The following is a 230,686-nucleotide window of genomic DNA, read 5'->3' on the forward strand; positions in this document are numbered from 1 at the left end:
CGCTGTCGCGCACGGCCTCGGGCCGCGCGTATCTGTGGACTGTGCCGGGCGCCGAACGCGAACGGTATCTGCAGGAAACGCTCACGCGCGATCCGGCCAAGGGCGAACTGCTCGCGCAGCGCCTCACGCAGGCGCAGCAGGAATTGCGCGAGCAGGGCTGCACGGTGTCGCACGGCGACATGCAGCGCGAGATTCACTCGGTGGCGATTCCGCTGGCGTCGCCCATCGACGACGAGTACTGGGTTTTCAGCTGTTCCATTGCGGTATTCAACATCAGCGGCAACCAGTTGACCGACGACATCGCCCCGCGGCTGATGTCGCTGGTCAGGCGCGTGGAGGCAGCGCTCGGCAGCATGACTGGCGCCGCGCACGATATGGAGACGAGACCGTGGAGCGTGTCCGCGAACTAGCAGCCGCAGCACCCGGCAAGGAAGCCTTGCGCCTTGCCGGCACCAACGAGGTCCTCACTTACGCCATCCTGAACGAACGCGCAGACCGGGTTGCGCACTGGCTGATCCAGCTAGGCCTGCAACCCGGCGACGGCATCGCGCTACTGTTCGAGAACCACCCTGCTCTGGCCATCGCGGCCGTCGGCGCCGAGCGCGCCGGTCTGTATTTCACCCCCATCAGCATCCAGTTGAAAACACGCGAAGTCGCGCACGTCCTCAAGGACTGCGGCGCGCGCGTGCTGATCGTCTCGCAGGCGATGCGCGAACTCGCGCAGACGCTCGCCGACGAAGGCGCGCTGCACGGCGTCGCCTGCTATATGACGGGCGCGCTTCCCCGCCCGGCTTCGCCTCGCTCGACGCCGCGCTCGACGAGACCGACACGCGCAAGCCGCTGCCCGAGTGCGAACAGGGCCGCGATTTTCTCTATTCGTCGGGCACGACGGGACTGCCCAAAGGCATCCTCAAACCGCTCGTGCCGTGGGATCGCCGCGCAATCGACGACACCGAAACGGCCTCATGGCGCAAGAGTTTCGGATTTAATCAGGACTCCGTGTATTTGAGCACGGCGCCGCTCTATCACGCCGCGCCGCTGCGCTATCTCGTGCGCATGCTGCGCACGGGCGGGCGCACCATCGTCATGCAGAAGTTCGATCCCGAGGCCGCGCTGGCCGCCATCGAACGCTATCGCGTCACGCACAGCCAATGGGTGCCGACGATGTTCGTGCGCCTGCTCGCGCTGCCCGAAACGGTACGCCGCCGCTACGACGTGAGCAGCCTGAAAGTGGCGATTCACGCGGCCGCGCCCTGCCCGCCGCTCGTCAAGCAGCAGATGATCGACTGGTTCGGCCCGGTGATCTACGAGTATTACGCGGGTTCGGAAGGCGCCGGGCTCACGGCGATCGACTCGCACGAATGGCTCGCGCATCGCGGCTCGGTGGGACGCGCGAAATTCGGCACACTGCATATCGTCGACGAAGACGACCGCGAGCTGCCCGTGGGCGAGATCGGCCGCGTGTTCTTCGAGGGCGGTCCGCCGTTCGAGTATCACAACGATCCCGCCAAAACCCGCAGCGTGCGCAACCGGCACGGCTGGGCCACCTATGGCGATATCGGCCACGTGGACGCGCAAGGCTATCTCTACCTGAGCGACCGGCGCACGGATCTCATCATCAGCGGCGGCGTGAACGTCTACCCGCAGGAGATCGAGAATGTGTTGAGCGAGCATCCGGCGGTGGCCGACGCGGCCGTGATCGGCGTGCCGCATGCCGAGTTCGGCGAGAGCGTCAAAGCCATCGTGCAGTTGCGCGAGCGCGACGCCGCCAGCCCGCAGCTCGCCGACGAATTGATGGCGTTCTGCCGCGAGCGTCTCTCGCATATCAAGGTGCCGCGTTCCGTCGATTTCGAGGACGCGCTGCCGCGCCACGACAACGGCAAGTTGCTGCGCCGGCTGCTGAAGGAGCGCTACCGGAGCATCGAGAATCCCGGCGCCACGATTTGATTCGGCATCCGAAATAGACTCAGACAATCAAGGAGACAACCCATGCGTAACGTATTCCGCGACGATCACGAATTGTTCCGCGAGCAGGTTCGCCGTTTCGTCGAGCGCGAGATCGTGCCGTTTCATCAGCAGTGGGAAAAGGACGGCATCGTGCCCAAATCAGTGTGGCGTCGCGCGGGCGAAGAAGGCCTGCTCTGCTGCACGATTCCCGAGGAATACGGCGGCGGAGGCGGCGACTTCGGCCACGCGGCGATCCTGATCGAAGAACTCGCGCGCGTGAACGCGAGCGGCATCGGCTTCCCGCTGCATTCGGACATCGTCGCGCCGTATATCCACGCTTACGGCACCGAGGAGCAGAAGCGCGAGTGGCTGCCGAAGCTCGCGAGCGGCGAGCATATCGGCGCAATCGCCATGACCGAGCCGGGCACCGGCAGCGACCTGAAGTCCGTGCGCACGACCGCGCGCCGCGACGGCAACGACTACGTCATCAACGGCCAGAAGACCTTCATCACGAACGGCCAGAACGCGAGTCTCGTGATCGTGGTCTGCAAGACCGCGCCGGACCTCGGCAGCAAGGGCGTCTCGCTGATCGTGGTCGAGGAAGGCACGCCGGGTTTCGAAAAAGGCCGCAAGCTCGAAAAGATCGGCCTGCGCGCGCAGGACACGTCGGAGCTGTTTTTCGAGGACGTGCGCGTCTCCATCACGCAGCGGCTCGGCGAGGAAAACGCGGGCTTTTCGTATCTGATGCGCGAGCTCGCGCAGGAGCGGCTGGTGATTGCCGTGCGCGCGGTGGCGTCCATCGAGGGCATGCTCGCGCGCACGATCGAGTACACGCGCGGGCGCAAGGTGTTCGGTCAGGCGATCTTCGATTTCCAGAACGCGCGCTTCAAGCTCGCGCACGCGCGCGCGAAAGCGGAAATGGTGCGCATCTACGTGGACGACTGCATCGCGCGGCATCTGCGTCGCGAACTGTCGCCCGTCGATGCGGCCATGGCCAAGCTCAACGCCACCGAATTGCAAAACCAGTTGCTCGACGAATTCCTGCAACTGCACGGCGGCTACGGCTATATGTCGGAGTACGTGATCGGCGGCGCGTGGGTCGATGCGCGCGTGATGCGCATCTACGGCGGCACCGACGAGATCATGAAAGAAATCATCGCGCGTACGCTCTGATGCCCACATTCATTTCACGCGGAGACCGCGCATGATCCAGCCGCTGCAAGGCGTGCATATCGTCGAGTTCGCGGGGCTCGGGCCCGCGCCGTTCTGCGGCATGCTGCTGGCCCAGATGGGCGCACACGTCACGCGCATCGGCCGTGCGGGCGAGGCGCTGCCCGACGGCCCGCTCGCGCGCGGGCGCGAGCACGTCGCGCTCGATCTCAAGTGCGCCGAGGACGTGGCGCATGCGCTCGATCGGATCGCGCAGGCCGACGCGCTGATCGAAGGCTTCCGGCCGGGCGTGATGGAGCGGCTCGGGCTCGGTCCTGATGCGTGCCGGCTGCGCAATCCGTCGCTCGTCTACGGACGCATGACGGGCTGGGGCCAGCGCGGACCGCTCGCGCACACGGCGGGCCACGACATCAACTACATCGCGATTTCGGGTGCGCTGCACGCGGTCGGCGAGGCGGGCGGCGCGCCGGTCGTGCCGCTCAATCTGGTCGGCGACTTCGGCGGCGGCGGCATGGTGCTGGCGTTCGGCGTGGTCGCGGCGATCCTGCGCGCGCGGGCGAGCGGCAAGGGCTGCGTGGTCGATGCGGCGATGACCGACGGCGCGGCCATGCTGATGAGCATGATGTACGGCTTTCACGCGGCGGGGCAGTGGCGCGACGCGCGCGGCGAGAATCTGCTCGACGGCGGCGCGCCGTTCTACCGGACCTATCGCTGCCGCGACGGCGGATGGCTTGCGGTGGGCTGCATCGAGCCGCCGTTTTATGCCGCGTTTCTGAAGGGAATCGGCGCGCAGGATCTGCTCGAACTGCCGCAGCGCGACCGGACGCATTGGCCCGCGATCGCCGCGCGCATCGAGCAGATCATCGCCACGCGCGAGCGCGACGCGTGGGTCGCGCTATTCGAGGGCAGCGATGCGTGCGTGTCGCCGGTGCTGGGCTTGAGCGAGGCGCCGCATCATCCGCATAACGCGGCGCGCGGCGCGTTCACGCAAACCGACGGCGCGTGGATGCCGGCCTGCGCGCCGCGCTTTGCGGCGTTCGATTAACTGCGTTCAGCCCGCCGCCGCATAACGGCTGCGCGGCTGCACCAGCTTGATCTGCCCGCTCTCCACCAGTTGCGCGAGCGGCGCGGGGCGGCCCAGCAGGAAGCCTTGCATCTCGTCGCAGCCCTCGCCCGCCAGCAGATCGAACTGATCCTGCGTTTCGATGCCTTCCGCCAGCACCGGAATGCCGAGGCTCTTGCCGAGCGCGAGCACCGCGCGGATGATCGCCGTCGCCTGACGGCTCGATTCGGCTTCGCTGATAAACGACTGGTCGAGCTTGATCTTGTCGAACGGGAACGTGCGCAGCGTATCGAGCGACGAATAGCCGGTGCCGAAGTCGTCGAGCGCGAGGCTCACGCCGAGCGCCTTGATACGTTGCAACACGTCGAGCGAGCGCTCGCGATCGGCGAAGATCGTCGATTCGGTCAGTTCCAGTTCGAGCCGGTCGGGCGCGAGACCGGTCTCCGCCAGCACTTCGCTGACGAGCGCCGGCAGGTCGGCGTGCGCGAACTGCACGGGCGACAGATTCACGGCCACCTTGTACGGCGGCTGCCACGTGACCGCGCGCGTGCAGGCCTCGCGCAGCACCCAGGCGCCGATGCTCAGGATCAGGCCGTTTTCCTCCGCGAGCGGAATGAACACGCCCGGCGAAATGAAGCCCTGGCGCGGATGCTCCCAGCGCAACAGCGCTTCGTAGCCGCAAATCGCGCCGCTCACCGCCGTCTGCACCTGATAGTGCACGCTCAACTGGCCGCGCGCGATCGCGTCGCGCAGATCGGCGGCGAGCGTGCGGCGCGCGCGCGCCGTTTCGTCCATCTTCGGCTCGTAAAAGCACACCGTGCGCGTGAGCGCCGCCTTCGCGCGGTACATCGCGAGGTCGGCGTTGTTGATCAGCACGGCCTTGCTGCTGGCGTCGTCGGGATAGATCGCCACGCCGAGACTCGCGCCCGACACCACTTCCCAGTCGTCGTAGCGGATTGGGCGGAACAAGGCGTCTTCGAGACGGCCGAGAAAGTCGTCGAGCGCGTCGCGATGGGAGTAACGATGCAGCGCCACGAACTCGTCGCCGCCCACGCGCGCGACGAATTCGCCCTCGCGCACGAGGCTCGTGAAGCGGCGCGCGAGAATGCGCAGCACTTCGTCGCCCGCGTGATGGCCGCGCAGGTCGTTGATCTCCTTGAAGCGATTCAGGTCGATGCCGACCAGCGCGAGCTTGCCGTGCTCGGCGGCGGCGCGCGCGATTTCCACGTCGAGCCGGTCGTTGAAGCTCGCCCGGTTCGGCAGGCCGGTGAGCATGTCGCTCAGCGCCATCGTGCGCAGATGCTCGACCGATTCGGCGCGCACGGTGTCGTCGAGCAGATAGCTCACGAGACCCGCGCCCGCGATGATGAACGCCATGCCCGCCACCGAGAGCGCCAGCGCCTGCAAGGCAGCCGGGTTCGAAAATTCGCCCGCGATCCGCAGCGGCGTGACCGTGAAGGCGCACATGCCCGTGAAATGCAGCGTGGCGATGGCGAGCACGAGCAGCAGCGTGACGCTGGCCACCGAACCCGTGTCTTTCGCGGCGGGTCTCGCGCTCTTGTCCATGCCCTTGTCCGCGCCGATATCCGCCCGCACGTTCACGCCGCGCGCCGCGCGGTCGAGCGCGAGCGCGCCGAACACGACCGACAGCACGATCGACGCGACCAGATAGGTGTGATTCCACGACACGACGCCCTGCACGCGGTACGCCATCATGCCCGTGTAGTGCATCAGCGAAATGGCGAGCCCGACCAGCGCCCCGCCGATGGCCGGCGCCGCGCGCGTGAAGCCGCTGCCCGCCACGGCGAAGGCCGCGAAGCTGCCGCCCAGCGCGATCAGCAGAGAAACGATGGTGAGCACGGGGTCGAAGCTGACGGGCACGCCCGGCTCGAAGCCGAGCATCGCCACGAAATGCGTGCACCAGATGGCGACGGCCGCCGTCACGGACGCAAGAAACTGCCAGCCCGCGCGCTGCAGGCCGCGCGTCGCGAACACGCGCCGCACGAGCCTCGCAGTGACCCACGAGCCACCGCCGCAGATCAGCACCGCCACGATCACGAGCCACAGATTGTGCTTGTAGACGATGCAGCCCAGCACATTCATCACAGGTCGGCCTCCTTTGAGCCTGAATTTTTGCGCGTCATGCGTTTGCATGAAGCGGCAGGACAATAGCATGGCTTCAGGCCATGCGCGGCGGTCTCTCATGGACCGGGCGGACGGCGCCTTCCAGCCTGGGCGCCGGGCCGCCTAGCCGCGCAAACGAACGAGGACTATCGGAGCGGGCGGATCGGACCTTCGAAAAACAGAGGAGCGCGAAACGACGCGCGCGCCCGCGCGCAAGTCTACGGCACAATCGCGTGAAAACTTTATAAAACCCCTTTTCCGACAAGCATTTGCAAACGTTTGCCGAAGTGAAGCCCGAAGCGACGCTGACAAATGACTGACGCGCATCGGCAATGCCTGGGGCGTTCGATGCGTTGCTGAGTTCAGCCCCTCGTTCAGGACGGGGCGACGCCGATGCGAGCCGCCTCGATCCGTGCACGCAAACGCGGCGTTGCGAAGTCGAGAAACGCACGCAGTTTGAGCGGCAGCGGCGTCTGTCCGCCGTGCACGAGGCTCACCGGCCAGGGCGCGGGCTCGTATGCTTCGAGCAGCAAGTCGAGCCGCCCCTCGCGCACCGCCTGCGCCACCTGATAAGACAGCACGCGCGTGACGCCCACGTTCATCAGCGCGGCGTCGATGGCGGCTTCGGCCGTATTCACCGCCAGACGCGAGGCGACCGGCTGCACGAGCGCGGTTTTCGCTGCATCCCTGGACAAATCCTTACCGCTGCGAAAGATCCACGTGCGCCCTTCCACGCCCTCGAAAGTCACGCACTGATGCGCACTCAGATCACGCGGATGCCGCGGCACGCCATGCCGCGCCAGATACGCCGGACTCGCGCACACCACGCGGCGGATCGCGCCCACGCCCACGGCGACGAGCGCGCTGTCGGGCATCGCGCCGATGCGCACGGCCGCGTCCACGCGCTCCTCCATCAGATTGACCACGCGGTCCGCCAGCGCCAGCCGCACGTCGATCTCCGGATACTGCGCCAGGAATTCGCTGACGACCGGCAGCACATGAAGCCGCCCGAACACCACGGGCGCGCTCAGCGCGAGTTCGCCTCTAGGCGACGCGTACTCGCCAGTCGCGGCGCGCTCGGCCTCGCCGACGTCTTCGAGAATGCGCCGGCACGCGGCCACATAGGACGCGCCCGCCTCGGTCAGCGCGAGCTGGCGCGTGGTGCGCGTGAGCAGGCGCGTGCGCAGATGCGCTTCCAGTTCGTTGACCTTGCGGCTGACGGTGGCGAGCGGCATGCCGAGCCGGCGCGCCGCCGCCGAAAGACTGCCCGCCTCGACCACGGCGACGAGCACGGACATGGCGTCGAGTCGATCCATCGACATCTCGCATTTCGGAAGGATGAGCGCCGATGATGCCGGATTCTCCCTCCGCACGGAAGCACGCTACGCGCGCGGCGAAGCTGGAGAAATCACCAATAGTACGGTCGTTCTATTTTAGGTAATCTAGACGCCTTCCCAACCGAGAGCCCGCCCGCCATGTCGCTGATCTTCTCCCGCCGTGACCTGAACTTCCTGCTCTACGAATGGCTCGACGTCGAGCGGCTCACGCGCATCGCGCGCTATGCGGATCACTCGCGCGAGACCTTCGACGCCGCGCTCGACACCTGCGAGAAGATCGCCACCGACCTGTTCGCGCCGCACAACAAGAAGAACGATCAACACGAACCGCATTTCGACGGCGAGACCGTCACCCTCATCCCCGAAGTGAAGACGGCGCTCAAGGCGTTCTGCGACGCGGGCCTGATGGCGGCGGGCCAGGATTACGCGTACGGCGGCATGCAGTTGCCGCTGGTGGTCGAGAAAGCGGGCTTCGCCTGGTTCAAGGCGGCCAACGTCGGTTCGAGCGCGTATCCGTTCCTCACCATCGGCAACGCGAATCTGCTGCTCGCGCACGGCAGCGAGAAGCAGATCGACACTTTCGTGAAGCCCGAACTCGAAGGCCGCTATTTCGGCACGATGTGTCTTTCGGAGCCGCAGGCCGGATCGTCGCTGTCCGACGTGGCCACGCGCGCCGACTTCGAGGGCGACTCGGCGCTCGGCGCGCAGTATCGGCTGCGTGGCAACAAGATGTGGATTTCGGGCGGCGAGCACGAACTCACGGAAAACATCGTCCACCTCGTGCTGGCGAAGATTCCGGGCCCGGACGGCAAGCTGATTCCCGGCGTGAAGGGCATCTCGCTCTTTATCGTGCCGAAATATCTCGTCAACGAAGACGGCTCGCGCGGCGAACACAACGACGTCGTGCTCGCGGGCCTCAATCACAAGATGGGCTATCGCGGCACCACGAACTGCCTGCTCAATTTCGGCGAAGGCACGAAGTACGCGCCGGGCGGCCGCGCGGGTGCGATCGGCTATCTCGTGGGCGAGCCGCACAAAGGCCTCGCCTATATGTTCCATATGATGAACGAGGCGCGCATCGGCGTGGGTCTCGGCGCGACCATGCTCGGCTACACCGGCTATCTGCACGCGCTCGATTACGCGCGCAATCGTCCGCAGGGGCGCGGCATCGCCGCGGCGGGCAAGGACCCGGCGTCGCCGCAGGTGAAGCTCGTCGAGCACGCCGACGTGCGCCGCATGCTGCTCGCGCAAAAGAGCTACGTGGAAGGCGCGCTCGCACTGAATCTGTGGTGCGCGAAGCTCGTCGACGAAGCGGGCGGCGCCGCCGACGACGCCGCCCGCGAGCCGCTCACGCTGCTGCTCGATCTGCTCACGCCGATTGCGAAAAGCTGGCCGTCGCAATGGTGTCTCGCCGCCAACGATCTCGCGATCCAGGTGCACGGCGGCTACGGTTACACGCGCGAGTACAACGTCGAGCAGTTCTATCGCGACAACCGGCTCAATCCGATTCACGAAGGCACGCACGGCATTCAGGGCCTCGATCTGCTGGGCCGCAAGGTGGTGATCAAGGACGGCGCGGCGCTCAGGCTGTTCGCGCAGCGCGTGCAGGCCACGCTCGACCGCGCGCATTCGAGCGGCGACGCGCAGGACGCCACGCATGCGCGTGCGCTCGACGCGGCCATGAAGCGCCTCTTCACGGTGACGCAGCAGTTGTGGGCCGCGGGCGATGCGAATGTGACGCTCGCGAACGCTTCGGTGTATCTCGAAGCGTTCGGGCATTTGGTGGTGGCGTGGGTGTGGCTCGAACAGGCGCTCGCGGCGCGCACGGCGCTTAAACAGGCACAAGGCGATGACGCCGATTTTTATCGCGGCAAGCTCGCAGCGGCGCAGTACTTCTTCGCGTGGGAGTTGCCGAAAACCGGCGCGCAGTTCGATCTGCTTGCTTCGCTTGATCGGACTACTTTGGATATGCAGGACGCGTGGTTTTGAAATGCCGGTTCGATTGACTGACTCGCGGCGCGCGAAGTCGTTCGGATGGTCGTACCGGCCAGGCCGGACGCGCCATTGAGCGGCGCGCTGAAAGAATCGAGCTTGTGGTGATCTGGCTGCAAACAAGGGACTGTCGCGCGGAGGTTTGCGAAACAGGCATCCGGCATTCGCCATGGACGTAACCGACTTAACCCTGCACGCCCGCACAGAGCGGGCTTGCCAGCCTTTTTTGAGCCCACGCAATGCGGTTTTTTGCCCGTGTGGGCGACGCACCACGTTTTGATTTATCGCGCATGAAACCGTTAAGACGTTTCCTAAAAGCGGCATGCGTTAACGATCATTGACACATATTTTCCGGGCATACCCCAAGAATCGAAAGCTGAATTCTTACGGGTTTGCTTCGATGAATCGCTGTTACAGGCTGGTCTATAGCCGCTCGCGCAACATGCTCGTCGCCGTTGAGGAAACTGCGACGGCAGCAGGAAAATCGGGGGAGACCCGCGCAACAAGGCTGTCCGGCGTGGGTCGCTCGCTGCGGCGCCTGCTCCCTGCTGCACTGCTGGCGCTCGCGCCCATGCTGTCGTTCGCGCAGATCGTCGCAGGCGGCGCACACGCGCCTTCGGTCATCCAGACGCCGAACGGTATTGAACAGGTCAATATCAACCGTCCGTCCGGCGCTGGCGTCTCGGTCAACACGTATAACCGGTTCGACGTGCAGCAGCGCGGCGCGATCCTGAACAACTCGCCGACGATGGTGCAGTCGCAACTCGGCGGCATGATTAACGGCAACCCGAACTTCGCGCCGGGACAGGCCGCGAAGGTCATCGTCAATCAGGTCAACAGCGCGAGCGCGTCGCAGTTCAACGGCGCGCTTGAAGTCGCGGGTCAGCGCGCGAATGTGATTCTGGCGAATCCGTCCGGGATTTCGGTGAACGGCGGGACGTTCATCAACACGAGTCGCGCGACGCTGACCACCGGCACGCCGAACTATGCGGCAGACGGTTCCGTGTCGGGCTTCAATGTCACGGGCGGCAACATCACGGTCAGCGGCGCGGGCCTGAACGCGTCGGGCGTGGATCAGGTCGATCTGCTGTCGCGCGCCGTGCAGGCGAATGCGGCGGTCTACGCCAAAAATCTCAACGTCGTGACCGGCGCAAATCACATCGATTACAACACGCTCGACACGGCCGCGATTGCGGGCGACGGCCCAGCGCCAGGCGTCTCGATTGACGTGAGCAATCTCGGCGGCATGTACGCAAACCGCATTGTGCTCGTTGGCACGGAGGCAGGCGTCGGCATTTCGCTCAAGGGCATCACGGCTGCACAATCCGGCGACCTCGTGCTGACCTCGGCGGGCAAGCTCGTGCTCGCTGGACAAACGAATGCAAGCGGCAACGTCGTCGCGAGCGCGCAGGACATCGACAGCAGCGGCACGACCTACGCGCAACAGAACGCCAACCTCTCCGCGTCTGGCGCGCTGACCAACAGCGGCATGATTGCCGCGCAGCAGAACACGAGCGTGAACGCCGGTTCGGTGAATTCGACCGGCACGCTCGCGGCAGGCGTGAACGGCGACGGCTCGCTTGCGCAAACCGGCGACCTGAACGTAAGCGCATCCGGCGCGATCACGGCGACCGGCCGCAATGTCGCGGGCGGCAACGCGAGCGTAAGCGGCTCGGCGGTCGATCTCGCGGGCGCGACGAATTCCGCGAACGGCTCGCTCATACTCGCGGCAAACAGCGGCGACCTGAACCTGTCCGGCGCAAGCACGACCGCGGGCGGCACGCTCGACGCACGCGCCGCAGGCACGCTCACGAACGACAACGGCGCGATGTCGTCGGGCAGCGCGCAAACCCTCACGGCCGGCGCGCTCTCGAACCGCGCCGGCCAGATCGTTTCAGGCAGCACGCTGACCGAAAACGTCGCGGGCGCGACGAACAACCAGGGCGGCACGATGCAGGCCGCGGGCGCGCTTGCCGCGTCGAGCGCATCGCTCGACAACTCGGGCGGCCACGTTGCGTCGCTGAACGCAGACGGCGTTTCCCTTACGACGACCGGCCTGCTGAACAACGGCGCGGGCGGCACAATCGGCGGCAATGGCGCGGTCAACGTGCAGGCCGGACAGATCGCTAACGCCGGGTCTGTCACGGCGGTCCAGAGCCTGATTGCGCGCGCCGTGCAGACCCTGTTCAACAGCGGCACGTTCGCGACCAACGCGGACATGACGCTGTCGGCCGGGTCGACGCTCACGAACGCGGGCCAGTTCGGCGCGGCCCGCTTGCTCACGTTGTCGGCTGCTACGTTCGACAACAGCGGCGGCGCATCGAGCGCCAGCCAGTTCACGCTGCACGCCGCCAACCTCGTGAATCGCGGCGGCACCCTCACGCAGACCGGAACCGGCGCGATGACGCTCGACGTGACCGGCACGCTCGACAATTCGAACGGCACGCTGCAAACCAACAGCACGGACCTGACGATTGCACCGGCTGCGCTCGATAACGACGGCGGCACGATCACGCACGCCGGGACCGGCAAACTGTCGGTCAATGCGGACAACGGCGCGGGCGCAATCTCCAACGTCGGCGGAAAGATCGCCACAAACGGCCAGGGCGTGATCCAGGGCGGCGCGCTGGATAACGCGTCCGGATCGATCATCGGGCAGAACGGCCTGACGGCAACGGTCGGCGGCGCGCTGAACAACACGAACGGCAAACTGCTGTCGAACACGGACACGAGCCTCACGAGCGGCGCGCTCAATAACAACGGCGGCCAGATCGGTGCAGGTACGAGCGCGAGCATCAACACGGGTTCGCTGACCAACAGCGGCGGCTCGATGGTCGCGCCGAATCTCACGCTGACGACCACGGCGACGCTCGACAACAGCAGCGGCGATATCGAAGCGAACCAGCTCGCGCTGAAAGCGGCCGACCTGCTGAATCGCGGCGGCACCATCACGCAATATGGCGCGTCGGCGACAGGCTTCGATGTCAGCGGCACGTTCGACAACTCGAACGGCGGCACGCTGCAAACGAACAGCACGGATTTCACGCTCGCACCCGGCGCATTGAACAACGATGGCGGCTCGATCATCGACGCCGGCACGGGCACGCTGACCATCAAACCCGGCAACGGTTCGGGCAGCTTCTCGAACGTCGGCGGGAAGATCATTTCGGCGGGCCAGATCGACGCCCAGGCTGCGAGCCTGAACAACGCGAACGGCGTGCTCGCTGCGCAAGGCCGGATTGCGGCGAACATCGCGGGCGATCTGAACAACTCGCAGGGCTCGGTTCGCTCGCTCTCGTCGCTGACGCTCGCGAGCGGCGGCACGCTGACGAACACCAACGGACAGATCCAGTCGGGCACAGGCGCGGCTGGCGACACCGGCACGTTCCGCATTCAGGCCGCAGCGCTCGACAACACCAACGGCCTCGTCAGCAATCTCGGCACGGGCGACATGAACGTGCAAGGCGGCAGCCAGACCGTGAACAGCGGCGGCGTGATCACCGGCAACGGTAACGTGGCCGTGAATACGTCGGCGCTCCTCAATACGCAGAACGGTCAGGTCAGCGGCGCGGGCGTCACGGTGCATGGCGATACCGTCGACAACAGCGGCGGCAAGATTGGGAGTTTCGCAGGTTCGAATGGCGATGTCGCGATTACGACGACAGGCGCGGTCACGAACGCAAACGGCCAGATTGGCGCGACGCATGATCTCGCCATCAACGCAGCCGCGCTCACGGGCGGCGGCAGCTACAGCGCGGCCAACGATGTCGCGATTAGCGTTCAGGGCGACTTTGCAACGACGCCGGATGTCCAGTTCAATGCCGGTCACGACCTGACCTTTACCCTGCCGGGCACATTCAGCAACAACGCGCTCGTCGAAGCGGCGAACAACCTGAACGTCAACGCGGTCGACGTGCAGAACCGCGGCGTCATGATGGCGGGCGGCACGCTCGCGACGCATTCAAACACGCTGGAAAACACGGGCACGATGGTCGGCGGCAGCGTTTCGCTCAACGCGACGCAATCGCTGACCAACACGGGGCCGACTGCGCTGATTGGCGCAACCGACAGCGACGGCACGCTCGAACTGCTGTCGAACGACATCGAAAACCGCGACGACACCACTGCGACCGATACGCAGGCGACGACGGCGATTTATGGGCTCGGCAAGGTGGTGCTCGCGGGCGGCAAGGACGCCAACGGCAACTATACGAACGCGGCCCTGATACGCAACCAGTCAGCGCTGATCGAATCGGCCGGCGACATGGAACTGCACGCGGGTCAGGTGACGAACACGCGCACGACGATGACGACCACCGGCCTGAACCAGCCGGTCGACCCGGCGCTGCTCGACAGCCTCGGCATCAGCCTGTCGGGCTGCACGTCTACCGTTGCCGCGGCCTGCTCGGCCGGTCACCCGTTCGTCGGCTGGACGAGCGGCGACGCGAGCCTCATCGGCGGTATGCCGGTCGATCCGCCGCACGGCGGCCAGTGGAACAGTGGCTGGCAGTACACGACGTACACGGGCGTGGCGGTCGCAAACCTGATTGCGGGCATCAGCCCTCAAGGCCAGATCATTGCCGGGGGCAATCTCGATGCCGCGTCGGTTGGCCTCTTCGAGAACCACTGGAGCGCGGTCGCGGCAGTCGGCAACATCGCGGCGCCGCAATCGCTCGACCAGAACAGCTGGCAGGGTCAGACGGCACCGGGCATGCAGGTCACGTACTCGGGCTACTTCCATTACACGAACTATGACCACAGCATCAGCGACTGGACGCTGCCGTTCGGCGATGCGCCGTTCAGCGGCTCGCGTCCGGGCGGCTATACGCAGGCCGCGCCCGCTGATATCCGCAATTACGCGCTGCCGTCGTATGAGTCGAGTTTCGTCGCGGGCGGCACGCTTTCGGGCAACGGCATCAGCATCGACAACACGGCAGGTAATGCGGGCGTGCCTTCGCTGAATCTCGCGCCGGGTCAGATGACTTCGGGCGTCAGCGTCAACGGCATCAGCGGTAACGCGAGCGGCGGAGAGTCTGGCGCGGCATCGGTGAATGGCGGCTCGGGCATGGTCAATCCGGCCATTGCCAGCGCCACCGCGCAGAACGTCCTGCAAAACCTGTCGATTCCCCAGGGCGGACTGTTCAGCCCCGCGAGCGCACCGGGCGCAACGTACCTCATCGAAACCAATCCGGCGTTCACGAACCAGAAGACGTTCATTTCGAGCGACTACTACCTGCAACAGCTTGGCCTGAATCCGCAGACGACGATCAAGCGTCTTGGCGATGGCTTCTACGAACAGCAACTCGTTCGCAACCAGATTACGTCACTGACCGGCAAGGCGGTACTCGGCCCGTACACCGACCTTCAGGGCATGTACGAGTCGCTGCTTGCAGCGGGCGCGTCGCTGTCGAAGCCGCTCGGCATGAGTCTGACGCCTGAACAGGTGGCGGCGCTGACCAGCAACGTCATCATCATGCAGACCGAGACCGTCAACGGTCAGCAGGTTCTGGTGCCCGTCGTCTATCTCGCGAAGGCCAGCCAGCAGAATGTGAACGGACCGCTGATCGCGGCAACCGACATCGACATCCAGAACGCGCAGACCTTCACGAACAGCGGCACCGTGCAGGCTGGAAACACGATGTCGATTCAGGGCGAGCAGATCGACAACGCGTTTGGCACGCTGCAAAGCGGCGGCCTGATGTCGCTGACGACCAAGGGGAATGTCGACCTGACTTCGGCGACCGTGAATGCGGGCAGTCTCGCGCTGAATGCGGGCGGCGACCTGCTGCTGAACACGGCGGTCAAGACGGTCGATCAGGTGAGCGCCACCGGCGCGACGCGCACCACGACGACGCTCGGGCCGATTGCGAACCTGAACGTGGCAGGCAATGCGGTCATCGTCACGGGCGGCAACGTCGAGCAGAACGCGGGCAACCTGAACGTCGGCGGCAACCTCGGCATGGCCGTGGGCGGCAACTACGACATCGGCTCGGTACAGACCGGCGAACACAAGATCGTCGAGCGCGCGAACGGCGTGTCGAATACCGATGTCAACCGGACGACGGGCAGTTCCATCAAGGTCGGCGGCGTTTCGCAGATTGGCGTGGGCGGCGACCTGACGGCGACCGGCGCAGACATCAACCTTGCGGGCGGCGGCGTCGTTGCAGCAAACGGCAACGTAACCTTGCAGGCCGCAAAAGCCACGTCGACCACGGACAGCAACAGTTCGGGCAGCGACAGCCACGGCAGCTATTCGGAATCGCTGCACCGTTTGGACGACGCGCTTGCAGCAACTACGCTCAACGCGGGCAATTCGCTGACCGTGGCATCGGGCAAAGACATCAACGTCACGGGCAGCGCAATCAGTCTCGACAAGGGAACCGCGATGCTTGCCGCAGCAGGCGACGTCAACATCGGCGCGGCGACGGAAACGCACGTCGAGAATTCACAGGAGCAGCACAAACACAGCAACGTCGTCAGCGGCAAGGAAGTCGCGAGTTCGAGCAATACCACGGCCACGCTCTCACAGGGCAGCATGGTTTCGGCCGACGCCGTTTCCATCGCGAGCGGCAACGATATCAACGTAAAAGGCAGCACGATTGTCGGTACGAACGATGTCGCGCTGAGTGCAGCGCACGACGTGAACATCACGACGACGCAGGACAGCACGCAATCGTCCAGCAGCTATCAGGAAAAGCGCACGGGCCTGGGCACAAGCGGCCTGACCGTGACGGTCGGCACCAACAAACTCGCGACCACGAATGAAGCAACCAGCGTCACAAACAACGCAAGCACGGTTGGATCGCTAAACGGCGACCTGTCGATCCAGGCAGGCAACACCCTGCACGTCACTGGCAGCGACCTTGTCGCGGGCGGCAATCTCACAGGCACGGCGACGAACGTCATCATCGACGCGGCAACCGATACGTCGCATCAGGCGCAAACGCAGAAGACGAGCAGCAGCGGCCTCACGATTGGCCTTGCGGGCTCGCTGGGCGATGCGATCAACAACGCGTATTCGGAAAGTCAGGCGGCGAAGCATTCGACCAGCACCGGCAACGACCGTGCGGCAGCGCTGCACAGCATCGCGGCGGCTGGCGATGTCGGTCTCGCGGCGCTCACCCCCGCGGCCATGACCAGGGACGGCAAGCCGGATATCGGCATCAAGGTCAGCGTCGGATCGAGCAAGAGCGAAAGCCAGTCGTCGGAAGACCAGACGATGCAACGTGGTTCGAACGTCGTCGCAGGCGGAACGGCGGCATTCGTCGCGACGGGCGGCGACCTGACCATCGCCGGGTCGAACGTGAGCGCGAACGATGTCGTTCTTGGGGCGAAAAATCAGGTCAATGTCATCAACACGACCGACACCGATTCGACGCGCAGTTCGAACAGTTCGAGCAGTGCAAGTATCGGCGTGCAGTACACCGCAGGCGGCGGTTTCGGTGTCTCGGCGGCGATGTCGAACGCGCACGGCGACGCGAACAGCGACGCGTCAATCCAGAACGCGTCGCATGTGAACGGCGCGAACAGTGTGACGGTCGTTTCAGGCGGCGACACGAACATCATCGGCTCGCAGATCAACGGCAGGCAGATCGCGGCGGACGTGGGCGGCAATCTGAACATCGTCAGCGTGCAGGACGTGACGAACAGCGCGGCGCACCAGAGCAGCACAGGCGGCGGCTTCACCATCAGCCAGGGCGGCGGCAGCGCGAGTTTCAGCGCGCAGAACGGTCACGCGGATGGTAGCTATGCGGGCGTCAATGAACAGGCCGGCATCAATGCGGGCGATGGCGGATTTAACGTCAACGTCAAGGGCAATACGGGCCTGACTGGTGGCGTGATTTCGAGCACGGCGGACGAGTCGAAGAACAGCCTGACGACCGGCACGCTGACATTCTCCGACATCGACAATCACTCGCACTACTCGGCGAACAGCAACGGAATCAGCGCGGGCGTGGGCGTCGGCCCGAACACAGGCAAAGCAGTTGGCCCCGGCTCCGTGGCCGGTTCGGGCGGCGTGACGCCGATGGTCTCGCAGAACGAAAGCGGCAACCAGAGTTCGACCACCCGCAGCGCAATCAGCGCGGGCACGATCAACGTCACCAACGGCGCAGGCCAGACGCAGGACATTGCGAGCCTGTCGCGCGACACGACGAACACGAACGGCACGATTGCCAAAACGCCGGACGTGAACGACATCCTGAACCAGCAGGCCGACACGATGGCGGCGGCACAGGCGGCGGGTCAGGTGGTGGCGCAAGGTGTCGGTACGTACGCGGACCAGAAGCGTGATGATGCGGCGGCGGCGTACAACGACGCATATAAGCGCGGCGACAGCGAAGGCATGGCTGCTGCTGCGGCCGACTACAACAACTGGAAGGAAGGCGGCGATTCGCGCGCTGAACTGCACGCTGCGGGCGGCGCGCTGATTGGCGGACTCGGCGGCGGCGGCGCGTTCAGCACGATTGGCGGCGCAGCGGGCGCGGGCCTGGCGTCGAAGATGGCCGGGACGCTGAACGACATATCGAAGGGTGTAGCGTCCGCGACAGGCTCGGACCTGATCGGCAACCTTGCGGCCAACATTGCCGCGGGCGTGGGCGGCGCTGCGGTCGGCGGTACGGCGGGCGCGGCGATGGGTTCGAATGTCCACCTGTATAACCAGACAGTCGACGATGAACGTGCGTTGACGGGCGAGCCGGGGACGAAGTCGCTAACACTTGCCGACTATTTTTTGGCAGGCGTCAAGACGGCCCTCGATTTGCTCCCCTTCGGATTTGGTGGCGGTCGGCCACCAGCCGCGGGGCCAGGCGCCGTGCTGGTGAATGGCGCTGGCCACGCGCTTGCAGCTGGTATAAGTTCCGGTTCCATTGCTGCGGGGTATGGGCCGGGGAATGCGACGCTCAATAGCGGAGATAACGAGCAGTCGTTCGGCGGAAAGAGTATTAATGAGCTGTCGGACGCAGGGAAAGTCCCGGACCCATCGGATAAATCCGGAGAGTTATCTGGTGCAGGTAGAGCATTGCAGAAGCATGGTGGGCGAGACGGTAGTGCATTCCCTTCTGCCAAGGGAAATCCCACGGCCATCAACGAGCAAGGACAGAAAATTATCGACGATATTCTGAATGATCCAGGCAGTACTGTGATTCATCGAAATACGGGCCGCTTCGGTGATGTGATCGACGTGACCGCACCTGATGGGCGTGGCCTTCGTTATAGTGCAGATGGGAAATTCATCACTTTCTTGGAGCCAAAAGCAAAATGAGAAAACTGGGCGCAATGGTGACAAGTCCACCTGATCGCGAAAATGTGGTCTTCGAAATATTTTACGAGGATCGGCAGGTTGCCGAAATATCGAGGGAGCCGGGTCGAGACTATGAGATCGAGATATATCCAGCGGCTAACAATGGCGCATGGCATTTCGACCTAAACGAATTCAAAGCGATGCTGGAAGACGGAATCAATGAGTTAGCTAGTAATCCGCGGTGACTTAAACAACAAACCCAGTCATTGAGCTGGATTTGTTGTTTGTAGCAGTCGTTCAAGCGGGCGTAATGACGAGCCTGCCATCTTCGACCTGCACGCACACGCGGCTATTGGGCGTGGTATCGGTGAGCGACGACGTGGCGACACGAACATCATCGGCTCGCAGATCAACGGCAAGCAGGCCGACACGATGGCGGCGGCACAGGCTGCGGGTCAGGTGGTGGCGCAAGGTGTCGGTGCGTACGCGGACCAGAAGCGTGATGATGCGGCGGCGGCGTACAACGACGCATATAAGCGCGGCGACAGCGAAGGCATGGCTGCTGCTGCGGCCGACTACAACAACTGGAAGGAAGGCGGCGATTCGCGCGCTGAACTGCACGCTGCGGGCGGCGCGCTGATTGGCGGACTCGGCGGCGGCGGCGCGTTCAGCACGATTGGCGGCGCGGCGGGCGCGGGCCTGGCGTCGAAGATGGCCGGGACGCTGAACGACATATCGAAAGGTATAGCGTCAGCGACGGGCTCGGACCTGATCGGCAACCTTGCGGCCAACATTGCCGCAGGCGTGGGTGGCGCTGCGCTCGGCGGTACGGCGGGCGCGGCGATGGGTTCGAATGTCCACCTGTATAACCAGACAGTCGACGATGAGCGTGCGTTGACGGGCGACCTTGGTAAGAAGTCGCCGACCCTGTTCTCGCTGGCAATGCAAGGGATTGTGAACGGCTTGAAGGCAATCCTTGGTACGGGTGGCGGCGGTCCTCCTGCTGCTAGTCCGGGCGTGGTGCTAGTGAATGGCGCGGGGCAGGCGCTTGCGGGTAGTATAAGTTCCAGTTTGACTGTCGCGGGGTACGTCCCGACTAATGCGACGTTCAGTAGCGGGAGTGGTGATGGCCAGTCCTCAGCGAACAACGGCAACACTAACGACCTTGAAAGCGCAGCAAACCAACCATTCAAGGATGGGCAGGCGATAACCAGCGCTGGTCGCGCCGTGACGAAACATCCCGAATACTTTGGTTTCGACTCTACTCAAGATTTGAGGCAGGTCTATCGAAGCGATGCGCAATTGAACGAAGTGGCGGCGAATGCTGTGCGCGATATTCTGCAAAATGGCACAAAGACCACAGGTGCTGGAGGCAGGTATCCGGATGGTTGGGTTACGTATACGCTTCCTGATGGTCGAGCAGCTTCAGGTGAGTTCATCGGATTTAGAGGGTTGCAGAAATGAGTTACGGTTTAGTCTTCGAGAAGGTCGGTGACATTAACAGTTTGTATCCTTACATCTGCGTCTATATGGATGGTGAAGAAAATCCGTTTATGGAAATAGGTGTTACCGAGAAAAAGCAGCTTGCTTTTACATTTTATGTAAATGGCAAGAGTGTTGCGCTATCCGTTGATCAATGGGATGAGATTGTGAGGCGTGGCCGAGAATTTTTGCCTAAGGCGATAGCTGACGAAGAAGCGTCTATGTAGCCACAAACAACAAACCCGATCGCGGCCGGGCTTGTTGTTTAGGGGCGTTGCTCCGTTTAGGGGCGTTGCTCCGTTGCGTGTGCTGCGTCGGTGCAGCATGGCTTCAGCTTCAGGCTCGGTCATATAGCTGCTGGCGATCCTGAAGTCATAGTCCGTGGTCGTGGTGATGTGGCCGTGCCGGTAGTTGATGCTGAACAGAACTTGGCTGCCCGGCAGAAAGCCCACGTGTTCGAGCATGGCATCGGTGACCCTCATCCAGGGAAAAGCTGTACGTCTGTCGTGTTCGTGCGCCGGGTCAGCTTCAAGCTCGACGGAAATGCATCGGCTCGCAGATCAACGGCAGGCAGATCGCGGCGGACGTGGGCGGCAACCTGAACATCGTCAGTGTGCAGGACGTGACGAACAGCGCCGCGCACCAAAGTAGCGCGGGCGGCGGATTCACCATCAGCCAGGGCGGCGGCAGCGCAAGTTTTAGCGCGCAGAATGGTCACGCGGATTCGAACTATGCGGGCGTGAACGAACAGGCCGGCATCAATGCAGGCGACGGTGGATTTAACGTCAATGTCAAGGGCAATACGGGTTTGACCGGGGGCGTGATATCGAGCACGGCCGACGAGTCGAAGAACAGCCTGACGACCGGTACGCTCACGTTCAGCGATATCCAGAACCAGTCACATTACAGCGCGAACAGCAACGGAATCAGCGCGGGCGTGGGCGTCGGACCGAGCACAGGCAAGGCGGTCGGCCCTGGCTCTGTGCCGGGTTCGGGAAGCGTGTCGCCGATGATCTCGCAGAACGAGAACGGCGATTCGAGCGCGACCACGCGCAGCGCGATCAGCGCGGGCACGATCAACGTGACCACCGGTGCAGGCCAGAAGCAGGACATCGCGAGCCTTTCGCGCGATACGACGAACACCAACGGCACGGTCTCGAAAACGCCGGATGTGAACAACATCCTCAATCAGCAGGCCGATACGATGGCGGCGGCACAGGCTGCGGGTCAAGCTGTGTCGCAGGGCATCGGCGCGTATGCGGACATGAAGCGCGACGACGCGGCGGCAGCCTTCAAGGCCGCTTCTGACCGCGGCGACAGCGCGGGCATGGCTGCGGCTGCTGCGGACTACAACAACTGGAAGGAAGGCGGCGATTCGCGCGCTGAACTGCACGTTGCAGGCGGCGCGCTGATTGGCGGGCTCGGCGGCGGCAGCGCATTTAGCACACTTGGCGGCGCGGCTGGCGCGGGCATGGCGTCGAAGATGGCTGGGACGCTGGACGACATATCAAAGGGTGTAGCGTCAGCGACGGGTTCCGACCTGATCGGAAATCTTGCCGCCAACATTGCCGCGGGTATCGGCGGCGCTGTGGTCGGCGGTACGGCGGGTGCGGCGATGGGCTCGAATGTCCACCTGTACAACCAGTCTGTCGATGACGAACGCGCGCTGACGGGCGACCCTGGGAAAAAGACAACGTCTTTGTTCTCGCTCGCAATGCAAGGCATTGCGAACGGCTTGAATGCAATCGTTGGCATGGGCGGCGGCGGGCCGCCCGCCGCGAGTACCGGCGCGGTACTGGTGAACAGCGCGGGTCAGGCACTGGCCGCCGGCACGGCTTCTAGCGGTAGCACGATTGCTGGCTATGACAATGGCTACGCCACGTTAAGCAAGTCTCCAAATTCAGAAATGCGCGACAAGGCAAACGCGAGCGGAACCTACGTCAATCCGCTTACTGGCGAGGTCACGCCCGCGCAAGGTCAATTGGCAGCAGACCATATCGTTCCGCAGAACTGGATCAAACAGCAACCGGGCTTCGATCAACTTACACCGCAGCAGCAAAGCGCGTTGTTGAACGATCCTGCCAATACACAAGGCTTGCCCGCGACCTACAATTCGTCGAAAGGCGCGAAAATGCCTGGGGATTGGACAACCTATAAGGGTCAACCTCTTGATCCGGGGTATGTTGAGACAAGCGCAGCACAGGCAGCGACGTTACGCGATTACCTCACGGGCCAGATTAAAACGATGCTTGGGAAATAAGATCATGACTGAATTGAAAACGAATTTTCAGGGAAGCTCGGCACACCCCAACATCGTCGTGTCGTTGCCGTCCGGTCTATCGTTCGCGGCGAATCCGATACTTTCCTACTTCGAAGACGAGGTACGTAAAGGCAAGGCTTTTCGCGCTGGCGAAACAGTTCAAATGGGTTGGTTGATGCTCATGCTTAAAGCGAACGATGCAGGCGAACTTGAAGTTTGGGAGCCGCGGTTTGGCGCGATACCGATCGCTTGGGAGCGCGGCGCAAGCAGGACGTATAGGCAATTGATCGTTCAGAAAAGCGTAGCCGAACTGCTGGGCGTTGAACCCTCGTTCCCTTCGCTCGTCCAGTCGGCAGTCGTTTCTCCAAAGTTCAAAACATCGCGGGAATTACTGATGTCGCGAGTGCCGTCAACCGGAACCGACTCGGGTTGGCTAATCGCCGCTGACTCAAACGAGTCAGACGGAGGCCGCTTGGCTTCGTTGTTCGAAATTGCCAGCGAACGCCCCGAAGTGATTCCGTACTTGGCGTTACCGCCATCAGCATCGGTGGTGCTTAAGGACGGTCACATAGCAATCAAGCATGGCAGCGAGCAAGTTAGTTCGGATACAAGTGAACTGCTGAGACGACTGCCGGCAAGCGACCTCATCGCCGCAACCTGAACAACCTAAATCTAGCTCCACGTAACTTCTCGCAACGAAAATCAGAAAGAGCCTGGCGGCGCTGCCGCTAACGGCTTTGGTCGCGCTCGCGCCCAACGTCCAGGGGCAAAGCCTCGGCGGTATTGAAACCGAACAGAACCAGCAGCAGCGCCGCGACGCGCAGCAGCGCCGCGACGCGCAGCAGCGCGAAGCCGCCGTATCGGCGCCCGCCGTGCGCTCGACCGTGACGAAGATCGAAGCCTATCCCGCGCTGCCAGCCGAAACGCCGTGTTTCCGCATCGACCGGTTTGCGCTCGACGTGCCCGACACACTGCCGGCCGCAGCGCACGCAAAAGGCGCATCCGCGCTGCCGCTCGCGTCGTCAGCGGCAAGGAAGTCGCAAGTTCGAGCAACACCACGGCCACGCTCTCACAGGGCAGCATGGTTTCAGCCGACGCCGTGACCATCGCGAGCGGCAACGACATCACCGTGAAAGGCAGCACGATTGTCGGCACGAACGATGTTGCCCTCAATGCCGCGCATGACGTGAACATCACGACGACGCAGGACACCATGCAGTCGTCCAGCAGCTATCAGGAAAAGCGCACGGGCCTTGGCACGAGCGGCCTGACCGTGACTGTCGGCACGAACAAACTCGCGACGACGAATGAAGCGTCAAGCGTCACGAATAATGCAAGCACGGTCGGTTCTATCGACGGCAATCTGTCGATCCAGGCAGGCAATACCCTGCACGTCACTGGCAGCGATCTTGTGGCAGGCGGTAACGTCTCGGGCATGGCGGCAAACGTCGTCATCGATGCGGCAACGGATACCTCTCATCAGGCGCAGACACAGAAGACAAGCAGCAGCGGCCTGACAATTGGCCTGGCAGGCTCCGTTGGCGATGCAATCAACAACGCCTATTCCGAGTCCCAGGCAACCCGGAACTCAAGCAGCAATGGCAATGACCGCGCAGCGGCACTGCATGGCATTGCTGCGGCAAACGACATTTACTCCGTTGCTGGAGCAGCGAATAGCGTTGCCAATGGCGGTAAGCCCGATATCGGCATCAAGGTTAGCATCGGGTCGAGCAAGAGCGAAAGCCAGTCTAAGGAAGACCAGACGACACAGCGGGGTTCGAATGCGCAAGCAGGCGGCACAGCGGCATTCGTTGCTACGAATGGCGACCTGACTATCGCCGGCTCGAACGTGAACGCCAATGACGTTGTTCTTGGGGCAAAAAATCAGGTGAACGTAATCAACACGACGGACACGGATTCGACGCGAAGCTCGAACAGTTCCAGCAGCGCGAGCGTCGGCGTGCAGTACACCCTCGGCGGCGGCTTTGGCGTCTCCGCCGCAATGGCAAACGCGCACGGCGATGCAAACAGCGACGCGTCGATCCAGAACGCTTCGCATGTAAACGGCGCGAACAGCGTCACGGTGATATCGGGCGGCGATACCAACATCATCGGCTCGCAGATCAACGGCAAGCAGATCGCGGCCGATGTGGGCGGCAACCTGAACATCACGAGCGTTCAGGACGTGACGAACAGCGCGGCGCACCAGAGCAGCACAGGCGGCGGCTTCACCATCAGCCAGGGCGGCGGCAGCGCGAGTTTCAGCGCGCAGAACGGTCACGCGGATGGCAGCTATGCGGGCGTCAATGAACAGGCCGGTATCAATGCGGGCGATGGCGGGTTCAACGTCGACGTCAAGGGCAACACGGGCCTGACGGGCGGCGTGATATCGAGCACGGCCGACGAGTCGAAGAACAGCCTGACGACCGGCACGCTTACGTTCAGCGACATCCAGAACCAGTCGCATTACAGCGCCAATAGCAACGGCATTAGCGCGGGCGTGGGTATTGGCGCAACAGGCAAGGCGGTCGGACCTGGCTCGGTAAGCAACGGCGGCGGCGTTTCGCCAATGCTTTCGCAGAACGAGAGCGGCGACGAGAGCGCGACCACGCGCAGCACAATCAGCGCAGGCGCTATCAACGTGACAAACGGCGCGGGCCAGCCGCAGGACATCGCGGGCCTCTCGCGGGATACGGCGGCCACAAACGGCACGGTTGCAAAGACGCCAGACGTGAACAACATACTGAATCAGCAGGCCGACCAGATGCAGGCAGCGCAGGCCGCTGGTCAGGCCGTGGCGCAGCGCATAGGCGACTATGCGAACGCCCAGGAAAAGGCGACCGGCGATCCCGAATGGGCGGAAGGCGGAAGCAAACGCGCGGCGATGCAGGCGGCTGGTGCGGCCGTTGTGGCGGGTCTCGGCGGCGGCGCTATAAGCGCTGTGGAGGGAGCCGCAGGCGCTGCCATTGGTTCCAAGATGGCAGGTTCGCTTAACCAGTTGAGCAATTCGATTGCTGGTTCTAACCCAACAGGCGATGCGAACTTGAATCAGGCGCTCGGGAACATCGTCGCGAACGTCATTGCGACTGGCGCGGGCGCAGTTGCCGGCGGTGCTGGCTCTTTCTCCAGTTCTGACGTCGACCGCTACAACCGCCAACTTCACCCTGACGAGCGGCAATGGGCAAAGGACAGCGCGAGCAAGTTCGCGCAGTTTTACAAAGATCAGACCGGACAGACGATCAGTGCCGATCAGGCACAACAGATGTTGCTCGCAAGCGGCTATCGGATGGTCGATGCAGCAGCGAGCGCGGGTCCGGCGCTGGATGGAGGCAAATACGCGACGGCGTTTATCAGCCAGAATGCCAGTGGCATGTTCCGCGCGACTGCTGCCGAGTACAACAATCCATTCCTGAATGGCAATGCCGATCATTCGCTGTCGCCGGAACAGCAGGCGCTTCCAGGCCACGAAGCGCATCCGCAACTTGGGGTAGCGGCCGGTGGAGCACTAGGTATGATCGCGCTCGGGACGGTTGCTCCTGTCGTTGCGACTGGTTGGGCGATCAACTCGCTATACGACTATGGCGGTGACACACTCGCATACGTGAGCGGACTCAGTAAGGATTCACCGAACACATCGAAGTCGCTGACGGTTGGCTTCGTCGCAGGGCTCGCCGGACCGGCCGCATTGCCTCTGGATACACTTGGCAACGGCGTCGGCACGAAGATAGCCGTCGGCACATACAACGGAATTTTGAACGGGACCGCGGCTTACGGCGGTAATGCAATCGCAAACCCTTCAAGCGATCCATCGGCAAATGCTGCAACCGGTGCAACCGCTTACGGCATTGGTACAGCGGCCCAGACTGTCCTGCCCGGTAGTGTTGGCGATATAGCAAACCATATCATCCAAACATTGTCCGGTCCGACGCAAACGGCAGTGCAGAACGCGGGCAAGAAGTGAATAACCTTGGCGAAATCTGATGAACTTTCCAACTATTCCGTTCGAACTAGCCGGCGTTGACGGAGCAGGCACCGCGCCTAAAGTGATCCTCGTTGCTGGAGCATGTCTTGTAGCGCTAGTAGCTGCATTGCTCATCAGGCGTCTGGTGCTATTTCTCTGGGCCAAAAAGTAATTGCTGTGGGAAATGTCTCTCGGAAATGGGTGATTCCTGAGCATCGGGAATGGCAAGCGAAAGCGTATGTCAAAGTGCCCGCAAAGAACATGATCGAGGTGTGTGTCGAAAATCGTACTCTGGAATTTGCCCCAATCGACTGGAAATATGACCGGGTTAGCGAAGGCGATCAAATCGAAGTTGCGCTTCAACGAGCGCGTCTCGGTGAGGAAATTCGAATTGTTGATATAGGGCCGTTTTGACATGGCGCAATTGGCTAGAAAAGATAAGTGAACGATGAAACAGCTACCTCTCGCCTACCTGATAGTTTTCCTGATTGCGTTTGCTGGTATCGGATTGGTGGTCGCTTTCGCAAAATTCATCGTTTATGTCTTCTACGGCGCTAATTTCACCTGGAGCAATGGCGACTTCTGGACTGTCGCAAAGCAAGGCGCGCTCCTTGGCACCGTGCTTTGCGTCTTTCTGACCGTGGCCCATGTAAGACGGAAAGGATAAGAGTTTCTAACTACCCGCACGCACGTTAATCAGGACGCCGGACTCCTGACGGGTCCGGCACTATCTCGCATCTCCTATGAAAATCAGAAAGAGCCTGGCGGCGCTGCCGCTATCGGCTATGGTCGCGCTCGCGCCCAATGTCCACGGACAAAGCCTCGGCGGTATCGAAACCGAACAGAACCAGCAACAACGCCGCGACGCGCAGCAGCGCGAAGCCGCCGTATCGGCGCCTGCTGTGCGCTCGACTGTGACGAAGATCGAAGCCTATCCCGCGCTGCCGGCCGAAACGCCGTGTTTCCGCATCGACAGGCTCGCGCTCGACGTGCCCGACACGCTGCCGGCCGCCGCGCACGCAAAAGGCGCATCCGCTTTACCGCTCGACCCGTTCGCCTTCGCGCGCGAATGGCTCGACCACTACACAGGGCAATGCGTCTGCAAGCAAGGCATCGACATACTGAGCAAGGCATTGCAACAGACCGTGCTCAATCGCGGCTATGTCACCACGCGCGTACTCGTGCCGCAGCAGGATTTGACGACCGGCACGCTGTCGTTCGCGCTTGTGCCGGGTCTCGTGCGTCAGATTCGTCTGGCCGATCCTTCGACGTGGGGGACGTGGAAGAACGCGTTTCCGGTCAGCGGCGGCGACCTGCTGAACATGCGCGATCTGGAGCAAGGTCTGGAGCAGATGAAACGCGTCGCGAGTCAGGACGTGGACATGAAGATCGAGCCGACCGACATCCCAGGCGAAAGCGATGTCGTTGTGTCGGTCAGACGTGCGAAGCCCTGGACGTTCGTGGCATCGGTCGATAACTCAGGAACTGAATCGACTGGCAAGTGGCAAGGCAACGTCAGCCTCGGCATTGATAATCCGCTTGGTCTGAACGACGTATTCACAGTCAGCGCGAATCAGGACTTATCGTTCGGCAACAAGGCGCTCGGTTCGCACGGGTTCAATGGTTCGTACTCCGTTCCGTTCGGCTACTGGACGGCGACCCTGTCGGGCAACACGAGCACGTACTACCAGAACATCGCGGGCGTGAACGAGACGTTTGTTTCGAGCGGCAATTCACAGACCGCCGCGCTGCGCATTGCGCGCGTGCTCTCGCGCGGCCAGAACGACGTGCTCGGCGGCTACGTGCAGCTATCGAAGCGTTTCGGCGACAGCTTCATCGACGACACGACGATACCGACACAGGCGCGCAACAACACGTTTCTCGAACTCGGCGCGACCGACCGGCATTACTTCGGCGCGGCGCAGTTCGACGGCACGCTCGCCTACCGTCAGGGCATTGGCGGCTTGGGCGCAACGCCGGACCCGTATATCGACGGCCCGACGTACCGCTTCCATATGGCCGTGCTCGATGCGAACCTGTCGGTGCCGTTCGCGATTGCAAACCAGCCATTCCGGTACGTCACGACATTCCACGGCCAGTTCACCAACGACACGCTTTTCTACATCGACGACCTGACCATCGGCAGCCGTTACACCGTGCGCGGCTTCGACGGCGAAACGATGCTCGCGGCCGAACGCGGCTTCTACTGGCGCAACGAGCTGCAATGGCCGATGTTCCAAACGGGACAGACGTTGTACGCGGGCATCGACTACGGGCACGTGTTCGGGCCGAACACGGCAGCACTGGCTGGAACACAACTGGCGGGCGCGGTGATTGGCATTCGCGGCGGCGTGCCGACGAAATATGTTGGCGTCACGTACGACCTGTTTGCAGGGACGCCGATCTACAAGCCCAAAAACTTCCCGACCTCGCGATGGACGGTCGGCTTCCAGATTACTGCTCAGTTCTGACTAGTGTTTCATCGCCTGATGCTTCGCCAGTACTCGTAAACTGCTCGAATTGAAGGCGCAACTGTCGCTTGCTGCATCATGATGCAGGGGCACGATGACAGGGTTGGCTGAGCGGACATTGGAGATCGACGTGTGGAAGCGAAAGCATCAACCGCTTTCGCAGGTGTGACGGCCTTGCTGCTCCCGGCCCATCCCGCGCGCGAAGGCCGCGTTCACCCCACCTTCGCGTATGCAGCACGAACACTCCCTAAACGCTGCTTCAAGCAACCTTGAACACGCCCACCGCGTCGCGCAACGCGTCGGTCTGCTCGGTCAGCGACATGGCCGCGGCCGCCGCTTCCTCGACGAGCGCCGCGTTCTGCTGCGAGACCTGATCCATCTGCGAGACGGCGAGATTCACCTGCTCGATGCCGTCGCGCTGCTCCTCCGAAGCGTTCGCGATCTCGGTCATGATGGTCGTCACGCGGCCAATCGACTCGCCGATCTCGGTCATCGTCGTGCCCGCCGAGCGCACATATTGCGCGCCCGTCGCGACGTGCTCCACCGATTCGCCGATCAGCGTCTTGATGTCCTTCGCCGCCGCCGCCGAACGCTGCGCGAGCGAACGCACCTCGCCCGCGACCACCGCGAAACCGCGTCCTTCCTCGCCCGCGCGCGCGGCTTCCACCGCGGCGTTGAGCGCGAGAATATTAGTCTGGAACGCGATGCCTTCGATGATGCCCGTGATCTCCGCGATCTTCTGCGAGCTGCGGTCGATGCGATCCATCGTCTGCACCGCGTCGCCGACCACCAGCGCGCCGCGTTCCACCACTTCCTGCGCACTGCCCGCGAGCGACTGCGCCGTGCGCGCGTGCTCGCTGTTCTGCTTCACCGTGGCGGTCAGCTGCTCCATGCTGGCCGCCGTCTGCTGGATCGACGCGGCCTGTTCCTCGGTGCGCTGCGAGAGATCGTCGTTGCCCGCCGCGATCTGGCGCGTTGCCGACGCGATCGACTCCGAACTGTGCGAGACCTTGCGCACCGTGCGCGCCAGTTCGTCCTGCATCGTCTGCAGGCCCGCGACGAGGCGGCCCATTTCGTCGTGCGAGCGCGCGTCGAGGCGCACCGTCAGGTCGCCTGCCGCGATGCGCTGCAGCGCGCCCAGCAGGTTCGCAAGCGGCGCGGCAATCGCGCGATGCAGACCGACCGCGCAGATCAGCGCCACGCCCAGACCGAGCGCGATCAGCGCGATGCTGCCCGCGCGCAATGCGGCGTAGAAGTCCTGCGCGCCGTCGAAGGTCTGCTGGCCGTGCGACTTCTGCCATTGCTCGAGCGCCGTCGAGGCCTTGGTGAGCGCCACCGACAAAGGCGGAATGCGCTTCATCGCGATGTCGTCCTGCGCGACGCGGTCGCCCTGCTTGACCGCGGCCATCAGCGGCTGAATGCCTTGTTCGAGCATCGCGCCGAGCGCGGTCTGCACCTGCTCGGCGAGCGCCTGTTCGTCGGCGTCGTGCGGCAGCGCGCGATAGCTCTCCCACGCCTTGTGCGAGGTGTCGAGATAGCCCTGCGCCTTGTCGAGCAGTTGCGGCACGTCGGGCGAGTCGGGATGCAGCAGGATGCGGTCGAGCGTGGTGCGCGCGATGGTCAGATTGAGATTGGACTTGCCGATGTCGATGGCGGCGGCAAGCTGATTGGAATAGGCATAGCCGAGCGCCGCGTTGGAATGCGACATGCCGATCAGGCCGGCGACACCGGCCGCCACGATCAACGCGGCCAGCACGCCGACCGCGATGCGCAGGCGAACCGAAATAGAGAGTCGGGCAAACACGGCGAGAGCTCCAGGCGCCTTTGTGGGGCGACGTTTATCGAATATCAGGAATGGGTGGTCTTGACGCGAGCGCGTGCCAACCGTCACACCGATGGACTCGCCCGCGCTCGCCTGTGTTAACGGCTTGCAAGGGAGGAACTGAAGCGAAGGAGAAAGGGACGGAAAGACCGGGTAAGACGCGAATTAGTCTGATGAAACAAGGGCGTCGCGACAGCCCAAAATGCGCGCGGCGCGCGGGCGTTTCCCCCCGCGCGCCGCGTCGGCGACGAAGCTGTCTGCGTGAACGACAGCCGGCGTTTTACCGCCTCGCTTTACGAGCCGAAGAACGGCACGCAGTAGTCGGGCGGTCCGACGCAATCACCGGGACCGTTCGGCTGCGGATGCAGGCTGGCGCAGCCCGACATGGCGGCGGCGGCGGCGACGCACAGCGCCGCACGCACAACATAAGTGACAATGCGTGATTTCATGGGTTCGAAACTCGAATTAGCGGCCGCGCCTGCGGATTGCCGTCACGACGCGCGGCCTGGTCTGTCGTGACGCTGCATGAAGTACGCCTCAACGTTTCATGTCAGTGATGCGCGTAAATCGTGCTGTTGAGCGTTTTCAGCTCGCCGTCCTGCTGCGCCTGCACGAGTTCGCGACGAACCTGCGCGCGCGTGACAGGCGCCGTGCCACCCGCATTCCACGACGCATTCGCGCTCGCCGACGTTTGCTGCACGGGCGCGTTCGCCGCGGCCGGCGCACTCGCCTGTGCATGCGCGAGCGCCGACATCGACACCATCAGCGCGGCAGCCGCGCCCTTCCAGCTCTTTTTCATCTCGTACTCCTCTGCGGCTTCTCGCCGTCGACATGGATCAGTGCCGTGCGCAACCTGCGCCGGTTCCCTGTGCATTGCGCTGTTGCAACGCAATTCATGGCGCAAGGATAGAGGCGCGAACCCTCGCGAATATCCGCAGGAAAATGAAGAAATGTTTAGACAAGACGATGCATTTCGATAGCGCATTGATGAAACTGCGCTAGCACCGCGCTTGCGTCCGGCTTTCATCGCGAAGCCGGTTATCGACGAATACGAATACGCTCAATACGCACTCGAATAACCTTCGCCGCCACGTCGATACGCGCTGAAATTCGCGCCGATCTGTGCGTATGCACCCATCGGCATGCTGCAAATCAGGCCTGAAAAGCCGCACGAATCTCGCGCGAACACCCCGCGAACAGCCGCAAAAAAACAACACCTACTCGATTTAACGCTTTGCGGCGCCGTCCACACGGCACCTGCACGCAGATGCATTTTCTGAAACTCAGTCTTTCCGTTTTTCAAATTCGCCAAACGGGCACCGTACGCATAATCGCCGCTGAATTCGGCTGGATTGCCTGCCTGGCCGTCTTTCAAATACATGAAGCACACGCTCTCTCACGCAACTTTTTAATGAAGACCAATCAATGAAAAAAACCGCTCTCGCCCTCGCCGCCACGCTGGCTTCGATCGCCGGCGTCGCGCACGCGCAAAGCAGCGTCACGCTCTACGGTGCACTCGACACGTCCGTCGCGTTCTTCGGCAATCAGAAGGGCAGCAACGGTTCGGGCAACACGTTCCAGATGATGTCGGGCAACATGTCGCCGAACCTGTGGGGCTTGAAGGGCACGGAAGACCTGGGCAGCGGCCTCTCCGCGATCTTCAAGATCGAGAGCGGCTTCAATATCGATAACGGCAAGTCGGGCCAGGGCGGCCGTCTGTTCGGCCGTACCGCGATGGTCGGCCTGAATTCGACGCAAGGCGGCACGGTCTCGCTGGGTCGTCAGTACGATCCGCTGATCGACCTGCTGCAGCCGATGACCGACGACGTCACGTTCGGCTCCGCGTTCGCCACGCCGGGCGACATGGACAACTACGACAACAGCTACCGCACCAGCAACTCGATCAAGTACACGAGCCCGAACTACGCCGGCCTGCAGGTCAGCGCGATGTACGCGTTCGGCGGCCAGGCCGGCAGCATGGGCGCGGGTCAGACGTGGGCCGTCGCGGCCGCGTACAACCACGGTCCGTTCGGCTTCGGCGCGGGCTACTTCAAGGCGAACAGCAACAGCGGCACGGCTGCGACCTTCGACGGCCTGAACCCGAACACCGACGTCAACGTCGACTCGTCGGCGATCACGGGCGGCTTCGTCTCGGCGAACTCGCTGCAGATCATCCGCGCGGTGGGCGACTACAGCTACGGCCCGATGACCTTCGGTCTCGCCTACAGCAACGTCGACTACGCGAACTACCAGAGCGCGGCCGGCGCGAACAGCGACACGAAGTTCAACACGGGACAACTGTTCGTGAACTACCAGGTCACGCCCGTCGCCGTGGTCGGCTTCGGCTACAACTACACGAAGGGTAGCGGCAACGGCGTGAACGCGAGCTACAACCAGTTCAGCCTCGGCGGCGACTACTTCCTCTCGAAGCGCACCGACATCTACGCGCTCGCGGGCTATCAGAAGGCGTCGGGCCGCACGATCGACGCGGACACGGGCGCGCTCGTCAACGCGAACGCTTCGTTCGGCGACTTCGGCAACGACGCGACCACCAACAAGCAGGCGATGGCGATGGTCGGTATCCGCCACCACTTCTGATCGCGGCTGACGGGTTTCCGTTGCTGTCCACGCGCCGGGCGTCCCACGACGCCCGGCGCGTTTTTCATTGTTGCGCCGATTTGTCGCCGACTTGCCAGCGACGCTCCACCGACTCGGCAACGCCATCAACCTCGGTTATAATGCGCGGGTCTTAGGGGAGTAGTCTGCTTTGCGCGCGACGCGCGAAGCGCCGCCGTCAACATAATTGGCACCCAATGCCATGGCGCCGGCAGCCGTTCTTCGGCCTGACGAGACCTATGACGTCTTCCTCCGCACCCGGGCTGGGCGGGAGGATTGCGTCATTGGTCCCAAACGTCCGGCCCGTGGAATGTCAAAACAATAATGTCCCCGACTCTCTGCACGGATCCCTGCAAGGATCTCCGCACGACCCGCAGCACGGCCGACCTGGAGCGCACGTCATGATCTGGACGTTCGCCCTGCTCATTGCCGCAGCCGGCATCATCTATCTGTCCTGCGAAACCTTCGTCAACGGCGTCGAATGGCTCGGCCGGAAGCTCAACATCACGCAGACCGCCACCGGCACGATCCTCGCCGCGTTCGGCACCGCGCTGCCCGAGAGCGTGGTCACGCTCGTCGCGGTGGCATTCGGCACCGACGCCGCGCATAAGGAAATCGGCGTGGGCGCGGCCATTGGCGGCCCGCTCGCGCTGAGCACGGTCGCCTACGCGGTGGTCGGCTTCGCGCTGCTCGCGACGGCCAGACGGGTGGGCCGCGCGCGCGCCGCCGCCGTCGACGCCGACACGCGCCGCCTGCGCCGCGACCAGCTCTGGTTCCTCGCGATCTTCGTCGTGAAGATCGGCATCGGTCTCGTGGTGTTCCAGTTCAAGCCGCTGCTCGGCATTGCGTTTCTCGCGGCCTACGCGTTCTATTGCTGGAAGGAACTGAGCGACGACAGCGGCGACGAGGAAGACGGCATCGAACTCGAACCGCTCAAGCTGCGCCCGCGCGACGCCAATCCGTCGATGGGCTGGATCGCGTTGCAGGTGCTCGGCGCGCTCGCCGTGATTTTCTTTGCCTCGCACCTGTTCGTGCAGCAGATCAGCGCGGTCGGTCCGTGGCTGGGTTTGAGCCCGCAACTGACGGCGCTGCTGTTCAGCCCGATCGCGACCGAACTGCCGGAAATCATGAACGCGATTATCTGGGTGCGCCAGGGCAAGGAGCGTCTCGCGCTCGCCAACATCAGCGGCGCGATGATGATTCAGGCGACCATTCCGACGGCGTTCGGCCTGTTCTTCACGCCGTGGCATCTCGGCGCGCCGTCGATTCTCGCCGCCACGATGACGATGCTCGCGATCCTGTTCCTGCAATGGTCGTTTCGCGCGCCGCAGGTCAAGAGCCGCCAGCTCACTTATGTGGGCCCGCTGTACGCGGTGTTCGCGGCGCTGCTGTTCGTGATTCCGCAGTAAGCGTGGCCACGCGCGGCGGCCGCTGCGTTCAGTTCTGCGTTCAGATTGTTTCCTGATCGCGTGAACGCGCCGCCGTCGCGCCGCCCGTCGCCAGCGTGGCGACGCCCGCATACGCCCAGCAATCGAGCGTCACGCGCAGACCCGGCCGCGCGTCCTCCAGTCCGAGGCCGAAGCCGTGCATGCGCATCACGGCCTGCACGAGCGAGAGTCCGAGCCCCGAGCCCGGCGTTTCGCGCGTGCGTTCGCTGCGATAAAAGCGCTGAAAGACGGCGAGGCGTTCGGCGTCGGGAATGCCGGGACCGTTATCGCTCACCTGCACGCTCGGCCCTTGCGCGCCAGTCGCGAGGCGCAATTCCACGCGACCGCCCGGCGGCGTGAACTTGATGGCGTTATCGAGCAGATTGGCGAGCGCCTCGAACATCAGCGCGTAGTCGGCGCGCACCGCGCTCACGCGCGTCAGTTGCAGCGACAGTTCGACGGCCTTGTCGGCGGCAAGCGGCTGATAGAGATCCGCCAGTTCGCGGCACAAGGTTTCGAGCGCGACGTCGCCGAATCCCGCACGCCGCCGCATGGCTTCGATCTCCGAAATACGCAGCATCGCCGAAAAGCGTTTGAGCACGTCGCTCACGCCATGCGAGGCCTTTTCGATCAGCGTGGCGTGCTCGCCGTCGAGCGTGTCGAGCGGCACGCGCGCGAGATGCGTGCGCACGTGCACGAGCGGCGTGCGCAGGTCGTGCGCGATGCCGTCGCACGCGCCCTTCACTTCGTGCATGAGACGCGAGACTTCGTCGAGCATGTGATTGACGATCTGCGAGAGCCAGCTGATTTCGTCGCGCCCGCCCGCGGGCAGACGCGCGTCGAGGTCGCCGTCGGCAATACGCTGGGCGACGCTGCGCACCGCCTTCACGCGCCGCAATTGCGCCGCCGACACCAGCACGCCCACGCCAAGCCCGCCGAGCATGACCATCGCGGCGCTGCCCGCGAGCCCGCCGAGCATGGTCTCGCGCAGCCGCGCCATTTCGCCCACGTCGCGCGACACCACCAGCAGATTGCCGTCGGGTAGACGCGTCGCGCGCGTGCGCAGATATTGCGGACGGCCCGACGTGGGACCGGTCAGCGTGAGCGGACCCCAGACGCCCACGCCGTTCGAGGCGAGCCGCGACGGAAACACGCCGATGTCGCCGGCCAGCCAGCGCCGGTCGGGCGAAAACAGGCCGTAGAAGTTCACGGGGCGCTGCAACTGGCTGCGGATGTGCGCGGCGAGTTGCGCCTCGACCTGTTGCGGCGGCAGCGCCGAGAAGTAGGCGAACTGCCAGTTGATGTTGTAGTCGGCTTCGCGCGCGGTATAGCTGGCCGACTGCCAGTAATTCAGATAGACCAGCGCGGACATCGAAGCCGAGAACACCAGCGCATAGATCATCAGCAGCCGAAATGTCGTACTGCGCCAGAGACTCATTTTCATCGTATTTCCCCGCGTAGCTGCCCAGTATCGCAAACCGGACTCACCCGAACATGAAAAAATATTTAATCTTCGATAATCAACGCAAATTCCCCGATTTGCGCCGAACGACACAATAAATAAAGTTTAATTCGCAGGCAATGAAGCCGTCGTGACCGAGGCGGACAATACCGAATCACGAGCCCCGCAATCGCGGATTTCGATCCGGAATATGACCCGATTTGAACGCCATATCGGCGCGGATTTGATCCGGATTTGATGCGCTTTCGCGCTCGTATTGGTGTCCGGTTTTCCGGGCCGTCCGCTTAATCGATCCACAGGAAATCCGTCATGAAACGCACGCTTATGCTTGGCCTGATCTCGCTCGCCACCGCCCTGCCCGCCGTCACCGCGCTGGCCGCCGCCAACCCCGCCGGGCGCCACGGCGTCGAGCCCATTCAGGTCAAAGCGCAGCTTTATCGCGCATGGCTAAGCGGGACCACCGCCGCCGACGAAAAAAATTCCTATCCGAATGCGCCTTCGGACCGATCCTCAGTATCGGCATCGCGTTGTGGTTATGTGCTTGACCATCCTGGTGCATCGGAATTTCCGGCGATCACACGATCGGTTTGCGCCCAATAACGGTGCGTTATTGAGCGTCTTTGATTATTGGCGTGCTAATTTGTCGCAGGTTTCCTCTGTCGTCATTCGATATATCCGATAAGATATCTCGATTTTCGGCAAGAGAGACTTGTCGATTCAAATAAGCATCATGGCGCTCGCGCGCCATATCGCCCGCCGCAATGCCGATATCGAAGACGCGTCAATTCTTTCAATTCGCTTTAAGCCCGTTTTATCAATCCGCTCGAATTGGCTCGCGCTGTGTTTCTCGCGTGATGAGCGGATTCGCGGCGCGATTCGGTGCGCGTCCCGCATTCGCGTTGAGCGTGGCCGCGCTGTGTGTGCCGCTGGCCGGCTTGATCGGTCTGTGCGCGGGACGCTACCCCCTTGCACCGGAGCAAGTGGCGTTGACGGTGCTCGCCGCGCTGCATCTGCATGCGTGGCCCGCGCACGGCGCGCTGCTGCACGCGGTCGTCATGGAGGCGCGGTTGCCGCGTCTCGTGGCGGCGGCGTTGATCGGCGCCGCGCTGTGCGTCTCGGGCACGACCTGCCAGGCGGTGTTCCGTAATCCGCTCGTCTCGCCCGGCATGCTCGGCGTGCTCAGCGGCGCGGCCTTCGGCGCGGCGCTCGCGATCGTGCTGGGCGGCGCTGTAGTGCATCGTCTCTGGGTCGAAGCGGGGGCGTTCGCGGGCGGCGTGGCGGCGATGGCAGTGGGCGTCTCGGCGGCCGCGATGCTCGGCGGCGAGCCGGAAGAAGGCGCGCTCGCACGTGGCGGCATCCTCGCGCTGCTGCTCGGCGGCCTCGTCAGCAATGCGCTGTTTTCCGCGCTGGTCTCGCTGCTCAAATACGTCGCGGACCCGCTCAACCAGTTGCCCGCCATCGTCTACTGGTTGCTCGGCTCGCTCGCGCAAACCGGCTGGGCCGATCTCGCGTGGGCCACCGCGCCGCTCGCACTCGGCACGCTGCTGTTGTGTCTCGCCGCCCCGCTGATCGACGGCCTCACGCTCAGCGACGACGAAGCCCGCAGCCTCGGCGTGCCCGTGCAGGCGATTCGCTTCGCCGTCATGGCGCTGGCCACCTTGATCGCCGCGCTGACCGTCGCGCTTGCGGGCATGATCGGCTGGATCGGGCTGCTCGTGCCGAATCTCGTGCGGCCGCTCGTCGGCGCTTCGAATCGCGTGGTCCTGCCGATGAGCGCGCTGGTCGGCGCAATCGCGCTGATGCTCGCCGACACCTGCGCGCGCAGCGTCGCGAGCGCCGAAATTCCGCTCGGCGTGATCACCGAAATGGGCGGCGCGCTCGCCTTCGTGTTCGTGCTGCGCGCGTTGCGCCGCCGTGCGCGCTGACGGCGAGGCGCGACGATGAACCTGCGCTCCAACTGGGACACGCTGCCCGCCGCACTCGCCTGCCGCGACGTGACGGTACGGCGCGCGCACGCGACCGTGCTCGACGGCGTGAGCTTCGCGGTGCGCGCGGGCGAACTCGTCTCGCTGCTCGGCGTGAACGGCGCGGGCAAGAGCACGCTGCTGCGCGTGCTGCTCGGACTGATCGCACCCGATGCCGGCGAGGTGCTGCTGCACGGCGAAGCGCTGCATCGCCAGCGGCGTCGCGCAATTGCGCGGCAGGTCGCGTGGGTGCCGCAACATCACGCGCCGCAATTTCCCTACACCGTCGAGCAGATCGTGGCGCTCGGCCGTCTGCCGCATCTCGGCACGGGTTTCGCGTTGTGGCGCGCGCCGCGCCCGCACGATCGCGACGCGGTGCACGCGGCGCTCGACGCCATGCAGATCGGCCATCTCGCGCAGCGCGATTACGGCGCGCTCTCGGGCGGCGAACGCCAGCGCGCCCTGCTCGCCCGCGCGCTCGCGCAAGGCGCGCGCGTCCTGCTGCTCGACGAGCCGTTCAGCGGCCTCGACTACGGCCACCATCTGCGTCTGCTCGATCGGCTCGCGCGGCTCGCGGCCGACGGCTACGCGATCGTCAACACCACGCACCGCCCCGACGACGCCTGCAACGTCTCCACGCGCGTGGCGCTGCTCGACGGCGGCCGCCTCGTTGCCGACGGCGCGCCGCGCGAGGTGCTCGACGCGCGCGCCGTGAGCGCGCTCTATCGCGCACACGTCGAACAGATCGACGTGGACGGCCAGCGTTTCTTTCGCGCGGCGACCAATACGTTCGCTACGGACGATGACGCCGACGCCACCGCCCCACCCGCTTCTTCCCACCCGCCAGCCTCCACCCGATGAATCACCGTCTCCCGTCCCGCTGTGCCGTTTTCGCGTTCGCCGCTACCTGTGCCTTCACTGCCTCACGCAATGCACATGCAGAGGATACCGAAACAACCCCGCCGGCAAAGCGCGTCACCACACCCACGCAGAACCAGGCGACCCAGACCGCCACACTGCCCACCGTCGCCGTGAACGCAAAGGCCAACACTGCCGATACAGCCGACACGCCGCGCAGCACCACCGCGAGCCTCGGCCCGCTCGGCAACGTCAAACGCGTGGACACGCCGTACACAGTCAACGTGGTGACGCAGGAAGTGATCGCCGACCAGCAGCTCAAGAGCATTCCCGACGCGCTGCGCCTGCTGCCTTCGGTGCAAGGCGACGGCGCGCGCCCGCAGAGCCGCGGCATTCAGGGCAGCGTGGTACAGAACAGCCGCATCGACGGCCTCAACGCGGTCTCGACCACCGACTATCCGCTCGAAGAATTCGACCGCATCGAAGTGATGAACGGCCTCGCGGGCGCGCTCTACGGCCCGGCAAATCCGGCGGGCACGTTCAACTTCATCCAGAAGCGTCCGACCGACGACCGCCAGCTTCACTTCATGCTCGGCTACGGTTCGCAGACGCGCTTCCTGCGCGGGCTCGACGTTTCGGATCGCGTGGGGCCGTCGAAGGCCATCGGCTATCGCCTCACGCTGCTCGACGAAACCGGCACGGGCTATACCGACCACAGCTCGCTGCGCCGCCAGCTCGCGAGCGTCGCGTTCGATTTCCATCTGTCGCGCGACACGGTGATCGAGGCCAACTACAGCCACTATCACTACGTGACGAAGGGCTTTCCCGCAACGTTCGCGCTCGCGAGCGGCGTGCATTTCCCGGCCGCGCTCGATCCCACCAACGCGGCCTACGGCTCGTCCAACGGCGGCAACGACGACACGACCGACACCGGCACGCTGCGTCTGCGTCACGACTTTTCGCCGAACTGGCATCTCGAAGCGGCCGTGCTGCGCCAGATCGCCGACCGCGAATCGACCACGCCCACCAACACGCTGATCGACAACGCGGGCGACTACAAGACCACGATCTCCACCGCAACCGCAAGCCGATTCACGATCACGAGCAACCTGCTCTATCTGCGCGGCCACGTGGATACCGGCGCGATCCAGCACGACGTGAGCATCGGCACGAGCGGCTTTCTGTGGGACAACTTCAATCCGGTCGCGGGCGGCACGGCCACGCTCGGCAGCGCGAGTCTCGCGAATCCGCAGTCGTTCGCGGTCACGGGCGCGCCCGATTTCGAGCATCGCTATCAGTCGGCGCAGAGCGCGCAGCAATCGCTGATCGCGAGCGACGACATCACCGTGTCGCCGCACTGGTCGGTGCTGCTCGCGGGCAGCCAAAGCTGGCTCTCGACGCACAACTACAACGTGAAGGGCGCGCAGACGAGCGAGTCGGCGAATCAGGGTCTCTCGGGCGCAGCGAGCCTGATCTTCAAGCCGCGCGCGAACCAGAGCCTCTACGTGACTTACGCGGACAGTCTCCAGCAAGGCGACACCGCGCCCGCCGGTTCGACCAACGCGGGCAACATTCTCGATCCGTATCGCAGCAAGCAGTGGGAAGTGGGCTACAAGCTCGCACTCGCGCGCCTGAACGCGTCGGTGGCGGCGTTCCGCATCACGCGCCCGTATGCGTACACGCTTGCAGACGGCACCTACGGCACGGCGGGCAATCAGGTGAATCGCGGCGTGGAAGTCATGCTCGACGGCAACGCCACGCGCAATCTCACGCTGTTCGGCGGCTTCACGTGGCTCGATCCGCGACTGTTCGATACGGGCAGCGCGAGCACCGAGGGCAAGCGCATCGTCGGCCTGCCCGAATTCGCGCTGAACGTGCTGATGCAATACAAGGTGCCGCAGGTGCCGGGGCTCTTCACGAATCTCAACGTGCACTACGTGGGCGCGCGTCCGACCGATAACGCGAATACGTGGTCGGTCGGTTCGTACACGACGCTCGATCTCGGCGTGGGCTATCTCGCCGACATCCTCGATCGCGCGGTGACGTTCCGCCTCTCCGTCGATAACGTCACGAACCGCCATTACTGGACCAATATCGTGCCGGGCGGCCTGAACGGCTATACGGGTTCGGGCAACGCCACGGCGCAGCTCGGCGCGCCGCGCACGGTGACGGCTTCGGTGGAGTTCGATCTGTGATGACGACCCGCTTTTTGCACCAACTCACGCGCGCCGCCGCCTCACTCGCGCTCTGCGCCGCGACGCTCGCCGGCAGTCTCGCGGCAACACCCGCGTTCGCGCAGCCCAAAACGCGTATCGCCGATCTCTGGTTCGCGCACAACGCGGTGGTGATGATGCTCGGCTCCGCGAACGACGTGGTCGCGACGGTCGCGCGCAAGCAGGCCTTGCCGTGGATGTTCCGCGTCGCGCCCGCGCTCGCGCAGGCGCAATCCGTGAATGGCGCGACCGCGAACGCCGAAGACCTGCTGCGCCTGAACGCCGATGTCGTGTTCGCCAGCACCGGCGACCCGACGATCGCCGCCATGCGTCGCCTCGGTCTGGTCGTCGTGCCCGTCGGTTTCGACGATTACGCGTCGATGCTCCGCTGCGTCGATCTCACCGCGCAAACGCTCGATACCCCGCTCGCACGCGAGCGCGCGCAGGACTATCGCGCGTATCTCCAGAGCACGCTCGACGACACGGCGCATACGCTCGCCACGCTCGCCACGCACGACTCGCACGCACAGCCGCGCGTGCTGCATGTGGCGTCGCTCGCGCCGCTCAAGGTCGACGGCGCGGATACGATCGTCGATCAGTGGATACACGCGGCGGGCGCGCGCAACGCCGCCGACGGCCTCACCGGCAATCTCAAGCCGGTCTCGATCGAGCAGGTGCTCGCGTGGCATCCCGACGTGGTGATCCTCGCGGCCAACGCGGGCTCGATCGCGCAATCGCCGCAACGCGCGCTGTGGGAGACGCTCGACGCCGTGCGCGCGCAGCGTGTCTATCGCAATCCGATGGGCGTGTTTCCGTGGGACCGCTACGGCCCCGAAGCCGCGTTGCAGATTCGCTGGGCCGCGCGCACGCTGCATCCCGAAGCGTTCGCCGATGCAGGCAAAAACGATACGCTCGTCGCGCAGACGCAGCAGTTCTACGCGCGTTTCTATGGCTACGCGCTGTCCGCGCAAGACGCGCAGCGCATGCTTGCGGGCGAACCGCCGCTGCCGGACTGAGGCACGCGCGCACAAACAAAAAGCCCGCGAACGCAGCACGTTCGCGGGCTTTTTCGTTGCGGCAACGAGAGATGAAAACCTCAATGCATCGCGTGCAGATACAGATACAGCGTCGAAGCGGCCACGCCGCCGACGAGCGGCCCGAGGACCGGAATCCACGCATAGCGCCAGTCGCTGTCACGCTTGCCCGGAATCGGCAGCAGCGCGTGCATGATGCGCGGCGAGAGATCGCGCGCGGGGCTCATCGCATAGCCCGTGGGACCGCCCAGCGAGATGCCGATGCCGAGCACCAGCAAACCGACCGGCAGCGCGTCGAGTGCGCCGAGGCCCACTTGCGGCGCGGCCAGATACAGCACGCCGAGAATCAGCACGAAGGTGGCGATGGCTTCGGTGATCACGTTGTGACGCACGCTGCGGATCGCGGGCGCCGTGCAGAACACCGCGAGCTTCAGATCGGCGTCTTCCTCGTTGGCGAAATGCTGGCGATACGCGAGCCAGACGAGGAACGCGCCGGCCATGCCGCCGAGCATCTGCGCGGCCACGTAGCCGCCCACTTTCGACCACGCGAACTTGCCCGCCAGCGCGAGGCTGATGGTCACGATTGGGTTCAGATGCGCGCCGCTGTACGAAGCCGTCACGTAGACGGCCACGAACACGGCCATCGCCCAGCCCATCACGATCACGATCAGGTCCGCGCCGCGGCCCTTGGTTTTCGCCAGCAGCACGTTGGCCACGGCGCCGTTGCCGAGCAGCACGAGAATGGCTGTGCCGATAAATTCTGCAATATAGGGTGACATGTCGTCTCTCTCTTCCGCGGCGGGCGTCTACCGTCTACCCGCTCGCGGATATGATTTTGATTATTTATTTCGGGTTACTGATCAATGGCGCGAATTGCGCCATGCCGGTTTCACTTCCCGTCGTCGGCCCAGGCCTTGGCGGCGCGCACCGCACGCTGCCAGCCCGCGCGGCAGGCGTCCACCTGCGAAGCGGCCATCGCGGGCGAGAAGCGGCGATCCACGTGCCACTGGCTTTGCAGCTCGTCCACGTTCTTCCAGTAGCCGATCGCGAGACCCGCGAGATACGCGGCGCCCAGCGCCGTGGTCTCGGTGATCTGCGGACGCACCGCGTCCACGCCGAGCAGGTCGGCCTGGAACTGCATCAGCAGATTGTTCGCGCTCGCGCCGCCGTCCACGCGCAGCTCGCCCACGCTGATGCCCGAGTCCGCTTCCATCGCGGCCAGCACGTCGAGCGACTGATACGCGATCGAGTCCAGCGCCGCGCGCGCCAGATGCGCCGAGCTCGTGCCGCGCGTCACGCCGAACAGCGAACCGCGTGCGCGGGCGTTCCAGTGCGGCGCGCCCAGACCCGCGAAGGCGGGCACGAGATACACGCCGTCGGTGTGCGGCACGCTCGCGGCCAGCGCTTCGATTTCCGCCGCGCTCTTGATGATGCCGAGGCCGTCGCGCAGCCATTGCACCACCGCGCCCGCGATGAAGATGCTGCCTTCGAGCGCGTAATTCACCTGGTCGCCGATCTGCCAGGCGATGGTCGTGACGAGGTTGTTCTTCGACTCGATGGGCTTGTCGCCCGTGTTCATCATCAGGAAGCAGCCCGTGCCGTAGGTGTTCTTCACCATGCCGGTGTGCGTGCACATCTGGCCGAACAGCGCGGCCTGCTGGTCGCCCGCGATGCCCGCGAGCGGAATCTTCGAGGCGAACACCGTGGTCTTCGTCGGCCCGTAGATTTCCGACGACGAACGCACTTCGGGCAGCATGCTGCGCGGAATGTCGAGCGCGTCGAGCAGTTCGCTGTCCCACTGGCGCGTGTGGATGTTGAAGAGCATCGAGCGCGACGCGTTGGTCACGTCGGTTACATGCAGTTCGTGCTTCGTGAAGTTCCAGACCAGCCAGCTGTCGACCGTGCCGAACGCGAGCTTGCCCTGACGCGCCTTTTCGCGCGCGCCTTCGACGTTGTCGAGAATCCAGCGGATCTTGGTGCCCGAGAAGTACGAGTCGATCGGCAGACCGGTCTTCGCGCGCACTTTCTCTTCGAGGCCTTGCGCCTTGAGCTGATCGCAGAAGTCGGCCGTGCGGCGGTCCTGCCAGACGATGGCGTTGTAGATCGGATGACCCGTTTCGCGGTCCCACACGATGGTGGTTTCGCGCTGGTTCGTGATGCCGATCGCGGCGATGTTGGTGCCGTTCAGGCCCGCGCGCGTGACGGCCTCGGCGGCCACGCCGGCCTGCGACGCCCAGATTTCCTGCGGATCGTGCTCGACCCAGCCCGGTCGCGGATAGATCTGTTCGAATTCCTTCTGGGCGCTCGACACGATGCGGCCCTGGCGGTCGAACAACATGGCGCGGGAACTCGTGGTGCCCTGGTCGAGCGCGAGGATGTACTGTTGATCCTGCATGTCTCTCATCTCCGTCCGTACGTAGTTGTGATTCGCGCCGCTTGAGCGCGGCGCGTTGGGGTTACTGCCATGCGGTACTTACTGCCGATGACTGCCGATGCAACCGCGGCCGCGTCAGTGCGTGACCGACACCGGCGGGAGCGGCGACATCGGCGCGCGGCGCGCGGCAAACCACGCTTCGAGCGCGGCGGCAACCGCGTCGAGCGTGCCGGGCGCCACGTGCAGGCCGAGCTTCGAGCGGCGCCACAGCACGTCCTGCGCACAGGTCGCGAACTCGGTGTCGCGCAGATAACGCAACTCGGCTTCGTAAATGCCGGGAGCGATCTGCGCGCCCAGACCGTCGAGCGACGCCGCGCCGCCAATCAGGCGTTCGGCGCGCGTGCCGTAAGCGCGCGCGTAGCGCTGCGCGAGCGGCGCGGGCAGCCAGGCGAAGCGCTTCGCGAACGCCGCGGCGAACGCGTCGAAACGCGCATTGGCGATATCGCCGCCCGGCAGCGGCTGGCCCGCCGTCCATGCGCCCGCCGTGCTGCCGAGCGCGCGGCACAGCATGTCGCCGGCTTCTTCCGCGAGCTTGCGGAAGGTCGTGATCTTGCCGCCGAACACCGAGAGCAGCGGCGCGCCGTCGGCTTCGTCGAGTTCGAGACGATAGTCGCGCGTGACCGCCGAGGCATCCTTCGCACCTTCTTCCTCGAGCAACGGACGCACGCCCGAGTAAGTCCAGTGCACATCGGAGGGCGAGATCTTACGCTTGAAATAGCGATTGATCGACTCGCAGAGGTAACGCGTTTCATCGCCGTCGATGGCAACCTTGGCCGGATCGTTGCGATATTCCACGTCCGTGGTGCCGATCAGCGTGAAGTCGTGCTCGTACGGAATCGCGAAAATGATGCGCTTGTCCGGGTTCTGGAAAATGTAGGCGTGGTCGTGATCGAACAGACGCTTCGTCACGATATGGCTGCCCTTCACGAGGCGCACGCTGTGTTGCGCGCCTTGTCCGAGCGCGCCGTGCAGCACCTCGCCCACCCACGGACCGGCCGCGTTGGCGATGGCGCGCGCGCGCACGTCGAAGGTGCTGCCGTCGGCGCGGCGCAGCGTGGCGAGCCATTCGCCGCCCTGCGCGTGCTTCACGCGGCGCGCGTCCACGAGCTGCGTGCGCGTGAGAATGCGTGCGCCGCGTTCCTGCGCGTCGAGCGCGTTGAGCACGACGAGACGCGCGTCGTCCACCCAGCCGTCCGAATAGACGAAGCCGCGCTTGATCGAATCGATCAGCGGCGCGCCGGCCGCGTGACGGCGCATGTCGATGCCGCGCGAGCCCGGCAGCAATTCGCGCTTCGCGAGGTGATCGTAGAGAAAGAGACCGAGGCGGATGAGCCATGCGGGGCGCAGATTCGGCATGTGCGGCATGACGAAACGCAGCGGCCACATGATGTGCGGCGCGGCGCGCAGCAACGTTTCACGTTCTTGCAGCGCTTTGCGCACGAGACCGAATTCGCGGTACTCGAGATAGCGCAGACCGCCGTGAATCAGCTTGGTGCTGGCCGACGAGGTATGCGAGGCGAGGTCGTCCTGTTCGCAAAGGAGCACGGACAGGCCGCGCCCGGCTGCGTCGCGCGCGATGCCCGCGCCGTTGATCCCGCCGCCCACGACGAGCAGATCGTACCGATTCTCTTGAGTCACCTGCGTTTCCTGATAGTGGCCGAGGCGGCACCCGGAGCGACGCAGTCGTCGCAACATCGAGTGCCGGATCGCCTTGCGCCCCATGTCGCCATGGGCGAACCCGAAATGTTCGAATCCGAAATCTAACGAACAAAATCGAAAAAGTAAAGTTCGTTTTGGCGAGCACAGGCGAAATGCGGGAAATGCGCCCGAATTGGCGCAGAATCAGCGGAAATTTAGGGGTTTTCCCGGAAGAAACACCGAAAGTGGCGCTACAAAAGACGCGCAAAGCGAACCGGATGGGCGCTGGAAAGGCGACAAAACGAACACATTCAGCTTTCGAATGTGTTCGTCTGATGTTCGTTTTGGGCTGAGGAAGTGCTTCAAGCAGCGTCCGCGCGCTTCGCGAACGCGCGCTTCGACCGCAGAGCGCGGTCGGTCGGGCAATGAATCAGCCTATGGATCGGGCGCTTAGGTCGAGCGCGTAATGAAATGATCGGCGGCGCCTTTGGGCAGTCGAATCGCGTCGACGATACTGCCGAGCGCCACGATGCCGATCAGCACGAACGCCACCCGATATTCGATGCCGCTGCCATGCCAATCGGCGTGAAGCGCAACGAAATGACCGAGCCGCACGCCCAGCGCGCCGAGCGTGATGCCGGCCGCCATGGCGATCTGCGATGCCGTATTGAAGAGACTGTTCGCGTCGGACATGCGTTCTTTCGCGACATCGGCGTAAGCGATCGTGCCGAGCACCGTGAACTGCATCGACCGCGTCATACCGCTGAGGAACAGCAACAGCACGGTGACAACCACGGGCGTGTCTTGCTGAAGCCACGCGCACGCCGCGAGGCACACCGCGCAGAACACGCCGTTCCAGATCATGACCGGGCGATACCCGAAGCGTTGCAGGATCGGCGTGGTAACCGACTTCATCGCGAGATTGCCCGCGAACACGGCGAGCACGAGCAGGCCCGAATGAAAGGCGTCGTAGCCGAAACCGACCTGAAACATCAACGGCAGCAGAAACGGCGCGCTGCCGATCGCCATGCGCGCGAGCGAACCGCCGCGCAGCGCGGCGCGAAAGGTTGGAATCGAACACGCGGACAAATCGACGAGCGGATCGCGCGCACGCATCAAATGGCGAATCGCCACGATCAGCAGCGCGATGCCGACGGCAAGCATGGCGAAGGCCATGGTGTCGAGACGCGCATCGGCGCGTTCGAGGCCCGTGAGCAGCGTGAACGTTCCCGCGCCGCTCAGCAGGAAGCCGGTCCAGTCGAAGCGGCGCTCGCGCGCTTCCCGCGCGTCGGGGATGATGAAACACGCGACGGCCAGCGCGATCAGACCGATCGGCACGTTCAGGTAGAAAATCCAGCGCCAGCCGAAATGCGTCGTGATAAAGCCGCCGACCGGCGGCCCGAGCACCGGCGCGATCAGCGCGGGCCAGATGAGCGACTGCATCGCGGCCATGAGCCGCTCCTTCGGCGTGGAGCGCATGACCACGAGCCGCCCGACCGGCACCATCAACGCGCCCGCAATGCCCTGAATCACGCGCAGGACCACGAAGCTCACGAGGCCGTTGGAGACGCCGCACAGCGCCGATGTCAGCGTGAACAGGGCGATCGCGAAAGCGAACACGCGCCGCGCGCCGAAGCGGTCGACCACCCAGCCGCTCGCCGGCACGAACACGCCGAGCGCGAGCAGATACGCGCTCACGCCGATGTTCAGCGCGACCGCCGTGGTGCCGAATGAACGCGCCATCGCGGGCAGCGCCGTGGCGATCACGGTGCCGTCGAGAATCTCCATGAAAAGCGCGCCGGTCACGAGAATCATGATCGCGCGCACGCGTGCGGCGGGTGGTAAGGGCGTGGCGGGTGACGGACGGGGCATACGGTCAGCGGGTCAGCGAGGCAGTGCGCAGGCGCGTCGATCCCTGAAGGGCCGCAGTCTGCGTATCGACCTGAATTATCGAAAAACATATCGTACGATATTTTTTCGTCTTTTGCTGCCGCGTGCGGGGGGATTCTTGCGACGACGCGCCGTGATCGGGCGATGATCGCGCCCCGATCGCGCCTCGGCTCCGCTGGAATCGATCGCAGTCCAAACCGATGATCCGAAAAATCGTACTCGCGTGCGACGATCGTCGTAGCAACGCTGCGAGCCTTGCATGCAACGAAAGCCTTCGATCAGAAAACGTAAGCCGGGCACGCATGCGCGACGACGAACAAACAGGGCCCGCGCTGAAAGCTAAAACACGGCGCTCGGGGTATATCGCCATTCGCTTGTCACGTCGTTTATGCAAAGATACGACGATATTCACAGCGCTTTTCTCAAGGCGCCAATCGAGAAAGTAGAGAAAGTCGCCCGCGTGCCTTGCCTGAAAGGCGCTGCGTACCGGCGAAGTTCCAAATGCAATGGCGGCCGCGCGTGACTGGCCGTTCAGGAGACAGCATGACCCACGGCGTAATAATCAGTAACGCCCCTCGCCTCCCACCCGACGAGCGCCGCGTCGGCGCGGTTCCCAAAGTCCGGCTCTATGTCGAGCAGCGCAAAGAAGAAAACTGGTTCGTGCACGTCGGTCACGTGACCGAACGCGGGCGCTGGCGCACCGAGCCGCACGCGCATCCGGGCTACGGACAATTGATCTTCGTGCGCAACGGCTGCGGCGTGATGAATCTCGAAGGCCGCAGCGTGGCGTTTGAAGGCCCCTGCGCGCTGATCGTGCCCACCGACTGCATCCACGGACTCGACTACAAGGTCGATGTCGACCGCTGGGTCGTCACGATCGAAGTGTCCTGGCTCACACAGGTCAACGCGAAGCTGCGCGAGTTCATCGCACTCTGGTCCGCGCCGTGCATGATTCCGTTCGTTCATTGCGGCGATGCCGCCAACGAAATCTACGCCATCGTTCAGCGCCTGAAACACGAAATCGAAACGAATGCGGTCGGCCAGATCGCGGGCACCGAAGCCTTGCTCACGATGCTGCTGCTGACGCTGATTCGCACCGCGCGCCTCGAACCGGCCACGCACGACAGCATGCCGCGCCACGACGTGCGCCTCGTCGAGCGTTTTCGCAAACTGATCGACGAGCATTACCGCAGCAATCTGCCGCTTCAGGACTACGCGTCGATGCTCGCGGTTTCGCTGGTGCAATTGCGCGCCGCGTGCGCCTCCGCGAAAGAAAAGAGCCCGACTAAAATGATTCACGCGCGCATTATTACCGAAGCGAAGCGCGAACTCATTTTCGGCGATATGTCGGTCGAGCAGATTGCGTTCTGGCTCGGCTTCGCGGATGCCGCCTATTTCACGCGCTTCTTTCGCCGCGAAGTCGGACAGACGCCCAGTCAGTTTCGAACCGAAGCACGGCGCTGATGTCGAAGCGCGGGTGACGCGCGGCAGGGCCACGTTCATCGCCTCACAGCCGGAACTGCGCGACGCAACCGACCAGATTGTCGGCCTGCTGTTTCAGGCTCTCGGCGGCAGCGGCGCTTTCTTCGACCAGCGCCGCGTTTTGCTGCGTGCTCTGATCCATCTGGCTGACCGCTTCGCCGACCTGTCCGACGCCCGCGCTTTGTTCCCCGCTCGCGTGGCTGATCTCGGCGACCAGCACGCTCAATCGCTGAATCGCCTCGACGACCTGCGTCATCGTCGCGCCCGCTTCGTCGACGAGCGCGCTGCCGCGATCGACGCGATCCACACTCGACACGATCAACGCGCGAATCTCGTGCGCCGCCTGCGCGCTGCGTTTGGCGAGCGAGCGCACCTCGGTCGCCACGACTGCGAACCCGCGCCCCTGCTCGCCGGCGCGCGCCGCTTCCACTGCCGCGTTCAGCGCGAGAATATTGGTTTGCGCCGCGATGTCGTTGACGATGCCGATAATCTCGCCAATCTTGCGCGAGCCCTCGTTGATGCCCTTCATCGTCTCGACGATCGCGCCCACCACGCTGCCGCCCTGCACGGCGATCGACGACGCGCCCGTTGCAAGCTCGCTCGCCTCAAGCGCATTCGCGGCGTTCTGCTTGACCGTCGCGCTCAACTGCTCCATCGAGGCCGCGGTTTCCTGTAGCGCGCTCGCCTGCTCCTCGGTGCGCTGGCTCAGATACGCGTTGCCGGACGCGATTTGCGCCGAACCGGTCGCAATGGCGTCGCTGCTCATCCGCACCTGCTCGACGATGCCCGCGAGCGAACCCGTCATCGCGCGCATCGCGGCCATGAGGCTGTCGTTGTCGCCGGGACGCACATGAAAGTCGACGTCGAGATTGCCCCGCGATATCTGGCGCGCGGCTTCGCACGCGTCGTCGGGTTCGCCGCCGAGCTTGCGCGTGATGGCCTGCGAGAATTTCAGCGCGGCGGCAATGCCCGCGAGCACGATGATCGCCATGACGCTCACGCTTTCGAGCATGGCGCGCGTTTGCTCGGCTTTCGCCCGGCCGATGGCGGCGGCGGTCTGCGCGACGATCGCTTCGCCGGATTCGCGCAAGGTAATGGCGGAATCGCGATCGAGGCCGTCGATCGCCCGGTCGCCCACGGCGATATCGAAGCCCGACGCTTCGAACTTGCCGAGCGCCGCGCGAAACGCCACGCCCATCTGCTTGTGCAACACGTTGAAGCGTTCGATCTTCTCGCGCGCCTCGCCGGGCGGCAATGCCTGCGCGAGCTTTTCCGTGGTGTCCTGCGCCGCCGCTTCGTACTTCTCGAACGCCCCCCAGTACTTCTGGAAGTGCGCCGGGTCCTTGCCGCGCACCAGAATATCCTTGCCGTTTTGCACCTGGTTCTTGAACGCGACCAGCGCCTCGTCGACCGCGCGGGCCTGCGCGTCGTCGACCGAAACGAGCCGCTCATAGGTGTGCGCGGCGCGGTTCATCTGCAACACGCCAAACAGCCCCGCGCCCGCGGCGACCAGCAGCGCGGCGCCCAATGCCAACGGCAGTTGATGGACCAGTTTCATGCTTGCCGTTCGCCGGATCGCGGTGCGCGGCGAGCGAGCCGTCGCGCAGGACGCATGTCGATGTCGTTCATAACGGGCGCGATTACAGGCCGCGGGACTTGAGAAGCGCATCGAGGCGCGGATACACACGGCGCGCGTTGCCTTCGAAAATCGCGTGACGGTCGGCATCGCTCAGCGCGTCGCAGGCGTCGACGTAGCGCTTGGTGTCGTCGAAATACTCGCCGGTATCCGGATCGCGGCCGCGCACGGCGCCGATCATTTCCGAACCGAACAGCACGTTGCTCGTCGGCACGACCTTGGTGAGCAATTCAACGCCCGGATGGTGATACACGCAGGTGTCGAAGAAGATGTTGTTCAGCAGACCTTCGAGCGGGCGATCCATCATTTCCAGCGACATGCCGCGATAACGACCCCAGTGATACGGCACCGCGCCGCCGCCGTGCGGAATCACGAGACGCAGCGTCGGGAAATCCTTGAATACGTTGCCTTGCAGCAGTTGCATGAAGACCGAGGTATCGGCGTTCAGATAATGCGCGCCGGTGCCGTGATGGCAGGCGTTGCACGACGCGGCCACGTGAATCATGGCGGGCACGTCGAGATCGCAGAGCGCTTCGTAAAGCGGATACCATTCGCGGTCCGTCATCGGCTTGCCGGTCCAGTAACCGCCGCTCGGATCCGGATTCAGATTGCAGCCGACAAAACCCATTTCCTCGACGCAGCGGCGCAGTTCGGCGACGGAGTTCTTCGGCGGCGCGAGCGGCGATTGCGGCAGCTGGCAGACCGGCACGAAGTTGTCCGGATAGATATCGCAGACGCGGCGCACGAGGTTGTTCGACACTTCGGCCCATTCGAGGCTGGTGCGCTCGTTGCCGAGGTGATGGCTCATCAGGCCGGCGATCGGCGAGAACAGCGTGAGGTCGCCGCCGCGCTCTTTTTGCAGGCGCAACTGGCCGTTGCCGACGCCTTCGCGGATTTCGTCGTCGCTCACGTGCGCGCCCGAAAGCGGCGGTGCGTTGGCCGGGTCGTTGGCGGCGGCGATCTGCTTCGCGCGCCAGTCGCGGAACGAAGCGGGAACGGTCGTGAAGTGACCGTGGCAATCGATGATCATGTTGGGTTCCATCCGGAAATCAAACGCAGCGTTTCCGAGTATTGAATGAGTTCGAGTGTGAGTCAGCCAGTGGCTAAAGAAACCGCCGGCACCGCGCGCGCGCTCACCGCCCCCGCTTCCAGCTGTTCGGCAATCTCTTCGAGGCACGACAGCATGCGCCGCGCGCCGGGCGTCAAGCCGCGATTGCGATTCCACAGCACGCCGGCGGGCCGCAGCAGCCGCGGCAGCCGCAAGGGCAGCGTGTGAAAAGGCTGGGCCGCGTCGCCGCCGGGCGTGCCCGCCATCACGGCGATGAAGTCGGAAATTTGCAGTTGCACGCGCGCGACATGCATCGAAAGCGTCTCGATGTAGTTGTTCGTCAGCGGCACGTCATGCGCTTCGAGCGCGCGTTCCAGCGGATCGCGCAATATCGAACCGGGCGGCGGCAAGATCCACGGAAAGGGGCGCAGATCCGACCAGTTCAACTGCTTTTTGCGCGCAAGCGGATGGTGGCGGCCGACCATCAGCGTCACGGGTTCCTCGAGCAGCTCCCGCTCTTCGAAACTGCCGAGCGTATCGGGCGGCGGCAAGCGGCCCACCACGAGATCGAGATGGCCTTGCCAGAGTTCGGGCAGCAGCGACGCCGTCGTGCCTTCGGTCACCATCACGTTGGTGCCCGGCGAACGCTGCTTGAGCAGGCTCAGCGCCTGCGGCAGCAACACCGAGGCCGAAGCCGGCAACATGCCGATATGGATCTTGCCTTCAGTGCCGGAACTCAACGCCTTCAGTTCGTCGCGAGTCTGATTCAGATTGGTCAGCAGTTCGCGCGCGTGGCGGATCAGGCAATCGCCGTACTGGGTGGGCACGAGCGCGCGCGCCGTGCGCGTGAACAGCGTGAGGCCGAGCCCGCGTTCGAGTTCGGCAAGGGACTTGGAAATGGCTGGCACCGTCACGTTCGTGACGTCGGCGACCTGAGTCAGATTGCGATAAGTGTCGATCGCCACGAGCAGGCGCAGATGCCGCGCCTTCAGGTTGGTCTGCAGGTACGAGTCGAGAGCGGACACGTCATGGACCTCAGCAATGTCACCGGTGCGTTAAAACGAGGCCCGTGGCCTTCGGCGGCGCGATGCCTGTGAGTCGCTTCTTCATCATTCCCATTCCTCTCTTTATTGTCGATTTTCGTCGGCGCCGGACCGATCGCATTGCCGGCCATCGCCTCCCAGTCCCCTGGGTCGACGATGGCCGCGTTGAATCGCGGACCGATCAGAAGTGGATTTCCGCCACGAACATCGGGACCGAGGTCTGCGTCGTGCCCGGCTGTTCCGAAGAGCGCGTGCCGTACATGTTGTGCCAGTATTCGTAACCGAGACCCATGTAGGCCGTGCGCGGATGACCGACGAAGGAACCGACGTCCGCCAGCAGATAGGCGCGCGTCAGGAATTCCGTCGTGGTCTCCACGCCGAAGCCATCGCGGCCCTTCGGCCCGGTGACGCTGGCGAAACCCTTGAATACCAGCGGCACGGGACCGAGACGGAACGCGTAGAGCCACGAACTTTCGAGGTGAACCGCCGGGTTGAAATGCACCTCGACATTCGTGATGCCGTCGTGATTGCTCTCGGTGCGCACGCCGAGCGTGACGTTCCAGAAGCCATTCGGAATCGCGAAGTCGATGGTCGGCCCGACCACCACCATGCGAGCCCGTTCGGCGTAGGCGTCGTTCTTGGTGCCGAATTCATAGCCCACGGTCAGCCCGAAATCGCGCATGACGCCATACGAAAACGGCCGGCCGAAAATCTTGCTCGCGCTGAACGTGACGCGGCCGACGCTATAGACTTCCTGCGCGCCGCCCGAACCTGCCGTCGCATAACCGTAGGCATTGGTCGGTCCCGCTTCCGGGTTCGCCATGCTGGAGACGAGGTAGTCCACGTTGAACGCGTAGCTGCCGTACTTGAAGCCGCCCGTGGTCGTCAGATAGCCGATGTTCTGCGTGATCTTCGCCGGCGCGCCGGATGCCGTTCGCACGCCGGGATAGTAGAAGTTGGTGCCCACGCGATAGCCGATATACGTGTCGTTCCACGAGGTCGGCGGCGTGTAGAGGCTCGGCGGCGGCGAGAGCGGCGCAGTCACCGTGCTGGCCTGGGAGAGCGTCAGAGGCGCGGCGCTGGAGATCGAACCGCCTGCCTGGGCGACCTGGGTTGCGCTCGATGAATTCGATGAATTCGATATGCTCGATGCAGTCGATGCGCCTGCTGACGGATCTGCTGCATGAGCGGCCCCCGCACCAGCCAGCAAGCCGACGAAAGCCACACCCAACATCGGCATGCGGGTAGCGTTTGATTTTTTCATGTCTCCTTCCATATTTGTCGATATGCAAGACGCGGTCGATTTTCGACTCGATTTTTCGCACCGTCGGCCACGCGTTCCGTGAAGTTTCGTGAATCGCGTTAGTCAAAGCCGGGCTGCGGTGATAGGCAATTTAAGCGATAGCAGCGTGGTTGCCTTTACACAAAAGTGATTTTCGCTGGCACTTTTTAGCGATCTGAAGGGGCATTCGGGTAAGTCTGGATTCGCGAAGGCGCCCATATTTCAGGCTATTTCAAGGCATTTTTTCAATTAATCAGGAATCCGATGCTATGGCGTCGATAAGAACGCGATGAAAACAAAAAGGCACCGTGCCTGAGCACGGTGCCTTTGCGGTTTAAAACTTCAGTGCGTTCTTATTGACGGGGAATATACAGCGGCATCGAGTCTTCCCACAGCGTGTCGGTAATCGCATGACGATCGCTGCCGTCCGCATTCATCACCCAGTTCTGGCCGTCGGGCTGGAACGTGTCGTCGTAGAGCGAGAGCTCGTCGCGGAAGCCATATTCACCCGAGCTGTACGCAATGCGGCCGTCCCACGTCCAGGTCGCGTGCGCCTGATTCGAACCCGGCGTCGTGACGCGCTGCACGTCGGAGCCATCCGGATGAATCGTGTACACGTCGTAATGGAACTTGTTCGGATCGGTCGGATTGACTTCCTTGCGCGTGAACACGATCCGCTGGCCGTCCGGCGACCAGCCGGGCAGATTGTCCGGCTCGGTGGTCAGCACCGTGGTCTTGTGCGTCGCGAGGTCGAGGATCCGCAGGCCCTTGTCCGTCTCGCTCCACACGCGGTAGACGATGCGCGTGCCGTCCGGCGAATAGCTCGGGAAGCCCGCGTTCTCCTTGCCGTCGGTCAGCACTTCCGGCTTGCCGTTCATGCTGCCGTCGGCCTTGATGCGCATGATGCGGCCCGGCATGTGATCGCGCGTGAAGAACCAGCCGCCCACGCCGAACGCCACCCATTGCTTGTCCGGCGACCACGTCGGCTGGAACGCGCCCGCGAGACCCATCTGAATCAACTTCGGATCGAGACCGCTGGTGGCCGGGTCGTAGATATGGCGCGCGTCGCTGAAGTCGGCATTCGACACCACGATCGACGAACCCACCGCCTTCTCCGTGTACACGAGCGACTTGCCGTCACGCGAGAGTTGCGGGAAGACATCGACGAAACGGTAGTTCCATTGCGGATCGAAGCTGTAAAGCGGCGTGCCGTTCGGATGGAACGGTTTTGCATACACCACTTTCTCGTAGACGACCTTCTTGCCGTCGGCCGAGTAATGCGGCGAGCGAATGCCGCTGCCCGCCGTCACGCGCGACTGGCCGCTCGTCGTGTAGAGGCCTTCCTGCGGGCCGTTCTTGATGTGCCACGCGACGTCGTTCGCGCCCACGTACTGCGGGAACACCTTGAAGCCCGGCGAACTCGTCAGCTCCTTGCGCTCGCCCGTCGCCACGTCGACCTGCACGATCTGCGTCTCGACCTTGCCGATGGCTTCGGGACGGTGTGCGCCCCAGGTCGATTCGACCGGCGTTTCGTAGAACACGACGTGCTTGCTGTCCTGCGACCACGACGGCGAACCTTCGGTATAGCCGGCGCGCGCGGAAATCTGCTTGAAGCCCGTACCATCCGGATGGATTTCGTAGATGCTGCCTTCCTGGGTGCGCTCCCACCCGACCGGCAGGTTGTGCCCGCGCCATTCGCTGCCGATATCCGACGACAGCGCAATCCACTTGCCATCCGGCGACCACGAAGGACGGAAGAAGCTGTGCGGCTTGTCCGGATCGAACTTGATGTTGCCGGTCACGTTATGCAGCGCGCCGGTCTTGATGTTGAGCGTCCAGATATTCGTGGTGCCCCACGTATTCTTGCCGCGGCGCGAGGAAACGAACGCGATGACATTCGAATCGGTCGGATTGAAGACCGCGGCGTCGCTGATGCCGGTCCAGTCGGTCAGGCGCTGCAGGCCCGTGCCGTCCACCCGCACGCGGTACAGGCTCGCATGGCCGAGGCCGTCGCGCTCGGACGTAAAGACGACCCACTTGCCGTCCGCCGAGAATGCACCGTGATAGTCGAAACCATCGGACTGAATGAGCCGATGTTCGTCGCTGGCGTCGGCATTGGCGACGTAGAGTTCGGAGGTGGTGGGGCCGATCCGGTAAATCAACAGGTCGCCTTTGGTCGTCGTCGCGGGTTCCGCTGCGTGAGCGAGCGCGACGGCGGTGGCAAGAGAAAGGCAAGTCAGGATTTTCGTTTTCAACTGAAGCGAAGAACGCACAGTACTAGTCTCCATTTTTTATCAGCGTCACAGCAAAGCGCAAACCGCCAGGCTGATAGGAAGATAGGCCCGAGGCGCGGACTTGTCCCTATACAAATTGCAGATTCGCTGGCACTTTTTGGGAACGGGCGTTGCGCGGCGGGGCCTGCCGAATCGGCTGGAAAATCCGCCGGGCGGGCGTTCCGGGGCGTGCAGGCGCATGCCCCGCGACGGTGCGGCGCGCGGGCAAGCCGCCGATGCTGGTACTTTGGTGCGGCCGGTGCGCCGCGCGCGCTTTCAGCAGGGCGAAGGCTGCGCCTGCGGGCTGAGCGCCCGGAGCACGTCGAGAACGATCCGGTCGAGCGGCGTATCCGGCCCGACGATCCGCGCCACGCCCGCCGCGAGCAGGGCCTCGCGATGCGCTTCGGGCACGATGCCGCCGAGCACGAGCGGCGCGTCGCAGCGATGCGCCCGCAACGCGTCGAGGAGTGTCGGCACCAGCGCGCCATGTGCGCCCGCCAGCGTCGATACGCCGACGATGTCGGGATCGCACGCGTGCGCCCACGCGGCCACCTCTTGCGGTGTCGTAAACAGCGGCCCGAGGCGCACATCGAAGCCCGCATCCGCGAGCCCGGCCGCCACCACGCGCACGCCGCGGTCGTGGCCGTCGAGGCCCAGCTTCGCGAGCGCCATGCGCGGCGCGCGCCCTTGCAACGCGGTCCACTGCGCCACGGCGTGGCGCGCCGCGTTCCACGCCGCATCGTCGCCGCGCGCCGCCGCGTAGATCTGCGCCTCGCTCGCGAGCGCCCGGTGCCAGCGCGGCCACACCCGTTCCAGCGCCGCCGTGCATTCGCCCACGCTCGCGCGGGCGCGCATGGCGTCGATCGTCAAGGCCAGCAGATTGCCCTCGCCCGTGCGCGCGCCATGCGTGAGCGCATCGAGCGCAGCGCGCACGCGGGCGGCATCGCGACTCGCACGTAACTGGCGCAGTCGGTCGATCTGCACGGCGCGCACCACGCGTGCGTCGACGTCGAGCCATTCGCTGTCCGTGGGCGGCGCCGCGCGATCGCGGTTCACGCCGACGATCACCTGCTCGCCCGAGTCGATGCGCGCCTGGGTTTGCGTCGCCGCGCGATGAAGTTGCGCCTGCACCCAACCCGACTCGATCGTGCCGATCACGCCGCCCTGCGCGTCGATGTCGGCGAGCCTCGCCTTCACGGCGTCGATCGTGCGCGCGGTCAGCGCTTCGACCATATACGCGCCGCCCAGCGGATCGGCCGTCTCGCACAAGCCCATTTCGTGCTGAAGCATCCGCTGGGTGTCGCGCGCCAGCGTCGCCGCGGCCTCGCCGGGCAGCGAGAGCGCTTCGTCCCAGGCGTTCGTATGCAGCGACTGCGTGCCGCCGAGCACGGCCGCCAGCGCTTCGATCGTCGTGCGCACGATGTTGTTGTGCGCATGCTGGGCGTGCAGGCTGGAGCCCGCCGTCTGGCAATGCATGCGCAACTGCGCCGCGCGTGCCGAACGCGCGCCCAGCGAACGCGCCAGCTCCGCCCACAACACGCGCGCCGCGCGCAGCTTCGCGATCTCGCCGAAGAAGTCCGGGCCCACGGCGAAAAAGAAACTCAATTGCGCGCAGACGCGATCGGCATCCGCGCCTGCATCGACGAGCCGCAGCACATATTCGCGCGCGTTCGCGAGCGTGAGCGCCAGCTCCAGCACGCCGTCCGCGCCCGCTTCCTGCAGGTGATAACCCGACACCGACATCGCGTTGAATTGCGGCAGATGCGCGAGCACGTGCTGCACCACATCCGTCGCGATGCGCATCGACGGTTGCGGCGCGAAGATCCACGTGTTGCGCGCCATGAACTCCTTGAGGATGTCGTTCTGGATCGTCCCGCGCAGGCGCTCAGCGGCGACGCCGGACTCCTCCGCCGCCACGATAAAGGCCGCGAGCACGGGCAACACCGCGCCGCTCATCGTCATCGAAACGGAGACTTCGTCGAGCGCGATGCCCTCGAACAAGCGCTTCATATCCTCGACCGAATCGATCGCGACGCCCGCCATGCCAACATCACCGCCGATTGATTCGTCATCCGAATCATGTCCGCGATGCGTCGGTAAATCGAACGCAACCGACAAGCCGCGCGCGCCGCTTTCTATCGCACGCCGATAGGCGAGATTCGTCGCGCTCGCGTCGGCGTAGCCCGCGTATTGGCGGATGGTCCACGGCCGCTGCGCGTACATCGCCGCGTGGATGCCGCGCACGAACGGGAACTCGCCGGGGCGCGCATCGAGCCACGGCACATCGGGCAGATCGGCGCGCGTGTAGAGCGGCTTGCGCGGCACGGAAAAGGCGTCATTCATGCGGATTTGTCATGCGGAATCATTCGTGCGACCAGCGCTTGTGCGTCACGACGTCGGCGATTCGCATGCCGTCCGCCGCGCGGGAAATGGCGCACCAGTGCGAGAGCCCCGCGTGATCCGCGTGACGCGCGCCGAACGCGAGCACGAGCTTGTCGCCGACATTCGCGTTGCCGTAGAACGCCATCTCGCGCTCGACGAGCGAAGGCGGCGCCGTGTGCTGCGTCGAGCGCCAATGCCACTCGGCGCGGTCGACCATCGACTGGAAACTCGCGAAATACAGCAGATGCGCGCCGTTGAAATCGAGCGTCGGGCACGGCAGATAGTCGACCACGTGCTCGACCGCGTGCGCGTTCCGGTCAAGGCGTCCGTGCTGCGTCCATTCGCCTGCGCGAAGCCGCCTGCTTTGTTCGAGCATGGCTTGCGCGGCGGCGGGCGGCGGCGCGGTCGTGACCGGCAGGCGATCGAACGAAGCCTTGCAGACCGAGCGGTTGTCGCCGCTCGACGCGCGCCGCACGAAGGTCGATAGCATCTCGACCTTCGCAATCGCGCTCTCGGTCGTGAACACGCGAAACTCGCCGAAGTGACGCGCGCCTGCAATGCGGCGCACGTCGGCCTCGATGGCGAAGCGCTGGTTCTCGCTCACGTCTTCCAGCCGCGCCTCGCGCACGCGTATCGCCGTGAACGCGGCGTAGGACTTGCGGCCCGCGTCGTCGTAGAAGTCGGGCGCGGCGAGGCGCACCTGATCCGCGAGACCGTTCCAGTGCAATTGCCCGCAGGTGCGCAACAGCCATTGCTCGGACAGCCCGGAAAAAGCCAGCTCGGGCATGCCCGCGAGATAGTGCGTGCGGCCTGGCGCGGGCGGCTTCGCGGGCGCAACGTCACGCCGCGCGCGCATCGGGCCGCGCCAGCTCGACAATACGATCGGCCAGAAACGCGGCGTCGCGCGCGATGCCGGAGAAGCGGCCCGAACCCCACGTATGCAGCCACGGCAGGCCCAGAAAATAGAGTCCTTCCTGCGCGGTGACGCCGCGCGCGTGGCCTGGATAGCCGCGCCCGTTGAAGATCGGCAGATCGACCCAGCTGAAGTCCGGACGAAAGCCGATGCACCAGACGATGCTGCCGATCCCGCTCGACGCGAGATCGAGCGCGCTGCGCTCCGCCTGCGGTTCCCACACGGCGCGATAGACCTCGCCCGGCGGCGCATCGATGCCCTTCTGCGCGATAAACTTGTCGATCGACGCGTTGATGCGGTTATAGGTTTCGTCGGCGCTATCGAGATTCGCGCGCAGATTCGGCCTGAAACGCAGCGCGCCATCGACGTAATCGTCGAGCGCGCCATAGAGCGCCATGCCCTCGCTCGCGAACTTGCGCAGGTCGATATCGCGGCCGCCGTCGCGGCCCGTCACATAGTGATTGGTGTTGTCGCGCACGCCTTCGCGCAACGGATGCGCTTCCACGGGCATGTCGTAATACTTCATGTCCGCGAGCCAGTCGACCACGTCGCGGCCGCGATAGAAACGCGCGCAACGCGGCGCTTCGCCGACCGCGAGCACGACCTTGCGTCCGGCCAGATGCAGATCCTCCGCGATCTGCGCGCCCGACTGCCCCGAGCCGACCACGAGCACCGCGCCTTCGGGCAGCGCGCCCGCATTGCGATATTCCGACGACTGGATCTGCACGACCGACGACGGCAGACGCTCGGCCATGCGCGGCACGATCGGCGTGTGATAACCGCCCGCGGCCACCACGACCTGATCGGCGCTCAGCGTGCCCGCGCTCGTCTGCACGACGAAGCCGCCCTGCGCGCGCCGCGTCACGCGCGTGACCGCCACGCCTTCGCGCACCGGCGCGTCGACGTGCTGCACGAAACCGTCGAGCCACGCGATGATCTCGTCCTTCTTCATGAAGCCATGCGGATCGTCGCCGCGATACGGATAATCGGGCAGCGCGCATTGCCAGTTCGGCGTGACGAGACAGAACGCGTCCCAGCGCTGTTCGCGCCACGTATGCGTAACCGTGTGTTTTTCGAGCATGACATGATCGATGCCGTACTGCTTGAGGCAATAGCTCATCGACAGACCGGCCTGACCGCCGCCCACCACGACGACGCTCACATGCTCGTCGCAAAGGGGCGTCGACGTCGGGGCGGACGTGGCCGCGTGCGTCTGGGTGGACATGCGTTTCTCCTTATGACGTTTCAATCGATCTGCACGACAGTGACGACCTGGGCGTCCTGTGTGCGAAAGGGTTCGGCGCGGCGTTCGAGCGCCGCCCATTGGTCCATCGCCGACGAGCACGCGTAACCGAACTTCGCGCGCACGCGTTCCGAGGCCGCCGCGAGTCCGTCGCGCGCCTGCGCGAGAAAGACGTCGAGCGGATAGTCGCCGGGGCGCAGATATTCGCGCACGACGGTCGACGGCGAATAGCAGCGCTCCTCTTCGCCGTCGGGCCAGCGCACGACGAAATGCGTAACGGGCATCGCGTTCTCCTGGGGTTCAACTTTCAAACGGTGGATTCAAAACGGTGGATTCAGACTGCCGGCGCGTCCCACGCGCGGGTCGCGCGCCGGTCGGCCGGAACGATGAAGGCGCGCTCGTCGAGACGCCATGCCGTGCGCGTCTCGCCGCGCCATTGCAGGTCGATCGTCGGTTCGGCGTGCACCTCGCCGATGCTCGCGCACGCGATGCCGCGCGCGCCGAAGCACGCGCGCACCGCGTCGACGTGATGCGGCGCGACGCTCAGCAGATAGCCAAAGCTCGGGAACACCTGCATCCAGCGCGACAGTGCGACGCCCGGCGGACGCGGCACGGCGTCGAGATCGATACGCACGCCCACCTGCGAGCACTCCGCGAGCATCATCGCGGTACCCGCGATGCCGGCCATGCTGATGTCCTTGGCTGCTTCGCACAGCCCGTTTTCGGCGAGTTGCGCGAGCACGGCGAGGTCGCCGCGAATGCGTTCGGCGGGCGCTTCCGTGGCCGCATTCCAGTACGGATACGGCTCCACGAACGCGCCGCGCAGATCGACCGCCATCATCAGCCGATCGCCCGCGCGCGCCGCGAAACTGGAGAGCAGCCGCTTCGCTTTGCCCAGAATCGCCACGGCAAGCTGCGTTCGTTCGCTGCGCGCGTTGCTGTGGCCGCCGACGATCGGCACGCCGAGCTGTCGCGCCGCCGCCGCCATGCCTTCGAGCACCGGCGTCGCGTTCGCCAGGCCGTCGCTCCAGATCACGTCGACGACCGCAAGCGGCCGGCCGCCCATCGCGCACACGTCGCTGACGTTGACCAGCACCGAGCAATAGCCCGCGAACCACGGCATCGCGTCGATCAGATCGCTCACCATGCCTTCCGCTGCGAACAGCAGATAGCCGTCGCCATCGGGCAGCGCGGCACAGTCGTCGCCCGCGCCGATGACGGCGGACGCGTCGGCGTCCGCGAACGCCGCGAGCACGGGCGCGATATCGGTCTTGTGCGCTACGCCTCGGCTTGCGCGCACGCTCGCCACGAGGTCGTCGAGCGTCGTTGTATCGACGGTCGTGTCAACGGTTGCGTCATCGGCCATCACGCGGCCCTCCGCTGATCGACCACGAAGCCGAGATAAGGCGTCGCGCACGGGGGTAGTGAGCAAGGTCGGCCTGCATCCGGTGATGCTCGAGTCCGAACAGCATCGCCACGTCGAGCGTGCGCCAATGCAGACGCTGAAACAGCGGCGCATTCTGCGCCTGCACGTGCGCGAGAAAGGTCTCGCAGCCGAGCGCGTGCGCGCTGCTGACCGCGAGCCGGATCAGCGTCGCGCCGATGCGTCCGTGACGGCGGAAGGCTTCGCTCACGGCGAGGCGCGAGCCGAACCATGTCGTGCCGCAATCGGCCGCGTCGCGCCGATGAATGCGCACGGTCCCCACCACGCGCGCGTCGCACACCGCGACGAGCAACTGCGCGTGGGCGTCGACGGCATCGAGATCGTCGTGCTCGAAAAGCCCTTGCTCGCGGCAGAACACCTCGCGCCGCAACGCATACGCGCCGTCGATCTCCCAGCGTTCGCGCGCCCAGCGCACCACGATTTCCGGGCTCGAATCGATTCCACGATAGACGCCGCTCATGCCGCCACCTTTTCGAACGACGACAACGACGAGCACGCGCCGCATTTGCCGCAACCGGCCTTGATCTCGTCGGCGCGCAAACCGGCTTCGCGCACCATCGCGCCGAGCGGCGCGAGAATCGCGCGCATGAAGTCGGGCGTGGGCGGCGCGTGATCTTCGAGCGGCGTGCCGGAAATCGGCACGAACGGCACCACGAACGGATACACGCCGAGCGCGACGAGGCGCTGCGCCGTGTCGAGAATCCGCTCCGGCGAATCGCCCAGACCGGCGAGAATATAGGTGCTCACCTGGCCGCGTCCGAACACCTTTACCGCCGCCTCGAACGCCGTCATATAGCGGCTCACGGGCACGGTCGCCTTGCCCGGCATGATGCGTTCGCGCAGCGCGTCGCCGAGCACTTCGAGATGCATGCCGAGCGTGTCGATACCGGCCTCGCGCATGCGCGCGAACCACGCGTCGTCGTCGGGCGGTTCGCACTGCGCCTGGATCGGCAGATCGACGGCGCGCCGGATCGCGCGCGCGCTGTCGCACAACACGGCCGCGCCCCGATCGGGCGTGGGCGGCGTGCCGGTCGTCAGCACCATGTGCTTGACCTTGTCGAGCAGCACGGCCGCGCGCGCGACTTCGGCCAGTTGCTCGGGCGTCTTGTGCGCGACCGTGCGGCCTGCCGCCAGCGACTGCCCGATCGCGCAGAATTTGCACGCCTTCTTGCGGCTTTCGTAGCGAATGCAGGTTTGCAGCACCGTGGTCGCGAGCACGTCGGTGCCATGCAGCGTGGCGATGTGCGAATACGGCACGCCGTCGAGCGTCTGCAGCTTGTAGAAGCGCGGCGTCTTCGCGAACGCGATCTGCGCGACCGGAATGGTGCCGCGCGCGAGCACGCTGACGCCGTTCGCATCGGGCGCCTCGGCCACGAACGCCGATTGATGCGCGCCGTGCGTATGCACCGGCACCATCAGCGTGACGCCGTCGATCACCACGGCCTTGTGATCGGACGGCCCCGCGCCGCCGCGACGCGAGAGCCCCGCCGCGTCCGGCGCGGCGAGCCGCAGTCCGCTCGACTGCAACTCAGTCAGCAGTTGCAGTTTCGACTCGGGCAGTATCGACTCGGGCCGTGTCGTTTCCGGCAGATTGACGCTGGCATTCATGCTGAGCACTCCAGGAAGGGGCGGCGCCCGCTTCGTCGAAAGAAACCACGGGCGCGGCGGGCCGCTCGTTGATCGCGAGACTGAGGAGTTCGGGGCGCGCGTAGTGGCCCACCGAATCCATCATGCGTTTGCGTTTGGTGATGAGCGCCATGTCGAGATCGGCGATCACCATGCCTTCGCCTTCGCGCAGCGGCGCGGCGAGATGCTGGCCCTCGGGCGAGACGATCGCCGCATTGCAGCCGCCGCGCAGCGCTTTTTGCAGTTTGGGATCGGGCGTGATCGATTCGATCTGCGCGTCGCTGAGCCAACCCGTTGCGTTGACAACGAAGCAGCCCGATTCGAGCGCGTGATGACGGATCGTCACCTCGATCTGTTCGGCGAAGATCGGACCGACCAGCGAGCCCGGAAACTGGCTGCAATGAATCTCTTCGTGCTGCGTCATGAGCGCGTAGCGCGCGAGCGGGTTGTAGTGCTCCCAGCACGCGAGCGCGCCCACGCGGCCGACCGCCGTCTGCGCAACCTTGAGACCGGCGGCGTCGCCCTGCCCCCAGATCATGCGTTCATGAAACGTCGGCGTGAGCTTGCGGCGCTTCACTTTGAGCTGGCCGTCCGCGTCGAAAATCAGTTGCGTGTTGTAGAGGCTGCCGTGATCGCGCTCGTTCACGCCGAGCACGATCACCATGCCGTGCTCGCGCGCGAGCGCGGCCACGGCGTCGGTCACGGGTCCGGGTATCGTCACCGCTTCTTCGTAAAGCCGCAGATGTTCGGCGCCCGATTGCACCGGCGGCAGCACGAACGAGAAGTACGGGTAGTACGGCAGAAAGGTTTCGGGAAACACCGCGAGCTGCACGCCCTGACGCGCGGCCTCGACGATGGCGTCGCACACGCGCGCGAGCGTGCCGGCGCCCGAGGTAAGATCCGGCGCGATCTGCACCGCGGCGGCGCGCACGATGCGCTTCGAAGATGGAGTCGACATGGCGATACCCGTGCGTGCTCAAACAGTCCAGGTATCGATCACGAGCGCGTTCGACTTGCGATGCAGCAGCTTCAGATCGAGCACGTCGAGCGGATTGATCGGGCGCACGCCTTCGATCAGCGCCTTCTCGGTCTGGCCGTAGAGCGCCTGCAAGGCGAAGCGGCAGGCGTAGACCTTGCCGCCTTCGGCCATGAATTTCATCAACTGGTTGTTGAAGTTCAGGTGGCCCGGAAACGCTTCGGCGCCGAGCGTCGGGAAGCCGCGCTGGACGCCGAGCATCACGCCGGGACCATAGAGCAGGATCGAGGTTTCGAAGCCCTTGCGTTGCAGACGCGTGGCTTGCAGCATGTTGACGAAGCCAATCGAGCCTTCGAAAGCAACGGTATGGAACGTGACGAGCGCTTTCTCGCCAGGCTCGGCTTTGACGTCCTCGAACACCTTCTCTTCGTAGTCGACGAGGAAGTCGCCGGTCTTGTGGGCAGGCGTGGTGATGGCGGGCATTGCGTGACTCCGTTCAATGATTGAGGACTGGTCCGACCGGTGGCCGGCGTCTCTCATTTCGCAACGGCTATGCCATCAAACGTCGTGTGCCATGCGATCAATTTCCAATCATTGCCGCCTGTCGCGAATGATCCAGGCGAATTTTTCTGCGCGCGCGGCTCGCGTGCACCGGCACACCGTGGACGCGGCGATGCGCTTGATTTAAAGGCCGCCCGCGCATGGGGCAGAGAATCGTCGAATCGGTGCCTGCATGCATCAATTCGGATCATTCGATGCAATCACGCGCGATCAATTGATTTATTTTCCGGCGACGATCGTCACTAGAATGAAGAGGCTCATTCTTCACGCGATTGCTCGCGCACGTCCATGTCGAACGTTACCGCCCATTGGCTCAAACGGCTCGCCGAAAGCGACAAGCCGGTTTATCAGACGATTCCCGATCTCATCGAGGAAGACGTGGCGAGCGGACGCCTGCGTCCGCGCGATCGGCTGCCGGCGTTGCGCGATCTTTCGGATGCGCTGAAGATCAACTACACCACGCTCGCGCGCGGCTATGCCGAAGCGCGCAAGCGCGGCCTGATCGATTCGCGCGCGGGCAGCGGCTCGTATGTGCGCGGACGGCCGCCCGCCGTGCCGCTGCGCGCGGGCACGGCGCTCGAAATGACGATGAACATGCCGCCCGAGCCGCCGGAGATGACCGCGCTGCTCGCGGAATCGGCGGCGCAGATCATCGGCGCGGCGGACGCCTGGTCGATGCTGCGTTATCAGGATTTCGGCGGCACGCAATTCGAGCGCGGCGTGGCGAGTCAATGGCTGCGCCATACGGTGCCTTCGCATCGCGCCGACGCCGTGCTCGTCTGCCCCGGCATTCATAACGCGCTGGTGGCGTTGCTGTTGCGGCTCGTGAAGCCGGGCGAGACGATCTGCGTCGATTGCGTGGCGTATCCGGGCCTGAAGGTCATCGCCACGCAGCTCGGCATGACGCTCGCGCCGCTGCCGCGCGACGACGAAGGGCTCGACGCCAACGCCTTCGAAACGCTCTGCAAGACGCGCAAGCCCGGTGTGCTCTATTGCAATCCCACGCTGCAGAATCCCACCACGCGCACGCTCTCGCAGAACCGCCGCGAACATATCGCCGATATCGCCCTGCGCTACAACGTGCCGATCATCGAGGACGACGCCTACGGCATGCTCTGCGAAGCGCCGCCCGTCGCGCTCGCGACGCTCGCGCCCGAACTCACCTACTACGTGACCGGCATGTCGAAGTGTTTTGGCGCGGGGCTGCGCGTGGCGTATGTGGTCGCGCCCAGTTCACGCCATGCTGAACGGCTCTCGGGCGCGCTGCGCGCGACCACCGTGATGGCGAGCCCGTATATGTCGCATCTCGCTGCGCGCTGGATCGAAAACGGCATCGCGCAGCAGATGCTCGCGGCGATTCGCGACGAGTGCGCGGTGCGTCAGCATATTGCGGCGCAGGTGTTTGCGTCGCGCGAGATCGAAACCTCGAAGCAGTGTTTTCATCTCTGGCTCACGGTGCCGCGAGAAACGGGCTGGAGCGCCTCGGAACTCGCTTCGCATCTGCGCACCAAACAGATTGGCGTGGTGTCGGGCGCGGCCTTCAGCACCGACGGCAATCCGCCCAATGCCGTGCGGATCTGTCTCGGCGGTCCCGGCGATGCGCTCGCGATGGAAGAGTCGCTGCATCTCGTCGCCGATATGCTCGATCATCCCGATCATCTGCATTCGCCGATGCTGTGAGCGCATGAGCGGCGCGCGCCGCAAAGTCAAACGTCGTGCCGTTCGCGAGCGCCGTCGTGAAACGGCGCACCCGCCGTGACGTCGCCCTGATAGAAGCCGCCGAATCGCATCAACTGCGTGCGCGCTTCCTCGCGCGACACGCCGTCTTGCAGCACCGCGCTCGAAAAGCCCGTGCGCGCGATCTGCAGCACCTGATCCGGCAACACGTCGCCGCATGCACGCAGATCGCCTTTGAATCCGAGGCGACGGCGAATCAGATACGCCTGGCTGAATGCGCGTCCATCGGTGAATTGCGGAAAATGCAATTCGACGCGCTGCGCGGCGAGAATCGCCTCGGCGTGCTCGAAGGGATCGGCGTCGTTCGGCAGCGTCACGACCGCGTCGCGTGCTTGCGCATCATGTTCGGCGCGATGGAGCAGCGTGAGTTCGAGACGCGGCTTCATGCGAGGCTCCGTTGCTGTGCGCGCGCGGCATTGGCCGCCGTCTTGAACGGCTCCAGTCCGACGCGCCGCACGGTATCGACGAACTTCTCCGCGCCTGTGCCGTCTAGCGGCTGGCGCGTTTCGCGATAGACGCGCAGCATCGCCTCGATCGCATCCGGCACTTCGCTCGCGGAGAACGACGGCCCGATCACCTTGCCCGCCTGCGCGACGCCGCTCGCGAGCGTGCCGTCCGAGCCGCCGAGCGTGATCTGATACCACTCCGCGCCGTCCTTATCCACGCCGAGAATGCCGATGTGTCCGCTGTGATGATGGCCGCACGAGTTGATGCAGCCGCTGATATGCAGATCCACTTCGCCGATGTCTTCCAGTTCGTCGAGATCCTGATAGCGCTCCATGATGGCGTCCGCGATGGGCAGCGAGCGCGCATTCGCCAGCGCGCAAAAATCGCCGCCGGGGCACGCGATCATGTTGGTCAGCAGATCGACGTTCGCGCTCGCGAGACCGGCTTGCGACGCCGCTTCCCACAACGCCGCGAGGTCGTCTTCATGGACCCACGGCAGCACGATATTCTGCGCATGCGTCACGCGCGCTTCGCCCGCGGAAAAACGATCGACGAGATCCGCCACGCGTTCGAGCTGCTCGGCCGAGGCGTCGCCGGGCGCCTGATGTAAACGCTTGAACGACAGCGTGACGATGCGCAGCGACGGCGCCTTGTGGGCCGCGACGTTGCGTTCGAGCCAGCGCGCGTAGCGTGGCGTTGTCGCTGTGCTTGCTGTAGCCGTTGCAGTCGCGCGCGAAGGCTCGGCAGCGTCGCGCGATGCCGTGCGCTGCGCGAGCGCCGCAGGCGGCTCGAAGCAGGCGCGCACGCGTTCGAGTTCGCTCAGCGGAATCGTGTGCGGACCGCCGTCGCGCTCGACGATCTGCCGGAACTCTTCCTCGACTTCGTCGATATAGCGCTGCCCTTCGGCCTTCACGAGCATCTTGATACGCGCCTTGTATTTGTTGTCGCGCCGCCCATACTGGTTGTAGACGCGCACGATCGCCTCGATGTAATTCATGATCTGTTGCCACGGCAAAAACGCGCGGATCACGGTGCCGATCATCGGCGTGCGTCCCATGCCGCCGCCCACGCGCACGCGAAAGCCCAGTTCGCCGGCCGCGTCGCGCACCAGTTCGAGGCCCACATCGTGCCAGGCCGTCGCGGCGCGATCGTCGTGCGCGCCGGTGATCGCGATCTTGAACTTGCGCGGCAAAAACGCGAACTCGGGATGCAGCGTCGTCCACTGACGCATGATCTCCGCGAACGGACGCGGGTCCGCGATTTCGTCGGGCGTCACGCCCGCGCGTTCATCGCAGGAAATGTTGCGAATGCAGTTGCCGCTCGTCTGAATGCCGTGCATATCGACGGTCGCGAGCAGATCCATGACGTCCGCCGCCTTCGAGAGCGGAATCCAGTTGAACTGCACGTTGGTGCGCGTCGTGAAATGCGCGCAATGCGTCGGCAGGCGCGTGGTGCCGAGTTGCCCTTGCGCCGCCATGGCGGACGCGTAGACGTCAGCCGGTGGATCGTCGTACTCGCGCGCGATCCGTGCGAGCACACGCAGTTGCGCGCTCGACACTTCGCCATACGGCACCGCCACGCGCAACATCGGCGCATGGCGCTGCACGTACCAGCCGTTCTGCAAACGCAGCGGGCGGAACGCGTCTTCGCCGAGACGGCCGTCACTCCAGCGTTCCAGTTGATCTCTGAACTGCGCAGCCCGTTGCCGGAGAAAGGCACGGTCGAATTCTGTGTAGCGGTACATGTCGCGCGTCGAACCAAAATGAAGCGCAGAAGTTACGCCGATTCGCCGCGCCGCGACAGTAGCAGTTGGCGACGAAATGAGCGCAGCAGATTCGGCTCACGAGCACGCGCACATAACGTAGCGCCCACGAAAAATGCCCTCGGACATCGCTGTCCGAGGGCCGGCGTTCGCCGCGCTACAGGCAATACAGAGCCGCGAACACTGCGGGTTTGGGTGATGAACCGGGCACTCGCGCAGTAATCCCCGCCCCTTGCAGAACAACCTCAGTGCGTCGGGGCGCTGAACGGCATCATGCGCGCATTCGAGATCCACGCACAGAAGCAGTCGGCGATAAAATCGCCGTAGCAGATCGATCTCGCACGCCTTCGCTCACACCGACACCTATGACCCGCTACGAACGCCTCGCGCAAATCATGGCGACCGAAATTCGCTCAGGCGACGTAGCCGCCGGCTCGCGCATGCCGTCGCTGCGGCAGATCATCGCCCAGCACGGCGTGAGTCAATCGACCGCCGCGCGCGCGTATTACCTGCTCGAACAATGGGGACTCGTGCGCGCCGCCGAACGCTCGGGCTACTTTGTCGCGCCGCGCCCCGTGAACGGCAAGGCCACGCAGGCGGTCACGGCCGATGAAGATGAAGCCACCACGGTCGATATCAGCGAACTGGTGTTTTCCGTGCTCGATGCCGCGAAGCAGCCGGGCATCGTGCCGCTCGGTTCCGCGTTTCCCTCGCCGACGTTTTTCCCGCTGTCGCGTCTGGCCAAATCGCTCGGCCACGCGGCGCGCAGCGTGAGCCCGTGGAGCACGGTGGTCGATCTGCCGCCGGGCAACGAGAATCTGCGCCGCCAGATTGCGCTGCGCTACATGCGTATCGGCATTTCGCAGCCCGCCGACGAAATCGTCGTGACCAATGGCGCGCTCGAAGCGCTCAATCTCTGCCTGATGGCGGTGACGCAGCCCGGCGACGTCGTCGCGGTCGAATCGCCCGGTTTTTATGCGGCGCTTCAGGCGGTCGAGCGGCTTGGCTTGCGGGCGGTGGAGATTCCCGTCGATCCGCAAACGGGCCTCGATCTCGACGTGCTGGCGAACACGCTGCGCAAGCATCCGGTGCGCGCCTGCTGGTTCATGACCAACTTCCACAATCCGACCGGCGTCACGCTCAGCGATGCGAAGAAGAAGGCGCTGGTCGACCTGCTCGCGCAACACGACGTGCCGCTCATCGAAGACGACGTGTACGGCGAACTGCATTTTTCGCCGGACTATCCGAAGCCCGCGATGGCCTTCGACCGCCACGGCCTCGTGATGCATTGCAGTTCGTTTTCGAAGACGCTCGCGCCCGGCTATCGCGTCGGCTGGGTCAGCGCGGGCCGTTTCGCGGAACGCGTGCAAAGACTCAAATTGATGACCACGCTGTCCGCGAGCATTCCGGCGCAGGCCGGCATCGCCGACTATCTGGAACACGGCGCGTACGAGCGCCATCTGAAGAAAATGCGGCTCGCGCTGCGCGACCAGCGCGACGCGCTGTGCGCCGCGATCCGCCGCTGGCTGCCCGCGGGCACGCAATGGACGATTCCGGATGGCGGCTACTTTCTGTGGCTGCGATTCGACAAAGCGATCGACGCGATGGAGTTGCATCGGCGCGCGATCGGACGCGGCATCAGCGTGGCGCCCGGCCCGATTTTCTCGGCGACCTGCGCGTTCGAGCATTGCATCCGCCTGAACTACGGGCATCCGTGGTCGCCTCGCATCGACGCGGCGATCCGCACGCTGGGGGAAATACTCTCGGAGACGGTGAAGGGAGCTTGAGCGGTCGTCAGACCTTTGCGCGCGCTTCCGACGCTTCCGACGCGTCGATCGCCTTGCCCAGCGCGATCAGATAGCGCTTCGCCGCAGCGACATCGCCGCGCCAAAGCCATTTCAGGCAAGTGAGCAGTTCCCACGCGAGACCGCGATCGCCATAGCCATACGCCGACGACGCGTCCCCGACGCTCGCTGCCAGGCGGCTCACGCTGCGCGACTCCAGATAGCGATCGCGATTCACGATCTCCACGAACGGCTGTTCCAGTACGAGTTGCGTGGCCGGCGCGATGACGTGAAATTCAATCGACGTCATATCGTCGAAGATGAGCTTCTGGAACGGGCTCTCCGCATCGTGCGCGCCATCGAGCGTGAAAAGCGCCTGCGACGTCGCGACTTGCTGCCGGATCGCCTCGAACAGCACACGACCATCGCCTGGCGCGCAAAAGGCGACGAGGTCGAGGTCCGAGAGCCGGTCAGCGGATTGCTTCGCAAATGAACCGACCAGCACCGCGCCGAGGCATTGCGGCATCTCGCGAAGCGCGGCCGCCATCGGCACGAGCCGCTCGATCTGCGATGACGTCGAGGGATCGTTTTGCCACTTCCGGAGAAACGCTTCGAAGTCCATCGCAGGCTCCCTGGCCGTGACGCGTCACGTCACTGCGCGATATACACGGCCGTGCCCGCCTGCGCGATCGTCTCGCTCATCGCGTCGGGCAGCGGTTTATCGGTGAAGAGCGCGTGAATCTGGCTCAAATGTCCCTGGCGCACGAGCGCGGGGCGGCCGAACTTCGAATGATCGGTCACGAGATAAACGGTGCGCGCATGCTCGATGATCGCTTCGGCCACGCGCACTTCGCGCGTGTCGAAATCGCGCAGCGTGCCGTCGAGTTCGATCGCCGAGGTGCCGATGATCGCGTAATCCACCTTGAACTGGCGGATGAAATCGATCGTCAGTTCGCCCACGATGCCCTTGTCCCACGGCCGCACGATGCCGCCCGTGATGAGCACCTCGCATTCGGGGTAGCCGCTCATCATGCTCGCGACGTTCAGATTGTTCGTGATCACGCGCAGTCCGCGATGGTGATTGAGCGCGCGCGCGACCTCCTCGGTCGTGGTGCCGAGGTTGATGAACAGCGAAGCCTGATCGGGAATGTGCGAAGCCGCGAGCGCCGCGATGCGCCGCTTCTCTTCGTGGAACATGTGCTGGCGCGCGCCGTACGAGACGTTTTCCGAACTCGTGGGCAGACTCGCGCCGCCGTGATAGCGGCGCAGCAGATTCATGTCGGCGAGCCAGTTGACGTCGCGGCGAATGGTCTGCGGCGTGACGTCGAAATGCGCGGCGAGATCGTCGACGGTCACGAAGCCGTCACGCTGCACCCATTCGAGCAGCTCCTGCTGGCGCGCGTTGAGGGTGAGGCGGGGGTCTCGTGTCATGGTCTCGGAACGGGCGGGTGAGCAACGCCCCTATTGTAAGGGGTGACGCGGCCGGCGTTGCGCGGCTTAGCAGTTCTCGCGCGAAGCAACTGACGAATCGGACTTTGGCACGCACACAGCCGCCGATAAGATCGCCGCTCCAACTTACAAAAAGTACTACAACAACGATGAGATACCCGGCCGCCCTTCGCGCATCCGCGCGTGCGTCACGTCGCGCACGCGCCACGCAATCCTCCGATACCGTCACCATTCGATCAGCACACGCAGCGGCAACGAACGCCTCGCTGCGTCTGCGCGTCGCCGCGGCCTCCATCGCGGGCGCGCTCGCGCTCGGCGCATGCGGCGGCTCGGATACGGTCACGACGCAGGCGAGCGCGTCGGCGTCGTCGCACAAACAGCCCAATATTCTCTACATCATGGCCGACGACCTCGGCTACTCGGACATCCACGCGTTCGGCGGCGAAATCAGCACGCCCAACCTCGACGCGCTGGTCGCCTCGGGGCGCATTCTCACGAACCATCACGCGGGCACGGTCTGCGCGATCACGCGTTCGATGCTGATTTCGGGCACCGATCATCACCTCGTCGGCGAAGGCACGATGGGCGTGCCCACCGACGAGCGCAAGGGTCTGCCCGGGTACGAAGGCTATCTGAACGATCGCGCGCTGTCGGTCGCGCAACTGCTCAAGGACGCGGGCTATCACACCTACATGGCGGGCAAGTGGCACCTCGGCTCGGGCATCGTCGGCAGCGCCTCGGGCAGCGGCCAGACGCCCGATCAATGGGGCTTCGAACACAGCTACGCGCTGCTCGGCGGCGCGGCCACGAATCACTTCGCGCACGAACTCGCAGGCTCGCAGAACTACACGGAAGACGGCGTGTACGTGCAGCCGGGGCAACCGGGCCAACCCGGCGGCACGGGCGGCAATCCGGCCGTGTTCTATTCGACCAACTTCTATACGCAGAAGCTGATCTCCTACATCGACTCGCACAAGGGCGACGGCAAGCCCTTCTTTGCCTACGCCGCCTTCACGTCGCCGCACTGGCCGCTGCAGGTGCCGGACCCGTGGCTGCACAAATATGCGGGCGTGTACGACGCGGGCTACGACGCCATCCGCAACGCGCGCATCGCGCGGCAGAAAGCGCTCGGCCTGATTCCCGCCGACTTCCAGCCCAATCCGGGCCTGCCTGAAACGCTCACGCGCTCGGCCGCCACGGCCAACAACGGCACGGCGAGTGCGAAGTACATCAGCGCGGTGCATCCGGCGTCCGCAGGTTACGTCGATTACGGTCAGGGCAACGTCGACAAGGCGTGGTCGAGCCTGTCCGCCGACGAGCGCAAGTCGCAGGCGCGCTACATGGAGATCTACGCAGGCATGGTCGAGAATCTCGACTACAACATCGGACTCCTGATTCAGCATCTGAAGGATATCGGCGAGTACGACAACACCTTCATCATGTTCCAGTCCGATAACGGCGCCGAAGGCTGGCCGATCGACTCGGGCGCGGACCCCACCGCCACCGACACGGCCAACGCGCAGGAGCCCACCTACTCCGCGCTCGGCACCGACAACGGCAAGCAGAGCGCGCAGCGTCTGCAATACGGCCTGCGCTGGGCCGAAGTCAGCGCCGCGCCGTTCCGCTACACCAAGGGCTATTCGGCGGAAGGCGGCGTGTCCGTGCCGACCATCGCGCATCTGCCGGGACAGACCACGCAGGCGGCGACGCTGCGCGTCTTCACGCACGTCACCGACGACACCGCGACCTTCCTCGACGTCGCCGGCGCCACGCCGCCGAGCACGCCCGCGCCCGCACTCGTGAGCGCGCTCACGGGCGTCGACCAGAACAAGGGCAAGGTGGTCTATAACAACCGCTATGTCTATCCGGTCACGGGCAAGTCGCTGCTGCCGCTGCTCGACGGCACGAGCACGGGCGAAGTGCACACGGCCGCATTCGGCGACGAAGCCTATGGCCGCGCCTATCTGCGCAGCGCCGACGGCCGCTGGAAAGCGCTCTGGACCGAGCCGCCGCTCGGCCCCGTGGACGGCCACTGGCAACTCTACGATCTCGCCAGCGACCGCGGCGAAGTCAACGACGTATCCACGCAGAATCCCACCGTCATCCAGCAGTTGATCCAGCAATGGAACGACTACATGACGAACGTGGGCGGCGTCGAACCGCTTCAGCCGCACGGCTATTACTGAGGAAGCGGCAATGCGTTTCTGGCTCACCGGCGCGGCGGGCGGCGCCGCGATCTTCGCGGCGGCGTTCGCCTGGTCGTATGCGTACCAGGCAAGCGCGGGCGCGGGCGGCTTCGACGCGCTCAACACCGGGCGACCGCTCGCGGCGCTCGGCAGCGAACGTCGGTGCGAGCGCTACGGCGGCCTGCCCGCGCGCTGGCGCGACGATCCGAAGGCGGGCATGGTGCATCTGCACGGCGGCGCGTTCGTGTTCGGCAGCACGCGCGGCTATCCCGACGAGCGTCCGGCCGGCGACGGCAACGCGCGCGTGAGCGGCTTCTGGATCGATCAGCACGACGTCACGATCGCGCAGTTCGCGGCCTTCGTCGCGGCCACGGGTTACGTCACGGAAGCCGAAAAACAGGGCGGCGCGGCGGTCTTTCACGTGCCCACGCGCGAGGAGATGAACGCGCGCGATCTGGCGTGGTGGTCGTGGGTGAACGGCGCGACGTGGCGGCATCCGCAAGGGCCGGGCAGCAATGTCGACGGCAAGGGCAACCTGCCCGTCACGCTCGTCACGCTGCACGACGCGCTCGCCTACGCGCACTGGCTCGGCCGCGATCTGCCGACCGAAGCCGAATGGGAATACGCGGGCAAGGCGGGCCATCAGGACGCGAGTCTCGACGCCGCGCCCGCCGACGCAAACGGCAAGCCCGCCGCGAACTACTGGCAGGGCGTGTTCCCGGTGCTGAACACGGCCGAGGACGGCCACGCGGGCCTCGCGCCCGTGGGCTGCTACGCGGCCAACGATTTCCGCCTTTACGACATGATCGGCAACGCGTGGGAGTGGACCCGGGACGCCTACAGCGGCCCGCATCAGTCGCACACCAACGGCGACACCTTCGCGGTCGCGCCCGCCGGCCGCCGCCACGACACGGCGATGGTCATCAAGGGCGGCTCATATCTGTGCTCGCGCGATTACTGCGTGCGCTATCGCGCGTCGTCGCGCGAGCAGCAGGAAGCGGATCTCGCGGCATCGCATATCGGCTTTCGCACCGTGCTGAGGGATCCGGCATGAGGCGCGCGATGGGGGTATCGACGATGATGCCGGCCGTGGCCTTATGCCTGGCAGGCGCGCTCGCGCACGCGGCGGAACCGGCGCAAGCGACGCAACCAACGTCATCGCCCGCGTCCGCCGCAATCCGCGTGGGCGTCACGCCCGGCACGCACGCGCAGATCATGGACGAGGTCAAGCGCGTGGCCGCCGCGCGCGGTCTGCCGCTCGACGTCGTCGTGTTCGACGACCCCGCGCGCATCGACACGGCGCTCGCCGCGCACCGCATCGACGCCGCCAGCTTCGAGGACGCATCTAGCCTCGATGCGACGCGCGCGGCGCACGGTTACGCGCTCGCGAGCGTCGCGCCGACCGTCACCTTGCCGATGGCGCTTTACTCGCGGCGTCTGCGCAATCTGAGCCAGTTGCGGCCCGGTGCGACCGTGGCGATTCCCGCCGACGCGCGCGGCGCCGCGCGCGCGCTCGTGCTGCTGCAGAACGACACGCTCGTGACGTTCCGCGACAGCGCGGGCCTGCACGCGAGCACGCGCGATATCACCGGCAACCGGCTCAAGCTGAAGCTCGTCGCGGTGCCGCGCGCGCAGTTGTACACGGCGCTCGATCACGCCGATCTCGTCGCGATGCCGAACGAGGACGCGGCGCGCGCGGGCCTGCAACCGGCGCGCGACAGCGTGAGCTACGAAGACGCGCGCTCGCCCTACGCCGACGTGCTGACGGTCCGCGAGTCCGACCGCGCGCAACCGTGGGTGCGCACGCTGATCGCCGCGTATCACTCCGACGACATCGCGCATTTCCTGCTCACACGCTACGCGGATTCGGTGCGGCGGCCGTGGTGATCGACACCGGCTCGCTCGCCTGCACCGCCTGCGGCCAATGCTGCAACAGCCCGCCCGCGCTCTCGCTGCGCGAATGGTTCGCGCAGCGCGCGGTGTTCGTCGGCAGCATTGCGATCGAGCGCGTGCCGCGCCGTCGCGCGGGCGAGCGTCTGCACGCTGAAACCGACGCACGACTTCTCGACGATGACGACGTCGCGGACCACAACGCGCTCGCCAACGCGCTGTTTCATCGCGCGCCCGACGGCGGCTGGCTCGCGGTGACGCTGCAAGGCTACGACTATCCGTCGACGGCGCGCTGTCCGGCGCTCGCGGCCGATGGCGGCTGCACGCTGCACGACGCGGGCAAACCCGCTCGCTGCGCCGCCGTGCCGCTCGATCCGCTCGTGCCGGACCGCTGGCAGCCGCTCGTGCTCGCCGCGCGGCGCGCGAGCACGCAGGCGCCGCATTGGCGCGGCGCGGACTGCATCCGCGACGGGCTCGAAGCGGGCGCGACGCCGCTGATCGAAGCGGGCCGCGTGATCGACACACAGGCGCTCGCGCGCGAGCGCGATGCGCTGGTGTTCGAACGCGCGCTCTGGCGCGATGCGGTAGCGACATCGCTCGTCGGGACGGCGTCGGCGCGCGCCTCGCTCAACGCGCTGCGTCCGGGCGCGCGGCTCACGATTGCGCCCGTTCCCGCGCTGCTCGCCGTCGCGCGGATTTCCGCGGCGTGCCGCGCCGCCGCCATCGACGTGATCGACCGCCAGCGCGCGCTGATCGACACCACGGTCGCCGCCGCGCTCGCGCGCCGCCGCCTCGACGAACGCGCCATCACGCAGGAATTGCGCGGCTTCGCGCTGGTTCTCTCGCGCGCACGCGATGAACTCGCGAACGCCTTCGTGCAACCGTCCGCACCCTTCGCGCACGACGCCGAACGCTGGCTCGGTCTGCGCTGATCGCGCCACATCGCGCACACTCGCGCACACTTCCCCCGCCGATCCCACCCCAAATCGCGCCGCCGGGTTGTCCGTCGAGCCGCCCTCCGAGTCACTCGTCGAAAGGGTAAATACCGAGAAAATCCTTCGGCGCCGGAAAGCAATCAGAAGGGCTTGCTTTTTTATACTTGCACCCATTCGATCACAGTACCGCCACGAGGAGACACCCCCGCATGCTTTTCCGCGCCCAGCAACTCGGCCGCGCGCTGATGCTCTGCATCGCGCTGGGCGCCGCCGCGCAAGCGCGCGCGGAGCCGATCCGGCTGATGATGGGCGGCATGTCGAAGATCGTCTATCTGCCGGCCGTGCTGGCCGCGCAGCTCGGTTATTTCCGCGACGCCGGGATCGACGTCCAGGTCGTCTCGCTGCCCGCGGGCATCGACACCTCTACCGAACTGATCGCGGGCGCCATCGAAGGCGCCGTCGGTTTCTACGATCACACCATCGATCTGCAAAGCCGCGGCGAGGATGTGCTCTCGGTCGTGGTGTTCCAGCGCGCGGCGGGCCTCGCGGAACTGGCGTCCACGCGCTCCGCCGCCGGCCGCGCGATGCAGTCGATGGCCGACGCGCGCGGCAAGCGCTTCGGCGTGACCGGCTTCGGTTCGTCCACCTGGGTGATCACGCGCTATCTCGCCACCCGCGCGGGCGTGGCGCCGGGCGACTACACCGTCGTGCCGCTCGCGACCGACACGCGCTTTGCCGACGCCATCGAGCACGGCAGCATCGACGCGGGCATGGTCGAGGAACCCACGGCCACGCGTCTGCTGACGAGCGGCGCGGCGCGCGTGCTGGCCGACATGCGCAGCGTCGAGGGCACGCAGCACTGGCTCGGCGGCCCGTATGCGGGCGCGTGCCTCTATCTGCGCCGCAGCTGGGTGCGCGAGCATCGCCGCGAAACACAACAGATGGTGCAGGCGCTGGTGCGCGCGCTGCGCTACATCGGCTCGCATCCGGCCGCCGACATCGTCGCGCTGCTGCCGCCCGGCGTGACCGGCAGCGACCGCGCGGCCTACACGCGCGCGCTCGCCGACGCGCAGCCCGCGTTCTCGCCCGACGGCACGATGCCGCCCGGCGCGCCGCAAACCGTGCTGAACGTGCTGATGACGGCCGGTTCGCGCGTGAGCGCGAAGCACGTCGACCTGTCGCAGACGTGGACCGACGAATTCGTGACCGGCGTGCAGCCTGGCGTGCAGAGCGCACCGACGCCGACGCCGACGCAGCAAACCACGCAGTAGAGACAGCAAAAGAATCACGCTAAAACGCACATAAAAAAGACCACCCCGGCAGACGGGACCCACCCGCCGCCCCCACCGACCGAACACGGCAGATCAACGCAACCGGCCCGCAAGACGGGCCGACACACCGGGCAACACCGGGATGCATCCCGCACCGGCGAGGCAGCCACGACGCATGCCGCGCCGCCCACGGACGCGTCCTTCAACCAAAGGTATTCGACATGACACCAGCCAGCAGCAGCGCCGCTCCGGCCCGCCCGACCTCCGGCACGGCCGCCCTCGCGCCCGAATCGAAAGCCCGCACCGTGTTCCGCGCGGTCAGCGGCAACTTCCTGGAAATGTACGACTTCATGGTCTACGGCTATTACGCAGCCGCGATCGCGTCGACGTTCTTCCCGGCCGACAGCGAATTCGCCTCGCTGATGCTCGCGCTGTCCGTGTTCGGCGCGGGCTTCCTGATGCGTCCGCTCGGCGCGATCGTGCTCGGCGCGTACATGGACCGTCACGGCCGCCGCAAGGGCCTGATCCTTTCGCTGTCGCTGATGGCCGTCGGCACGCTGTGCGTCGCCGTGGTGCCGGGCTACGCCACCATCGGCATCGCCGCGCCGGCCATCGTGCTGATGGGCCGTCTGCTGCAAGGCTTCTCGGCGGGCGCGGAACTCGGCGGCGTGTCGGTCTATCTCGCCGAAATCGCCACCAAGGGCAACCGCGGCTTCTATTGCTCGTGGCAGTCGGGCAGCCAGCAGGTCGCCGTGGTGTTCGCCGCCGCGCTCGGCGTGGCGCTGCACGCACTCGTGCCCGCGCCGGAAATGCATAGCTGGGGCTGGCGCGTGCCGTTCGTGGTCGGCTGCATGATCGTGCCGTTCCTGTTCTACATCCGCCGCACGCTGCGCGAAACCGAAGAATTCGAAGCGCGCCGCCATCATCCGGGCATCGGCGAGATCGCGCGCGCCATCGCGAGCAACTACGGCATCGTGCTCGCGGGCATGGGCCTCGTCATCATGACGACGACCTCGTTCTACCTGATCACCGCCTACACGCCGACCTTCGGCAAGGTCGAGCTGAATCTCTCGTCGCTCGACGCGCTGCTCGTCACGGTCTGCGTGGGCGTGTCGAACTTCATCTGGCTGCCGATCGCGGGCGCTGTGTCGGACCGCGTCGGCCGCGCGCCGGTGCTGATCGCCTGCACGGCGCTCGCCATCCTCACCTGCTATCCGGCGATGCAGTGGCTCGTTGCCGCGCCCTCGTTCGGCGCGCTGCTCGCGGTCGAACTGTGGCTCTCGACGCTCTACGCGTGGTACAACGGTGCGATGGTCGTCGCGCTGACCGAACTGATGCCCGCGCACGTGCGCACCACGGGCTTCTCGATGGCGTACAGCCTCGCCACGCTCATCGGCGGCTTCACGCCGGCGATCTCCACGTGGCTGATCCACCTCACCGGCGACAAGGCCGCGCCGGGCGCATGGATGAGCGTCGCCGCGGTGTGCGGCCTCGTCGCCACGCTGTTCCTGTATCGTTCGAAGGCCACGCGCGAACAGTACAAGACCGCGTAACCCGCAACGGAAGGACCGAAGGACCGCCTGGGCATGAGACTTTTGCTCGTCGAAGACAACGAACAACTCGCGCATTGGCTCACGCGCACGCTGACCGATGACGGTTTCATGCTCGACCACGTCGGCGACGGCGAGGCGGCCGAGGACGCGCTGCGCGCGTCGTCGTACGACGTGGTGCTGCTCGATCTGAATCTGCCGCGCATGTCGGGCAAGGCGCTGCTGCGCCGCATGCGCTCGCGCGGCGACGCCACGCCCGTGCTGATCCTCACGGCCACGGGCGCCATCGACGAAAAAGTCGTCTGTCTGGGCGCCGGCGCCGACGACTACATCGTCAAACCCTTCGACGCGCGCGAGCTGGTGGCGCGCGTCAAGGTGCTGGCGCGCCGCCAGGCGCCCTCGCGCTCGAACCGCATCCGCTGCGGCGACCTGCTCTACGACATGGACAGCCGCCGCTTCTACGTGGATGAAGACGCGCTCACGCTCACGCCGCGCGAACACGCGGTGCTCGAAACGCTGATCCTGCGCGCGAAGAAAACCGTCTCCAAGGCCACGCTTGCCGAATCGGTCAGCGACGCCGACGCGCCCACCAGCGAGGACGCGATCGAAATCTACGTGTCGCGTCTGCGCAAGAAGCTCGAAAAGAGCAGCGCCACCATCATCACGCTGCGCGGCCTCGGCTATCTGCTCGAAGACGCCGAAGCCGACGAATAACGCGCACGATGCACGCGCACGATGCCCTCCGCGGATGAAACCCACCAATAGCCTGCGCGTTCGCCTGCTGCTCTGGCTCGTGCTGCCGATGACGGTGTTCATCGCGGCGGCGGGCGTGATCACGCACGGCAACGCGTGGCGCACCGCGAATCTCCTGCAGGACGACGCGCTGCTCTCGGCGGCGCGCGTGATGGCGGGCGACATCGGCTGGGAAGGCAACACGCTGTCCGCGCCGATTTCGCCGAGCGCGATCGAAATCCTGCGCACCGCGAGCCGCGATCAGGTGTTCTTCCGCGTGCAGGAAATCGGCGGGCCGATCATCGCGGGCACGTCCGATTTTCCGCAGCGCGTGCCCGATGTCTCGCCGCAGTGGTACGACGCGAAAGTGGACGGCGTGCCGATCCGCGCGGTCTCGCTGATCCGGCCGATGTACGACGCGGGCGTGACGCGCCGCGTGGTGATTTCGGCGGGCCGCACGCTCAACGAACGCGACGCGCTGGCGCTCGCGCTCTGGCGTCCGCAGATGTTCTATTTCGCGGCTATCGTCGCGGCGGCGATCGTGCTCGTGAGCGTCGCACTCACGCTCGAACTGCGTCCGCTCACGCGGCTCGCGCGCGGGCTGCCCGAGCGCGTGCGCACGTCGTCGGTGCGCATCGACACCGAGCCGCTGCGCACCGAACTGCGCCCGATCGTGAGCGCGTTCAACGAATGTCTCGACATCATCGAGCGCAAGACGGCCATGCAGCGACGCTTTATCGCCGATGCCGCGCATCAGTTGCGCACGCCGCTCACGCTGCTCGGCACGCAGTTGCAGTACGCGCGCCGCCAGCAGGACCCCGAGCGCCTGCACGAAACGCTCACGGCGATGCATCAGAGCAATCGCTCGCTGGTCGGTCTGACGAACCAGTTGCTCACGCTCGCGCAGGCCGAAGCCGCCGATTACACCCAGTTCGAGGGCGTGCGCGTGGACATGCGCGCGGTGGCCACGGGCGTGATCGAACAGCTCGCGCTGCTCGCGCAGCGGCGGCGCGTCGAACTCGTCGCCACGCTCGCCGAGCAGGCCGTGGTGATGGGCAACGAGCAGTTGCTCACGGTGCTCGTGTTCAATCTCGTCGATAACGCCATCCGCTATTCGCCCGAAGGCGGCACGGTGGCGGTGACGCTGGTGGGCGCGTCGGCGTCGGTGACGCTGTCGGTCGCCGACGAAGGCGCGGGCATTCCCGACGCGTTGCGCGACAAGGTCTTCGAGCCGTTCTTCCGCGCGTCGACGCAGCCGGGCAGCGGGCTCGGTCTTGCCATCGTGCGTGAAATCGCGCGCGCGCATCGCGCGGAGATCCGGCTGGAGCGCGGCGTGGAAGGACGCGGGACGGCGGCGGTGGTGCAGTTTCCGATGGGGTGAGAGGACGCGCTGCGGCTGGATCAGCCGCAGAAAGCGAGCCCCGACAGCAGGCTCAAAAGCGCCGCAGGCGTCAGATAACCGACGAACGCATACGCCACGAGCACGCTCACGAGCGCAAGCGCGCAGACGCCCGAAACGTGCCGCTTCACACGCCCGCTCGTACGGGCTGCGCCGCCAGCCTCGCCACGCGCCGATCGTCGATCGGCATATGCAGCAAGCCGGATATCACGCCCAGCGCCACCGATCCGTACCAGAGCGGCGCATACGAATGCATCGCGTCAAACACCACGCCGCCCAGCCACACGCCGAAGAAACTGCCGAGCTGGTGGCCGAAGAACACGAAACCGAACAAGGTCGCGATATAGCGCACGCCGAACACCTGCGAGACGATGCCGTTCGTCAGCGGCACGGTGCCGAGCCACGTGAGCCCCATCACCGCCGCGAAGACGTAGAGGCTCGCGGTCGTGAGCGGCAGCGTCGCGAACAGCGCCATCGCCGCCGCGCGCACGAAGTAAATGCCCGAGAGCAGCCATTTGCGCCGCAGCAATCCGCCCGCGTAGCCGCATAAAAACGTGCCCGCCGTGTTCGCCAGCGCGATGATCGCGAGCGCCATGCTCGCCTCGCGCGCGTTCATGCCCTTGTCGAGCAGATACGCGGGCAGATGCGCGCCGATGAACGCGAGCTGGAATCCGCACGCAAAGAAGCCAAGATTGAGTAGCCAGAAGCCGCGATGCGCGAACGCCTCTTTCACGGCGGCGCGGATGCCGGTTTCGGATTCGGTGTCGTCCTGTCCATGCGTTGCGTCGGTGGCGTGGCCCGCCGGCCGGTCTCGCAACCACGCCGCGAGCGGCGCGCTCGCGAGCATCACGGCGGCGAACGCGAGGATCGCCGTGGTCCAGCCCGCCGCGCCGATCAGCGTCTGCGCGAACGGCACCATCACGAACTGCCCGAGCCCGCCGATGGTGCCCGCGACGCCGAGCGCCCAGCCGCGCCGATCGGCGGGAAAAAGCCGCGACAGCGCGCCATAGACCGCGCCGAACGCCGTGCCCGACAAGGCCACGCCGATCAGCACGCCCACGCCGAAGGTGTAGACGCCCGTCGACGCCGCCAGCGCCATCACGACGAGTCCGAGCGCGTAGAGCAGCGCGCCCGCGAAGATCACGCGCGCCGAGCCGTAGCGGTCGGCGATCATGCCGGTGAACGGCTGCGCAACGCCCCAGAGCAGATTCTGCAAGGCCAGCGCGAGGCCGAAGGTTTCGCGCGGCCAGCCGCGCGCGAGCGTGACCGGCAGCAGAAACAGGCCCTGCACGTTGCGCACGCCCAGCGCCGCGCCCATCACGATGCCGCCCGCGCCCACCAGCAGCCAGCGCCGCCGCCATGCTTCGTCTCGATCCCACACCGTCGCTCTCCTCGCGCGTGCTTGATTCACGCAGTAAAGCGCGCGAACGGGGCGGCGTTCAAGCCAGTTTTTAGCGCGATTCGCATGCATGAAACGCATGCGAAAGCCGTTCAGACGACGCCGGGCCGCGCCTCATCGAGTATCCAGTCGATAACGGCGCGCACGTCGTCGCGCGGCGCTGCGTCGGCGCGGCAGAGCCAGTAGGCGTAGCCGGTCGGACGCGTGGGCCACGCCGCGCCGATGGCGACGAGCCGTCCGTCGGCCAGCATCGGCTCGACCAGCGCCTGGCGTCCGAGCGCGATGCCGCGTCCCGCCAGCGCGGCCTGGATCACCTGATCGTATGTGTTGAAGCGCAGCACGCCGCGCGGCTGCGCCGCGTCGAGGCCGAGTTCGCCGAGATGATCGGCCCAGCGCAGCAACGGACGGCGCGGGCCGTCGAATTCGAGCAGCGCATGCTGTGCGAGCGTGGCCGCGTCGAGCGCCGCGACGCCCAGCGACGGATGCGCGACCGGCATCACGTACTCCTCGTAGAGCCGCGTCGCGTCGGGCAAGGCCGCGCTCGCGCCCGCATAGCGCAAGGCAAGGTCGATGCCTTCGGCGCGCAGGTCGAGCACTTTGTCGGAGGCCGCGACGCGCACGTCGATCTGCGGATGCCGTGCCTGCAGACTGCCGAGACGCGGCAGCAGCCACAGCCCCGCCACGCCCAGGCTCGCGGTGATCGTGACCGGCTGGCGCGCGCGCGGCGCCATCAGCGCGCCCATCACGTCCTGCAACTGCGCGACCGCGCTTTCGGCCGTGCGAAACAGGCGCTCGCCCTCGGGCGTGAACGCGATCGAACGATAGCCGCGATGAAAGAGACGCACGCCCAGCAGGTCTTCGAGGGCGTTGATCTGGCGGCTCACCGCCGACTGCGTGAGACACAGATCCTCGGCGGCGAGCGTGATGCTCATGCGCCGGCCGACCGCCACGAAACCGCGGATGAAGTCGAGCGACGGCAGTTTGACGAGCGGCACTGGCATGCGTGTTCCTCATGCGAACGGTGCGAGAAGATTGATTGATGCACGGCGCGGGGTCAAGTGCAATGTCGGTTCCCGAATCGCTCCTGAAACGCCATGGATTTCGACGACTACGACCCGCCGCCCGAGCGCATCGCGCTGATCGCCGCCGACGGCTACCGCCTCGGCGCTTATGTCTGGCGCGGTCGTCCATCGAGTGAGGCGAGCACGCGTCCCGTTGTGGTCGTCAATCCCGCCACGTCGGTGCGCTGCCGCTACTACTTCCGCTTCGCCGCCTGGTTGTGCCGGCACGGCTGCGACGTGCTGCTCTACGACTATCGCGGTATCGGTGAATCGCGTCCGCCCGACCTCGCCGCGCTCGACGCCAGCTGGCTCGACTGGGGCGAACGGGACTGCGAAGCCGCGCTGCGCTACGCGCGCGTGGCGTTTCCGGGCCAGCCGATCGACGTGGTCGCGCACAGCATCGGCGGCTTCGCGCTCGGGCTCGCGCCGTCGAACCGCTACGTGCGCCGCGTCTTCACGATGGGCGCGCAGTACGCCCACTGGCGCGATTACGCGCCGCGCAGCCGCCTCGCGATGCGGCTCAAGTGGCACGTCGCGATGCCCGTGCTCGCGCATCTGTTCGGCTATGTTCCGGCGGCGCGGCTCGGCTGGATGGAAGACACGCCGCGCGGCGTCGCGCTCGCGTGGAGCCGCAGCCGCGCGCGTTTCGAGGATACCTACGCGCGCGCGCCCCTCGCCCGCACGCCGGAGCAACGCGCCGCGCTGGTCGCGCGCTTCGCCGGACTGCGCGCGCCCACGCTCGCACTCAGCGTCACCGACGATCCGTTCGGCACGATTGCCGCCGTCGAACGCCTGCTGCGCTATTTCACGCACAGCCGCGCGACGCATCTGCGGCTCGCGCCTGCGCAGATCGGCGCGGCGCGCATCGGCCATTTCGCGTTTTTCAATGCGTTTTTCAATGCGCGTTTCGACGCGACGCTCTGGCCGATCGCGCGCGACTGGCTGCGCGACGGGCGCCTGAGCGCGGCTACGCCCGGCACGATCGTGTCGGGCGGCTTCGACGGTGAAGCCGAAGCCGAGGCCGAAGCAAACTGCGCAAGCGCCGACGCCCTCGCCGACCCGCGCCCGTGGCGCTGACGTCATCGGCGAAATTCGACCGGTCGTTCTTTTTTTCACCGATTCTGCTATCGTGCACGAACCGTCCCGGTCGCGACGGATTGAATCGCAGCGTCATCAAAACGCCATCGCGCCGTCGCCAGACTGCTTCGGTCGCCCGACGCGCGTGGACCATTCGAGGACCTCATGAGCGCAGACTTCCAGCATCGTTACGCGTACACCAACGGCATCCGCATGCATTACGTCGAGCACGGCGAAGGTCCGCTCGTGCTGCTCTGTCACGGCTGGCCCGAGTCTTGGTACGCGTGGCGGCATCAGATCGAGGCGCTGGCGGCGGCGGGTTATCGCGTCGTCGCCCCCGATCAGCGCGGATACGGCGACACCGAAACACCGCTCGACACCGCCGCCTACGACATCCTCCATCTGACCGGCGATCTCGTCGGGCTCGTCAACGCGCTGGGCGAGCGTCAGGCGACGATCGTCGGCCACGACTGGGGGTCGATCGTCGCGGCCCACGCGGCGCTGCTGCGGCCCGACCTGTTCCGCGCGCTCGCGCTGTGCAGCGTGCCGTATCTGCCGCGCTCGCGCGTGCGCCCGGCCGTGCACTTCGCCAGCAACACGCAGGAGCATCACTTCTACCAGGAGTATTTCCAGACGCCCGGACGCGTCGAGCGCGAACTCGAAGAGGACGTGCGCCGCGCGCTGCTCGGCGTCTACTACACGGCGGGCGGCGAGAGCCGGCGTCATCCGGAGCACGCGCGCATCGGCTTCATGGCGTTCCCGAAAAGCGCGCGTTTCGTCGACAGCCTCGCCTATCCCGACACGCTGCCGCCCTGGCTCAGCGACGCCGATCTCGACGTGTTCGCCGCGCAATTCCGCAAGAGCGGCTTTCGCGGCACCGTCGACTGGTATCGCAATCTCGATCGCAACTGGGCACTCACGCCTTTCCTCGACGGCGCGCGCATCCAGCAGCCGACGCTGTTCGTCGCGGGCGAGCAGGACGGCGTGATCCGCATGACGGCGAAGGCCTACGAAGCGCTCGAAACCAACGTGCCGCGCCTCTCGCGCAAGGTGCTGCTGCCCGAGGCGGGCCACTGGATCCAGCAGGAACGTCCCGCCGACGTCAACGCGCTGCTGGTCGATTTTCTGCGCAGCGAGGCCGTGCAGCGCGAGTTCGGTTAAGGCGCGCGCGGGTCGCGGCCGGGTCGTGCCGGGTCGTGCCGGGTCGTGCATTAGCAGAAAAAATCCGCGGGAAACCCGAAAAAAAACCGCCGTCGCGTGCGCCCCACGCGACGGCGTTTATGCGTTGCGCAAATCCGCCCGTCAGGTTATAAATGAAAATAATTCTTATTCAGTATCATGACTGAGCCGATCCATCGGCTGATGCGCCGGCCTGCCGCGCGGGGTGAAAAGGGGAAGTTCGATGTCCGCCGTCCAACTCGACGTGCAGCGGGAAGTGCATGCGCTCTACCGTGACCATCACGGCTGGCTGCATGGCTGGCTGCGCCGCAAGCTCGGCAACGCCTTCGAAGCGGCGGACCTCGCACAGGACACGTTCTTGCGCATTCTCGGCGCGCACGAGCGGCTTGGCGCGCTCGAACTGCGCGAGCCGCGCGCCTACCTCACCACGGTCGCGCGCCGCGTGCTGCTCAATCACTACCGGCGGCTGTCGCTCGAACAGGCCTTTCTCGACGCCCTCGCCTGCCTGCCGGAGCCGCAGGCGCCCTCGCCCGAAGACCGCTATCTGATCCTCGAAACGCTGCACGAAGTCGATGCGATGCTCGACGGCCTCGCGCCGCGCGCGCGCACGGCGTTTCTGCTCGCGCAGCTCGAAGGGCTGACCTACGCGGAAATCGCCGAGAAGCTCGACGTCAACGTGCGCACGGTGAAGCGCTATATGGCGAGCGCGTTCGAAGCCTGCTTGCTGATGACGCTGTGAAGCCGCCGTACGTCACGCATGCCGACGCGGGCGGCAACAGCGCCGCGCACGCCCAGCCCGAGTCCCTCAACGCGTTCGATTCACTCGACGACGACGCGCGTCCGCTCGAACGCGCCGTCGCGCGCGCGGCCGCGCAATGGCTCGTGCGGCTCGCCGACAACCCGACGCCCGAGGACATCGCCGCCTGCTCGCGCTGGCGCGCCGCCGATCCCGAACACGCGCGCGCCTGGCGCCGCGCCGAACGCCTGAACGCGAAATTCCGCGCCGTGCCCGCGAATCTCGGCATGCCCGCGCTCGCGCGCGCCGAGCGCCGCGAAGATGGCGAGCGCGTCGCGAACGGCGCGCGCCGCTCGGCGCTCAAGGCGCTGACCGTGCTGCTGGCCGCCGGTCCGAGCGCGTATCTCGCGTGGCGCGCGACGCCGTGGCGCGTCTGGACCGCCGACGCGCGCACGGCCACCGGCGAGCGCCGCACTCTCGTGCTCGACGACGGTTCGCGCGTCGACATGAACACGGCCACCGCGCTCGACGTGGCCTTCGACGCGCACGAACGCCGCGTGCGGCTCGACGCGGGCGAAATCTTCGTCGAGACCGCGCCCGACGGTGCGACCAACCATGCCGCCGATCGCACAGGCACGACGCCCGCGCAAGGCCGGCCGTTCATCGTGCAGACGGACGACGGCCGCATCCGCGCGCTCGGCACGCGCTTCGTCGTGCGCCAGCTCGGCGATGCGGCCACCGCAGGCGACGGCGACGGCACGCACGTCGCCGTGCTGCACGGCGCGGTCGAGATCACGCCCGCCGACGCGCCGCATCTCGTGCGCGTGGTCAAGGCGGGCGAGCAGACGCGCTTCACGTCGCGCACCATCGACGCCCTCACGCCCGCCGATCCGCACGCCGCCGACTGGACCCACGGTGTGCTGTTCGCCGACCACGTGCGGCTCGCCGACTTCCTCGCCGAAATCGGCCGCTATCGCAGCGGCCTGCTGCGCTGCGACCCGGCGGTGGCGGACCTGCGGATCTCGGGCGCCTTCCAGCTCGCCGACACCGACAGCCTGCTCACGGCGCTGCCCTCGACGCTGCCCGTGCAGGTGGTCTGGCGCACGCGCTACTGGGTGACGGTGGCCGCCGCGCCTGCTGCTGCCTCCATGCCCGCCGCGGGCGACAGCGCCGCGCGTCGCGAAACGACCTGACTCTCCGCGCCTGACCTGCCGACGCGCATTGACGGCGCGTCGTTCTTTCGCCGTCTTCGCACCGCTTCTTTTGCCTCCTGGCTCGCGCGCCTCACGCCATCGAAAAAAAATCGTCGCGCGCATGTTCCGCGTGTCCCCTTTCCGGCGTTCGCGTGTCAAGCACGTATCGACTCACCCAATTCAATTCGAACGATCAGGAGTTTTCATGTCCGAACGCCGGCCCCGCCGCGCCGCCCAAGCCGTTGCGCGCCACGCCGCCCGCTGCCGTCTTCACACGCTCGCCTTGCGCGCGATTCCGCTCGGCCTCGTGCTGGGCGGCCTCGCTACCGCGCCCGCCGCGTTTGCTGCAACCCCTGCCGCCGATCCTGGCGCTGCCGCCGCCAGCACGACGGCCGACGCCGCGAAGGCCTACGACATTCCCGCCGGACCGCTCGGCACCGCGCTCTCCAATTTCGCCGTGCAGGCGGGCGTGAGCGTGCAGCTCGATCCGCATCTCGTCGACGGACTCAACACGCGCGGCCTGCGCGGCAACTACACGGTGCACGGCGGCTTTAGCGCGCTGCTCGCCGGCTCGAATCTGGAAATCGCGCAGAGCACGCCGGGCGTCTGGTTCGTGCGCCCGCGCAGCGCCCAGTCCGCCGCCGCCGACGACGCCAGCACGCTGCCCGCCGTGACGGTCGCGGGCCAGACCGACAACGCCTACGGCCCGACCGACGGCCTCGTCGCGAAGTGGAGTTCGACGGCCACCAAGACCGGCACGCCGATCGTCGAGACGCCGCAATCGATCTCGGTCGTCACGCGCGACCAGATGAATCAGCAGAACGCGCAGACGCTCAACGCGGCGGTGCGTTACGAAGCGGGCGTCACGCCCGAAACGCGCGGCAGCGTGGCCACGCGCTACGACATGCTCAACGTGCGCGGCTTCAGCGCCGACACGTACTGGAACGGCCTCAAGCAGATCGGCAACGGCATGTACTCGACGCCGCAGGTCGATCCGTATCTGATGGACCGCATCGAAGTGCTGCGCGGACCGACCTCGGTGCTCTACGGCCAGGCGCAGGCGGGCGGTCTGCTGAATCAGGAAAGCAAGCTGCCGACCGTCACGTCGACGCACGAGCTGGGCGTGGAGTTCGGCAACTATCGCCATCAGCAATTGCAGGCCGACTTCTCCGGGCCGATCGCCGGCGACCAGCATTACCTCTATCGCTTCACGGCCATCGCGCGCCAGGAAGACGGTCAGGTGGAAAGCACGCGCAACGAGCGCATCGCCGTCGCGCCGTCGTTTACGTGGCGTCCGGACGATAAAACGTCGCTGACCGTCTACGCGCTCTATCAACGCGATCCGGCCAGCACGTCGTATGGCAGCGTGCCTTCGGTGGGTACGGCGCTCTACGATCCGCTCGGCACCATCGCACGCAACTTCTACGACGGCGAGGAATCGTTCGAACGCTTCAGCCGCACCCAGGAAGCGCTCGGCCTGAAATTCGAGCATCGCCTGAACGACACCTGGCAGGTGCGCTCGAACGCGCGCTACTACCACATCAGCCAGGACTACCGCAGCGTCTACGGCAGCGGCCTCGAAGCCGACGGCTACACGCTCGACCGCGCGTCGATCGCCTCGTATGAACAGCTCAACTCGTTCGCGATCGACAACCAGGTGGAAGGCAACTTCTCGACCGGCCCCGTCGATCACACCGTGCTCGCGGGCTTCGACTATCAGCACTTCGGCACCAACTACGCGACCGGCTACGGCAGCGCGCCGTCGATCAACGTGTTCGATCCGGTCTACGGCGCGGACATCGACATGCCCGCGCTCACGAAGACGCACGCCACGAGCAATCAGTACGGCATCTACGCGCAAGACCAGTTGCGCTACAAGAAAGTGCTGATGACGCTCGGCGTGCGCCAGGACTGGGCCAACACCACGACGCGCGACGTCACCGACAACGGCACGCCGCAATGGCAGAACAATCACGCGTTCACGTGGCGCGGCGGCCTCACGTATCTGTTCGACAACGGCGTCGCGCCGTACTTCAGCTATTCGGAGTCGTTCGCGCCGCAGTCGGGCACCGACATCAACGGCAAGGCCTTCGATCCCGAGCGCGGCCACCAGTACGAACTGGGCATCAAGTTCCAGCCGAAGCGCTACAACGCGCTGTTCACGGCGGCGATCTTCGATCTCACGCGCAAGAACCTGCTGACCACCGACCTCGCCAATCCGAACTATCAAACGGAAGCGGGCGAGGCGCGCTCGCGCGGTCTGGAACTCGAGGCGAAGCTGAGCCTGACGAAGTCGCTCGACGTGTCGGCGAGCTATACGTATCTGAACACGGTCTACACGAAGGACAACAGCGGGCTGCAAGGCAAGCATCTGGCCGCGATTCCGTCGAACCAGGCGTCGCTGTGGGCGTACTACACGATCCACGGCGGCCCGCTCGCGGGTCTGTCGCTCGGCGGCGGCGGACGCTACACGGGCGCGACGTATAGCACCGATAACAGCTTCGAAGTCCGAAGCTTTTTCCTCGTCGATGCCTCGCTGCGTTACGACCTCGGCTACGCGATCCCGCGCATGAAGGGCGCGGAGCTGTACGTCAACGCGCAAAACCTGTTGAACAAGACCTACGTGGCCTCGTGCTACTACGGCAACTGGTGCGCGTATGGCTACGGCCGCCAGGTGTTCGCGGGAATGAACTACCGCTGGTAAGCGGTGGATGCGATTGATGCGATTGATGCGGTCGATGCGCGAGCGCACCAACCGCGCGAGCGCTCAGCCGGCCTGCGCAAGCAGGCTGGCCGCGCCCGCGTGACGATGCAGCCAGCGGATCATGTCCGAGTGCCTGACGACGCCGACGAGCCGCCGCGCGTCGTCGAGCACGGGGACTTCGTAGTACGCGTGATCCGCGAAAATCGGCACGAGGCTCGCGAGCGGCGCGCCGCGATGCACGGCGTGCACGCCCGCCGCCATGACGGCCTCGACCGTCTCTTCCATCTCGAGCGTGCGGCGGCGCAGGACGCGCCATAACGCTTGTCCCAGACCCAGCCCCAACGCCAGCCCAACCCCTCCCTCAGGCCGCCGCGCCGCCAGTTCCCGATGCGTCACCACACCGACCACGCGACGCGCCTCGTCGACCACGGGCAACGCATGCGCGCCATGCCGATGGAGACGCTCCCACGCGGCGTGGCGCGCCATCGTCAAGGGCACGGCGTGATCGGCGGCTGTCATCACGTCTTCGCAGGTTAGCGCGTCGAAGGTTTTGGCTTGTTGTGCCGCTTGTTGTGCTGCGTGTTGCGCCACCTGCCGCGCCGACGCCAGCGCAGCCACCACGTCGCGCGGATAGCGGTGGCCCGTGAGCGCATGAAAGCACAGCGCGGCGCCGAGCAAGGCCATCGACTGAAACGCGATCGGCGTGGCCACGAAGCCGAAGCCCAGCGCATGCACCGACGGGCCGCCGAGCACGGCGGTCAACGCGACCGCGCCCGAAGGCGGATGCACGCAACGGCACACGAACATCGCGCAGATCGCGAGCGCCACCGCGACCGCCGCCGCCGCGACCGGCACGCCAATCCAGCGCGCGCACGCCACGCCCACGAGCGCCGAGACGAAGTTGCCGCCGAGTATCGACCACGGCTGCGCGAGCGGACTTTCCGAGGCGCCGAACAGCAGGACCGCCGACGCGCCCATCGGCGCGACGAGCATCGGAATGTCACGCGTGCCGCCGAACACCAGATGCGTGGCGACGCCCGTAACCGCGATGCCCACCAGCGCGCCCGCCGCGCGCCGCACGCCTTCGCGCCACGACGGTGCGGCAGGGTGCGGCCTGAAACGCCTGAGCCAGGCGAGGAGCGCGGTGCGCGACATGCGGGTATCCGGTAAAGATGACGTGGACTCAGCCTACCCGTTCGCCCGGCCTGCCAACAATTGAACTTTCTGAGCGGATATATAATTCATTGTTAATGCATGTTTAAATGCGCGCGATGAATCCCGAGCTTTCATTTACGTTTCGACACGCGGAAATTAATTCGGATTCCAGATTATTAAGCCACGAGCGAGGCTAGGCATTGTACCTGCCCGCGGCGCGCCCGCTACGCGCTACGACGCGCCACACTTACTAACGTTAGGAAACGTCACACATCAAACTAAAAATACCGACAAAGAATGTTAGCCTTGGTGTGCAATGTCTGGTCAGCATGTGCAGCGTTCGGATCATCGAATACAGGGAAAACAACAGGAGCTAGACGGTGACGATCAGGAGGCAACCTACTCGGAATACGCAGCGGAATACGCAGCGCCGTGCCACGCAAACATTCCAGCGCACCTTCAGGCGCACCGCCTGTCAGGCCGCCGTCGTCGCACTCGGGCTGGCCGGAGCCACCACCGGGCACGCCACGGAAAGCGCGCTCGGACGGCCGGTGGCCGGCACCAGCGTGCTCACGGGCGTGGGCGAGGTGCCGCCGGCCGGCATCTATGTCGTCAATATCGAGGACATTTATCTCGACGGCTCGATCTCCGGTTCGCGCACGGTGCCGCTCAACGGCAAGGCCTCGCTCGGCATCGACGCCAAGATCAACTTCACGCTCGCCTCGATCCTGCGCGGCTGGGGCAGCCTGGGCGGCTGGAGTTTCGCCTCGGGCATCACCGTGCCCTATATGTGGACCGAAGTGACCGGAACGGCGAGCGTCGGCCGGTTCGGGAATTCAACCAAGCAAACCGCGTCGAACTTCTACGACCTCTACTTCACGCCCATCGAAGCCGGTTACAGCTTCTCGGCAAACTCGCATATCGCGCTGAGTTTCAACTTCTGGGCGCCCACGGGTTCGTACAATTCCAGCGCACTCGCCAACACGAGCCTGAACAACTGGACCTTCGTGCCGCAGGTCGCATGGACGCAACTCGTGCCCGAATACGGTCTGGAATTCGACGTGGTCGCCGGGCTGCAGTTCTATACGCGCAATCACGCGACCGATTATCAGAACGGCACGCTCTTCACGCTCGACGCGCTCGCGCTCAAGCGCTTCGCGAACGGCGTGGGCGTGGGTGTCGTGATGGGCACGGTCCAGCAGCTCGCCGACGACACCGGTCCGCTCGCCGACCGTCTGAATGGCTTTCGCGGCCACGACTTCTCGCTCGGCCCGATCATCACGTACGACACCAAGCTCGGCGGCAAAGCGCCGTTTTCGGCGAGCCTGCGCTGGGTGCCGAGCATCGCGAGCACCAATCGTCTGAAGAGTACGTCCACCGTCATGGCCACGGCCACGCTCGCATTCTGAAGGCTTCATCGAACGGACGAAAACCGTCCGTCTCGCGCACGCGCGTCCATCCGCCGCATGAGTCGTGCTTGACCCGGTAAGTTAAATGACACGGCTGTCATGCAACGCCGCGTGCGCCTGCGATTTTCACGTCGCGCGCCCTCCCGTCGTCACGTTCAAGCCACTCGCGGAGTCCGCGCAACTTAACGCTTTCTAAATTAGTTTTCATGTTTGGTGCGCGGCAACTTAAAACACCGCAACCGTACCGGAACCGATAATCCTCTACAGATTCAGGACTGAGAGGAATGCACCATGCAAAAGCCGATGTCGGTCGAACTCGTAAATGAATATGGCGAGCAGGCGCTCTGCGTGAAAGTCGACGGCAACACCGCGCTGCTCGACGCCGCCGAAGTCGATGGCTTCATCGAGGAACTCAGCAAGCTGCGCGCGTCGATGCGCCCCGCCGTGCCCGATCAGCCTTTGCGCTCGCATCAATATGTGATCGAAATCGATCCGTGCTGGTACACGGAGCGCAATCCGCTGTTCGACGGCGCGGTGCTGTTCCTGCGTCACACCGGCCTCGGCTGGGCGGGTTTTGCGATTCCCACCGAAAGCATGCATCGACTCAAGGACGCACTGAGCGCGCACGAAGCCGCCGCGCAGCGCGAGTCGCACCTGCCCATGCACGCGCTGCCCAACTGAGTGCGTGCACGGCGCGCCGCCGGGCGTGCACCGTCCCGGTTCGACGCAGTCCGCCGCAGTCACTGTACTCCGCCACATCCCGTGAATCCTGGCCGCGCGTCGCGGACCGGGCAAGCGCGTTCGCCTGCTCGTCCCTGCATTTCAGGGCATGTTTTACGGACCCATTCGCGCAGCCTCGTTTTGAGCCTTTACCGGCACGGACTCGTCACATGAACCAGCTACAAGCCATGCGCGTGTTCACGCGCGTCGTCGATCTGAGCAGCTTCAGCCTCGCGGGCAAGCAGCTCGGCATGTCCGCCGCGGCCGTCACGCGCAGCGTCGGCATGCTCGAAGCGCATCTGAACATGCGCCTGTTGAACCGCTCCACGCGCAGTCTCTCGCTGACCGAAGCGGGCCGTCTCTATCTGGACGGCTGCCGCGCGGTGATCGACAAACTCGACGAAGTCGAGTCGGAACTCGTGCGCGCCACGCGCGATCCGAGCGGCGTGCTGCGCATCGCCGCGCCTTCGGTGTTCGCCAGCGGCGCGCTGACCACGCTGCTGAGCGCGTATCGCGACGTGAACCCGCGCGTCGATTTCGACGTGACCGCTTACGACACGCATATCGACATGATCGAAGGCGGTTTCGACGTCTGCTTCGCGACCGACCGCCAGCAGGTGAACGCGTCGCTCGTGAGCCGCAAGATCACGTCCGTGAAAGAAATCGTGGTCGCCACGCCCGCTTATCTGTCGCGCCGCGGCGTGCCGCGCACGCCCACCGATCTCGCGCAGCACGATCTGCTCGCGGTCTCCGATGCGCCGCGCTCCTGGGAGTTCGCCGACACCGACGGCGTGCAGCGCGTCAGCACGAACGGTCCGCTCACGGCGAGCGGCTATGCGACCGTGCGCGCGGCCGTGCTCGCCGATATGGGCGTGGCGCTGCTGCCGCTGCCGCTCGTCGCCGACGACATCGCGCGCGGCGTGCTTCTGCCGGTGCTCAACGCCTTCGACGTGAACGGCGGCATGCAGCACGTCTCGATCGTCTATTCGGGCCGCAATTATCTGACGATGAAGGTGCGCAGCTTCATCGACTTCGCGGTCGAGCAGTTCCGCTCCCAGCACGGTCACGCCGCCGGTAACCTGCACGCCCCGCCGCTCGCACTGCGCGCCGTAGCCTGACGCGCGGCGCGCGGCAACGCGGCTTGCTGTTGCATCTGTATTTGCGAACGGCCCGCGTGCGGCTGCGTTTTCGCCTGCGTTTTCGTCTGCGTTTGCACCCACGTTTGCGCCCACGTTTGCCCTCGCATTCGTGCCGCTTTCGCGCGTCCGCCCCGTGCGTTCCGATTGCGCGCGCGGCCCGGCCCGCGCGACTCCCCGACTCCGTTTCCCCTGCCACGACGCCTGGAAAGCCATGCCCAGAATCCTCACCATCGAAGACGACGCCGCCACCGAGGCGAGCGTCGTCCCCACGCTCGCCTCCACCGGCTTCACCGTCGATGTCGCCCGCTCCGGGCGCGAGGGCATCGCGATGGTGATGGCCGGCGACTACGACGTGGTCGCGCTCGAACGGCGCCTGCCCGATCTCGACGGCCTCACCATCGTCACCACCATGCGCGGCGTGGGCATCGAAACGCCCGTGCTCGTCATGAGCTCCACGACCAGCGTGGAAGAACGCATCCAGGGCCTGCGCGCCGGCTGCGACGACTACCTCACGCGGCCCTTCTCGATCGATGAAATGTCGGCGCGCGTCGAAGCGCTCGTGCGCCGCCGCACGCGTCCCGCGACCACCGAAACCGTGCTGCGCGTCGGTCCGCTCGAACTCGATCTCGTCAAGCGCAAGCTCACCTGTCGCGACAAGGTCCTGCGTCTGCGTCCGACCGAACTGCGCGTGCTCGAATTCATGATGCGTCACGCGGGCCAGGTGCTCACGCGCACGATGATCTTCGAAGGCGTGTGGGGCGGCCGCTTCGATCCGGGCACCAATCTCGTCGACGTGCACGTGGGCCGCCTGCGCAATCGCGTCGATACGCCCGGCGAGCCCTCGCTCATCCGCACGATCCGCGGCTCGGGTTATCTGCTCGGTTGACGTTTTCGATCGCATGGCATACGGCTATTTTCCTTTTAGCGTTTCGTAGTCCTTTTTTTTAAAAAAACTGGCCGATAACTAAAACTTGTTTCATTTGTCTGGTTGCCGGACGTTACAACCCGCCCGCCACAATACCGGCGTCGGACTCCCCCGAGGAGGGCAAGCCTTGCCCGCTTTCGCCACGAGGGATCCGACGCCGATGTTCTGAACGGAGCCCCTTCTGATGCTGAAAATCGTCCGGCTGGCCTTGAACCGACCGTACACGTTCATCGTGCTGGCCCTGCTGATCCTGATCGCTGGCCCGCTCGCTGCGTTACGCACGCCAACCGATATCTTTCCGGATATCCGCATTCCCGTGATCAGCGTGGTGTGGAACTACGCCGGTCTGCAACCCGACGACATGTCGGGCCGTATCGTCACTTACTACGAGCGCACGCTCGGCACGACCGTCAACGACGTCGCGCACATCGAATCGCAGTCGTTCCGCGGCTACGGCATCGTGAAGATCTTCTTCCAGCCGACCGTGGACGTGCGCACGGCCACCGCGCAGGTGACCTCGGTGTCGCAGACCGTGTTGAAGCAGATGCCGCCTGGCACCACGCCGCCGCAGATCCTGAACTACAACGCGTCCACCGTGCCGGTGCTGCAACTCGCGCTCACGAGCAACACGCTCAACGAGCAGCAGCTCGGCGACTACGCGACCAACTTCATCCGGCCGCAACTGCTTTCCGTGCCTGGCGTGGCGATTCCCACGCCGTACGGCGGCAAGACGCGCGAAGTGCAGATCGACCTGAATCCGCAGGCGCTGCAGGCGCGCAAGCTCTCCGCGCAGGACGTGGCGAACGCGCTCGCGCAGCAGAACCAGATCATTCCGGCGGGTACGCAGAAGATCGGTCAGTTCGAGTACAACGTGCGCCTGAACAACAGTCCGCTCACGATCGACGCGATCAATAATCTGCCGATCAAGACCGTGGACGGCGCCGTGATCTACATGCGCGACGTGGCGCACGTGCGCGACGGCTATCCGCCGCAAGGCAACATCGTGCGCGTGGACGGCCACCGCGCGGTGCTGATGTCGATCCTCAAGAACGGCTCGGCATCCACGCTCGACATCATCGCGGGCGTGAAGGCGAAGCTGCCGCTGATCGAACAGTCGCTGCCGCCGAGCCTCAAGCTCGTGCCGCTCTCGGATCAATCAGTGTTCGTGAAGGGCGCCGTGAGCGGCGTGGCGCGCGAAGGCATCATCGCCGCCGCGCTCACCTCGGCCATGATCCTGCTGTTCCTCGGCAGCTGGCGCTCGACGCTGATCATCGCGGCCTCGATTCCGCTCGCCGTGCTCGCGGCCATCGCGGGTCTCGCGGCCTGCGGCGAAACGCTCAACGTGATGACGCTCGGCGGCCTCGCGCTCGCGGTGGGTATTCTCGTCGACGATGCGACCGTGACGATCGAGAACATCAACTGGCACCTGGAACAAGGCAAGGACGTGCGCAGCGCGATTCTCGACGGCGCGGCGCAGATCGTCATGCCCGCGCTGGTTTCGCTGCTGTGTATCTGTATCGTGTTCGTGCCGATGCTGCTGCTCGACGGCATCGCGCGCTACCTGTTCGTGCCGATGGCCGAATCGGTGATCTTCGCGATGATCGCCTCGTTCGTGCTCTCGCGCACCTTCGTGCCGATGATGGCGCGCTATCTGCTCAAGCCGCATGCGTCGCAAGGCCATGCGTCGGGCGAACTCGCCGCCGTGATGGCGCCGCATGGCGCGCACGATCACGTCGCGCCGTCGCGCAATCCGCTCGTGCGTTTCCAGCGCGGTTTCGAGCGCCGCTTCGAACGCGTGCGCGCCGGCTATCGCGGCGTGCTCGGTCTCGCGCTCACGCATCGCAAGCCGTTTATCGTCGGCTTTCTCGCGATCGTGATGCTGTCGTTCGCGCTGGTGCCCTTCCTCGGCCGCAACTTCTTCCCGAACATCGATTCGGGTGAAATCGAAATTCACGTGCGCGCGCCGATCGGCACGCGCGTGGAAGAAACCGCCGACCTGTTCGATCACATCGAAGACACCGTGCGCGAGGCGATTCCCGCCGACCAGCTCACGAGCATCATCGACAACATCGGCCTGCCGAACAGCGGTATCAACCTCACGTATAACAACAGCGGCACGATCGGGCCGCAGGACGGCGACATCATGATCTCGCTGTCGAAGGACCACGCGCCCACCGCGCAATACGTGAAGGCGCTGCGCACGCAGTTGCCGCGTCTGTTCCCGGGCACGTCGTTCTCGTTCCTGCCCGCCGACATCGTGAGCCAGATCCTGAACTTCGGTGCGCCCGCGCCGATCGACGTGCAGGTCAGCGGCCCGAACATGACGGCGAACCGGCACTACGCGAACGAACTGCTGCGCCGCGTGAGCAAGATTCCGGGCATCGCCGATCCGCGCATCCAGCAGGCGTCGACCTATCCGCAGCTCACCGTGGCCGTCGACCGTTCGCGCGCCGACGAACTCGGCATCACCGAACAGGACGTGACGAACTCGGTGGTCGCGAGCCTCTCGGGCACGAGCCAGGTGTCGCCGACCTACTGGCTCAATCCGAAGAACGGCGTGTCGTATCCGATCGTCGCGCAGACGCCGCAGTACCGCATGACCACGCTTTCGGATCTGCAGAATCTGCCGGTCACGAGCAAGGGCGGCGGTTCGCAGATTCTCGGCGGCATCGCCACGATCACGCGCGGCACCGCCGACGCCGTGGTCTCGCACTACAACATCGAGCCGCTGTTCGACATCTACGCGACCACGCAGGGCGCCGATCTGGGCGCGGTGTCCGCGCAGATCCAGAAGGAGATCAAGGCCACCGTGAAGGACGTGCCCAAGGGCTCGACCGTGACGATGCGCGGCCAGGTTCAGACCATGAACAGCGCGTTCGCGGGCCTGCTGCTCGGTCTCGCGGGCGCGGTGCTGCTGATCTATCTGCTGATCGTCGTGAACTTCCATTCGTGGGCCGACGCGTTCGTGATCGTCTGTGCGCTGCCCGCCGCGCTCGCGGGCATCGTCTGGATGCTGTTCACCACGCACACGCCGCTGTCCGTGCCGGCGCTCACAGGCGCGATTCTCTGCATGGGCGTGGCGACCGCGAACGCGATTCTGGTGGTGTCGTTCGCCCGCGAACGCCTCGCCGTCACGGGCGACGCCATGCGCGCCGCGCTCGAAGCGGGCTTCACGCGCTTTCGCCCCGTGCTGATGACCGCGCTCGCGATGATCATCGGCATGGCGCCGATGGCGCTCGGTCTCGGCGACGGCGGCGAACAGAACGCCCCGCTCGGCCGCGCCGTGATCGGCGGCCTGATCTGCGCGACCTGCGCGACGCTGCTCTTCGTGCCCGTGGTGTTCAGCCTCGTGCACCGCAACGACAAGCGCGATGACGACAACGACATCGCCGACGCATCCCACCATTCGGAACACCTTGCCCTCGAGGGAGAATCCCATGTCCACTGAAGTCGACATCGCCTCGCCGCAACCGCTGCGCCATCTGAAAACCGTCGCCGCCGTGGCGCTGCTGGTCGCCGCCGGGATCGTCTCCGGCGGTCTGTTCAGCCGCGTGCACGCGCATCAGGAACTCACCTCCTGGACCGACGCGCAGGCCGTGCCCACGGTCGCCACCGTGCTGCCGGAACCGAGCCCCGCTTCGCAGATGCTGGTGCTGCCCGGCCATCTGGCGGCCTACATCAACGCGCCGATCTACGCGCGCGTCTCGGGTTATCTGCACGCCTGGTACGCCGATATCGGCACGCACGTGAAGGCCGGGCAACTGCTCGGCGTGATCGACACGCCCGATCTCGACCAGCAATTGCAGCAGGCGCGCGCCGATCTGCAGAACTCGATCGCGAACGAAAAGCTCGCGGCCACCACGGCGAAGCGCTGGACCGAAATGCTCAAGCAGGATTCGGTCTCGCAGCAGGAAGCCGATGAAAAGACCTCGGACCTGATCGCCAAGCAGGCGACCGTGGAAGCGAATCAGGCGAACGTGCGCCGCCTCGAAGCGCTCGAATCGTTCAAGCGTTTGACGGCGCCGTTCGACGGCGTGGTCACCGCGCGCAAGACCGACGTGGGCGCGCTGATCGACGCGGGCAGCGGCAGCGGTCCCGAACTCTTCACGGTCTCGGACGCGAGCACGCTGCGCGTCTACGTGAGCGTGCCGCAGAGCGACGCGGCGTCGATCCAGCCCGGCATGCACGCGACGCTCACGGTGCCCGAGCGCCCCGGCATGAAGTTCGACGCCAAGCTCGTGGACACCGACCAGTCGATCTCGCCCGCCTCGGGCACGATGCTCGTGCAGCTCGCCGTCGACAACAAGCAGGGGCTGCTGTTCCCCGGCGAGTACACCGAGGTCCATCTCGCGATGCACGGCGACGCGAACGCGCTGTTCGTGCCCGCGAGCGCGCTGATCTTCCGCGCGCAGGGCATGCAGGTCGCGGTGGCCGGCGCCGATCACAAGGTGCAGCTGCGCGACGTGACCATCGGCACCGATCTCGGCACGCGCGTGCAGATCATCGCCGGTTTGAAGGCGGGCGAGCGCGTGATCGACAATCCGCCCGATTCGCTCGCGAACGGCGACGTCGTGCGCCTCGCGGCCACGGCGGCCACGAACGCGCCGGGCGCGGCGAATGCAGCGAATGCGTCCGCGAAAACCCCCGCGACCCAGGCCACGCAGACCGCGCAGGCGGCGGAGCCGGCGCATGGTTAAGGCGTCCGGTTTGCACACCAAGGTGAGGCTCGTCGCGCTTGCGGGCGCAATGCTGCTGAGTGCGTGCTCGTTCGCGCCCGCGTATCACGCGCCCGCCGCCGCGATTCCCACGCACTTCAAGGAAGCCGGCGACTGGCAGACGGCGCAGCCCGCCGACCAGATGCCGCGCGACGGCTGGTGGAAGGCGTTCAACGATCCGATCCTCGATCAGTTGGAACCGCAGGTCCAGAAGGCCAATCCGAACATCGCCGCCGCGCTCGCGCGTCACGACGAGGCCGATGCGCTCACGTCCGAGGCCCGCTCGGCGCTGATGCCGACCGTCGGGCTCGGCGCGCAGGTGCAGCGCGACCGGCAGTCGGCGCTGCGTCCGCTGCGCGGCTCCGACCAGCCGAACGTGTACGAAACCAACACGCTCGGCGTGAGCATCGGCTACGACCTCGACTTGTGGGGCAAGGTGCGCAACGAGGTGAAGGCGGGTCAGGCGAACAGCGAGGCGAGCGAAGCCGATCTTGCGTCGCTGCAACTGAGCCTGCAGGCGAAGCTCGCGACGACGTGGTTCGACCTGCTCGGACTCGATCAGCAGTCGCGGCTGCTCGACGACACGATCGCCGCCTACCAGCGCGCGTTGAAGCTGACCGAGAGCCGTCATCGCGGCGGCATCGCCTCGGACCTCGATGTGTCGCGCGCGCAGAACCAGCTCGCCGCCGCGCAGGCTTCGTCCGACGACGTGAGCGCGCGCCGCGCGCTTTACGAGCACGCGATCGCCACGCTCGTGGGCGTGCCGGCTTCGGAGTTCAACGTCGCGCCCGACACGCTGCGTCCGCGCCTGCCGAACCTGCCCGTCGGGCTGCCTTCGGCGCTGCTGCAACGGCGTCCGGACATCGCCGCCGCGGAGCGTCGCGTGGCCGCGGCGAATGCGGAGATCGGCGTGGCCAAGGCCGCGTTCTTCCCCGACATCTCGCTCGATCTGCTCGGCGGCTATCAGAGCGACACGTTCAATCCGTGGCTGTCGGCGCCCAACGAGATGTGGGCGATCGGCCCGTCGCTGATGGAAACAATCTTCGACGGCGGCCGCCGCGAAGCGCTCGTGCGCGGCGCGCGCGCGAAGCTCGCGGAGAGCGGCGCGGACTACAAGTCGGTCGTGCTCAACGCGTTCCAGCAAGTGGAGGACAACCTCGCCCTGCTCCATCACCTCGGCGACGAGGCGCAGCGCGAGAACGAGGCGCTCGACGCGGCGCAGCGCACGCTCACGCTGTCGATGTCGCGCTATCGTGACGGCGTAGTGAGCTATCTCGACGTGGTGACGGCGCAGACCACCGCGCTCTCGACGCAGATTTCGTCGCTCGAACTCGACACGCGGCGGCTCGACGCCACGGTCGGTTTGATCCAGGCGATCGGCGGCGGCTGGAGCACGAAGCAGCTCGATGGCGATACGGCGGCGGCGGCTTCTGCGCCTACGAAGGCCGCTACCGCGATAGCACCCGCAGCGACGAAAACCGAAGCGAGCGCCGCCGCGCCCGCGAAGGCGTCGTAACGCGCCTTCATCGGTTCATCGACGCAGCGCCCCAAGCGGCGCACGCGGCACGCCACACAGAGTGGGCGCGCCGCGTGCGCCGCTTTTTCGTGGGCGGCCGCGCGGCCGTCGGTCGGCGATGTCATCGCACGGTCATGTAAGGCAGCCATCGTTTCGCCGACACTCCACGAAGCTTGCGACGAAGCGTGCACGATCCGCCGCGCATTTTTCGCACGGCAGCGCTCGCTTCGACGCTCCATTCACGAGGCGATGGCAGATGACCCAGAAAAACAGTCCCGACACCGAGAACACCGGCAGTAACAGCAGCAGCACCACCGGCAGCTACCTCAACGCGGAAAACGCCGCGAACGTCTCGCGGCGCGGCTTCCTCAAGCTCGCGGGCGCGTCCGGTTTCGCGAGCGCGGCAGGCGCGGCCGCGGCGCTCGCGGGCGTCGCGCGCGCCGACACGACCACGCCCGACGGCACGCCCGAGCAGATCCACCTCACGTGGGGCGCGGACCCGACGAGCGAAGTCGTGATCTCGTGGGCCTCGCTCGCGGCCGCCACGCATCCGCGCGTGAGCTACGGCGCGGACCGCGGTCGCCGCGAAAACGTCGACGCGCTCCAGCGCACCTACACGGACGGCCTCACCGGCGTGGTCGTGTTCACGTATCACGCGCGCCTGCGCGGCCTGCACGCCGACACGACCTATCGCTACGAAGTCACCGCCGACAACGACAGCCGCGCGGGCAGCCCCTTCAACGCGACCTTCACGACCGCGCCGCGCGGCCGCAAGCCGTTCCGCTTCACGAGCTACGGCGACCTCGCCACGCCCAATACGGGCTGGGTGCTCTCGTCGCCGCAAAGCCGCTTCGCCGTCGAAGCCGTCGAGCGCTTCCAGCCGCTCTTTCACCTGCTCAACGGCGACCTCTGCTACGCGAACCTGAACCCCGCGCATCAGACCGAAGTGTGGCGCGACTTCGGCAACAACGCGCAGACGTCGGCTTCGAACCGCCCGTGGATGCCCTGCCCCGGCAACCACGAAATCGAGTTCTACAACGGCGCGCAGGGGCTCGACTCGTACCTCGCGCGCTACACGCTGCCCGACAACGGCTCGCGCTTCGCGGGCCGCTGGTATCGCTTTCGCGTGAGCAACGTGCTGTTCATTTCGCTCGACGCCGACGACGTCGTCTATCAGGACGCCGCCGCCTTCGTCGCCGGCCCCGCGCCGCTCGTGCCCGCCGCGAGCACGGGCAACGCGCCCGTCGCGCCCGGCACGTCGTTCTACGTGCGCGGCTACAGCGACGGCGAGCAGACGCGCTGGCTCGAGCGCACGCTGAGCGAAGCCGCGCACGACGAGGACATCGACTGGATCGTGGTGCAGATGCATCAGGACGCGCTCAGTTCGTCGAAGACGGGCAACGGTTCGGACAAGGGCATCCGCGAGGTCTGGCTGCCGCTGTTCGACCGTTACGGCGTCGATCTCGTGGTGTGCGGCCACGATCACGACTACGAGCGCAGCTATCCCGTGCGCGGCTGCAATCATCATGCGGGCACCGATGCCAAGACGGGCGCACCCGTCGACACGCTGCAGCCGAAGCCGGTCACGCACGCGCAATCGGCGGCCAACACCTTCGACACGCGTCACGGCACGATCCACCTGATTCTCGGCGGCGGCGGCACCAGCGCGCCGCTCGACGTCTACGGCGTGGATGCGGGCAATGGTCTGCCGCAGGCGCAGATCTTCACGAAGCCCAATCGGCCGGTGGCGGGCGCGACGGCGGGCACCTTCGTGCGCCCCGCCGCCGACGCGGTCGAGGACGCCATCTGGTCCGCGCAGCGCGATACGGGTACCGGTTATGGGATCGCGGTGTTCGACGTCGATCCGGGCGCGCATGGCGGCAAGACCACCATCACGATGAACTACTATCACGCGCCGGGCGCCGACCAGACGCCCACGCCGAACTACGAACTGTTCGAGACGATCACGCTCGAGAAGTCGCGCGGGTAGTCGTACGGGTCGCTGTACTTCCGCGTCAAAGAAAAAGCGCCGCGATGTGCGGCGCTTTTTCTCTTCAGCGCACGGCAAGCGGCGCGCGTCGTCACGCCACGCCGGGCGCCGCCGCTTCGTACACGTCGATGCGCCTGGGCACGAGGCCGAGTTCGAGAAAGGTATCGGCGATCTTCTGCTGCTCGCCGAGTATCGCCTTCGTGATCGGCACCGTGCCGAACTGCGTGCGCGCCACGGCCTGCTCGACGATCGGCGCGGGCAGGCCCCAGAGCTTCGCCAGTTCCCCCGCGTACTCGCTGCGATGCTGCTTGCCCCAGTCGTCGGCCTTGGCGATTTCGTCGATCAGCGTGCGAATCACGTCGGGATTGCGCTTCGCATAATCGAGCGACGAAAAATAGTAGCCGCGATTGCCGACCACGCCGCTCGCGTCGGCGAGCACGCGGGCGCCGAGCTTCGCCTGCGCCGCCGCATAGAACGGGTCCCAGATCACCCAGGCGTCGATCGAGCCGTTCTCGAAGGCCGCGCGCGCGTCGGCGGGCGCGAGAAACACCGGGCGCACGTCGCGGTAATCGAGGCCGTGGTGGCGCAGCAACTGCACGAGAAAATAGTGCACGTTGCTGCCCTTGTTGAACGCCACGCGCTTGCCCTTGAGATCGGCGACCGTGCGCAGCGTCGAATCGTGCGGCACCAGCACGGCTTCCGATTGCGAGCGTGGCAGCGTCGCGGCCACGTAGGCGAGCGGCGCGCCGGCGGCCTGCGCGAAGATCGGCGGCGCGTCGCCGACGTCGCCGAAATCGATCGAGCCGACGTTGAGCGCTTCGAGCTGCACCGGTCCCGCGTTGAACTCGGTCCACGTGACCGATACGCCGAGCGGCGCGAGCCGCGTTTCGAGCGTGCCGCGGCCTTTCAGGATGCTCAGCGCGCCCTTCTGGTTACCAATGCGCAAGGTGCGCGCGCCGCTCGCCGCGAACGCGCGCGAAGGAGCGAGGGTGCCCAGCAGCGGCAGCGCCGTCGCGGCGGCGCCGAGCGAAAGTTTGAGGAAATCGCGGCGTGTGCTCATGGGATCGGGCTCGCTTTTCGTATTGGCTGTTATCAACAACGGCATCGGATTGAAAGGTCCGATCGATTCTACGAAGCCGCGCGCCGATTCAGAACGATTGAGTTTTGCGATTCAAATCAGCCACAGGACTTAAGCATCGCGCTTTCTCAACGATTCCTCGCTCCCCGATGAACGTTTCTTCATATTGCTGCATCGGGTTCGATAGGCTGACCTAACTATTCTCTCTCTACCGGGATGCGATTTATCGCATTCGCTTACCGGCCAATCGAATATGTTCTCTGGAGGATAGTCCCATGAAATCGCTCATGATCGTTGCTGCGCTCGCCGGTGCCTTCGTCACCACGTCCGCCTTCGCGCAAACCACCAATCCCGCCGCGTCGCAAACGCAGACGCAAACGGCGGCCGCCACGCAAGTCGCCGCGACGAGCACCGCGCCCGTCGCGCAAGCCGGCGGCTGGGTAGCGCCGTATGGTGAACCGGTGCATCAAAAGACCCGCGCCGAGGTGTATCACGAACTCGTGCAAGCCGAGCAGGACGGTCAGCTCGCGTACCTCAATTCGACGCTCTACGCGCATTGAGCCCTTGCTGCGCGGTGTTTTCGCGCACATCGGCACGCAGACAAACGGCACGCGAGGTTCGCGTGCCGTTTCTTTTTCGGGTGCACAGGTGCACGGTGCATCGCGCGCACGTGACCTCAGTTCCCACAGATGGTTACCTTGCGCTTTCGCGGAGCGAAGGCGGATGGACGATCAGGCGCGCGCGCCGTTCGCGCCCGGCAGCGTGAGTTGATAGCCGTAACGGCTGATGGTTTCGATGCGCATTTCGATCGCTTCGCGTTCGAGCTTGCGGCGCAAGCGCGAGACGACGAGATTCACGGTCGACGGATCGATATCGTCTTTCTCGGGCCACGCATAGCGGATCATCTGATCGCGCGGCACCGGCATGTTGGCCTGGCGCAGCAGGCATTCGATCAGCAGATATTCGCGCCGCGTGAGTTCGGCGCGGCGCGCGCCTTCGACGATCTCGCGCGTGCTCGCGTCGAGCAGCGGCGTGGCCGCCGCGTTGTCGGCCGCCGGCGAAACCGCAAGCGCGGGCCCGATGCGCAGCAGCGCGAGCATGCGCTCGTGCATTTCGATGAACGAGAACGGATAGCGGAAGCACGCATCGGCGCCCGCGCGCAGCAGTTGCGAGCGATCGTGCGCGCTCGCCTCGATGCCGAGCACGGCGATGATCGTCGCGCCGTTGGTGACCTTCGCGAGCGAGGGCAGGAGCGCGTGCAATTCGGGCAGCAGCGCGCGTTCGAGCGCGACGGCGATCACCACGTCGAACGGTTCTTCGCCCGCGACGTAGAGACCGTCGCGCAGTTCTTCGGCGCGTTGCAGACTGTGCGCGCTTTCCTGCAGGGCCTTTTGCAGCCACGCGGCTTCGGCGTGGCTCGGCGAAATGAGGAGAATGCGCATGGGTTCTTCTTGAGGGTGACGACGGTCAGGTGAGCGCGCGCGGCCAGCATTCGACGCTCATGCGCACGCCGTGACCGCCGGGGCGGCGAGGTGCGCTTTGCGGGGCGTTGGCCTGGGTGCCTTCCGGTGCGCCTTCAGCTGCGCCTTCGTGCGCCTGCGCGCCGGCATCGGACGCATCAGCTGCATCGATTGCATCGTGGGACCTGGCGAACTCGGGCGCGTCGTCGATGCGCAGCGTGAAATCGTGCACGCGCATCACGGCGGCCACCACGCTCAGGCCGAGGCCGGAGCCTGCGATGTGACGCACGGCGTCGCCGCGATAGAAACGTTGCAGCACGGCCGCGCGTTCGGCGGGTGCGATGCCGGGGCCGTTGTCGGCGACTTCGAGCTGCGGACCGAGCGCCGTCGCGCGCAGCGTCACGCTGACGACGCCGCCTTCCGGCGCGAACTTGATCGCGTTGTCGATCAGATTGCTGAACGCCTCGAACAGCAGTGCGCGGTCGCCGTGAATCTCGCTCACCGTTTCCGCGCTCACGCGCCATTCGATCTCGCGGCTTTCCGCGAGCGGTTCGTAAAGCTCGGCCAGTTCCTGCACGAGCGACTGCAGATCGACGGTCGCGAAACCGCCGCGACGATGCAGCGTGCCGATCTCGGAGATGCGCAGCATCGCGCGAAAACGTTCGAGCAGCTGGCCGGTTTCGGTGCGCGCGCGCTCGAGCATGTCGGCGCCTTCTTCATCGGCACGCAGGCTCTCGCGTTCGGCGATGCGCGCGAGCAGCGTGTGCAGATGCACGAGCGGCGTGCGCAGATCGTGCGCGATGCCGTCGCACGCGCCTTTCACTTCGCTCATCAGCCGCTCGATTTCATCGAGCATGTGATTGACGAGATGCGCGAGCATGTCGAGTTCGTCGTCGCCGCCCACGGGCAGACGCTGGTCGAGATCGCCGCGCGCGATGCATTGCGTGACGCGGCGGATTTCGCGCACGCGCCGGATCTGGCGCATGCCGAGCACGAGACCGCCCGCGGCCGCGCCGAGCAGCGCGAGCACCGCGCCCACGGCGAGCGTGCGCACCACGAATTCGCGGATCTCCAGCACGTTGGTCATGTCGCGCGCCACCACGAGGCGCATGCCGTTCGGGCGGATCTCACCCATCGCGCGCACGATCGGCGACTGCTTGCGATCGCGCAGCTTGAGCGTGTGCCTGAGCGTGCAGCCCACGCGATCGTAGGTGATGTTGGGCGGCACTTCGAGCAGGTCGCCGGCCACATAGCGGCCGTCGGCGGTGAACAGGCCGTAGTAGTTCACGTGCATGCGCTCGTGCTCGAGGCGCTGATAGATCGCGTCGGGCAGTTGCGCGTCGGGAATGGAATCGAAGTAGATGAGCTGCCAGCTCATGATCGAATCGGTATCGCGTTCGATCGAACTGGTCGCGCTCCACGCGATGAAGCCGACGAGCAGCGTGAGAAACACGCCGAACATCGCGGTGTAGGCGCACAGCCAGCGAAACGTCGTGGTGTGCCAGCGCCGGCGCGGCAAGGCGGGCGCGGCGGCGGGGGAGGGACGGCTGGACACGCGGGATTATCCGAGAATGTAGCCGGAGCCGCGCACGGTCTGGATGAGCGGCGGCACGCCCGGCGGATCGATTTTCTTGCGCAGACGGCCCATGTGGACGTCGATCAGGTTGGTGCCCGGATCGAAGTGATAGCCCCACACGGCCTCGAACAGCATGGTGCGCGTGATGGTCTTGCCCGCGTGGCGCATCATGAATTCGAGCACGCGGTATTCGGTGGGCAGCAGCGCGACTTCCTCGCCGTCGCGGCGCACCTTGCGCGAGATGAGGTCGAGTTCGAGCGGCCCGACGTGCAGCGCGGTTTCGCGCGCGACCGTCGCGGCCTGGCGGCGGCGCAGCAGCACTTCGAGCCGCGCCGTCAGTTCCTCGGGATCGAAGGGCTTGGTCAGATAGTCGTCGCCGCCCGCACGCAGGCCGCGCACGCGTTCGTCCACGTCGCCGAGCGCGCTGAGCATCAGCACCGGCGTCTGGATGCCGACCGTGCGCATCGCCGTGAGAATCGACAGGCCGTCGACGCCCGGCAGCATCCGGTCGAGCGTGATGGCGTCGTATTCGTCGCTCATCGCGCGCGCCATGCCGTCGCGGCCGTTGTCGACCCAATCGACGGCAAAACCGCGCTGTGTCAGTTCACTGACGATTTCGTTGGCTGTGACGGCATCGTCTTCCACCGTCAATACACGCACCTGGCTCATGTCCTCGCACTCCGCCGCGCGCCCTCGCGCAGCCTCTCTCGAAATGCAAGTTTACCGTCGTGAGGCCGCCGTGCCGCGTTGGCTTTCATTAAATTAAATTTAAGTTTGCAAACAGCGAAACAGTGGCGGCGGCGGGCGGGCCCGCCGACATCGGCTTGCAACGGGCTTACGGACCGACCTCCCTACGTCGGCGCGGGCGTGCCGCGCAGATCGAGCTGATAGCCGAAGCGGTTGATCGTCTCGATCTGCGTGCGCGCGCCGTGCGTGATGAGCTTGCGGCGCAGCCGCGAGACCACCAGATTGACGCTCGACGGCTCGACGTCGCCCTTTTCCGGCCACGCGTAGCGGATCAGCTGCTCGCGCGCGACCGGCGCGTTGGCGTGCCGCAGCAGGCATTCCACGAGCAGATATTCGCGCGTGGTCAGCGAGATGCGGCGCTCGTCCTCGACCAGATCGCGCGTGAGCGGATCGAGGCGCGCCGCGCACGGACCGGACTGCGCGAGCGCGGTGCGGCGCAGCGCGAGCATGCGCTCCTGGATTTCGAGGATCGACCAGGGCTGCACGAAACAGGCGTCGGCGCCCGCGCGCAGCAGACGCGCGCAATCGGCGGGCGTGCCGCGCGTGAGCGCGATGACCACGGCGGGCGCGTCGGGCAGACGCGTGAACGAGGCGAGCGCGTCGTGCAGGCCCTCGGGCGCGTTGACGCTGGCCGCGCACAGGATCACCGTGTCGAACGGCTCGTGCGAGGCGAGATAGACGGCGTAGTAGAGGTTGTCGGCAACCTCGACGCTATTGAGGCTTTCGCTCAGCGCCTTGTATAGATAGCCCCGCTCCGCGTCGGAGGAGGAGCACAGCAGAACTCTCATTGATAACGCGTCTTGGGCCAGGAGTGGAAGGGCCAGCAGTCGATGGCGACCGTGGTGCCCGTGGAGATGGCTGCTGTCGTGGGCGCGTCGGCGAGCGTGGCTGCGCCGGCCGGCGACGCGGTGTTCGTCGCGTTCATCGTGCTCGTTGCGTTCATCGTGCTTACGGCGAGCGTCTGCGGGTCGGCATCGCCGATCGACAGGCGAAAGTCGTGCAGACGCAGCACGGCGGCCACGATGCCGAGCCCGAGTCCGGTGCCAGGCACGTGGCGCGCGGCTTCGCTGCGGTAGTAGCGGCCGAGCACGGCGTCGCGTTCTTCGGGGGCGATGCCGGGGCCGTTGTCGGTGACGCTGAAGCGCGGGCCGGCGTCGCTCGCGCGCAGCGTCACGCTGACGAAGCCGCCGCGCGGCGCGAACTTGATCGCGTTGTCGAGCAGATTGCTGAACGCTTCGAAAAGCAGCGCGCGGTCGGCGTGGATCGGCGCGACCTCGGCCACGGCGATGCGCAGCTCGACGTCTTTCTCCTCGGCGAGCGGCGCGTAGAGATCGCAGAGTTCGTCGACGAGCGCGGGCAGCGCCACCTGCGCGAAGCCGCTGCGCCGCTTGATCGCGCCGATCTCCGAAATGCGCAGCAGCGCCGCGAAGCGCTCGAGCACCGTGTCGGCCTCGTTACGCGCGTCGACGAGCACGTTCGCGACGGCCGGTTCGCCGCGCCGCTGCATCGAGTCGGCCGCGTGCGACAGGCGCAGCCGCAACCGCGTGAGCGGCGTGCGCAGATCGTGCGCGATGCCGTCGCAGGCGCTCTTCACTTCGGCCATCAGGCGTTCGACTTCGTCGAGCATGCGGTTGACGAGGTCGGCCAGCATGTCGAGTTCGTCGCGGCCCGCGACGGGCAGACGCTCGCCCAGCTCGCCGCCCGCGATGCGTCCGGTCGCGCGACGGATCTCGGCGACGCGCCGGATCTGCCGCATGCTCAGCAGCAGGCCCGCGCAGAGGCTGCCGCACAGGCACAGCAGGCCGCCGCCGAACAGCGCCTTGAGCAGTTCGTCGTGGACGTGGTGGACATCGGTCAGCGAACGCGCCACGACGATGCGTGCGCCGTCCGCCCGCACTTCGCCCATCGCGCGCAGGGCGGGGACGGGCGTGCCGGTATCGAGGCGCACGGTCTGGCCGCTCGCGTGTTCGTGCGAACGGCCCCAGGGATCGAGCGTCAGTCCGGCGGGCAGGCTGTGGATGTCGCCCGCGAGCCAGCGGCCGTCGGGCGCGAACAGACCATAGAAGTTCTCGCGACGGTTTTCGCGATGCAGGCGCGTGTCGATGGCGGCGGCGAGCGCATCGTCGCTGCGCGAATCGAAATAGCGCAGTTGCCAGCGCAGGCCGCTGTCGGTCTCGCGGATCATCGCGCGCGTGACCGAGAACTCGATGAAACCGAGCAGCACCATGAACGACACCGAGAAGATCGCGGCGTACGCGGCGAACCAGCGGAACGTGGTGGTCTGCCAGCGATCGTGGCCGATGGCCGCCGGGGCGGCGCCCGAGCGCGGCGCTTCCGGTACGAACGCGCCCGCGCGGCCGGCGACCCAGCCGGGGAGATTCATCGCGTGCCTCGCGCCGGCGCGTGCAACGCCGTGCCGCGTGCGAAGCATGCGGCGCGTTCTGCGCTTGCTGTGCGCCCGGCGTATCCGGCCCGCGATCGCGGCGTGAATGCGCTGACTGACATGATGACCTCCCCGATGGCTTGCTCCGCCGACGACAATCGATCGTCGCGCGACGGTCCGATCAGGACGGTTGCGCGCGTGCCCGGTCATGATAGTGGGGACTTCACCGCGCAACGGCATCAAGACCATGAAGAGCGAGTCATGTTCTTACCGGCGGTTGACGCGTAGCTGTCAGTTTGTCAATGCGGGGGAACGCGAGGAGGACTTGGGTGCGGGGGCATCGATCGGCGTGCGAGGCTGCGCCGGTGCTTTTCGCCGATGTTCGGCTCGCGCTCATCCATGAACGTTGTTTCATCCTGCTGAGCGGATTGCGAAGTGAGCGGCTGCTTATTCTGGATTTCGCATGGGTGTCTGTACGGATGGGGATCGGGCGTAGCGGTGCTGTGCATCCTGCTCGGCCTTGCCATCGCCATCGTCATCGAACCGGATACCGATGTGTTCGTCCAGTCCGCTCACATTCAAAGGAGACAGCCGTGAAACCTCTGCTCAAGTTCGCGTTACTTCCACTCATCGGCGCGGCGAGTGCGAGCGCCTTCGCCGCCCCGCATCTCACGCCCAGGGAATGTCATGGCTATCCGTTCGTGCGGCCCGCGCACGAGGTCACGCATCAACAGTTGATGCAGGAGCTTCACGACCTGTCGCTGGTCGGTTACGACGAGCACGCCGTGGACAACGATTACCCATCCGATCTGCAAGCGGCCGAGCAACGGCTGGCCGAGCTTTATCGGCAGGATTGCGGCGCGCGCCATACCGCGTCGACCGCGCAACCGACTCGCTCTGCTCAAGCCGATTGATTGATTGATCGGCGACGGTGCGGTCGCCGTCAGGTCACCGCGCCGGATTTTGCAGTGCACCTTCAAGGTGACCACCGGTCCGCAATGAGGTCGCGCTGCGCTTTTCTTCTCCTCCGATCGCTATTCATCACTCTCGATCCCATATTCGGGTACCTGGCCCGGGTAACCGGATATGGGATCCGGCTACCTTTGCTTGAACTCCGCAGCCGCAAAGGTCAGTGTGATCGGCAAAGCCGCAGCTCAAACGCTCCCATAGGCGGTGACCTCATCTGCAGGTTTTCTCCCATAACTTGCAACCACACAAATTTTCCTCCTTAATAATCAATGTATTAGTACGTATACTGAAAGTGGTTAACGAGGTAAACACGCCAAGGTAGCGCAATGTGGGAGCCTTCCAGCGGTTCACGCTCACAAGGTTACCGGCTATGGGGCCACGGAAGTTGGTGATCACTTACATTTGCAAAGGGTACCGGTTTTGGGAGATGTCTCTCTTATCGGACGCGGGTTTTAGTGTTTACCAAATACGCTTTAGAACCTTTAGTAAACCTTTAGGCGGCTGGAATCCTTGCCTGGCGTGGGTTTGCGGCCGAAAAGGTGTCGCACTATGGGGACTGCGGTACCGGCTATGGGGGCTCGGGGTTGTGGATATGGGATTTCGGTGCCCGCGGATGGGGATTTGAGGGTGTGGATATGGGAGCAAGGTCGCCCGGTATGGGAAAAATGCCCGGAAAGTCCTCAAGTCCACGTTTATGGGAAGCCTCGAAGGTCGCGTTTTATGGGACTTCTTGACTGCGTCGAGCCTGATTTCAGTCGCTGAATGGCCCGATTGGGTCACGTGTTATGGGAGATTCGAAAGGTAACCCCTTATGGTGGGCGTCGATTGACGCTCACACAGGTAGCCGAGATCGCATTTCCCGTGAACTCCAGCTGACGTGACCTGGAGAACAGGGCCTTTTCAAGGGTATCCAGTTATGGGATCGATTGAAGGTAGCCAGTTATGGTGGATCGAACGGCATCGACGTGCTGGAAACGGGCCGGTGCGGGCTGTTTCAGGTCGCCATTTATGGGGACAAGCAAAGGTTACCGCCAGTGGGACGATTCTCCAGTGCGAGGCACGGCAGACGTCGACCGCGCCTGAATGGCCAAAATCCCATATCCGTGCACCTGTGGGTAACTTTGTTTCGAGAGTGAGTACTCACATCTTTTCTAAAGGTTGCCGAATATGGGACGAGAGACGAGCGTTTCAGTCCAAAAGGTCACTGGATTTGGGATCGTTTCGTTGCAAGCTGGTCCGGGAGGAACTCGGCCCGGCGGCCTTCCCCACCGGGTTGAGTACTGCATCTGTCAACTTTTCCGACACACGATGTCGTGCTCTCGCACAGACGCGACGGCGGCCTTGAGTCACCTGGTCGCTTGGTATACAGTTACCAACCGACCAGGTTCCCTTTTTACGTGGGTCATATGGCAAGAAAAAAGGCCGACGCCGGCGATGCCGACAAGCAAGGCGCACTCGTATTTCAAGGCCAGCCGCCTGATCTCTTCCGCAAAGCGGTCCCCGCGATTCACATCGCCCCGAAGTCCGGATCGATCAGTCTCCAGCAGCGCAAGATGTTCAGCTCGCTGATCAAGAACGCGATCCGTCAGGACTCACTCGAGCCCGGCCGCTCCTCGTTCGAGATCACGATTTCCGCCCTGTCGCAGGACGTCGATCTGAACAGCAACAACACCGAATACGTCAAGGAAACGATCAACTCGTTGATCAGCACTGTCGTCAACTGGGACTACCTCACGCAGGATAAACGCAGCATCTGGAAGGCATCCGGTCTGCTCGCGGGCGCCGAACTCGAGCGTTCGGTGCTGCGCTATACGTTCTCGGAACAGATTCGCGGCGAACTGCTGAATCCCGAAATCTACGCGATGATCGACATGCGGATCACGCGTCAATTCAGGAAAGCGCATTCGCTGGCGCTCTGGGAAAACGTCGTGCGATACGAAGCGGTCGGCGTGACTGCGCGCTTTCCGCTCGCGACCTTGCGCGATCTGATTCTCGGCCAGGATACGTCGGCGCAATCGTACAAGCTCTACAAGCAATTCAAGAGCCGCGTGCTGGTGCCGTGCATCAAGGAAGTCAACGAGATTTCGGATCACAACTTCGAGCTGATCGAGCACAAGGTGGGGCGCTCCGTCGTCGCGTTGCAGTTTCGCGTGACGCGCAAGCCGGAGACCGATCCGTCGCAAGAACTGCGCGCCAATGAGACGCTGCTGATCGGCGAGATGTCGAAGTTCAGTATTCCGGTCTCGGAAGCGCGTCGTCTGTTCAAGCAGTACGGCGAGGAAAAGATCCGCACCGCGGTGGCCTACACGGCGGCGCGCGTGGCGCAGAAGAATGCCGCGCCGCTCGCGAATGTCGCGGCCTACTTCCGCAAGGCGTTGATGCAGGGCTACGAGTTGCCGGGCGCGAATGCCGCGGCCGGCGCCGCTCCCGATGCAGGCAAGGCGCGCGAAAGCCAGGATCAGGTGAAGGACCGCTACATCGCCGCGAAGATCAACGAGGCGCGTTCGTACTTCAACGAGCTCGAATACGACGATCAGACGGCGCTGATCAAGCGCTACAACGAGACGGTCGGGATGGACAAGCTCAAGGTCTCGACGTCGAAAGTGCCGAGCAAGATGGCATCGACGAACTTCTTCCGTTGGGTTGTCCTGGACACCTGGGGCCAACCGACGGCGACCGATCTGCTCGAATTCCTGCTTAGTGGACAGCAAGGCTCGGGTGCCGGCGATACGCAAGCGATGGGCGATATCGAACTCGCGTTGAAGACGCGCGAAGAGTGATTGGCGAATCGGGGTAGTGGTTTTGCCTCGGCGCATATGGGCACCATCGAGATGCTCAGTCTCGCAAGAAAATCTGGCGAAATTTACCCAATAAAAATACATAGGTAAATTTCACCTTCTCTATTTTCCCTGATCTTCTGATAGTTGGATGTTGCGTTGGCGGCAAGTTCGGATCGAGCACAGGCGTTAGTGCTCGCTTTGGCGTGGCTGTAGATTCCTGACGAGTGGCGCCTTTTAATCTCCACGTGGAGATTGAGTTGAGTATGTGGCGCTGACGATAGTACGGCGGCATAGGCCTACGCAGCGTGTCTTTGAGTAAGCGCGTCTGGTTAAGTCGCGAAATCGTGGATGGCTGTTGTATTGTCGTGGGACGTGATTCTCCACGTGGCGAATCACGTCCCACGTTCGAGGGCATCAAACCACACAGGTGATCTCTTTGATTTGATCCGCGCGATGATGGTCTGGCGGCGGCGATTTCCGGGATATTAGGCTGATGTGATCCCTTGATTGGCGCAAGCAGTTACTAGGCAGGAAAGCGCTGTTCTCCACGTGGAGAAAATCGTCTGAATACAATTGCATTAGGCAATCGATACTACTTGAGGCTAACCACCAAGCACATGTCCTGAGCGCCGCAACACAACTTAGGAATTCTGCGCCCCTGTTCCTTCAATCTCAAATCTATTTCAAACGAAGCGCGCTCTCCACGTGGAGATTGCCGTCCGTTTCACGCGTAAGCCGCGTTGACACTGAGACTCCCCAGTACGCACGCAATCTAGTCTGTTTCTCAATTCCTCATAGAACACGCAGGTCTGTGCAGATGGCGGCGCTAACATAGCCGACCCCGAGCCCTTCGTCGCCAAAGCATGAGCCATACACCTGATCTCCACGTGGAGATCAGACCTACGCCCTTAGCCTTCGCCAATCCGTTCCCAACCGCCTCGGCGCCTACAAAAAATAGCAAAACCCATTCACTCTCTTATCCCAATGGCCATTTTGGTGGTGAACAGGCAACGATTTGAGCCTGGAAGCTAGAATTTACTTTAACTTGCCGTTAGACTCCCAAAAGACTTGCTGGAGAGTCTCCACGTGGAGATTGAGCGTGGTGCACTTCTCCGTTGAACTTTGCATGGAGAACCGAATGGGTCTGGTCATCGCCGTAGCGAACCAAAAGGGTGGGGTCGGCAAAACCACCACCAGCATGAATTTGGCTGGTGCATTTCAAGCCGAAGGCTACAAAGTCTATGTCGCCGACGCCGACGGCCAGCAATCCTGCATGAGCTGGTGCGCGGCTGCGGGTCCGGAAACACCGCTTCCATTCCGCGTCGGTAGCATCAACAAGCTCGAAAAGATGATCGGGCCTGAAATTGCCGCATTGGCGAACGACTACGACGTCGTCATCGTCGACTGTCCGCCGAACATCAACGATCTCACCACCGCGCGCGTCCTTGCTGTCGCTGATGCAACCGTCATTCCGACTGACGCTTCTCCGATCGACATCTGGAGTAGCGAAGGGATGATGGAGTTGGTGGAGCGCACGCGCGTCGCGAATCCGGCCGGGAAATTCGCAATTTTGCTGAATAAATCGAATTCGAAAACGCTCCTGCATACGCAGATGAGCGCAATCCTGGCTGAGAGCAACGTTCGCGTGCTCGCTGCCACGGTCAAGCAACGCGAACTGTATCGTCAGGCCGCTGCACTCGGGCGCACCGTCTTCGACGTGCGGGGCGTTCGCGGGACGAAGATCGCCAAGGACGAGATCACGGCCGTCTACAACGAAATCATCGCGCTCGTTCAGGAAGAGGAGGTGGTCGATGGCAACTAAGCTCAATTTCACGAGCAAGGTTCGCGCGGGCATGGCGGTCGAGCGCGCTTCGGCTGGCGAGCGTCTGGCCGATGGCGACGTCGTCGGCATCGCGCAGCGCGACGCGGGCGCGGCCCCCGCCCCCGCCGAACAGGCTACAGCCCCGACCGCGCCACAAGTCGCACCGCAACCGGAGATCGCCGCAGTCATCGAGACGGTGGCAACCCATGCCGTGACGCGGATCTCCGTCGATGACGTCGTGTCGAATCCGTACAATCCGCGCGCGTTCTATAGCGCCGAGACGATCGATGAACTCGCGGAGAGCTTCGCGAGCCAAGGTCAGATTACGCCGATTCTGGTCACGCGCCTGCCGCAGTTCCCCGGTAAATACGTGATCGTCGACGGTGAGCGCCGGATTCGCGCGGCCCGTTCGCGCGGCGACAAGCTCATCGATGCCGATGTGCGTGACGGCCTCGACAACCAGAATCTCTATCTGCGCGCGTATCACGCGAACAAGGAGCGCGAAGAGCAGACCGTTTTCGACGACGCGCTTGCATGGAAAAAGCTCCTCGACGACGGCGTCTATGTCGATCAAACCGAACTGGGCGTCGCTGTGGGCGAGGACCCGAAGCACATCAGCAAGGTCATTTCGCTGACGTCGCTGCCGCCGTATCTGCTTCAGCGCATGGCGCAGAATCGTCAGGACATTGGCCTCGGGCATGCCTACAACATCAAGCTGATTTTCGATCGCGCGGGTGCGAGCGTTGCCGAGCATTGGCTCGAACAGGTAATCGAAGGGAAGGCGAGCGTGCGCAAGCTCGAAGCCGCTGCGTCGGCCGAGGCGGGTGCTCGGCGCGTGGGTCCGCGTCGCACGCATTATCAATCGCGCGTGCAATTCAGCCGTCCGGACGGTGTGGCGCTCGGCGAACTGAAACTGTTCGGCGACGGTCGCGCGGAGTTGAACCTCAAGGGCATCGCTGCAGCGGATCAGCAGCGCCTGGCCGAACGGATGAAGGCGGTCATCGACGAATGGGCGTCGGAAATGGAGCCCGTCGCCGTCGGTTGAGCGGGCGTCTGGCAATAATTTCGCACTAGACGCACGAGGAAGAGGGCAGGGCCGTCAGGTGCCTGCCCTCTTGCGTTTCCAGGGAGGTTTGCGTGCTTTCGCATCGATTTTCCGCGTCTTGTGACGGCGAGGGTCGAATCCGTGGAACACCGACCGATCATTTTGAAATCGCCGAAAACCCCGTCAAATCAAGGGGATATGAGACAATTCCTAGAATGTTTCACGCTCAGACGCGTTTCGCTGAGGGTCAAAGTGGGTTTATCCGCACCAAGCGACGCTTCCCGGCGCTCAAGGCATTGAAGTGTAATGATGTGAATGTATTTTGTAGTTATCTGAACATTTATGCGCGAATTACCCGTGGATTGACAATTCTCGCTGCCTACGCCATGCTTGTAGGAATGAACCGTCGCCAATGCCCGATTTCGCTGATTATTCGCACCATTCCTCGAATGGTGGGTTAGCGTACGACTGGCAAAAACGACAACGACCCGCCCCACGAGGCGGGTTTTTTATTTCCGCCTCCTGGCTAAACAAGTATCACAAGAGACAGCACAGGAGCCGTCATGCAGGCCAATTCGCGCCAAACCGCAGTCCAAGCCGACGCACACCACCCGCAGCAGACCGATTACCTCCGTTTGATCCTCACCGCGCGCGTCTATGACGCGGCCCGCGAAACCGAGCTCGAACCCGCGCCGAACCTCTCCGCGCGCATCGGCAACACGGTGCTGCTCAAGCGCGAGGACAACCAGCCGGTCTTCTCGTTCAAGCTGCGCGGCGCGTACAACAAGATGGCGCATCTTTCGCCCGAGCAGCGCGAACGCGGTGTGATTACCGCGTCGGCGGGCAATCACGCGCAGGGCGTCGCGCTGTCGGCGGCGCGGCTCGGCGTGAAGGCGGTGATCTGCGTGCCGGAAACCACGCCGCAGGTGAAAGTCGACGCCGTGCGCGCGCACGGCGGCCAGACCGTCGAAGTCGTGCAGGCGGGCGAGTCCTACAGCGATGCCTACGCCCACGCCGTGCGTCTGCAGGAAGAACGCGGCCTGACCTTCGTGCATCCGTTCGACGATCCGCACGTGATCGCCGGCCAGGGCACCGTCGCGATGGAAGTGCTCAGCAAGCATCAGGCCCCGATTCACGCGATCTTCGTGCCGATCGGCGGCGGCGGTCTGGCGGCGGGCGTGGCCGCGTACGTGAAGGCCGTGCGCCCGGAGATCCGCGTGATCGGCGTGCAGACCGACGACTCGTGCGCGATGGCGCAGTCGCTGAAGGCAGGCAAACGCGTCGAGTTGAGCGAAGTCGGCCTGTTCGCGGACGGCACGGCCGTGAAACTCGTCGGCGAGGAAACCTTCCGGCTGTGCCAGCAGTATCTCGATGAAGTCGTGACCGTCGATACGGACGCGCTCTGCGCCGCGATCAAGGACGTGTTCCAGGACACGCGCAGCGTGCTCGAACCGGCGGGCGCGCTGGCCGTGGCGGGCGCGAAGAAGTACGCCGAGCGCGAAGGCATCGCGGGCCAGACGCTGATCGCGATCACGTCGGGCGCGAACATCAACTTCGACCGCATGCGTTTCGTGGCCGAGCGCGCCGAAGTGGGCGAGGCGCGCGAAGCCGTGTTTGCCGTGACGATCCCCGAAGAACGCGGCAGTTTCAAGCGTTTTTGCGAACTCGTCGGCACGCGCAGCGTGACCGAATTCAACTACCGTATCGACGACGCCGAGCGCGCGCATATCTTCGTCGGCGTGCAGATCCGCAATCGCGGCGAATCGCGGCAGATCGCGCAGACCTTCGTCGAGCACGGTTTTCCGTGCGTCGATCTCACCGGCGACGAACTCTCGAAGCAGCACATCCGCTACATGGTCGGCGGACGTTCGCCGCTCGCGCACGACGAGCGGCTGTTCCGCTTCGAGTTTCCGGAGCGTCCGGGCGCGCTGATGCGCTTCCTCTCGTCGATGGCGCCGAACTGGAACATCAGCCTGTTCCACTACCGCAATCAGGGCGCGGATTACAGCTCGATTCTGGTCGGGATTCAGGTGCCGGCGGCGGAAGACGCGGAGTTCCGCCGCTTCCTCGCCACGCTCGGCTATCCGCATTACGAAGAGACGCAGAATCCGGCGTATCGGTTGTTTCTCAAGTAATTCGACATCCTGAGTACTTGATGAGTGTTCCCGAGCCTCTTGCTCGACGCGCTGCGAGGCCGGGAACACGACGCCGCAATTCGCGGCAAAATATCGATTCGATCTTCCGCTGGATTCCCGCACTCCCGTTCTTCAGGCGCCTCACCATGAATCGAATCGATCCCACTGAAATCACCGGCTGGCACGCTCACATTTATTTCGATGCCGATACGCGCGACGCCGCGTGGGCCTTGCGCGAAATCATCGACGCGCGTTGGGGCAATACCGTGCAAATCGGTCGTTTCCACGAGCGTCCGGTTGGGCCGCATCCGATGTGGTCGTATCAGCTCGCGATCGCCAACGCGGACTTCGCCGACGTCTTTGCATGGCTTACGCTTAATCACGGTCGTTTCGACGTATTCGTGCATCCGAATACCTCCGATTCTCTGCGCGATCATCGCGATTCCGCGGTGTGGATCGGCCGTTCGCACACGCTCAATCTCGGCGCATTCGGCGTGTGAGATTTCTTCGCGCACGTCGCGACAGCAACACATTGCGCTGATCCGTTGGTTCGGATGCCAAATAAAACGCGCTAATCGTGTGAATAATAAGTCTTTAAAGCGGCCGTAAAGAGCCGCACAAATTCCGCCAATGGGCACGCTGTGCACCACAATAAATCGCGCCAAACGACTCAATAACGACGTAATTTTTACCGCTAAACCACAGTTAAAGCGACGCTAATTCGTCAGTCGAAACCGGTGCGTCAATTCGCTGTTCCAGCCCTCTTTGCATTCCTGCATAATCGCGCGTTTTGCCGGAAAAGCCCGGCAGAAACGCGTTCCGACGCTCTCCCGCAGCAATGCTCAAGTTCATTCGTGTTCTGCCGTTAGTCAGGACGCGCAATCAATTTTCTGCAATCGAATGGCGTTGCCGGATTGAAAGCTGCCGAACGATGTTCGCATCGTGACGCAGAGGGAGTAAGGGCATGAATGGACGCGCCAGCAATAACCGGCATTACACCGGCCGGGGCGACTTCTCGAATAAACAACAAAAGGCTTGTCATGCGGTTTTCCACACTCAAACTCGAAGCGGCTGCCGTGCTGGCCGCTGCGCTTCTCGCTGCTTGCGGCGGCGGCGGTGGCGGTGATTCGTCCGCCTCGTCCGGCTCGTCGTCCACCAACTCGTCCGGCAGCAGTTCGTCGCGCTCCTCCGCGACCAGCGTGCCGACCACGTCCAGCTCGGGCTCGAGCGATGTTGTGCTGCTCGCGCCTGCCGCCACCGCCACGACGTTGCCTTCGGCCAGCGGCAATGCGACCACCGACGGCATCGCCTGGCTGAACGCCGTGCGCCAGAACGTCGGCCTCGCCACGCTGCCGACCGACGCCGGGCTCGCCACGGCGTCGCTCGACCACGCAACCTATCTGGTCGACAACCAGACCTACGGCCATACCGAAGTCTCCGGCAACACCGGTTACACGGGCGCATCGCCGTTCGACCGTATCCAGGCCGAAGGCTCGTACTCGATGATGGGCGAAGTGGTGGTGGCCGGTCAGCCCGCCGCGTTCAACGACAGCCTGTCGCCGGTCGAAACGCTGTTCGACGCGCCGTTCCATCGCATCGTCATGCTCGCCGACTTCACGCTGATGGGCGTCGGCTCCATGCAGAACGCGAGCTGGGAAGCATTCAACATCGACTTCGGCAGCAAGGGCGCCGACACGATGTCTGTCACCACGCTCGTCGCGTATCCGTACTCCGGCCAGCAGGGCGTGCCGACGAGCTGGTTCTCGAACGAAGATCCGAACCCGTTCGCGAGCCAGCCGACTTACGAAAATGCGACGGTCGGCTATCCGGTGACGATCCAGAGCGCCTTCGGCACCACGCTCAGCTCGTTGAACTTCACGATTACGTCGGCGAGCGGCGCGAGCGTTTCCTGCCTGCCGCAGACGCCGCAAACCACGCCGTCCGAACTCAGCAACGCGGCGATGTGCGTGCCGTACACGGCGCTCGCGAGCGGCACGACCTACACGGTGCAGGTGACCGGCGTGCTGACCGATTCGTCGAGCAAGACGTACTCGATCAACGTGGCGTGGACGTTCACGACGGCGGCGTCGGGCATCGCGCATTCGGCGGTGCAAAGCACGCAAAGCCGTCCGCTGCCGAAGTTCTGATCGCCGCGAACGCAGCGCGCAGCACGTAACACGTAGCACGCAGCAAAACAAAGGGGCCGCATCGAGCGACCCCTTTTGTTCATGTGCGCGCGTCGAGCGCGCGCGATCTTGCCGTGCAGATTGCGCGACTCAATGCCCGAACGATTCGGTTTTCGCCGCGCGCGTCGCTTCGATCGCCTGCGGCCGGGCCGCCGGTTTCACCAGCAGCGCCGCGCACGCGACCAGACCTGCCACGGCGATCGTCGCGAAGATGCCGGCGAACGAGAAATGACGGCGCGCGAGTTCGGCCACGAGGAACGAGCCCGCGATGCCGCCGAAGCGTCCGATGCCGAGCATCCACGCGACGCCGGTGCCGCGGCCTTGGGTCGGATAGAAGGCGGCGGCGAGCGCGGGCATCGACGACTGCGCGGTGTTCATCAGCACGCCGGCCACGAACACGATCAGCACGAGCGCGCCGACGTTGCCCACCGCCTGGCCGATCAGCCAGACCGACAGCGCGGTGAGCGCGTAGCAGGCCGCGATGATGCGATTGGCGTTGAAGCGATCCATCAGCACGCCGCACAGCACCGCGCCGATGCCGCCGAGCGGGAACAGCGCGGCGATCAGCGTCGCGTGCGCGGGCGGCAGGCCGGCGTCCTTGAGCAGCAGCGGCATCCAGTTGATCGACGCGTAGAAGATCACGAGGCCCATGAAATAGGCGATCCACAGCATTACCGAGCCGATCAGATAGCGGGCCGAGAGCACCACGCCGAGGCCCCTGCCTTCTGCGTGCGGCGCGGTTTCGGTCATCGTGAACGACTGGGCCGCGAGCGCATCGGCGGAAATGCGCGCCAGCGCGGTGCGGATGCGTTCGGCCGGTTTCGCGTTCGCCACCATGTAGCGCACCGACTCGGGCATGCGCAGCGCAAGCGGCACGGCCAGCACGAGCGGCGTGACGCCGCCTAGCACGAGCACGCTGCGCCAGCCGAAGTGCGGGATCATCCACGCGGCGAGAAAACCGCCGAACGCCGCGCCGAGCGGGAAGCCGCAAAACATCAGATTGATGATGGTCGCGCGGCGATTGTCGGGGCAGTACTCGCCCATCATCGTGACCGCGTTGGGCATCGCCGCGCCGAGCCCCACGCCCGTGACGAAGCGCAGCCAGGTCAGATGGTCGATGCTGGTGGCGAATGCCGAGCCGAGGCACGCGATGCCGAACACCAGCACCGAGCCGAGCAGCATCGCGCGGCGGCCGAGCCGGTCGGAGAGCGGGCCCGAGGCGAGCGCGCCGAACGCGAGGCCGAACAGCGCGGCGCTGAGTACCGGCGCGAGCGCGGGTTTGGCGATGCCCCATTCGCCGAGCAGCGACGGCGCGATGAAACCGATCGCCGCCGTGTCGAAGCCGTCGAGCAGGACGATCGCGAAACACATCGCGAAGATGAACCACTGGAACGGAGAAAACGGATGCTCGTTGAGAAACGTCTGAACGTTGACGGCGGGACTGCGACTCATGAATGTCTCCTCGTTGCGTGAGCGCGCGCGTGGGTTCGCGCGGAGCACGCTTCTTATGCTTGAAATGCCGAGCACGAATAGTACGCTCGTGCGTGCGCGGCCGATATCGGGGACATTATCGAGTGAGGGCGGCGGGCTGGCGCGCGAGACGCATCCGCGAGACGGTGCGCTTCGTATCTTTGCAGACGGCCGGTGCGCGCAGGACGGGCGCGCCAACCCGAACGTGCGCGAGCGTGTCGAACACACCATTTGTTGGCGTGTCGAATCAGCATCGAGCCTGGCGTAGTCTGGAGTAGCGATCTGGCCTGGATGGCCAAAGGAGTCCGACGTGAAGATCCCGGCGTTTTTCCCCAAGGCGCGCACCGGCGCGCTCGTTCTCGTTGCCGCCACCGTTGCGGTGGCCGCCGCGCTGCCCGCGCGTAGCGCCTTCGCGCAGATGTCCGCCGCGGACGATCTGCGTTCGCCGCAAAACGGCCTTCAGCTGATGCCGGACGCCCCGCGCGGCAGCGAATATCCCACGCACGGCAATCGTCAGGCGGGCGAGTTGCCGGTCGGGCCCACCGATCCGCGCGGCCAGTTGGCCAACGGTCTGCCGAACAATGCGCAGGCGGGCGGTTACGGTGCGCCGCAAGCGGGCGTGCGCACGTCGTCCGGTATGTAAGGTGGCGCGATGCTCGGGTCAATGCCTCCGCGCTAGATCCGTCCGGGCAGCCAGGCGAGGTGCGCTTCAACGCTCTCGCCGGGCGCGAGCACGGTGCCGCCCACGTCGAGCCGGCCCGCGAGTCCGTCGAGTTGCAGATTCAGCCAGTCCGTCGTGTTGCTGACGGGCTCCGCACAGAACCACGGCAATCCCGCCGCGCTATAGAGCACGAAGTAGTCGAGCGGCGCACTCGCGCGCAGCGTGAGGCGCCGCCCTTCGGCCGGCCACTCGATCAGCGCCTCGCGACGCCAGCCGGAAAAATTGTTGTCGAGATCGAATTCATCGACGACGAGACCGTCTTCGAGCGCCTCCACGGCCGGATGCGCGCTGAGCGTGACCGGCAGCACCTCGGCGTCGATCTCCCACATCGCACGCACGCGCGCGGCGATGCGCGTGCCGGGCGGGCGCGGATAGTACGGGTGATGGCCGAAGCCGAACGGCATGGCGCGCGTGCAGAGATTGCGCGCCCACAGCCGCACGGCGAGCCCGCTTTCGTCGAGCGTGATGTGCTGGCGCGCCTCATAGCTGAACGGCCAGCCCTCGCCGCCGCGCGCGGGCGCGTCGTGCACGAAATGCAGCGTGACCGAACCGGCGTCGCACGATTCGACGTTCCACGGCCGCCGCCACGCATGGCCATGCAGCGCGTGACGCAGCGCGCCCGTGCCGCTCGGCAGATCGATCATCTCGCCTTCGAAGCGAAAGCGTCCGTCGCGGATGCGGTTGCAGTACGGCATCAGCGGAAAACTCGCCATGCCGAGCGGATCGCATGCGTCGAGCGCCTCCGCTGTCGCGGGGCGCAGCCAGTGTTGCGCGCCGTGGATCGGATCGTCGTCATAAAAGGCGGCAATCGAGCCGCCGACGTGCGGGGCGATCAGCGCGCGCGAGGCGCCATGCGCGAGCGCGATGAGCTGGTTGTCGTCGAGCGCGGCGGCGTCGAACGGCGTTGGCGAGGCGGCGCGGGCGATCGAGGCCCGGCGTGGCGAGGAGGCGGTCAAAGGCGCGGTCTCCGGAAGCGGGAAAAGCGGGGAAGAAGCGAGTCGGAATAGTCGTGTACTTATTACTAATAAAAAATAATATAGTCGCGATCGATGAGAGATGGAGAGGATGTCGTATGGCGACTTACGCTAATTGTTTGACCTAAATATTAGTGCTACGCTTCGGCCCAACAGCGCGGGCCCGGCCCGCGCCGCCTTCCGGCCGCCATGCGGCGAAGCGTGACGCCGTTCGGCAACGCGCTTCGCGGCACGCCTGGCGGCTCGATTTGCGGACAATCCGCACGATCCGCGGCTCACCTCGCATCCGATGAAAAAATCGACCCAGCGCCGTCCGACCATGACCGATATCGCGAAGACCGCGGGCGTGTCGCAATCGACGGTCTCTCTCGTTCTCAATGGCGCGGTCGGCGCCAAGCTCTCCGAGGCCACCCGCAACAAGGTCCACGAAGTCGCGCAGCAACTCGGCTATCAGTTGCCCGTGCGCGCCGCGCAGCCGCCCGCGCGCGCGGGCGATCGCAACCTGATCGTCTATGTTGCCGACGAGGTGTCGACCAGTCCGCATCCGGTCGTGAGCATCGACGGTGCGCGCGACGCCGCCTGGAACGCGGGCTGCGTGCTCGCCGTGTTCTCCACGCACGGCAACGCGCAGATGGAGCAGCAGGTGTTGCAGACGCTCGCGATGCCCAACGTGCTCGGCGTGATCTACGCCACGGTCTACACGCGCAAGGTCGCGGTGCCGCCCGCGCTGCTCAAGGTGCCGGCGGTGCTGCTGAACTGCTACGCGTCGGACCACGCGCTCTCCTCGGTCGTGCCGGCCGAAGTCGCGGGCGGTCACACGGCCACCGACTATCTGATCGCGGCGGGTCACCGGCGCATCGGCTTCATCAACGGCGAGACCTGGCAGGACGCTGCGAAGGATCGCCTCAAGGGCTATCGGCAGGCGCTTGCGACCGCCGATCTGCTATTCGACGAGCGCCTCGTGCGCGACGGCGACTGGAGCCCGGATCAGGGTTTCGAGCTCACGCTCTCGCTGATGCGCGAGCCGCAGCCGCCCACGGCCATTTTCTGCGCCAACGACCTGATGGCGATCGGCGCGATCGAGGCGCTCAAGCAACTCGGTCTGCGCGTGCCCGAGGACGTCTCCGTGATGGGTTACGACGACCAGGAAATCGCGCGTCACACGCACCCGGCACTCACCACGGTCGTGCTGCCGAACTACGAGCTCGGCCGCTGGGCCGTCGACACGCTGCTCCAGGAGGAGCAGAACCGCAGCGCCGGCGCGCCCGTGCGCCATCGCACCGTCAAGCTCGACGGGCCGCTCATCGAGCGCGCCTCGGTCTGTGCGCCCAGCACCGCCGCGGCACCCGTGAATACCCTCATTAATATCTCCTGATTCCGACTGGTAATATTAGTTGAAGCAGTGGCCGTAATATCCGTCGCACGCACCATGCAGATGCGTGTGGCGGAGATCAGGAAGACAGAAAGACAACAAGGCAGCGGGAGGGCGCGCAGCCCGTACCGTCCACGTCATTTCACCGCTTTGCATGGGACCGCCCCAAGAGCCTCAGTGCCCCCGCGGTCAACAGGAGACAGCCATGCGTCATCAACGAATCCAGTCCGCCCTCTTTGCCGCCGGTCTGTGCGCGGCGCTTGCCGCGTTCGCTTCGAGCAGCGCCTATGCGCAGTCCGACGCCGGCGCGCAGAAGGTCCAGGCCAATTCCAGCGAGACCTGCACGAATCCCAAGCCGTCCAACCTGAAACTGAGCGGCATGGTGGTCGGGTTCTCGCAATCGGAGAACGAACAGAATCCGTTCCGCGCGACGGAAACGGCTTCGGTGCGCGCGGCCGCGAAAGCGGCGGGCGTGAAGCTGCTGTATACGAATGCCAACGCGAACCAGGCCAAGCAGGTCGCCGACATCGAAAGCATGATCAATCAGGGCGCGCAGGCGCTGATCGTCGCGCCGAACGACTCGACCGGCCTGCAACCCGCCTTCGCGCAGGCGCGCGCCAAGGGCATTCCGGTCGTGACGATCGACCGTCAGACGGCGGGCACGGTCTGCGAGGATTTCATCACCTTCCTCGGCTCGGACTTCTACAAGCAGGGCGAGCGCGCGGCCAAGGCGCTCGCGGACGCGACCGGCGGCAAGGCCGTGATCGCCGAAATCCAGGGCGGCTACGGCAACACGGTCGAAAGCCAGCGCACCGACGGTTTCGCGGCGGGGCTCAAGGCCTATCCGAACATGAAGATCGCCGCCGCGCAGACGGCCAACTGGTCCACGACCGAAGCGCAGAAAGTGATGGAGCAGATCCTGCTCGCGCATCCGGACGTCGACGCCGTCTACACGCACGCCGACACCATGACGGTCGGCGCGATCACCGCGCTGCGCCAGGCGGGCAAGCTCAAGGGCGTGAAGATCGTGTCGATCGACGGCACCAAGGAAATCGTCACCGATATCGATCAAGGCAGGGTGGCGGCGGACGTCGAAACCAATCCGCGCTTCGGGCCGCTCGCGTTCAAGTCGCTCGAGGACTGGCTCGCGGGCAAGCCGGTCGCGCAAAAGCAGATCATGGACGACGCGCTGTTCGACAAGACCAACGCGAAGCAGTCGCTCGCGGCGGGCAAGGTCTACTGAGCGGCGGCCCGGCGATGACGACGGACGCAGCTCCCGCTCACCCGGTCGCCGACGCGACGCCGCGCGCCGTGCTCGACACGCGCGGCGTCTCGAAGACCTTCGGCGTCGTGCGCGCGCTGCGCGACGTCTCGCTCACCTTGCGCGCGGGCGAAGTGCACGGCCTGGTCGGCGAGAACGGCGCGGGCAAGTCCACGCTCATCAAGGTGCTCACGGGTTTTCATCAGCCCGACGCAGGCACGCTCGCGCTCGACGGCGCGAGCGTCGCTTTCGACAGTCCGCGCGCCGCGCAGCGCGCGGGCGTGTGCGCCGTGTATCAGGAAATCAACCTGATTCCGGAGCGCAGCGTCGCCGACAATATCTTTCTGTGTCACGAGCCAAAACGTTTCGGCATCCTGACCGATAGAAAGCAGATGCTCGAACGCACCGCGCAGATCGTGCAGCGTTACCGGCTCGCGGTCGATCCGGCGGCGAAGCTCGGCACGCTCGGGCTCGGCGCGCAGCAGATGGTGGCGATCGCGCGCGGCGTCTCGCTCGGCGCGCGTGTGCTGATTCTCGACGAACCGACTTCGGCGCTTAGTGGCGCGGAAGTGGACGTGCTGTTCGATGTGGTCGACGCGTTGCGCGCGGAAGGCATTGCGCTGCTGTTCGTGAGCCATCGGCTTTCCGAGTGCTATCGCCTGTGTGACCGTTTCACCGTGATGCGCGACGGCGCGGTGGTGCGCACCGGCACGCCGCAGGAGTTGCCGCGGGCCGCGCTGATCGCCGCGATGCTTGGCCGTGAAAGCGCGGGCGAGCACGCGTGGACCGACCGCTCGGGCAAGGCCGACGCCGGCGCGAGCACGACGCCCGCGCTCGAAGTCGACGGCCTGCAATGGGGCAACCGCGTGCGCGACGTGACGATGCGCGTGGCGCCGCGCGAGATCGTCGGGCTGGCCGGCTTGCTCGGCTCGGGCCGCACGGAAACCTTCAAAACGATCTTCGGCGCGCAAAAGCCCGATGCGGGCGACGTGCGTCTCGCGGGCCGCGCTCTCACGCACGCCACGCCCGCGCGCTCGATCGGACGCGGTCTGGCGTTTCTCTCCGAGGACCGGCGCGCCGAAGGGATCTTTCCGCGGCTGTCGGTGCGCGAGAACATCGTCGCGAGCCTGCTGCCGCGGATTTCGCGCTTCGGTTTCATCTCGCGCGCGAAGGAAGCACAGGTAGTGCGCGAGGCGATTGCGCGGCTCGGCATCAAGACGGCGGGGCCGGGCGCGCTGATCACCACGCTCTCGGGCGGCAATCAGCAGAAGGCGCTGATCGCGCGCTGTCTGTCGACGCAACCCGACGTGCTGCTGCTCGACGATCCGACGCGCGGCATCGACGTCGGCGCGAAGGAGGAAGTGCATCGCGTCGTGCAGCAGCTTGCGCAGGAAGGGCTCGCGGTGGTGGTCACGTCCTCGGAGATGGAAGAACTGCTCGCGCTGACGGACCGACTCGTGATGCTCAACGAAGGCGCGACGCACGGCGGCATGCCGACCGCGGGCGCGCATCCGGACGACGTGCTGGCCGTACTGGCGGGCCAGGCTGCGGACGCTGGCCCGGACAGCGGCGGCGCGTGAGCGCGTCTGACCGTCTCGCTTACCGCTGAACCTCCACGCGCTCGCATCCCCAGGAAGCGCCTAAACGACGCACAATCGACGAATCCCGCACCGATGGCGACCAACATTGAATCGAACGAGGAACGCTTGAGCCCCTCGAACTTCCCCGCGCCGCGCGCCGATCAGCCCGAAGCCGCGTCGCGCGGCCCCGCCGCCTGGCGCGTGGTGCTGCGCGAGCACAGCGTGTATTTCGCACTGGCGGCGCTCGTCGTGTTCAATCTGATCGTGACGCCCGGCTTCAAGAATCCGTTCGCCGCGCGCAGCCTGCTGTTCGAGGCGGCGCCGATCGTGTTGATCGCGCTCGGCCAGAACCTCGCCATTGCGACGCGCGGCATCGACCTCTCGGTCGGCTCGGTGATGGCGCTTGCGAGTGCTTCGATCGCCGTGTTCCTGCCTTATGGCGTGGGCACGGCGCTCGTCGGCGCGATTGCGGTGGGCGCTGTGGCGGGCTTGTGCAACGGCGCGCTGGTGGCGCTGCTGGCGATCGATCCGCTGATTTCCGGGCTTGCGCTGCTGGTCGCGGCGCGCGGGCTCGCGCAGGCGCTGCTCGGCGGCTCGCGCGTGAATTTGCCCGATGCGCCCGCCTTCGATCTGCTCGGCGCGGGCGCTCTCGGACCGGTGCCCATCGTCATGCTGATCGCGATTGCGCTGGCCGTGGTGGTGGCGTTCGTGGTGCGCCGCACGACCTTCGGGCGCTACACGATTCTCGTCGGCGCGAGTCGCAGCGCGGCGTTTCTCGCGGGCATTCCGGTGCGCCGCACGCTGTTTCTGGTCTACGCCGTGAGCGGCACGCTCGCGGGACTGGCGGGGCTGTTCGCGTCCTCGCGGCTCGGCGCGGCCGATCCGAATTACGTGGGCGTGAACTTCGAACTCGATGCGATCGCGGCTTCGGTGATCGGCGGCACGCCGCTGTCGGGCGGACGCATCTCGATCGTCGGCGCGGTGTTCGGCGTGTTGCTGCTTCAGGTGCTCGATGCGAGCTTCATCATGAACAACATCAGCTTTACGTATGCGCAGATCCTGAAGGCGGTGTTCATCGTCGTCGCGCTGTATCTGCAGCGCTCGGGAGCGTGAAGCGATGGCACACGAAACGACATCGACTCCCGCTAACGCCACAAACGCCGCGAATGGCGGCCGGCGCGCGCGGATCATCGCGCTCGTGCAGTCGCGCGGCGCAATCGGCATGCTGGTGGTCGTCGCGCTGATCGCGGGCCTTGTGTTCCCCGACTTCCTGCACTTCTCCAATCTCGCCGATATCGTCTCGAACAGCGCGTTCCTCGGACTCGTCGCGGTCGGGCAGAGTCTTGTGATCATTCTGGGCGGCTTCGATCTGTCGGTCGGCTCGATGGTCGGGCTCGGCACCGTGCTGTCGGCGTATGCCGCGCCCTACGGATGGGGCGCCGCGCTGCTCGCGCCGGTCGCGGCGGGCTTCGTCATCGGACTGGTCAACGGTCTGCTGATCGCGCGCGCGAAGATGGCGCCGTTCATCGTCACGCTCGCCGCGTTGCTCGGTTTGAAGGGCTTCGCGCTCGTGCTGGCGAGTCAGGATCTGCTGATCGCGAATCCGGGTTTCTTCGCGCATATCGCGAACGGCGCGATTTTCGGCATCAGCAATCTGATCTGGGTGCTCGCGGTGGTCTACGGGCTCGGCGCGGTGCTGCTCAATCACACGCGTTTCGGCGCGGCGATCTTCGCAATCGGCGGCAACGAGGAGGCGGCGCGCATGCTCGGCGTGCGCGTGGAGCGCGTGAAGGTGCTCGCTTATGGGTTGTCGGGTGCGCTGGCCGGATTGTCGGGCGCGCTGCTGGCCTCGCATCTGGATTCGGGGCTGGCGGCGGCGGGCACCGGTTACGAGTTGCAGTCGATCGCGGCGGCCGTGATCGGCGGCGTGCTGTTGACGGGCGGCGTCGGGACGATGGCGGGGCCGCTCGCGGGCGTGCTGTTGCTCGGCGTGATCGATAACGTGATCAATCAGGTCGGCACGCTCAGTCCTTACTATCAGAATCTCGCGAGCGGCGCGTTCCTGCTTGCGGCGGTGATCGTCCAGACCGTGCTGACGGGGCGTCGACACGGCGTCGCGCGTGCGACGCCGGGATCGGGCAAACCGCGCGGCGGTGCAAGCAAGGGCAAGGCAAAAGGCGCGGCGGGCTGAGGCCGGCTGCGGCTAACTCTCACTTATTGATGAGAGACGGTCAGCTTCACGCGTGCGCCGCCGTCGGTCTGGGCGGTGATTTCGGTGCGGCTGCCGCGGGCGCCCAGATAGAAGTGCTGGCGGTTGGGCGAGTTGACGTCGTGTGTGGCGTCGGGCAGACACGAGGCGATGTCGGCCCCGACGCCTTCCAGCGCGTTGGTGCCGGAGCCGGCGTCACGCCCGCTCCACATGCACTGATAGGTGCCGCGGCTGGCGGCGCATTGGGCGTCGTCGCCATAGGGTTGCGCGACGGCGCGGCCATCGTCGGCGCGCAAACCGGCGAAGTGTTGCGGCGCGGCGGCGACGATGCGTTTGAGCGCGGCGCAAGGGCTGGCGCTGTCGTCGGCGTGGACGGTGAGCGGCGCGGCCAGGGCAAGCGCAAGGGCGGCGCCGGTCGCGAGACGTTCAATCGCGGTCTTCATGGTGGCTACGCTGCGGGGCAGCGCCTCGTCGTGAGATCTTGCCGGGCACGCAAACGGCGTGCCGGGAACGCGCTTTGCAATCCGTCGCTGACTACGCTCAACGAGGACAGCGATATGACAAAGCACACTCCCACCCTGCGAGCGGCCGCCTGGATGCTCGGATTCGCGTTGATCGGCGTGGCGGGCGCGAGCCACGCGGCGTCGCAAGACGAACAGGAACACGCGTGCCGTGGTGACGCGTTCCACTTCTGTGCGAGCGACATTCCTAATAAAGAGAAGATCACCGTGTGCATGAAGCAGCACTACGACGAGCTGTCGCCGCCGTGCAAGGCGATGTTCAAGAAGCCGCCGAAGGGCAGCAAGTCTTAGAGAACGGAGAGGCCAGGTGCTGGCGGTGTAATTGGCTGAAGCTGGCCGAAGGCGAGAGGCGCGGAGCGCCTCTATTTTTTTGCGGATTATTTTCGCGATGGGGCTTGCGTGAATGGTATCGCCTCGCTAAGATTCGCCCCCTTCGCTGCACGCAACAAGCAATACGCCGCAGCGAAGCCCGCGACGAAACGAGCGGGTTCGCAGGATCAACAAGCTTTTTAAGCGGCGACGTAAAAAAGAAGTTGACGAAACGAAAAAGAGACTTCATAATCTCGTTTCTCTGCTGCTGACGCAGCAACGCAGCAAACGCCGGGTAGTAACAGTGCACTACGGTGCGGCAGTCGAACCGGGCAGTTTGCGCGACGCGATCTTTAAAAATTTACAGCCGATAAGTGTGGGCGCTTGATAGGTGATGCGACCTGACGGGTTCTTCGGAGCCGGTCAGGAGAAGCAAAAGTATCAAGAGTCTCACACTAAAGTAAGTCAGGTTTTTGAAGTAATTCAGATACCTGTCAGCTTTGAGTGAGCGACCGGTTCGAGAGAACCGAAAACAGTAACAGGTTTAAACTGAAGAGTTTGATCCTGGCTCAGATTGAACGCTGGCGGCATGCCTTACACATGCAAGTCGAACGGCAGCACGGGTGCTTGCACCTGGTGGCGAGTGGCGAACGGGTGAGTAATACATCGGAACGTGTCCTGTAGTGGGGGATAGCCCGGCGAAAGCCGGATTAATACCGCATACGATCTACGGATGAAAGCGGGGGATCTTCGGACCTCGCGCTATAGGGGCGGCCGATGGCGGATTAGCTGGTTGGTGAGGTAAAGGCTCACCAAGGCGACGATCCGTAGCTGGTCTGAGAGGACGACCAGCCACACTGGGACTGAGACACGGCCCAGACTCCTACGGGAGGCAGCAGTGGGGAATTTTGGACAATGGGCGAAAGCCTGATCCAGCAATGCCGCGTGTGTGAAGAAGGCCTTCGGGTTGTAAAGCACTTTTGTCCGGAAAGAAATCCCTGGTCCTAATATGGCCGGGGGATGACGGTACCGGAAGAATAAGCACCGGCTAACTACGTGCCAGCAGCCGCGGTAATACGTAGGGTGCAAGCGTTAATCGGAATTACTGGGCGTAAAGCGTGCGCAGGCGGTGATGTAAGACCGATGTGAAATCCCCGGGCTCAACCTGGGAACTGCATTGGTGACTGCATCGCTTGAGTATGGCAGAGGGGGGTAGAATTCCACGTGTAGCAGTGAAATGCGTAGAGATGTGGAGGAATACCGATGGCGAAGGCAGCCCCCTGGGTCAATACTGACGCTCATGCACGAAAGCGTGGGGAGCAAACAGGATTAGATACCCTGGTAGTCCACGCCCTAAACGATGTCAACTGGTTGTCGGGTCTTCATTGACTTGGTAACGTAGCTAACGCGTGAAGTTGACCGCCTGGGGAGTACGGTCGCAAGATTAAAACTCAAAGGAATTGACGGGGACCCGCACAAGCGGTGGATGATGTGGATTAATTCGATGCAACGCGAAAAACCTTACCTACCCTTGACATGTACGGAATTCCGCTGAGAGGTGGAAGTGCCCGAAAGGGAGCCGTAACACAGGTGCTGCATGGCTGTCGTCAGCTCGTGTCGTGAGATGTTGGGTTAAGTCCCGCAACGAGCGCAACCCTTGTCCCTAGTTGCTACGCAAGAGCACTCCAGGGAGACTGCCGGTGACAAACCGGAGGAAGGTGGGGATGACGTCAAGTCCTCATGGCCCTTATGGGTAGGGCTTCACACGTCATACAATGGTCGGAACAGAGGGTTGCCAAGCCGCGAGGTGGAGCCAATCCCAGAAAACCGATCGTAGTCCGGATCGCAGTCTGCAACTCGACTGCGTGAAGCTGGAATCGCTAGTAATCGCGGATCAGCATGCCGCGGTGAATACGTTCCCGGGTCTTGTACACACCGCCCGTCACACCATGGGAGTGGGTTTTGCCAGAAGTGGCTAGTCTAACCGCAAGGAGGACGGTCACCACGGCAGGATTCATGACTGGGGTGAAGTCGTAACAAGGTAGCCGTATCGGAAGGTGCGGCTGGATCACCTCCTTTCCAGAGCTCACGCACTCGCGTATCAAAGCGCTCACACTTGTCGGCTGTAATAAAGACAGACTCAGGGGTCTGTAGCTCAGTCGGTTAGAGCACCGTCTTGATAAGGCGGGGGTCGATGGTTCGAATCCATCCAGACCCACCACTTTGTCTGCAAAGGCGAGACAGATCCCTTGAGTTGTTTTGACTGGGGGATTAGCTCAGCTGGGAGAGCACCTGCTTTGCAAGCAGGGGGTCGTCGGTTCGATCCCGTCATCCTCCACCAATCCTCAATGCCTAGTGTCCGGTGAAACACAAGCCGGGTATTACGCATTGGCGATTGAGCCAGTCAGAGCGATGTGAGTAAAACCATGTCGGCTGTCGTTCTTTAACAATCAGGAAGAAGTAGTAAAGAGATTCATCTGAAAGCACTTAGAGATGGGTGCGAGTAGGTGAATCAGGGTTGTGATTGTATCAATGTATTTTTAAGTGATCGAAAGATTGCCTTGAAATACGGCGCAACACGAATACTCAACCTGTAGCGAGTGGATTGAGTGGTTCCTCCGGGGATCATGAGACACACCCGTTATAGGGTCAAGCGAACAAGTGCATGTGGTGGATGCCTTGGCGATCACAGGCGATGAAGGACGCGGTAGCCTGCGAAAAGCGGTGGGGAGCTGGCAAACAAGCTTTGATCCACCGATATCCGAATGGGGAAACCCACTCCGTATGGAGTATCCATGACTGAATACATAGGTCATGCGAAGCGAACGCGGCGAACTGAAACATCTAAGTAGCCGCAGGAAAAGAAATCAACCGAGATTCCCAAAGTAGTGGCGAGCGAAATGGGATCAGCCTGTACTCTTTATCTTTGTTGTTAGCCAAACGCTCTGGAAAGTGCGGCCATAGTGGGTGATAGCCCCGTAGGCGAAAACAGCGAGGAAGAACTAGGTGTACGACAAGTAGGGCGGGACACGTGAAATCCTGTCTGAAGATGGGGGGACCATCCTCCAAGGCTAAATACTCGTGATCGACCGATAGTGAACCAGTACCGTGAGGGAAAGGCGAAAAGAACCCCGGGAGGGGAGTGAAATAGATCCTGAAACCGCATGCATACAAACAGTCGGAGCCTCGCAAGGGGTGACGGCGTACCTTTTGTATAATGGGTCAGCGACTTACATTCAGTGGCAAGCTTAACCGAATAGGGCAGGCGTAGCGAAAGCGAGTCCGAACAGGGCGTTCAGTCGCTGGGTGTAGACCCGAAACCAGGTGATCTATCCATGGCCAGGTTGAAGGCACGGTAACACGTGCTGGAGGACCGAACCCACTAACGTTGAAAAGTTAGGGGATGAGCTGTGGATAGGGGTGAAAGGCTAAACAAACCTGGAAATAGCTGGTTCTCTCCGAAAACTATTTAGGTAGTGCCTCGTGTATCACCTTCGGGGTAGAGCACTGTCATGGTTGATGGGTCCATTGCGGATTACGTCGCCATAGCAAACTCCGAATACCGAAGAGTGCAATCACGGGAGACAGACATCGGGTGCTAACGTCCGGTGTCAAGAGGGAAACAACCCAGACCGCCAGCTAAGGTCCCCAAATATGGCTAAGTGGGAAACGAAGTGGGAAGGCTAAAACAGTCAGGAGGTTGGCTTAGAAGCAGCCACCCTTTAAAGAAAGCGTAATAGCTCACTGATCGAGTCGTCCTGCGCGGAAGATGTAACGGGGCTAAGCCATATACCGAAGCTGCGGATGCACATTTATGTGCATGGTAGGAGAGCGTTCTGTAAGCCTGCGAAGGTGCGTTGAAAAGCGTGCTGGAGGTATCAGAAGTGCGAATGCTGACATGAGTAGCGATAAAGGGGGTGAAAGGCCCCCTCGCCGTAAGCCCAAGGTTTCCTACGCAACGTTCATCGGCGTAGGGTGAGTCGGCCCCTAAGGCGAGGCAGAAATGCGTAGCTGATGGGAAGCAGGTCAATATTCCTGCACCATTGTTGAATGCGATGGGGGGACGGATCGCGGAAGGTTGTCCGGGTGTTGGAAGTCCCGGTCCTTGCATTGGAGAAGGCGCTTTGGCAAATCCGGGCGCGGAATTCAAGGGTGCGAGGCCATGCTCTTCGGAGCAGAAGCAACTGGAAGTGGTTCCAAGAAAAGCCTCTAAGCTTCAGTTCAACAGTGACCGTACCGCAAACCGACACAGGTGGGCGAGATGAGTATTCTAAGGCGCTTGAGAGAACTCGGGAGAAGGAACTCGGCAAATTGGTACCGTAACTTCGGGATAAGGTACGCCCTTGTAGCTTGACTGGCCTGCGCCAGGAGGGTGAAGGGGTTGCAATAAACTGGTGGCTGCGACTGTTTAATAAAAACACAGCACTCTGCAAACACGAAAGTGGACGTATAGGGTGTGACGCCTGCCCGGTGCCGGAAGATTAAATGATGGGGTGCAAGCTCTTGATTGAAGTCCCGGTAAACGGCGGCCGTAACTATAACGGTCCTAAGGTAGCGAAATTCCTTGTCGGGTAAGTTCCGACCTGCACGAATGGCGTAACGATGGCCACACTGTCTCCTCCCGAGACTCAGCGAAGTTGAAGTGTTTGTGATGATGCAATCTCCCCGCGGCTAGACGGAAAGACCCCATGAACCTTTACTGTAGCTTTGCATTGGACTTTGAACCGGTTTGTGTAGGATAGGTGGGAGGCTGTGAAGCGGGAACGCTAGTTTCCGTGGAGCCGTCCTTGAAATACCACCCTGATCTGTTTGAGGTTCTAACCTTGGTCCGTAATCCGGATCGGGGACAGTGCATGGTAGGCAGTTTGACTGGGGCGGTCTCCTCCCAAAGGGTAACGGAGGAGTACGAAGGTACGCTAGGTACGGTCGGAAATCGTGCTGATAGTGCAATGGCATAAGCGTGCTTGACTGCGAGACTGACAAGTCGAGCAGGTGCGAAAGCAGGTCATAGTGATCCGGTGGTTCTGTATGGAAGGGCCATCGCTCAACGGATAAAAGGTACTCTGGGGATAACAGGCTGATACCGCCCAAGAGTTCATATCGACGGCGGTGTTTGGCACCTCGATGTCGGCTCATCTCATCCTGGGGCTGTAGCCGGTCCCAAGGGTATGGCTGTTCGCCATTTAAAGAGGTACGTGAGCTGGGTTTAAAACGTCGTGAGACAGTTTGGTCCCTATCTGCCGTGGGCGCTGGATATTTGAAGGGACCTGCTCCTAGTACGAGAGGACCGGAGTGGACGAACCTCTGGTGTACCGGTTGTCACGCCAGTGGCATCGCCGGGTAGCTATGTTCGGAAGAGATAACCGCTGAAAGCATCTAAGCGGGAAACTCGCCTTGAGATGAGATATCCCCGGGGCTTCGAGCCCCTTGAAGGGTCGTTCAAGACCAGGACGTTGATAGGTCAGGTGTGGAAGCGCAGTAATGCGTTAAGCTAACTGATACTAATTGCCCGTAAGGCTTGATCCTATAACAGGTGTGTCTTTGCGAGACGCACGGTTGAGAGATCAGTGTTGTGCCGATATAAACAACACAACCCGAATTCAGTAAAACTCTTTACGCTTCTTCCAGATTGGCTGTGGCGCCCCGAAAGGCGACGCAGCAACCCGTCATGCCTGATGACCATAGCGAGTCGGTCCCACCCCTTCCCATCCCGAACAGGACCGTGAAACGACTCTACGCCGATGATAGTGCGGATTGCCCGTGTGAAAGTAGGTAATCGTCAGGCTTCTTATGCAGTACGTCCAGAACCCCGGCTTCTCCAGAAAGAGAGCCGGGGTTCTGGCGTTTGGGCGTGGGAAATACGCGTCGCCAGAACGCTCAGGCAGGAACAAAAAAACGGCCGTCCCTTGGGACGGCCGTTTTGCCTTCGACATCTGCATTCTTAGCCCTCCCTGTGCGCAATTGCGCTATCTTCTAAAGCCAATTTCAAGACGACATTAAATCGCTTTAAGAATCAGTGAATTAAAATATTTAAATAGCATCAAATTGCTTATTTGTTGAAGTTTCGCAAAATTCCGTCGATATATACTCGTGGGTAGCTTTTTGCTACGAACTTAAAATAACACGTTATACCGACAAGAATCCGGGGAGCTTCCGCGCACGCGTTCGCGTGCAGGAAGCGCGAAACATGCAACGCCGATGGAATGACCACGCGCGCAGCACTGTACTGCGCCATTCATTTTCGCCGCGAAACGACACACGGCGCGTTCACACGCGCCGTAGTCGCACAGCATCTCATCCAGCGCCGCATCTCGCAGCCGCACTCCAATCTCCTGTCGCTTTATTCGCGCGTGCCGTCCTGTGCACGCGCGTCGTCGTTTCAGTTCCTTCTATTACCCAAGGAGTCTCCATGAAGTTGTCCCTGACCTGCGGCGCGGTGCTCGCCGCTGCTGCGATCGCGGCGCTGAGCGGCTGCGCGACGGAGTCGTCGCGTACCTTGCCGGTTCCTCCCGTTGCGAGCGCGCAGCGTCCGCCCGTCGGCCAGCCGGTGAAGATTGCTGTCGGCAAATTCGATAACCGCTCGGCCTATATGCGCGGCATCTTCTCCGATGGCATCGACCGTCTCGGCGGCCAGGCGAAGACCATTCTGATCACGTCGCTGCAGCAAAGCGGCCGTTTCAACGTGCTCGATCGCGACAATCTCGACGAGATTCGTCAGGAAGCCGGCTTCGCGAAGCAAGTCCAGACGATCAAGGGCGCCAACTACGTCATCACGGGCGACGTCACCGAATTCGGCCGCAAGGAAGTCGGCGACCACCAGCTGTTCGGCATTCTCGGCAGCGGCAAGAACCAGATCGCCTACGCGAAGGTGAGCATCAACGTCGTTGATACCACGACGTCGGAAGTGGTCGCCTCGTCGCAAGGCGCGGGTGAATACAGCCTGTCGAATCGCGAAATCATCGGCTTCGGCGGCACCGCGAGCTACGACTCGACGCTCAACGGCAAGGTGCTCGAGCTGGCGATCCAGGAAGCGGTCAATCACCTGGCCGATCAGGTCGACGCGGGCGCGCTGCGCACCGCGCACTGAGCATCCGCATCCACCGATCAAAACAACTACGCATACGGGGTTTAACCATGAAATACATCGGCACGCTTCGGGGATTGTGTCTGCCTGTCACAGCAGCGACGCTGCTGCTCGCGGGCTGCGCGCCCGCCACGCCGCCGCTCTATCAGTGGACCGGCTATCAGCCGGGCGTCTACGACTACCTGAAAGGTCAGAAGTCGCCGCAGGAACAGATCGACGCGCTCGAGAAGTCGCTGCAGGAAATCCGCGCGAAGGGCAACAAGACGCCGCCGGGCTTCCACGCCCAACTGGGCTTGCTGTACGCGAACGTCGGCAACGACACCCAGGCTATGCAGGAATTCGACGCCGAGAAAAATCTCTTTCCCGAGTCGACGACCTACATGGACTTCCTGATGAAGAAACCGAAGCAACAATAAGCGAGCGCACCGACATGTCCCGAATCCTTTCCCTCAAGCTCTGGCTCGCGGTCTCCGTGCTCGCCCTGCTGTCCGCCTGCGCGCAGCCCGTCAAACACGTGGATTACACGGCGTTCAAGAACGCGCGTCCGCGCACGATTCTCGTGCTGCCGCCCGATAACTCGACGACTGACGTGACCGCGTCGGACAGCATGCTCTCGCAGATGACGTTTCCGCTCGCCGAAGCCGGTTACTACGTGATCCCGGTCGCGGTCATGGAGGAGACGTTCAAGCAGAACGGGCTCACGACGCCGGCCGACATCCAGAAGACCTCGCCCGAGAAGTTGCGCGAGATTTTCGGCGCGGACGCGGCCGTGTACGCGACGATCACGCAATACGGCACGAAGTATCGCGTGCTCGACAGCGCGACGGTCGTCACGGCATCGGCGAAACTCGTCGATCTGAAGAGCGGCGACGTGCTCTGGCAAGGCAGCGCGAGCGCGAACAGCAACGAAGGCAACAACAACAGCGGCGGCGGTCTGATCGGCATGCTGGTGATGGCGGCGATCAAGCAGGTCGCGAATTCGCTGACCGACAAGAGCCACGATATCGCGGGCGTGACGAGCTATCGTCTGCTGCACGCGGGTCCGCCGACGGGCCTGCTGTACGGTCCGCATTCGCCGAAGTTTGGCACGGACTGAAGCCGTACGCCGCAATCACGCGGCTATAAAGCGGCAATAACGCAGCCGCAAATAAAAAGGCCCGTCACCGAAGTGACGGGCCTTTTTCATTCCGGCGCGCTCAACTGCCGCGCGGCGGAAAAGCGCTTAGCGCTCCAGGAACGGACGCAGCTTGTCGGCGCGGCTCGGGTGCATCAGCTTGCGCATTGCCTTGCTTTCGATCTGGCGGATACGCTCGCGCGTGACGTCGAACTGCTTGCCCACTTCCTCGAGCGTGTGGTCCGAGGTCGTGTCGATGCCGTAGCGCATGCGCAGCACCTTTGCTTCGCGCGGCGAGAGCGCCTTGAGCGCCTCGTCGATCGCAGCGCGCATGTTCGCATGGATCGCGGCGTCGGCCGGCGATGCCGAACCTGCGTCCTCGATCATGTCGCCGAGCGTGGCGTCGCCATCGTCGCCCACCGGGCTTTCGAGCGAAACCGGCTGCTTGGCGATCTTGAGGATGCCGCGCACCTTCTCTTCGGTCATGCCCATGCGTGCGGCGAGGTCGGCCGGATGCGCTTCCATGCCGGTCTGCTGCAGGATCTCGCGCGAGATGCGGTTCAGCTTGTTGATCGTTTCGATCATGTGCACCGGCACGCGGATCGTACGCGCCTGGTCGGCGAGCGCACGCGTCACGGCCTGGCGCACCCACCACGTGGCGTACGTCGAGAACTTCCAGCCGCGGCGATATTCGAACTTGTCCACCGCCTTCATCAGGCCGATGTTGCCTTCCTGGATCAGGTCGAGGAACTGCATGCCACGGTTCACGTACTTCTTCGCGATCGAGATCACGAGACGCAGGTTGGCCTTGACCATCTCGCCCTTCGCCTGGCGCATCTTCGCTTCGGCGGCCGTCATGCGACGGTTGATCGCCTTGATCTGCTGCAGCGACAGCGAGGCTGCGGCTTCGATTTCGGCGAGCTTGCGCTGTTCGGCCTGAACGGCCGGCAGGCTGCGCTCGAGCGCGGGACCGTACTTCGTCGAGGCGGCGGCTGCGCGCACGCCCCATTCGAGGTCGGTTTCCTTGCCCGGGAACTGTTCGATGAACGTCTCACGCGGCATGCCGCAGCGGTCGACGACGATCGCCAGCACGTTGCGCTCGATTGCGCGGATCGCCGCGACCTGCTCGTGCAGCAGCGTGCACAGGCGGTCGATCGTGCGGGCCGTGAAGCGGATCGGTGCGAGTTCGCTCTGGATGTCGGCGCAGATCTGCATTTCGGCGGCCGTCGCGCGTGCATTGGCGTCGCCGGTGCAGGTCATGGCGTCGAACAGCGTGCGCACGCGCGCGAAGATCGCCAGGCTGTCCGCCTTGAGCTGCGCGAGCAGGGCTTCGTTCGCCTTGGCGTTGTCGGCTTCCGCGTCTTCTTCGCTGTCCGAGTCGTCCGAGTCGTCGTCGTCGCCGGCCTGGGCTTCGACGTCGTCGCTCGAGTCGGCTTCGGCGGCGGGCGCCGGTTCCGCAGCGGCTTCGTCGCTGCCGATGCCGTCGACGAGCTCGTCGATGCGCATTTCGTCGGCCGCGACGCGATCGGCGTCCGCCAGAATGGTCGCGACGATCGACGGGCAAGCCGCGATCGCCTGGATCATTTCCTGGAGGCCGTCTTCGATGCGCTTGGCGACTTCGATTTCGCCGGCACGCGTGAGCAGCTCGCTCGAACCCATTTCGCGCATGTACATGCGCACTGGGTCGGTCGTGCGGCCGAATTCCGAGTCGACCGTCGAGAGCGCGACTTCGACTTCTTCGTCGGCTTCGTCGTCGGCCTGGCGGTCGGCGCGCGAATCTTCGTTCAGCAGCAGCGTGTCGGCGTCGGGCGCCTGCTCGTAGACCTGCACGCCCATGTCGTTAAACGTCGCGACGATGGTTTCCAGCGCGGCCGTCTGCGCGAAGTTGTCGGGCAGGTGGTCGTTGATGTCTGCGTGCGTCAGATAGCCGCGCTCGCGACCGAGCTTGATCAGCGCGCGCATCTGATGCTGGCGCTTTTCGAGTTGCGAGGCGCCGTCCAACGGAGTCGCATCGCCGGTCTTGTCCTTGGAACCGCGGCGGGCGGTGCGGGTAGACGTGGGCGCGTCTTCCCGGTCATGGCTTGTCAATACATTCTCCTCGAAAGGAATTGCCCCACGAGGGCAAAAAGGGTCACGCGCCAGCGGCTTGGCGTCCTGGCGATGACGAAATTGCAGGGGAATGGGCGGGGGCGCGAGGTCCCGCCGAGCGAGCGCCAACACACGACGGCGTGGCGTCCTGGATTTTCGTGCAATGCAGAAAGATCGCGTATGGTAGTGCGTTACGCCATGCGAAGCAACCCGAACGTGGTGTTGGCGCACCGCGCCATAGTCCGCGCCGCCCTTTCGGGGTCGAAGCGCATTCGAAATGGATGAAAGCCGCGTGGGAGACTTCGTTGCCGCATCGCTTTTCTACGTTGGATTTTCCTGTTTGACGTTTCTCTGCGCGTGTGAATTAGACAAGTATCCGGGTTCCCGGTTCTCCGTTTTTCTATCGATGAGCGAAACGGATAGTTGCACGTCGTATCACAATCGCCAGCCGCCGCAATCGTTCCCCGTTAAACCGGTCGCGGCGCTCGCAACCCACACTATATAGAACGTGCTGTGCTCATAACCGTTGACGGGCGCTGATGCCCGTCTTTACGCGTGTTGCGCCCGCCGGTTACGGCGGAAAGGTGTCGTACTGCGGCAGCGTATCGGTGATGTCGTGCCACGGTGCCTTCGAGCCGACAAACAGGTGACCTTGTGGCCGGATCGTGGGCGCGTCGACGAGCGTGCCCATCGTCACGTGCACAAATGCGCCTTCGCGCACCACTGAATAGAGCAGCGAGCCGCACTGGCGGCAGCGGATGTCGTGCGCGGCCTGTGGATCGCCGTAGACGAGCACGTCGGCCTGATCGGCTTCCAGACGCAGCTGCGCGCGCTCGATGCCCGCAAACGGCTTGAACGCCGCGCCGGTCGCGCGTCGGCACTGCGAGCAGTGGCAGTTGAAGGCGTAGCCGAATGCGTCGTTCACGCGGTAGCGCACCGCGCCGCACAGGCACTGCCCGCGCAGCGAGGCGTGGGGCTTGGAGGGGGCGATCGTGTTCATGGCACCCTTTGGCAGGTCGGGCGAGCAAACCCGGCGAAACGTTACGGAACAGCGCAAGCCGGCGCGCGAGGCGTGTGTTTCGCGTTTCCCGGTAACGTGCTGTGGCCCAAAGGTTACCGCTTATGGGGCTTTTCGCGCCGAAATACGCCCTGCGACGCGCATCCCAGACGCCACAAGGCCTCCGAAGCCCTGTTGACCGCGAAAAAAACGTACTTTCCGTCAGATTTTGGCGCCGAAGGGGACCATCGACAGGTGACGTCTCCCAAATCCGGTTACCTCAAGCGCTCGACGCGCTCATCCGGGCCGATCCCGCAGTTCCTTCAAGCCGTTGATCACGACCAGCAGGGCGCGGCCGTGCTCTTCCGAGCCGTCCCACGCCTCAACGATAGCGTTGCGCAGCAGATCGTTATAGGCGCCCGCCTGACGCGCGGCCGCCTTCACGCCATAGAAACTGCATAGCTTATTGAATGACGCGCTACGGCGCAGCCTGCGCCCGTTCGAAGCGCGAAGCCGCGAAACGGTAGGCTGGCTGACGCCGGAAAGCCTTGCTATCTCGCTGGATGAGCGGCTATCTGCCGTCAGCCGGCGCAGCAGTTCCTGCACGGGAAAATGAGTGTCTGGGGCTTCCATGTCATGCATTATACCTATACAGTAACGCTTATTGAATTGCTCGCCGAAACTGGCGGGCTGGCTGTATTTCCGAGGATGTCGATGGCGCTCAATCACCTACCCCCACGTTTTGCTGGTCCAGGATCGGATCGGAGACGGGAGAAGATCTCCCGACGATCGTCCTGCGCAAGGAGTGGGAGCGCAGGCTGGGCGGCGGCCGGTTCCTGTGGGGCATCAATCAGCCGCTCGGCAACAGCGCGCAGGTTGCGGCGTTGCGCACCGGTTCGCTGCTCGCGCTGTTTTCGGCGGCGGCCAGCCGTCCGCGCATGACCGAGCTGCGCCGCGAGGGCGCGCTGGTCTGGAATGCCTGGGTCGATGCGAGCGGGCAGGTGCGTCCGCTGCCGCCGCATGTGTTTGTCACGAGCCGTCTGCGTTTTCCGTCCGGCAAGCCGCGCGATCATCACTACGCGCTGGTGTGCGCGTCGCCGACCGAGCTCACGCTCGGCAGCAGCCTGCGCGTGCAGCCCGAGCGTCTGCGCAGCGTGAGCACGGGCAAGGCGCCGTCGCCGTCGCAGGGCACGGTGGTCGTGGACCGCGCGGAGCGCTCCGGCGCGAAGGCGGCGAACAACGCGGGCGCGGGCGATGGAAAAGCCGCCAAAACCTACGCCGTCGCATTCGGTGTGGAACTGGAAGCGCCGTATTTCGTGCGTCTCGCGCAGCCCACGCGCGTGAAGGCGCGCGACATGGCCGCGCTGCACGACGCCGCGCGCAACGCCGACTTCGACGCCTGGGTCGAGCTCACGCGCCGTCTGCGCAGCGCGCCCGCGCAGCCCGCGCGCGGCGTGACGAGCGATCTGTTCGATCTCGGCGCGAAGGCGCGCGAAGCCGGCGCGCTGCGCGAAGCTGAATTCACGCTCGGCGCGGAAACGTCGCGCTGCCGTATGGAAGCCGCGCAGCCGAACCCGCGCGGCGTCACGCGCGAGCTGTTCGCGCGCGATCTCTTCGATCTGCTGCCCGCCGACTGCGCGCCCGCCCGGCCGCCGCGCGCAGCCCGCAACGACCTGCTGCGCGGCGTGCGCACGCGCACGGTCTCGCGCGGCCCCGCGCAAGGCGACCTGCTGCACGACGTCGCGCAGGGCGATCTGCTGTTTGGCGCCGATCCGGCGCAATCAACAATGGAACTCTTCCATGGCGATACCCACCCATTCGCGCGAGGCCGAAGCCGCCCGACGCTTTCTTGAGGCGAGCCGCAACGTCGACCAGGCGTTCCGCGCCGCGCAGCAGGCCGCGTTCGGCGACCTCGATCCCGCGCGCTCGCACGGCGCGGCGCAGTCGCGTCTGGACTTCGCGCTCGACGAACTCGCACGCGCCGAGGCGCTGTTCGATTCCGTCACGCGCGTGCAGGGGCGGCGGCGCGCGCCCGCATCGTTGGACGCCTGATCGCGCTCGACGCCCATCAGCCGTGAAGCAACGATGACCCGCGAAGCCGCGCAAACCGGCATCGGTCCGATGGCGCTCGTGGCCGTCGAGCAGCGCTTGCCGGCCGAGCGCCGCATCGTCGTCGACGATCTGGCGGCCGCGCTGCTGCCGACACCCGCACGCTGGCTCATTGCGCTGATGGGCACGCGCACCGCGCTTCGGCTCGTCGCGCTGGCCGAGCGTCGTTATCCGGGGCTGTGGGGCGGCATGCTGTGCCGCAAGCGCTTTATCGACGACGCGCTGACGGAAGCGCTCACCGACGCGTCACCGCAAATGGAAGCGTTCGTGAACCTCGGCGCGGGTTTCGACACGCGCACGTTCCGCCTGCTGCGCGGCACGGGCGTGCCCGCCTGGGAGCTCGATCAGCCGGCGAATATCGAAGCCAAACGTCAGCGCCTGTTGCGGCGCTTCGGCAAGCTGCCCGCGAACGTCACGCTCGTGGCCGTCGATTTCGAGCATCTCGCGCTCGACGCGGTATTGGCTGCGCAGGGCTATACGCGCAGCCGCCGCACGTTTTTCGTCTGGGAAGGCGTCACGCAATATCTCGACGGCGCGAGCGTGCACGCGACGTTCGAGATGCTCGGCCGCGCCGCGGCGGGCAGCCGCCTGGCGTTCACATACGTGAGCCGCGATTTTCTGGAAGGAAAAGTGCCGCCGGGGCAGGAGGGTGTGTACCGGCGATTCGTCGCGCCGAGGGCGATCTGGCGATTCGGCATCGATCCCGAGGCGATGCGCGCCTTGCTCGCCGGTTACGGCTGGCGCGTGATCGCGCAGCCGGAGCCCGAGGCGCTGGCGCGCCGTTATATCGCGCCCACCGGCCGCCTGCTGGGCTGCATGCCGATGGAGCGCGTGGTGCTCGCCGAGCGCGTGTAGCTCACGCGGTGCGTCCGGCTGCACACCGTAGCCGCCGTCTTACGTCGGCGTAGCGTCCGGCGAAGATGCGGCCAAAGATGCCGCCAAAGGCGCGGACTCCAGCTCGAGCACGGCCGCGACGAGCGGCCAGCGCGCCGCCGCGTCCTGCCAGGCGTCCTGCGCCTGCACGTCGTAGTAGCGATCGGCGTCCACGCCGTCGACGAGCCGCGCGAGCGCGTCGATATCGCTCGGCAGCAGCGGATTGCGGCGCGCGCGCTGCCCGTTCAGCCAGAGTTTCAGCGACATTTACTTGCCCTCCACCCAGACGCCGTCCGGCGTGTGGATCACATAGCCATTCGGCGTCGTCATCGACACGGTGCCTTCGTTCTCGCCCACCATGCGCGTTTGCGGCAGACCGTTCGCGTACTGCGCGAGCGGTTCCGCGCCCGGCGCGAACGGGCTCTTGGCCACCAGATTCGCGAGCAGTTGCGCGAGCGCGAGATAGCTGGTCGGCGTATCGATCGTGACCGGGCCGCCCGCGTGCTCCGTGCCCGCCGGCAAGCCGACGATCTTCACGCCCACCGGCACGTGCACGATGCGCGGCGTCGGAATTTCACGCATGCCCGCGATCTGGTTCTCTTCGCCGCGCAGCGCCGCGCCGTGCTCGGGCACGAACACGATCACGGCCTTGCGGCCCGATTGCGCGACGAGGTCGATCAGCTTGTCGACGTCGCCGAGCAGGGTTTGCAGACGGATCGGATACGACTCCAGGCTCGTGAGCTTGCTGTTGGGCAGGCGGTTGCCGTCGTGCATCGACACCGTGTTGTAGTAGAGCGCGACCGGCCCGCCGCCCGCCGCGAGCCGCTGCTTGTACCAGCGCGCGAGCACGTCGTAGTCGTCGACCAGCGGCGAGTTGTCGAATTCCTTCATGAACACGGGCAGGCCGTCGTTCGACGGAATCGTCACGCCCGGCACGCCGATTTCCTTGAGCACGGTGCCGCGGAAGTCGTCGAAACGGCCGTTGTGGTTGAGCAGCGCCTGCGGCGTGTAGCCGGCCTGCGCAAGCTGCGCGAACAGATGGCATTCGGCCGGCGCCGGATCGTAGAGCGCCTTGTGCGCTTCCTGTCCGCAGGTCGCGCGCAGCACGCGGATCGCGGCCGGGCCGCTATAGCTCGCGCCCGAGCTGAAGTTCTGGAAGATGTAGTCGAAGCGCGAGAACAGCGGGTTGTTGCGCGCCTTCACGACGTCCATGTCGTCCCACGAGAGCGAGCAGATATGCACGACGATGATGTCGAACTGCGCGTTGGCGTCCTGCGTGAGCGGCGTGAAATTCACGTGGCGGCCCGCTTCGTTCGCGCGGAACGCCGCGAGCTGCTGATCGTAGGTGCCGGCCTGCTCGTTGCGCGGCTCGTTGGCGTTGCGGCTGTCGCCATCGGCGTTGTCGCCCGAAGCGCTTTGCGCGAACGCGCTGCTGGCGTTCGCGACCAGCGTGCCCGCGCCGTGCCATATCGGCACCACGACGAGCGCGATCAGCACCAGCGTCGTCACGCGAATCCAGCGGTTGATCAGGAAGTAGAGCAGGATGGCCAGCACCGTGCTCACGATCATCTTGAGCGAGACGAGACGCCCGAGCAGTTCGAGCATGTACGACGGCGTGAAGGTCAGCAGCACGGGGATCTGCGAGATCGCGCGGCTGATCGGCGGCCAGCCCGACTCGTGATAGAACAGCGCGATGCCCGCGAGCACCGCGAGCACGTTGCGCGTGATGCGCAGCCAGCGCACATGCAGCGGCACCAGCAGCGCGGCCGCGAACACGATGTTCAGCAGCCACAGCGGGCTGAATGTGCCCAGTGCGTACAGGTACAGCTTGGCGGCGAAGTAGAGATTCCAGAGGCCCATGGTGTGTCGCGTTCCCGCGTTGCGCGGCTAAATGTCGGTCGTGAGGTCGGTCGTGCGTTCGTACGGTCGATCGTGGCCGACGGGGTCGTATCAGGGCTGGCCGGCCGGGTCGCCCCGTCCGGCTCGCCGCCGCGTGAAGATGTTTTCGAGCGCGTCGAAGAAGGCATCGGCCAGACGCAGATAGCCTTGCCAGCTCAGCATGATCAGCTCGACGAGCCCGTTGAGCGGCGCGTCCTCGGGCGGCACGTCTTCCCAGTCGAGCCACGCATCGGCGCGGCCGAACGTGCATTCGACGAGACGCCGCTCGCGCTCGATGCTCATGTCCTCGAAACGCACGCCCAGGCGCCGGTCCGCGAGCCGCGCGACCACCGCCGGAAAGTCGTGCTCCACCGCGCCGCGCGCGAGACACACGCTCACGCGCTCGCCCGCGGCGAGCGTTTCGAGGCCCGAGTCCGGCGGCAGCACGAGGCCGAGACCGCCCATCGAATAGTTCTCGGTCTTGCAGGCGAGCGTGCGGCCGTCGGGCAGCGTGAGCATGGCGGGCACGCGCAGCGGAATGCGGTGCGCCACGCGCACCTGGCGCGCTTCCTTCGCCACGCCCACCGCGAGACCGAGCACCGTGAGATTCACGCCGGCCCAGAACAGGTTCATGAACACGGTCGCCGGCTCCTCGCTCTGCCAGATCGTCAGCCGCGCGAGCCCGGCCAGCACGGCGCACACGTTGATGCCGAGCAGCACCAGATACGGCGTCGAGATCGTCCAGTCGAGATAGTCGTGCTCGATGTGGCCGCCCTTGGACGTCACGTTGAACTTGCCGAGCTTCGGATTGAAGAACGCGATCGTGGTTGGCAGCACGATGTACCACGCGAGCACGCTTTCGTAGGCTTCGGCCCAGAACGAATGGCGATAGCGTCCCTGAATGCGCGAGTTCGCGGTCGCCGAAATCACGAGATAGGGCAGCACGTAGGCGAGGATCACGGGCGCCGGCGTGTTGATCACGTGCAGTCCGAAATACAGGTACGCGCAGGGCATCACGAGGAAGATCAGGCGCGGAATCCCGTAGAAGAAGTGCAGCATGGCGTTGCTGTAGCACATGCGCTGGAAGAACGAGAGGCCTTTGCCGAGCCACGGATTGTCGATGCGGAAGATCTGCGTCATGCCGCGCGCCCAGCGGATGCGCTGACCGATGTGGCCCGCGAGGCTTTCGGTCGCGAGGCCCGCCGCCTGCACCGTGCGCAGATACGCCGAAGTGAAGCCGTGGCGATGCAGGCGCAGCGAGGTGTGCGCGTCCTCGGTCACGGTTTCCACAGCAAGGCCGCCGATCGACTCGAGCGGGCCGCGCTTGATGATCGCGCACGAGCCGCAGAAGAAGGTCGCGTCCCAGAAGTCGTTGCCGTCCTGGATCAGGCCGTAGAACAGGCTGCCTTCGTTCGGCACGCGATGGAACGTGTCGAAGTTGCGCTCGAACGGATCGGGCGAGAAGAAGTGGTGCGGCGTCTGCACCATCGCGCATTTCGGATCGGCGAGGAACACGCCCACGGTCGTCTGCAGGAACGAGCGCGTCGGAATGTGATCGCAGTCGAAAATCGCGATCAGCTCGCCGTCGGTGAGCTTGAGCGCGTGGTTGATGTTGCCGGCCTTCGCGTGGTTGTGCTCCTTGCGGCGGATATAGCCCACGCCCACTTCGGCGGCGAAGTCGCGGAATTCGTCGCGGTCGCCGTCGTCGAGGATATAGATGCGCAGCTTGTCGCGCGGCCAGTCGATCGTGCTCGCGGCGAACACGGTCGGGCGCACCACCGACAGCGGCTCGTTGTAGGTCGGAATGTACAGGTCGACGGTCGGCCAGTCGGCGGGATCGTCGGGCAGCGCGCCGGGCTTGCGGCGCAGCGGCCACGCGGTCTGCACATAGCCGAACATCAGCACGACCCACGTGTAGACCTCGGCGGCGAACAGCACGTAGCCGACGATCGCTTCGGCGGGCGTCGTGAGGTGCAGCGTCTGCGTGCTGCGCCACCAGACATAGCGGCCCGTCATGAGGATCGAGAGCATCACCATCAGCATGGTCGCGAGACGCCCCGGCACGCGGCGCGCCAGCATCACCATGAGCCACACGAGGAAGAACAGCAGCACCTGCGAGCCGAGCGGCAGCGGCGTGGTGCAGACCGCCACGGCGGCGATGAAGGCGAACAGAAGCAGGCACTGGCGCAGGAACGGCACGCGGTCGAGCGCTTCGGAGAGCTTTTCGAGGCGCGCGCGGATGCCGTCCCAGTCGACGGCGGGCAGGCGCGCGGCCACGGCGTCGCTCGCACGCGCGGCGCGCCGGTAGAGCGGTTCGAGGCGCTTGTCGAGCCAGACGCGCAAGGCGATGCGGTGCGGATGCGGCTGCTTGTGCAGCTTGCGCAGATCGGCGGCCAGACGACGGCGCGCGCGGCGCGGGCGCAAGAACAGGCGCCAGATCCACGCGCCGGCGCTGCGGTCGCCGCCCATGTTCAGGCGCTCGACGATGTCGTTGCCGAGCGTCGTGAAGACGAGCGCGGGCCAGTCGCGCTTGCCGGGGCGCGGCGGACGGAAGAACAGGCGCAGCAGCCACTGGCCGCGCGGCGCGTCGGCGGCGAGGTCGAGCTGCGGCGCGCCTACGCGGCGCACGGTGGACCAGATCGCGGCCCAGAACGCGGTCCACCGCGCCGAGAAAAATGCGGCGATGCGCGCGCGACTCATCGCGCCGCTCCCGTCGCCCGGTCGGGCGGCGCGGGGCGCGCGCCTTCGGGCAGGCCGCCGTGCGTGTCGATGGGCGTGCCGGTCGCCCAGTGCGAGAGCCAAGAGGCGACGCCGTTCAGATCGTGCGCCGCCTGCGAGCCCGGCGAGCCGAGACAGAAGTTCGCGCCGCTTGCGAGCGCGGCGGGAATGCCCGTGTCGGCGTGCACGATGTACGGCAGCATGGCCGCGCCGAGCCGCGCGCGCAGCAAGGCGATCAGATCGGTATGCAGCGGCCGCGCGGGCACCACGGCGTTGGCGACGAAGGCGGTGCGCTTGCCCGCGCGCACCAGCGCGGCGCTCAGGCGCGGCAGCGTCGCGCAGGCGGTGGCGTCGGGCGCGATCACGCCGAGCACGAGGTCGGCGGCGGCGATCGCCTGGCGCGCGTGCGCCGACGGCCACGGCGCGCAGTCGATCAGCGCGATCGCGTTGCCCGGCAGATCGACGCGCGCGAGCAGTCTGCGCAGCCATTGCGGATCGGCATCGAGACGCGACGCGCCGTCGGCGGCGCTTTCGTCGACCTCATGGCCGACCTGATCGGGCGCGCTGCCCCACGGCAGCACGAGCACCTGGTCGTCGCTTTGCAGCGCGGCGCGCGCCCACGTGTCGCCCGACGCGCTCGCGTCGTGCAGATGCGTGACGAGCCCTTCGCGCGCGCTCTCGCGCAGGCCGAAATGCAGGCCCAGCACATTGCGCGGATCGCATTCGACGGCGAGCACGGGGTGCGAGCGCGACGCGAGCAGGCTCGCGAGCGCGGCGGTGAAGGTCGTGCGGCCCACGCCGCCGACGGAGGAAACGATGGCGACGGTCTTCATGAGCGCGGCTCCGCGAGCGGAGCGGAGGGGTCGGAGCTGGCGGACACAGCCGGCGTGACAGACTTGGTAGACGAAGCGGCGGACGCCGGCACGGCCGACGGACGGCGCATCGCGACTTCCTTGCGGCGCTTGCCGCGGATCACGAGCGCACCCAGTTGCGGCGGCAGTTCGAGCGGGCGCTGACGCGCCGGTTTGGCCCAGTCGGGCACGAAGCGTCCGAGACGCAGACGCCACGCGAGCCACCAGAGCGGTGCGGCGAGGATCAGCCCCCAGACGAAGTAACCGAAGAAAATATCCATGGCGTTAGCGGTCCTGGGCTTTGAGCGGCAGCGCGGCGCGGCGCGGTTCGGCGCGCGTGGCTTTCGCCCGCGGCGCGCCCTCGGCGGTGGCGGCGGGCGGCGCGTCGTCGAGCACGGGCAGCGCGGGAAGCAGATCGGGGTCCTGCACGGCCTGAGGCGCGGGAGCGGGCGAGGCGGCGGCCGCTGCGGTTGTCGCTGCGGTTGTCACATCGTTCGCGGAAGTCCCGGCCGCCGCCGCCGCAGCGCTCGGCGCCGACGCGGCCCCGCGCGGCGTTTGCGGCGCGTGAATCGCGAGCCAGCCGGAATAATCGGGCGGCGTCTGCGCGTCGATTTCGTCTTCGAGCGTTTCGAGCAGCGCGCCGATCGAATTCGGATCGCCGCAGCGCTGCTCGCCCTGGAACAGCTCCGCGAGCGGATTCTTGAACACGCGCTGCAGCACCGCGTCGGCGTCGCCGAGGCGGCAGGCGAAGAAGAACACGTACAGGCTGTCGCCGGCGGCGGTCGCGATGTCGCCCGCGCGGCGCAACTGACACGCCTTGAGCGCGTCGACGTGCGCGACCTCGGGCATCAGCGCGAGCCGGATCAGCACGCTCGGCAACTGGATCACGCGGCTGCGTTCGACGGCCGCGCGCACCAGCTCGACGAAATGCGCCGCGCCCACGTAGCCGCTTTCCTCGCCGTGCATGACGCCCGCGAGCGCCTGGCGATAGTCGGCGGGCACCGGACGCGAATACACCTGCCCCTGCAGACTGTCGACGATCGCTTCCACCTGCGAGAGCGTGGTGTGACGCGCGATCACGCGGTTCGCGCCCAGATTGAGCATGAGCGACTCGTAGCGCATCGCCACCGCTTCCTCGCGCACGATGATCTTGAGCGCGTTGCCGCATTGCAGCCGCAGCGTGTGGACCTGTTCCGCGAGCGATTCGAGCTGGCGGCTCGTGCCGAAGTCGAGGATCACCGTCGCGGCGACGGCGGTGCGCGAGGCGCCGAGCGCCGCTTCGTTGTCGTCGACGACCTGCCAGGCGGGCGGCAGCACGCGCTCGTTGATCACGGCGTCGCGCGAGACGATCACGCGGCCTTCGTCGGGCGCGAGCAGGCCGACTTCGGTCGCCGTTTGCGCGAAGGTGCCGCCGTCCACGGTCAGACGGTGATCGAGCGCCGAAAAACGCAGCGGCAGCGACTGGCTGCCGAGCACGGCGTCTTCGGAGCGCCAGAACGCCACTTCCCAATGGAACTGGCCCTGCGTCTGCAGTAGTTGCGCCGCGCCCGCGAAGCGCGCCTGGAAGGCGGTCAGCTCGGGATGCGCGTTGTCGTCGCCGAGACCCGGCGGTTCGGCCAGCAGCAGCACGCCGTAACGATGCTGCGCGCACCAGCTCGCGAGCAGCGCGCCCTGGCGCGCGAGCGACGCGGCGTCGTGCCAGTCGAAGAAGGCTTCGGCGCCTTCGAGATAGAACTGGCTCGCGGGCGCGGCGCACTGGTTGGCGAGCGCGTCGAGCGCCTCGATCAGCACCTGCGCGCCGTCGCGGCCTTCGAGCGGCGCGAGCGAGCAGACGTTGGCCCAGTGATGCGTCGAGCCGGGCCGGTCGATGTCGATGCCGCGCTCGCGCAGCATGGCCGCGATGCTCGCGCCGTCGCGCGTGGAGAGCACCGTGGCCGGACCTTCGAGCGCGGCGGCGGCGGTTTCCCAGAACAGCGCGTCGCGCGCGGGCGAGGCGTTCGCATAGACGATGTGCACCTGGCCCGAGCCGAGCGCGGCGAGCGCGGGCGGCAGGCCGTCGATCGCCAGCGGCTCGCGCTGCGACAGGCGCGCGAGCAGCGATTGGCGCGGCGCGCGCGCATCGGCGGCCGGGCTTTGGGGTGCGCGGATAGGCTCGTTCATCGGGTCGCCCGGTTCGCGGTGGCGATGACGGTTCGGGTCGAAGTCTTCATACGATGCCTCAATATTCCGAGTATGGCCTGACAGGCGTCGGCGGGTAAGGCACCGGGCCATGCTGCGGCGAGAAGAAATAGCGCAGGTACACCAGGCCCACGTTCGGCGCGTAGTCGCGCGAGCGGTCAAGCCGGAAACGGCCGCCCACCACGAAGTGCGGCGTCACGCGGTATTCGAGCGCGGCTTCCGCCGTGTAGCTGAAGCCGCCGCCCGAGCCGCCGCCGAAGAACGGATCGCCCGCGAGCGCCTGCAGATCGGGGCGCGTCGGGAAATAGGGCGAGCGGTCTTCGTTGGTGAACGACACGCCCACCGAGCCGTCGATTTCCCACGAAAGCTTGCCCCAGCGTCCGGTCCAGTCGAGCGGCAGGCTGAACGACAGATAACTCTGCGGGCTGTAATAGCCGCCGTTGCCGAAGGTGTAGAAGTGCTCGTTCTTCGAATACTTCCAGTAGTTGATCGTCAGGCCGCTCGACACCGACTGGTCGGGCCGCCGCCAGACCGTCCAGTCGTAGCCGCTGCGCACCTTGAATTCCTGGTTGGTCGGCACGTTGGTGCCGGTCAGCAGGCCGAAGCCGAGGCTCGTGAACAGCGTGCCCGGCCCGAAGTCGTGCGCGCCGCGCACGGTCAGGCCGTTGCGGACCACACCGCCCCAGGTTTCGCCGGTGATCGGATCGCGTCCGCCCGCGTAGGACACGAGGCTGCTCGTCATGGCGCGCCGCGAGAGGTCCACCGACACCGACGCATGCTGGAAGTCGTAGCGATACAGCAGGCCGCCCAGCACGCTCGAGATCGGGAAGCCGATCGGCGTGCTGCCGATGTCGGCGCGCCAGCTCGTATTCGCGCCGCTGAATTCGTAGCCCGCCGCGAGCGCCACGCCGGTGGCGGTCTCGTTGATGGCGGGCACGTTCGCGTTGCTGAGCGCGGGCGACTTGCCGTAGTCGTACACGCCTTCGCTGCCCGCGGGCAGCGTGCCCGCGTTCAGGTAGACCGTGTCGGCGTGGAAGAAATAATGGCCCGAATAACCGTTCGGAATCCGCACGTAGAGCGGCACTTCGGTGGCGTGCAGCTCCGAGATGCCCGGGTCGCCCGACAGATTCGACTGATACCACTCGGTCGCGATCTGCCCCTGGCGGCGGTCGTCGAGACCTTGCAGCGCACGCGCGCCCGAGGTCAGACCGTCCGGACCGGCCTGTTCGCCTTCCGCCTGTTCCTGCACGAGCGAGCTGCGATAGAGGCTGGCGGCATCGTTGTAATCGCCGCGCGACTGCGCCACGCGGCCCGCCTGGATCGTCACGTCCGAGCGGTCCGGATAGCGCTCGCGCAGCGGATCGATCACGTCCTGCGCTTCCTGGTTGCGCCCTTGCGCGGTGAAGCGCCGCGCGATCGCGAGGCGCGTGTCCACGTCGTCCTCGGGCGTGTCGGCGAGCACGTCGCGCACCAGTTGCGTGGCTTCGCGGTCGCGGCCCATGCGCTCGTACAGACGCGCCACGGTCAGGCGCGCGTCGGCGTCGTCCGGATTGGCCGCGAGCACCTTTTGCGCCGCCGCCAGCGCGCCCTTGTAGTCACCCTTCGCTTCGAGCAGATCGGCTTCCTCGAGCAGCCAGCGGCGGTTCGACTTCAGGCGCGACGGCACCGCGTCGAGCGTGCGCTGCGCGCTGCGGAAGTCGCCGTTGTCGATCTGACGGTCGGTCGCGCGCACGGCCAGACGCAGTTCTTGATCGTCGAGATCGGCGCGCTGTTCGTCGGTCAGGCCCGGCTGCGCACGCGTGGCGTCGATCCACTTCGACCAGTCGTCGTCGCGGTTGGCGGCGCCGAGCAGTTCGCCGTAGCGCACGCGCGCGCCGTTCGCGCCGTCGTCGGACGGATGCGCGGCGAGCCAGTCCTGCACGAGCTTGAGCCCCTTGTCGGTTTCGCCGAGCGCGATCCACTCGCGGCCCACCGAGGCGAGCATCTGCGGATCGTTGGCCGCACTGGCGTCCGCGGCGGCTGAGTCGAGCAGCGCGCGCGCCTCGTCTTCCTTGCCTTGCGCGATCAGCTGGCGGGCCTGCGCGAGCTTCTTCTGCGCGGCGAGATTGCCCATCAGCTCGCGCATGCCGTCGCTGCGTTCGGCGGCCGGCACGGCATCGAGCTGCGCGGCGGCGCCGCCGATGTCGTCGACGGAATTCAGATACAGCGCCGTCGCGTAACGCATGTCGGACGCCTGCGAGGCCTTCAGGCCGTCCTCCATCACCTGACGGCCGAGCGCGGGCAGATTCAGGTCGCGATACTGGCGCGCGAGCGTGAAGCGCGTCCAGGCGTCGTCGGGCGTGAGGCGCACGGCGTCTTCGAGCTTGGCGATGGCCGGGCTCTTGCGGTTTTCGGCGAGCAGCTGGTCGGCCTGGATCGCCAGCAGTTCGGCGTGCAGACGTTTCAGTTCCGCTTCGGAGCCCGACAGGCGCGGCGCCGTCGCGGTGATCAGCGGACCGATCTCGTTGTCGCGATGGGTTTCGCGCAGCACGGTGACGAGGCTGCGCAGCGCGTCGAGATCGGGCTCCTTCGCCGTCACGAGCGGACGCAGCACGGCCTCGGCCTCGCTCCACTTCTTCTGCGCCATCAGCGAGTCGGCGAGCAGGCGCGTGGCCGTGGCGTTGCCCGGATCGAGCTTGAGCGCCTCGCGCGCGAGCGCTTCGCCCTGCTCGGGCTTGCCTTGCGCGTTGGCGTCGCGAGCGCGGCCGATGGTGCCCCAGATGGCCGCCGTGTGTTCGAGACTGCGCCACTTGCCGGCGTTGTCGGGATCGAGCTTGATGGCGCGCGCGAACAGGGCGCGCGCCTCGTCCTGACGGCCTTCTCGCAGACGCACGAGGCCGAGCGCGCCGATCGTCTCGCCGTCGTTCGGGCTCGCGCGCTGGGCGGTTTGCAGCGACGCTTCGGCATCCTTGAGATCGCCGCGCGCCAGTTGCGCGAGACCCTGGTTGCGGGCGCGCGCGCCGGGACCGGCCACGCGCACGCGCGACGTACCCGATGAAGCCGACGAGCGCGCCGAACCTGACGAGCCGGTGCCGCTCGACGCCACGTTGTAGGGCTTGCCGTTCGCCGCCGCCGCATTGGCCTGCGCGACGGCCTTCGGCCCGAGCTTCTTCGCGAGGTCGGCGACGGTTTGCTGCGCGTCGGTGTCGTCGGGGACTTCCTGCAGATAGCGCAGATACCAGACGTAATAGGCCGGATCGTCGCGTCCCGCGCTGCCGAGCGCGCGGCGCCAGCGCTCCAGCGCGTCGGCGCGATTGCCGTCCTGACGCTGATAGACGGTGTACAGCAGATTCAGCCCTTCCATGCGCGTGCTGGCGCGGTCGGTCAGCATGTCGCCGAGAATCAGCGCGGCGTCGGTGTCGTTCGGATTGCGCTTCAGACGCGCGCGCAGTTCGTCGATGACCTGCACGCGGCCCGCGTCCGTGCCCGCGACGATACGGTAATAGTCGCGCGCGAGGTCGCCGCGCGGCGCACCGCCCGGGAACAGCTTCTTCATGCGCGCGGCGGCTTCGTCGGACTTGCCCGCGCTGGAAAGCAGGCGGATCTGCGCGAGTTCGTTCTTGTCGCTGGTCGCGACGCGGTAGGCATCGGACAGCTCATGGGTCGCGGGCGCGTTCGGCGCGACTTTCTTCAGTTGCGCGAGCAGTTTGGCGGCTTCGGCCGTGTGGTTCGAGCGCAGTTCGATCTCGCCCATCAGCGCGAGCGAGTCGGGCTGCTGCGGATCGAACAGCAGCGCCTTCTGCACGAGACCGCGCGCGACGTCGGGACGGTTCTTCGCCATCCACATGCGCGCTGCCGAGAGCAGTTGCGCGGCCTGCGCGGCGGGCGCGGCGGCGTTCGCGGCGGGCTGGCGCGTGTTCTGGGCGTTTTGCACGATCGGCGTGCTCTGGCCACTCTGCGCGCGCACGGCCAGCGGCGACGCGGCGATCAGCAGCGCGAGCATCGAGGCGATGCGGGCCGACAGCCGCGGCGCGAGCCGACGCGCGCGCGAGCCGGCGCGCGGAGCTTTCGCGAGGGCGTTCATCGCGCTGCCGGGCATTGAGCCGTCCATGCGGGGATCACGCGGCCTTGCGCATCGAAGTGATAAAGGCCTTGCAGATAGCCGAGGCCGAACAGCATCAGCACGCTGCTGTAATAGCCGGGCGGCGATTTTTGCGCGAGCGTGCGGCTGCGTTCGACCTGCGCGTCGGACAGATCGGTGCGGCCGAGTGCCGACAGATACGGCGCAACTGCCGCCGAAAAGCCGCCGTTGCCCTCGTTCGGGCCGGGCTCGCCGGTCTGCGTATTGACGCGCTCGGGCGGAAAGCCGTGCGCGGCCACGAAGGCGGAGAGCGGCGCGAAGGTCGCGAGCGTCGCGCTGCGCGCCGGGTCGTCGTAGGCGAGCATGCCCGCCCACAGATAGACGCGGATCGCGTTATAGGCGCTTTCGGCGTGCGTCGGTTCGTCGGCGCCGAAATCGCCCTTGTTGCCCCGCGCGCGGTAGACGACCCAGTCGGGCGAAAAGCCTTTCGGCGCGGTGCCGTTGACGAGCTTCGCCGAGCTGCCGAGCAGCGACTTCCACTCGGGACGTTCCTTCTCGGGCATCGCGAGCGTGAAGCGGCGCATGACCTGCAGCGGCACGTAGCTCGGGTTCAGACGCCACGTGTTCTTGTCGAGCGTGAAGCCGACCGGGCCGGGCAGCACCGTGCGCCCGAGGCCGGGCAGCGCGGCCGTCTCGCGGCGCAGGACGTTGCGCGCCATCACCGTGCCGATCGCCGTGTAGCGGCGCACGTTCCAGAGGCGGCCCGCTTCGAGCAGCGTGTAGGCGATCCAGAGATCGGCGTCGCTGGCGGAGTTGGTGTCGATCACGCCCCACGTGCCGGTTTGCGTCTGCGTAGCGGGGCTGGACGACGCGGCCGACGCAGCCGAAGCCACGACCGGCGCGCCGTTTTCGTCGATGTCGGTGCGCCCCCAGATCCACGCGGGCAAATGCGCCGCGAGATCGCCCTGGGCGAGATTGTTCTCGGTCCACGCGAGGATCTTGTCGAAGGCCGCGCGGTCGTTCGCGACGAGCGCGAAGAAGAGCGCGTACGACTGGCCTTCGGAGACCGTCACCTGACGCGGCGAACTGGCGTCGATCACGCGTCCGTCGGCGGACAGCAGCGCGCCCTTGAACGCGGTCCAGTCGGACCACGCGCAGGCGGGCGCTTGCGGCGCGGCAGCCGACGTCGTCTTCGCAGCAGGCGTCCTCGCGTTCGCGTTCGCCGTCGCGGCAAGCGCGGACGCGGGCGCGCCGAGCAGCAGCGGCGCGAGCGCGCAGGCGCTGGCCGCGAGCCAGCGCGTGAGGCAGGGCTTGGCCCTCAACCCGGTCGGCACGTTCAGTCTCCGGTGCGGCGGGCAGCCATGCGTCCGAGCGCCCAGAACACCGTCAGCGCGACGATCAGGCCCGCGAGAATCCCGGCCACGGCCATCAGCGACGGATAGCGCGAGATATGCACCCAGGCGCGCGCGTACCAGGGCAGATCGCCGACGAAATAACGCTCGCCCACGCGCAGCCCTTCCACTTCGTTCTGGCGCACCACGGTCAGGTCGCCGTGGATCGCCGCGACCTTGCCGCTGTCGTCGAGCGCGTCGAGCACGTCGCCGAGCTGCGCCGACGACGTACTGGACAGCGCCACCACGCTGCGCCCCGATTTGAGCGGCGACTCGAAGCCGATCAGCGCCGCCATCGGACCGCCGAGCGTGACGATCGAGCGGCCCGCGGGCCTCGGCTCGTCGTCGTCCTCGGTGCCGCCGAGCCAGCCCGGCCAGCCGCTCTTCTGGTCGCGCGTCGTCACTTCGGTCTTGCCGCGCTCGATCAGCAGCGGCAGGTCCTTGCCCCATTTCGCGAGCAGGTCGGCGGCCGAGCCCGAGCCGATCACGAGCAGGTCGTCGCCGCTCACGCTGTCGATCTTGCTGGCGGGCACGAGCGTCGCGCGCAGCGCGGGCAGACCGGTCCACTGGCCCATGTGGCCGAGCATCGTCAGCACGGCTTCCTGGTCCTGCGCGTTCGGCGTGTCGGGAATCACGATGGCCGTCTGCGCGAGATCCGCCATGCGCGTGAACGGATAGCCGCTGTTGGCGAAGAAGGCGAGGTTCGGCAGCGCCGTGTAGTGCGCGAAGCCGCTGAAATCGATCACCGAATCGGGGTCGATGGCGGCGCGCGCCACGTCGGCGGCCGTCGAGGTGCACAGGCCGGTCTTCTGCGAATCGATATGGAACTGGAACTGGAACTGGTTGTTCGAGCCCACGCGGAAGGCCGGGATTTCGATGTTGCTGGCGGCGCGCGCGTCGGTGCCCGAGAGCAGCGGCACGCTGATGCGCGTTTCGTCGGAGGCGCGCGTGACGGGCTTCAGGCGCTGCGAGCGCACGAGCTGGTCGTTGATGCTGACGTTGAGGATCGAATCGTTCCAGGTCGACGGCGCCGTGTAGCGATAGCGGATGTCGAGCGGCACATTGGTGCGCGCCCACGCGTAGAGGTCGGCGGGCACGCGCATGTTCACGCGGATCGCGGGCGGGTTGTAGCCCGACACCTGCAACTGCTGAGGATCGCTCACCAGCTCGCGCATCAGCACGGGGCGGTCGGTCGGCACCCAGTTCGGCGCGTCGTAGGGCTTGCGCGCCGGACCCAGATCGACCGACTGCACGATCACGCTGCTGCCCGCCATGCCGGCCTGGCCGAGCACGAGGGCGTCGGCGGCCTTCTCCAGTTCCTCGGGCGTGCGGCCCGCGAGCACCAGCAGCTTGCGGCCCGACTGCGGATCGGCGGCCGGGTTGTTCATCACGCTGATCGTCGGGCCTTTGATTTCAGGCAACGAGATGCCTTCCGGCACCTGACCCGGCAGCGCGAGCACGACGGCGTTGGCGTCGGCGGGCGCCGTGCGCGTGACCGGGAAGCGTGCGCCGCGATAGCTCGCGAGTGCGCCGAGCCACGACGACACCACGCCGGCCGCATGCAGCGTCGGCACGCCCGCGTTGGCGGCGAGCACGAACGGCACGCGCAACAGGCGGTTGTCGTGACGGTCGAAGAACGGCACCGGCAGCAGCGCGAGGCTGTTGGGCAGATTGATGCCCGCCGTGTTCAGCGTGAGCGTGGTCTGCGGCGCGACGTCGGTCCACAGCGTCGTGTGGTACGGGTCTTCGCAATGATCGAGCGTGTAGTGCGCGATCATTTGCACGCTGATGCGGTTGTAGTCGGTGAACAGGCGCGGATCGAGATTGATCTCGCTCGTCACGAGCTGGCCGGCGCTTTCCTTCACAAGCGGAATGGTCGCGACCACTTCGCCGTTGACGAAGACTTTCAGATGCGAAAGCGGATAGATCAGCGACGGCGAGTACGTATACATGAGGCGCAGCTTTGCGCTCGTCACGACTTCGTCGGTGCGCACGTCGACGTTCATGTAGCCGGTCGGATCGAGGCCGCGCAATTCCATCGGCCCGTACACGCCCATATCGCGCAGCGAAAACACATGCGTGCGCGGCGGCCCGAGCGGCGCCGGATTGGCGTTGTCGTTGGGCATCGCGACGGTGCCGGGCGCGGTCTGGATCACGGCGGGACCGGCGCCTTGCGCGGACGGGCTCGCCGCGGTCGCGGCGATCGTTGCGTTCGCCACATTCGCAGCGGAGGCTGGCGCGCCGCCGGGCGGATGAGCATTTGGCGTGCCTGGTGCGGCGGCTTTGCTGGCGGCGGTTGCGGGAGCGGGCTTGTCGGCTGCGAGCAAACTCGATCCCACCAACAGCCCGGCGATCAACGCACCCAGGCGGACATGAACGGAAACTCGCATCGCAAACGGCCCTTTGTCTTATTCGCGACGACTGCCCCCGATTCGCACAGTCAGCCGTCTAGTGATGTTGGCGGTCTCGAAATACCCGCCTTATCCGGGAACAGCGCCAGCGCGTTATTTTGAGATTCGTCGGAGTTTATCTGAGTCTGCTCAATAACGACATGGGATTGAGCACTGTTTATCCAACTTGAATTGTTAAACAACGTCATTGCGTGCCTGGTAGTCGTTTTCGCGCAACGGAAATTGACTCATGCGATTTAAAGCGATACCGATAATCCCTGGTATGACGGCGCTGGATGGCACATTGCGGTTCGCTTTCATTGCGAACCCGAATGAAAAAAGCGCGCGCAGATTGGGGGCAAAGGCGCGAGTATGAGTTTGCCGAATGCGCCATGTGTTTGTCAGATGAATGCCATGCGCGAACGTTTGCGGCGACCGCATGCAGCGTGCCAAACGATTGCGCGGCAGTTTGGCTTGCGCTTCGAGCTTCACCGACCGACGGCGATGCGCGATCTTCCACAGCGCATGAGCGCCGCCAGGTTCGACGGGATCGTGAGCGCAGCCGGCCAGACGAAACGCGGCGCAACAGCGCACATGATTGCGCAAACGATTGCGTACATTGACACGCAAGCGCGGCCCGCATGGCCCGCCCTGAGCCGCTTTCGAGCGCATCCGCGCCGCCTGGCGATCACCGGACGGCCGTGACGCATGCCGCGCGTGTTCGCCGAACACGGCGAGGTCGGCAAGCGCGAACGCGGCGCGCGACGAACGCCGACTCCGCGCCCCACCATCGCGAACCCGTCAATCGACAGCGGCAGCAATCCGGGCGCGGAACCGCCGCGCTCGCTTCGCGAGTCAATCGGTTCGAGCATGCAGATTCAATTGATTAGCGATCCTGATTGGATGGCGAGGAAAGCGATTCGTTTGATTGCGTAAAACCGGCGATCGAATTCGACGCAGCACACGCTCTGGTTTCGTCGGCGGCGTCCTGGCGTGAATGCCGCAATGAATCGGGAAAAATCATTCAGACGAATCGCGCGTTGCTTGCGGATGCGAATGCGCGCTTGCCGAATTATTTTTTTCGATGCGCAAAGCGCGAATGGCTTCTGCAATACGCCGCGCACAAAAAAGCGCCAAGGTTGGCGAGAACCTTGGCGCTTGTTTTTCAGCCGTTCTTAATCCGTCGATTAATCGACAGGTTTGATCAGCCCGGCGATGGATTCGCGCGCGCGCGCGGCGACATCATTCATATCCGGCGTCTGCCGATAGCTGATAGCGGCAATCAAATGCGTGCCGATCACGGCGCCGAACAGCATGTCGGCCATGCGATCGATATTCACGGGCGCAATACGTCCGCGTTCGATCAGCAATGCGAGCCGCGATTCCAGAAACTGCTTGCTGCGATGAATGCCCTGATCGTAATAGTGCTGGCGAATCTCGGGAAAGGCATTCGATTCGGCAATCACCAGACGGCTCACGGTCACATGCCGCTCGCTCAGCACGTAATGCGCCATTTCGGCGAGTGTGGCTTCGAGCACGGCTTGCGGCGAAAGCGCGTCGTCGATTTCGTGCTGCACGTCGGGGAACGACTCCGCGTCGGCCACCAGTGCGCGAAACAGTTCTTCCTTGGTGGGGAAGAGTTCATAGATCGTGCGCTTCGAGGTTTCGCACACGCGCGCGATATCGGCCATGCTGGTCGCGGCGTAGCCGGACAGCTTGAACAGGCCCTCGGCCGCCTTGAGAATCTGCTCGCGGCGCGCCTCGCGCGTGATCGTTACCGGCCGGCCCCTGCCGCGTGCGACAGGAGGAGCTTCGGCGGGCATAGTGGTATCGGTATCCAAGGGGCACCTTGATGGTAGAACGAGGTTCTCCGCACGCTTCGTACTGCACAGCGAATCCTGCGCGTGCACCAGGACGATGCGCAATGCGTCGCCGGTTCATGGCTGCAAATCCAAAGCATTTGGAGAACAAACGCGTGAATACTATCAAAGATGCTGCATTGAACGGATGAAAACGTCTTTCAATTCCTTGTGAAAGGTTATGTAAGGATAAGTGTGCGCATGACGGCAATTCATCCTTGCCTCAATCGAAAGCGAATGCCGATTTAATCCGTCACGAAATCCCGCGAAAAAAGCACCGAGTCGCAGTGAGTCGCCGCACAGCGAATACGAATCGGCATGAATGGCGGCTTAGGGTCGCGCGCGAACCTGCGCGCCTCGCGACGACTGCGCTAAGCTTGCCGCGTCCACCTGATTGCACACCGCACATCACCGCACGATTCCGAGGAGCGCAGCAATGAACGAGCAAACCTGGCAAGCCGTCGACGACTGGTTCACCGAACGCCTGATCGGCGCCGACGACGCCCTCGACCACGCGCTCGCCGCGAGCGGGAAAGCGGGGCTTCGGTCCATCAACGTCGCGCCGAATCAGGGCAAGTTCCTGCATCTGCTCGCGCGTATCCAGGGCGCGAAACGTATTCTCGAAATCGGCACGCTGGGCGGCTATAGCGCGATCTGGCTCGCGCGTGCGCTGCCGCCCGGCGGTCAGCTCGTGTCGCTCGAATACAGCCCGGAAAACGCGGCCGTTGCGCGTGCGAACATCGCGCATGCGAATCTCGCGGACCGCGTGAGCGTGATCACGGGACTCGCGCTCGACTCGCTCGACGCGATGCTGGCGGAGCAGACGGCGCCGTTCGATTTCGTCTTTATCGACGCGGACAAAAGCAATAACGCGAACTACCTCGACCGCGTGCTGAAACTCTCGCGCCCGGGCACGGTGATCGTCGCCGACAACGTGGTGCGCCGCGGCCGCATCGCCGACGCCGACGATCACGACGCCGATGTCACGGGCTTGCGCGATTACTTCGATAAGGTGAGCGCCGACGCGCGGCTCGACACCACGGCCGTGCAGACGGTGGGCAGCAAAGGCTGGGACGGTTTCGCGATCACGATCGTCGGCGCTTGAAGGAGCGCGCGCACAATCAGCAACACGCCATCAGTAACGCGCCATAAAAAAAAGCCGGGCTGCCTCCGCAGCACCGGCGTTTTTCATGCCTGGGCGAACAGCGCCCGAGGCGGCCTTAGAAGTCCGTCGTCATCGAGAACAGCACCGTGCGCGGCGCGCCCATCGTCAGATAGCCGCCGGTCGTCGAGCTCCAGTACGCCTTGTTCGTGAGGTTGTAGACGTCGGCGCGGAAGGTGGTCGGACGGCCGAACACGCTGGTCTTGTAGCGCGCGCCGAGATCCACCGTGTCCCACGCCTTGATCGACAGCGTGTTCGTCGCATTCAGATACTGCGGACCCGTGTGCGTGTAGCGCGCCGAGAACGTCAGCCCCTGCACCCACGGCAGATCGTATTCCGCGCCGAGGTTGAACATGAAGCTCGGCACGCCGATCGGACGATTGCCGTCGTTGGTGCCGGTGTCGAGCTGCACCGCGTTGATGTAGGTCGCGCCCGCCATCAGACGCACGCCCTTGTAGACTTCGCCGAACACCGACGCTTCCACGCCGCGATGACGCTCGTTGCCGTCGGCGACGAAATAGCCGGACGAGTTGGTGTAGGTCTGCGGCTTTTCGAGCTGATACAGCGCCAGTTGCGCGCCGAACTTGCCGCTGTCGTACTTCGCGCCCACTTCATATTGCTTGGTGCGCTCCGGCGCGAGCAGCGCGTTGGCGTTCATCGCCGTGGCCGGCGCCTGGCTGCCCGCGGCGAGCGACTCGCTGCGGTTCGCGTAGATCGCGATGTGCTCGGTCGGCTTGAACACAATGCCGAACAGCGGCGTGGTGATCGAATCGTTGTACGCCTCGGTTTGCAGCAGCGTCGACGACGAATACGCGTTCGAGACGATTTCCTGGTGACGCACGCCCACCGTGAACAGCACGCGGTCGTGGAAGAAGCCGAGCGTGTCCGACGCCGCGACGCTGCGCATCAGGCTCGTCGACGTGAGCGGCGGATTGCCGTCCAGACCCTGCGAGTAGTACTTCGACGGCGGAAACGCCACTTGCGGCGTGTCGTAGAGGTCGGTGTTGAAGCTGCCCGACATGTTCCACGCGGACTCCGTGTGCACGCTCACGATCGACGCACCCGCCGTCACGAAATGGCTCACCGGACCGGTGTTGAAGTGGCCGCGCACGCCGACTTCCGCCGAGGTCGCGTCTTCCTTGCGCGGCACGTACATGCGCGAGGCCGTCGTGAGCGTCGGGTCGGTGTAGTAGGGCGACGAATACTGGCCGCTTTCGGTGCTGTGCCGCGCGCCGCCCGCCACGTAGGCGGTCCAGCCCGGCAGGAAGTAGTATTCGGCGCGCAGGATGCCGACCGTGTCTTCGGTCTGGCTGGCGGACCACGTCTGGCCGTAGTTGTAGCTCGCCGAGGGCACGGCAGGAATCGAGTCGCCGGAGACGTACGCGACCGGACGGCCATCCGACACATGCTGGCGCTGATAGAGGAAGTCGGCTTCGAGACGCAGCTTCTCGCCCCGATAGTCGAGCGCGACGGCCGTCTGGTTGTTGCGGCGGTGCTCGCCGTCGATGCTCGTTTCGCCGTCGCGGTTCGCCTGGTTCACGCGAATGCCGAACTGGTCCTGATCGCCGAAACGGCGGCCGACGTCGACGTGCGTGCCGAACTCGCCCGAGGCGCTGCCGTCGAGCGTGACTTCGGTCAGCGGCTTGTCGTCGGCGCGCTTCAGTTGCAGGTTCACGCTGCCGCCGATCGAGCTGCCGTTCGGCGACGCGCCGTTCAGGAACGCGCTCGCGCCCTTGAACACGTCCACGCGCTCGATGGCGGGCGTTTCCACCATCTGGCGCGGCGTGATGCCGTAGAGGCCGTTGAGCGAGACGTCGTCGCTGTCGAGCTGGAAGCCGCGGATGACGTAGACCTCCTGGAAGTTGCCGTAGCCGTAGGCGGTGCGCACGGCCGGGTCGTTCGAGAGCACGTCCGCGATGGTGCGCGCCTGCTTGTCCTGAATCGCCTTGGCCGTGTAGGTCGTCATGCTGAACGGCATGTCGATGTTCTTCTGCTGGCCGAGCGCGCCGAAATTGCCGCCGCGCGCGACCTGACCGCCGCCGTAAGTCGGCGCGAGGTCGCCGGGCAGGGCGTCTTTGGCCGCCTGCACCTTGACCGTGGGCAGCGTGGCGTTGCTCTTGCCGGCGGTGGCGGCGTCGTTGCCCGTGTTGCCGGCGTCGGCGTTGCCGCTCGTCTGCGCGAACGCGGCGGCGGGCAGCGCGAAGGCTACGGCGATGGCGGCGAGGATGGCGTGACGCGAGGCGTGACGTGTAGCGTGGCGGGAGACAGAGGCGGCGGGCGGGAACGGCGACTTCGGTGCATCGGCCGCAGCAGGGCGCGGCACGGACAAACGGGGTGCGGACATAAAAAATCGAAACGGTGTGTGTCGTTATTGCCGCGCCGCGATGCCAGCGTGAAGACGTGGCTCCCGGGCGGTGCTTTGGTCTGGCGAGCGCGCGCCGCCGCGCGGGAACGCGTGCGGGTGGCCGTCAAAATGTATGCAGATTGTATATGCTAATGAGAACGATTGTTATTTGAAATTACAAAGGACCTGCGCCGATAGGGTGTTTACCCAACACTGACGGCGGATTTCAGTCGATCGACGGCAAGAAAATGTCAGAAACCAAATCAGGGGCGGTTCTTTGATAGAGCGCGAAGACGTGGTAGACGCGTCCCGAAGCGTGCCCGCCGGCCAGCCGCCGATCGGCCAATCCGCGCGTTCGACCGGTTTCGGCCGTTCGTCAGCGCCTGAGACGCGGCACGCGAACGCCGCACGAACGGCCTCGACGCAGTCCTCGCCAGCGTGCGACGCGCGTCGCGTACATGGCTCATAAGCAGATTCGATGGCATTCGCCGCCAGTTTCGGTGGTGCGCGCCCGCCCGCGCTCCCTAAAATGAACCGAAGCGCGCCGCGCGTCATGCGGCGCCGTACGATCGACGAGACCAGGAGGGGCGGTGGCAACGAGCGCAGCAGGCAGTCAGCAACAAGGCACGACAGGCGGGACGGAAATCAGGACGGCGCAAGCACAAGAAGGCGTCGGCCAGACGCGCATCCGCTGCATGCAGATGCGCGGCGGCACCTCGAAGGGCGCGTACTTTCTCGCCTCCGACCTGCCCGCCGATCCGGCCGCGCGCGACCGCGTGCTGCTCGCCGTGATGGGCTCGCCCGATCCGCGCCAGATCGACGGCATCGGCGGCGCCGATCCGCTCACCAGCAAAGTGGCGATCGTCTCGCCCTCCACGCGCGCCGACGCCGACGTCGACTATCTGTTCGCCCAGGTCGTGGTGGACGAAGCGCGCGTCGACTACGGTCAGAACTGCGGCAACATTCTCGCGGGCGTGGGCCCGTTCGCGATCGAGCGCGGGCTCGTCGACGCACGCGACGGCACGACCGCCGTCGCCATCCACATGCTCAATACCGGGCAGATCGCCGTGGCGAGCGTGTCGACGCCCGGTCGTCAGGTGCAATACGACGGCGACGCGCGCATCGACGGCGTGCCCGGTACGGCGGCCGCGATTCCGCTCGCGTTTCGCGACACGGCCGGTTCGACCTGCGGCGCGCTGCTGCCGACGGGCAATCTCAAGGACACGATCGACGGCGTCGAAGTGACCTGCATCGACAACGGCATGCCGCTCGTGCTGATCCGCGCGCGCGATCTCGACCGCACCGGCTACGAAACGCGCGACGAGCTCGACGCCGACGAGGCGCTCAAGGCGCGCGTCGAAGCGATTCGGCTCGCCGTGGGTCCGCGCATGAATCTGGGCGACGTGAGCGCGCGCACGGTGCCGAAGATGTGCCTGATCGCGCCGCCGCGCGCGGGCGGCGCGATCAGCACGCGCAGCTTTATTCCGCATCGCTGCCACGCGTCGATCGGCGTGCTCGGCGCGGTGAGCGTGGCGACGGCGGCCGTGCTGCCCGGCACGGTCTGCGACGGCATCGCCGAACTCGGCGACGCGAGCGGCGTGAAGCGCCTCGCGGTCGAGCATCCGACCGGCGAATTCACCGTCGAGCTGACGCTCGCGCACGAAAACGGCGCGACCGAGGTGACGGGCGCGGCGCTGCTGCGCACGGCGCGCTGGCTGTTCGACGGCGTGGTGGGCGTGCCGTCCGCCGTCTGGCGCGCCTGATCGTGAACGCGCCGCCCGCCGCCTTCGAACGAGTCGCTTTCGTCGGCTTCGGCGAAGCGGGCGGTGTGCTCGGCGCGGCGCTGGCCGCGCGCGGCGTGAGCGTCTCGATGCACGACCTGCGGCTCGACGCGTTGCGCGAGAAGGCGCGCGCGGCGCAGGTGCGGGCCGCTTCCACGCTGGAGGACGCCATCGACGGCGTGGAGCTGGTCGTGTCGGCGGTGACGGCGCAGTCGGACATGGACGTCGCGCACGCGTTGGCCGAACGTCTCGCGCAGGGGCAGATCGTGCTCGACATCAATTCGGTTTCGCCGCAGACCAAGCAGCACGCGCAGTCGTGCATCGAAGCGGGCGGCGCGCATTACGTGGAGGCCGCGGTGATGGCGCCGGTGCCGCCGTACGGACTCGCGGTGCCGATGCTGCTGGGCGGCGCGCAGGCGCGCGAGGTGAGCACGCGGCTGAACGCGAGCGGCTTGCGGACCGAGGCCGTGGCGGAGCGCGTCGGCGTGGCGTCGGCGGCGAAGATGTGCCGCAGCGTCATGATCAAAGGCATCGAAGCGCTGACCGTGGAATGTCTGCGCGCGGCGCGCCGCTACGACGCGGAAGCCGTGGTGCTTGCTTCGCTATCCGAAACATTGTCAAGAATGCAGCGTGACGCCGATCTCGCGGGCTATCTCGTCAGCCGCGTCGCCGAACATGGCCGCCGCCGCGCGAGCGAAATGCGCGAAGTCGCGCAAACGCTGCGCGACGCGGGCGTGGAGCCGTTCATGAGCGAGGCGTGCGCGCGCTTGCAGGACGGTTTCGTCGAGGCGATGCAGGCGCGCGACATCGCGTATGACGATCTGGACGCGCCGTTCGACTGGCGCGCCCTGTTCGACCGCCTGCTTTAGTGCGTCTGCGGTAGTGCGTGCGCGCTAACGCGCCTGCGCCGCCATTCTTCCTTCGATCACCCGCACGGCCGGCGCAGCGTCGGCGACCGCCAGACGGATCGCGTCGATCAGCGCGCGCGCGGCGGGCGAGGGCGCGCTCTGCGCCCGCAAGGTCAGGCCGATTTCGCGCCGCGTGTTGTGCAGCGGCACGTCGAGCACCACGAGCTGCCCCGACTCGATCTCATAGTGCAATTGCTGCGCCGACAGCGCCGCGATCATATCCGTGCCCATCAGCAGACCGCGAATCACGGCGAGGTCGGCGGTCTCGACGGTCGGCATCGGCGGCTTCAGTTTCAGGCGCTTGAACTGCGCCTCGAACAAGCCGCGCGCGGGCGAGTGCACGCGCGACAGAATCCATTGCGCGTTGCGCAGATCGCTCACATTCAGCGCGTTCTGCTGCGCGAGCGGATGACCGCGCCGCGCGAGCACGACCATGTCTTCGGCCATCAGGCGCTCGTTCGTGAGACCGCTCGCGGCGTCGTTCTCGCGCAGCGCGCCGAGCACGAAATCGACATCGCCCGCGCGCAAGCCCGCCACCAGCAACTCGTACGCGCTTTCGTCCGTGACCACGCGCACGCCCGGATGCTGCGCGCTCATGCGTGCGATCGCCGCGGGCAGGATCAGCGTGCGCCCGAGCGGCAGCGCGCCCACCGTCACCGAACCCTGAATGCTGCCGTGCAGGGCGGCGATATCGTCGGGCACGTGGCGCAGTTCGTTGAGCGCGCGGCGCACGTGCAGCAGGAAGGTTTCGCCCTCGGCCGTGAGCTGCACGCCGCGCGGGCTGCGGTGAAACAGCGTGACGCCCGAGCCGCTTTCGAGCACGCGCATCGCGCTGCTCACGGCGGGCTGGCTGATGCCGAACGCGCCGGCCGTACTCGGCATGTGCCGGTGCCGTGCGAGCGCGACGAACAATTGCAGGCGGCGCGTGTTGAGCAGATAAGCGGGCAGCGTGCCTTCGCCGAGCGCGCGGCGGCGCGTCTGCCGCGCGGCGCACCAGTGCGCGAGTTCTTCGAGTTCGCCGAAGATCCGCGCGCAGCGGTCGAGCACCACGCGCCCGACGGCCGTGGGCAGCATGCCCGAGGGCTTGCGCTCGAACAGCGGCTCGCCGAGCGCGGTTTCGAGTTCCTGCACCGAACGCGTGACGGCCGATTGCGCGCGATAGAGCGCGGCGGCGGCGCGCGTGGCGCTGCCGGTGTCGGCGACCAGGCGGAACGCGCGCAGATGCGCGAGGTTGAGCAGGTCGGGCGCGTTCATGCGGCCCCCGCGATCAGATGCAGATGCTCGACCGAGAGATTGAGACTCTCCTTCGAAATATGCGTGTGCTCTTTCATGAGCGCCTCGACGCGCGCGCCCTCGCCGTTCAGCAACGCGCCGACGATGGCGTGATGCTGGCGGTGCGCGTAGGCGAGCATCATGTATTGCTGCTGGCGCGCGGCGTCGTCGAACACCACCGTGCCCGGCGAGACGAACGGAATTTTCTCGTTCAGGCCGAGCGCCGCGCTGATCGCGTGGCTGTCGGCGGCGGCCACGATCAGCGCGTGAAAGCGGCCGTTGACGTCGGCGTAACGGGTTTCCGCGGCGTTGTCGAGCGCGCCGGGGCGGAAGATGTCGTCGCCTTCGCGCAGGCAGTCCTGCAGCGCGCGCGCGAGCGCCGGGTCGACGCCGCGCTCGGCCACGCGACGCGCGGCGAGCCCTTCGAGCACGCCGCGCACGTCGATGGCGTTGAGCACGTCGGTCACGCTGAAACAGCGCACGGTGTAGCCGCGCGCGCCCGAGCGCTCGACGAGGCCTTCGGTGGCGAGCACGCTCAGCGCGTAGCGCAGCGGCGTGCGCGAAATGCCGAGCCGTTCGGCGAGCTGCGCTTCGACAAGACGCTGCCCCGGCGCGAGTTCGCCGGAAAGAATGCGCGTGCGCAGCGCCTGCACGATGGTTTGCTGGGTTGTCTCGTTCATGTCGCTATCTTGCGCGCGGCCGGGCGCCCGGCTTGGGGCCCGGCCTTGCGAGTTTGTTCTTTTGGTATCTGTTTCGTTTATGGCGGGCTTGCGCCGCGTGGGTCGGGCACGGTATCCCGAGGTCGGTTCAGGATACCAAAAAGCGTTATGGCGCGCGGGTTTCGGCGCGCCGCCACGCAGCGGAAAATGCAGAAAACCCCTGCTTTCATGCGTATTGGCATCAAAATAGTGGATAACCCTGACTTACCGCCGCACCCTGCGTTCTGTAATTTCGTATCCCAATTGATGGGCTCTTGCGAAAGCGAGAGCGTGAACTGCGGTAATCGAGGAATAACAGCATGGCAAGGATTGTGGGCGGCATCGGTACTTCGCATGTACCGACGATCGGCTTGGCGTACGACAAGGGCAAGCAGAACGAACCTGCCTGGGCGCCGCTCTTCAAGGGGTACGAACCCGTGGCCGAGTGGCTCGCGCAGCGCAAGCCGGACGCGCTCGTGATGTTCTACAACGATCACGCCAACAGCTTCTTCTTCGACTGCTATCCGACCTTCGCGCTGGGCGTGTCGCCGCAGCACGAATTCGCCGACGAAGGCGCGGGCAAGCGTCCGCTGCCCGATATCGCCGGGCATCCCGATCTCGCGATCCATATCGCCGAGCAACTGGTGAACGACGAGTTCGACCTCACGGTGTTCCAGGACAAGCCGCTCGACCACGGCTGCAACTCGCCGCTCTCGCTGATGCTGCCGCACGACGGCGGCTGGCCCACGGCGCTGGTGCCGTTCGAAGTCAACGTGCTGCAGTATCCGCTGCCCACGGCGAACCGCTGCTACCGGCTCGGCCAGGCGCTGCGCCGCGCGATCGAATCGTTCGATCAGGATCTCGACGTGGTGGTGGTCGGCACGGGCGGTCTCTCGCATCAGGTGCACGGCGAGCGCAGCGGCTTCAACAACACCGAGTGGGACATGGAGTTTCTCGACCTGATCGTGAACGATCCCGAGCGGCTCGCGCGCATGAAGCACGTCGATTACGTGCGCCTCGGCGGCGCGGAAAGCGTCGAGACGATCATGTGGCTCGCGATGCGCGGCGCGCTGGCGCCGACGATCCGCGAGGTGCATCGCAACTACTATCTGGCGACCAGCACGGCGATGGCCGTGACGATCTACGAGAACGTCGAATCGGACGAAGACAAGAGCGGAGCCGCGCAATGAATCCGCAACTGATCGGCATCGAGGAACTGACGGGCACCTACCCGTTCGACATTCGCCAGAGCATGAAGGCGATGCGCCTGAACCGCTTCTTCTGGATGATGCGCACGCCCGCCGCGCGCGAACTGTGGCTCAACGACCGTCCTGCCGCCTATGACGCGGCGGCGCTGACGCCGCAGGAACGCACGCTCGTCGACAACACGGACTGGCTCGGGCTCATTCAGTACGGCGTGTGCTTCTTCGTGCTGGAGAAGTTCGCGCGCGTGGTGAAGATCACGAACCTGGGCATGTACGCGAGCATGCGCGGCGAGACGCTCGAAGCGTTCCTGAAAACGCGACAGGTGCCGGACGCCGTCTGATCTCCGCATGGCGCGCGCCGCCCCCACGGCGCGCTGCTGAATCTGCTTCGCAGCACAACTCACGTACCGACGAAGTGCGCGAGCGGGGAAATATTTATCTCGGAGACACGCATGAATTCTGCCGACGCAGTGGATATCAAGGGCTTCATCGACGGACGGCGCATGTCGGGCTGGCAATGGCTCGTACTCGCGCTCTGCTTCCTGATCGTGACGCTCGACGGCCTCGATACGGCCGTGATGGGCTTCGTCGCGCCCGTGGTCATGAAGGAGTGGGGCATCTCGCGCGCCGCCTTCGGACCGGTGATGAGCGCCGCGATGGTCGGCCTCGCGATTGGCGCGCTGGTCGCGGGCCCGTTCGCGGATCGCATCGGCCGCAAGAAAGTGCTGATCGGCTCGGTCGGCTGCTTCGGCCTCTTCAGCCTGCTGTGCGCCTTCGCCCACACGCCGACGGAACTCGTCGCGCTGCGCTTTCTCACGGGCCTGGGTCTCGGCGCCGCGATGCCCAATTCGACCACGCTGCTCTCCGAGTACGTGCCGTCGAAGAGCCGCTCGCTGCTGCTCACCATCATGTTCACCGGCTTCAACTTCGGCTCGGGCGGCGGCGGCTTCATCGCGGCCGCGCTGATGCCGCACTTCGGCTGGCGCGGCGTGTTCGTGTTCGGCGGCGTGCTGCCGATCCTGTTCGTGCCCGTGCTGATGCTGCTGCTGCCGGAATCGGCGCGCTTCCTGCTGGTGCGCCGCTTCTCCGCCGAACGCATCGCGGCCACGCTCTCGCGTGTCTGCGGCCAGCGCTTCGCACAAGGCACGCGCTTCACTTCGCCGGAACCGGCCGTGATCGCGAAAGCGCCCGTGCGCATGCTGTTCTCGGACGGCTACGCCATGAGCACGCTGATGCTGTGGGTCACCTACTTCATGGGTCTGCTCATCATCTATCTGCTGACCGGCTGGCTGCCCACGCTGATCAAGGACGCGGGCCTGCCCGTGGAGCGCGCGGCGGCGATCACCGGCATGTTCCAGCTCGGCGGCACGGTGGGCGCGATTGTCGTCGGTTTCGCGATGGACCGCATGGACCGCAACGTGGTGATCGGCGCGGCGTACCTGCTGGGCGGCGTGTTCATCTTCGCGCTCGGCATGGGCAGCCTGCAGTCGAGCATGCTCACGCTGCTCGTCACCTGCGCGGGCTTCTTCATGAGCGGCGCGCAGACCGGTCTCAACGCGCTCGCCCCGTCGTGCTACCCGACCCGCGCCCGCGCCACCGGCGTGAGCTGGATGCTCGGCTTCGGACGGCTCGGCGGCATTCTGGGCTCGTTCGTGGGCGGCGTGCTGCTCTCGCTCGGCTTCAGCTTTGCGGCGGTGTTCTCGGTGCTCGCCGTGCCCGCGCTGATCGCGGCGGTCGCGATCCTGCTCAACCGGCTCGCGCTGCGCTTCATCAGCGTGCCGGTGGCGGACGCCTGAGCATCGCGCTTCGCCGCACATAACAAAAAAGACGTCGCTTCTCGCACCAATCAGAAAGACCGCGGCCGCGAGGCCGCACCCACCGACCGGCCATCAAACGGGGCGGCTGGCGGATACAACATCGATAAACGCTGAACAACACACGACGTTCAATCAGGAGGCTTGGAGAATGGCAAACAATAAGCAGTACAAAAAAATCGTGATCGCGCTGGCGGGGCTGGCGTGCGCCGGATCGGCGCTCGCACAGAGCAGCGTCACGCTGTACGGCATGATGGACACCGGCATCACTTACGTGAGCAACCAGGGCGGCCATCACAACCTCAAGATGGACGACGGCGTGAACGGCCCGAATCTCTGGGGCTTGCAAGGCACTGAAGACCTCGGCGGCGGTCTGAAGGCATTCTTCCAGCTGACCAACCAGTTCCAGGTCGACAACGGCAGCTTCATGCCGAACAAGAGCCTGTTCAGCCGGACGTCGATCGTGGGTCTGAGCGACGAGCGCTTCGGCAAGCTCGCGCTCGGTAACCAGTACGACTTCATGACGGACGCGCTGTACTTCTCGGGCGACGATCCGGCCGAACTCTCGGGCCACTTCTACGACTTCCGCGCGGGCCCGTTCACGAAGCTCGCGCTGCCGAGCAACGCGACCGGCGCGTTCGACTGGGACCGCATGGCCGGTGAAACGGTCAACAACTCGGTGAAGTACACGTCGGCGGTCTACAACGGCTTCAGCGCGGGCGCGATGTACAGCTTCGGCAACGTGGCGGGTTCGATCGGCACGGGCAACGGCCAGAGCTTCGCGCTGAACTACGCGCAGAAGAACTGGGGCGTGAATGCCGCGTACACGAACCTCAAGTACGTCGTGTCGGGCGAAGGCGATGTGAGCGTGCGCAACTGGGGCGTCGGCGGCCATTTCCGCTTCGGCAACTGGATCACGAACGCGCTGTTCACGACGGTGCACAACTCGTACAACGGCGGCTCGGTCTACGAAGGCTCGGTCGGCGCGCACTACTACTTCACGCCGGCGCTGAGCGCGGGCGCGTCGTATATGTACATGAAGGGCAACGACGTCGTGGATAACAACCACGCGCATCAGGTCGCGGCGATCGTCGACTACGCGCTTTCGAAGCGCACGAGCGTGTACGTGCTCGGCGTGTATCAGCGCGCAAGCTCGGGCGGCTACGCGCAGATCAACGGCATGAACAGCTCCGATGGCGCGTCGAGCGGCCAGACCCAGGCTGTCGCGCGCGTGGGTCTGCATACGAAGTTCTAAGCGCAGCGCAGTTTTTTCGCGTGTGAAGGCCGCGTCTTCCGGAAGGGGGCGCGGCTTTTTGTGGTTGCGCGGCGGGTGGCGTCGATCGTTCGGCATCCTGATCGAATATTGCCCGATCAATCCCTGCGCGTGGCCGGGTCTTTCTCCCGCACCCGGACGTTCGCGTGAATCATCGGGCGCAGGCATCGCGCGCACAACCGCATTTTCTTCGCGGTCGATCGGCGTGAAGTGGCCGCCGTCGTCATCCTCGGCGACAACCAACTTATTCCCCTGTCCCTATGAAACGCGGACGCACGGCCAGACCGTCGCCGCGCGTCCGCCTGCGCGTTTGACGCCGCTTGCGTGCCGCCTGCGTGTCGTCTGCGTGTGCCAGGTCTCACGATAGAGCTTGACGGATTATCGTAAGATATATATCTTAAGATATATATCGTCGCGGAAAGCGACATCGCCCAGCGTAGAAAATCGGGCGAATGACTCAGGTCGGGCGCTGTTTATGCGCCGACTCCGCCATGCAAGCACGCGCGAGCACGACCGCGCACACACGCGCGCTTCCGGCACACCAACCCGAACCTCGCGAGTGCGGCGCCCCGCGTGCGCCGCGCCGCCCAACCGGAGGAACTCCGATGACCGATCACAGCAATCCGAGCAGCAACAGCAGCACCAGCAGCCACAACGTCAACAGCGTCGCCGCGGAACGCACGCCCGAGCGCGTGCGCCATGCGCTCAAGCGCCGTCTGCTACAGGTGGCGCGCGTCGACATGATCACGCCGCATCTGAAGCGCGTCACGCTCACGGGCGAGGATCTGCACGACTTCGTGTCGGCGGGTTTCGACGACCACGTGAAGGTCTTCTTTCCCGAGCCCGGCGCGGATCGTCCGGTGCTGCCCGAAGGCGGTCCGGGCACGCCGCCCGCGCCCGGCGAGCCGCGTCCGACGATGCGCGATTACACGCCGCGCCGCTTCGATACCGAGGCGCGCGAACTGGCCATCGACTTCGTGATCCACGAAGCGGGACCGGCCACGGAATGGGCATCGCAGGCGCAGCCGGGTCAGTATCTGGCCGTCGGCGGACCGCGCGGCTCGTTCGTGATTCCGGACGGTTTCGACTGGTACTGGCTGATCGGCGACGAAAGCGCGCTGCCCGCCATCGCTCGCCGTCTCGAAGAACTGCCCGCGGGCGTGCAGGTCGTCGCGACGATCGAAGGCCGCGACGCGCAGGCGCGCTTCGCTTTCGACACGCGCGCGAATGTGCAGGAGCAATGGTGCTACGCGAACGAGCAGGGCGAGAACGCGCTGCTCGACGCCGTGCGCGCGACGCGTCTGCCGGACGGTCAGGGCTACGTGTGGGCGGCGGGCGAGTCGGCGGTGATGCGCGCCGTGCGTCAGCATCTCGCCGAGGAGCGCGCGATCCACAAGTCGCGTATTCGCGCGTCGAGCTACTGGAAGCGCGGCGCGACCGGCGTGCACGAAACGCTCGATGATTGAGCGCTCACTCACGCCGATGGAGACCCCGCCGCGCATGAACGACACCCGCAAGCACGCGAACAAGCAAACGAGCTCGCAAGCGAACCCGCTCGAACAGCAGCTGCGCAACGCGGGCCTCAAACCCACGTTGCCGCGCATGGATATCCTGCGCGCGTTCCGCGCGGACGATCGTGCGCACGTCACCGCCGCCGAGCTGTATCTGGAGTTTCAGCGCAGCGGCAATGCCATCGGCATCGCCACCGTGCATCGCGTGCTCGCGGATCTCGAATCGCACGGCATCATCAAGCGCGTGCAGATCGGCAACGGCAAGGCGCGCTTCGAACTGGCGAACACGGGTCGCCATTTTCATATCGTCGATGTGAACGGCGGCGAGATCGTCGAACTCGCCGATCAGGTGCTGCTCGCGCGTCTCGACGAACTGGTGGCGCAAGAGGGCTACCGCATCGTCGATCTGCAACTGAACGTGTACGTGCAGCCTGTTTGACGCAATAGCGCGGCGGCGCGCGCGCTCCGCATCAAATCTTCCTTCGTCCGTGACGAACGCGGCACAATAGCGCCATCGCGGACATCTCGCGTCATGAGGAAGGAAGGTCGATGACTGACACGGTCGATTGCGTCGTGATCGGTGCGGGCGTGGTCGGGCTCGCCGTCGCGCGCGCGTGCGCGCAGCAGGGCTGGGAGACCATTCTCGTCGAGGCGGAAAACGCCATCGGCACCGGCACCAGTTCTCGCAACAGCGAGGTGATCCACGCGGGCATTTATTATCCGCAAGGCTCGCTCAAGGCGCGGCTCTGCGTGCAGGGCAAGCAGCAGCTCTACGCGTATTGCGCGGAAAAAGGCGTGCCGCACGAGCGCTGCGGCAAGTTCATCGTCGCCACGCATGACGGGCAACTCGACGCGTTGCGCGCGATTCGCGCCGCCGCCGCCGCCAACGGCGTGGACGATCTGCGCTGGCTCGAACGCGACGCCGCGCTCGCGAAGGAACCCGCGCTCAATTGCGTGGCGGCCCTCGAATCGCCGTCGACTGGCATCGTCGACAGTCACGCGCTGATGCTTGCGCTGCAAGGCGACATCGAAGCCGCGGGCGGCATGCTCGCGTTCTGTTCGCCGCTTGCGGGCGGCGTGGCGAAAGCGGGCGAACCCATTTTGCTCAAAGTGGGCGGCGACGAGCCGATGGAACTGCTCGCGAAACGCGTGATCAACTGCGCGGGGCTTTACGCGCAGCAGGTCGCGTCGGCCATCGAGGGCGTGCCGCGCGAGTCGATTCCGGCGGGCCGCTATGCGAAGGGCAATTACTATTCGCTGGCGGGCGCGGCGCCGTTTTCGCGGCTCATCTATCCGATTCCCGAAGCGGGCGGCCTGGGCGTGCATCTGACCATCGACCTCGGTCATCAGGCGCGTTTCGGCCCGGACGTCGAATGGATCGACAGCATCGATTACACCGTCGATCCGCGCCGCGCGGCGAGTTTCTACGCGGCGATCCGCACCTACTGGCCCGCGCTGCCCGACGGCGCGCTGCAACCGGGCTACGCGGGCATCCGGCCGAAGCTCGCGGATGGCGCGTACGGCGGCGACTTCGTGATTCAGGGCGCGGACGAACATGGCGTGAGCGGGCTCGTCAATCTGTACGGCATCGAGTCGCCCGGACTGACCGCCTCGCTCGCCATCGCCGACGAAGTGATCGCACGGCTACGCGCAGCGGCGTGATAACGTGTCGGGCGCGCGTGCCATGTGTTGATGCGCGCGCGCTTTCATAACAGCAAGCGAACAGTAAGGAGCGAAACGTGGTCTACGAAATGGCGCACATCACGGTGCAGGCGGGCAAGAACGCCGAATTCGAAGCAGGCGTGGCGCAGGCGCTGCCGCTCTTTCATCGCGCGCGCGGCTGCCGGGCGGTCGAGCTTCAGCGCGGCGTGGAAGAGCCGAACCAGTATGTGCTGGTCGTGCAGTGGGAAACCATCGAGGACCACATGGTGCACTTTCGCGAGTCCGACGACTTCCAGGAATGGCGCCGTCTGGTCGGCCCGTTCTTCGAAAAGCCGCCGGTCGTGGGCCACACGGAAGTGGTCGTGAAGTAACTCGTGAAATAACGCTTGCCGATGTGTCTTTAGCGCGGCAAGCCCTCAAGCTCGCCGCGCGTTCGAAACCGGCTCAAGCCTTGATTTCGAATCCATCCACATAGCCCGCCGGATCGGCGCTATCCCACTTGCGCCCGTCGACGAACACGGGCGCGTCGAATGTTTCCGGCACCGCCACGCCAATCGCGGCCGCCGCTTGCCGGTACAACGCCGTCTGATTGATCGCCGCGGCAAGCTGCCGATAATCGTTGCGTCGCGCCATCATCCCCCAGCGTTCGAACTGCGTGAAGAACCACATTCCTTCGGATTCCAGAGGAATATTCACCGTGCCATCCGAGAAGAACTTCATACGCACGGCATCCGGCAGACCTTCGCCTTCGAGCCGTTCCGCGATCAGCGCGGCATCCACGCCCAGCATCTCGGGCCGCGCGAGCCATTGCGCGATTTCCTTGCGATGCCCCGCGCCGTCGAGCCATCGGCAGGCTTCGAGCATCGTGCTGACGAGCGCGCGCGCGGTATTCGGATAACGCGTGACGAAATCGCGCCGGCAGGCCAGCACTTTCTCCGGATGATCGGGCCAGATTTCGCCGCTGCGGATCACCGTGCGTCCCATGCCGCGACGCTGCGCGAGCGACGGCCAGGGCTCGCCGACGCACAGACCGTCGAGGCGTTCCTCCGCGAGCGCGGCCACCATTTGCGGCGGCGGAATCACCACGCTTTCGATGTCCCTGAGCGGATGCACGCCTTGCGAAGCGAGCCAGTAATACAGCCACATCGCATGCGTGCCGGTCGGAAAGGTCTGCGCGAACACGGGCGTGCGCCCGAGCGTGGCGAGCGCGCGCGGCAGCGTGCCGTGTTCCGCGAGCGCGTCGGCGAGACGGTTCGACAGCGAGATCGCCTGGCCGTTGCGGTTGAGCACCATCAGCGCGGCCATGTCGGTCTGCGGGCCGCCGATGCCGAGCTGCACGCCGTAGACGAGGCCGTAGAGCGAATGCGCGGCGTCGAGCTCGCCGGCGAGCAGCTTGTCGCGCAGCGCGGCCCACGAGGGCTGGCGCGAGAGTTCGAGGGTGAGCCCGTGCGCGTGGCCGAATTCGAGCAGCTTGGCGGCGACCACGGGCGCGGCGTCGGCGAGCGGCACGAAGCCGATCTTCAGATGGGTTTTTTCGGGCGGCGCGGCCGCGCGGGTGGATTCGTTCATGACGTTCGACGCTTCAATCCTGCGACCCGGCGGCGGCCACGATCTGGCGCGCGACCTCGGCGAGCTTCAGGCTCTGGTTCATCGCCCGCTTGCGCAGCAACGCGTACGCGGCGGGCTCGGTCAGCTTCTGTTGTTCCATCAGGAGGCGCTTCGCGCGATCGATCAGCTTGCGTTCGGCGAGTTCGTTTTCGGCCTGCGTGAGACGTTCGCGCAACTGCGCTTCCTGCGCGAAGCGCGCGAGCGCGACTTCGAGGATCGGCGCGATGCGCTCGCCCGCGAGACCTTCGACGAGATACGCGGTCACGCCCGCATGCACGGCCGAACGGATCAGCTGCTGATTCGCGTCGTTGCTGAACATCAGCACGGGGCGCGGCGCGGTGGCGTTCATCACGGCGAGCTGTTCGAGCGTATCGCGCGAGGGCGATTCGGTATCGATGATGATGACGTCGGGCCGTTCGCGCTCGACCACGCGATGCAGCGCCTGCGGCGTCGCGGGTTCGGCCAGCATGTCGTAGCCGAGCCGCGCGAGCGCGTCGCGCAGATCGCCAATCGGCTTGTCGGTATCGGTTACGAGCAGGACGCGCAGCATGGTGTTTCGTGGGTCGTCGGCATGGTGGGGTCGACGGTTGTCGGTTCTTGTCTGGCAAGCCGCGTCGAGGCGGCTTCGCGCGTCAGTGGGGATTCGCCTCTGTTTCAGCAAGGTGCGTGCCAGTTGCGCTGCGGTGCACAAGAGCGGGATATGAAGCGCGGCGCGATGCGAATGCGCGATCACGGTGCATGAGGTGGCGCACCGCAGCAGTGCGCGCGTCGAGGGTGCACAGATGTGGCGCAGTGACGTGAATCGGCACGCTTCGCTCATTTGCAACTAACAGCCAAGCTGGGGCGGCGTGGGCGAGTGGGCCGATGGCTGCGCTCGCCGAAAAGCAAAGAAGCGGCGCTCAACCTCTGCGCCGCTTCTTTGCGTTCACTTCATCCGCGCGACGGGGTTCAGTCGCGCGATTCAGTCGCCCTCAACCCGCTTTGCGCACGGGCGGAAAGCGCCGCTTCGGGTTGCCGATCGCAATGCGCCGGAAGCGCTCCTTCTTCGTCTCCTCTTCGAAGTGCGACAGCGAGAGCTTCACGAAGTCGCTGCGCGAGACGATGCCGACGAGCCGCATCGACTGACGGTCGCTGACCACGGGCATCCGTTCGAGGCCGTGCACGGCGAGACGCGTCGCGATCTGGCGGCAGGTTTCCTCGGGCAGCGCCACGTCGGGCACGCGTTGCGCGAGCAGCTTGCCGAGCGGTTGATCGAGCGCTTGATCGAGCGCGCCATCCACGCCGCCTGCGCGCAATGCGTCGAGCGCCGCGCGATCGACGACACCGAGCACCACGCCGTCGCGGACCACGGGCCACGCGCGGCGCTTCTGCGTCGGACCGAAATAATGCGTGAGCGCGTCGCGCGCGCTGAGGCTCGCATCGATCGATTCGACGTCGCGCGTCATTACTTCGTCGGCGTAATGACGTTCAAGCGGATCGACGCCGTACTCGCGATAGATGTGATAGCCGCGCCGCGCGATCTTCTCGGTCATGATCGAACGCTTCATCACGACGGTCGCGAAACCGTGCGCGACCAGCGTGGCCGCGAGCAGCGGCAGCAGCGCGTTGGCGTCGTGCGTGAGGCCGAAGGCGAACACGATGGCCGTGAGCGGCGCGCCGAGCGTGGCGCCCAGCGTCGCGGCCATGCACACGAGCGGCCAGAGCGCCGGCTCGTTGCCAGGCAGCACGTGGCCGAGCACCGTGCCGAGCCCCGCGCCGAGCATCAGCAGCGGCGCGAGCACGCCGCCCGAGGTGCCCGAGCCCAGCGCGACCACCCACATGACGGCCTTGACAACCAGCAGCGCCACGGCCACTTGCACGACGATATGCTGATGCAGCAGATCGCCGATCACGTCGTAACCGACGCCGAGCGCGCGCGGCTCGATGAAGCCGCCGATGCCCACGACGAGACCGCCGATCGCGGGCCACCACGACCAGTGCAGCGGCAGGCGGCCGAACAGGTCCTCGACCTTGTAGAGCGCGGCGGAAAGCCCCGAGGCGAGCGCGCCGGACAAAAGGCCCGCGATCACGCACGAGAACAGCGCGACCGCTTGCGGCGGACTCGTCTGGAGTGCGAACAACGGCGCGGTGCCGAAGAACACGGCGCGCGTGAATCCGGCCACGGCGCACGCGAGCGCGACCGGCAGGAAACTGCGCGGACGCCATTCGAACAGCAGCAGCTCGACCGCGAGCAGCACGGCGGCGACCGGCGTGCCGAACACCGCCGTCATGCCCGCGGCCGCCCCCGCCACGAGCAGCGTCTTGCGCTCGGCGGAGGTGACGCGCACGCATTGCGCGACGAGCGAACCGAGCGCGCCGCCCGTCATGATGATCGGACCTTCCGCGCCGAACGGCCCGCCGCTGCCGATCACGATGCCCGACGACAGCGGCTTGAGCACGGCCACTTTCGGCGACATGCGGCTCTTGCCGAACAGGATCGCTTCGATGGCTTCGGGAATGCCGTGGCCGCGAATCTTCTCGGAGCCGAAGCGCGCCATCATCCCGACGATCAACCCGCCCACCACCGGCACGATGATCACCCACGCGCCGAGCGTGTTGAGCGCGGGCGAGCGGTCGGCGAACGAAAGCTGGCCGAAGAAGAACAGGTTCGTGAATCCGTGGATCAGGCTCAGCAGCACGAAGGCGGCGAGCGTGGCCAGCGCGCCGATCACCGCGGCGAGCGCGCTGATGCCGGGCAGCCGCGCGTTCGTCGAAAAGTCGCGCTTGTGGGAGTCGTCGGAATGCATGGTCGTCAGAGATCGATTTGCGGGATGGTGAACCGGCCGTCGAGCGTGCGCAGCTCGGCGCGATGGAGTTCGGCGAGGCGCGCGAGCAGCGCTTCGCCCGCGGGCAGCAGATGGACTTCCACCTGACGGCGATCGCGCTCGCTCACGCGCCGCTCGACCAGCTCGATCGCCTCGCAGCGCGACACCAGCGCCACCGCGCCGTGATGCTGCGCCTGCAAACGTTCGGCCAGCTCGCCGATGGTCGCCCATTCGCGGCCCGGATAGCCCTTGATATGCAGCAGCAACAGATATTGCAGCGGCGTGATGCCCTCGTTTTGCGCCGCTTGTTCCGAGAAGCGCTCGAAGCGCCGCATCTGGTAGCGGAACTCGGAGAGCTGTTCGAAATCGGTTTTGGCCAGGTCGCGGGTGCGGTGCTTCATCGGGTATCCGTGTGATGACGTTGCGTGGTGCGAATATATCACAACATGATATTTATGATCGAACGAGGCCATAAAACAAGGCCTCGCGTGCATCCGTATCGCGGGGTCAGGCGCTTTCTGGTTGCAGCGGACTGGCCTGGCGATGCAGACCGGAAATCAGGTCGGCCTGCGTGACGATGCCGACGAGCCTTCGTTGGGCGTCGACCACGGGGACGTGATGGTGTCCGCGCCCCGCGAACAGGCCGAGCAGCTCGACGATCGGCGTGGTCGCCGCCACGGTGCGCACGTGCGTCGACATCAGCATGGCGACTTCGAGGCTGTTCGCGTGCGGGCGCAGTGTGGGCAGGATCGCGTAGAGCAGCACGCGCAGCGGATGCAGTTCGGCGCCGTCGTCGGCGAGGTCGGCGCGCGTGACGATGCCCTTCACGTGCTGCTGCGCATCGATCACGGGCAGCGCCTTGACGTCGTGCTGTTTGAGCAGCGCGCGCGCGGCTTCGACGGTCGTTGAGGGCGTGATGCTCACCACGTTGCGCGACATGACGTCGGCGCACGTGAGTTCGCCGAAGCTGCGGGCGTAGGCGCGGATTTCGGTTTCGCGCAGCAGCGCTTCGAGATCGTCGGTGTCGATGTCGAGCAGTTCGTTACGCTCGCGCAGCACGGCTTCGAGATCGGCGCGCGAGATCTTGCCCGCGACGCCGCCGGCAGCGGACACGGGCGGCGCGGCGCCCGCATCGCCCGCGGCGGGCTGCGCCGGTTTTGCGGCGGGCGCGGCGTGCGGATAGCGGTGGCCGGTGGCGGCGTGATAGACGAGCGCGGCGGCGAGCAGCATGACCGATTGCAGCGCGACCGGTTCGAACACGAATTCGTAGCCGAGCGCGCGCACGGCGGGGCCGCCGAGCACGGCCGTGAGCGCGACCGCGCCCGAAGGCGGATGCACGCAGCGCAGCGTGAACATCGCGCAGATCGCCACGCCGACGGCCACGGCGGCCGCCATCACCGGATCGGGGATCAGCAGCGCGGCCGTCACGCCCACCGTGGCCGACACGAGATTGCCGCCGATGATCGACCACGGCTGCGCGAGCGGGCTGGCGGGCACGCCGAACAGCAGCACGGCGGAGGCGCCCATCGGCGCGATCAGATACGGAATGCTCGATGCGTTGCCGAGCAGATGATGCGACAGCGCGCCCGTGAAGCCGATGCCGATCAGCGCGCCGACGCCCGAGCGCAGGCGCTCGCGCCAGCGCAGCGTGTTGGGGTTGGGCGCGAAGCGCGCCAGCCAGCGGAGCAATCTGTAGCGGAGCACGGTCGTCATGGCGATCGAGGGGCGGAACGGGCGTCCGGCCGGACGCAGGCTTTCAGAAGTCGGCGATTATATCGCAGCGTGATATATATCGTGGGGACCGGTTATTCCAATTGTCTTGATAGGGCAATTCATCGGATCAAAGCGTTGCCTGGCGAATCGATCAGGAATTCGAACTAAATGGCCGATAAAAAAACGCCGACGCGCAGTGAGCGCGCCGGCGTTTTTATGTGCAGCGGTGCAGGCCGATCAGCGGACGATCAGGCGGCGGGACGTTGCGTCGACGCCATCGGCGGCGGGTTGCCCGGTCGTCCGTTCTGCGGACGGTGGCCGTGGTCGTGGCCGTGGTCATTACCGGCCTGACGGTTTTGCGCCGGAGCGTGATGCGATGCGTTGCGATTTTGCGCTGCGGACACATTGGGCGCAGTCGGCCGATGCCCGGCGTGCTGAGGTGCCGGCGCATGCGCGGGCGGGCGCGGCTGATACGCCGCCTGACGCGCCATCGGACGGCCATGCGGCGTCATTTCCACGTGCACGCGATGCGCGGGCGGTTCGCCGTGCGGCGGCGGTGGCGGCACGAACGCGTTCTGCATCGGCAGATGGCCGTCGTGATGCGCCATCACGTTGCGCAGTTCCGCGCGGCGGTGAATGACCTCGCCGCGCAGATCGCCGCGTCCGTAATAGTGTCGATGACGATGGCCGTCGGAGCCGACGAACCAGATATAGGTCGCGCCGCCGGTGTACACCACGTCGCGGTCGGCCACGACCGACACGTAGGCGTCGTGCGGCTCCGGCACGTAGACCGGCGCGGCTGCCACGACCGGCGGCGGCGGCGCGACGACGGCGACGGGCCGGGCGGGCGTCGCGGCGACGCGCGTGTCGGTGAAGCAGCCGCTGAGCAGCAGGACGCCTGCGAGCGGCACGAATGGCACGAGCGCGCCGAGCGAGGCCATGCGGCGCAGCGGGGGGAAGGCAGTGAGGACGCGCGTTTTGCCGTTCAAACGTTGCTCCGGTGTGGGATGGTTGAAAGCTCATCCGGTTAACGGCAACTTTGAACGGCGTCTTGAGGGTGAAAGGGCGCGCGGGCTGCGCCGTCAAGGCGCCTTGCTGCCCTCGATCTCGCGCAGGATCTCGTCGAACGGCGCGGGCTTGACGAGGTGGCGGTCGAAACCGGCTTCGGTGGTCGCCTGGCGGTCGCGTTCCTGGCCGTAGCCGGTCAGCGCGATCAGTTGCGCGTGCGCCGTCGCGGGCTGCGCGCGCAGCGCCTTGGCGAGCGCGTGGCCGTCCATGCCGGGCAAGCCGATGTCGAGAATCGCCACGTGCGGCAGGAAGCTTTGCGCGATCGCGAGCGCGGTCGGCCCGTCATGCGCGACGCGCACATCGTGGCCTTCGAGTTCGAGCAGCATCAGCAGCGAGGTGGCGGAATCAACGTTGTCGTCGGCGATCAGCACGCGGCGCTTCGAAGTCATCGTTTCGGTATCCGAAGCAGGGGCGATGGCGACCGGCGGTGCGGCGTCGGGCGCGACGCTCAAGGGCAGGCGCACTTCGAATTCGGAGCCGTGGCCGACGCCCTGGGAATGTGCGGCGACCGAGCCGCCGTGCAATTCCGCCAGTTCGCGCACGAGCGCGAGACCGATGCCGAGGCCGCCGTCGGCGCGTTTGAGTGCTTCGCGTGATTGCATGAAGAGTTCGAAGACATAAGGGAGTTCGTCGGGAGCGATGCCGATGCCATTGTCGCGTACGCGGATCGCCACGTCGCGCGCGCCCGCGTCGAGCCGCAGGCCGATCTCGCCGCCCTCGGCCGTGTATTTCGCGGAATTCGACAGCAGATTGCTGATGATCTGCGCCACGCGGATGCCGTCGCCGACGATATGAATCGGCCCCGGCGTCATCTCGACGCTGAGCCGCTGCTGCTTCGAATCGAGGAACGGGCGGCTCGTTTCCACCGCGATTTCCACGATCTGGCGCAGGTCGAGCGTGCTCATCTGCAAGGCGATCTTGCCGTGCGAAATGCGCGAGACGTCGAGCAGATCGTCGACGAGACGGCCCAGATGCTCGACCTGACGGCTCGCGATCAGACGCGCGTCGGCGCGTCCGGTGTCGCTCGCGCCGTGACGCGGATCGAGCAGTTCGATGGCGTTGCGGATCGGCGCGAGCGGGTTGCGCAGTTCGTGCGCGAGCGTGGCGAGGAAGCGGTCCTTGCGGCGGTCGGCGTCGCGCAGCGCCTTTTCGGCGGCGTACAGGCGCAACAGCGCGCGCACGTTCGCGACCAGTTCGGCGGGCTCGACCGGCTCGGTCAGATAGCTGTCGGCGCCACCGTCGAGCGCGCGAATCTTGTCGCGCGCCTGCACGGCCGCCGCCGAAGTTTGCAGCACGAGCGTGGAGTTCGTGAGCGGATCGCTCTTGATCAGGCGGCAGACTTCAATGCCGCTGATGTCGGGCAGCTTCACGTCGAGCAGCACGAGCGCGGGTTCGTGCTCGCGCACGGCGTCGAGCGCGGCCTGGCCGGTGGCGGCTTCGATCACGTCGAAACCCACGTGGCGCAGCACGCGCGATTTCACGTAGCGCGCGCCTTCGTTGTCGTCGACGTTGAGGATCAAGGTGGCGGCGGGCGTCATGATGCGCCGTCTCCGGAGGTGGCGCGCTCGGCGGGCGCTTCGCTTTGAGCTTCGGTCGGAGCGGACGGTGCGCCGTCGTGTGCCGCTTCGCCGGTATCGAGCTGCACCGGCACGCTCACATAAAACGTCGAGCCCACGCCCGGTTCGCTTTCCACGCCCACTTCGCCGCCGAGCAGCGCGGCGAGCTTGCGGCACAGCGGCAGGCCGAGGCCCGTGCCCTTGACGCGTTGCTGCAGGCGGTTCTCCACCTGGCCGAATTCCTCGAAGACGATCTGATGATGCTCGGGCGCGATGCCGATGCCGGTGTCGGCGACGAAAAACGTCATGCGCTCGCCGTCCGCTTCGAGCTGTCCGCCCACGCGGATCTGGCCGCGCTCGGTGTACTTGAGTGCGTTTGACACGAAGTTGCGCAGGATCTGCGTGAGCTTCGGCTCGTCGGTGTAAAGGCGCGGCAGCTGCGCCGTGGACGCGAATTCGAGCGAGACGAGCGGCGTGGTGAGAAGCGGCATGAGCATGGTGCGCAGCGCGCCGAACAGATCGGCGGGATCGAACCAGGCGGGCGACACCACGGTCTTGCCCGCTTCGATCTTGGCGAGGTCGAGCAGGTCGTCGACGGTCTCGCCAAGCGTTTCCGCCGACGAAAGAATCAGCTTGACCTGGCGATCCTGCTCCTCGCTCAGATCGCCGTCGAGCCGGTTCAGCAGCAGGTTGGCGAGCGCGCGGATCGAGCTGAGCGGCGTGCGCAGTTCGTGGCTCATGTTGGAGAGAAAGCGCGTTTTCATCATGTCGGCGCGGCGCAGTTCTTCGGCGCGCTCGTCGAGTTCGGCATAGAGCGCGACGACGCCGCGATTGGTCGCTTCGAGTTCCTGCGTGAGACGCGCGAGTTCGTCCTGGCGCTCGCGCAGTTCGTCGAGCGTGGCGACGAGTTCGCGGTTCTGCTGACGCATTTCTTCTAGCGAATCGGATTGCAGCGCCTGCGGTTCGCCCGCGCTCACGCCGCGCACGATGCGTTCGAGTTCGGCGCCGCGCAGCGCGGGACGCTCGGTCGGCAGGGAGCGCGCCATCGTGACGGTCGTGCCGCGCGACGTCGAGTCGATTTCGAAGCGGTCCATCAGGCGGCGGCTGCCGACGATGCCGAGCCCCGTGCCGCCGGGCGAGCGATAGGTGCCGTCGAGCACGGACTCGATTTCGCGCACGCCTTCGCCGCGATCGCGCACGACGATCTCGAAGGCTTGCGGCGTGCTCGTGCTGTCGAAGGCGAACAGCGCCTCGCCGCCGCCTGCGTAGTCGACGGCGTTGCGCGCGATCTCCGAGACGGCGCTCGCGATGCGCGTCTGGTCGAGCGGCGAAAAGCCGAAGCCGGCCGCAAGCTCGCGCGCGCGCCGGCGCGCGGCGACGACGTCCTGGGCGGCCTCAAGCCGGATGCGCAACAGTGGCGTGTTCATGATTCAACTGTACTCCCGGCTGCGCCTTGACGACGACGACGGTGGCGTCGTCGTTGCGGCGCGAGAAGTCGCGATAAAGCACGGCGGCGATCACCACGGCGGGCTGATGCGCGAGGCCCGGCCACGCGGCCAGATCCCAGCGCGTGCCCACGCCGTCCGAATGCAGGATCAGCATGCCGCTCGCGCGCCACGCGAACTCGAATTCCTGGGTGCCGCGCATCGTATGACCGACGATGCCGTTGCGCGAGACGAGCTGGTAGCTGTCGCGCGCCGCGCTCGCGAATCCGGCGGCGGCGCCCATGACAGCAGTTTCCGTGCCGCGCGTGCCAGCGCTGGGCGCGCTGGCAAGATTGGCCGATGCGCGCGGCGAGCCGGGGCCGCTCATGACGGGTTTGTCGCTGCCGAATGCCGCCGCCGAAATATTGCCGGTGCCGCAAAAACTGACCATCGAGCGCGCGAGGTCGAAGCGCGCGAGCGCGAGCGCCGCGCCGCGCGTCGGGCGCAGGGCGGCGTCGGCGAGCGCCATCAGCGCGGCGGGCGCGAGTCCGGCGCGGCGGCGCAGCGTGTCGAGCGCGGCGGTGGCGGCCACGTGCGCTTCGGCGCCGTGACCGAGGCCGTCGGCGACCGCGACCGTGAAACCGTGCTGGTCGGCTTGCGCGCGCCAGCCGTCGCCGCAGACTTCCTCGCCCGGATAGGGCACGCACACGCCGCCGATCTCGGGACCGGAGAGCGGCGCGGCGCGCGTCGCGCCTTGCGCCACCAGCGCGCGCAGCACGGTGCCGTGGCCCGGCTGCGACCACAGCGCGAACTGGTCCGAGAGCCGCTGGATGGCGCCGAGCCCGTTGCCCGGCGTGCCGGCGGTCGAATGGCCGTCGGCGAGCGCCGCGCGCACGTCGCTCATGCCGGGGCCGCTGTCGAGCGCGATCAGCTCCACGCCGTTGTCGAGCGCGCGCACCAGCAGTTCGCCGTGACCCGCGTGCTTGAGGATATTGGTGGCCGCTTCCGTGAGCACGATCGCGAGCCGTCCGGCGCGCGTGGCGTCGAGACCGGCGAGTTGCGCGGCCTGAGCCGCGCCGCGGCGCGCGAACGCCACGCCGCTTGCGTCGCCGATCTCAAAGGAGCGATGCGTGCCTCCGGCCATGCCGGAGGCGCCGTCTAGCGTACTTTCCATTTCGTGATGGTGACGGTCGTGCCGTTGCCGGGCGACGAGTCGATGTTGAATTCGTCGCACAGGCGGCGCGAGCCGCCAAGTCCCAGGCCGAGGCCGTTGCCGCTCGTGAAGCCGTCCTGCAGCGCGCGGTCGATATCGGCGATGCCGGGGCCGCGGTCCATGAACGTCAGCCGCAGGCCCACGCGCACGCCGGCCGTCAGCACTTCCACGCGCGCGTCGCCGCCGCCGCCGTGCTGGAGCGTGTTGCGCGCGAGCTCGCTGGCCGCCGTCACGAACTTGGTCTGTTCGATCAGCGAAAAGCCGTGAGCGATCGCCTGATCGCGCACGATCTGGCGCAGCCGGACGATTTCCTCGTCCGAGCGCAGGCTCACTTCAGCCACGGTCTGTTCGCTCGCGCCGGTGCCGTTCATGTCGAAAGCAAACGCCATGCTAGACGCGACGCTGCTTGAGCAGCGCCATGCCCTTTTCCACGTTCAGGGCGGTGCGCACGCCGTCGAGCGTGAGCCCCAGTTCGACCAGCGTGATCGCCACCGACGGCTGCATGCCGACCACCACGGTCTGCGCGTCGAGCACCATCGCCATCGCGGCGGTGTTGCTGATCATGCGGCCGATGAAGGAATCGACCACGTCGAGCGTGGAGATATCGATCAGCACGCCCTTGGCCGAGTCCTTGACGATGCGCGCCGTGAGGTCGTCCTGCAGCGCCATCGCGAGACGGTCGTGCATGTCCACCTGGATCGTGACGATCAGGCAGTCGCCCATGCGCAGAATCGGAATGCGGTCCATCGCGCGTCCTCGTATCTATCAGTGCGCGCGCGCCCGTGCGCTCGCGGCGGTCGTGGCGCCCACGCGGTTCGCGTGATTCAAACGGCGGCCTTCGGCGTGACGATGGTCGAGCCGGTGCGTTGCAGCGCGACCGTGAAGGCGTCGGCGAGCGTGGATTTGGTGGTGACGTTGCTCAGATCGACGCCCAGATGCACGATGGTCTGCGCAATCTGCGGACGGATGCCGCTGATGATGCAGTCCGCGCCCATCAGGCGCGCGGCGGCGACAGTCTTGAGCAGATGCTGGGCGACCAGCGTGTCGACGGTCGGCACGCCGGTGATGTCGATGATCGCGAGACTCGCACCGGTATCGACGATCTTCTGCAACAGGCTCTCCATCACCACCTGTGTGCGCGCCGAATCGAGCGTGCCGATCAGCGGCAGCGCGAGAATGCCTTCCCACAGCTGCACGACCGGTGTCGAGAGTTCGAGCAGTTCTTCCTGCTGGCGCGCGATGATCGCCTCGCGGCTTTTCTGGAAGGCTTCGGTGGTGTAGAGGCCGAGGCCGTCGAGCAGCAGATTGACCGACCAGCTGAGGTCGGCGAGTTCGGCGGGCTCGCTCGCGAACGCCTCGCGCAGCCGCGCGTAGAGCGGCTGCTTGAGCGAGAACACGAAGGTGGCGGTCTCGACCGGCGTGTAGCCCTGACGCGCGCGGTGCGCGGACATGTCGGCGAGAAAGGCGCGCACCGGCTCCCATTCGGGACGCGTCGCGTCGAGCGTGTCGGCGCGCGAGAGCGTGTCGAGAAAAACGTTGAGGAAGGCGGAGAACTGCTCGCGGATTTCGGCTTCCATCGCCAGACCGCGGCGCAGGGCGATCGGCAGATGCAGGCGGATCCAGTCGGCCAGCAGGGCGTCGCGATGCTGATTCAGGACGTCCGCGAGGCGGCTCCGATCGGGCGTGGTCATACGATCTCTCCTCTCGTTTTCGGCGGTCTCATTTTCGAGACGAACCGCTGCACCTTACACCATCCACGAGATTGAAGCTATTACGCATCCGGAAAAAGGTTCGCGATCGCAAGCGCCTCGATACGTGCCGCAGCTCACCTTCGCGACACGCCGGGCGTGCTGTAATCACGGGGTTTTTCGCTTTTTCACGCCATGCTTGTAGTTTTTACAGTGTCGGGGTGTAACGGCGACGAGGAAGCGGGCGCGCGGCTTCCGTGCGGTGGCGCACGCAGGGCGGACGAAGCCGCTTTTCAGCGCTTCGCGGCGGCTCGCGCGCGACCCGATTCGGGCTGGTACGGACATTGCTCCTTATAGCCCGCCACACACAAAAACGAGGAGAGGGGTGCAACATGAAGATCGATCCCGTTTCACGACAGGAATCGACGCCGGGGAGTCTTGCGAGCGGAACGGCAGGGGCCGTGTTTTCCGCATCGGGACTGCCGGACGCGCAATCCGGGGAAGTTCAGGGGGAAGACAGTGTTTCTGGCGGCGTGCTGTCTCGTTTGCTGTCACGCCTGTCATGGTGTGTCGCCTGGCTGTTCGGGCTCGAGGCGTTTTTCGCCGAGCCCACGGCGCAAGGCTGGCCGGGCGGCCGGGAGCAGGGTAGTGAGGGGAGGAAGCGCGATTGAGTTGTCGATAAGCGCGCAAACAGGGCCGGCGCGGCGTCAGTCGCGCCGGTCGTCACATGCGGCCACGGTCGATCAGTTTTTATCGACTCTGGTCACGCCGGACAGATGCCGACAGATGCTTTCCACCACGGGGAAACATCTGTAACAAGTTTTCTTCATATGTAACGTAACGTAACAGCGCGCCCCGGATCACGCGCGGCGTTGCGTTACGCTTGCGCACTTCCGCTCTGCAACGCGCTGCTCCGGTTCGCGTTGAGCCGATTTCGTCACCGCCGCGTCGACCGCGGATTTCATCCCGCTTGCCTGCCGTCGCGCGCCCGCTCGCTGCCCGCGTCGCGGCCGCTCCGGCGGCGACCCTTTAGACTGGACGCCAGCGGCCCACGCGCCGCCAACGTGTCGCCAACGCGCGGTTTGGTCGCCGCGCGCCCCCGGGCAGCGTCGCGCACCGGCCCGCTTCCCACGATCGAGACGGACGAGATATCGAATGAAGAAGCTCCTTTTGCTTGTCACGCTGTTTGCCTGCGGGTTCGGCGGCTTCGCCACGGCCGCGCGCGCCGCGCAGGGCGTCGACCAGTCGGACCCGCAGGCGCTCATCAAGACGGCGACCCAGCAGGTGCTCGACGAAGTCCGCTCGCAGTCGATCGCCCCGGGCGATATCGCGCGCATTCGCGACATCGTCGATCGCGACATCCTGCCGTACGTCGATTTCCGCCGCACCACGCGGCTCGCGATGGGGCCGCACTGGCGCACCGCCACGCCCGCGCAGCAGCAACAGGTGATGGACCAGTTCCAGCTCCTGCTGATTCACCTGTACGCGGGCGCGCTCGCGCAGCTCAAGCCCGATCAGCAGATCGAGTATCAGCCGATGCGCAATGCGCCCGGCGACACCGACGTGGTCGTGCGCACGCTCGCGCAGACGAGCGGCAAGCCCGTCGAGATCGATTACCGGCTCTACAAGACGCCGCAGGGCTGGCGGCTCTACGATCTGAATGTGCTGGGCGCGTGGCTGATCCAGACCTATCGCGCGCAGTTCAACGAGAAGATCCAGCAGGGCGGCGTGGACGGGCTGATCCAGTTCCTCAGCTCGCGCAATCAGGAACTGCAGGCGGGCAAGCCCTGATGTTGCGTACCGCGTTTGCGCGCCGCGGCCGTGTCGAGCTGCGCGCCGTCGTCGGCATGCGTTACGCTCACGTCCCGGCGCACGTTCTGCCCGGATGCGCCCGATGACCGCGAAGTATTTGCCAACCCGCGCCAACCCGCCCAAGCCCGCGCGGCTACGATGAAAACCAGACGGGCGCTGCTGCCGCCCGATCCCTTACCGCAACGCTGACCGCATCGCCATGAATTATCCGCAGCCGCCCGACGCGTCGTCTCGCCGACCGTCCGATTCCGCTTCCGACGGTCCGCATGCCGGTTCCGACGGCGCCTCCGAGCGCCTGTCCGACGACGGGTCCGGCCGTCCGTATGTCATGCCCTGGCAGGTGCCGCATCCCGGTTCCGCCGCGGGCCGCCGCAACCGCGTGTTCCCGCCGAGCACGCCCACCATCCACACGCTCGCCTCGGTCATTACCGGCGTGGCGGTAGTCTGCGCACTGTACTTCGGCCGCGCGGTGCTGATTCCGATCACGCTCTCGGTGCTGCTGAGCTTTCTGCTCGCGCCGCTCGTCAACACGCTGCGGCGCGTGCGTCTGCCCGAATTCCTCTCGATCCTGATCGCCGTGCTCGCCACGGTGCTCGCGCTGGCGGGCGTGAGCGCGCTGATCGGCGCGCAGATCGTGCAGCTTGCCGCCGACCTGCCGCAGTATCAGGAAGAGATCGAGCAGAAAGTGCAGACGGTGCAGGAAAAAACCGTCGGCCGCGCCGATTCGCTGATGACGCGCGCCGCCGTCGCGCTGCAACGCGTGACGCCCACGCCGCCGCCCGCGCCGCCGCAGCCGCGCGGGCGCGCCGCGCGCAACCAGCCGCAGCAGCCGATGCCGGTGGAAGTGCACACGCCCGCGCCGACGCCGCTGCAACTCGCGCAGCGCGCGTTCTCGCCGGTGATCGCGCCGCTGGAGACCGGCTTCATCGTGCTCGTGGTGACCATCTTCATCCTGCTGCAGCGCGAGGATCTGCGCGACCGCCTGATCAGCGTGTTCGGTTCCGACGACCTGCACCGCACGACCACCGCCATCAACGACGCCTCCGAGCGCCTGTCACGCTACTTCGTCGCGCAACTGGGCGTGAACGTTTCGGTGGGCGCGGTGCTGGCGATCGGGCTGGCGGGCATCGGCGTGCCGGGTGCGCTGCTGTTCGGCGCGCTCGCGGCGCTGCTGCGTTTCGTGCCGTACATCGGCATCTGGATCGCCGCCGTGCTCGCCACGCTGCTCGCGGCCGCCATCCAGCCGCAATGGACGATGGCGGTGTGGACGCTGATTTTCTTCATCGTCGTCGATGTCGTGGCGGGCCAGTTCGCCGAGCCGATGCTCTACGGCCGCCGCTCGGGACTCTCGCCGCTCGCGGTGGTGGTGGCGGCGATTTTCTGGAGCTGGCTGTGGGGGCCGATCGGGCTCGTGCTCTCGACGCCGCTGACGCTGTGCATCGTCACGCTCGGCCGTTACGTGGATCGTTTGAACTTTTTGACCATCCTGCTCGGCGATCAGCCCGCGCTGACGCCCGCGCAGACCTGCTATCAACGTCTGCTCGCCGACGATCCGCACGAAGCGCTGCTGCAGGCCGACCGGCTGCTCAACGAGATGCCGCTGATCGACTATTACGAGCAGGTCGTGTTCGAGGGCTTGCGCTTTGCGCGCAACGACGTGCTGCGCGGCGTGCTCCCCGCCGAGCAGATCGCGCGCATCAATCAGGCGCTGCTCGATATCGTCGAGGACCTCGAATCCGTCGACGATTCGCGCCATACGCGCAATGGCAACGGCAACGGACATGGAAGCAACGGCGGGCGCAAACAGGACGCAACCGAGCTGACGCCGGAGCTGCGCGCAGAGATTCCCGACGACGGCCGCGCGCTGCTCTGCGTGCCGGGGCGCGGCGCATTCGACGACGTCGCGGTGGCGGTCGTCTGCCAGTTGCTCGGGCGCGCGAAGATTCCCAGCACGGCGACCACTTACGAGGAAGTGCGCGCCACGCGCGCGGGCATGGTGGATGCGCAGACGGCAGCGATCTGCGTGGTGTCGCTCGATGCCGCGGAGTCGCCGCCGTACCTTCGCAACCTGGTGCGGCGGCTGCGCGAGCGTGCGCCCGACGCGTCCATCGTCGTCGGTGTGCGCGCCGTGCGCAGGGACGAAGGCATGAGCATTGCCGATGACGCCCGCACGCAACTCGCACCGACGCTGCGCGATCTGGTGGATGCGTGCGGCGTGGCGCTCGCCCAGCGGCAAGGCTGAGCGGCGCACGGATCGACGCGGCGGCGAACTCGACGGCCTGATCGACGGCCTGATCGGCGGCGACGACGAATGTGGCGCGAACGTTGCGATGACTGTGACAAAGTTTGTGACAGTCACGCGCGCGTCACACATTCCCCCGATCATAAGCGGCCCTGCGCCCCTGGTTGCATTCCCAGCGGTGCCGATCAAGGAGAGGAGAAGTGCTAAGCCCCCATGAGTTTGCCACGTTGATGCTGATCCGCCACGCGCCGGAGCAGATCGATATGAACCGCCACGAACTCGATATTCTGTTCGAGCGTCAGCTCGTCGCGCTCGAACAGCGCGCCGAAGGCATGCGCCGTCTGTCGCTCACGTCCGCCGGCCGCTCGCTGCTCGAAGCACTCGGCCGCGCCGAACCGCGCCTCGCGCCGTACGAAGAGTCCGGCAGCTACGACGCGCATTGATGCGCATGTCCGAATCGATGCATTGAGCACGCGGCGAACTTCGTTCGTCGTTCGAAATGTCCCTGCGGTTTGCTTCGCTTTAGTTAGCGCTCGATTCTTCCCGCAGCCACCACCCGGGCACGCAAAAAAAAGCGCCGACGGATTTCCCGCGGCGCTGAATACTTCGACTCTGCATGGTCCCTGAATGAACGGGGACAGGGTATGGCACGCGGCGCCGGACCGGCAAGTCGGTCGAGCCGCCGCCGCGCTCCATGAACGGATTAACGGATGAGCCCGCGATTCGGTGCATCAGGACAAACCCGTCCTCGTGCAGGGAATCGCGGCGCACCGTATTTATTCTGCAACGCTGAACGTTCCCCGCTTAGCGGCGGTCGGTCCAGACCGTCTGAACATTGCAGAACTCGTGCATGCCGAAGCTCGACAGTTCGCGTCCGAAACCGCTCTTCTTCACGCCGCCGACCGTCACGCGCGGGTCCGTCGCCACATCGCCGTTGATGAACACCGCGCCGGTTTCGATCTGTGCGGCCATCGCGTCCGCGCGCTCGAGATCGCGGGTCCAGATCGTGCCGCCCAGACCGAACTCGCTGTCGTTCGCCATCTCGACGGCGTGCTGCGCATCGCGCGCGACGATGATCGAGGCGACCGGCCCGAACAGCTCCTCGCGGAACGACGTCATGCCCGGCTGCACGTCGGCGATCACCGTCGGCTCGTAGTAGTTGCCCGGGCCTTCGACCTTGTGGCCGCCCAGCACGAGACGCGCGCCTTCGGCGAGCGTGCGCTCGACCTGGCCGTGCAGTTCGTCGCGCAGATCGTAGCGCGCCATCGGACCGATGAAATTCGCCTCGTCGCGCGGCGAACCCATGCGCAGCGCCTTCACGGCGGCGACGAAACGCGCCTCGAATTCGGCGGCCACCGGCGCTTCGACGATCAGACGCTTGGCCGCGAGGCAGACCTGCCCCGTGTTGCCGAAGCGGCCCAGCACGGCGGAGCGCACGGCATCGTCGAGATCGGCGTCGGCGAGCACGATGAAGGCGTCCGAGCCGCCCAGTTCCAGCACGCACTTCTTGAGCGCCGCGCCCGCGAGCTGGGCGATGGCCGCGCCCGCGCGCACGCTGCCGGTTACGGCCACGGCGGCGATGCGCGTGTCGGCGATCACCGGCGCGACGTCTTCGGGCGGCAGGTTCAGCACTTCGAACGCGCCGGCGGGCAGGTCGGTGGCGGCGAGCGCGTCGCGCAGCAAATAGGCGCTGCCCATCACGTTGGGCGCGTGCTTGAGGACGTAGGTGTTGCCCGCGAGCAGCATGCTCACCGCGCCGCGCAGCACTTGCCAGATCGGGAAATTCCACGGCATCACCGCGAGAATCGGGCCGAGCGGACGGAATTCCTGACGCGCCGTGCCTTGCAGCACCGGCACGGAAGTCGGCGCGAGCATGGCCGGGCCGTTTTCCGCGTACCACTCGCAGAGCGCCGCGCACTTCTCGACTTCGCCGCGCGCCTGGGCGACGGGCTTGCCCATTTCGTCGGCCATCATCAGTGCGAATTCGGTCTTGCGCTCGCGCAGCACGCGGGCGAGTTGCACGAGCACGTTCGCGCGCTGTGCCACGGGCGTGTCGCGCCAGACGCGCGCGGCGGCGGCCGTGCGCACGAGCGCCGCCTCGACGGCCTCGCGGTTGTCGAACGCGTGGCGGGCGATGACTTCGCCGGTCGCGGGATTGAGCGAGACGGCGTGTTCCGTGCGGGTTGCTTCGGCCATGTTGGGCTCCTTGAAGGGGTGATTGCCTGCAAGGATACGGGCTGGTAATGCTCAGTGAAAGTGAATAATATTTAACAAATTGTTCTCTCGGAGCGAATGCATGGAACTGGCCCAATTGCAGATTTTCAGGGAAATCGCCGACGCGGGCAGCGTGCAGGCCGCCGCGCAGCGCCTGCATCGCGTGCCGTCGAACCTCACCACGCGGCTGCGCCAGCTCGAAGAGGAACTGGGCGCCGAACTGTTTATCCGCGAGAAGATGCGGCTGCGGCTCTCCGCGACGGGCGCGGCGTTTCTCGAGTACACGCGCCGCATTCTCGATCTCGTCGACGAGGCGAAGCTCTCCGTGGCCGGCGACGAGCCGCGCGGGGCGTTGCCGCTGGGCTCGCTGGAGAGCACGGCGGCCGTGCATATTCCGCCGGTGCTGGCGGCGTTTCACCGCCGTTATGCCGACGTGACGCTCGATCTTTCGACGGGCCCGTCGGGCGAACTGATCGATCGCGTGATCGAGGGCGAACTGGCGGCGACGTTCGTGGACGGGCCGGTCGCGCATCCCGCGCTCACGGGCGTGCCCGTTTTCGACGACGAACTGATCCTGATTTCAGCCGCGAACCGCGCGCCGATCAAACGTGCGCGCGATGTGAACGGCGCGAATCTCTATGCGTTCCGCTCGAACTGCTCGTACCGGCGCACTTTCGAGCGCTGGTTCGAGGAAGACGGCGCGGCGCCAGGGCGCATCTTCGAATTGGAGTCGTATCACGGCATGCTCGCGTGCGTGTCGGCGGGCGCGGGGCTCGCGCTCATGCCCGCGAGCTTGCTGGAGAGCCTGCCGAATCGCAGCGCCGTGAAGGCGCACCGGCTGCCGGCGGCGTATCGCAAGGTGAAGATCTATCTGGTCTGGCGGCGCGATCTGCGCTCGCCGGCCGTGCAGCGGCTCATCGAGATGCTGGAGGCGCAGCGCAAGGCGGGCACGCAGCCCGAGGAGGCGGAACGCGCGTTGGCTTGAAGCTCGGGCGGATGCGCCGCGTGGCGTCAACGTCAGCCGTGCTTGGGCGGCAAAGGCTGGTCAAGCCCCGGTTCGGTGGGCGCGGGGACGGCGTCGCCGAACGGCCTCGGCAGGTCGGCGGGCGGCGCGTCTTGCGCGGGGGCGGGTTCGGGCGTTGGGTCCGGCGTGTCGCCGGGTGCGGGCTGATCGCCTTTCGGCGGCAGCGGCTGATCGAGACCCGGCTCGGTGGGCGCGGGTATGGCGTCGCCGATGGGTTTGGGCAGCTCGGTGGGGGGCGCGTCGGCGTGCTCGTGGTCTTGCGTGCTCATCGTCTGTCTCCCGGAAGCGGGTGATCGTCCCCGAGTATTCGCAGAGAACGTGCCACCTTCGGCCAGCCGGGCGGATCGGCGGATTGCAAACGCTGCGGCGCGCTCGAAAACGGTAAGCGCTGCACGCCCGCTTGAAAAATCTGCGCGCGCAGGGCGATCTGGGTCCGGCTTGCTCCGATCCGATATAGTGTCGGCGCGTGGTGTTCCCGCGCCGTGTTCCTGGCCGTAGCGCCTGCCTTCCCGAAATCGAATCCCCATGCAAATTCTCGTCGATGCCGACGCCTGTCCCGCCGTCGTGAAGGACATCCTGTTTCGTGCGGCGCGCCGTGTCGAAATGAACGTGACGCTGGTCGCGAATCAGTATCTGCGCACGCCGCCGTCGCCGTTTATCCGCTCGATTCAGGTGCCTGCCGGTTTCGACGTGGCCGACCAGCGCATCGTCGAGATGGCCGAACCGGGCGATCTGGTGATCACGGCGGACATTCCGCTCGCGGCGGCGGTGCTGGACAAGGGCGCACGCGCGCTCGATCCGCGCGGGAGCTGGTTCACGGCTGAGAATATTCGCGAGCGGCTGACGGTGCGCGAAGCGATGGAGCAGTTGCGCAGCGCCGGGATCGACACCGGTGGTCCGGCGCCGTATGCGCTGCGTGACAGCCGGACCTTTGCGGGCCAGCTGGATCGATTTCTCGCGACGGCCGCCACGCTGAAGCGCGGGACGCCATGAATCGATCTGAAGAATGCCGCCGATACTGACGGCACAAACGCAACGTGCCCGCGCCGCGCGATACCGGAAGGTATGCGGGTGAGCGGGCACACGCTGACGACGACCTCGCCCGGGCAATCGCGCCGGGCAGGGCCGTGTGCGACTGCTGGCTAACTGCTTAGCGGCGGCGAGCTTGCGCCGGACGCGGGCCACCGCCCGATGCGTCCTTGTGGCGGAAGTTGATGCGGCCCTTCGTCAGGTCGTAGACCGACAATTCGAGCGTGACGCGGTCGCCCGCGATGATGCGAATGTGGTTCTTGCGCATGCGGCCCGACGCGTAAGCGTTCACGACCACGCCGTTTTCCAGCGTGACGCGATACTTGCTGTCCGGCAGCACTTCGTCGACGACGCCGTCGAGTTCAAGCAGTTCTTCCTTCGCCAAATCCATTCCTCCTGAAATACACAATGCCGCGCTCGAGCGGAGCGCGCTGAGATGCCCTGTGCGAACGCCGTCGGCTCGCTGCGGTTCTTGGCCCGGCTGCCCTGCGCCCGCGATGCTCGCGGACGAACTGTACAGAAGCGCTCGGAAACCGGCAACGGCGAGGCTCACGGCCGCCAAAAGTCAGGCGATCCCGCACCGCGACTCGCGTCCGCCAATGCGTGGGCAACTAGTGCTCGTGATGAGCCAACCGGGAACGCGGAAGAGTTGGCCAGAAGCCAGATTCATCCGCCGGTACGACCATCGGGCGCGTGTGCACACCAGGTGTCCGGGCTGCGGGCGCAGTGAACACAAACGCGGGAACACGCACAAGATACGCGTGGCATGTGACTGCCACGGTCTGAGACAGGGCAATCGCGTCCAGCCAGGGCCGGACGCGATGCTAACACCTTACAGCGGCGTGATGTTCGAAGCCTGGAGGCCCTTCGGACCACGCTTGGTTTCGTAGCTGACCTTCTGGCCTTCAGCCAGGGTCTTGAAGCCCGTGCCACGCACTTCCGAGAAGTGAGCGAACAGGTCGTCGCCGCCCTTGTCCGGGGTGATGAAGCCAAAGCCCTTGCTGTCGTTAAACCACTTGACGGTACCGGTTTCCACTAGAAAATCCTTGAATAAACAAATAAACACACATGCGCCCCGGGAAAGGGCGAATAAAGTATCAAGCAGGAGAGGTCAACGAGAGCCGCTGTTTGACCTCTCACTGATACAAGCGATTGGCAGCGGCAAAAGATGAGCAGACACAGCTGAAAATTTACCTTCCGACATTACACGAATCCGATCGTCCGGTCAAGTATCTCGTATTCGTGCAGTGTCGTGGAGGGCCGGAAGCAACGGCATCGATCAGGCGAAGAATCAAGCGGGGCGGGCGATCCGGGCGTCGTGCGGCAGAACGCCGCTCTCGACCTTGAACCCGGCGATCAGCGTATTGAGCGAATTCGCATGCTCGGCGAGCGACGAAGCCGCCGCCGCGCTTTCCTCGACCAGCGCCGCGTTCTGCTGCGTGACTTCGTCCATCTGCGTGACGGCGAGGCCGACCTGCCCGATGCCGTCGCTCTGTTCGCGCGAGGCGGCGGCGATTTCGTGGATCAACGTGGCGACGCGCGTCGTGGAGGTCTGGATTTCGGCCATCGCGCCGCTCGCCTCGGTGACGAGTTCCGCGCCGCTCGCCACGCGCCCCGTCGACCCGGCGATCAGCGTGCCGATCTCGCGCGCCGCCGCCGACGCGCGCTGCGCGAGATTGCGCACCTCGCCCGCGACCACCGCGAAGCCGCGTCCTTCCTCGCCCGCGCGCGCCGCTTCGACCGCCGCGTTAAGCGCGAGGATATTGGTCTGGAACGCGATGCTCTCGATCGTGCCGATGATGTCGGTCATCTTCGACGAACTGGCATGGATCTCGTGCATGGTCTGCTCCATGCGCGTGACCGCGTCGCGCCCGCGCACGGCCACGTCGGAGGCGCCGAGCGCGAGTTCGCGCGCCTGCTGCGCGTGGACCGCGTTGGCCTCGACCGTGCCGATCAGCTCCTGCATCGCCGACGCCGTCTGCGCCAGCGACGACGCCTGCTCCTCGGTGCGCTGCGAAAGATCGAGATTGCCGGTGGCGATCTGCTGCGTGGCGGTCGCCATCGCGTTCGCGCCGCTTCGCACCTGCTCCATCGTCGAGCGCAGGCGCGTCTGCATGGCGGCGAGGCTGTCGAGCAGCAGGCCCATTTCGTCGGCGCGATGCGCGGTGACGCGGGTCGTCAGGTCGCCGGCCGCGATCGCCTCGAAATGCGCCATCGCCGCGCGCAGCGGGTCCATCACCGCGCGACGCAGACCGCGCCAGCTCAGAAACGCGATCAGCAGCGCCAGCACGATGCTCGCGCCGCACACCACGCCGAGCGTGTGGAAGCGCGCGCTCGATTGCGCGTCGGCGCGGCGCGCGGCTTCGTCGAGATAGTTTTCGAGCGCGCCCTGGCTGGTGTTCATCGCCGTGTAGAGGCCGATCAGTTCGGCGGCGCGGTGCTCGTCCATCCAGCTCGTGTCGCCGCTGCGGATGGCCGTGATCAGGCGGTCGATCGCGTCGCGCCGCACGGCGCTGCGTTTGGCGTCGAGGTCGTCGGTGAGCGCCTGGAGTTCGGCGGTCTTGGGCAGCGCGCGGAATTGCTGCCACCAGCGGTCCGATTCGGCGAGCAGCATTTGCGCGCGGTCGAGCTGCGGACCGAGTTGCGGCGAATGCGGATTCGCCACCGCCCAGTCGAGACCGAAGCGCGCGCGCGACATGGCCGTGCCCGACTTGCCGAGCGCTACCGCCGACGCGAAATGCACCGCGTACGCATCGTGCTGCGCGCGATTGGTCAGATCCATGCCGATCAGGCTGACAACGCCCATCGCCACCACCAGTGCCCCGAGTGTGACGACCGTCAGCGCGAGTCGCAAATTGATAGTCAGGCTTCTCATTATTGTTCCATATACGAAACATCATGCCGTGTATGGAAAGTATAACGGCACGTTCGCGCCGGAAATTAATCGGCTCCGGTGGGTGTTTACCCTTGGCATGTAGCGGACGCCGCCGACAATTTATGCAGTTTATATGTACAGTTTAACTGTGCATATGCTAGTCTTCGCCGATGACTACCCGATCCCTTTCCCCCTCCGCCGTCAGCGCGACCGATCTGCCCGTGCTGGCGGGCGAACTGCGCGTCGCGGTCGGCAAACTGGTCCGGCGCGTGCGCGGTCAGGCGCAGGCCGGCGATTTCACGTCCTCGCAGAAGTCGGTGATCGTGCATCTGGACCGCAGCGGTCCGGCGACGGTTTCCGAGCTGGCGCGCGCCGACGCCGTCAAGCCGCAATCCATGCGGATCACGGTGGCCGGTCTGGAGGCGCTTGGCGTGGTCGAAGGCAAGCCCGATCCCGACGACGGCCGCAAAACGCTCATCGGTCTGACATCCACGTTCCGGCGCAAGCTGCACGCGAGCCGCGCGGCGAAGGAGGACTGGCTCGTGCAGGCGCTGCAGGCGCAGCTCTCGATGAAAGAGCAGTCCGCGCTCGCCGACGCCGTGAAGCTGCTCCAGCGTCTCGCCGACTTCTAAACGTTCTTCCTCACGCCACGGAACGCCATGCCTTACACCGCGCTCGACCCCAACACGGCGCTCATCGTCGTCGACTTGCAGAAGGGCATCGTGGGCGCGCCCTTCGTGCATCCCATCGAACCCGTGATCGAGCGCACCTGCGCGTTGCTGCGCGCATTTCGCGCACGCGGTCTGCCCGTCGTGCTGGTCAACGTGGCGGGCGTCGCGCCCGGACGCACGGAGCGGCCGCGCCGTCACGACGTGCTGCCCGAAGGCTGGACCGATTTCATCGACGAACTCGACCGGCAGCCCGGCGATATCGTCGTGACGAAACGCACGTGGGGCGCGTTCGCCCACACCGCGCTCGACGCGCGCCTGAAGGCGCTGGGCGTCACGCAGGTGGTGATCACGGGCGTGGCGACGGGCACGGGCGTCGAATCGACCGCGCGTCAGGCGTACGAACTGGGCTTCAACGTGAGTCTCGCGATCGACGCCATGACCGATGCGCGCGCCGAGGCGCACGCGTACAGCATCGAGCACGTCTTTCCGCGCCTGGGCGAAACCGGCGTTGCGCAGGACATCATCGATTTACTCGCCGCGAGGAGCATCTGAAATGGTGTGGTCACATGTTGTTGCGTACTTTTTTGGTGGCGCCTTGCTGTCGAATGCCGTGCCGCACTTCGTGGGCGGCGTGATGGGCGAACCGTTTCAGACGCCGTTCGCGAATCCGCCGGGCAAGGGCTTGTCGTCGTCGACGGTGAATGTGCTGTGGGGTTTTCTGAATCTCGTCGCGGGCTATTTGCTGCTGTGCCACGTGGGCGATTTCGCGATCAAGGCGAACGCCGATGTCGTGCCGTTCGGCCTCGGCGTGCTGGCGATGGGGTTGTTCGGCGCGCGTCACTTCGGCGCGCTGCATGGTGGCAATACGCCGGAAAACCCTTGATTCGAAGCGTTCGAAGCAAATAAAAAAACGCGCCTCGTCACTGACGAGGCGCGTTTTTTATGACCGTCGAATCAATACTCAAGCCGCCGCGATTTCAATCACCTCGTTCGCTTCGGCGATTGCGGCACTTTTTGCCGCGTGTTCGCGAATCAGGCGATACACCGTTTCGCCCGGCACGGTTTCTTCTTCGAGCAGCCGGTCGGCGATCGCGCGCAATACCGGTTCGTTCGCGCGCAGCAGCGCGAAGCAGGCGTCGTTGAGTTCGTGCAGCAGCGCGTTCGCGTGTTCGATCGCGCTTTTCAATTGCAGCCCGGCCACCTGTTGCGGCAACGCGGCGAGACTGAACAGATTGCCGTCGGCGTTAAAGCCGTGCTTCGACACCATGTCGAGCCCGATGCGCGACGCTTCCTGCAAATCCTGCGCCGCGCCGCTCGAGGCTTCGTCGAACATCAGCAGTTCCGCGTTGCGGCCGCCGAGCAGCACCTGAATCTCGTTGCGCATTTCGGTTTCGCGATACAGATACTTGTCCTGCATCTTCGTGATGAGCGCCACGCCGAGCGCGCCGCCGCGCGGCAGGATCGTCACTTCTTCGAGCACGCCGGTGCCGAGCAGCGCGGCCACGAGTCCGTGGCCGGCTTCGTGAATGGCGATGCGCGTGCGTTCGTCGTCGGACAGCGCGCGCTCCGCGCCGTTGATATCGCCGATACGCGCGATCTTGATCGCTTCGAGAAAATGCGTGGCGCCCACGTGGCGATCGCCTGCCTTGCGCGCGACGAGGCCCGCCTGATTCACGATCATCGACAGCGTGGCGGGCGAGAGGCCGGTCGTGAGCCGCGCGAGTTGTTCGAAGTCGATGTCGTCGGTTTTCGTCTTCAGATTGGCCGCGTAAAAACGCAGGATTTCCGCGCGGTCTTCGAGGTCGGGCAGGCGCACGGCGACAGTGCGGTCGAAGCGGCCAGGACGGCGCAGCGCTTCGTCGAGATTGTCCGGATGATTGGTCGCGGCCACGATGATGATGCCTTCGTTCGAGGCAAAACCGTCCATTTCCGCGAGCAACTGATTAATGATGCGGTTGCTCTCCGCTTCGACCGGGCCGCCGCCCGTGTCGGTGCGCTTGCCGAGGCCGTCGGCTTCGTCGATGAAGATGACCGTGGGCGCGTTCTTGCGCGCGAGTTCGAACAGGCGCTTCACTTTCTGGATACCGACGCCGTAATACTTCGCGCTGAAATAGCTGCCGGTAATGGCGATGAAGCTCGCGCCGCATTCGCCCGCGAGCGCCTGCGCGAGACGCGTCTTGCCGACGCCGGGGCCGCCCGTCATCAGGATGCCGCACGGCGCGCGCACGCCCATGCCGGTGAATTGCGCGGGCTCGGTGAGCCAGGCGCGCACGTCGGCGAGCGCCGATTTGGCTTCGCCCGCGCCGATCACGTCGTCGAAGCGCAGCACGGGCGGCTTGCCGAGCAGTTGCGCGCCGCCCGCCATTTCGCGGCGCACGAACCACGCGAGGCCGCCGAGCATGAGCACGGAGAGCAGCAGGCTCAGCGCGTCGCGTATGTGGTCGAAGGTGTCGCCCCAGCGCGCGAGACCGGTGCGCAGGTTGGCGTCGGGTAGCCAGACGAGTTGATAGGGCGCGGCGCCGTCCGGCTTCAGGTCGCCGAGCAGCAGCGCGTTGGAGAACGCGCCGTTGTGATCGGCCACGTAATACTTGTCGCCTTGCAGGGTCGAAACGAGAATCGCGTCGCGGCTGACGCCGATCGCACGCACGTCATGCGCGCGGATATCGCCGAGCATCGCCGACACGTCTTTCTCGCGATGCGTCCACGCGGACGCGTTGTGACGCATGTCGCTCGCCACGCCGCTGAGCGCTTCCGGCTGTGCTTCGGATTGAGACTGCGTGGCCGGCTGCTCATGCCGCCAGTGCAGAAAACCCACGGTTGCCGCGAGCGCGGCCACGGCCGCTGCGCACGCCACATAACGGCCAACGCGTGACCAGAGCGAATTCCTTGCCGGTTTCATCGAACACTCTTCCTGCGCGGGCCCGCTGGCGCGGCGCCCGAAAAACATCGTACGGGAGGGACGGGTGGCGCGAGCGTCTTGCGGACAAGCGATCGGGCGGGAGGAGGCCGATTGAAAAATCGGAATTCAATCAATTCCGATCAATAAATCGTTAGCAATGCGAACACGACCCTTTTTACTCGCATTTCTCCATTGGCATTATGCCCGCGTTACCGCGTAATCAAAAACCGGGAATGACGCAATAAGCGGTTTCAATCCGCGCTTTTGATTGGCGGCGGCTCGTTGTCGAATGATCTCGAATGGCGGGCACAGCGTTTGCGCATGCTTCCGGACCGCCCGCACATAGTCGGGCGCACGGCACAACCCACACCGGACGGAGGTCACATCATGCTGTATTACGCGCTGGTCTTTTTCATCGTCGCGATCATTGCGGCGGCCCTGGGCTTCGGCGGCATTGCGGCAGGCGCCGCGAGTATCGCGAAGGTGCTGTTCTTCATCTTCCTCGTTATTTTCCTCGTCACGCTCGTTATGGGTGTCGTGCGGCGGTGAGGGGGTATCCTCGATTTAGTAGTAGTTCGAAGTAATTTGTCGTGATCGTGCGGGCGACGCCAGACGATTGATGTCGTCTGGCGTCGCCCGTTCGCCTGTGCATGTCGCGCTCTTGACCATTTAGTCCGTTCGACGTTAGCATCGGCTACATGAATCTCACCACTTCCTCCCTCGCTTTCATCCAGCGCGCATGTTGTCAGCACATGCCGGGGGCAGGCTGCGTCTAGCGTCGGTACACGTCGCGCTTCACGTCGATTCATGCCAACTGGCCGCCCGTTGAAAAACCGGCGGCCTTTTTGTTTTTCTTTCCTGTTTATCGACACCGTTTAACCGGAGAAACCCGATGCCCCTCGCGCTCTACGACACCTGGTCGCGCGCCTTGCGTCCTTTTACGCCCATTCGAAGCGAGCGCGTGGGGATGTATTGCTGCGGGCCGACGGTCTACGATCACGCGCATATCGGCAATCTGCGGACCTATGTGTTCGAGGACGTGCTGCGGCGCGTGCTCGCGCGTAACGGCTACACGGTGCGGCACGTCGTGAATATCACCGACGTCGGCCATCTGACTTCCGATGCCGACGAAGGCGAGGACAAGATGGAAAAGGGCAGCCGCCGCACGGGCGAGTCGGCGTGGGCCATCGCGCGGCGCTATACGGAAGCCTTTGTCGACGACTGGCGCGCGCTGAATCTGCTGGAGCCGGATGTCTGGTGCCGCGCGACCGATCACATCGCCGAGCAGATCGCCTTCATTGCGGAGATCGAGCGCGCGGGCTACGTCTATCGCACGGACGACGGTCTCTATTTCGACACCGACAAACAGGACGATTACGGCTTTCTCGCGCGTCTCGACCGCGCCGGTTTGCAGGCGGGCAAACGCGTGGCGATCGGGGCGAAGCGCAACATCACCGACTTCGCGCTATGGAAGTTCAGCCCGCCCGGCGTGCAGCGTCAGATGGAATGGGACAGTCCGTGGGGGCGCGGCTTTCCGGGCTGGCATATCGAGTGCTCGGCGATGTCGGCGAAATATCTGGGCACGTGGTTCGATATTCATTGCGGCGGCGAGGATCACATTGCCGTGCATCACAGCAACGAGATCGCGCAGACGCAGGCCGCGCACGGCACGCGCCTCGCGAACTTCTGGTTGCACGGCCACTTTCTGACGCAGCAGGGCGACGCGAAGATGTCGAAGTCGGCCGGCGATTTTCTGCGTCTGCAAACGCTGCGCGATCGGCAGGCGGAGCCGCTTGCGTATCGCTATCTGTGCCTGAGCGCGCATTACCGGAGCACCTTGCAGTTCAACTGGGACGCGCTGCGCGCCGCGCAAACCGCGTTGAATCGCTTGCGTCGGCTGTATGCGGGCTGGCCCGAAGGCGGTGTCGCCGACGCCGCGTACGTCGCGCGTTTCGACGCCGAAGCGAACGACGACCTGAACCTGCCGAAAGCGCTGGCCGTGCTTTGGGATTGCGTCAGGAGCGGCTTGCCGGGCGCGACCTTGCGCGCGACGGTCGATCAGTTCGATGCGGTGCTGGGTTTTCGGCTGCGCGACTGGCGGCTGGTCGAAGCCAAGGTTCCCGCCGAGGTTCAGGCGCTGGTGAACGAGCGCGAGGCGGCGCGCGCATCGAAAGACTGGGCGCGGGCCGATGCCTTGCGCGCGGCGCTCGACGCGCAGGGCTGGCGTATCGAGGACGGCGCGCATGGGCCGCAACCGGTGCGTCGTGCGCCTCAGGCGGCGGCGATCGATCCGTGAACGGTCAGTGAACGCGAGTGCCGTGCATCACGCCGGCTGCGGATGCAGGCGTCGATGCATCGGCCCGAGCGCGAGCGAACTCAGCACGCAGACGCACAGAATGCCGACCAGCGCGAACATCGAAACGCGAAAGCCCTGCACGTAATCGAGCGCGACGGGATGCGCGCCGAGGTGCGAGAAGAACACGCCGCCGAGCGTCGCCGCGCCCACGGCCGCGCCGATCTGCAAGGTCGCCGTGACCATGCCCGAGGCCACACCCGCGCGCGCCGGGTCGACTTCCGCGAGCACGATGCGCACGACCGACGGCAGCACGAGGCCCTGGCCCATGCCCATCGCGCCGAGGCCGAGGTAGAAGCCCGCGCCGGGCGCGCTCACGCTCGCGAGCGACGCCGCCGCCGCGAGGCCGAGCGCGATCAGCACGAAGCCGAGCGTCAGCACGCGATAGCTGCCGAGGCGGAACACGAGGCGCGGCATCAGCAGCGGACTCGACAGAAAGCCCAGCCCGAACGGCAGGATCGCCACGCCCGAGGTGAGCGGCGTCCAGTGCAGCGCGCCTTGCAGATAGATGCCGTAGCTCAGGAAAAACGCGCTCAGCGTGTAGAACAGAAACGCCAGCACGAGGCCGAGCGCGATCACGGGATTGCGGAACAGCCGCACGTCGAGCAGCGGATCGTGGCCGCGCGCGAGACTGCGCGCTTCCACGCGCAGCAGTGCGCCGAGCATCGGCACCGAGGCGGCGAGGCAGATCAGCATCCACGTGGGCCAGCCTTCCTCGCGTCCGCGCGTGAGCGGATAGACCAGCATCAGCAGAAACAGCGACAGCAGCACGGTGCCCGGCATGTCGATACGTGCGCCGCGCGGCGGACGGCTCTCTGGAATGAAGCGCCAACTGCCCAGCAGCGCGAGCACGCCGATCGGCAGGTTGACGAGAAAGATCGCGCGCCAGCCCAGCCCGAACGGATGCAGGCTGATCAGCGCGCCGCCGCCGAGCTGGCCGATCACCGCCGCCACGCCGAACACGAAACCGTAGAAGCCCATCACGCGCACCTGTTCGTGCGGCGTGAACACGCTGCGGATGGTCGCGAGCACCTGCGGCGCGAGCACCGCCGCGAACAGCCCCTGGAGAATCCGCCCGGCCACCAGCATGGCGCCGGAAGTCGCGAGCCCGCACAGCGTCGAGGCGAGCACGAAGCCCGCCATGCCGATCATGAACATGCGCTTGCGGCCGTAGAGATCGCCGAGACGCCCGCCCGTGATCTGCGCGACCGCGTTGGCGCAGGCGTAGGCGGACACCACCATCTGCAATTGCGCGGCGCTGGCGCTCAATCCCGAGTGGATGGCGGGCAGCGCGAGATTCACGATGAAGTAATCGATGGGCGGCAGGATGGCGCCGACCAGCAGCACGACCAGCGCCCAGCCGTGATGGCTGCGCGCGGCGGCGGCTGAAGTCGGGGCCGCGAGCGGCGGCGCGGCGGCGAGCGAGTCGTCAGTCATGATGAACCTGTATCGAAAGCGGGGGCGGATCGATGGCGACGGGATCGCCGCCGATGACGCCGGAACGAACCGGTATCTTAGGCGCGGCGCATCCTCCAGAAAAGCCGGAATTTGCGGTAGTATTCATCGAGTAATTCGATGGATAGGAGCAAGCCATGCGAGGCTTCGAACTCGACCAGTTGCGCACCTTCACTGTGGTGGCGGAAGCGGGCAGCCTGACGGCGGCCGCGCCGTCGCTGAATCTTTCGCAGTCCACCGTTAGCGACCAGATGCGCAAGCTGGAAGCGCGCGCGGGCGTGCCGCTGTTCGTGCGCAGCAAACGTGGCGTCGAGCCCACGCCCGCGGGTTCGCGCCTGCTCGCACACGCGCGGCGCATCGTGGCGCTCAACGAAGCCGCCTTCGACGAAGTGCGCGGCCAGGCGATCAAGGGCGAGCTGCGCGTGGCGATCACCGACTATTTCCGCACGCACGAAGTCGCGGGCATGCTCGCGCGGCTGCGCGAGTGCTATCCGCAATTGAGCCTGCACGTGAGCACGATGAAGAGCACCGAGATCGAACTCGCGCACGCGCGCGGACAGATCGATCTGGGCGTGGTGATGAACATGTCGATCGGCCCGGTGCGGCCCGCGCAGGGCGATCCGCGCTGGGTGCTGCGCCGCGAGCCGCTGTATTGGGTGGCGTCGCCGACGCTCGCCGAAGCGCTGCCCGAGCCGCTGCCGCTCGTGCTGCTGCCCGGCGACTGCATGCTGCATCAGATCGCCGTGAGCCTGCTCGAAGAACACCGCCGTCCCTTCGTGATGGTGCATAGCGCGTCCGGCGTGGCGGGCCTGCAGTCGATGCTCGCGGCGGGGCTGGGCGTGGGCTGCCTGTGCGCGTCGGCGATCACCGACGGGCTGATGAAGCTCGGCACGCGTCACCGTTTGCCCGCGCTGCCCGAGGCCGTGTTTTCGCTCACGCCGCCGCTGCCCGGCGAACGCGAAACGGTCGCGCAGGCGCGCGAGGTGTTATCGCGGCAATTGCTGGTCTGAACAGCGCGCTGAAATACGCGCCGCGCACCCTGACGACTGAACTTCGAAACCATGCCCCCGAGCCAGGACGCACTGGAACAACCGGCTGAAGCGCACGCCGAAGCACGCGCCAACGCACCGCAAACCTCCGCGCGCGAAGTCCGCCGACGCGTCGCGAGCGCCTCGCTCGTGACGGCGTTCGAGATGTTCGACTTCACCGTGTTCGGCTATTTCGCGGCGATGATCGGCGCGAAATTCTTCCCGGCGGGCGACCCGATGACCTCGCTGCTGCTCGCCGTCGGCAGCTTCGGCGTGGGCGCTTTCATGCGGCCGCTGGGCGCGCTCGTGCTGGGCGCGTATGCGGACCGCGTGGGCCGCCGCGCCGCGCTCACACGCACCGTCTGGCTCGCGGGACTCGGCACGGCGGTCATTGCGGTGTGCCCGGGTTATGCGGCGATCGGCGTGGCCGCGCCCGTCGTCGTGGTGCTGGCGCGCGCGCTGCAAGGCTTCGCGCTCGGCGGCGATATCGGCGTGGCGGCGGCGTATCTGATGGAGGCGGGACCCGCCGCGCGGCGCGGCGCGCGCGTGAGCTGGCAGGTCGCGAGCCAGGGCGCGGCGGCGTTGCTCGGCGCCACGTTCGGCCTCGTGCTCACGCATCTGCTTTCGCCGCAGGCGCTCGACGCGTGGGGCTGGCGCGTGCCGTTCTGGTTCGGCCTCCTCGTGCTGCCGGTCGGCGTGTATCTGCGCAGCCGTCTGCATGACGGGGACGACACCGCGCGCGCATCCGCCGCGCCGCCCTTCGTCGAACTCCGGCGCGAGCACGCCCGCACGCTCGTCCTCGCGATGCTGATGATCATGGGCCAGTCGATTCCGGTCTACGCCATCGTCTATTTCATGCCCAGCTATGTGATTCGCGTGATGCATCTGCCCGCGAGCACGGGCTTCGCGGTGTCGGCGTCGTCGGCGTTGCTGCTGTTCGCGCTGCCGCCGTTCGTGGGCCGTCTGCTCGACCGCCTGCCGCGCCGCAAGCCGGTGGCGCTCGCGGGCGCCGCGGCCACCACGTTGTTGAGCACGCCCGTGTTCGTGCTGATCGACAGCGCCCGCAGTCTGCCCGCGATGCTGATCGGCGTGGGCCTGATCAGCGTGTCGATGGCGTTCAGCGCGGGCACGGTCGCGCTGCTCGTGCTCGAAGCGCTGCCCGCGCGCGTGCGCGCCAGCGGCCTCGCGCTCGCGCACGCCTTGAGCGTGGCGCTGTTCGGCGGCACGGCGCAATTCATCGTCACGGCGCTGGTGAAGTGGAGCGGCAATCCGCTCGCGGCCGCCTGGTACGTGACGCCCGCGTGCTGCGTGAGCCTGTGCGCGGTGGCGCTGTTCAAGGAGCGCCGCGCGCCGCGATAGACGTGTTCGCTGCTACCAGTCGATGCGGTGTTTCGCTTCGGTTTCGCGATGGCGGCGGTCGTCGTCGCTATGCAGATACAGGCTCGTCGTGCTGATCGACGCGTGGCCGAGGTTGTCGCGCACCATGCGCAGATCGACGTCGCCATCGGCCATATGCGAGCCCGCGCTGTGACGCAGCCAGTGCGCCGACGCGCTCTCCAGCAGCGCCGCGCGCGCCGTGCCGCCGGCCGCGCGCGCGGGGTCGGCTTCCTGCGCCGCCGCGTCGCGCAGACGTTGCGCCGCGCCCGCGAAAATCCCCTTGACGATGGTGTGCAGCGCCGCGCGCGTGAGCGGTTTGGTCGACTGGCCGATCGGCAGCACGAGCGGCGTCGCTTCGTGCGGCGCGGGCAAGGCGCTCAGGCCGCGCTGCTCGCGATAGCGCGCGAGTTCGGTCATCAGTTCGGCGGTCGCGGGCACGAGACGGCGACGCTCGCCCTTGCCGAGCACGTCGAGCCACCAGCGTTCCTCGCCCGACGCGTCGCGGCGCGCGAAGAAATCGCCCATCGTGTTGATGCCGACTTCGGAGATGCGCAGGCCGCCGAGATAGAGCAGCGTGAGCAGCCAGCGCGCGCGGCCGTGGCGTTCGCGTTCGCGGGCGCTTGCGCGCGGCAGGGCGTCGACATAGGCCTTCACTTCGTCCCAGAGACCGCGTTCGAGATAACGCGTGATGCGCGGCTGCGCGCGGCGCGCGCGCTGGCGTGACAGCGAAAGCGGATTGCCCGCGAGATAACCGGCGCTCACGAGCCACGAAAACAGCGCGTTGAGAATGACCATCGCCTGACGCTGGCTGGCGGCGGACAGCGGGCCGTAGAACGGACGCCAGCGCGGATCGTCGCGCGCGTGCTTGCGGCCGCCGCCCGCGCACCAGCGCGCCGCCGGTTGCGGATCGGCGAGAAAACGCTGATAGGCGAGCAGGTCCTCGTGCGTGAGCGAGGAGAGCGGTTTGCCGAGTTGCACGATGGCCCACAGCAGCAGACGCTCGGCTTCCTTGCGATAAGTTTCGAAGGTCGCCTTCGAGTCGGCGACGCGCGCGAGCCAGGCGCGGATCGCGTCGAGATCGTTGGCCGCCGCGATCTGCATGCGGCCGTTGGCGCGGTTCACGCCGTCGCGGCCATCGAGATCGGCGGGCAGTTCGAGCGCGTCGAGCGGACGCGGGGCGAGGAGGGCGGTGTGCATGGGTGAAGCGGTGGCGCGGGAGGCAAAAGGCAAAGACGCTGCCGACTATAACGCGGATCGCGCACGGCGACGCGCGTCGCGCCATAATCGTGGCCGCCGGATCGACTTTGCGTCACCGGCAATCAGCCGCTACCAACCGCCGCCAACCGCCGCCAACCGCGATAAAACAAGCGATGAAACTCCTCGCCCCGATTCCCATCCTGCGCATGTTTTCGATCGAGAAAGCCTACGCATTCTATTGCGACTATCTGGGCTTCAAGCCCGACTGGGAACATCGCTTCGAAGCGGATTTGCCGCTCTACGTGCAACTGCATCGCGACGCGCTCGTGCTGCATCTGAGCGAGCATCACGGCGACGGCACGCCGGGCACGGTGCTGTTTCTGCCCGTGGAGGATATCGAGGCGTTCCATCGCGAGCTGGCCGCGAAGCCTTACGCCTATGCGCGGCCCGGCGTGGAGACGCTGTCGTGGGGCCGCCAGATGCAGATTCACGATCCGTTCGGCAATATTCTGCGGTTCTGCGAGTTGAGCTGAATGCGCCGAATGTGTGGAATGCGCTGAACGGATCGGGCGAGTGCGTTTAAGCCGCGGCGTGGCCGTCGGTGAGGCGCGGTTCGTGCGGCGCGGCCAGCGTGGCATCGACGCCATTCGCGCCGCTCGTGCCATTCGCCAGATTCGCGAGCCCCGGCACCATCGCCGGCAGCGAGCCGCCGGCCAGGCCGATTTCCTTGAGCAGCGAATCGACGAGCGGCGCATGCGCGCGATAGGTCAGCGCCGCCGACATGGCCTGCTCGGCCAGATTGCCGCCCGCGCCCAGTCCCGAGCCATTCGTGGCCGCGCCGTCGGCGGCCACGCCGACCTGGCGGTTGAGGCCGTCGACCTGAATGATCTTGATGCCTTCGATCGACTTCATCGGCTCGACGGTCTGCTCGATGATGGCCGGCAGCGCCTGCAGCAACGCGAGCCGGAACTTCAGGCTGGTCTGATCCGATGACAAAGTGTTGATGGCGTCGTTCAGCGCGCGCTGCGCCTCGGCTTCGGCGAGCCCCTTCTTGCGCTCGGCCTCGGCCAGTTCGACGATCGCCGTGGCCTGCATCTGCGCGGCCTCGCGCTCCGCGCGCGCCTTGGTCGTGACGTGCACGGCGTTGGTTTCGGCTTCCTGCGCGGCTTCGATCAGCGCAACCTGCTTCGCGCGGTCCGCCTCGGCGGTGCGGCGCGTGGTTTCCACGAGCTGCTCGGCCTTCACGGCTTCGGCCAGCGATTCGTTGGCGCGCGCCTGAGCCTGCGATTGCGCCTCGGACTTCTGCGCGATGATGATCGCGCGCTCCTGCTCGGCGATCTGAGTGACCTTGGCCTGCTCGATTTCCTTCACGCGAATTTCGCGGTCGGCTTCCACCTTGCGCGAACGCACGGCCTGCTCGCGCTCGATCTCCGACTCCTGCACCTGACGCTCCGCGCCGATGCGGCTCTGCTCGGCCTCCTGATGGCGCTGCGCCTCGAACGCCGTGATGCGCGCGTTCTGCTCGGCCGTGCGCGTCTTGACCTGCTGCTCCTGTTCGAGCTTCATGAAGGCTTCCTGCTGGTCGATCTCGAGACGCTTCGACAGCGCGTCGCGATTCTTCTCGCGTACGGAGACTTCGGTATCCTGCTCGACCTCGTTGCGCTCCTTGCGGCGGCGCTCGGTTTCCTGCGTGAGCTTCGTGAGACCTTCGGCGTCGAACGCGTTATTCGGATCGAAGTATTCCTTCGAGGTCTGATTGAAGTTGGTCAGCGAGACGCTTTCGAGTTCGAGACCGTTTTTGGTCAGATCTTCGGCGACGGTGTTCTGCACGCCCTGCACGAACTTCTCGCGCGCGTCCTGTAGATCCTGCATCGTCATTTGCGCGGCGGTTGAGCGCAGCGCGTCGACGAACTTGTCGTCGACGAGCGCGCGCAGATTCTCGGGCGCGAGTGTGCGCTGGCCGAGCGTCTGCGCGGCTGTTGACACGCCTTCCGCCGTGGGCGCGACGCGCACGAAGAACGCCACCACCACGTCCACGCGCATGCGGTCCTTCGTGATCAGGCTGTCGCGCGAGGCGCGGCTGACTTCGAGCTTCAGCGTGTTCATGTTGATCGGGATGACCTCGTGGAACACGGGCAGCACGACCGCGCCGCCGCTCATGATGACGCGCTGGCCGCCGAGACCCGTACGCACGAACGCGCGTTCGGCCGAAGCGCGCACATACAGGCGCGCGAAAATCAGGCCGATCAGGCACAGGCCCACGATGACCGCCAGACCGGCGGCGCCCCAGAAAATGATCGTATCCATAGCGATGGTTGACTCTTGTCGGTGTGAAAAACGAGGTGAAAAAGCAGCGAAGCCGGCGCGCGCGCGGCAAACGCAACGCAGGCCTCAGGCGTCGTGACGCGGGCTTTTGATGGCCCGATAGAGCGAGCCGGACACCCGCGCGACGATCAGCACGGTTTGCCCGCGCACGAAGCGGTGATCCGCATCGTCCGGCTCGATACGGACGTAGTGCGGCTGACCGAATTCGTCGACGAAACGCGCTTCGGCCGGCGTGTCCTGTGTGGCCTCGCCGGTCACGATGCGCACGGCGCGGCCGATGAAATCGATTTCCGAGAGCGCGCTCGACTCTTCCTGCGGCACGAGGCGGCCGATCGGTTTGCCGGTCTTGCGCACGAATCCGAGCGCGAGCGGCAACGCCGCGCAGGCGGCAATGGCGGGCGGCAGCATGAAATGAGCGAGCGCATGCAGAAGCGCTTGCAGCAGCAGGCCGGCAACGGCGAATCCGGTGAGGAACAGCACGAGCAGAATGAGAAACGGCACGCGGCCCACGTGCAGCCAGCCGAGAAACTGCCCGACGACGCCCGGTTCGGCACTGGCGCCCGCGTGGTCGATATCGAATTGATGCGCGAGCAGATTACCCGCATGCGTGGTGACGCTAAATCCGAACAGCAGCGTAATGCTTTCGAGTATGGCAATGACGATCATGATGCCGATCGCCATGATGAATGGCGCATATCCCGGTTGCAGCAATGAGGTCATGAAATTGTTCTATTCGGTGTTATTCCGCTGCGAGTCTATATCGAATTCACGCGTCATATCGAATGTCCCTTAAATAAAGGGATAAACGCAGTGATGCGCAATGCATGACGCAGTACATGAGTCTATCGCTTTGCGCGGATTGAATTGTCAAGGTTCGACAATTTAGCGGAGATTACGTGAGCGCGAATGACGTTTGCGTGGATTTAAATGCAAACGCTGAGCGCGATCATATTGCATGATCGCGCGGAAAATCCGTGGCGGCTTATCGCAATTAAGGCGATTGCCGTATTCATCCCGATCATCGCGCTTAAACCTTCGCCACCAGAAACGACTCGCCCTTGGCCGGTTTCAAACCGTCGCTGCGTTTCGCGAAATACTGTTCGATCAGATCGGCGGTGCCCACGTGGCTCACTTCGGAGAAACCGGCTTCGCGCGCGAGCGCAAGCATCTCGTCGGGGCGAAAGAAGCTGACGAACGGCGTGCCCGCCGCGCGCGCCCGCTCGTAGACGGCCGCGTGCTGCGAGCGCTCGGGTTCGTCGATGAGATCGAGCGGCAGCGTGAAGGTCATCGCCAGCGTGGAGCCCGGCGCGAGTTGCGCGATCTGGCGCAGCGTGGCGAGATTGGCCTCGCGCGTGAGATACATCGAGACGCCCGTCGAGGCGATCACGGCGGGCTGCCGCGCATCGAAGCCCGCTTGCACGAGCTGTGTCCACCACGATTCGCCCGCCTCGAAATCCACGGGCACGAAACGCAGCCAGTCCTGCTCGCGAAAGCCGAGTTCGACGAGCCGTGCGCGCTTCCACGCCTGCGTGCCCGGTTGATCGACTTCGTACAGGTGCAGCCATGACGCGATCTCGGGGCGGCGCTGCGCGAAGGTGTCGAGCCCCGCGCCGAGAATCACGTACTGCGTCACGCCCGCGCTGGCCTGAGCGGTCACGAGATCCTCGATGAAACGCGCGCGCCCGACGATCGACGCGCGATAGCCGCGCGTGCCGTCGGGATCCATGTCGCCCCGCTTGCGCCAGTGGACGTCGGGCGCGGCCAGTTGCATGCCGAGTTCGTCTTCGAGCACGTGCGGCGCGGCGTCGACCTGCACGTGCAGCGCGCGCCAGAGTGCGACGCGCACGGCGGTGCTGTCGGGGGCGGCGGTGTGAGGCATGGCGTCTCCTTCATGGTCCTGCTGGCTGTGTCAGTGTAGCGAGACTGTCGCAGCGTCGCGCGACGCGTGCATTACGCCGCGCCGCGCGGCCCGTAGATCTCCGCGCTCACCGCGCGCAACGCCTCGATCATGACACCGGCTGCGGGCGAGAGCAGTTTGTCGGCGCGCGTGATGATGCCGAAATCGTCCATCTGGCAATCCATCGGCAGCGGCAGGATCGCGACCATGCCGTGCACCGCGTAGTAGCGCGCGACGTCCTCGGTGAGCACGGCGATCATGTCGCTCTGCTCCAGCACGCGCGTGATGAACAGCAGCGCGGGCGTTTCCACCACGTTCGAGGGCGGCGCGAGGCTCGCGCGCTGGAACATCAGTTCGAAGCGATGGCGCAGCACGCTCGCGAGCGGCGGCACGACCCAGGTGGCGCGCGCGACGTCCGCGAGCGCGAGTGACGTGAGCGGCGCGCCCGGCGCGTTGGCGTTCGTTTCGAGCAGCGGATGCCCCGGCCGCACGACCGCGCAGACCGGCTCGCCCGTGAGCGGCTCGTAGCGCAGCGCGAGCTTGTCGTGCTCGGCGGACAGACGCCCGAGCACGATGTCGAGCCGGTCCTGCGCGAGATGTTCGAGCAGCACGTTGCTCGCGTCGATCTCCACCGAGATGCGCATGTTCGCGTGCGTGCGCTTGACGGCGGCCACCGCCGCGGGCAGCACGCTCACGCCCGGCGAGGTGATCGCGCCGACCGCCACGTGGCCGAGCCGACCGGCCTTGAGCGCCGTGAGTTCCGCCTGCGCCTGATCGAGACTGCCGAGCACGGCGCGCGCGTGGCGGATCAGCGCGTCGCCGTAAAGTGTCGGCTTCATGCCGCGCGGCATGCGCTCGAACAGCAGCGCGCCGAGCATGTCCTCCAGCTCGCGCAGCAGCTTCGAGGCCGCCGGCTGCGTCATGTTCAGCGCCGCCGCCGCGCGATGAATATTGCCTTCCTCCGCGAGCGCCACCACCAGCAGCAACTGACGGGTTTTCAGGCGCGTGCGCACGTACCAGGGGCTTGTCTTCAGCATGGTGTTTCGCCTCGTTTCCCAAATAGTTTTAAGTGTTTATACCAATGCCGAAAACGATATCGGAAAAGGCAAATATTTCATTAGAAGGTTATCAGAGATCTCCTTAGACTATCTCGAACATTTGGCCCTCACAGAACCTGAGAATGTCGGCAACGAAACCCAAACTTCGCTCCCAAGAGTGGTTCGGCACCACGGATAAAAACGGCTTCATGTATCGGAGCTGGATGAAAAACCAGGGTATTCCCGATCATGAATTCGATGGTCGCCCGGTCATCGGCATCTGCAATACCTGGTCGGAACTCACGCCCTGCAACGCGCACTTCCGCAAGCTCGCGGAACACGTCAAGCGCGGCATCTACGAGGCGGGCGGTTTCCCGGTCGAGTTCCCGGTGTTCTCGAACGGCGAATCGAACCTGCGTCCCTCGGCGATGCTCACGCGCAATCTCGCCTCGATGGACGTCGAGGAAGCGATCCGCGGCAATCCGATCGACGCCGTCGTGCTGCTGTGCGGCTGCGACAAGACCACGCCCGCGCTGCTGATGGGCGCGGCGAGCGTGGACGTGCCCGCCATCGTCGTGACGGGCGGCCCGATGCTCAACGGCAAGCTCGAAGGCAAGGACATCGGTTCGGGCACGGCCGTGTGGCGTCTGCACGAATCGCTCAAGGCGGGCGAGATCGACCTGCATCATTTCCTCTCGGCCGAAGCGGGCATGTCGCGCTCGGCGGGCACCTGCAACACCATGGGCACGGCCTCGACGATGGCCTGCATGGCCGAGTCGCTGGGCGTCTCGCTGCCGCACAACGCCGCGATTCCGGCCGTGGACGCGCGCCGCTACGTGCTCGCGCACATGTCGGGCATTCGCATCGTGCAGATGGCGCTCGAAGACCTGAAGCTCTCGAAGGTGCTCACGCGCGAGGCGTTCGAGAACGCGATCCGTACCAATGCGGCGATCGGCGGCTCGACCAACGCGGTGATCCATCTGAAGGCGATCGCGGGCCGCATCGGCGTGCCGCTCGAACTCGAAGACTGGCAGCGCGTTGGCCGCGACACGCCGACCATCGTCGATCTGCAACCGTCGGGCCGCTTCCTGATGGAGGAGTTCTATTACGCGGGCGGTCTGCCGGCGGTGCTGCGCCGTCTGGGCGAAGCGAACCTGCTGCCGCATCCGGACGCGCTCACCGTGAACGGCAAGTCGATCTGGGACAACGTGCGCGAAGCGCCGAACTACAACGACGAAGTGATCCGCCAGATCGACAATCCGCTGATCGCGGACGGCGGCATCTGCATCCTGCGCGGCAATCTCGCGCCGCGCGGCGCGGTGCTCAAGCCGTCGGCGGCCACGCCCGAGCTGCTCAAGCATCGCGGCCGCGCCGTGGTGTTCGAGAATTTCGATCACTACAAGGCGACCATCGCCGACGAATCGCTCGACGTCGACAAGGACTCGATCCTCGTCATGAAGAATTGCGGCCCGCGCGGTTATCCGGGCATGGCCGAGGTCGGCAACATGGGCCTGCCGCCCAAGCTGCTGCGCCAGGGCGTGAAGGACATGGTGCGCATCTCGGACGCGCGCATGAGCGGCACGGCTTACGGCACGGTGGTGCTGCACGTCGCGCCGGAAGCGGCGGCGGGCGGCCCGCTCGCGGCGGTGCGCAACGGCGACTGGATCGAGCTCGACTGCGAGAACGGCCGCCTGCATCTGGACATCAGCGACGAGGAACTGCAACGCCGCCTGAGCGACGTCGATCCGGCGGCGGCGCCGGGCGTCGCCGAGCAGCTGGGCAAGGGCGGCTATGCGCGCCTCTATGTCGATCACGTTCTGCAAGCCGACGAAGGCTGCGACCTCGACTTCCTCGTGGGCAAGCGCGGCTCGGCCGTGCCGCGCCACTCGCACTGACGCGCACTGACGCGCACTGACGCATAGGCAAGGACTGCCATCATGACGACGACTCTAACCGGCGAGCTGCTGATCGGCGCGCAAGCGAAACGCGGCGAAGGCGCGGCGTTCCAGGCGATCGACGCCGCGAGCAACACGCCCATCGCGCAACCGGTTTTCCACGGCGCGCGGCAAGGCGATGTCGAACGGGCCTGCGAACTCGCGGACGACGCGTTCGACGCCTACCGCACGCTGCCCGCCGAACAACGCGCGCAATTCCTCGACGATTGCGCGGCGCGCATCGAAGCGCTCGGCGAGCCGCTGATCGAACGCGCGATGGCCGAAAGCGGCCTGCCGCGCGCGCGCCTCGAAGGCGAACGCGCGCGCACCGCGAATCAACTGCGCATGTTCGCCATGCTCGTGCGTAGCGGCGACGCGCTCGACGTGCGCATCGAACCCGCGCTGCCCGAACGCCAGCCGCCGCGCACCGACCTGCGCTTCTGGCGCATCGGCGTGGGCCCGGTCGCGGTGTTCGGCGCGAGCAATTTCCCGCTGGCGTTTTCGGTGGCGGGCGGCGACACGGCGTCGGCGCTGGCCGCGGGCTGTCCCGTGGTCGTGAAGGCGCATCCGGCGCATCCGGGCACCTCGGAACTCGTCGGCCGCGCCATTCAGCAAGCGGTCGCGGCGGCGGGTCTGCCCGAAGGCGTGTTCTCTTTGCTGTTCGACGCGGGCCACGAAGTCGGCAGCGCGCTCGTGCAGCATCCGGCGATTCGTGCGGTCGGTTTCACCGGCTCGCGCGCGGGCGGTCTCGCGCTCGTGAAGCTGGCGGCCGCGCGCAGCGAGCCGATTCCCGTCTACGCCGAAATGAGCAGCGTGAATCCGAACCTGCTGATGCCGGGCGCGCTCGCCGCGCGCGGCGAAACGCTGGCGCGCGACTACGCGGCATCGACGACGCTCGGCTGCGGCCAGTTCTGCACCAACCCGGGCCTGATGCTCGGCCTCGCGGGCGCGGACTTCGAAGCCTTCGCCACGAACGCCGCGCGCGAATTCAGCGCGGCGGCGGCGGGCGTGATGCTCACGCCGGGCATCCTGCGCGCCTACGAGCACGGCATCGGCCGCCTGGTCGAGCATCCGAAGGTCACGACGCTCGCACGCGGCGCGGCGGCGCCCGGCCGCGCGCAGGCGGCGCTGCTGCGCGTGAGCGCGAGCGATCTGCTGGCGGACGCCTCGCTCGGCGAGGAAGTGTTCGGCCCGAGCAGCGTGCTGGTCGAATGCGCGGACGAAGCCGAACTGCGCGCCGTGCTGCGCCATATCGAAGGCCAGTTGACGATCACGCTGCACGCGGACGCCGCCGACGGCGATCTCGTGCGCGCGCTCCTGCCGCTCATCGAGCGCAAGGCGGGCCGTCTGCTGGCGAACGGCTTCCCGACCGGCGTCGAAGTGTGCGATGCGATGGTCCACGGCGGCCCGTTCCCGTCCACCTCGGATGGCCGCAGCACCTCGGTGGGCACGGCGGCGATCGAGCGTTTCCTGCGCCCGGTCTGCTACCAGAATCTCGCCGACGGCTGGCTGCCCGACGCGTTGCGCGACGCGAATCCGCTGCACGTGAAGCGGCGTTTCGCAGGCAGGCCCGAGGTCGCCTGACCGGCAACCGAAGGTCACACGAAGCGCACCGCCGCAAAAAGAATCAAGGAGACAGGATGACGAATTCGCAGGCGCTGAATGCCAGCAACACCGGGGCGCACGCGAGTGGCTCGAGCGAGGAAGAGAAGCACATCGTCGGCCATATCGCGCGCCGCCTCGTGCCCTTTCTCGCGCTCATCTACGTGGTCGCTTACGTCGACCGCACCGTGGTGGGTTTCGCCAAGCTGCACATGAACGCGGCGATTGGCCTGAGCGACGCCGCGTACGGCATGGGCGCGGGTCTGTTTTTCGTCGGCTACTTCCTCTGCGAAGTGCCGAGCAATCTCGCGCTTTCGCGCTTCGGCGCGCGCGTGTGGTTCGCGCGCATTCTCTTCACGTGGGGCGCGATTACGATGGCGATGGCCTTCGTCAGCGGTCCGAAGAGTTTCTACGCGCTGCGTTTTCTGCTGGGCGCCGCCGAAGCCGGACTCTATCCCGGCATTCTGTATTTCCTCACGCACTGGTTCCCGATGCGCCATCGCGCGCGCGTGATCGGCCTGCTGGTGCTCGCGCAGCCGATCGCGGGCATCGTCACCGGTCCGCTCGCGGGCGCGCTGCTGGAAACGCATGGCTTTTTCGGTCTGTCGAACTGGCAGACGCTGTTCGTCGTGAGCGGCCTGCCCGCCGTGCTGCTGTGCATTCCGACGCTGCGCCTGCTGCCCGAATCGCCCGCGCACGCGCGCTGGCTCGACGACCACGAACGCGCGTGGATCGAACGCGCGCTGGCCGCCGATCGCCGCAGCTACGCGCTCGATCCGCATCGCAATCCGTTCGCGGCGCTCAAGGACCGGCGCGTGCTGCTGCTCGCGCTGTTGTTTCTGCCGTTTCCGCTGAGCATCTACGGTTTGTCGCTGTGGCTGCCGACCATCATCAAGGCGTTCGGCGTGACGGATTCGACGGCGGGGCTGCTTTCGGCGGTGCCGTATCTGTTCGCGGTCGCGGGGCTGCTGATCGTGCCGCGTCATTCGGACAAGCGCCGCGAGCGTTACGGCCACATCGTCGTGGTCTCGGCGTTCGCCGCGCTGACGATGGCCGCGAGCGCCTGGTTCCGCACGCCCGCGCTGCAACTCTTTTTCATCTGCCTGACCGCGTTCTCGATCTACTCGATCCAGGCCGTGGTGTGGGCGCTGCCCGGCGAGTTTCTGACCGGCGCGAGCGCGGCCGTGGGGATCGCGATGATCAACTCGCTCGCGAATCTCGGCGGCTATCTCGGCCCGTATGGCATCGGCATCATCAAGGACGCGACGGGCAGTCTCGCCGCCGGTCTGTATTTTCTCGCGGCGACGCTGCTGTTCGCGGTGCTCATGACCTTCGCGGTGCGCGCCGCGCTGCGTCCGCAGCCGCCGGCATCGGGTGCGCTCGCGCGCGAGTCGTAAGCGTGGCCCGATAACGTACACAGCAGGCGTGCCCGCGCGGCACGCCGACATTTTCAAAGCAGGACAGACATCATGACTACGAGCCGTACGCCCCGTTACACGGGCATTTTCCCCGTCGTGCCGACCACCTTCACCGCCACCGGCGAACTGGATCTGGCGAGCCAGAAGCGCGCCGTCGACTTCATGATCGACGCGGGTTCGGACGGCCTGTGCATTCTCGCGAACTTCTCCGAGCAGTTCTCGGTCACCGACGACGAGCGCGAGCTGATCACGCGCACCGTGCTCGAACACGTCGCCGGCCGCGTGCCCGTGATCGTGACGACCACGCATTACGGCACGATCGCGTGCGCGGCGCGCAGCAAGCGCGCGCAGGACCTCGGCGCGGCGATGGTGATGGTGATGCCGCCGTATCACGGGGCGACCTTCCGCGTGCCCGAGCAGCAGATCTACGAGTTCTACGCGCGCGTCTCGGACGCCATCGACATTCCGATCATGATTCAGGACGCGCCCGCGAGCGGCACGGTGCTGTCCGCGCCGTTCCTCGCGCGCATGGCGCGCGAGATCGAGCAGGTCTCGTACTTCAAGATCGAAACGCCGGGCGCGGCGAACAAGCTGCGCGAAGTGATCCGCCTCGGCGGCGACGCGGTCGAAGGTCCGTGGGACGGCGAGGAAGGCATCACGCTGCTGGCCGATCTGCACGCGGGCGCGACCGGCGCGATGACGGGCGGCGGTTTCCCGGACGGCATTCGCCCGATCATCGTGGCGCACCGCGAAGGCCGTCTCGACGACGCCTTCACGCTCTATCAGAAGTGGCTGCCGCTCATCAATCACGAGAACCGTCAGGCGGGGTTGCTCGCCTGCAAGGCGCTGATGCAGGAAGGCGGCGTGATCGACTGCGAACTGCCGCGCCATCCGCTGCCCGCGATGCATCCGGAGACGCGCAAGGAACTCGTCGATATCGCGCGTCGCCTCGATCCGCTGGTGCTGCGCTGGGGCAAGTAAATAATCGGTTCGTGATCCGAAATAAAACAAGGTTGGGAGATCGGTATGAATGCGTCGTACAAGCTGGGCATCGTCGGCGTGGGCAAGATCGCGCGCGATCAGCATCTGCCCGCCATCGCGGGTAACGCGGGCTTCGAGCTGGTGGCCGCCGCGAGCCGCAACGCGCAGGTGGACGGCGTGCGCAATTACGCCGATATCGGCGCGCTGCTGGCTGCCGAGCGCGACCTCGACGCCGTGTCGCTGTGCGCGCCGCCGCAGGTGCGCTACGAACAGGCGCGCGCCGCGCTCGAAGCGGGCAAGCACGTGATGCTCGAAAAGCCGCCGGGCGCGAGCGTGAGCGAAGTGGAAGCGCTGCGCGAACTCGCGAAGCAGCACAAGCGCACGCTGTTCGCGACGTGGCATTCGCGCTGCGCGAGCGCGGTCGAACCGGCGCGCGCGTGGCTCGCCGAACGCACGATCCGCGCCGTGCATGTGCGCTGGAAGGAAGACGTGCGCCGCTGGCATCCGGGTCAGCAATGGATCTGGGAACCGGGCGGCCTCGGCGTGTTCGATCCGGGCATCAACGCGCTCTCGATCGTCACGCGCATCCTGCCGCGCGAGGTGCTGCTGCGCAGCGCTTCGCTGCACGTGCCGTCCGACTGCTCGACGCCGATCGCGGCCGAACTCGATTGCATCGACACCGACGGCGTGCCGGTGCGCGCCGAATTCGACTGGCGTCACGGTCCGGTCGAGCAATGGGAAATCGACGTGGAGACCACCGAGGGCCTGCTCTCGATCTCCGAAGGCGGCAAGCGTCTCGCGATCGCGGGCGAGCCGGTCGAGCTGGGCGCCGAACGGGAATATTCGGCGCTCTATGAACGTTTTCACTGGTTGATCGCGCACGGCACCGACGACGTGGACGTGCGCCCGCTGCGCCTCGTGGCCGACGCGTTCCTGCTCGGCCGCCATATCGAAGTCGAGGCCTTCGGCCACTGAGACATCGTCGCAATCGCCCTATAAACCGCTTCACCACACGCAACAGCGCTATCAGAGGAGACATCAGCATGACCAGCAACATCCGCCGCTTCACCCTTCGCGCCGTGCTCGCGGCCCTGTGCGTCGCGCCGCTCGGCATGAACATGGCGGCGCACGCCGACTCGCCCACCAAGATCGGCTTTCTCGTGAAGATGCCCGAGCAGGCGTGGTTCATCAACGAGCAGAAGGCCGCCACGGCGCTCGGCCAGAAGGAGAACTTCTCGGTCGTCAACATCGGCACGCCGGACGGCGAGAAGGTGCTGGCCGCGATCGACAACCTCGGCGCGCAAGGCGCGCAGGGCTTCGTGATCTGCGCGCCCGACGTGCGTCTCGGACCGGCGATTCAGGCGCGCGCGAAGCGCTACAACATGAAGTTCGTGACGGTGGACGATCAACTCGTCGACTCGTCGGGCAAGCCGCTCGGCAACGTGCCGCACCTCGGCATGTCGGCGTTCAAGATCGGCAATCAGGTCGGCACGGCGATCGCCGACGAAATGAAGAAGCGCGGCTGGAAGCCGGAAGAAGTGGGCGCGCTGCGCATCACCGACTACGAACTGCCGACCGCCAAGCTGCGCACCGACGGCGCGACGGCTTCGCTGATCGCGGGCGGCTTCAAGAAGGAAAACATCTTCGACGCGCCGCAAAAGACCACCGACGACGAAGGCGGCTTCAACGCGGCGTCGCCCGTGCTCGCGCAACATCCGAACATCAAGAAGTGGGTGATCTTCGCGCTCAACGAAGAAAGCGTGCTGGGCGCCGTGCGTGCGACCGAGCAGCTGCATCTGCCGGCGTCGGACGTGATCGGCGTGGGCATCAACGGCGCGGGCGAAGCGTTCGCCGAGTTCCAGAAGAAGGCGCCCACGGGCTTCTACGGCACGATCGCCGTCAGCTCGACGAACCACGGCAAGGACAGCGCGCAGAACCTCGTCGAATGGATCCGCACCGGCAAGCAGCCGCCCGCCGATACGCAGACCACCGGCAAGCTGATGACGCGCGACAACTGGACGGCTGTGCGCAGCGAACTGGGTATTTAAG

The 230,686-nt window shown here is 65.6% G+C and carries 181 protein-coding genes, 2 tRNA genes, 3 rRNA genes, 5 pseudogenes and 1 riboswitch (1 of these 192 running past the window's edge); of the genes and pseudogenes, 106 read left to right on the forward strand and 85 right to left on the reverse strand.

Features of this window, described 5'->3' with window-relative positions:
- The 5 genes in view from G5S35_RS33110 to G5S35_RS33125 are tightly spaced (at most 42 nt apart) and all read left to right on the forward strand, a layout consistent with a single transcriptional unit that may run on beyond the window.
- A protein-coding gene (locus G5S35_RS33110; protein WP_183040567.1) for an IclR family transcriptional regulator crosses the window boundary here: on the forward strand, positions 1-410 show its final stretch. The gene continues 487 nt to the left of window position 1, outside the view; the window shows 410 of its 897 coding nt (coding positions 488-897); its start codon lies off the left edge, out of view; its stop codon occupies positions 408-410.
- Positions 389-1,009: an AMP-binding protein gene (locus G5S35_RS40105; protein WP_272904525.1), complete on the forward strand. Its 621-nt coding sequence runs from the start codon at positions 389-391 to the stop codon at positions 1,007-1,009. Before G5S35_RS33110 ends, G5S35_RS40105 begins: the two co-directional genes overlap by 22 nt.
- Positions 907-1,947 (forward strand): AMP-binding protein, encoded by a 1,041-nt coding sequence (locus G5S35_RS40110; protein ID WP_338048747.1) that lies wholly within the window; start codon positions 907-909, stop codon positions 1,945-1,947. Before G5S35_RS40105 ends, G5S35_RS40110 begins: the two co-directional genes overlap by 103 nt.
- Positions 1,948-1,989: 42 nt before the next feature.
- Entirely contained in the window at positions 1,990-3,120 is a 1,131-nt protein-coding gene (locus G5S35_RS33120; protein ID WP_176081656.1) for an acyl-CoA dehydrogenase family protein, read from the forward strand.
- Between the two features lie 31 nt (positions 3,121-3,151).
- Entirely contained in the window at positions 3,152-4,162 is a 1,011-nt protein-coding gene (locus G5S35_RS33125) for a CaiB/BaiF CoA transferase family protein (protein WP_183040568.1), read from the forward strand.
- Positions 4,163-4,168: 6 nt separating this feature from the next.
- On the opposite strand, the gene G5S35_RS33130 is transcribed toward G5S35_RS33125, so the two are convergent.
- Positions 4,169-6,283 carry a putative bifunctional diguanylate cyclase/phosphodiesterase gene (locus tag G5S35_RS33130; protein ID WP_237181973.1) on the reverse strand — a complete coding sequence of 705 codons (2,115 nt, stop codon included), beginning with the start codon at positions 6,281-6,283 and terminating at the stop codon, positions 4,169-4,171.
- 395 nt (positions 6,284-6,678) lie between these two features.
- Entirely contained in the window at positions 6,679-7,620 is a 942-nt protein-coding gene (locus G5S35_RS33135; protein WP_074986638.1) for a LysR family transcriptional regulator, read from the reverse strand.
- 159 nt (positions 7,621-7,779) lie between these two features.
- Here G5S35_RS33135 and G5S35_RS33140 point away from each other — a divergent pair, with 159 nt between their 5' ends.
- From G5S35_RS33140 to G5S35_RS33155, 4 genes are all read left to right on the forward strand, one after another.
- The gene (locus tag G5S35_RS33140) at positions 7,780-9,630 is read left to right on the forward strand and encodes an acyl-CoA dehydrogenase (RefSeq protein ID WP_183040569.1); all 1,851 of its coding nucleotides are present in this window, start codon (positions 7,780-7,782) and stop codon (positions 9,628-9,630) included.
- A gap of 403 nt (positions 9,631-10,033) precedes the next feature.
- The gene (locus tag G5S35_RS33145; protein ID WP_183040570.1) at positions 10,034-18,895 is read left to right on the forward strand and encodes a two-partner secretion domain-containing protein; all 8,862 of its coding nucleotides are present in this window, start codon (positions 10,034-10,036) and stop codon (positions 18,893-18,895) included.
- Complete coding sequence (locus tag G5S35_RS33150) at positions 18,892-19,119, forward strand: hypothetical protein (RefSeq protein WP_176082134.1); 228 nt, start codon at positions 18,892-18,894, stop codon at positions 19,117-19,119. Before G5S35_RS33145 ends, G5S35_RS33150 begins: the two co-directional genes overlap by 4 nt.
- A gap of 187 nt (positions 19,120-19,306) precedes the next feature.
- Complete coding sequence (locus G5S35_RS33155) at positions 19,307-20,338, forward strand: hypothetical protein (RefSeq protein ID WP_183040571.1); 1,032 nt, start codon at positions 19,307-19,309, stop codon at positions 20,336-20,338.
- Between the two features lie 158 nt (positions 20,339-20,496).
- On the opposite strand, the gene G5S35_RS33160 is transcribed toward G5S35_RS33155, so the two are convergent.
- Positions 20,497-20,838, reverse strand: a complete 342-nt coding sequence (locus tag G5S35_RS33160) for a hypothetical protein (RefSeq protein ID WP_183040572.1) — start codon at positions 20,836-20,838, stop codon at positions 20,497-20,499.
- A gap of 65 nt (positions 20,839-20,903) precedes the next feature.
- On the opposite strand from G5S35_RS33160, the pseudogene G5S35_RS33165 reads away from it, so the two are divergent.
- From G5S35_RS33165 to G5S35_RS33195, 7 genes and pseudogenes are all read left to right on the forward strand, one after another.
- Positions 20,904-22,208: pseudogene (locus tag G5S35_RS33165) on the forward strand (hemagglutinin repeat-containing protein); the annotation flags it as partial.
- 412 nt (positions 22,209-22,620) lie between these two features.
- Positions 22,621-23,277 (forward strand): immunity protein Imm33 domain-containing protein, encoded by a 657-nt coding sequence (locus tag G5S35_RS33170; RefSeq protein ID WP_176082117.1) that lies wholly within the window; start codon positions 22,621-22,623, stop codon positions 23,275-23,277.
- 40 nt (positions 23,278-23,317) lie between these two features.
- A pseudogene (locus G5S35_RS33175) lies at positions 23,318-23,632 on the forward strand (ShlB/FhaC/HecB family hemolysin secretion/activation protein); the annotation flags it as partial.
- Positions 23,611-25,788 (forward strand): annotated as a pseudogene (locus tag G5S35_RS33180) (hemagglutinin repeat-containing protein); the annotation flags it as partial. The pseudogenes G5S35_RS33175 and G5S35_RS33180, both read left to right, overlap by 22 nt.
- Before the next feature lie 891 nt (positions 25,789-26,679).
- Positions 26,680-26,991 (forward strand): hypothetical protein, encoded by a 312-nt coding sequence (locus G5S35_RS33185; protein ID WP_183040573.1) that lies wholly within the window; start codon positions 26,680-26,682, stop codon positions 26,989-26,991.
- 34 nt (positions 26,992-27,025) lie between these two features.
- The gene (locus G5S35_RS33190) at positions 27,026-27,244 is read left to right on the forward strand and encodes a hypothetical protein (protein WP_183040574.1); all 219 of its coding nucleotides are present in this window, start codon (positions 27,026-27,028) and stop codon (positions 27,242-27,244) included.
- A gap of 76 nt (positions 27,245-27,320) precedes the next feature.
- Positions 27,321-29,048: a ShlB/FhaC/HecB family hemolysin secretion/activation protein gene (locus G5S35_RS33195; protein ID WP_183040575.1), complete on the forward strand. Its 1,728-nt coding sequence runs from the start codon at positions 27,321-27,323 to the stop codon at positions 29,046-29,048.
- A 259-nt stretch (positions 29,049-29,307) separates the two neighbouring features.
- Here G5S35_RS33195 and G5S35_RS33200 read toward each other — a convergent pair whose 3' ends face one another.
- The 4 genes from G5S35_RS33200 to G5S35_RS33215 all read right to left on the reverse strand — a co-directional run bounded on the left by G5S35_RS33200 (position 29,308) and on the right by G5S35_RS33215 (position 32,251).
- Positions 29,308-30,852 carry a methyl-accepting chemotaxis protein gene (locus G5S35_RS33200; RefSeq protein WP_082991643.1) on the reverse strand — a complete coding sequence of 515 codons (1,545 nt, stop codon included), beginning with the start codon at positions 30,850-30,852 and terminating at the stop codon, positions 29,308-29,310.
- A gap of 311 nt (positions 30,853-31,163) precedes the next feature.
- A complete protein-coding gene (locus G5S35_RS33205) occupies positions 31,164-31,319 on the reverse strand; it encodes a hypothetical protein (RefSeq protein ID WP_167371438.1) in 156 nt (51 codons plus the stop codon).
- A 101-nt stretch (positions 31,320-31,420) separates the two neighbouring features.
- Positions 31,421-31,669 carry a DUF4148 domain-containing protein gene (locus G5S35_RS33210; protein ID WP_110330040.1) on the reverse strand — a complete coding sequence of 83 codons (249 nt, stop codon included), beginning with the start codon at positions 31,667-31,669 and terminating at the stop codon, positions 31,421-31,423.
- Positions 31,670-31,930: 261 nt separating this feature from the next.
- Positions 31,931-32,251 carry a hypothetical protein gene (locus tag G5S35_RS33215; RefSeq protein WP_183040576.1) on the reverse strand — a complete coding sequence of 107 codons (321 nt, stop codon included), beginning with the start codon at positions 32,249-32,251 and terminating at the stop codon, positions 31,931-31,933.
- Between the two features lie 44 nt (positions 32,252-32,295).
- Here G5S35_RS33215 and G5S35_RS33220 point away from each other — a divergent pair, with 44 nt between their 5' ends.
- Together G5S35_RS33220 and G5S35_RS33225 are read left to right on the forward strand one after the other, a co-directional pair.
- Positions 32,296-33,468 (forward strand): porin, encoded by a 1,173-nt coding sequence (locus G5S35_RS33220; protein ID WP_065057510.1) that lies wholly within the window; start codon positions 32,296-32,298, stop codon positions 33,466-33,468.
- A gap of 142 nt (positions 33,469-33,610) precedes the next feature.
- Positions 33,611-33,786: riboswitch (yybP-ykoY riboswitch) on the forward strand.
- A 101-nt stretch (positions 33,787-33,887) separates the two neighbouring features.
- A complete protein-coding gene (locus G5S35_RS33225) occupies positions 33,888-34,895 on the forward strand; it encodes a sodium:calcium antiporter (protein ID WP_183040577.1) in 1,008 nt (335 codons plus the stop codon).
- Between the two features lie 40 nt (positions 34,896-34,935).
- Here the strand turns inward: G5S35_RS33225 and G5S35_RS33230 are convergent, their stop codons facing one another.
- A complete protein-coding gene (locus G5S35_RS33230; protein ID WP_065057508.1) occupies positions 34,936-36,357 on the reverse strand; it encodes a sensor histidine kinase in 1,422 nt (473 codons plus the stop codon).
- A 327-nt stretch (positions 36,358-36,684) separates the two neighbouring features.
- On the opposite strand from G5S35_RS33230, the gene G5S35_RS33235 reads away from it, so the two are divergent.
- The 5 genes from G5S35_RS33235 to G5S35_RS33255 all read left to right on the forward strand — a co-directional run bounded on the left by G5S35_RS33235 (position 36,685) and on the right by G5S35_RS33255 (position 42,426).
- A complete protein-coding gene (locus tag G5S35_RS33235; RefSeq protein WP_124262198.1) occupies positions 36,685-36,975 on the forward strand; it encodes a hypothetical protein in 291 nt (96 codons plus the stop codon).
- A 254-nt stretch (positions 36,976-37,229) separates the two neighbouring features.
- Positions 37,230-38,300 (forward strand): FecCD family ABC transporter permease, encoded by a 1,071-nt coding sequence (locus G5S35_RS33240; protein ID WP_183040665.1) that lies wholly within the window; start codon positions 37,230-37,232, stop codon positions 38,298-38,300.
- Positions 38,301-38,315: 15 nt separating this feature from the next.
- The gene (locus G5S35_RS33245) at positions 38,316-39,200 is read left to right on the forward strand and encodes an ABC transporter ATP-binding protein (RefSeq protein WP_183040578.1); all 885 of its coding nucleotides are present in this window, start codon (positions 38,316-38,318) and stop codon (positions 39,198-39,200) included.
- Positions 39,201-39,370: 170 nt separating this feature from the next.
- Positions 39,371-41,392 (forward strand): TonB-dependent receptor, encoded by a 2,022-nt coding sequence (locus G5S35_RS33250; protein WP_202035054.1) that lies wholly within the window; start codon positions 39,371-39,373, stop codon positions 41,390-41,392.
- A complete protein-coding gene (locus tag G5S35_RS33255) occupies positions 41,392-42,426 on the forward strand; it encodes an ABC transporter substrate-binding protein (RefSeq protein WP_183040580.1) in 1,035 nt (344 codons plus the stop codon). Before G5S35_RS33250 ends, G5S35_RS33255 begins: the two co-directional genes overlap by 1 nt.
- Positions 42,427-42,506: 80 nt before the next feature.
- On the opposite strand, the gene G5S35_RS33260 is transcribed toward G5S35_RS33255, so the two are convergent.
- From G5S35_RS33260 to G5S35_RS33275, 4 genes are all read right to left on the reverse strand, one after another.
- Positions 42,507-43,223: an MIP/aquaporin family protein gene (locus G5S35_RS33260; protein WP_065057506.1), complete on the reverse strand. Its 717-nt coding sequence runs from the start codon at positions 43,221-43,223 to the stop codon at positions 42,507-42,509.
- A 110-nt stretch (positions 43,224-43,333) separates the two neighbouring features.
- Complete coding sequence (gene glpK / locus G5S35_RS33265) at positions 43,334-44,839, reverse strand: glycerol kinase GlpK (protein WP_065057505.1); 1,506 nt, start codon at positions 44,837-44,839, stop codon at positions 43,334-43,336.
- Between the two features lie 114 nt (positions 44,840-44,953).
- Positions 44,954-46,516, reverse strand: a complete 1,563-nt coding sequence (glpD, locus tag G5S35_RS33270) for a glycerol-3-phosphate dehydrogenase (RefSeq protein WP_183040581.1) — start codon at positions 46,514-46,516, stop codon at positions 44,954-44,956.
- Between the two features lie 450 nt (positions 46,517-46,966).
- Positions 46,967-48,388, reverse strand: a complete 1,422-nt coding sequence (locus G5S35_RS33275) for a DHA2 family efflux MFS transporter permease subunit (protein WP_183040582.1) — start codon at positions 48,386-48,388, stop codon at positions 46,967-46,969.
- A gap of 561 nt (positions 48,389-48,949) precedes the next feature.
- On the opposite strand from G5S35_RS33275, the gene G5S35_RS33280 reads away from it, so the two are divergent.
- Complete coding sequence (locus tag G5S35_RS33280; RefSeq protein WP_183040583.1) at positions 48,950-49,870, forward strand: helix-turn-helix domain-containing protein; 921 nt, start codon at positions 48,950-48,952, stop codon at positions 49,868-49,870.
- A 43-nt stretch (positions 49,871-49,913) separates the two neighbouring features.
- On the opposite strand, the gene G5S35_RS40115 is transcribed toward G5S35_RS33280, so the two are convergent.
- From G5S35_RS40115 to G5S35_RS33350, 14 genes and pseudogenes are all read right to left on the reverse strand, one after another.
- On the reverse strand, positions 49,914-51,446 hold the full coding sequence (locus G5S35_RS40115; RefSeq protein WP_074987808.1) for a methyl-accepting chemotaxis protein: 1,533 nt from the start codon (positions 51,444-51,446) through the stop codon (positions 49,914-49,916).
- A gap of 82 nt (positions 51,447-51,528) precedes the next feature.
- Complete coding sequence (locus tag G5S35_RS33290) at positions 51,529-52,554, reverse strand: amidohydrolase family protein (protein ID WP_074986271.1); 1,026 nt, start codon at positions 52,552-52,554, stop codon at positions 51,529-51,531.
- 62 nt (positions 52,555-52,616) lie between these two features.
- Positions 52,617-53,597 (reverse strand): LysR substrate-binding domain-containing protein, encoded by a 981-nt coding sequence (locus G5S35_RS33295; RefSeq protein ID WP_074987495.1) that lies wholly within the window; start codon positions 53,595-53,597, stop codon positions 52,617-52,619.
- A 199-nt stretch (positions 53,598-53,796) separates the two neighbouring features.
- Positions 53,797-54,879 (reverse strand): hypothetical protein, encoded by a 1,083-nt coding sequence (locus tag G5S35_RS33300; RefSeq protein WP_231957542.1) that lies wholly within the window; start codon positions 54,877-54,879, stop codon positions 53,797-53,799.
- Between the two features lie 371 nt (positions 54,880-55,250).
- On the reverse strand, positions 55,251-57,170 hold the full coding sequence (locus tag G5S35_RS33305; RefSeq protein WP_183040584.1) for a PD40 domain-containing protein: 1,920 nt from the start codon (positions 57,168-57,170) through the stop codon (positions 55,251-55,253).
- Positions 57,171-57,446: 276 nt separating this feature from the next.
- Positions 57,447-59,513 carry a methylmalonyl-CoA mutase gene (scpA, locus tag G5S35_RS33310; protein ID WP_183040585.1) on the reverse strand — a complete coding sequence of 689 codons (2,067 nt, stop codon included), beginning with the start codon at positions 59,511-59,513 and terminating at the stop codon, positions 57,447-57,449.
- Positions 59,514-59,532: 19 nt separating this feature from the next.
- A complete protein-coding gene (locus G5S35_RS33315) occupies positions 59,533-60,408 on the reverse strand; it encodes a Pnap_2097 family protein (protein ID WP_065059868.1) in 876 nt (291 codons plus the stop codon).
- Entirely contained in the window at positions 60,392-61,690 is a 1,299-nt protein-coding gene (locus G5S35_RS33320; protein WP_183040586.1) for an MSMEG_0569 family flavin-dependent oxidoreductase, read from the reverse strand. Before G5S35_RS33320 ends, G5S35_RS33315 begins: the two co-directional genes overlap by 17 nt.
- 20 nt (positions 61,691-61,710) lie before the next feature.
- On the reverse strand, positions 61,711-61,992 hold the full coding sequence (locus G5S35_RS33325; RefSeq protein WP_065059870.1) for an MSMEG_0570 family nitrogen starvation response protein: 282 nt from the start codon (positions 61,990-61,992) through the stop codon (positions 61,711-61,713).
- A gap of 50 nt (positions 61,993-62,042) precedes the next feature.
- Positions 62,043-63,074: a sll0787 family AIR synthase-like protein gene (locus G5S35_RS33330; protein WP_183040587.1), complete on the reverse strand. Its 1,032-nt coding sequence runs from the start codon at positions 63,072-63,074 to the stop codon at positions 62,043-62,045.
- Positions 63,074-63,612, reverse strand: a pseudogene (locus G5S35_RS33335) (MSMEG_0567/Sll0786 family nitrogen starvation N-acetyltransferase). Before G5S35_RS33335 ends, G5S35_RS33330 begins: the two are co-directional and overlap by 1 nt.
- Positions 63,609-64,760: an MSMEG_0568 family radical SAM protein gene (locus G5S35_RS33340; RefSeq protein ID WP_080180666.1), complete on the reverse strand. Its 1,152-nt coding sequence runs from the start codon at positions 64,758-64,760 to the stop codon at positions 63,609-63,611. Before G5S35_RS33340 ends, G5S35_RS33335 begins: the two are co-directional and overlap by 4 nt.
- Positions 64,681-65,736 (reverse strand): Nit6803 family nitrilase, encoded by a 1,056-nt coding sequence (locus tag G5S35_RS33345; protein ID WP_074987489.1) that lies wholly within the window; start codon positions 65,734-65,736, stop codon positions 64,681-64,683. Before G5S35_RS33345 ends, G5S35_RS33340 begins: the two co-directional genes overlap by 80 nt.
- 18 nt (positions 65,737-65,754) lie before the next feature.
- Positions 65,755-66,237, reverse strand: a complete 483-nt coding sequence (locus G5S35_RS33350; protein ID WP_065059874.1) for an MSMEG_0572/Sll0783 family nitrogen starvation response protein — start codon at positions 66,235-66,237, stop codon at positions 65,755-65,757.
- A 366-nt stretch (positions 66,238-66,603) separates the two neighbouring features.
- Here G5S35_RS33350 and G5S35_RS33355 point away from each other — a divergent pair, with 366 nt between their 5' ends.
- Entirely contained in the window at positions 66,604-67,995 is a 1,392-nt protein-coding gene (locus G5S35_RS33355; RefSeq protein ID WP_065059875.1) for an aminotransferase-like domain-containing protein, read from the forward strand.
- A 26-nt stretch (positions 67,996-68,021) separates the two neighbouring features.
- Here G5S35_RS33355 and G5S35_RS33360 read toward each other — a convergent pair whose 3' ends face one another.
- On the reverse strand, positions 68,022-68,438 hold the full coding sequence (locus tag G5S35_RS33360) for a DUF934 domain-containing protein (protein WP_065059876.1): 417 nt from the start codon (positions 68,436-68,438) through the stop codon (positions 68,022-68,024).
- Positions 68,435-70,243, reverse strand: coding sequence for a nitrite/sulfite reductase (locus G5S35_RS33365; protein WP_183040588.1), 1,809 nt, complete (start codon positions 70,241-70,243; stop codon positions 68,435-68,437). Before G5S35_RS33365 ends, G5S35_RS33360 begins: the two co-directional genes overlap by 4 nt.
- 383 nt (positions 70,244-70,626) lie before the next feature.
- On the opposite strand from G5S35_RS33365, the gene G5S35_RS33370 reads away from it, so the two are divergent.
- A complete protein-coding gene (locus G5S35_RS33370; protein ID WP_183040589.1) occupies positions 70,627-72,048 on the forward strand; it encodes an aminotransferase-like domain-containing protein in 1,422 nt (473 codons plus the stop codon).
- A 7-nt stretch (positions 72,049-72,055) separates the two neighbouring features.
- Here the strand turns inward: G5S35_RS33370 and G5S35_RS33375 are convergent, their stop codons facing one another.
- Both G5S35_RS33375 and G5S35_RS33380 read right to left on the reverse strand, forming a co-directional pair.
- Positions 72,056-72,667, reverse strand: a complete 612-nt coding sequence (locus G5S35_RS33375; RefSeq protein ID WP_074987485.1) for a hypothetical protein — start codon at positions 72,665-72,667, stop codon at positions 72,056-72,058.
- A gap of 29 nt (positions 72,668-72,696) precedes the next feature.
- The gene (locus G5S35_RS33380; protein ID WP_065059880.1) at positions 72,697-73,476 is read right to left on the reverse strand and encodes a DeoR/GlpR family DNA-binding transcription regulator; all 780 of its coding nucleotides are present in this window, start codon (positions 73,474-73,476) and stop codon (positions 72,697-72,699) included.
- Positions 73,477-73,643: 167 nt separating this feature from the next.
- Here G5S35_RS33380 and G5S35_RS33385 point away from each other — a divergent pair, with 167 nt between their 5' ends.
- From G5S35_RS33385 to G5S35_RS33420, 8 genes are all read left to right on the forward strand, one after another.
- Positions 73,644-75,680 (forward strand): arylsulfatase, encoded by a 2,037-nt coding sequence (locus G5S35_RS33385; protein WP_183040590.1) that lies wholly within the window; start codon positions 73,644-73,646, stop codon positions 75,678-75,680.
- 10 nt (positions 75,681-75,690) lie between these two features.
- Positions 75,691-76,734, forward strand: coding sequence for a formylglycine-generating enzyme family protein (locus tag G5S35_RS33390; protein WP_183040591.1), 1,044 nt, complete (start codon positions 75,691-75,693; stop codon positions 76,732-76,734).
- 8 nt (positions 76,735-76,742) lie between these two features.
- Positions 76,743-77,567, forward strand: a complete 825-nt coding sequence (locus G5S35_RS33395) for a MetQ/NlpA family lipoprotein (protein ID WP_237181934.1) — start codon at positions 76,743-76,745, stop codon at positions 77,565-77,567.
- Positions 77,561-78,502: a flagellin N-methylase gene (locus G5S35_RS33400; protein ID WP_183040592.1), complete on the forward strand. Its 942-nt coding sequence runs from the start codon at positions 77,561-77,563 to the stop codon at positions 78,500-78,502. Before G5S35_RS33395 ends, G5S35_RS33400 begins: the two co-directional genes overlap by 7 nt.
- 212 nt (positions 78,503-78,714) lie before the next feature.
- Positions 78,715-79,776, forward strand: a complete 1,062-nt coding sequence (locus G5S35_RS33405) for an ABC transporter substrate-binding protein (protein ID WP_183040593.1) — start codon at positions 78,715-78,717, stop codon at positions 79,774-79,776.
- A 221-nt stretch (positions 79,777-79,997) separates the two neighbouring features.
- Positions 79,998-81,329 carry an MFS transporter gene (tcuC, locus tag G5S35_RS33410; RefSeq protein WP_065059884.1) on the forward strand — a complete coding sequence of 444 codons (1,332 nt, stop codon included), beginning with the start codon at positions 79,998-80,000 and terminating at the stop codon, positions 81,327-81,329.
- A gap of 33 nt (positions 81,330-81,362) precedes the next feature.
- Entirely contained in the window at positions 81,363-82,040 is a 678-nt protein-coding gene (locus tag G5S35_RS33415; protein ID WP_065059885.1) for a response regulator transcription factor, read from the forward strand.
- A 34-nt stretch (positions 82,041-82,074) separates the two neighbouring features.
- Positions 82,075-83,439, forward strand: a complete 1,365-nt coding sequence (locus G5S35_RS33420; protein ID WP_074987482.1) for a sensor histidine kinase — start codon at positions 82,075-82,077, stop codon at positions 83,437-83,439.
- A gap of 20 nt (positions 83,440-83,459) precedes the next feature.
- Here G5S35_RS33420 and G5S35_RS40120 read toward each other — a convergent pair whose 3' ends face one another.
- The 3 genes from G5S35_RS40120 to G5S35_RS33430 all read right to left on the reverse strand — a co-directional run bounded on the left by G5S35_RS40120 (position 83,460) and on the right by G5S35_RS33430 (position 85,857).
- On the reverse strand, positions 83,460-83,588 hold the full coding sequence (locus tag G5S35_RS40120) for a hypothetical protein (RefSeq protein WP_272904527.1): 129 nt from the start codon (positions 83,586-83,588) through the stop codon (positions 83,460-83,462).
- Positions 83,585-84,838: an MFS transporter gene (locus G5S35_RS33425; RefSeq protein ID WP_183040594.1), complete on the reverse strand. Its 1,254-nt coding sequence runs from the start codon at positions 84,836-84,838 to the stop codon at positions 83,585-83,587. Before G5S35_RS33425 ends, G5S35_RS40120 begins: the two co-directional genes overlap by 4 nt.
- 110 nt (positions 84,839-84,948) lie before the next feature.
- Complete coding sequence (locus G5S35_RS33430; protein WP_065059887.1) at positions 84,949-85,857, reverse strand: LysR substrate-binding domain-containing protein; 909 nt, start codon at positions 85,855-85,857, stop codon at positions 84,949-84,951.
- Positions 85,858-85,950: 93 nt separating this feature from the next.
- Here G5S35_RS33430 and G5S35_RS33435 point away from each other — a divergent pair, with 93 nt between their 5' ends.
- From G5S35_RS33435 to G5S35_RS33455, 5 genes are all read left to right on the forward strand, one after another.
- A complete protein-coding gene (locus G5S35_RS33435) occupies positions 85,951-86,994 on the forward strand; it encodes an alpha/beta hydrolase family protein (protein ID WP_183040595.1) in 1,044 nt (347 codons plus the stop codon).
- Between the two features lie 165 nt (positions 86,995-87,159).
- Positions 87,160-88,155: an alpha/beta fold hydrolase gene (locus G5S35_RS33440; protein ID WP_183040596.1), complete on the forward strand. Its 996-nt coding sequence runs from the start codon at positions 87,160-87,162 to the stop codon at positions 88,153-88,155.
- A gap of 241 nt (positions 88,156-88,396) precedes the next feature.
- Positions 88,397-88,912, forward strand: a complete 516-nt coding sequence (locus tag G5S35_RS33445) for a sigma-70 family RNA polymerase sigma factor (protein WP_065059889.1) — start codon at positions 88,397-88,399, stop codon at positions 88,910-88,912.
- Entirely contained in the window at positions 88,909-90,102 is a 1,194-nt protein-coding gene (locus G5S35_RS33450) for a FecR domain-containing protein (protein ID WP_183040597.1), read from the forward strand. Before G5S35_RS33445 ends, G5S35_RS33450 begins: the two co-directional genes overlap by 4 nt.
- Before the next feature lie 205 nt (positions 90,103-90,307).
- Positions 90,308-92,806 (forward strand): TonB-dependent siderophore receptor, encoded by a 2,499-nt coding sequence (locus G5S35_RS33455; protein WP_183040598.1) that lies wholly within the window; start codon positions 90,308-90,310, stop codon positions 92,804-92,806.
- A 63-nt stretch (positions 92,807-92,869) separates the two neighbouring features.
- Here the strand turns inward: G5S35_RS33455 and G5S35_RS33460 are convergent, their stop codons facing one another.
- A complete protein-coding gene (locus tag G5S35_RS33460; RefSeq protein ID WP_183040599.1) occupies positions 92,870-93,961 on the reverse strand; it encodes an HPP family protein in 1,092 nt (363 codons plus the stop codon).
- A gap of 500 nt (positions 93,962-94,461) precedes the next feature.
- Between G5S35_RS33460 and G5S35_RS33465 the strand changes: the two genes are divergently transcribed.
- The 8 genes from G5S35_RS33465 to G5S35_RS33500 all read left to right on the forward strand — a co-directional run bounded on the left by G5S35_RS33465 (position 94,462) and on the right by G5S35_RS33500 (position 106,375).
- The gene (locus tag G5S35_RS33465) at positions 94,462-95,370 is read left to right on the forward strand and encodes a SphA family protein (protein WP_183040667.1); all 909 of its coding nucleotides are present in this window, start codon (positions 94,462-94,464) and stop codon (positions 95,368-95,370) included.
- A 291-nt stretch (positions 95,371-95,661) separates the two neighbouring features.
- On the forward strand, positions 95,662-96,051 hold the full coding sequence (locus G5S35_RS33470; RefSeq protein ID WP_065059891.1) for a hypothetical protein: 390 nt from the start codon (positions 95,662-95,664) through the stop codon (positions 96,049-96,051).
- A gap of 209 nt (positions 96,052-96,260) precedes the next feature.
- On the forward strand, positions 96,261-97,208 hold the full coding sequence (locus G5S35_RS33475) for a LysR family transcriptional regulator (RefSeq protein ID WP_183040600.1): 948 nt from the start codon (positions 96,261-96,263) through the stop codon (positions 97,206-97,208).
- Positions 97,209-97,440: 232 nt separating this feature from the next.
- Positions 97,441-98,115, forward strand: a complete 675-nt coding sequence (locus tag G5S35_RS33480; RefSeq protein ID WP_183040601.1) for a response regulator transcription factor — start codon at positions 97,441-97,443, stop codon at positions 98,113-98,115.
- Between the two features lie 223 nt (positions 98,116-98,338).
- Positions 98,339-101,602 carry an efflux RND transporter permease subunit gene (locus tag G5S35_RS33485; protein ID WP_065059893.1) on the forward strand — a complete coding sequence of 1,088 codons (3,264 nt, stop codon included), beginning with the start codon at positions 98,339-98,341 and terminating at the stop codon, positions 101,600-101,602.
- Positions 101,592-102,851, forward strand: a complete 1,260-nt coding sequence (locus G5S35_RS33490) for an efflux RND transporter periplasmic adaptor subunit (protein ID WP_183040602.1) — start codon at positions 101,592-101,594, stop codon at positions 102,849-102,851. Before G5S35_RS33485 ends, G5S35_RS33490 begins: the two co-directional genes overlap by 11 nt.
- Positions 102,844-104,385: an efflux transporter outer membrane subunit gene (locus G5S35_RS33495; RefSeq protein WP_183040603.1), complete on the forward strand. Its 1,542-nt coding sequence runs from the start codon at positions 102,844-102,846 to the stop codon at positions 104,383-104,385. The genes G5S35_RS33490 and G5S35_RS33495 overlap by 8 nt, the downstream gene beginning before the upstream one ends.
- Before the next feature lie 256 nt (positions 104,386-104,641).
- Positions 104,642-106,375, forward strand: coding sequence for a purple acid phosphatase family protein (locus G5S35_RS33500; RefSeq protein WP_183040604.1), 1,734 nt, complete (start codon positions 104,642-104,644; stop codon positions 106,373-106,375).
- Between the two features lie 91 nt (positions 106,376-106,466).
- Here the strand turns inward: G5S35_RS33500 and G5S35_RS33505 are convergent, their stop codons facing one another.
- Positions 106,467-107,435, reverse strand: coding sequence for a sulfonate ABC transporter substrate-binding protein (locus G5S35_RS33505; RefSeq protein WP_183040605.1), 969 nt, complete (start codon positions 107,433-107,435; stop codon positions 106,467-106,469).
- 293 nt (positions 107,436-107,728) lie between these two features.
- Between G5S35_RS33505 and G5S35_RS33510 the strand changes: the two genes are divergently transcribed.
- Positions 107,729-108,013, forward strand: coding sequence for a DUF4148 domain-containing protein (locus tag G5S35_RS33510; RefSeq protein WP_074987473.1), 285 nt, complete (start codon positions 107,729-107,731; stop codon positions 108,011-108,013).
- A 171-nt stretch (positions 108,014-108,184) separates the two neighbouring features.
- Here G5S35_RS33510 and G5S35_RS33515 read toward each other — a convergent pair whose 3' ends face one another.
- The 5 genes from G5S35_RS33515 to G5S35_RS33535 all read right to left on the reverse strand — a co-directional run bounded on the left by G5S35_RS33515 (position 108,185) and on the right by G5S35_RS33535 (position 113,619).
- Positions 108,185-108,895 carry a response regulator transcription factor gene (locus tag G5S35_RS33515; protein ID WP_065059898.1) on the reverse strand — a complete coding sequence of 237 codons (711 nt, stop codon included), beginning with the start codon at positions 108,893-108,895 and terminating at the stop codon, positions 108,185-108,187.
- 25 nt (positions 108,896-108,920) lie between these two features.
- Positions 108,921-110,375 carry a sensor histidine kinase gene (locus G5S35_RS33520; RefSeq protein ID WP_183040668.1) on the reverse strand — a complete coding sequence of 485 codons (1,455 nt, stop codon included), beginning with the start codon at positions 110,373-110,375 and terminating at the stop codon, positions 108,921-108,923.
- Between the two features lie 99 nt (positions 110,376-110,474).
- Positions 110,475-111,149, reverse strand: a complete 675-nt coding sequence (locus G5S35_RS33525) for a response regulator transcription factor (RefSeq protein ID WP_065059912.1) — start codon at positions 111,147-111,149, stop codon at positions 110,475-110,477.
- Between the two features lie 191 nt (positions 111,150-111,340).
- Positions 111,341-112,024: a response regulator transcription factor gene (locus G5S35_RS33530; RefSeq protein WP_110329681.1), complete on the reverse strand. Its 684-nt coding sequence runs from the start codon at positions 112,022-112,024 to the stop codon at positions 111,341-111,343.
- Complete coding sequence (locus tag G5S35_RS33535; RefSeq protein ID WP_183040606.1) at positions 112,021-113,619, reverse strand: sensor histidine kinase; 1,599 nt, start codon at positions 113,617-113,619, stop codon at positions 112,021-112,023. Before G5S35_RS33535 ends, G5S35_RS33530 begins: the two co-directional genes overlap by 4 nt.
- A 593-nt stretch (positions 113,620-114,212) precedes the next feature.
- On the opposite strand from G5S35_RS33535, the gene G5S35_RS33540 reads away from it, so the two are divergent.
- The 7 genes from G5S35_RS33540 (at position 114,213) to G5S35_RS33570 (ending at position 122,870) form a co-directional block, all read left to right on the forward strand.
- Entirely contained in the window at positions 114,213-114,533 is a 321-nt protein-coding gene (locus G5S35_RS33540) for a DUF4148 domain-containing protein (protein WP_065059902.1), read from the forward strand.
- 1,461 nt (positions 114,534-115,994) lie between these two features.
- Positions 115,995-117,368 (forward strand): replication initiation protein, encoded by a 1,374-nt coding sequence (locus tag G5S35_RS33545; protein ID WP_065059903.1) that lies wholly within the window; start codon positions 115,995-115,997, stop codon positions 117,366-117,368.
- 1,138 nt (positions 117,369-118,506) lie between these two features.
- Positions 118,507-119,190 carry a ParA family partition ATPase gene (parA, locus tag G5S35_RS33550; protein ID WP_065059904.1) on the forward strand — a complete coding sequence of 228 codons (684 nt, stop codon included), beginning with the start codon at positions 118,507-118,509 and terminating at the stop codon, positions 119,188-119,190.
- Entirely contained in the window at positions 119,180-120,235 is a 1,056-nt protein-coding gene (locus G5S35_RS33555) for a ParB/RepB/Spo0J family partition protein (RefSeq protein WP_124262180.1), read from the forward strand. The genes parA and G5S35_RS33555 overlap by 11 nt, the downstream gene beginning before the upstream one ends.
- 92 nt (positions 120,236-120,327) lie before the next feature.
- A complete protein-coding gene (locus G5S35_RS33560) occupies positions 120,328-120,696 on the forward strand; it encodes a hypothetical protein (RefSeq protein WP_183040607.1) in 369 nt (122 codons plus the stop codon).
- Positions 120,697-120,798: 102 nt separating this feature from the next.
- Entirely contained in the window at positions 120,799-122,370 is a 1,572-nt protein-coding gene (ilvA, locus tag G5S35_RS33565; RefSeq protein ID WP_183040608.1) for a threonine ammonia-lyase, biosynthetic, read from the forward strand.
- A gap of 146 nt (positions 122,371-122,516) precedes the next feature.
- On the forward strand, positions 122,517-122,870 hold the full coding sequence (locus G5S35_RS33570; RefSeq protein ID WP_065057933.1) for a DOPA 4,5-dioxygenase family protein: 354 nt from the start codon (positions 122,517-122,519) through the stop codon (positions 122,868-122,870).
- A gap of 365 nt (positions 122,871-123,235) precedes the next feature.
- Here the strand turns inward: G5S35_RS33570 and G5S35_RS33575 are convergent, their stop codons facing one another.
- Positions 123,236-123,580, reverse strand: coding sequence for a hypothetical protein (locus tag G5S35_RS33575; RefSeq protein ID WP_124262788.1), 345 nt, complete (start codon positions 123,578-123,580; stop codon positions 123,236-123,238).
- On the opposite strand from G5S35_RS33575, the gene G5S35_RS33580 reads away from it, so the two are divergent.
- Entirely contained in the window at positions 123,570-124,517 is a 948-nt protein-coding gene (locus G5S35_RS33580) for a CAP domain-containing protein (RefSeq protein ID WP_183040609.1), read from the forward strand. The genes G5S35_RS33575 and G5S35_RS33580 overlap by 11 nt on opposite strands.
- 129 nt (positions 124,518-124,646) lie before the next feature.
- Here G5S35_RS33580 and G5S35_RS33585 read toward each other — a convergent pair whose 3' ends face one another.
- Positions 124,647-126,008: an MFS transporter gene (locus G5S35_RS33585; RefSeq protein ID WP_183040610.1), complete on the reverse strand. Its 1,362-nt coding sequence runs from the start codon at positions 126,006-126,008 to the stop codon at positions 124,647-124,649.
- A gap of 397 nt (positions 126,009-126,405) precedes the next feature.
- On the opposite strand from G5S35_RS33585, the gene G5S35_RS33590 reads away from it, so the two are divergent.
- Positions 126,406-126,669, forward strand: coding sequence for a hypothetical protein (locus G5S35_RS33590; protein WP_065057941.1), 264 nt, complete (start codon positions 126,406-126,408; stop codon positions 126,667-126,669).
- Positions 126,670-126,701: 32 nt separating this feature from the next.
- Here the strand turns inward: G5S35_RS33590 and G5S35_RS33595 are convergent, their stop codons facing one another.
- Positions 126,702-127,703: an aldose 1-epimerase gene (locus tag G5S35_RS33595; RefSeq protein WP_321859124.1), complete on the reverse strand. Its 1,002-nt coding sequence runs from the start codon at positions 127,701-127,703 to the stop codon at positions 126,702-126,704.
- A gap of 307 nt (positions 127,704-128,010) precedes the next feature.
- Here G5S35_RS33595 and G5S35_RS33600 point away from each other — a divergent pair, with 307 nt between their 5' ends.
- The 5 genes from G5S35_RS33600 (at position 128,011) to G5S35_RS33620 (ending at position 134,125) form a co-directional block, all read left to right on the forward strand.
- Entirely contained in the window at positions 128,011-129,096 is a 1,086-nt protein-coding gene (locus G5S35_RS33600; RefSeq protein WP_082991687.1) for a LacI family DNA-binding transcriptional regulator, read from the forward strand.
- 202 nt (positions 129,097-129,298) lie between these two features.
- Complete coding sequence (locus tag G5S35_RS33605) at positions 129,299-130,336, forward strand: ABC transporter substrate-binding protein (protein ID WP_110330081.1); 1,038 nt, start codon at positions 129,299-129,301, stop codon at positions 130,334-130,336.
- A 14-nt stretch (positions 130,337-130,350) separates the two neighbouring features.
- Positions 130,351-131,934 carry a sugar ABC transporter ATP-binding protein gene (locus tag G5S35_RS33610; protein ID WP_183040611.1) on the forward strand — a complete coding sequence of 528 codons (1,584 nt, stop codon included), beginning with the start codon at positions 130,351-130,353 and terminating at the stop codon, positions 131,932-131,934.
- A 93-nt stretch (positions 131,935-132,027) separates the two neighbouring features.
- The gene (locus G5S35_RS33615) at positions 132,028-133,047 is read left to right on the forward strand and encodes an ABC transporter permease (protein ID WP_080180717.1); all 1,020 of its coding nucleotides are present in this window, start codon (positions 132,028-132,030) and stop codon (positions 133,045-133,047) included.
- Between the two features lie 4 nt (positions 133,048-133,051).
- Positions 133,052-134,125 carry an ABC transporter permease gene (locus tag G5S35_RS33620; protein WP_183040612.1) on the forward strand — a complete coding sequence of 358 codons (1,074 nt, stop codon included), beginning with the start codon at positions 133,052-133,054 and terminating at the stop codon, positions 134,123-134,125.
- Positions 134,126-134,148: 23 nt separating this feature from the next.
- Here the strand turns inward: G5S35_RS33620 and G5S35_RS33625 are convergent, their stop codons facing one another.
- A complete protein-coding gene (locus tag G5S35_RS33625) occupies positions 134,149-134,586 on the reverse strand; it encodes a hypothetical protein (protein ID WP_183040613.1) in 438 nt (145 codons plus the stop codon).
- A gap of 153 nt (positions 134,587-134,739) precedes the next feature.
- Here G5S35_RS33625 and G5S35_RS33630 point away from each other — a divergent pair, with 153 nt between their 5' ends.
- From G5S35_RS33630 to G5S35_RS33670, 9 genes are all read left to right on the forward strand, one after another.
- Positions 134,740-134,955 (forward strand): hypothetical protein, encoded by a 216-nt coding sequence (locus tag G5S35_RS33630; protein WP_065057939.1) that lies wholly within the window; start codon positions 134,740-134,742, stop codon positions 134,953-134,955.
- Positions 134,956-135,519: 564 nt separating this feature from the next.
- A 16S ribosomal RNA gene (locus G5S35_RS33635) occupies positions 135,520-137,052 on the forward strand.
- A 65-nt stretch (positions 137,053-137,117) separates the two neighbouring features.
- A tRNA-Ile gene (locus tag G5S35_RS33640) sits at positions 137,118-137,194 on the forward strand.
- A 44-nt stretch (positions 137,195-137,238) separates the two neighbouring features.
- Positions 137,239-137,314 (forward strand) — tRNA-Ala (locus G5S35_RS33645).
- 306 nt (positions 137,315-137,620) lie between these two features.
- Positions 137,621-140,499, forward strand: a 23S ribosomal RNA gene (locus G5S35_RS33650).
- 145 nt (positions 140,500-140,644) lie between these two features.
- A 5S ribosomal RNA gene (rrf, locus tag G5S35_RS33655) occupies positions 140,645-140,758 on the forward strand.
- The 16S, 23S and 5S rRNA genes sit together here with 2 tRNA genes alongside, the layout of an rRNA operon.
- Before the next feature lie 624 nt (positions 140,759-141,382).
- Positions 141,383-142,060 (forward strand): CsgG/HfaB family protein, encoded by a 678-nt coding sequence (locus tag G5S35_RS33660; RefSeq protein WP_065064879.1) that lies wholly within the window; start codon positions 141,383-141,385, stop codon positions 142,058-142,060.
- A 47-nt stretch (positions 142,061-142,107) separates the two neighbouring features.
- Positions 142,108-142,473 (forward strand): DUF4810 domain-containing protein, encoded by a 366-nt coding sequence (locus G5S35_RS33665; RefSeq protein ID WP_065064877.1) that lies wholly within the window; start codon positions 142,108-142,110, stop codon positions 142,471-142,473.
- Positions 142,474-142,487: 14 nt separating this feature from the next.
- Positions 142,488-143,153, forward strand: coding sequence for a DUF799 domain-containing protein (locus G5S35_RS33670; protein ID WP_065064875.1), 666 nt, complete (start codon positions 142,488-142,490; stop codon positions 143,151-143,153).
- A 126-nt stretch (positions 143,154-143,279) separates the two neighbouring features.
- Here the strand turns inward: G5S35_RS33670 and rpoD are convergent, their stop codons facing one another.
- The 3 genes from rpoD to G5S35_RS33685 all read right to left on the reverse strand — a co-directional run bounded on the left by rpoD (position 143,280) and on the right by G5S35_RS33685 (position 146,889).
- Complete coding sequence (gene rpoD / locus G5S35_RS33675) at positions 143,280-145,259, reverse strand: RNA polymerase sigma factor RpoD (RefSeq protein ID WP_065064872.1); 1,980 nt, start codon at positions 145,257-145,259, stop codon at positions 143,280-143,282.
- 571 nt (positions 145,260-145,830) lie between these two features.
- Complete coding sequence (locus tag G5S35_RS33680; RefSeq protein ID WP_110327148.1) at positions 145,831-146,259, reverse strand: GFA family protein; 429 nt, start codon at positions 146,257-146,259, stop codon at positions 145,831-145,833.
- A 294-nt stretch (positions 146,260-146,553) separates the two neighbouring features.
- A complete protein-coding gene (locus tag G5S35_RS33685; protein WP_110327175.1) occupies positions 146,554-146,889 on the reverse strand; it encodes a helix-turn-helix domain-containing protein in 336 nt (111 codons plus the stop codon).
- An 81-nt stretch (positions 146,890-146,970) separates the two neighbouring features.
- On the opposite strand from G5S35_RS33685, the pseudogene G5S35_RS39765 reads away from it, so the two are divergent.
- The 3 genes and pseudogenes from G5S35_RS39765 to G5S35_RS33700 all read left to right on the forward strand — a co-directional run.
- A pseudogene (locus G5S35_RS39765) lies at positions 146,971-147,896 on the forward strand (hypothetical protein); the annotation flags it as partial.
- 160 nt (positions 147,897-148,056) lie between these two features.
- Positions 148,057-148,308, forward strand: a complete 252-nt coding sequence (locus G5S35_RS33695; protein ID WP_065064866.1) for a hypothetical protein — start codon at positions 148,057-148,059, stop codon at positions 148,306-148,308.
- 33 nt (positions 148,309-148,341) lie between these two features.
- Positions 148,342-149,220 (forward strand): SAM-dependent methyltransferase, encoded by an 879-nt coding sequence (locus G5S35_RS33700; protein ID WP_183040615.1) that lies wholly within the window; start codon positions 148,342-148,344, stop codon positions 149,218-149,220.
- Between the two features lie 39 nt (positions 149,221-149,259).
- Here G5S35_RS33700 and bcsR read toward each other — a convergent pair whose 3' ends face one another.
- The 10 genes from bcsR to G5S35_RS33750 all read right to left on the reverse strand — a co-directional run bounded on the left by bcsR (position 149,260) and on the right by G5S35_RS33750 (position 165,376).
- The gene (bcsR, locus tag G5S35_RS33705) at positions 149,260-149,505 is read right to left on the reverse strand and encodes a BcsR/BcsP family cellulose biosynthesis protein (RefSeq protein WP_074983347.1); all 246 of its coding nucleotides are present in this window, start codon (positions 149,503-149,505) and stop codon (positions 149,260-149,262) included.
- Positions 149,506-151,098, reverse strand: a complete 1,593-nt coding sequence (gene bcsG / locus G5S35_RS33710) for a cellulose biosynthesis protein BcsG (protein ID WP_065064860.1) — start codon at positions 151,096-151,098, stop codon at positions 149,506-149,508.
- A 90-nt stretch (positions 151,099-151,188) separates the two neighbouring features.
- Positions 151,189-153,816 (reverse strand): UDP-forming cellulose synthase catalytic subunit, encoded by a 2,628-nt coding sequence (gene bcsA / locus G5S35_RS33715; protein ID WP_176081329.1) that lies wholly within the window; start codon positions 153,814-153,816, stop codon positions 151,189-151,191.
- Positions 153,813-154,667, reverse strand: a complete 855-nt coding sequence (bcsQ, locus tag G5S35_RS33720) for a cellulose biosynthesis protein BcsQ (RefSeq protein ID WP_065064856.1) — start codon at positions 154,665-154,667, stop codon at positions 153,813-153,815. Before bcsQ ends, bcsA begins: the two co-directional genes overlap by 4 nt.
- Positions 154,664-154,966 carry a hypothetical protein gene (locus tag G5S35_RS33725; RefSeq protein ID WP_183040704.1) on the reverse strand — a complete coding sequence of 101 codons (303 nt, stop codon included), beginning with the start codon at positions 154,964-154,966 and terminating at the stop codon, positions 154,664-154,666. The genes bcsQ and G5S35_RS33725 overlap by 4 nt, the downstream gene beginning before the upstream one ends.
- Before the next feature lie 4 nt (positions 154,967-154,970).
- The gene (bcsE, locus tag G5S35_RS33730; RefSeq protein WP_074983343.1) at positions 154,971-156,845 is read right to left on the reverse strand and encodes a cellulose biosynthesis protein BcsE; all 1,875 of its coding nucleotides are present in this window, start codon (positions 156,843-156,845) and stop codon (positions 154,971-154,973) included.
- 58 nt (positions 156,846-156,903) lie between these two features.
- Positions 156,904-160,953, reverse strand: a complete 4,050-nt coding sequence (locus tag G5S35_RS33735; RefSeq protein ID WP_237181937.1) for a cellulose synthase subunit BcsC-related outer membrane protein — start codon at positions 160,951-160,953, stop codon at positions 156,904-156,906.
- The gene (bcsZ, locus tag G5S35_RS33740) at positions 160,923-162,257 is read right to left on the reverse strand and encodes a cellulose synthase complex periplasmic endoglucanase BcsZ (RefSeq protein WP_237181939.1); all 1,335 of its coding nucleotides are present in this window, start codon (positions 162,255-162,257) and stop codon (positions 160,923-160,925) included. Before bcsZ ends, G5S35_RS33735 begins: the two co-directional genes overlap by 31 nt.
- A gap of 2 nt (positions 162,258-162,259) precedes the next feature.
- Positions 162,260-164,704: a cellulose biosynthesis cyclic di-GMP-binding regulatory protein BcsB gene (gene bcsB / locus G5S35_RS33745; protein WP_183040616.1), complete on the reverse strand. Its 2,445-nt coding sequence runs from the start codon at positions 164,702-164,704 to the stop codon at positions 162,260-162,262.
- A gap of 195 nt (positions 164,705-164,899) precedes the next feature.
- Positions 164,900-165,376 (reverse strand): hypothetical protein, encoded by a 477-nt coding sequence (locus G5S35_RS33750; protein WP_183040617.1) that lies wholly within the window; start codon positions 165,374-165,376, stop codon positions 164,900-164,902.
- A gap of 36 nt (positions 165,377-165,412) precedes the next feature.
- Between G5S35_RS33750 and G5S35_RS33755 the strand changes: the two genes are divergently transcribed.
- Positions 165,413-165,640, forward strand: a complete 228-nt coding sequence (locus G5S35_RS33755; protein ID WP_183040618.1) for a hypothetical protein — start codon at positions 165,413-165,415, stop codon at positions 165,638-165,640.
- Between the two features lie 251 nt (positions 165,641-165,891).
- Here G5S35_RS33755 and G5S35_RS33760 read toward each other — a convergent pair whose 3' ends face one another.
- Positions 165,892-166,545, reverse strand: a complete 654-nt coding sequence (locus G5S35_RS33760; protein WP_124261514.1) for a TetR/AcrR family transcriptional regulator — start codon at positions 166,543-166,545, stop codon at positions 165,892-165,894.
- A 454-nt stretch (positions 166,546-166,999) separates the two neighbouring features.
- Here G5S35_RS33760 and G5S35_RS33765 point away from each other — a divergent pair, with 454 nt between their 5' ends.
- Positions 167,000-167,668, forward strand: coding sequence for an O-methyltransferase (locus tag G5S35_RS33765; RefSeq protein WP_110327141.1), 669 nt, complete (start codon positions 167,000-167,002; stop codon positions 167,666-167,668).
- 115 nt (positions 167,669-167,783) lie between these two features.
- On the opposite strand, the gene G5S35_RS33770 is transcribed toward G5S35_RS33765, so the two are convergent.
- Complete coding sequence (locus tag G5S35_RS33770) at positions 167,784-170,069, reverse strand: TonB-dependent receptor (protein WP_183040619.1); 2,286 nt, start codon at positions 170,067-170,069, stop codon at positions 167,784-167,786.
- A gap of 695 nt (positions 170,070-170,764) precedes the next feature.
- Between G5S35_RS33770 and G5S35_RS33775 the strand changes: the two genes are divergently transcribed.
- Both G5S35_RS33775 and G5S35_RS33780 read left to right on the forward strand, forming a co-directional pair.
- Positions 170,765-171,832 (forward strand): 4-oxalomesaconate tautomerase, encoded by a 1,068-nt coding sequence (locus G5S35_RS33775; RefSeq protein ID WP_176081409.1) that lies wholly within the window; start codon positions 170,765-170,767, stop codon positions 171,830-171,832.
- A gap of 2 nt (positions 171,833-171,834) precedes the next feature.
- The gene (locus tag G5S35_RS33780; RefSeq protein WP_237181941.1) at positions 171,835-172,719 is read left to right on the forward strand and encodes an NAD(P)-dependent oxidoreductase; all 885 of its coding nucleotides are present in this window, start codon (positions 171,835-171,837) and stop codon (positions 172,717-172,719) included.
- 24 nt (positions 172,720-172,743) lie between these two features.
- Here the strand turns inward: G5S35_RS33780 and G5S35_RS33785 are convergent, their stop codons facing one another.
- Both G5S35_RS33785 and G5S35_RS33790 read right to left on the reverse strand, forming a co-directional pair.
- Positions 172,744-174,012: a LysR family transcriptional regulator gene (locus tag G5S35_RS33785; RefSeq protein ID WP_065064840.1), complete on the reverse strand. Its 1,269-nt coding sequence runs from the start codon at positions 174,010-174,012 to the stop codon at positions 172,744-172,746.
- Entirely contained in the window at positions 174,009-174,710 is a 702-nt protein-coding gene (locus tag G5S35_RS33790) for a GntR family transcriptional regulator (RefSeq protein WP_065064838.1), read from the reverse strand. Before G5S35_RS33790 ends, G5S35_RS33785 begins: the two co-directional genes overlap by 4 nt.
- A 338-nt stretch (positions 174,711-175,048) precedes the next feature.
- Here G5S35_RS33790 and G5S35_RS33795 point away from each other — a divergent pair, with 338 nt between their 5' ends.
- The 8 genes from G5S35_RS33795 (at position 175,049) to G5S35_RS33830 (ending at position 182,564) form a co-directional block, all read left to right on the forward strand.
- On the forward strand, positions 175,049-175,918 hold the full coding sequence (locus G5S35_RS33795; RefSeq protein ID WP_065064836.1) for a gallate dioxygenase: 870 nt from the start codon (positions 175,049-175,051) through the stop codon (positions 175,916-175,918).
- Positions 175,915-176,274, forward strand: coding sequence for a protocatechuate 3,4-dioxygenase (locus G5S35_RS33800; RefSeq protein WP_065064834.1), 360 nt, complete (start codon positions 175,915-175,917; stop codon positions 176,272-176,274). Before G5S35_RS33795 ends, G5S35_RS33800 begins: the two co-directional genes overlap by 4 nt.
- Before the next feature lie 111 nt (positions 176,275-176,385).
- The gene (locus G5S35_RS33805; protein ID WP_065064832.1) at positions 176,386-177,729 is read left to right on the forward strand and encodes an aromatic acid/H+ symport family MFS transporter; all 1,344 of its coding nucleotides are present in this window, start codon (positions 176,386-176,388) and stop codon (positions 177,727-177,729) included.
- Between the two features lie 169 nt (positions 177,730-177,898).
- Positions 177,899-179,002 carry a porin gene (locus tag G5S35_RS33810; protein WP_065064830.1) on the forward strand — a complete coding sequence of 368 codons (1,104 nt, stop codon included), beginning with the start codon at positions 177,899-177,901 and terminating at the stop codon, positions 179,000-179,002.
- Between the two features lie 623 nt (positions 179,003-179,625).
- Positions 179,626-180,486: a siderophore-interacting protein gene (locus G5S35_RS33815; protein ID WP_183040620.1), complete on the forward strand. Its 861-nt coding sequence runs from the start codon at positions 179,626-179,628 to the stop codon at positions 180,484-180,486.
- Positions 180,487-180,520: 34 nt separating this feature from the next.
- A complete protein-coding gene (locus G5S35_RS33820) occupies positions 180,521-180,970 on the forward strand; it encodes a Fur family transcriptional regulator (protein WP_183040621.1) in 450 nt (149 codons plus the stop codon).
- Positions 180,971-181,080: 110 nt separating this feature from the next.
- Positions 181,081-182,193: an NAD(P)/FAD-dependent oxidoreductase gene (locus tag G5S35_RS33825; protein ID WP_065064829.1), complete on the forward strand. Its 1,113-nt coding sequence runs from the start codon at positions 181,081-181,083 to the stop codon at positions 182,191-182,193.
- Between the two features lie 77 nt (positions 182,194-182,270).
- On the forward strand, positions 182,271-182,564 hold the full coding sequence (locus G5S35_RS33830) for an antibiotic biosynthesis monooxygenase family protein (protein ID WP_065064827.1): 294 nt from the start codon (positions 182,271-182,273) through the stop codon (positions 182,562-182,564).
- A 73-nt stretch (positions 182,565-182,637) separates the two neighbouring features.
- On the opposite strand, the gene G5S35_RS33835 is transcribed toward G5S35_RS33830, so the two are convergent.
- The 12 genes from G5S35_RS33835 to G5S35_RS33890 all read right to left on the reverse strand — a co-directional run bounded on the left by G5S35_RS33835 (position 182,638) and on the right by G5S35_RS33890 (position 195,270).
- Positions 182,638-183,762, reverse strand: coding sequence for a CmpA/NrtA family ABC transporter substrate-binding protein (locus tag G5S35_RS33835; protein ID WP_183040622.1), 1,125 nt, complete (start codon positions 183,760-183,762; stop codon positions 182,638-182,640).
- A gap of 13 nt (positions 183,763-183,775) precedes the next feature.
- The gene (locus G5S35_RS33840) at positions 183,776-184,351 is read right to left on the reverse strand and encodes an ANTAR domain-containing response regulator (RefSeq protein WP_065064822.1); all 576 of its coding nucleotides are present in this window, start codon (positions 184,349-184,351) and stop codon (positions 183,776-183,778) included.
- Positions 184,352-184,772: 421 nt separating this feature from the next.
- Positions 184,773-186,587 (reverse strand): chloride channel protein, encoded by a 1,815-nt coding sequence (locus G5S35_RS33845; RefSeq protein WP_183040623.1) that lies wholly within the window; start codon positions 186,585-186,587, stop codon positions 184,773-184,775.
- Between the two features lie 5 nt (positions 186,588-186,592).
- Positions 186,593-187,006, reverse strand: coding sequence for a MarR family winged helix-turn-helix transcriptional regulator (locus tag G5S35_RS33850; protein WP_065064818.1), 414 nt, complete (start codon positions 187,004-187,006; stop codon positions 186,593-186,595).
- Positions 187,007-187,112: 106 nt separating this feature from the next.
- Positions 187,113-188,318, reverse strand: a complete 1,206-nt coding sequence (locus tag G5S35_RS33855; RefSeq protein ID WP_183040624.1) for an HPP family protein — start codon at positions 188,316-188,318, stop codon at positions 187,113-187,115.
- Between the two features lie 248 nt (positions 188,319-188,566).
- Entirely contained in the window at positions 188,567-189,307 is a 741-nt protein-coding gene (locus G5S35_RS33860; protein ID WP_065064814.1) for a hypothetical protein, read from the reverse strand.
- Positions 189,308-189,400: 93 nt separating this feature from the next.
- Positions 189,401-190,924, reverse strand: a complete 1,524-nt coding sequence (locus G5S35_RS33865; RefSeq protein ID WP_183040625.1) for a response regulator — start codon at positions 190,922-190,924, stop codon at positions 189,401-189,403.
- On the reverse strand, positions 190,921-192,369 hold the full coding sequence (locus G5S35_RS33870) for an ATP-binding protein (RefSeq protein WP_183040626.1): 1,449 nt from the start codon (positions 192,367-192,369) through the stop codon (positions 190,921-190,923). The genes G5S35_RS33865 and G5S35_RS33870 overlap by 4 nt, the downstream gene beginning before the upstream one ends.
- Positions 192,338-193,540 carry an ATP-binding protein gene (locus G5S35_RS33875; RefSeq protein ID WP_183040627.1) on the reverse strand — a complete coding sequence of 401 codons (1,203 nt, stop codon included), beginning with the start codon at positions 193,538-193,540 and terminating at the stop codon, positions 192,338-192,340. The genes G5S35_RS33870 and G5S35_RS33875 overlap by 32 nt, the downstream gene beginning before the upstream one ends.
- Positions 193,525-193,950, reverse strand: a complete 426-nt coding sequence (locus G5S35_RS33880) for an anti-sigma regulatory factor (protein WP_065064892.1) — start codon at positions 193,948-193,950, stop codon at positions 193,525-193,527. Before G5S35_RS33880 ends, G5S35_RS33875 begins: the two co-directional genes overlap by 16 nt.
- A gap of 19 nt (positions 193,951-193,969) precedes the next feature.
- Positions 193,970-194,326 carry an STAS domain-containing protein gene (locus G5S35_RS33885; RefSeq protein ID WP_065064807.1) on the reverse strand — a complete coding sequence of 119 codons (357 nt, stop codon included), beginning with the start codon at positions 194,324-194,326 and terminating at the stop codon, positions 193,970-193,972.
- A 77-nt stretch (positions 194,327-194,403) separates the two neighbouring features.
- Complete coding sequence (locus G5S35_RS33890; protein ID WP_065064805.1) at positions 194,404-195,270, reverse strand: STAS domain-containing protein; 867 nt, start codon at positions 195,268-195,270, stop codon at positions 194,404-194,406.
- A gap of 389 nt (positions 195,271-195,659) precedes the next feature.
- On the opposite strand from G5S35_RS33890, the gene G5S35_RS33895 reads away from it, so the two are divergent.
- The 4 genes from G5S35_RS33895 (at position 195,660) to G5S35_RS33910 (ending at position 199,764) form a co-directional block, all read left to right on the forward strand.
- Positions 195,660-195,938, forward strand: coding sequence for a hypothetical protein (locus tag G5S35_RS33895; RefSeq protein ID WP_124261519.1), 279 nt, complete (start codon positions 195,660-195,662; stop codon positions 195,936-195,938).
- A gap of 484 nt (positions 195,939-196,422) precedes the next feature.
- A complete protein-coding gene (locus G5S35_RS33900) occupies positions 196,423-197,058 on the forward strand; it encodes an MlaC/ttg2D family ABC transporter substrate-binding protein (protein ID WP_065064803.1) in 636 nt (211 codons plus the stop codon).
- A 349-nt stretch (positions 197,059-197,407) separates the two neighbouring features.
- Positions 197,408-199,321 (forward strand): AI-2E family transporter, encoded by a 1,914-nt coding sequence (locus G5S35_RS33905; RefSeq protein WP_074983394.1) that lies wholly within the window; start codon positions 197,408-197,410, stop codon positions 199,319-199,321.
- A gap of 200 nt (positions 199,322-199,521) precedes the next feature.
- On the forward strand, positions 199,522-199,764 hold the full coding sequence (locus tag G5S35_RS33910) for a hypothetical protein (RefSeq protein ID WP_065064801.1): 243 nt from the start codon (positions 199,522-199,524) through the stop codon (positions 199,762-199,764).
- A 361-nt stretch (positions 199,765-200,125) separates the two neighbouring features.
- Here the strand turns inward: G5S35_RS33910 and G5S35_RS33915 are convergent, their stop codons facing one another.
- Entirely contained in the window at positions 200,126-201,517 is a 1,392-nt protein-coding gene (locus G5S35_RS33915; protein ID WP_110327129.1) for an aldehyde dehydrogenase family protein, read from the reverse strand.
- A gap of 100 nt (positions 201,518-201,617) precedes the next feature.
- On the opposite strand from G5S35_RS33915, the gene ptrR reads away from it, so the two are divergent.
- Complete coding sequence (ptrR, locus tag G5S35_RS33920; RefSeq protein ID WP_110327128.1) at positions 201,618-202,520, forward strand: putrescine utilization regulator PtrR; 903 nt, start codon at positions 201,618-201,620, stop codon at positions 202,518-202,520.
- 32 nt (positions 202,521-202,552) lie between these two features.
- Here ptrR and G5S35_RS33925 read toward each other — a convergent pair whose 3' ends face one another.
- Positions 202,553-202,828: a hypothetical protein gene (locus G5S35_RS33925; protein WP_176081325.1), complete on the reverse strand. Its 276-nt coding sequence runs from the start codon at positions 202,826-202,828 to the stop codon at positions 202,553-202,555.
- Positions 202,829-203,084: 256 nt separating this feature from the next.
- On the opposite strand from G5S35_RS33925, the gene G5S35_RS33930 reads away from it, so the two are divergent.
- Complete coding sequence (locus G5S35_RS33930; protein ID WP_183040628.1) at positions 203,085-203,552, forward strand: YaiI/YqxD family protein; 468 nt, start codon at positions 203,085-203,087, stop codon at positions 203,550-203,552.
- Positions 203,553-203,709: 157 nt separating this feature from the next.
- Here G5S35_RS33930 and infA read toward each other — a convergent pair whose 3' ends face one another.
- The 3 genes from infA to G5S35_RS33945 all read right to left on the reverse strand — a co-directional run bounded on the left by infA (position 203,710) and on the right by G5S35_RS33945 (position 206,463).
- Positions 203,710-203,973 (reverse strand): translation initiation factor IF-1, encoded by a 264-nt coding sequence (gene infA / locus G5S35_RS33935; protein WP_065064888.1) that lies wholly within the window; start codon positions 203,971-203,973, stop codon positions 203,710-203,712.
- A gap of 447 nt (positions 203,974-204,420) precedes the next feature.
- Complete coding sequence (locus G5S35_RS33940; protein ID WP_065064791.1) at positions 204,421-204,624, reverse strand: cold-shock protein; 204 nt, start codon at positions 204,622-204,624, stop codon at positions 204,421-204,423.
- Positions 204,625-204,879: 255 nt separating this feature from the next.
- Entirely contained in the window at positions 204,880-206,463 is a 1,584-nt protein-coding gene (locus tag G5S35_RS33945; RefSeq protein ID WP_065064789.1) for a methyl-accepting chemotaxis protein, read from the reverse strand.
- Positions 206,464-206,633: 170 nt separating this feature from the next.
- Between G5S35_RS33945 and G5S35_RS33950 the strand changes: the two genes are divergently transcribed.
- The 3 genes from G5S35_RS33950 to G5S35_RS33960 are packed head-to-tail and all read left to right on the forward strand — an operon-like array spanning position 206,634 to position 208,017.
- Positions 206,634-207,095, forward strand: coding sequence for a MarR family winged helix-turn-helix transcriptional regulator (locus tag G5S35_RS33950; RefSeq protein WP_183040629.1), 462 nt, complete (start codon positions 206,634-206,636; stop codon positions 207,093-207,095).
- A gap of 27 nt (positions 207,096-207,122) precedes the next feature.
- Positions 207,123-207,686 (forward strand): isochorismatase family protein, encoded by a 564-nt coding sequence (locus G5S35_RS33955; protein ID WP_183040630.1) that lies wholly within the window; start codon positions 207,123-207,125, stop codon positions 207,684-207,686.
- Position 207,687: 1 nt separating this feature from the next.
- On the forward strand, positions 207,688-208,017 hold the full coding sequence (locus tag G5S35_RS33960; protein ID WP_065064782.1) for a hypothetical protein: 330 nt from the start codon (positions 207,688-207,690) through the stop codon (positions 208,015-208,017).
- Positions 208,018-208,095: 78 nt separating this feature from the next.
- Here G5S35_RS33960 and G5S35_RS33965 read toward each other — a convergent pair whose 3' ends face one another.
- The gene (locus G5S35_RS33965) at positions 208,096-210,033 is read right to left on the reverse strand and encodes an AAA family ATPase (protein ID WP_110327171.1); all 1,938 of its coding nucleotides are present in this window, start codon (positions 210,031-210,033) and stop codon (positions 208,096-208,098) included.
- Positions 210,034-210,420: 387 nt separating this feature from the next.
- On the opposite strand from G5S35_RS33965, the gene G5S35_RS33970 reads away from it, so the two are divergent.
- Complete coding sequence (locus tag G5S35_RS33970) at positions 210,421-210,582, forward strand: DUF1328 domain-containing protein (protein WP_065064883.1); 162 nt, start codon at positions 210,421-210,423, stop codon at positions 210,580-210,582.
- A gap of 343 nt (positions 210,583-210,925) precedes the next feature.
- Positions 210,926-212,329, forward strand: coding sequence for a cysteine--tRNA ligase (gene cysS, locus G5S35_RS33975; RefSeq protein ID WP_183040052.1), 1,404 nt, complete (start codon positions 210,926-210,928; stop codon positions 212,327-212,329).
- 27 nt (positions 212,330-212,356) lie between these two features.
- Here cysS and G5S35_RS33980 read toward each other — a convergent pair whose 3' ends face one another.
- Positions 212,357-213,823, reverse strand: coding sequence for an MFS transporter (locus G5S35_RS33980; protein WP_183040053.1), 1,467 nt, complete (start codon positions 213,821-213,823; stop codon positions 212,357-212,359).
- 155 nt (positions 213,824-213,978) lie between these two features.
- On the opposite strand from G5S35_RS33980, the gene G5S35_RS33985 reads away from it, so the two are divergent.
- Both G5S35_RS33985 and G5S35_RS33990 read left to right on the forward strand, forming a co-directional pair.
- A complete protein-coding gene (locus G5S35_RS33985; RefSeq protein WP_183040054.1) occupies positions 213,979-214,851 on the forward strand; it encodes a LysR family transcriptional regulator in 873 nt (290 codons plus the stop codon).
- A gap of 51 nt (positions 214,852-214,902) precedes the next feature.
- Positions 214,903-216,228, forward strand: a complete 1,326-nt coding sequence (locus G5S35_RS33990; protein ID WP_183040055.1) for an MFS transporter — start codon at positions 214,903-214,905, stop codon at positions 216,226-216,228.
- Positions 216,229-216,240: 12 nt separating this feature from the next.
- On the opposite strand, the gene G5S35_RS33995 is transcribed toward G5S35_RS33990, so the two are convergent.
- Entirely contained in the window at positions 216,241-217,443 is a 1,203-nt protein-coding gene (locus G5S35_RS33995; RefSeq protein WP_176081355.1) for a tyrosine-type recombinase/integrase, read from the reverse strand.
- Between the two features lie 173 nt (positions 217,444-217,616).
- Here G5S35_RS33995 and G5S35_RS34000 point away from each other — a divergent pair, with 173 nt between their 5' ends.
- Positions 217,617-217,976 carry a glyoxalase superfamily protein gene (locus G5S35_RS34000; protein WP_183040056.1) on the forward strand — a complete coding sequence of 120 codons (360 nt, stop codon included), beginning with the start codon at positions 217,617-217,619 and terminating at the stop codon, positions 217,974-217,976.
- Between the two features lie 46 nt (positions 217,977-218,022).
- Here G5S35_RS34000 and G5S35_RS34005 read toward each other — a convergent pair whose 3' ends face one another.
- The 4 genes from G5S35_RS34005 to G5S35_RS34020 all read right to left on the reverse strand — a co-directional run bounded on the left by G5S35_RS34005 (position 218,023) and on the right by G5S35_RS34020 (position 222,702).
- Positions 218,023-219,750 carry a flotillin family protein gene (locus G5S35_RS34005; protein ID WP_080180245.1) on the reverse strand — a complete coding sequence of 576 codons (1,728 nt, stop codon included), beginning with the start codon at positions 219,748-219,750 and terminating at the stop codon, positions 218,023-218,025.
- 84 nt (positions 219,751-219,834) lie between these two features.
- Positions 219,835-220,488 (reverse strand): OB-fold-containig protein, encoded by a 654-nt coding sequence (locus tag G5S35_RS34010; RefSeq protein ID WP_183040057.1) that lies wholly within the window; start codon positions 220,486-220,488, stop codon positions 219,835-219,837.
- A gap of 307 nt (positions 220,489-220,795) precedes the next feature.
- On the reverse strand, positions 220,796-221,647 hold the full coding sequence (locus G5S35_RS34015) for a class I SAM-dependent methyltransferase (protein ID WP_176081357.1): 852 nt from the start codon (positions 221,645-221,647) through the stop codon (positions 220,796-220,798).
- A gap of 71 nt (positions 221,648-221,718) precedes the next feature.
- The gene (locus G5S35_RS34020; protein ID WP_183040058.1) at positions 221,719-222,702 is read right to left on the reverse strand and encodes a LysR substrate-binding domain-containing protein; all 984 of its coding nucleotides are present in this window, start codon (positions 222,700-222,702) and stop codon (positions 221,719-221,721) included.
- A gap of 143 nt (positions 222,703-222,845) precedes the next feature.
- On the opposite strand from G5S35_RS34020, the gene G5S35_RS34025 reads away from it, so the two are divergent.
- The 6 genes from G5S35_RS34025 (at position 222,846) to G5S35_RS34050 (ending at position 230,685) form a co-directional block, all read left to right on the forward strand.
- Positions 222,846-224,597, forward strand: a complete 1,752-nt coding sequence (locus tag G5S35_RS34025; RefSeq protein ID WP_065064765.1) for an IlvD/Edd family dehydratase — start codon at positions 222,846-222,848, stop codon at positions 224,595-224,597.
- Positions 224,598-224,639: 42 nt separating this feature from the next.
- Positions 224,640-226,220, forward strand: coding sequence for an aldehyde dehydrogenase (NADP(+)) (locus G5S35_RS34030; protein ID WP_110327118.1), 1,581 nt, complete (start codon positions 224,640-224,642; stop codon positions 226,218-226,220).
- A 56-nt stretch (positions 226,221-226,276) separates the two neighbouring features.
- On the forward strand, positions 226,277-227,635 hold the full coding sequence (locus G5S35_RS34035; RefSeq protein ID WP_065064761.1) for an MFS transporter: 1,359 nt from the start codon (positions 226,277-226,279) through the stop codon (positions 227,633-227,635).
- A 72-nt stretch (positions 227,636-227,707) separates the two neighbouring features.
- On the forward strand, positions 227,708-228,637 hold the full coding sequence (locus tag G5S35_RS34040) for a dihydrodipicolinate synthase family protein (protein ID WP_074983294.1): 930 nt from the start codon (positions 227,708-227,710) through the stop codon (positions 228,635-228,637).
- A 45-nt stretch (positions 228,638-228,682) separates the two neighbouring features.
- Positions 228,683-229,612: a Gfo/Idh/MocA family protein gene (locus G5S35_RS34045; RefSeq protein ID WP_065064756.1), complete on the forward strand. Its 930-nt coding sequence runs from the start codon at positions 228,683-228,685 to the stop codon at positions 229,610-229,612.
- 68 nt (positions 229,613-229,680) lie between these two features.
- Positions 229,681-230,685, forward strand: a complete 1,005-nt coding sequence (locus G5S35_RS34050; protein ID WP_065064754.1) for an arabinose ABC transporter substrate-binding protein — start codon at positions 229,681-229,683, stop codon at positions 230,683-230,685.
- Position 230,686 lies beyond the last annotated feature (1 nt).

The organism is Paraburkholderia tropica (assembly GCF_014171495.1).
In the GTDB taxonomy this organism is placed as follows: domain Bacteria; phylum Pseudomonadota; class Gammaproteobacteria; order Burkholderiales; family Burkholderiaceae; genus Paraburkholderia; species Paraburkholderia tropica.

What these genes read in the sequence shown, in the direction of transcription:
- G5S35_RS33120 (WP_176081656.1), top strand. Translation starts at nt 1,990, where the DNA reads ATGCGTAACGTATTCCGCGACGATCACGAATTGTTCCGCGAGCAGGTT.
- G5S35_RS33125 (WP_183040568.1), top strand. Translation starts at nt 3,152, where the DNA reads ATGATCCAGCCGCTGCAAGGCGTGCATATCGTCGAGTTCGCGGGGCTC.
- G5S35_RS33130 (WP_237181973.1), bottom strand. Translation starts at nt 6,283, where the DNA reads ATGAATGTGCTGGGCTGCATCGTCTACAAGCACAATCTGTGGCTCGTG.
- G5S35_RS33135 (WP_074986638.1), bottom strand. Translation starts at nt 7,620, where the DNA reads ATGGATCGACTCGACGCCATGTCCGTGCTCGTCGCCGTGGTCGAGGCG.
- G5S35_RS33140 (WP_183040569.1), top strand. Translation starts at nt 7,780, where the DNA reads ATGTCGCTGATCTTCTCCCGCCGTGACCTGAACTTCCTGCTCTACGAA.
- G5S35_RS33145 (WP_183040570.1), top strand. Translation starts at nt 10,034, where the DNA reads ATGAATCGCTGTTACAGGCTGGTCTATAGCCGCTCGCGCAACATGCTC.
- G5S35_RS33150 (WP_176082134.1), top strand. Translation starts at nt 18,892, where the DNA reads ATGAGAAAACTGGGCGCAATGGTGACAAGTCCACCTGATCGCGAAAAT.
- G5S35_RS33155 (WP_183040571.1), top strand. Translation starts at nt 19,307, where the DNA reads ATGGCGGCGGCACAGGCTGCGGGTCAGGTGGTGGCGCAAGGTGTCGGT.
- G5S35_RS33160 (WP_183040572.1), bottom strand. Translation starts at nt 20,838, where the DNA reads ATGAGGGTCACCGATGCCATGCTCGAACACGTGGGCTTTCTGCCGGGC.
- G5S35_RS33170 (WP_176082117.1), top strand. Translation starts at nt 22,621, where the DNA reads ATGACTGAATTGAAAACGAATTTTCAGGGAAGCTCGGCACACCCCAAC.
- G5S35_RS33185 (WP_183040573.1), top strand. Translation starts at nt 26,680, where the DNA reads ATGTCTTGTAGCGCTAGTAGCTGCATTGCTCATCAGGCGTCTGGTGCT.
- G5S35_RS33190 (WP_183040574.1), top strand. Translation starts at nt 27,026, where the DNA reads ATGAAACAGCTACCTCTCGCCTACCTGATAGTTTTCCTGATTGCGTTT.
- G5S35_RS33195 (WP_183040575.1), top strand. Translation starts at nt 27,321, where the DNA reads ATGAAAATCAGAAAGAGCCTGGCGGCGCTGCCGCTATCGGCTATGGTC.
- G5S35_RS33205 (WP_167371438.1), bottom strand. Translation starts at nt 31,319, where the DNA reads ATGAAATCACGCATTGTCACTTATGTTGTGCGTGCGGCGCTGTGCGTC.
- G5S35_RS33210 (WP_110330040.1), bottom strand. Translation starts at nt 31,669, where the DNA reads ATGAAAAAGAGCTGGAAGGGCGCGGCTGCCGCGCTGATGGTGTCGATG.
- G5S35_RS33215 (WP_183040576.1), bottom strand. Translation starts at nt 32,251, where the DNA reads ATGTATTTGAAAGACGGCCAGGCAGGCAATCCAGCCGAATTCAGCGGC.
- G5S35_RS33220 (WP_065057510.1), top strand. Translation starts at nt 32,296, where the DNA reads ATGAAAAAAACCGCTCTCGCCCTCGCCGCCACGCTGGCTTCGATCGCC.
- G5S35_RS33225 (WP_183040577.1), top strand. Translation starts at nt 33,888, where the DNA reads ATGATCTGGACGTTCGCCCTGCTCATTGCCGCAGCCGGCATCATCTAT.
- G5S35_RS33230 (WP_065057508.1), bottom strand. Translation starts at nt 36,357, where the DNA reads ATGAAAATGAGTCTCTGGCGCAGTACGACATTTCGGCTGCTGATGATC.
- G5S35_RS33235 (WP_124262198.1), top strand. Translation starts at nt 36,685, where the DNA reads ATGAAACGCACGCTTATGCTTGGCCTGATCTCGCTCGCCACCGCCCTG.
- G5S35_RS33240 (WP_183040665.1), top strand. Translation starts at nt 37,230, where the DNA reads ATGAGCGGATTCGCGGCGCGATTCGGTGCGCGTCCCGCATTCGCGTTG.
- G5S35_RS33245 (WP_183040578.1), top strand. Translation starts at nt 38,316, where the DNA reads ATGAACCTGCGCTCCAACTGGGACACGCTGCCCGCCGCACTCGCCTGC.
- G5S35_RS33255 (WP_183040580.1), top strand. Translation starts at nt 41,392, where the DNA reads ATGACGACCCGCTTTTTGCACCAACTCACGCGCGCCGCCGCCTCACTC.
- G5S35_RS33260 (WP_065057506.1), bottom strand. Translation starts at nt 43,223, where the DNA reads ATGTCACCCTATATTGCAGAATTTATCGGCACAGCCATTCTCGTGCTG.
- glpK (WP_065057505.1), bottom strand. Translation starts at nt 44,839, where the DNA reads ATGCAGGATCAACAGTACATCCTCGCGCTCGACCAGGGCACCACGAGT.
- G5S35_RS33275 (WP_183040582.1), bottom strand. Translation starts at nt 48,388, where the DNA reads ATGCCCCGTCCGTCACCCGCCACGCCCTTACCACCCGCCGCACGCGTG.
- G5S35_RS33280 (WP_183040583.1), top strand. Translation starts at nt 48,950, where the DNA reads ATGACCCACGGCGTAATAATCAGTAACGCCCCTCGCCTCCCACCCGAC.
- G5S35_RS40115 (WP_074987808.1), bottom strand. Translation starts at nt 51,446, where the DNA reads ATGAAACTGGTCCATCAACTGCCGTTGGCATTGGGCGCCGCGCTGCTG.
- G5S35_RS33290 (WP_074986271.1), bottom strand. Translation starts at nt 52,554, where the DNA reads ATGATCATCGATTGCCACGGTCACTTCACGACCGTTCCCGCTTCGTTC.
- G5S35_RS33300 (WP_231957542.1), bottom strand. Translation starts at nt 54,879, where the DNA reads ATGAAAAAATCAAACGCTACCCGCATGCCGATGTTGGGTGTGGCTTTC.
- scpA (WP_183040585.1), bottom strand. Translation starts at nt 59,513, where the DNA reads ATGAATGACGCCTTTTCCGTGCCGCGCAAGCCGCTCTACACGCGCGCC.
- G5S35_RS33315 (WP_065059868.1), bottom strand. Translation starts at nt 60,408, where the DNA reads ATGCGCGCGCGGCGTGACGTTGCGCCCGCGAAGCCGCCCGCGCCAGGC.
- G5S35_RS33320 (WP_183040586.1), bottom strand. Translation starts at nt 61,690, where the DNA reads ATGTCCACCCAGACGCACGCGGCCACGTCCGCCCCGACGTCGACGCCC.
- G5S35_RS33325 (WP_065059870.1), bottom strand. Translation starts at nt 61,992, where the DNA reads ATGCCCGTTACGCATTTCGTCGTGCGCTGGCCCGACGGCGAAGAGGAG.
- G5S35_RS33330 (WP_183040587.1), bottom strand. Translation starts at nt 63,074, where the DNA reads ATGGCCGATGACGCAACCGTTGACACGACCGTCGATACAACGACGCTC.
- G5S35_RS33340 (WP_080180666.1), bottom strand. Translation starts at nt 64,760, where the DNA reads ATGAATGCCAGCGTCAATCTGCCGGAAACGACACGGCCCGAGTCGATA.
- G5S35_RS33345 (WP_074987489.1), bottom strand. Translation starts at nt 65,736, where the DNA reads ATGTCGACTCCATCTTCGAAGCGCATCGTGCGCGCCGCCGCGGTGCAG.
- G5S35_RS33350 (WP_065059874.1), bottom strand. Translation starts at nt 66,237, where the DNA reads ATGCCCGCCATCACCACGCCTGCCCACAAGACCGGCGACTTCCTCGTC.
- G5S35_RS33355 (WP_065059875.1), top strand. Translation starts at nt 66,604, where the DNA reads ATGTCGAACGTTACCGCCCATTGGCTCAAACGGCTCGCCGAAAGCGAC.
- G5S35_RS33360 (WP_065059876.1), bottom strand. Translation starts at nt 68,438, where the DNA reads ATGAAGCCGCGTCTCGAACTCACGCTGCTCCATCGCGCCGAACATGAT.
- G5S35_RS33365 (WP_183040588.1), bottom strand. Translation starts at nt 70,243, where the DNA reads ATGTACCGCTACACAGAATTCGACCGTGCCTTTCTCCGGCAACGGGCT.
- G5S35_RS33370 (WP_183040589.1), top strand. Translation starts at nt 70,627, where the DNA reads ATGACCCGCTACGAACGCCTCGCGCAAATCATGGCGACCGAAATTCGC.
- G5S35_RS33375 (WP_074987485.1), bottom strand. Translation starts at nt 72,667, where the DNA reads ATGGACTTCGAAGCGTTTCTCCGGAAGTGGCAAAACGATCCCTCGACG.
- G5S35_RS33380 (WP_065059880.1), bottom strand. Translation starts at nt 73,476, where the DNA reads ATGACACGAGACCCCCGCCTCACCCTCAACGCGCGCCAGCAGGAGCTG.
- G5S35_RS33385 (WP_183040590.1), top strand. Translation starts at nt 73,644, where the DNA reads ATGAGATACCCGGCCGCCCTTCGCGCATCCGCGCGTGCGTCACGTCGC.
- G5S35_RS33390 (WP_183040591.1), top strand. Translation starts at nt 75,691, where the DNA reads ATGCGTTTCTGGCTCACCGGCGCGGCGGGCGGCGCCGCGATCTTCGCG.
- G5S35_RS33395 (WP_237181934.1), top strand. Translation starts at nt 76,743, where the DNA reads ATGGGGGTATCGACGATGATGCCGGCCGTGGCCTTATGCCTGGCAGGC.
- G5S35_RS33405 (WP_183040593.1), top strand. Translation starts at nt 78,715, where the DNA reads ATGCTTTTCCGCGCCCAGCAACTCGGCCGCGCGCTGATGCTCTGCATC.
- tcuC (WP_065059884.1), top strand. Translation starts at nt 79,998, where the DNA reads ATGACACCAGCCAGCAGCAGCGCCGCTCCGGCCCGCCCGACCTCCGGC.
- G5S35_RS33415 (WP_065059885.1), top strand. Translation starts at nt 81,363, where the DNA reads ATGAGACTTTTGCTCGTCGAAGACAACGAACAACTCGCGCATTGGCTC.
- G5S35_RS33420 (WP_074987482.1), top strand. Translation starts at nt 82,075, where the DNA reads ATGAAACCCACCAATAGCCTGCGCGTTCGCCTGCTGCTCTGGCTCGTG.
- G5S35_RS33430 (WP_065059887.1), bottom strand. Translation starts at nt 85,857, where the DNA reads ATGCCAGTGCCGCTCGTCAAACTGCCGTCGCTCGACTTCATCCGCGGT.
- G5S35_RS33435 (WP_183040595.1), top strand. Translation starts at nt 85,951, where the DNA reads ATGGATTTCGACGACTACGACCCGCCGCCCGAGCGCATCGCGCTGATC.
- G5S35_RS33440 (WP_183040596.1), top strand. Translation starts at nt 87,160, where the DNA reads ATGAGCGCAGACTTCCAGCATCGTTACGCGTACACCAACGGCATCCGC.
- G5S35_RS33445 (WP_065059889.1), top strand. Translation starts at nt 88,397, where the DNA reads ATGTCCGCCGTCCAACTCGACGTGCAGCGGGAAGTGCATGCGCTCTAC.
- G5S35_RS33455 (WP_183040598.1), top strand. Translation starts at nt 90,308, where the DNA reads ATGTCCGAACGCCGGCCCCGCCGCGCCGCCCAAGCCGTTGCGCGCCAC.
- G5S35_RS33460 (WP_183040599.1), bottom strand. Translation starts at nt 93,961, where the DNA reads ATGTCGCGCACCGCGCTCCTCGCCTGGCTCAGGCGTTTCAGGCCGCAC.
- G5S35_RS33470 (WP_065059891.1), top strand. Translation starts at nt 95,662, where the DNA reads ATGCAAAAGCCGATGTCGGTCGAACTCGTAAATGAATATGGCGAGCAG.
- G5S35_RS33475 (WP_183040600.1), top strand. Translation starts at nt 96,261, where the DNA reads ATGAACCAGCTACAAGCCATGCGCGTGTTCACGCGCGTCGTCGATCTG.
- G5S35_RS33480 (WP_183040601.1), top strand. Translation starts at nt 97,441, where the DNA reads ATGCCCAGAATCCTCACCATCGAAGACGACGCCGCCACCGAGGCGAGC.
- G5S35_RS33485 (WP_065059893.1), top strand. Translation starts at nt 98,339, where the DNA reads ATGCTGAAAATCGTCCGGCTGGCCTTGAACCGACCGTACACGTTCATC.
- G5S35_RS33490 (WP_183040602.1), top strand. Translation starts at nt 101,592, where the DNA reads ATGTCCACTGAAGTCGACATCGCCTCGCCGCAACCGCTGCGCCATCTG.
- G5S35_RS33495 (WP_183040603.1), top strand. Translation starts at nt 102,844, where the DNA reads ATGGTTAAGGCGTCCGGTTTGCACACCAAGGTGAGGCTCGTCGCGCTT.
- G5S35_RS33500 (WP_183040604.1), top strand. Translation starts at nt 104,642, where the DNA reads ATGACCCAGAAAAACAGTCCCGACACCGAGAACACCGGCAGTAACAGC.
- G5S35_RS33505 (WP_183040605.1), bottom strand. Translation starts at nt 107,435, where the DNA reads ATGAGCACACGCCGCGATTTCCTCAAACTTTCGCTCGGCGCCGCCGCG.
- G5S35_RS33510 (WP_074987473.1), top strand. Translation starts at nt 107,729, where the DNA reads ATGAAATCGCTCATGATCGTTGCTGCGCTCGCCGGTGCCTTCGTCACC.
- G5S35_RS33515 (WP_065059898.1), bottom strand. Translation starts at nt 108,895, where the DNA reads ATGCGCATTCTCCTCATTTCGCCGAGCCACGCCGAAGCCGCGTGGCTG.
- G5S35_RS33520 (WP_183040668.1), bottom strand. Translation starts at nt 110,375, where the DNA reads ATGTTCGGCGTGTTTCTCACGCTGCTCGTCGGCTTCATCGCGTGGAGC.
- G5S35_RS33530 (WP_110329681.1), bottom strand. Translation starts at nt 112,024, where the DNA reads ATGAGAGTTCTGCTGTGCTCCTCCTCCGACGCGGAGCGGGGCTATCTA.
- G5S35_RS33535 (WP_183040606.1), bottom strand. Translation starts at nt 113,619, where the DNA reads ATGAATCTCCCCGGCTGGGTCGCCGGCCGCGCGGGCGCGTTCGTACCG.
- G5S35_RS33545 (WP_065059903.1), top strand. Translation starts at nt 115,995, where the DNA reads ATGGCAAGAAAAAAGGCCGACGCCGGCGATGCCGACAAGCAAGGCGCA.
- parA (WP_065059904.1), top strand. Translation starts at nt 118,507, where the DNA reads ATGGGTCTGGTCATCGCCGTAGCGAACCAAAAGGGTGGGGTCGGCAAA.
- G5S35_RS33555 (WP_124262180.1), top strand. Translation starts at nt 119,180, where the DNA reads ATGGCAACTAAGCTCAATTTCACGAGCAAGGTTCGCGCGGGCATGGCG.
- ilvA (WP_183040608.1), top strand. Translation starts at nt 120,799, where the DNA reads ATGCAGGCCAATTCGCGCCAAACCGCAGTCCAAGCCGACGCACACCAC.
- G5S35_RS33570 (WP_065057933.1), top strand. Translation starts at nt 122,517, where the DNA reads ATGAATCGAATCGATCCCACTGAAATCACCGGCTGGCACGCTCACATT.
- G5S35_RS33585 (WP_183040610.1), bottom strand. Translation starts at nt 126,008, where the DNA reads ATGAGTCGCAGTCCCGCCGTCAACGTTCAGACGTTTCTCAACGAGCAT.
- G5S35_RS33600 (WP_082991687.1), top strand. Translation starts at nt 128,011, where the DNA reads ATGAAAAAATCGACCCAGCGCCGTCCGACCATGACCGATATCGCGAAG.
- G5S35_RS33605 (WP_110330081.1), top strand. Translation starts at nt 129,299, where the DNA reads ATGCGTCATCAACGAATCCAGTCCGCCCTCTTTGCCGCCGGTCTGTGC.
- G5S35_RS33610 (WP_183040611.1), top strand. Translation starts at nt 130,351, where the DNA reads ATGACGACGGACGCAGCTCCCGCTCACCCGGTCGCCGACGCGACGCCG.
- G5S35_RS33615 (WP_080180717.1), top strand. Translation starts at nt 132,028, where the DNA reads ATGGCGACCAACATTGAATCGAACGAGGAACGCTTGAGCCCCTCGAAC.
- G5S35_RS33620 (WP_183040612.1), top strand. Translation starts at nt 133,052, where the DNA reads ATGGCACACGAAACGACATCGACTCCCGCTAACGCCACAAACGCCGCG.
- G5S35_RS33625 (WP_183040613.1), bottom strand. Translation starts at nt 134,586, where the DNA reads ATGAAGACCGCGATTGAACGTCTCGCGACCGGCGCCGCCCTTGCGCTT.
- G5S35_RS33630 (WP_065057939.1), top strand. Translation starts at nt 134,740, where the DNA reads ATGCTCGGATTCGCGTTGATCGGCGTGGCGGGCGCGAGCCACGCGGCG.
- G5S35_RS33660 (WP_065064879.1), top strand. Translation starts at nt 141,383, where the DNA reads ATGAAGTTGTCCCTGACCTGCGGCGCGGTGCTCGCCGCTGCTGCGATC.
- G5S35_RS33665 (WP_065064877.1), top strand. Translation starts at nt 142,108, where the DNA reads ATGAAATACATCGGCACGCTTCGGGGATTGTGTCTGCCTGTCACAGCA.
- G5S35_RS33670 (WP_065064875.1), top strand. Translation starts at nt 142,488, where the DNA reads ATGTCCCGAATCCTTTCCCTCAAGCTCTGGCTCGCGGTCTCCGTGCTC.
- G5S35_RS33680 (WP_110327148.1), bottom strand. Translation starts at nt 146,259, where the DNA reads ATGAACACGATCGCCCCCTCCAAGCCCCACGCCTCGCTGCGCGGGCAG.
- G5S35_RS33685 (WP_110327175.1), bottom strand. Translation starts at nt 146,889, where the DNA reads ATGGAAGCCCCAGACACTCATTTTCCCGTGCAGGAACTGCTGCGCCGG.
- G5S35_RS33695 (WP_065064866.1), top strand. Translation starts at nt 148,057, where the DNA reads ATGGCGATACCCACCCATTCGCGCGAGGCCGAAGCCGCCCGACGCTTT.
- G5S35_RS33700 (WP_183040615.1), top strand. Translation starts at nt 148,342, where the DNA reads ATGACCCGCGAAGCCGCGCAAACCGGCATCGGTCCGATGGCGCTCGTG.
- bcsR (WP_074983347.1), bottom strand. Translation starts at nt 149,505, where the DNA reads ATGTCGCTGAAACTCTGGCTGAACGGGCAGCGCGCGCGCCGCAATCCG.
- bcsG (WP_065064860.1), bottom strand. Translation starts at nt 151,098, where the DNA reads ATGGGCCTCTGGAATCTCTACTTCGCCGCCAAGCTGTACCTGTACGCA.
- bcsA (WP_176081329.1), bottom strand. Translation starts at nt 153,816, where the DNA reads ATGAGTCGCGCGCGCATCGCCGCATTTTTCTCGGCGCGGTGGACCGCG.
- bcsQ (WP_065064856.1), bottom strand. Translation starts at nt 154,667, where the DNA reads ATGAAGACCGTCGCCATCGTTTCCTCCGTCGGCGGCGTGGGCCGCACG.
- G5S35_RS33725 (WP_183040704.1), bottom strand. Translation starts at nt 154,966, where the DNA reads ATGGATATTTTCTTCGGTTACTTCGTCTGGGGGCTGATCCTCGCCGCA.
- bcsE (WP_074983343.1), bottom strand. Translation starts at nt 156,845, where the DNA reads ATGAACGAGCCTATCCGCGCACCCCAAAGCCCGGCCGCCGATGCGCGC.
- G5S35_RS33735 (WP_237181937.1), bottom strand. Translation starts at nt 160,953, where the DNA reads ATGGACGGCTCAATGCCCGGCAGCGCGATGAACGCCCTCGCGAAAGCT.
- bcsB (WP_183040616.1), bottom strand. Translation starts at nt 164,704, where the DNA reads ATGCGAGTTTCCGTTCATGTCCGCCTGGGTGCGTTGATCGCCGGGCTG.
- G5S35_RS33750 (WP_183040617.1), bottom strand. Translation starts at nt 165,376, where the DNA reads ATGCGCTCGAAAGCGGCTCAGGGCGGGCCATGCGGGCCGCGCTTGCGT.
- G5S35_RS33755 (WP_183040618.1), top strand. Translation starts at nt 165,413, where the DNA reads ATGCCGCGCGTGTTCGCCGAACACGGCGAGGTCGGCAAGCGCGAACGC.
- G5S35_RS33765 (WP_110327141.1), top strand. Translation starts at nt 167,000, where the DNA reads ATGAACGAGCAAACCTGGCAAGCCGTCGACGACTGGTTCACCGAACGC.
- G5S35_RS33770 (WP_183040619.1), bottom strand. Translation starts at nt 170,069, where the DNA reads ATGTCCGCACCCCGTTTGTCCGTGCCGCGCCCTGCTGCGGCCGATGCA.
- G5S35_RS33775 (WP_176081409.1), top strand. Translation starts at nt 170,765, where the DNA reads ATGCAGATGCGCGGCGGCACCTCGAAGGGCGCGTACTTTCTCGCCTCC.
- G5S35_RS33785 (WP_065064840.1), bottom strand. Translation starts at nt 174,012, where the DNA reads ATGAACGCGCCCGACCTGCTCAACCTCGCGCATCTGCGCGCGTTCCGC.
- G5S35_RS33790 (WP_065064838.1), bottom strand. Translation starts at nt 174,710, where the DNA reads ATGAACGAGACAACCCAGCAAACCATCGTGCAGGCGCTGCGCACGCGC.
- G5S35_RS33795 (WP_065064836.1), top strand. Translation starts at nt 175,049, where the DNA reads ATGGCAAGGATTGTGGGCGGCATCGGTACTTCGCATGTACCGACGATC.
- G5S35_RS33800 (WP_065064834.1), top strand. Translation starts at nt 175,915, where the DNA reads ATGAATCCGCAACTGATCGGCATCGAGGAACTGACGGGCACCTACCCG.
- G5S35_RS33805 (WP_065064832.1), top strand. Translation starts at nt 176,386, where the DNA reads ATGAATTCTGCCGACGCAGTGGATATCAAGGGCTTCATCGACGGACGG.
- G5S35_RS33810 (WP_065064830.1), top strand. Translation starts at nt 177,899, where the DNA reads ATGGCAAACAATAAGCAGTACAAAAAAATCGTGATCGCGCTGGCGGGG.
- G5S35_RS33815 (WP_183040620.1), top strand. Translation starts at nt 179,626, where the DNA reads ATGACCGATCACAGCAATCCGAGCAGCAACAGCAGCACCAGCAGCCAC.
- G5S35_RS33820 (WP_183040621.1), top strand. Translation starts at nt 180,521, where the DNA reads ATGAACGACACCCGCAAGCACGCGAACAAGCAAACGAGCTCGCAAGCG.
- G5S35_RS33825 (WP_065064829.1), top strand. Translation starts at nt 181,081, where the DNA reads ATGACTGACACGGTCGATTGCGTCGTGATCGGTGCGGGCGTGGTCGGG.
- G5S35_RS33835 (WP_183040622.1), bottom strand. Translation starts at nt 183,762, where the DNA reads ATGAACGAATCCACCCGCGCGGCCGCGCCGCCCGAAAAAACCCATCTG.
- G5S35_RS33840 (WP_065064822.1), bottom strand. Translation starts at nt 184,351, where the DNA reads ATGCTGCGCGTCCTGCTCGTAACCGATACCGACAAGCCGATTGGCGAT.
- G5S35_RS33845 (WP_183040623.1), bottom strand. Translation starts at nt 186,587, where the DNA reads ATGCATTCCGACGACTCCCACAAGCGCGACTTTTCGACGAACGCGCGG.
- G5S35_RS33850 (WP_065064818.1), bottom strand. Translation starts at nt 187,006, where the DNA reads ATGAAGCACCGCACCCGCGACCTGGCCAAAACCGATTTCGAACAGCTC.
- G5S35_RS33855 (WP_183040624.1), bottom strand. Translation starts at nt 188,318, where the DNA reads ATGACGACCGTGCTCCGCTACAGATTGCTCCGCTGGCTGGCGCGCTTC.
- G5S35_RS33865 (WP_183040625.1), bottom strand. Translation starts at nt 190,924, where the DNA reads ATGACGCCCGCCGCCACCTTGATCCTCAACGTCGACGACAACGAAGGC.
- G5S35_RS33870 (WP_183040626.1), bottom strand. Translation starts at nt 192,369, where the DNA reads ATGAACACGCCACTGTTGCGCATCCGGCTTGAGGCCGCCCAGGACGTC.
- G5S35_RS33875 (WP_183040627.1), bottom strand. Translation starts at nt 193,540, where the DNA reads ATGGAAAGTACGCTAGACGGCGCCTCCGGCATGGCCGGAGGCACGCAT.
- G5S35_RS33880 (WP_065064892.1), bottom strand. Translation starts at nt 193,950, where the DNA reads ATGAACGGCACCGGCGCGAGCGAACAGACCGTGGCTGAAGTGAGCCTG.
- G5S35_RS33885 (WP_065064807.1), bottom strand. Translation starts at nt 194,326, where the DNA reads ATGGACCGCATTCCGATTCTGCGCATGGGCGACTGCCTGATCGTCACG.
- G5S35_RS33890 (WP_065064805.1), bottom strand. Translation starts at nt 195,270, where the DNA reads ATGACCACGCCCGATCGGAGCCGCCTCGCGGACGTCCTGAATCAGCAT.
- G5S35_RS33895 (WP_124261519.1), top strand. Translation starts at nt 195,660, where the DNA reads ATGAAGATCGATCCCGTTTCACGACAGGAATCGACGCCGGGGAGTCTT.
- G5S35_RS33900 (WP_065064803.1), top strand. Translation starts at nt 196,423, where the DNA reads ATGAAGAAGCTCCTTTTGCTTGTCACGCTGTTTGCCTGCGGGTTCGGC.
- G5S35_RS33905 (WP_074983394.1), top strand. Translation starts at nt 197,408, where the DNA reads ATGCCCTGGCAGGTGCCGCATCCCGGTTCCGCCGCGGGCCGCCGCAAC.
- G5S35_RS33915 (WP_110327129.1), bottom strand. Translation starts at nt 201,517, where the DNA reads ATGGCCGAAGCAACCCGCACGGAACACGCCGTCTCGCTCAATCCCGCG.
- ptrR (WP_110327128.1), top strand. Translation starts at nt 201,618, where the DNA reads ATGGAACTGGCCCAATTGCAGATTTTCAGGGAAATCGCCGACGCGGGC.
- G5S35_RS33925 (WP_176081325.1), bottom strand. Translation starts at nt 202,828, where the DNA reads ATGAGCACGCAAGACCACGAGCACGCCGACGCGCCCCCCACCGAGCTG.
- G5S35_RS33930 (WP_183040628.1), top strand. Translation starts at nt 203,085, where the DNA reads ATGCAAATTCTCGTCGATGCCGACGCCTGTCCCGCCGTCGTGAAGGAC.
- G5S35_RS33945 (WP_065064789.1), bottom strand. Translation starts at nt 206,463, where the DNA reads ATGAGAAGCCTGACTATCAATTTGCGACTCGCGCTGACGGTCGTCACA.
- G5S35_RS33950 (WP_183040629.1), top strand. Translation starts at nt 206,634, where the DNA reads ATGACTACCCGATCCCTTTCCCCCTCCGCCGTCAGCGCGACCGATCTG.
- G5S35_RS33955 (WP_183040630.1), top strand. Translation starts at nt 207,123, where the DNA reads ATGCCTTACACCGCGCTCGACCCCAACACGGCGCTCATCGTCGTCGAC.
- G5S35_RS33960 (WP_065064782.1), top strand. Translation starts at nt 207,688, where the DNA reads ATGGTGTGGTCACATGTTGTTGCGTACTTTTTTGGTGGCGCCTTGCTG.
- G5S35_RS33965 (WP_110327171.1), bottom strand. Translation starts at nt 210,033, where the DNA reads ATGAAACCGGCAAGGAATTCGCTCTGGTCACGCGTTGGCCGTTATGTG.
- G5S35_RS33970 (WP_065064883.1), top strand. Translation starts at nt 210,421, where the DNA reads ATGCTGTATTACGCGCTGGTCTTTTTCATCGTCGCGATCATTGCGGCG.
- cysS (WP_183040052.1), top strand. Translation starts at nt 210,926, where the DNA reads ATGCCCCTCGCGCTCTACGACACCTGGTCGCGCGCCTTGCGTCCTTTT.
- G5S35_RS33980 (WP_183040053.1), bottom strand. Translation starts at nt 213,823, where the DNA reads ATGACTGACGACTCGCTCGCCGCCGCGCCGCCGCTCGCGGCCCCGACT.
- G5S35_RS33985 (WP_183040054.1), top strand. Translation starts at nt 213,979, where the DNA reads ATGCGAGGCTTCGAACTCGACCAGTTGCGCACCTTCACTGTGGTGGCG.
- G5S35_RS33990 (WP_183040055.1), top strand. Translation starts at nt 214,903, where the DNA reads ATGCCCCCGAGCCAGGACGCACTGGAACAACCGGCTGAAGCGCACGCC.
- G5S35_RS33995 (WP_176081355.1), bottom strand. Translation starts at nt 217,443, where the DNA reads ATGCACACCGCCCTCCTCGCCCCGCGTCCGCTCGACGCGCTCGAACTG.
- G5S35_RS34000 (WP_183040056.1), top strand. Translation starts at nt 217,617, where the DNA reads ATGAAACTCCTCGCCCCGATTCCCATCCTGCGCATGTTTTCGATCGAG.
- G5S35_RS34005 (WP_080180245.1), bottom strand. Translation starts at nt 219,750, where the DNA reads ATGGATACGATCATTTTCTGGGGCGCCGCCGGTCTGGCGGTCATCGTG.
- G5S35_RS34010 (WP_183040057.1), bottom strand. Translation starts at nt 220,488, where the DNA reads ATGACCTCATTGCTGCAACCGGGATATGCGCCATTCATCATGGCGATC.
- G5S35_RS34015 (WP_176081357.1), bottom strand. Translation starts at nt 221,647, where the DNA reads ATGCCTCACACCGCCGCCCCCGACAGCACCGCCGTGCGCGTCGCACTC.
- G5S35_RS34020 (WP_183040058.1), bottom strand. Translation starts at nt 222,702, where the DNA reads ATGCTGAAGACAAGCCCCTGGTACGTGCGCACGCGCCTGAAAACCCGT.
- G5S35_RS34025 (WP_065064765.1), top strand. Translation starts at nt 222,846, where the DNA reads ATGTCGGCAACGAAACCCAAACTTCGCTCCCAAGAGTGGTTCGGCACC.
- G5S35_RS34030 (WP_110327118.1), top strand. Translation starts at nt 224,640, where the DNA reads ATGACGACGACTCTAACCGGCGAGCTGCTGATCGGCGCGCAAGCGAAA.
- G5S35_RS34035 (WP_065064761.1), top strand. Translation starts at nt 226,277, where the DNA reads ATGACGAATTCGCAGGCGCTGAATGCCAGCAACACCGGGGCGCACGCG.
- G5S35_RS34040 (WP_074983294.1), top strand. Translation starts at nt 227,708, where the DNA reads ATGACTACGAGCCGTACGCCCCGTTACACGGGCATTTTCCCCGTCGTG.
- G5S35_RS34045 (WP_065064756.1), top strand. Translation starts at nt 228,683, where the DNA reads ATGAATGCGTCGTACAAGCTGGGCATCGTCGGCGTGGGCAAGATCGCG.
- G5S35_RS34050 (WP_065064754.1), top strand. Translation starts at nt 229,681, where the DNA reads ATGACCAGCAACATCCGCCGCTTCACCCTTCGCGCCGTGCTCGCGGCC.